At 67.0% G+C, this 230,686-nt stretch carries 213 protein-coding genes and 1 pseudogene (2 of these 214 only partly in view); 102 read left to right on the forward strand and 112 right to left on the reverse strand.

Annotated elements, in window-relative coordinates:
• The 6 genes from NS6_RS09975 to NS6_RS10000 form a co-directional block, all read left to right on the forward strand.
• On the forward strand, positions 1-740 hold the final stretch of the coding sequence (locus NS6_RS09975) for a thiamine pyrophosphate-binding protein (RefSeq protein ID WP_068039882.1). It extends 967 nt beyond the left edge of the window; the window shows 740 of its 1,707 coding nt (coding positions 968-1,707); its start codon lies beyond the left edge, outside the window; its stop codon occupies positions 738-740.
• On the forward strand, positions 740-2,176 hold the full coding sequence (locus NS6_RS09980) for an aldehyde dehydrogenase family protein (protein ID WP_068039884.1): 1,437 nt from the start codon (positions 740-742) through the stop codon (positions 2,174-2,176). Before NS6_RS09975 ends, NS6_RS09980 begins: the two co-directional genes overlap by 1 nt.
• Before the next feature lie 69 nt (positions 2,177-2,245).
• Entirely contained in the window at positions 2,246-3,073 is an 828-nt protein-coding gene (locus NS6_RS09985) for a TauD/TfdA dioxygenase family protein (RefSeq protein ID WP_068039887.1), read from the forward strand.
• Positions 3,074-3,187: 114 nt separating this feature from the next.
• Positions 3,188-3,772 (forward strand): carboxymuconolactone decarboxylase family protein, encoded by a 585-nt coding sequence (locus tag NS6_RS09990; protein ID WP_068040550.1) that lies wholly within the window; start codon positions 3,188-3,190, stop codon positions 3,770-3,772.
• Between the two features lie 64 nt (positions 3,773-3,836).
• A complete protein-coding gene (locus NS6_RS09995; RefSeq protein WP_084470907.1) occupies positions 3,837-4,241 on the forward strand; it encodes a DUF427 domain-containing protein in 405 nt (134 codons plus the stop codon).
• Positions 4,238-5,134, forward strand: a complete 897-nt coding sequence (locus NS6_RS10000; protein WP_245669234.1) for an acyl-CoA thioesterase — start codon at positions 4,238-4,240, stop codon at positions 5,132-5,134. Before NS6_RS09995 ends, NS6_RS10000 begins: the two co-directional genes overlap by 4 nt.
• 1 nt (position 5,135) lies before the next feature.
• Here NS6_RS10000 and NS6_RS10005 read toward each other — a convergent pair whose 3' ends face one another.
• From NS6_RS10005 to aztB, 6 genes are all read right to left on the reverse strand, one after another.
• Complete coding sequence (locus tag NS6_RS10005; RefSeq protein WP_068039889.1) at positions 5,136-5,942, reverse strand: FadR/GntR family transcriptional regulator; 807 nt, start codon at positions 5,940-5,942, stop codon at positions 5,136-5,138.
• A 101-nt stretch (positions 5,943-6,043) separates the two neighbouring features.
• Positions 6,044-6,571, reverse strand: a complete 528-nt coding sequence (locus NS6_RS10010) for a DUF1990 domain-containing protein (RefSeq protein WP_068039892.1) — start codon at positions 6,569-6,571, stop codon at positions 6,044-6,046.
• 32 nt (positions 6,572-6,603) lie between these two features.
• Positions 6,604-7,893 carry a TerD family protein gene (locus NS6_RS10015; protein ID WP_068039894.1) on the reverse strand — a complete coding sequence of 430 codons (1,290 nt, stop codon included), beginning with the start codon at positions 7,891-7,893 and terminating at the stop codon, positions 6,604-6,606.
• Positions 7,894-8,222: 329 nt separating this feature from the next.
• Entirely contained in the window at positions 8,223-9,377 is a 1,155-nt protein-coding gene (aztD, locus tag NS6_RS10020) for a zinc metallochaperone AztD (RefSeq protein WP_068039898.1), read from the reverse strand.
• Between the two features lie 61 nt (positions 9,378-9,438).
• On the reverse strand, positions 9,439-10,356 hold the full coding sequence (aztC, locus tag NS6_RS10025) for a zinc ABC transporter substrate-binding protein AztC (protein WP_068039900.1): 918 nt from the start codon (positions 10,354-10,356) through the stop codon (positions 9,439-9,441).
• Positions 10,353-12,749 (reverse strand): zinc ABC transporter permease AztB, encoded by a 2,397-nt coding sequence (aztB, locus tag NS6_RS35405; RefSeq protein WP_210746816.1) that lies wholly within the window; start codon positions 12,747-12,749, stop codon positions 10,353-10,355. Before aztB ends, aztC begins: the two co-directional genes overlap by 4 nt.
• A gap of 59 nt (positions 12,750-12,808) precedes the next feature.
• On the opposite strand from aztB, the gene aztA reads away from it, so the two are divergent.
• From aztA to NS6_RS10055, 5 genes are all read left to right on the forward strand, one after another.
• The gene (gene aztA / locus NS6_RS10035; RefSeq protein ID WP_068039902.1) at positions 12,809-13,480 is read left to right on the forward strand and encodes a zinc ABC transporter ATP-binding protein AztA; all 672 of its coding nucleotides are present in this window, start codon (positions 12,809-12,811) and stop codon (positions 13,478-13,480) included.
• 240 nt (positions 13,481-13,720) lie between these two features.
• Positions 13,721-14,017, forward strand: coding sequence for a DUF6285 domain-containing protein (locus tag NS6_RS10040; protein ID WP_068039903.1), 297 nt, complete (start codon positions 13,721-13,723; stop codon positions 14,015-14,017).
• A gap of 58 nt (positions 14,018-14,075) precedes the next feature.
• Positions 14,076-15,077 (forward strand): phosphotransferase family protein, encoded by a 1,002-nt coding sequence (locus NS6_RS10045; RefSeq protein ID WP_068040555.1) that lies wholly within the window; start codon positions 14,076-14,078, stop codon positions 15,075-15,077.
• Between the two features lie 8 nt (positions 15,078-15,085).
• The gene (locus tag NS6_RS10050; RefSeq protein ID WP_068039904.1) at positions 15,086-16,369 is read left to right on the forward strand and encodes an acyl-CoA dehydrogenase family protein; all 1,284 of its coding nucleotides are present in this window, start codon (positions 15,086-15,088) and stop codon (positions 16,367-16,369) included.
• A gap of 236 nt (positions 16,370-16,605) precedes the next feature.
• On the forward strand, positions 16,606-17,382 hold the full coding sequence (locus NS6_RS10055; protein ID WP_068039905.1) for a crotonase/enoyl-CoA hydratase family protein: 777 nt from the start codon (positions 16,606-16,608) through the stop codon (positions 17,380-17,382).
• 66 nt (positions 17,383-17,448) lie between these two features.
• On the opposite strand, the gene NS6_RS10060 is transcribed toward NS6_RS10055, so the two are convergent.
• From NS6_RS10060 to sigJ, 4 genes are all read right to left on the reverse strand, one after another.
• Positions 17,449-18,384 (reverse strand): LLM class flavin-dependent oxidoreductase, encoded by a 936-nt coding sequence (locus tag NS6_RS10060; protein ID WP_068039906.1) that lies wholly within the window; start codon positions 18,382-18,384, stop codon positions 17,449-17,451.
• Positions 18,385-18,451: 67 nt separating this feature from the next.
• On the reverse strand, positions 18,452-19,009 hold the full coding sequence (locus tag NS6_RS10065; protein ID WP_068039907.1) for a YceI family protein: 558 nt from the start codon (positions 19,007-19,009) through the stop codon (positions 18,452-18,454).
• 124 nt (positions 19,010-19,133) lie between these two features.
• Positions 19,134-19,601 carry a YybH family protein gene (locus NS6_RS10070; protein WP_068039908.1) on the reverse strand — a complete coding sequence of 156 codons (468 nt, stop codon included), beginning with the start codon at positions 19,599-19,601 and terminating at the stop codon, positions 19,134-19,136.
• Positions 19,602-19,652: 51 nt separating this feature from the next.
• Positions 19,653-20,594 carry an RNA polymerase sigma factor SigJ gene (gene sigJ, locus NS6_RS10075; RefSeq protein WP_068039909.1) on the reverse strand — a complete coding sequence of 314 codons (942 nt, stop codon included), beginning with the start codon at positions 20,592-20,594 and terminating at the stop codon, positions 19,653-19,655.
• A 307-nt stretch (positions 20,595-20,901) separates the two neighbouring features.
• Between sigJ and NS6_RS10080 the strand changes: the two genes are divergently transcribed.
• The 4 genes from NS6_RS10080 (at position 20,902) to NS6_RS10095 (ending at position 24,155) form a co-directional block, all read left to right on the forward strand.
• Positions 20,902-21,396: a nuclear transport factor 2 family protein gene (locus NS6_RS10080; protein WP_068039910.1), complete on the forward strand. Its 495-nt coding sequence runs from the start codon at positions 20,902-20,904 to the stop codon at positions 21,394-21,396.
• A 267-nt stretch (positions 21,397-21,663) separates the two neighbouring features.
• Positions 21,664-22,176 carry a hypothetical protein gene (locus tag NS6_RS34620; RefSeq protein ID WP_157112683.1) on the forward strand — a complete coding sequence of 171 codons (513 nt, stop codon included), beginning with the start codon at positions 21,664-21,666 and terminating at the stop codon, positions 22,174-22,176.
• Between the two features lie 220 nt (positions 22,177-22,396).
• The gene (locus NS6_RS10090; RefSeq protein ID WP_068039914.1) at positions 22,397-22,951 is read left to right on the forward strand and encodes a copper chaperone PCu(A)C; all 555 of its coding nucleotides are present in this window, start codon (positions 22,397-22,399) and stop codon (positions 22,949-22,951) included.
• A gap of 22 nt (positions 22,952-22,973) precedes the next feature.
• Complete coding sequence (locus NS6_RS10095) at positions 22,974-24,155, forward strand: Dyp-type peroxidase (RefSeq protein WP_174552578.1); 1,182 nt, start codon at positions 22,974-22,976, stop codon at positions 24,153-24,155.
• Positions 24,156-24,338: 183 nt separating this feature from the next.
• Here the strand turns inward: NS6_RS10095 and NS6_RS10100 are convergent, their stop codons facing one another.
• Positions 24,339-24,734, reverse strand: a complete 396-nt coding sequence (locus tag NS6_RS10100) for a MerR family transcriptional regulator (RefSeq protein ID WP_068039918.1) — start codon at positions 24,732-24,734, stop codon at positions 24,339-24,341.
• A 306-nt stretch (positions 24,735-25,040) separates the two neighbouring features.
• Here NS6_RS10100 and NS6_RS10105 point away from each other — a divergent pair, with 306 nt between their 5' ends.
• From NS6_RS10105 to NS6_RS10140, 8 genes are all read left to right on the forward strand, one after another.
• On the forward strand, positions 25,041-25,616 hold the full coding sequence (locus NS6_RS10105; protein WP_068039920.1) for a TerD family protein: 576 nt from the start codon (positions 25,041-25,043) through the stop codon (positions 25,614-25,616).
• Between the two features lie 31 nt (positions 25,617-25,647).
• Positions 25,648-26,328 carry a TerD family protein gene (locus NS6_RS10110; protein ID WP_068039923.1) on the forward strand — a complete coding sequence of 227 codons (681 nt, stop codon included), beginning with the start codon at positions 25,648-25,650 and terminating at the stop codon, positions 26,326-26,328.
• Between the two features lie 135 nt (positions 26,329-26,463).
• On the forward strand, positions 26,464-27,828 hold the full coding sequence (locus tag NS6_RS10115) for a hemolysin family protein (RefSeq protein ID WP_068039925.1): 1,365 nt from the start codon (positions 26,464-26,466) through the stop codon (positions 27,826-27,828).
• On the forward strand, positions 27,821-28,867 hold the full coding sequence (locus NS6_RS10120) for a hemolysin family protein (RefSeq protein WP_068039926.1): 1,047 nt from the start codon (positions 27,821-27,823) through the stop codon (positions 28,865-28,867). The genes NS6_RS10115 and NS6_RS10120 overlap by 8 nt, the downstream gene beginning before the upstream one ends.
• A 781-nt stretch (positions 28,868-29,648) precedes the next feature.
• On the forward strand, positions 29,649-30,710 hold the full coding sequence (locus tag NS6_RS10125; RefSeq protein ID WP_371859331.1) for a FecCD family ABC transporter permease: 1,062 nt from the start codon (positions 29,649-29,651) through the stop codon (positions 30,708-30,710).
• A complete protein-coding gene (locus tag NS6_RS10130; RefSeq protein ID WP_068039930.1) occupies positions 30,710-31,528 on the forward strand; it encodes an ABC transporter ATP-binding protein in 819 nt (272 codons plus the stop codon). The genes NS6_RS10125 and NS6_RS10130 overlap by 1 nt, the downstream gene beginning before the upstream one ends.
• On the forward strand, positions 31,525-32,535 hold the full coding sequence (locus tag NS6_RS10135) for an ABC transporter substrate-binding protein (protein ID WP_210746814.1): 1,011 nt from the start codon (positions 31,525-31,527) through the stop codon (positions 32,533-32,535). Before NS6_RS10130 ends, NS6_RS10135 begins: the two co-directional genes overlap by 4 nt.
• Positions 32,513-33,790: an MFS transporter gene (locus tag NS6_RS10140; RefSeq protein ID WP_210746813.1), complete on the forward strand. Its 1,278-nt coding sequence runs from the start codon at positions 32,513-32,515 to the stop codon at positions 33,788-33,790. Before NS6_RS10135 ends, NS6_RS10140 begins: the two co-directional genes overlap by 23 nt.
• Before the next feature lie 99 nt (positions 33,791-33,889).
• On the opposite strand, the gene NS6_RS10145 is transcribed toward NS6_RS10140, so the two are convergent.
• Together NS6_RS10145 and NS6_RS10150 are read right to left on the reverse strand one after the other, a co-directional pair.
• Entirely contained in the window at positions 33,890-35,122 is a 1,233-nt protein-coding gene (locus tag NS6_RS10145; protein ID WP_068039932.1) for a cation:proton antiporter, read from the reverse strand.
• A gap of 85 nt (positions 35,123-35,207) precedes the next feature.
• Positions 35,208-35,657, reverse strand: coding sequence for a DUF7144 family membrane protein (locus tag NS6_RS10150; protein ID WP_371859325.1), 450 nt, complete (start codon positions 35,655-35,657; stop codon positions 35,208-35,210).
• Positions 35,658-35,922: 265 nt separating this feature from the next.
• Here NS6_RS10150 and NS6_RS35410 point away from each other — a divergent pair, with 265 nt between their 5' ends.
• Positions 35,923-36,342 carry a YciI family protein gene (locus NS6_RS35410; RefSeq protein WP_068039933.1) on the forward strand — a complete coding sequence of 140 codons (420 nt, stop codon included), beginning with the start codon at positions 35,923-35,925 and terminating at the stop codon, positions 36,340-36,342.
• The gene (locus NS6_RS10160; protein ID WP_218024259.1) at positions 36,315-37,634 is read left to right on the forward strand and encodes an RNA polymerase sigma factor; all 1,320 of its coding nucleotides are present in this window, start codon (positions 36,315-36,317) and stop codon (positions 37,632-37,634) included. The genes NS6_RS35410 and NS6_RS10160 overlap by 28 nt, the downstream gene beginning before the upstream one ends.
• A 118-nt stretch (positions 37,635-37,752) precedes the next feature.
• Here the strand turns inward: NS6_RS10160 and NS6_RS10165 are convergent, their stop codons facing one another.
• Positions 37,753-39,921, reverse strand: a complete 2,169-nt coding sequence (locus NS6_RS10165) for an elongation factor G-like protein EF-G2 (RefSeq protein WP_068039934.1) — start codon at positions 39,919-39,921, stop codon at positions 37,753-37,755.
• A gap of 408 nt (positions 39,922-40,329) precedes the next feature.
• On the opposite strand from NS6_RS10165, the gene NS6_RS35175 reads away from it, so the two are divergent.
• Both NS6_RS35175 and NS6_RS10175 read left to right on the forward strand, forming a co-directional pair.
• A complete protein-coding gene (locus NS6_RS35175; protein WP_168443415.1) occupies positions 40,330-40,689 on the forward strand; it encodes an MmpS family transport accessory protein in 360 nt (119 codons plus the stop codon).
• 95 nt (positions 40,690-40,784) lie between these two features.
• Positions 40,785-41,429: a DNA alkylation repair protein gene (locus NS6_RS10175; RefSeq protein WP_068040565.1), complete on the forward strand. Its 645-nt coding sequence runs from the start codon at positions 40,785-40,787 to the stop codon at positions 41,427-41,429.
• Positions 41,430-41,463: 34 nt separating this feature from the next.
• On the opposite strand, the gene NS6_RS10180 is transcribed toward NS6_RS10175, so the two are convergent.
• A complete protein-coding gene (locus NS6_RS10180) occupies positions 41,464-42,633 on the reverse strand; it encodes a nuclease-related domain-containing protein (RefSeq protein ID WP_068039939.1) in 1,170 nt (389 codons plus the stop codon).
• 250 nt (positions 42,634-42,883) lie between these two features.
• Positions 42,884-43,603, reverse strand: coding sequence for a TetR/AcrR family transcriptional regulator (locus NS6_RS10185; RefSeq protein ID WP_068039942.1), 720 nt, complete (start codon positions 43,601-43,603; stop codon positions 42,884-42,886).
• Positions 43,604-43,723: 120 nt separating this feature from the next.
• On the opposite strand from NS6_RS10185, the gene NS6_RS10190 reads away from it, so the two are divergent.
• A complete protein-coding gene (locus NS6_RS10190; RefSeq protein WP_068040567.1) occupies positions 43,724-44,416 on the forward strand; it encodes an O-methyltransferase in 693 nt (230 codons plus the stop codon).
• Positions 44,417-45,014: 598 nt separating this feature from the next.
• Positions 45,015-47,432 (forward strand): acyl-CoA dehydrogenase family protein, encoded by a 2,418-nt coding sequence (locus NS6_RS35755; protein WP_084470911.1) that lies wholly within the window; start codon positions 45,015-45,017, stop codon positions 47,430-47,432.
• Positions 47,433-47,477: 45 nt separating this feature from the next.
• Here NS6_RS35755 and NS6_RS10200 read toward each other — a convergent pair whose 3' ends face one another.
• The 4 genes from NS6_RS10200 to NS6_RS10215 all read right to left on the reverse strand — a co-directional run bounded on the left by NS6_RS10200 (position 47,478) and on the right by NS6_RS10215 (position 51,667).
• Positions 47,478-47,915 carry a hypothetical protein gene (locus tag NS6_RS10200; protein WP_084470912.1) on the reverse strand — a complete coding sequence of 146 codons (438 nt, stop codon included), beginning with the start codon at positions 47,913-47,915 and terminating at the stop codon, positions 47,478-47,480.
• Between the two features lie 114 nt (positions 47,916-48,029).
• A complete protein-coding gene (gene zapE / locus NS6_RS10205) occupies positions 48,030-49,139 on the reverse strand; it encodes a cell division protein ZapE (RefSeq protein ID WP_068039944.1) in 1,110 nt (369 codons plus the stop codon).
• Positions 49,140-49,253: 114 nt separating this feature from the next.
• Positions 49,254-50,720 (reverse strand): flavin-containing monooxygenase, encoded by a 1,467-nt coding sequence (locus NS6_RS10210; protein WP_068039946.1) that lies wholly within the window; start codon positions 50,718-50,720, stop codon positions 49,254-49,256.
• Positions 50,721-50,920: 200 nt separating this feature from the next.
• The gene (locus NS6_RS10215) at positions 50,921-51,667 is read right to left on the reverse strand and encodes an ankyrin repeat domain-containing protein (RefSeq protein WP_068039948.1); all 747 of its coding nucleotides are present in this window, start codon (positions 51,665-51,667) and stop codon (positions 50,921-50,923) included.
• A 172-nt stretch (positions 51,668-51,839) separates the two neighbouring features.
• On the opposite strand from NS6_RS10215, the gene NS6_RS10220 reads away from it, so the two are divergent.
• Positions 51,840-52,649, forward strand: coding sequence for a nucleotidyltransferase domain-containing protein (locus NS6_RS10220; protein ID WP_218024257.1), 810 nt, complete (start codon positions 51,840-51,842; stop codon positions 52,647-52,649).
• A 250-nt stretch (positions 52,650-52,899) separates the two neighbouring features.
• Here NS6_RS10220 and NS6_RS10225 read toward each other — a convergent pair whose 3' ends face one another.
• The 7 genes from NS6_RS10225 to NS6_RS10255 all read right to left on the reverse strand — a co-directional run bounded on the left by NS6_RS10225 (position 52,900) and on the right by NS6_RS10255 (position 60,829).
• Entirely contained in the window at positions 52,900-53,901 is a 1,002-nt protein-coding gene (locus tag NS6_RS10225) for a zinc-binding dehydrogenase (protein ID WP_068039952.1), read from the reverse strand.
• Between the two features lie 321 nt (positions 53,902-54,222).
• Positions 54,223-54,810, reverse strand: a complete 588-nt coding sequence (locus tag NS6_RS10230) for a cytochrome b (protein WP_068039954.1) — start codon at positions 54,808-54,810, stop codon at positions 54,223-54,225.
• Positions 54,807-55,856 carry a catalase family peroxidase gene (locus tag NS6_RS10235; RefSeq protein WP_068040572.1) on the reverse strand — a complete coding sequence of 350 codons (1,050 nt, stop codon included), beginning with the start codon at positions 55,854-55,856 and terminating at the stop codon, positions 54,807-54,809. The genes NS6_RS10230 and NS6_RS10235 overlap by 4 nt, the downstream gene beginning before the upstream one ends.
• Before the next feature lie 196 nt (positions 55,857-56,052).
• Positions 56,053-56,418, reverse strand: coding sequence for a DUF202 domain-containing protein (locus NS6_RS10240; protein ID WP_068039955.1), 366 nt, complete (start codon positions 56,416-56,418; stop codon positions 56,053-56,055).
• The gene (locus NS6_RS10245; protein WP_068039957.1) at positions 56,415-56,840 is read right to left on the reverse strand and encodes a YidH family protein; all 426 of its coding nucleotides are present in this window, start codon (positions 56,838-56,840) and stop codon (positions 56,415-56,417) included. Before NS6_RS10245 ends, NS6_RS10240 begins: the two co-directional genes overlap by 4 nt.
• 112 nt (positions 56,841-56,952) lie before the next feature.
• Positions 56,953-59,295 carry an arylsulfatase gene (locus tag NS6_RS10250; RefSeq protein WP_068039959.1) on the reverse strand — a complete coding sequence of 781 codons (2,343 nt, stop codon included), beginning with the start codon at positions 59,293-59,295 and terminating at the stop codon, positions 56,953-56,955.
• A 49-nt stretch (positions 59,296-59,344) separates the two neighbouring features.
• Entirely contained in the window at positions 59,345-60,829 is a 1,485-nt protein-coding gene (locus NS6_RS10255) for an MFS transporter (RefSeq protein WP_245669236.1), read from the reverse strand.
• Between the two features lie 294 nt (positions 60,830-61,123).
• Here NS6_RS10255 and NS6_RS10260 point away from each other — a divergent pair, with 294 nt between their 5' ends.
• Together NS6_RS10260 and NS6_RS10265 are read left to right on the forward strand one after the other, a co-directional pair.
• Entirely contained in the window at positions 61,124-61,753 is a 630-nt protein-coding gene (locus tag NS6_RS10260; RefSeq protein WP_068039963.1) for a TetR/AcrR family transcriptional regulator, read from the forward strand.
• Positions 61,750-62,667 (forward strand): TauD/TfdA dioxygenase family protein, encoded by a 918-nt coding sequence (locus NS6_RS10265; RefSeq protein WP_068039965.1) that lies wholly within the window; start codon positions 61,750-61,752, stop codon positions 62,665-62,667. The genes NS6_RS10260 and NS6_RS10265 overlap by 4 nt, the downstream gene beginning before the upstream one ends.
• Positions 62,668-62,743: 76 nt before the next feature.
• Here NS6_RS10265 and NS6_RS10270 read toward each other — a convergent pair whose 3' ends face one another.
• The 6 genes and pseudogenes from NS6_RS10270 to NS6_RS10295 form a co-directional block, all read right to left on the reverse strand.
• Positions 62,744-63,769: a sensor histidine kinase gene (locus NS6_RS10270; protein ID WP_068039970.1), complete on the reverse strand. Its 1,026-nt coding sequence runs from the start codon at positions 63,767-63,769 to the stop codon at positions 62,744-62,746.
• Entirely contained in the window at positions 63,762-64,475 is a 714-nt protein-coding gene (locus tag NS6_RS10275) for a response regulator transcription factor (protein WP_068039972.1), read from the reverse strand. The genes NS6_RS10270 and NS6_RS10275 overlap by 8 nt, the downstream gene beginning before the upstream one ends.
• Before the next feature lie 9 nt (positions 64,476-64,484).
• Positions 64,485-64,640, reverse strand: a pseudogene (locus tag NS6_RS10280) (hypothetical protein); the annotation flags it as partial.
• A gap of 645 nt (positions 64,641-65,285) precedes the next feature.
• Positions 65,286-65,783: a nucleoside deaminase gene (locus NS6_RS10285; RefSeq protein ID WP_068039976.1), complete on the reverse strand. Its 498-nt coding sequence runs from the start codon at positions 65,781-65,783 to the stop codon at positions 65,286-65,288.
• Between the two features lie 199 nt (positions 65,784-65,982).
• Positions 65,983-67,737 (reverse strand): cutinase family protein, encoded by a 1,755-nt coding sequence (locus NS6_RS10290; RefSeq protein ID WP_068039978.1) that lies wholly within the window; start codon positions 67,735-67,737, stop codon positions 65,983-65,985.
• A 102-nt stretch (positions 67,738-67,839) separates the two neighbouring features.
• Positions 67,840-69,438, reverse strand: a complete 1,599-nt coding sequence (locus NS6_RS10295; RefSeq protein ID WP_245669237.1) for a putative glycoside hydrolase — start codon at positions 69,436-69,438, stop codon at positions 67,840-67,842.
• Positions 69,439-69,551: 113 nt separating this feature from the next.
• Here NS6_RS10295 and NS6_RS10300 point away from each other — a divergent pair, with 113 nt between their 5' ends.
• Positions 69,552-70,565 (forward strand): polysaccharide deacetylase family protein, encoded by a 1,014-nt coding sequence (locus NS6_RS10300; RefSeq protein ID WP_068040578.1) that lies wholly within the window; start codon positions 69,552-69,554, stop codon positions 70,563-70,565.
• 14 nt (positions 70,566-70,579) lie between these two features.
• Here the strand turns inward: NS6_RS10300 and NS6_RS10305 are convergent, their stop codons facing one another.
• On the reverse strand, positions 70,580-70,777 hold the full coding sequence (locus NS6_RS10305; RefSeq protein WP_245669238.1) for a DUF8691 family protein: 198 nt from the start codon (positions 70,775-70,777) through the stop codon (positions 70,580-70,582).
• A gap of 122 nt (positions 70,778-70,899) precedes the next feature.
• Positions 70,900-73,530 carry a winged helix-turn-helix domain-containing protein gene (locus NS6_RS10310; RefSeq protein WP_157112685.1) on the reverse strand — a complete coding sequence of 877 codons (2,631 nt, stop codon included), beginning with the start codon at positions 73,528-73,530 and terminating at the stop codon, positions 70,900-70,902.
• 221 nt (positions 73,531-73,751) lie between these two features.
• Between NS6_RS10310 and NS6_RS10315 the strand changes: the two genes are divergently transcribed.
• The 4 genes from NS6_RS10315 to NS6_RS10330 all read left to right on the forward strand — a co-directional run bounded on the left by NS6_RS10315 (position 73,752) and on the right by NS6_RS10330 (position 77,598).
• Entirely contained in the window at positions 73,752-74,126 is a 375-nt protein-coding gene (locus NS6_RS10315; protein WP_068039983.1) for a PLDc N-terminal domain-containing protein, read from the forward strand.
• Entirely contained in the window at positions 74,123-75,247 is a 1,125-nt protein-coding gene (locus NS6_RS10320; protein ID WP_068039985.1) for an AI-2E family transporter, read from the forward strand. Before NS6_RS10315 ends, NS6_RS10320 begins: the two co-directional genes overlap by 4 nt.
• Before the next feature lie 89 nt (positions 75,248-75,336).
• On the forward strand, positions 75,337-75,759 hold the full coding sequence (locus NS6_RS10325; protein ID WP_068039987.1) for a DUF7144 family membrane protein: 423 nt from the start codon (positions 75,337-75,339) through the stop codon (positions 75,757-75,759).
• Positions 75,760-75,909: 150 nt separating this feature from the next.
• Positions 75,910-77,598, forward strand: coding sequence for a SulP family inorganic anion transporter (locus NS6_RS10330; protein WP_068040580.1), 1,689 nt, complete (start codon positions 75,910-75,912; stop codon positions 77,596-77,598).
• 61 nt (positions 77,599-77,659) lie between these two features.
• Here NS6_RS10330 and NS6_RS10335 read toward each other — a convergent pair whose 3' ends face one another.
• Positions 77,660-77,893: a lipopolysaccharide assembly protein LapA domain-containing protein gene (locus NS6_RS10335; RefSeq protein ID WP_068039989.1), complete on the reverse strand. Its 234-nt coding sequence runs from the start codon at positions 77,891-77,893 to the stop codon at positions 77,660-77,662.
• 286 nt (positions 77,894-78,179) lie between these two features.
• On the opposite strand from NS6_RS10335, the gene NS6_RS10340 reads away from it, so the two are divergent.
• Positions 78,180-79,997: an alkyl/aryl-sulfatase gene (locus NS6_RS10340; protein WP_210746867.1), complete on the forward strand. Its 1,818-nt coding sequence runs from the start codon at positions 78,180-78,182 to the stop codon at positions 79,995-79,997.
• Positions 79,998-80,001: 4 nt separating this feature from the next.
• Here the strand turns inward: NS6_RS10340 and NS6_RS10345 are convergent, their stop codons facing one another.
• The 8 genes from NS6_RS10345 to NS6_RS10375 all read right to left on the reverse strand — a co-directional run bounded on the left by NS6_RS10345 (position 80,002) and on the right by NS6_RS10375 (position 90,325).
• Positions 80,002-80,721 (reverse strand): response regulator, encoded by a 720-nt coding sequence (locus tag NS6_RS10345; RefSeq protein WP_068039992.1) that lies wholly within the window; start codon positions 80,719-80,721, stop codon positions 80,002-80,004.
• Positions 80,718-83,255 (reverse strand): ATP-binding protein, encoded by a 2,538-nt coding sequence (locus NS6_RS10350; protein WP_068039993.1) that lies wholly within the window; start codon positions 83,253-83,255, stop codon positions 80,718-80,720. The genes NS6_RS10345 and NS6_RS10350 overlap by 4 nt, the downstream gene beginning before the upstream one ends.
• 26 nt (positions 83,256-83,281) lie before the next feature.
• On the reverse strand, positions 83,282-84,229 hold the full coding sequence (locus tag NS6_RS10355; RefSeq protein WP_068039995.1) for a potassium-transporting ATPase subunit C: 948 nt from the start codon (positions 84,227-84,229) through the stop codon (positions 83,282-83,284).
• A 1-nt stretch (position 84,230) separates the two neighbouring features.
• Positions 84,231-86,378, reverse strand: coding sequence for a potassium-transporting ATPase subunit KdpB (gene kdpB, locus NS6_RS10360; protein WP_068039997.1), 2,148 nt, complete (start codon positions 86,376-86,378; stop codon positions 84,231-84,233).
• Positions 86,378-88,048, reverse strand: a complete 1,671-nt coding sequence (gene kdpA / locus NS6_RS10365; RefSeq protein WP_068039998.1) for a potassium-transporting ATPase subunit KdpA — start codon at positions 88,046-88,048, stop codon at positions 86,378-86,380. The genes kdpB and kdpA overlap by 1 nt, the downstream gene beginning before the upstream one ends.
• A complete protein-coding gene (locus NS6_RS10370) occupies positions 88,049-88,138 on the reverse strand; it encodes an ATPase (RefSeq protein WP_068040000.1) in 90 nt (29 codons plus the stop codon).
• Positions 88,135-88,305 (reverse strand): hypothetical protein, encoded by a 171-nt coding sequence (locus NS6_RS35425; protein ID WP_210746810.1) that lies wholly within the window; start codon positions 88,303-88,305, stop codon positions 88,135-88,137. Before NS6_RS35425 ends, NS6_RS10370 begins: the two co-directional genes overlap by 4 nt.
• Before the next feature lie 694 nt (positions 88,306-88,999).
• A complete protein-coding gene (locus tag NS6_RS10375) occupies positions 89,000-90,325 on the reverse strand; it encodes a bifunctional o-acetylhomoserine/o-acetylserine sulfhydrylase (RefSeq protein ID WP_068040001.1) in 1,326 nt (441 codons plus the stop codon).
• A 238-nt stretch (positions 90,326-90,563) separates the two neighbouring features.
• On the opposite strand from NS6_RS10375, the gene NS6_RS10380 reads away from it, so the two are divergent.
• From NS6_RS10380 to NS6_RS10390, 3 genes are all read left to right on the forward strand, one after another.
• Positions 90,564-91,787 (forward strand): cytochrome P450, encoded by a 1,224-nt coding sequence (locus NS6_RS10380; RefSeq protein WP_068040002.1) that lies wholly within the window; start codon positions 90,564-90,566, stop codon positions 91,785-91,787.
• A complete protein-coding gene (locus tag NS6_RS10385) occupies positions 91,784-92,422 on the forward strand; it encodes a TetR/AcrR family transcriptional regulator (protein WP_068040005.1) in 639 nt (212 codons plus the stop codon). Before NS6_RS10380 ends, NS6_RS10385 begins: the two co-directional genes overlap by 4 nt.
• A 155-nt stretch (positions 92,423-92,577) precedes the next feature.
• The gene (locus NS6_RS10390) at positions 92,578-93,324 is read left to right on the forward strand and encodes a maleylpyruvate isomerase family mycothiol-dependent enzyme (protein ID WP_068040007.1); all 747 of its coding nucleotides are present in this window, start codon (positions 92,578-92,580) and stop codon (positions 93,322-93,324) included.
• Positions 93,325-93,434: 110 nt separating this feature from the next.
• Here the strand turns inward: NS6_RS10390 and NS6_RS10395 are convergent, their stop codons facing one another.
• The 7 genes from NS6_RS10395 to NS6_RS10425 form a co-directional block, all read right to left on the reverse strand.
• Positions 93,435-94,397, reverse strand: a complete 963-nt coding sequence (locus NS6_RS10395; RefSeq protein WP_068040009.1) for a glycine betaine ABC transporter substrate-binding protein — start codon at positions 94,395-94,397, stop codon at positions 93,435-93,437.
• A 50-nt stretch (positions 94,398-94,447) separates the two neighbouring features.
• Entirely contained in the window at positions 94,448-95,224 is a 777-nt protein-coding gene (locus tag NS6_RS10400; RefSeq protein WP_068040011.1) for an ABC transporter permease, read from the reverse strand.
• On the reverse strand, positions 95,221-96,405 hold the full coding sequence (locus tag NS6_RS10405) for an ABC transporter ATP-binding protein (protein WP_068040015.1): 1,185 nt from the start codon (positions 96,403-96,405) through the stop codon (positions 95,221-95,223). Before NS6_RS10405 ends, NS6_RS10400 begins: the two co-directional genes overlap by 4 nt.
• On the reverse strand, positions 96,398-97,048 hold the full coding sequence (locus NS6_RS10410; protein ID WP_068040582.1) for an ABC transporter permease: 651 nt from the start codon (positions 97,046-97,048) through the stop codon (positions 96,398-96,400). Before NS6_RS10410 ends, NS6_RS10405 begins: the two co-directional genes overlap by 8 nt.
• Before the next feature lie 398 nt (positions 97,049-97,446).
• Positions 97,447-98,889, reverse strand: coding sequence for an aminotransferase class I/II-fold pyridoxal phosphate-dependent enzyme (locus tag NS6_RS10415; RefSeq protein WP_068040584.1), 1,443 nt, complete (start codon positions 98,887-98,889; stop codon positions 97,447-97,449).
• 67 nt (positions 98,890-98,956) lie between these two features.
• Positions 98,957-99,400 carry a hypothetical protein gene (locus NS6_RS36445; RefSeq protein WP_371859327.1) on the reverse strand — a complete coding sequence of 148 codons (444 nt, stop codon included), beginning with the start codon at positions 99,398-99,400 and terminating at the stop codon, positions 98,957-98,959.
• 272 nt (positions 99,401-99,672) lie between these two features.
• Entirely contained in the window at positions 99,673-100,095 is a 423-nt protein-coding gene (locus NS6_RS10425; RefSeq protein WP_068040587.1) for a ChaB family protein, read from the reverse strand.
• A 191-nt stretch (positions 100,096-100,286) separates the two neighbouring features.
• On the opposite strand from NS6_RS10425, the gene NS6_RS10430 reads away from it, so the two are divergent.
• Positions 100,287-100,754: a PPOX class F420-dependent oxidoreductase gene (locus NS6_RS10430; protein WP_068040017.1), complete on the forward strand. Its 468-nt coding sequence runs from the start codon at positions 100,287-100,289 to the stop codon at positions 100,752-100,754.
• Between the two features lie 106 nt (positions 100,755-100,860).
• Here NS6_RS10430 and NS6_RS10435 read toward each other — a convergent pair whose 3' ends face one another.
• The 3 genes from NS6_RS10435 to NS6_RS10445 all read right to left on the reverse strand — a co-directional run bounded on the left by NS6_RS10435 (position 100,861) and on the right by NS6_RS10445 (position 104,800).
• A complete protein-coding gene (locus tag NS6_RS10435; protein WP_068040589.1) occupies positions 100,861-101,826 on the reverse strand; it encodes a glycerate kinase in 966 nt (321 codons plus the stop codon).
• A 542-nt stretch (positions 101,827-102,368) separates the two neighbouring features.
• Positions 102,369-103,433 carry a tartrate dehydrogenase gene (locus NS6_RS10440; RefSeq protein WP_068040019.1) on the reverse strand — a complete coding sequence of 355 codons (1,065 nt, stop codon included), beginning with the start codon at positions 103,431-103,433 and terminating at the stop codon, positions 102,369-102,371.
• Positions 103,430-104,800 (reverse strand): NAD-dependent succinate-semialdehyde dehydrogenase, encoded by a 1,371-nt coding sequence (locus NS6_RS10445; RefSeq protein WP_245669268.1) that lies wholly within the window; start codon positions 104,798-104,800, stop codon positions 103,430-103,432. The genes NS6_RS10440 and NS6_RS10445 overlap by 4 nt, the downstream gene beginning before the upstream one ends.
• A gap of 372 nt (positions 104,801-105,172) precedes the next feature.
• On the opposite strand from NS6_RS10445, the gene trpB reads away from it, so the two are divergent.
• Positions 105,173-106,414, forward strand: a complete 1,242-nt coding sequence (gene trpB / locus NS6_RS10450) for a tryptophan synthase subunit beta (RefSeq protein WP_068040021.1) — start codon at positions 105,173-105,175, stop codon at positions 106,412-106,414.
• A gap of 371 nt (positions 106,415-106,785) precedes the next feature.
• The gene (locus tag NS6_RS10455) at positions 106,786-108,249 is read left to right on the forward strand and encodes an MDR family MFS transporter (protein ID WP_068040022.1); all 1,464 of its coding nucleotides are present in this window, start codon (positions 106,786-106,788) and stop codon (positions 108,247-108,249) included.
• Positions 108,250-108,286: 37 nt separating this feature from the next.
• Here the strand turns inward: NS6_RS10455 and NS6_RS10460 are convergent, their stop codons facing one another.
• The 5 genes from NS6_RS10460 to NS6_RS10480 form a co-directional block, all read right to left on the reverse strand.
• Positions 108,287-109,282 carry a 2-hydroxyacid dehydrogenase gene (locus NS6_RS10460; RefSeq protein ID WP_174552580.1) on the reverse strand — a complete coding sequence of 332 codons (996 nt, stop codon included), beginning with the start codon at positions 109,280-109,282 and terminating at the stop codon, positions 108,287-108,289.
• On the reverse strand, positions 109,279-110,208 hold the full coding sequence (locus NS6_RS10465; RefSeq protein WP_068040031.1) for a hydroxymethylglutaryl-CoA lyase-like TIM-barrel protein: 930 nt from the start codon (positions 110,206-110,208) through the stop codon (positions 109,279-109,281). Before NS6_RS10465 ends, NS6_RS10460 begins: the two co-directional genes overlap by 4 nt.
• Positions 110,209-110,502: 294 nt before the next feature.
• Positions 110,503-110,694: a hypothetical protein gene (locus NS6_RS10470; protein ID WP_068040033.1), complete on the reverse strand. Its 192-nt coding sequence runs from the start codon at positions 110,692-110,694 to the stop codon at positions 110,503-110,505.
• Between the two features lie 144 nt (positions 110,695-110,838).
• Complete coding sequence (locus NS6_RS10475) at positions 110,839-111,813, reverse strand: TIGR03557 family F420-dependent LLM class oxidoreductase (protein WP_068040036.1); 975 nt, start codon at positions 111,811-111,813, stop codon at positions 110,839-110,841.
• A 297-nt stretch (positions 111,814-112,110) separates the two neighbouring features.
• Positions 112,111-112,983 carry an alpha/beta fold hydrolase gene (locus NS6_RS10480; protein ID WP_068040038.1) on the reverse strand — a complete coding sequence of 291 codons (873 nt, stop codon included), beginning with the start codon at positions 112,981-112,983 and terminating at the stop codon, positions 112,111-112,113.
• Between the two features lie 133 nt (positions 112,984-113,116).
• Between NS6_RS10480 and NS6_RS10485 the strand changes: the two genes are divergently transcribed.
• On the forward strand, positions 113,117-113,893 hold the full coding sequence (locus NS6_RS10485; protein ID WP_068040040.1) for an AraC family transcriptional regulator: 777 nt from the start codon (positions 113,117-113,119) through the stop codon (positions 113,891-113,893).
• 4 nt (positions 113,894-113,897) lie between these two features.
• Here NS6_RS10485 and NS6_RS10490 read toward each other — a convergent pair whose 3' ends face one another.
• A complete protein-coding gene (locus NS6_RS10490; RefSeq protein ID WP_068040042.1) occupies positions 113,898-115,061 on the reverse strand; it encodes a YhgE/Pip domain-containing protein in 1,164 nt (387 codons plus the stop codon).
• Positions 115,062-115,237: 176 nt separating this feature from the next.
• Here NS6_RS10490 and NS6_RS10495 point away from each other — a divergent pair, with 176 nt between their 5' ends.
• The 4 genes from NS6_RS10495 to NS6_RS10510 all read left to right on the forward strand — a co-directional run bounded on the left by NS6_RS10495 (position 115,238) and on the right by NS6_RS10510 (position 118,076).
• Positions 115,238-116,323, forward strand: a complete 1,086-nt coding sequence (locus NS6_RS10495) for an NAD(P)H-dependent amine dehydrogenase family protein (protein WP_068040044.1) — start codon at positions 115,238-115,240, stop codon at positions 116,321-116,323.
• The gene (locus tag NS6_RS10500; RefSeq protein ID WP_068040046.1) at positions 116,313-116,825 is read left to right on the forward strand and encodes a carboxymuconolactone decarboxylase family protein; all 513 of its coding nucleotides are present in this window, start codon (positions 116,313-116,315) and stop codon (positions 116,823-116,825) included. The genes NS6_RS10495 and NS6_RS10500 overlap by 11 nt, the downstream gene beginning before the upstream one ends.
• A 248-nt stretch (positions 116,826-117,073) precedes the next feature.
• Complete coding sequence (locus NS6_RS35760) at positions 117,074-117,370, forward strand: hypothetical protein (RefSeq protein ID WP_084470917.1); 297 nt, start codon at positions 117,074-117,076, stop codon at positions 117,368-117,370.
• Positions 117,363-118,076 (forward strand): phosphodiesterase, encoded by a 714-nt coding sequence (locus NS6_RS10510; RefSeq protein ID WP_068040074.1) that lies wholly within the window; start codon positions 117,363-117,365, stop codon positions 118,074-118,076. The genes NS6_RS35760 and NS6_RS10510 overlap by 8 nt, the downstream gene beginning before the upstream one ends.
• A gap of 18 nt (positions 118,077-118,094) precedes the next feature.
• Here the strand turns inward: NS6_RS10510 and NS6_RS10515 are convergent, their stop codons facing one another.
• Both NS6_RS10515 and lexA read right to left on the reverse strand, forming a co-directional pair.
• Positions 118,095-118,844 (reverse strand): NUDIX hydrolase, encoded by a 750-nt coding sequence (locus NS6_RS10515; protein ID WP_281211407.1) that lies wholly within the window; start codon positions 118,842-118,844, stop codon positions 118,095-118,097.
• Complete coding sequence (gene lexA / locus NS6_RS10520; protein ID WP_084470964.1) at positions 118,841-119,488, reverse strand: transcriptional repressor LexA; 648 nt, start codon at positions 119,486-119,488, stop codon at positions 118,841-118,843. Before lexA ends, NS6_RS10515 begins: the two co-directional genes overlap by 4 nt.
• 172 nt (positions 119,489-119,660) lie before the next feature.
• Between lexA and NS6_RS10525 the strand changes: the two genes are divergently transcribed.
• Together NS6_RS10525 and NS6_RS10530 are read left to right on the forward strand one after the other, a co-directional pair.
• The gene (locus tag NS6_RS10525) at positions 119,661-120,119 is read left to right on the forward strand and encodes a GNAT family N-acetyltransferase (RefSeq protein ID WP_068040076.1); all 459 of its coding nucleotides are present in this window, start codon (positions 119,661-119,663) and stop codon (positions 120,117-120,119) included.
• A gap of 15 nt (positions 120,120-120,134) precedes the next feature.
• Complete coding sequence (locus tag NS6_RS10530; protein WP_068040077.1) at positions 120,135-120,977, forward strand: hypothetical protein; 843 nt, start codon at positions 120,135-120,137, stop codon at positions 120,975-120,977.
• A gap of 9 nt (positions 120,978-120,986) precedes the next feature.
• Here NS6_RS10530 and NS6_RS10535 read toward each other — a convergent pair whose 3' ends face one another.
• The 4 genes from NS6_RS10535 to NS6_RS10550 are packed head-to-tail and all read right to left on the reverse strand — an operon-like array spanning position 120,987 to position 125,746.
• Positions 120,987-121,958: an SCO2521 family protein gene (locus NS6_RS10535; protein WP_068040079.1), complete on the reverse strand. Its 972-nt coding sequence runs from the start codon at positions 121,956-121,958 to the stop codon at positions 120,987-120,989.
• Between the two features lies 1 nt (position 121,959).
• Positions 121,960-122,967: an SCO2522 family protein gene (locus NS6_RS10540; RefSeq protein WP_068040081.1), complete on the reverse strand. Its 1,008-nt coding sequence runs from the start codon at positions 122,965-122,967 to the stop codon at positions 121,960-121,962.
• Positions 122,968-123,885, reverse strand: a complete 918-nt coding sequence (locus NS6_RS10545) for an SCO2523 family variant P-loop protein (protein ID WP_068040084.1) — start codon at positions 123,883-123,885, stop codon at positions 122,968-122,970.
• A 10-nt stretch (positions 123,886-123,895) separates the two neighbouring features.
• Positions 123,896-125,746 (reverse strand): SCO2524 family protein, encoded by a 1,851-nt coding sequence (locus NS6_RS10550; RefSeq protein ID WP_068040086.1) that lies wholly within the window; start codon positions 125,744-125,746, stop codon positions 123,896-123,898.
• A 253-nt stretch (positions 125,747-125,999) separates the two neighbouring features.
• Here NS6_RS10550 and NS6_RS10555 point away from each other — a divergent pair, with 253 nt between their 5' ends.
• Positions 126,000-127,580, forward strand: a complete 1,581-nt coding sequence (locus tag NS6_RS10555) for a Na+/H+ antiporter (protein WP_068040087.1) — start codon at positions 126,000-126,002, stop codon at positions 127,578-127,580.
• A gap of 217 nt (positions 127,581-127,797) precedes the next feature.
• On the opposite strand, the gene NS6_RS10560 is transcribed toward NS6_RS10555, so the two are convergent.
• Positions 127,798-128,310 carry a MarR family winged helix-turn-helix transcriptional regulator gene (locus tag NS6_RS10560; RefSeq protein ID WP_068040089.1) on the reverse strand — a complete coding sequence of 171 codons (513 nt, stop codon included), beginning with the start codon at positions 128,308-128,310 and terminating at the stop codon, positions 127,798-127,800.
• Positions 128,311-128,394: 84 nt separating this feature from the next.
• Here NS6_RS10560 and NS6_RS10565 point away from each other — a divergent pair, with 84 nt between their 5' ends.
• The 3 genes from NS6_RS10565 to NS6_RS10575 all read left to right on the forward strand — a co-directional run bounded on the left by NS6_RS10565 (position 128,395) and on the right by NS6_RS10575 (position 131,544).
• The gene (locus NS6_RS10565; RefSeq protein WP_157112686.1) at positions 128,395-130,440 is read left to right on the forward strand and encodes an MMPL family transporter; all 2,046 of its coding nucleotides are present in this window, start codon (positions 128,395-128,397) and stop codon (positions 130,438-130,440) included.
• A gap of 121 nt (positions 130,441-130,561) precedes the next feature.
• Complete coding sequence (locus tag NS6_RS10570) at positions 130,562-131,062, forward strand: hypothetical protein (RefSeq protein ID WP_068040090.1); 501 nt, start codon at positions 130,562-130,564, stop codon at positions 131,060-131,062.
• A gap of 110 nt (positions 131,063-131,172) precedes the next feature.
• Positions 131,173-131,544 (forward strand): VOC family protein, encoded by a 372-nt coding sequence (locus tag NS6_RS10575; protein ID WP_068040091.1) that lies wholly within the window; start codon positions 131,173-131,175, stop codon positions 131,542-131,544.
• Positions 131,545-131,682: 138 nt separating this feature from the next.
• On the opposite strand, the gene NS6_RS10580 is transcribed toward NS6_RS10575, so the two are convergent.
• Entirely contained in the window at positions 131,683-132,873 is a 1,191-nt protein-coding gene (locus NS6_RS10580; protein ID WP_068040595.1) for a DoxX family protein, read from the reverse strand.
• A 467-nt stretch (positions 132,874-133,340) separates the two neighbouring features.
• Here NS6_RS10580 and NS6_RS10585 point away from each other — a divergent pair, with 467 nt between their 5' ends.
• A complete protein-coding gene (locus tag NS6_RS10585; protein WP_068040093.1) occupies positions 133,341-134,309 on the forward strand; it encodes an Acg family FMN-binding oxidoreductase in 969 nt (322 codons plus the stop codon).
• A 155-nt stretch (positions 134,310-134,464) separates the two neighbouring features.
• Positions 134,465-136,126, forward strand: coding sequence for a bifunctional 3'-5' exonuclease/DNA polymerase (locus NS6_RS10590; RefSeq protein WP_068040094.1), 1,662 nt, complete (start codon positions 134,465-134,467; stop codon positions 136,124-136,126).
• 29 nt (positions 136,127-136,155) lie between these two features.
• On the opposite strand, the gene NS6_RS10595 is transcribed toward NS6_RS10590, so the two are convergent.
• Positions 136,156-136,683 (reverse strand): MarR family winged helix-turn-helix transcriptional regulator, encoded by a 528-nt coding sequence (locus NS6_RS10595; RefSeq protein WP_068040095.1) that lies wholly within the window; start codon positions 136,681-136,683, stop codon positions 136,156-136,158.
• 133 nt (positions 136,684-136,816) lie between these two features.
• Between NS6_RS10595 and NS6_RS10600 the strand changes: the two genes are divergently transcribed.
• Both NS6_RS10600 and NS6_RS10605 read left to right on the forward strand, forming a co-directional pair.
• On the forward strand, positions 136,817-137,161 hold the full coding sequence (locus NS6_RS10600) for a DUF1801 domain-containing protein (RefSeq protein ID WP_068040096.1): 345 nt from the start codon (positions 136,817-136,819) through the stop codon (positions 137,159-137,161).
• 274 nt (positions 137,162-137,435) lie between these two features.
• On the forward strand, positions 137,436-138,521 hold the full coding sequence (locus tag NS6_RS10605) for a TetR family transcriptional regulator (RefSeq protein WP_068040098.1): 1,086 nt from the start codon (positions 137,436-137,438) through the stop codon (positions 138,519-138,521).
• A gap of 42 nt (positions 138,522-138,563) precedes the next feature.
• On the opposite strand, the gene NS6_RS10610 is transcribed toward NS6_RS10605, so the two are convergent.
• Entirely contained in the window at positions 138,564-139,118 is a 555-nt protein-coding gene (locus NS6_RS10610) for a MarR family winged helix-turn-helix transcriptional regulator (RefSeq protein ID WP_068040099.1), read from the reverse strand.
• 229 nt (positions 139,119-139,347) lie between these two features.
• On the opposite strand from NS6_RS10610, the gene NS6_RS10615 reads away from it, so the two are divergent.
• Positions 139,348-140,703, forward strand: a complete 1,356-nt coding sequence (locus NS6_RS10615) for an MFS transporter (protein WP_068040101.1) — start codon at positions 139,348-139,350, stop codon at positions 140,701-140,703.
• Positions 140,704-140,889: 186 nt separating this feature from the next.
• On the opposite strand, the gene NS6_RS10620 is transcribed toward NS6_RS10615, so the two are convergent.
• The 3 genes from NS6_RS10620 to NS6_RS10630 are packed head-to-tail and all read right to left on the reverse strand — an operon-like array spanning position 140,890 to position 143,768.
• Positions 140,890-141,807, reverse strand: a complete 918-nt coding sequence (locus NS6_RS10620; RefSeq protein WP_068040103.1) for an alpha/beta hydrolase fold domain-containing protein — start codon at positions 141,805-141,807, stop codon at positions 140,890-140,892.
• Positions 141,804-142,658, reverse strand: a complete 855-nt coding sequence (locus tag NS6_RS10625) for an SDR family NAD(P)-dependent oxidoreductase (protein WP_084470919.1) — start codon at positions 142,656-142,658, stop codon at positions 141,804-141,806. The genes NS6_RS10620 and NS6_RS10625 overlap by 4 nt, the downstream gene beginning before the upstream one ends.
• 39 nt (positions 142,659-142,697) lie before the next feature.
• Positions 142,698-143,768, reverse strand: a complete 1,071-nt coding sequence (locus NS6_RS10630) for a zinc-binding dehydrogenase (protein ID WP_068040105.1) — start codon at positions 143,766-143,768, stop codon at positions 142,698-142,700.
• A gap of 432 nt (positions 143,769-144,200) precedes the next feature.
• On the opposite strand from NS6_RS10630, the gene NS6_RS10635 reads away from it, so the two are divergent.
• Genes NS6_RS10635 through NS6_RS10660 form a run of 6 tightly spaced genes read left to right on the forward strand, consistent with a single transcriptional unit; the run spans position 144,201 to position 151,868 of the window.
• The gene (locus tag NS6_RS10635; RefSeq protein ID WP_068040106.1) at positions 144,201-145,247 is read left to right on the forward strand and encodes a 3-ketosteroid-9-alpha-monooxygenase, oxygenase component; all 1,047 of its coding nucleotides are present in this window, start codon (positions 144,201-144,203) and stop codon (positions 145,245-145,247) included.
• Complete coding sequence (locus NS6_RS10640; protein ID WP_068040109.1) at positions 145,244-146,401, forward strand: acyl-CoA dehydrogenase family protein; 1,158 nt, start codon at positions 145,244-145,246, stop codon at positions 146,399-146,401. The genes NS6_RS10635 and NS6_RS10640 overlap by 4 nt, the downstream gene beginning before the upstream one ends.
• Before the next feature lie 9 nt (positions 146,402-146,410).
• Positions 146,411-147,511 carry an acyl-CoA dehydrogenase family protein gene (locus NS6_RS10645; RefSeq protein ID WP_068040110.1) on the forward strand — a complete coding sequence of 367 codons (1,101 nt, stop codon included), beginning with the start codon at positions 146,411-146,413 and terminating at the stop codon, positions 147,509-147,511.
• Complete coding sequence (locus NS6_RS10650; protein ID WP_068040113.1) at positions 147,508-148,320, forward strand: enoyl-CoA hydratase; 813 nt, start codon at positions 147,508-147,510, stop codon at positions 148,318-148,320. Before NS6_RS10645 ends, NS6_RS10650 begins: the two co-directional genes overlap by 4 nt.
• The gene (locus NS6_RS10655; RefSeq protein WP_068040114.1) at positions 148,317-149,897 is read left to right on the forward strand and encodes a class I adenylate-forming enzyme family protein; all 1,581 of its coding nucleotides are present in this window, start codon (positions 148,317-148,319) and stop codon (positions 149,895-149,897) included. Before NS6_RS10650 ends, NS6_RS10655 begins: the two co-directional genes overlap by 4 nt.
• Positions 149,898-149,951: 54 nt before the next feature.
• Entirely contained in the window at positions 149,952-151,868 is a 1,917-nt protein-coding gene (locus NS6_RS10660) for a flavin-containing monooxygenase (protein ID WP_068040115.1), read from the forward strand.
• Positions 151,869-151,914: 46 nt separating this feature from the next.
• Here the strand turns inward: NS6_RS10660 and NS6_RS10665 are convergent, their stop codons facing one another.
• Positions 151,915-152,694: an N-acyl homoserine lactonase family protein gene (locus NS6_RS10665; RefSeq protein ID WP_084470921.1), complete on the reverse strand. Its 780-nt coding sequence runs from the start codon at positions 152,692-152,694 to the stop codon at positions 151,915-151,917.
• A 393-nt stretch (positions 152,695-153,087) separates the two neighbouring features.
• Between NS6_RS10665 and NS6_RS10670 the strand changes: the two genes are divergently transcribed.
• From NS6_RS10670 to NS6_RS10685, 4 genes are read left to right on the forward strand one after another with little or no spacing between them, the layout of a single operon-like run.
• Positions 153,088-154,506 (forward strand): MmgE/PrpD family protein, encoded by a 1,419-nt coding sequence (locus NS6_RS10670; RefSeq protein ID WP_068040116.1) that lies wholly within the window; start codon positions 153,088-153,090, stop codon positions 154,504-154,506.
• A gap of 55 nt (positions 154,507-154,561) precedes the next feature.
• On the forward strand, positions 154,562-155,344 hold the full coding sequence (locus tag NS6_RS10675) for an SDR family NAD(P)-dependent oxidoreductase (RefSeq protein ID WP_068040121.1): 783 nt from the start codon (positions 154,562-154,564) through the stop codon (positions 155,342-155,344).
• A gap of 8 nt (positions 155,345-155,352) precedes the next feature.
• Complete coding sequence (locus NS6_RS10680) at positions 155,353-155,850, forward strand: nuclear transport factor 2 family protein (protein ID WP_245669241.1); 498 nt, start codon at positions 155,353-155,355, stop codon at positions 155,848-155,850.
• 34 nt (positions 155,851-155,884) lie between these two features.
• On the forward strand, positions 155,885-157,048 hold the full coding sequence (locus NS6_RS10685; RefSeq protein WP_068040125.1) for a steroid 3-ketoacyl-CoA thiolase: 1,164 nt from the start codon (positions 155,885-155,887) through the stop codon (positions 157,046-157,048).
• A gap of 63 nt (positions 157,049-157,111) precedes the next feature.
• On the opposite strand, the gene casG is transcribed toward NS6_RS10685, so the two are convergent.
• Together casG and NS6_RS10695 are read right to left on the reverse strand one after the other, a co-directional pair.
• Positions 157,112-158,776 (reverse strand): steroid-24-oyl-CoA synthetase, encoded by a 1,665-nt coding sequence (gene casG / locus NS6_RS10690; RefSeq protein WP_068040127.1) that lies wholly within the window; start codon positions 158,774-158,776, stop codon positions 157,112-157,114.
• Positions 158,777-158,820: 44 nt separating this feature from the next.
• Entirely contained in the window at positions 158,821-160,422 is a 1,602-nt protein-coding gene (locus tag NS6_RS10695) for an ABC transporter substrate-binding protein (protein WP_084470922.1), read from the reverse strand.
• 366 nt (positions 160,423-160,788) lie between these two features.
• Here NS6_RS10695 and NS6_RS10700 point away from each other — a divergent pair, with 366 nt between their 5' ends.
• The 17 genes from NS6_RS10700 (at position 160,789) to NS6_RS10780 (ending at position 179,045) form a co-directional block, all read left to right on the forward strand.
• The gene (locus NS6_RS10700; protein WP_068040129.1) at positions 160,789-161,970 is read left to right on the forward strand and encodes an acyl-CoA dehydrogenase family protein; all 1,182 of its coding nucleotides are present in this window, start codon (positions 160,789-160,791) and stop codon (positions 161,968-161,970) included.
• Positions 161,967-163,112 (forward strand): acyl-CoA dehydrogenase family protein, encoded by a 1,146-nt coding sequence (locus NS6_RS10705; protein WP_157112687.1) that lies wholly within the window; start codon positions 161,967-161,969, stop codon positions 163,110-163,112. Before NS6_RS10700 ends, NS6_RS10705 begins: the two co-directional genes overlap by 4 nt.
• Positions 163,109-164,827, forward strand: a complete 1,719-nt coding sequence (locus NS6_RS10710; protein ID WP_245669243.1) for an AMP-binding protein — start codon at positions 163,109-163,111, stop codon at positions 164,825-164,827. Before NS6_RS10705 ends, NS6_RS10710 begins: the two co-directional genes overlap by 4 nt.
• Positions 164,827-165,366 (forward strand): FAS1-like dehydratase domain-containing protein, encoded by a 540-nt coding sequence (locus NS6_RS10715; RefSeq protein WP_068040131.1) that lies wholly within the window; start codon positions 164,827-164,829, stop codon positions 165,364-165,366. Before NS6_RS10710 ends, NS6_RS10715 begins: the two co-directional genes overlap by 1 nt.
• The gene (locus NS6_RS10720) at positions 165,359-165,763 is read left to right on the forward strand and encodes a Zn-ribbon domain-containing OB-fold protein (RefSeq protein ID WP_068040133.1); all 405 of its coding nucleotides are present in this window, start codon (positions 165,359-165,361) and stop codon (positions 165,761-165,763) included. Before NS6_RS10715 ends, NS6_RS10720 begins: the two co-directional genes overlap by 8 nt.
• A gap of 34 nt (positions 165,764-165,797) precedes the next feature.
• Complete coding sequence (locus tag NS6_RS10725; RefSeq protein ID WP_068040135.1) at positions 165,798-166,214, forward strand: MaoC family dehydratase; 417 nt, start codon at positions 165,798-165,800, stop codon at positions 166,212-166,214.
• Positions 166,207-167,385, forward strand: coding sequence for a lipid-transfer protein (locus NS6_RS10730; RefSeq protein ID WP_068040137.1), 1,179 nt, complete (start codon positions 166,207-166,209; stop codon positions 167,383-167,385). Before NS6_RS10725 ends, NS6_RS10730 begins: the two co-directional genes overlap by 8 nt.
• Positions 167,386-167,434: 49 nt before the next feature.
• Positions 167,435-168,184, forward strand: coding sequence for an SDR family NAD(P)-dependent oxidoreductase (locus NS6_RS10735; protein WP_068040139.1), 750 nt, complete (start codon positions 167,435-167,437; stop codon positions 168,182-168,184).
• A gap of 100 nt (positions 168,185-168,284) precedes the next feature.
• Entirely contained in the window at positions 168,285-169,238 is a 954-nt protein-coding gene (locus NS6_RS10740) for an ABC transporter permease (RefSeq protein ID WP_068040141.1), read from the forward strand.
• Entirely contained in the window at positions 169,231-170,319 is a 1,089-nt protein-coding gene (locus NS6_RS35765) for an ABC transporter permease (protein WP_068040143.1), read from the forward strand. The genes NS6_RS10740 and NS6_RS35765 overlap by 8 nt, the downstream gene beginning before the upstream one ends.
• Positions 170,316-171,389, forward strand: a complete 1,074-nt coding sequence (locus NS6_RS10750) for an ABC transporter ATP-binding protein (protein ID WP_245669244.1) — start codon at positions 170,316-170,318, stop codon at positions 171,387-171,389. Before NS6_RS35765 ends, NS6_RS10750 begins: the two co-directional genes overlap by 4 nt.
• Positions 171,379-172,368: an ABC transporter ATP-binding protein gene (locus NS6_RS10755; RefSeq protein WP_068040144.1), complete on the forward strand. Its 990-nt coding sequence runs from the start codon at positions 171,379-171,381 to the stop codon at positions 172,366-172,368. Before NS6_RS10750 ends, NS6_RS10755 begins: the two co-directional genes overlap by 11 nt.
• Before the next feature lie 63 nt (positions 172,369-172,431).
• Complete coding sequence (locus NS6_RS10760) at positions 172,432-173,295, forward strand: IclR family transcriptional regulator (protein ID WP_084470925.1); 864 nt, start codon at positions 172,432-172,434, stop codon at positions 173,293-173,295.
• Positions 173,296-173,549: 254 nt separating this feature from the next.
• The gene (locus NS6_RS10765; protein WP_068040148.1) at positions 173,550-175,739 is read left to right on the forward strand and encodes an acyl-CoA dehydrogenase family protein; all 2,190 of its coding nucleotides are present in this window, start codon (positions 173,550-173,552) and stop codon (positions 175,737-175,739) included.
• A gap of 171 nt (positions 175,740-175,910) precedes the next feature.
• The gene (locus NS6_RS10770) at positions 175,911-176,237 is read left to right on the forward strand and encodes a histone-like nucleoid-structuring protein Lsr2 (RefSeq protein ID WP_068040149.1); all 327 of its coding nucleotides are present in this window, start codon (positions 175,911-175,913) and stop codon (positions 176,235-176,237) included.
• Between the two features lie 145 nt (positions 176,238-176,382).
• The gene (locus tag NS6_RS10775) at positions 176,383-176,715 is read left to right on the forward strand and encodes a hypothetical protein (protein ID WP_068040150.1); all 333 of its coding nucleotides are present in this window, start codon (positions 176,383-176,385) and stop codon (positions 176,713-176,715) included.
• Entirely contained in the window at positions 176,712-179,045 is a 2,334-nt protein-coding gene (locus tag NS6_RS10780; RefSeq protein WP_068040152.1) for a glycoside hydrolase family 3 C-terminal domain-containing protein, read from the forward strand. The genes NS6_RS10775 and NS6_RS10780 overlap by 4 nt, the downstream gene beginning before the upstream one ends.
• Positions 179,046-179,196: 151 nt before the next feature.
• On the opposite strand, the gene NS6_RS10785 is transcribed toward NS6_RS10780, so the two are convergent.
• Complete coding sequence (locus tag NS6_RS10785; protein WP_245669246.1) at positions 179,197-180,081, reverse strand: TetR-type transcription factor C-terminal domain-containing protein; 885 nt, start codon at positions 180,079-180,081, stop codon at positions 179,197-179,199.
• Positions 180,082-180,254: 173 nt separating this feature from the next.
• Here NS6_RS10785 and NS6_RS10790 point away from each other — a divergent pair, with 173 nt between their 5' ends.
• Together NS6_RS10790 and NS6_RS10795 are read left to right on the forward strand one after the other, a co-directional pair.
• Positions 180,255-181,463 (forward strand): acyl-CoA dehydrogenase family protein, encoded by a 1,209-nt coding sequence (locus tag NS6_RS10790; protein WP_068040157.1) that lies wholly within the window; start codon positions 180,255-180,257, stop codon positions 181,461-181,463.
• On the forward strand, positions 181,460-182,482 hold the full coding sequence (locus tag NS6_RS10795; RefSeq protein WP_068040159.1) for a phosphotransferase family protein: 1,023 nt from the start codon (positions 181,460-181,462) through the stop codon (positions 182,480-182,482). The genes NS6_RS10790 and NS6_RS10795 overlap by 4 nt, the downstream gene beginning before the upstream one ends.
• A 113-nt stretch (positions 182,483-182,595) precedes the next feature.
• Here the strand turns inward: NS6_RS10795 and NS6_RS10800 are convergent, their stop codons facing one another.
• The 6 genes from NS6_RS10800 to NS6_RS10825 are packed head-to-tail and all read right to left on the reverse strand — an operon-like array spanning position 182,596 to position 187,736.
• Positions 182,596-183,381: an ABC transporter ATP-binding protein gene (locus NS6_RS10800; protein WP_068040161.1), complete on the reverse strand. Its 786-nt coding sequence runs from the start codon at positions 183,379-183,381 to the stop codon at positions 182,596-182,598.
• A 52-nt stretch (positions 183,382-183,433) separates the two neighbouring features.
• Positions 183,434-184,204 (reverse strand): ABC transporter permease, encoded by a 771-nt coding sequence (locus NS6_RS10805; RefSeq protein WP_068040163.1) that lies wholly within the window; start codon positions 184,202-184,204, stop codon positions 183,434-183,436.
• Complete coding sequence (locus tag NS6_RS10810) at positions 184,201-185,052, reverse strand: ABC transporter permease (protein WP_084470927.1); 852 nt, start codon at positions 185,050-185,052, stop codon at positions 184,201-184,203. Before NS6_RS10810 ends, NS6_RS10805 begins: the two co-directional genes overlap by 4 nt.
• Positions 185,053-185,062: 10 nt before the next feature.
• Entirely contained in the window at positions 185,063-186,067 is a 1,005-nt protein-coding gene (locus NS6_RS10815; protein WP_084470928.1) for an ABC transporter substrate-binding protein, read from the reverse strand.
• Positions 186,068-186,108: 41 nt separating this feature from the next.
• Positions 186,109-186,873 (reverse strand): SDR family NAD(P)-dependent oxidoreductase, encoded by a 765-nt coding sequence (locus NS6_RS10820; RefSeq protein ID WP_068040167.1) that lies wholly within the window; start codon positions 186,871-186,873, stop codon positions 186,109-186,111.
• Positions 186,870-187,736: a sugar phosphate isomerase/epimerase family protein gene (locus NS6_RS10825; protein ID WP_068040170.1), complete on the reverse strand. Its 867-nt coding sequence runs from the start codon at positions 187,734-187,736 to the stop codon at positions 186,870-186,872. The genes NS6_RS10820 and NS6_RS10825 overlap by 4 nt, the downstream gene beginning before the upstream one ends.
• Before the next feature lie 149 nt (positions 187,737-187,885).
• Here NS6_RS10825 and NS6_RS10830 point away from each other — a divergent pair, with 149 nt between their 5' ends.
• The 6 genes from NS6_RS10830 (at position 187,886) to NS6_RS10855 (ending at position 194,605) form a co-directional block, all read left to right on the forward strand.
• Positions 187,886-188,800, forward strand: coding sequence for a LysR family transcriptional regulator (locus NS6_RS10830; protein WP_068040171.1), 915 nt, complete (start codon positions 187,886-187,888; stop codon positions 188,798-188,800).
• A 356-nt stretch (positions 188,801-189,156) separates the two neighbouring features.
• Positions 189,157-190,110: an ABC transporter permease gene (locus tag NS6_RS10835; RefSeq protein ID WP_068040173.1), complete on the forward strand. Its 954-nt coding sequence runs from the start codon at positions 189,157-189,159 to the stop codon at positions 190,108-190,110.
• A complete protein-coding gene (locus NS6_RS10840; RefSeq protein ID WP_068040175.1) occupies positions 190,107-191,000 on the forward strand; it encodes an ABC transporter permease in 894 nt (297 codons plus the stop codon). The genes NS6_RS10835 and NS6_RS10840 overlap by 4 nt, the downstream gene beginning before the upstream one ends.
• A 125-nt stretch (positions 191,001-191,125) precedes the next feature.
• On the forward strand, positions 191,126-192,577 hold the full coding sequence (locus NS6_RS10845) for an ABC transporter substrate-binding protein (protein WP_245669247.1): 1,452 nt from the start codon (positions 191,126-191,128) through the stop codon (positions 192,575-192,577).
• A 29-nt stretch (positions 192,578-192,606) separates the two neighbouring features.
• Complete coding sequence (locus tag NS6_RS10850) at positions 192,607-193,629, forward strand: ABC transporter ATP-binding protein (protein ID WP_068040179.1); 1,023 nt, start codon at positions 192,607-192,609, stop codon at positions 193,627-193,629.
• A complete protein-coding gene (locus tag NS6_RS10855) occupies positions 193,619-194,605 on the forward strand; it encodes an ABC transporter ATP-binding protein (RefSeq protein ID WP_068040181.1) in 987 nt (328 codons plus the stop codon). Before NS6_RS10850 ends, NS6_RS10855 begins: the two co-directional genes overlap by 11 nt.
• An 87-nt stretch (positions 194,606-194,692) precedes the next feature.
• Here NS6_RS10855 and NS6_RS10860 read toward each other — a convergent pair whose 3' ends face one another.
• From NS6_RS10860 to NS6_RS10890, 7 genes are all read right to left on the reverse strand, one after another.
• On the reverse strand, positions 194,693-196,867 hold the full coding sequence (locus NS6_RS10860; protein WP_210746805.1) for a leucine-rich repeat domain-containing protein: 2,175 nt from the start codon (positions 196,865-196,867) through the stop codon (positions 194,693-194,695).
• A gap of 311 nt (positions 196,868-197,178) precedes the next feature.
• A complete protein-coding gene (locus tag NS6_RS10865; RefSeq protein WP_068040185.1) occupies positions 197,179-198,093 on the reverse strand; it encodes an NAD(P)-dependent oxidoreductase in 915 nt (304 codons plus the stop codon).
• Positions 198,090-198,467: a carboxymuconolactone decarboxylase family protein gene (locus tag NS6_RS10870; RefSeq protein WP_068040187.1), complete on the reverse strand. Its 378-nt coding sequence runs from the start codon at positions 198,465-198,467 to the stop codon at positions 198,090-198,092. Before NS6_RS10870 ends, NS6_RS10865 begins: the two co-directional genes overlap by 4 nt.
• A gap of 46 nt (positions 198,468-198,513) precedes the next feature.
• A complete protein-coding gene (locus NS6_RS10875; protein WP_068040189.1) occupies positions 198,514-199,320 on the reverse strand; it encodes a TauD/TfdA dioxygenase family protein in 807 nt (268 codons plus the stop codon).
• Positions 199,321-199,411: 91 nt separating this feature from the next.
• Positions 199,412-200,836 (reverse strand): aldehyde dehydrogenase family protein, encoded by a 1,425-nt coding sequence (locus NS6_RS10880; RefSeq protein ID WP_068040609.1) that lies wholly within the window; start codon positions 200,834-200,836, stop codon positions 199,412-199,414.
• Positions 200,837-200,858: 22 nt separating this feature from the next.
• Entirely contained in the window at positions 200,859-201,458 is a 600-nt protein-coding gene (locus tag NS6_RS10885; RefSeq protein WP_157112688.1) for a hypothetical protein, read from the reverse strand.
• A gap of 128 nt (positions 201,459-201,586) precedes the next feature.
• Positions 201,587-202,213, reverse strand: coding sequence for a TetR/AcrR family transcriptional regulator (locus NS6_RS10890; protein WP_068040192.1), 627 nt, complete (start codon positions 202,211-202,213; stop codon positions 201,587-201,589).
• A 117-nt stretch (positions 202,214-202,330) separates the two neighbouring features.
• On the opposite strand from NS6_RS10890, the gene NS6_RS10895 reads away from it, so the two are divergent.
• Positions 202,331-203,278 (forward strand): SDR family NAD(P)-dependent oxidoreductase, encoded by a 948-nt coding sequence (locus tag NS6_RS10895; RefSeq protein WP_068040612.1) that lies wholly within the window; start codon positions 202,331-202,333, stop codon positions 203,276-203,278.
• A 5-nt stretch (positions 203,279-203,283) separates the two neighbouring features.
• On the opposite strand, the gene NS6_RS10900 is transcribed toward NS6_RS10895, so the two are convergent.
• Positions 203,284-203,937 carry a TetR/AcrR family transcriptional regulator gene (locus tag NS6_RS10900; protein ID WP_068040194.1) on the reverse strand — a complete coding sequence of 218 codons (654 nt, stop codon included), beginning with the start codon at positions 203,935-203,937 and terminating at the stop codon, positions 203,284-203,286.
• 112 nt (positions 203,938-204,049) lie between these two features.
• Between NS6_RS10900 and NS6_RS10905 the strand changes: the two genes are divergently transcribed.
• From NS6_RS10905 to NS6_RS10915, 3 genes are all read left to right on the forward strand, one after another.
• A complete protein-coding gene (locus NS6_RS10905; protein ID WP_068040196.1) occupies positions 204,050-205,399 on the forward strand; it encodes a long-chain-fatty-acid--protein ligase in 1,350 nt (449 codons plus the stop codon).
• On the forward strand, positions 205,396-206,829 hold the full coding sequence (locus NS6_RS10910) for an acyl-CoA reductase (protein ID WP_068040197.1): 1,434 nt from the start codon (positions 205,396-205,398) through the stop codon (positions 206,827-206,829). The genes NS6_RS10905 and NS6_RS10910 overlap by 4 nt, the downstream gene beginning before the upstream one ends.
• Before the next feature lie 159 nt (positions 206,830-206,988).
• Complete coding sequence (locus tag NS6_RS10915; RefSeq protein WP_068040200.1) at positions 206,989-208,536, forward strand: AMP-binding protein; 1,548 nt, start codon at positions 206,989-206,991, stop codon at positions 208,534-208,536.
• A 221-nt stretch (positions 208,537-208,757) separates the two neighbouring features.
• Here NS6_RS10915 and NS6_RS10920 read toward each other — a convergent pair whose 3' ends face one another.
• Genes NS6_RS10920 through NS6_RS10975 form a run of 12 tightly spaced genes read right to left on the reverse strand, consistent with a single transcriptional unit; the run spans position 208,758 to position 219,910 of the window.
• A complete protein-coding gene (locus NS6_RS10920; protein WP_068040201.1) occupies positions 208,758-209,795 on the reverse strand; it encodes a phosphotransferase in 1,038 nt (345 codons plus the stop codon).
• The gene (locus NS6_RS10925) at positions 209,792-210,865 is read right to left on the reverse strand and encodes a phosphotransferase family protein (protein ID WP_068040203.1); all 1,074 of its coding nucleotides are present in this window, start codon (positions 210,863-210,865) and stop codon (positions 209,792-209,794) included. The genes NS6_RS10920 and NS6_RS10925 overlap by 4 nt, the downstream gene beginning before the upstream one ends.
• Before the next feature lie 17 nt (positions 210,866-210,882).
• Positions 210,883-211,575, reverse strand: a complete 693-nt coding sequence (locus NS6_RS10930; protein ID WP_084470930.1) for a TetR/AcrR family transcriptional regulator — start codon at positions 211,573-211,575, stop codon at positions 210,883-210,885.
• 13 nt (positions 211,576-211,588) lie between these two features.
• On the reverse strand, positions 211,589-212,023 hold the full coding sequence (locus tag NS6_RS10935) for a nitroreductase family deazaflavin-dependent oxidoreductase (protein ID WP_068040206.1): 435 nt from the start codon (positions 212,021-212,023) through the stop codon (positions 211,589-211,591).
• A 33-nt stretch (positions 212,024-212,056) separates the two neighbouring features.
• Positions 212,057-213,304 (reverse strand): cytochrome P450, encoded by a 1,248-nt coding sequence (locus tag NS6_RS10940; protein WP_068040208.1) that lies wholly within the window; start codon positions 213,302-213,304, stop codon positions 212,057-212,059.
• Between the two features lie 5 nt (positions 213,305-213,309).
• On the reverse strand, positions 213,310-214,089 hold the full coding sequence (locus NS6_RS10945) for an SDR family NAD(P)-dependent oxidoreductase (protein WP_218024261.1): 780 nt from the start codon (positions 214,087-214,089) through the stop codon (positions 213,310-213,312).
• 5 nt (positions 214,090-214,094) lie between these two features.
• On the reverse strand, positions 214,095-214,319 hold the full coding sequence (locus tag NS6_RS10950; protein ID WP_068040212.1) for a ferredoxin: 225 nt from the start codon (positions 214,317-214,319) through the stop codon (positions 214,095-214,097).
• A gap of 1 nt (position 214,320) precedes the next feature.
• On the reverse strand, positions 214,321-215,529 hold the full coding sequence (locus NS6_RS10955) for an amidohydrolase family protein (protein WP_068040616.1): 1,209 nt from the start codon (positions 215,527-215,529) through the stop codon (positions 214,321-214,323).
• 27 nt (positions 215,530-215,556) lie between these two features.
• Positions 215,557-217,026: an aldehyde dehydrogenase family protein gene (locus tag NS6_RS10960; protein ID WP_068040214.1), complete on the reverse strand. Its 1,470-nt coding sequence runs from the start codon at positions 217,024-217,026 to the stop codon at positions 215,557-215,559.
• A gap of 42 nt (positions 217,027-217,068) precedes the next feature.
• Positions 217,069-218,271, reverse strand: a complete 1,203-nt coding sequence (locus tag NS6_RS10965) for a thiolase family protein (RefSeq protein WP_068040216.1) — start codon at positions 218,269-218,271, stop codon at positions 217,069-217,071.
• On the reverse strand, positions 218,268-218,702 hold the full coding sequence (locus tag NS6_RS10970) for a Zn-ribbon domain-containing OB-fold protein (RefSeq protein ID WP_068040218.1): 435 nt from the start codon (positions 218,700-218,702) through the stop codon (positions 218,268-218,270). The genes NS6_RS10965 and NS6_RS10970 overlap by 4 nt, the downstream gene beginning before the upstream one ends.
• Complete coding sequence (locus NS6_RS10975) at positions 218,699-219,910, reverse strand: CaiB/BaiF CoA transferase family protein (protein WP_068040220.1); 1,212 nt, start codon at positions 219,908-219,910, stop codon at positions 218,699-218,701. The genes NS6_RS10970 and NS6_RS10975 overlap by 4 nt, the downstream gene beginning before the upstream one ends.
• 128 nt (positions 219,911-220,038) lie before the next feature.
• Between NS6_RS10975 and NS6_RS10980 the strand changes: the two genes are divergently transcribed.
• Complete coding sequence (locus NS6_RS10980) at positions 220,039-220,509, forward strand: nuclear transport factor 2 family protein (protein WP_371859330.1); 471 nt, start codon at positions 220,039-220,041, stop codon at positions 220,507-220,509.
• 50 nt (positions 220,510-220,559) lie between these two features.
• Here the strand turns inward: NS6_RS10980 and NS6_RS10985 are convergent, their stop codons facing one another.
• Entirely contained in the window at positions 220,560-221,549 is a 990-nt protein-coding gene (locus NS6_RS10985; RefSeq protein WP_068040222.1) for an LLM class flavin-dependent oxidoreductase, read from the reverse strand.
• 86 nt (positions 221,550-221,635) lie between these two features.
• Positions 221,636-222,571, reverse strand: a complete 936-nt coding sequence (locus tag NS6_RS10990) for a LysR family transcriptional regulator (RefSeq protein WP_068040223.1) — start codon at positions 222,569-222,571, stop codon at positions 221,636-221,638.
• Positions 222,572-222,632: 61 nt separating this feature from the next.
• Between NS6_RS10990 and NS6_RS10995 the strand changes: the two genes are divergently transcribed.
• Positions 222,633-223,043, forward strand: coding sequence for a DUF5997 family protein (locus NS6_RS10995; RefSeq protein ID WP_068040226.1), 411 nt, complete (start codon positions 222,633-222,635; stop codon positions 223,041-223,043).
• Between the two features lie 77 nt (positions 223,044-223,120).
• Here NS6_RS10995 and NS6_RS11000 read toward each other — a convergent pair whose 3' ends face one another.
• The 3 genes from NS6_RS11000 to NS6_RS11010 are packed head-to-tail and all read right to left on the reverse strand — an operon-like array spanning position 223,121 to position 225,624.
• On the reverse strand, positions 223,121-223,969 hold the full coding sequence (locus NS6_RS11000) for a mycofactocin-coupled SDR family oxidoreductase (protein WP_068040228.1): 849 nt from the start codon (positions 223,967-223,969) through the stop codon (positions 223,121-223,123).
• A gap of 21 nt (positions 223,970-223,990) precedes the next feature.
• Positions 223,991-224,824 (reverse strand): mycofactocin-coupled SDR family oxidoreductase, encoded by an 834-nt coding sequence (locus NS6_RS11005; protein WP_068040231.1) that lies wholly within the window; start codon positions 224,822-224,824, stop codon positions 223,991-223,993.
• Positions 224,824-225,624 (reverse strand): mycofactocin-coupled SDR family oxidoreductase, encoded by an 801-nt coding sequence (locus tag NS6_RS11010; protein ID WP_068040233.1) that lies wholly within the window; start codon positions 225,622-225,624, stop codon positions 224,824-224,826. Before NS6_RS11010 ends, NS6_RS11005 begins: the two co-directional genes overlap by 1 nt.
• Before the next feature lie 154 nt (positions 225,625-225,778).
• Between NS6_RS11010 and NS6_RS11015 the strand changes: the two genes are divergently transcribed.
• Positions 225,779-226,591 (forward strand): SDR family NAD(P)-dependent oxidoreductase, encoded by an 813-nt coding sequence (locus tag NS6_RS11015; protein WP_068040234.1) that lies wholly within the window; start codon positions 225,779-225,781, stop codon positions 226,589-226,591.
• 115 nt (positions 226,592-226,706) lie between these two features.
• Here NS6_RS11015 and NS6_RS11020 read toward each other — a convergent pair whose 3' ends face one another.
• The 4 genes from NS6_RS11020 to NS6_RS11035 all read right to left on the reverse strand — a co-directional run.
• Positions 226,707-227,753, reverse strand: coding sequence for a phosphotransferase family protein (locus tag NS6_RS11020; RefSeq protein ID WP_068040619.1), 1,047 nt, complete (start codon positions 227,751-227,753; stop codon positions 226,707-226,709).
• 236 nt (positions 227,754-227,989) lie between these two features.
• Positions 227,990-229,216, reverse strand: coding sequence for an NADH:flavin oxidoreductase (locus NS6_RS11025; protein ID WP_068040236.1), 1,227 nt, complete (start codon positions 229,214-229,216; stop codon positions 227,990-227,992).
• A gap of 139 nt (positions 229,217-229,355) precedes the next feature.
• Complete coding sequence (locus tag NS6_RS11030) at positions 229,356-230,555, reverse strand: acyl-CoA dehydrogenase family protein (protein WP_068040238.1); 1,200 nt, start codon at positions 230,553-230,555, stop codon at positions 229,356-229,358.
• Positions 230,556-230,590: 35 nt separating this feature from the next.
• Positions 230,591-230,686, reverse strand: the final stretch of a protein-coding gene (locus tag NS6_RS11035; RefSeq protein WP_068040240.1) for an NADPH:quinone oxidoreductase family protein. The gene runs 879 nt beyond the window's last position; 96 of the gene's 975 nt are visible here — the last part of the coding sequence; the start codon falls outside the window, past its right edge — the gene reads right to left on this strand; its stop codon occupies positions 230,591-230,593.

Here is a 230,686-nt window from a genome sequence, read left to right on the forward strand (position 1 = left end):
TGCGTGCCGTCGTGCCCCAGCTCTCCGCAGCCCTGAAGAACACTCCGCGCGCCGCCACCCCGGAACTGGCCCGCTGGATCGAACAGGACGCCACCCGGCTGGCCGAACTCGCCGAATCCGCGCCCTCCGGAATGTCGCCGGTGCATCCGGCCCGCCTGGTCGTGGAGGCCACCAAGGATTTCCCCGCCGACGGGATCCTGGTCCGCGACGGCGGGGCCACCACGATCTTCGGCTGGACCTACACACAGTGCAAACCACACGATGTGGTCTGGAACCAGAACTTCGGGCACCTCGGCACCGGTCTGCCTTACGCGGTCGGGGCCTCGGTGGCCGACGGCGGTGAACGGCCGGTCCTGCTGATCACCGGCGACTCCTCGTTCCAGTTCCAGATCGCCGAACTGGAAACAGCTGCCCGGCTGAAGCTTCCGCTCGTCACCGTAGTCGCGGTCGACTACGCGTGGGGTCTCGAAGTGGGCGTCTACAAGCGCACTTTCGGTCAGGGCTCCCGGGAAACCGCGGTGCACTGGAGTAAAGAGACCCGGCTCGACAAGGTCGCCGAGGGGTTCGGCTGCTACGGCGAATATGTCGACACCGACGCCGAGATCGCGCCCGCCATCAAACGTGCCTTCGCCAGTGGAAAACCCGGCGTCATCCACGTGGCGGTGGATCCGAAGGCCAATTCCGAAGAAATGCCGAGCTACGACGAGTTCCGCACCTGGTACGCGGAAGGAATGCAGTGATGCGCGAATACCTGAAGTTCTATATCGACGGGGAATGGGTCGAGCCGGCCGGAAACCAGACCTTCGACGTGGTCAATCCCGCCACCGAAGAAGTTGCCGGGAAGGTTGCGGCCGGATCGGCAGCCGATGTGGACGCAGCCGTAGCCGCGGCGCGCGTGGCCTTTCCGGTCTGGGCCGCGAGTACGGTCGCCGAACGGCTGGACCTGTTCCGGGCAATCGGCGCGGAATACCGGAAGCGCACCGCCGATCTGGCCGCGTCACTCACCGAGGAGATGGGCGCTCCTGCCGGACTGGCGAACGGATTCCAGGTGGACCTGGCGGCGGGCCATCTGCAGCAGGCGATCGAGATCCTGGAGAACTACCGGTTCGAAGAACAGCGCGGGGCCACGTTGATCGTGAAGGAACCGATCGGGGTCTGCGGGTTGATCACGCCGTGGAACTGGCCGATGAACCAGATCGCGGTGAAGGTTTTTCCGGCGCTGGGGACCGGCTGCACGATGGTGCTGAAGCCGTCCGAACGTGCACCGTTCACCGGGCAGATATTCACCGAGATCCTCGCTGCCGCCGGTGTACCGGCCGGTGTGTTCAACCTCGTACAGGGCGACGGCCCGGGGGTCGGCGTACCGCTGTCGTCGCATCCCGAGGTCGATATGATCTCGTTCACCGGATCCACCCGCGCCGGCGTCGAAATTTCTCGTAACGCGGCGCCGACCGTGAAACGAGTGACCCAGGAATTGGGCGGCAAAGGCCCGAATATCGTCCTCGACGACGCTGATTTTGCCACCAATGTCGGCGCGGGCGTCGCAAACATGATGGGCAATTCCGGGCAAACCTGCAGTTCCCCCGCGCGAATGCTGGTTCCCGGTGCTCGGATGGCGGAGGCGATCGAGGCCGCCCGCGCCGCCGCCGAAACGATCACCGTCGGTGATCCCACCGGCGACGTCGCTGTCGGTCCCGTGGTCGCCGCCGCGCAGTTCGAGAAGATCCAATCCCTGATCCAGAAGGGAATCGACGAGGGCGCCACTCTCGTAGCCGGTGGTATCGGGCGACCGGACGGCCTGGACAAGGGCTACTACGTCAAACCCACCGTCTTCGCCGATGTCACCAACGATATGACCATCGCGCGGGAGGAGATCTTCGGTCCGGTACTGGTGATCATCGGCTATGACGACATCGACGATGCCGTCACCATCGCCAACGACACCGAGTACGGTCTCGCCGGTTTCGTTGCGGGTCGCGACCTGGACCGAGCCCGCGCTGTCGCCCGGCGCCTGCGAGCCGGGTCGATCGCCATCAACGGCGGGTTCGATTTCGCGGCGCCGTTCGGTGGTTACAAGAAGAGCGGTAACGGTCGCGAATGGGGTGAATCCGGTTTCGAGGAATACCTCGAAGTCAAGGGCATTCTCGGCTATGCCCCCGAATCAGCCGAGGTGTAGCGGCGTGACCGTTGCGCACCACGCGGCGGCCGAATATTCCGAGATGATCGCGGAAGTGAGGAGCCCATCATGCCGGCAGTGGCCACCCGGGAACTGAGTGAAAAAGTGGGCGTCGAGGTCCTCGACGTCGACGCCGAACGGCTCACCGCGGACCCCGATCTCCCACATATCTGTCACGACCTGCTCGAACGGTACGGGGTGGTGCTGTTCCGCGAATTGCATGCGACCGAAGCGGCCCAGGTCGAATTCGGTGCGAAACTCGGTGAGCTGGCGGTATTCCCGCAGTTCCCTAACAAACACGTCATGGAGATCAGCTTCGATCCGGCGAACCCGCTGGCCCCGTATTTCCCGAGCAACGATTACTGGCATATCGACGGCTGCCTGGACCGGATGATCGCCAAAACCTCGGTCATGAGCGCCCGGGTGATCGCTGCCCGCGGTGGCGAAACAGCGTTCGCCAGTACCTATGTCGCCTACGACGAACTGAGCGAGCGAGAGAAGAAGGAACTCGCCGATATCCGGGTCGTCCATAAAATGGCGCGGGTGCAGCGATTGAGTCATCCCAACCCCACACCCGAGCAGATCGCGGAATGGGAGCGCCGGCCCGCCCGCGTGCATCCGCTGGTGTGGCAGCACGAATCCGGCCGCCGCTCCCTGGTTTTCGGTGCCACCGCCGCATATATCGACGGCAGTGACCCGGCGAACGGCCGGCAGCTGCTCGACGACCTCGAACACCGCGCGACCACGCCCGACCGCGTCTACACCCACACCTGGTCGGTGGGGGACATGGTGCTGTGGGACAACACCGGCCTGGTGCACCGGGCCTGCGAATTCGATCGGTCCGAACCCCGCCGCATGGCACGGTCGACGGTGCTCGGTTCGGAACCGATCGCGTAATGCCGATCGCCGCCACCCGCGCACCCGGCGCCGGTGGGCGCGCCGGGTGCAGCGCCGGGCAGGCTGTCGAGACCGACGCGGACCGGTGAACCCCTCGTGGACAAGGAGATGGAGATGGAGCGGATAGCCCCGCTGAAGCCCGCGCAATGGTCGGCGGAACTGCGCGCATTCTTCGCCGACTTCCGCACCCGGGTGCATCACGGCGGGCCCGCGCCGGCGAATACGCGCTCGGGCACGAACCTGCTCGGCACGCTGGCCCGGCATCCCGCGTTCACCATGGCCTTCCTGCCGTTCAACGGACATCTGCTGTACGGCACCGCACTGTCGGATCGGCAACGCGAGCTGCTGATCCTGCGGGTCGCCCACCTCTGGAACAGCGACTACGAATGGGCCCAGCACGCGGTGCTCGGCGGCAATGCGGGATTGACCGATGCGGAGATCGGCCGGATTGCCGAGGGGCCCGGCGCTGCGGGCTGGTCCCCGGTGGACGCGGCACTGCTGCGGGCGGCCGACGACCTACGCGAATCGGGTGCGGTCGGGGACAGCGCCTGGCAGGCACTCGCGGCAGAATTCGACGAACAGCAGCTGATGGATATCGTTTTCACGGTGGGTGCCTACGCGATGCTGGCCATGGCGATGCGGTCGTTCGGGGTCCGGCCCGAGCCTGATCTCGAACCTTACTTGCCTGTGCGACAGTGAAGCGAGAGTCGCAGGCCACCTGCCGAGTCGCCTCCGGTGGCCCGGCCGATCGAGATTCGGAGCAATGATGAGCGAACAAGCCCAGCCCAGCGGGTATCAGCACCGCCCCGATTACCGGGTCGACCTGCTGGCTCGAACCAATACGATGACCGCCACGCTCGACGGGCAGCAACTGGCCGTGAGCGACGAATGCCTGCTGGTGGACGAACAGGATCACGGCCTGGTGGTGTACTTCCCGCCGCAGGCGGTGAACTCGGGCCTGCTCGAAACAATCGAACTGCATACGGTGTGCCCGTTCAAAGGTGAGGCGTCGTACTGGACCCTGCCGGACAGCGGCCGTCCCTGGATCGCGTGGTGTTACCCGCACCCGCACCCGCAGGTGGCGCGACTGGCCGGCTACATCGCGTTCGACCAGTCCGTCGTCCAGCTGACGATCGGTCCTGGTCGGTATACAGGAGTGCGTTCGTGAATGCCGTGACACCGCCGGGTGGTACTCCCGAATCGTCGATGGTACGGATGCTGGAGATCTTCGACGTCCGCCCCGACCCTGTGGTTCCGGCCCGCTATCGCGGCGACAGCGATGGCGGATCCCGGCGGGTGGTCGACGGTAGTCAGATCCTCGGCCAGAGCATCGTCGCGGCTACCAAGGCGCTGCCGGGCCGCACCGTGCGTAACGCGCACGCGTTGTTCGTTTCCGCTGCCGACCCCGATGTTCCGCTGGACTTCACCGTCACACCGATCAAGGCCGGTCGTAGTTTCGCGAGTGCCACGGTGACTGTCCGGCAGGAATCGAAGGTCCGGACTAGTTGCACAGTGTTGCTGGATACGCCGCAACCGGACCTCGTGCGTCGCGACGAACCGGCCGGACCGCCGGCGCCCGGACCGGACGAGGCCCTACCGGCCGACAGTCTGCCGCTGCCCGGCCGCGAGGTCCGTATCGCCGGGTGCACCGATATCAACGACCCGGACGAAATCGGCCCGCCGATGGTGGACGCCTGGCTGCGCTATGACGAGGTGCCGGCACGCGACGATCTGCACCGTGCCGTACTCGCGCATTTCACCGGGCATCTGGGGATCTCCACGGCGCTGCGCCCGCATCCCGGCCTCGGTACCGCACAAGCCCACCACACCCTGTCGACAGCGCCGATGGGAATCGCGGTGACCTTCCACGACCCGGTGAAATGGGACGGCTGGTTGCGCTACCACCACGAGGCCACTTTCGTGGGAGCCGGTTCCGCGCATATCCGTGGCCAGATCAGTACCGGCAGCGGCCGGCTGATCGCCTCGTTCACCCAGGACGCGATGATCCGCGCGTTCGAATCCGGACCCGTCACCGATATCGCGAGCGCGGCGCGCCTGTAGTTCAGCGGCGGAGGCTCTGAGCGCCGCGGATCGCCTGCTGGGCCAGGGTAGAGGACGCGTTCACGATGCCGTCGTCGAACCGGTCCAGCAACAGCGACTGCGTCGCCGCGAGATGCGCGCACGCCATATGTTCGGCCGCCGAGGCCTGACCGGCGGCGATATCGTCGACGATCTTCTGATGGGTGCGCACCGCGGCCTGCGCCTGTTCCCGCGACGGATACTCGCCGCGGCCGGTGAGCGCCTCCGCCCACGCCTCCTCCTGCGCCGACCACAGTGCGACCAGGCTGCTCACCACATAGCGGACGGTCGCGTTCGGCGTGAACGAGACCACCAGGTCGTGGAATTCGCGCGCGGTCTGTGTGAACGCGACCCCGTCGTCCACCAGAGCTTTCGATTTCTCGATGTTCTCGGTGAGTGCCGGTACCACCACGTCGAGGCGGTCGTCGCGGCGAGCGCATTCGGCGGCGCACATCGGTTCCAGCATCTGCAGCCCGGACGCCAGATCACGCAAGGTCACCCGGCCGCCCTGCAAGGCGAGGCCGAGGTGATACGCCGCCGACGTTTCGTCGGGCCGGTGCACCTCGGCGCCGCCGACATTGCCGCGGCGCACGGTGACCAGGCCCTCGGTTTCGAGAATGCGGATCGCTTCGCGGATCGAGGGATAGGAGACACCGAATTCCTGTACCAGCTGATCCTGGGTGGGCAGGCGGTAATCGTCGGTGCCGTTGAGGATGCGCGTGCGCAATTCGTCCGCCACCGTCTGTGCCACCCGGTGCTGGGTGACCCGTCCACGCCGCGGGGTCGTCACGACAGCCGCCTACGGCCGGAAAAGTGCACCATGGCTGCGAGTTTATAGCGAAACGGTTAGTTCATCAATGATTGCAATATTTGCGAAGACAAGCGCGGGCATCACGGTTCGGACGGTAACCGGCGCAATGTCACGAGGTATGCCTCGGCGGCCAGGCGTTGCGCGGCCCGAGCCACCGGCCCGCCGAGGCGGGTGTACCAGGCCGCGGGCCGCGAGAATGCTGTGACCACCCCGTACACCGCCGCCGTCGCGGGGTCGTATTCGACCGCGAACAGCTCCTCACCCGACTCGGGATGGCCCGGCAGCGTGCCGTAGGCGAACCCGCGGCGATCCTCCTCGTCCAGGACGTAGACCACCCGGCACGGCGCGAGCACGCCGAACCGCCCGATCCCGAGCCGCACCGTGACGCGCGCCCCCGGTTCGGCTCGCAGCGTCTGCGCATCGGCCAGCAGGCCCAGACCGCGCTGCATCCGGTAGGCCAGGACAGCGTCTCCGAACCGCCGGAAATCGTCGCGTCCGCGGCCGAGCCGGCGGCGGACCTCCAGGTGGTGGTAGCCGGCGGGCATCGAGCCGCGGGTGGCGCCCACTTCGGAATAGGTGAAGGCCGGGCTTTCGGCGGAACTCGTCACGCCGACGATTGTCTCTCGCCGCCGCGGGACGGTCAGGTGCGGTCGGCCTTGAATTGGTTCACCGGCCCCTTGTCCATCCGCACCTCCACCCGCCCGTCGGGCTGCAATGTCACCGCGGGCCGATGTTCGGAGAAGCGGCGGCTGTAGCGTTCGAGGCGTTCGATGAGCACGCCTTCGGGGCGGTTGTAGACGATGCCCGGAACGCAGGTGAAAATCCAGCTGGACTTCTTCGCCTGGTCGGCCGGGATGCTCACGGAATCCGCGCCGCTCTCGATGGACAGCGTGACCCGGTATTTGTGGAATGAGCCGGTCCCGTTGTTGATCGCCGAATACGCCACCGGCACCACCGCGACGATCTCGGGTGCCAACCGCACCTCGATGATCTCCTCGGTCCGGCCGCCGCCCCGCTGGACATCTCCGCGGCCGCGGTCACCCAGATGGCGCACCAGATCGCTGTAGTGGGGGCTCGCCGGAATTCCCGCGGCCGGAAAAGTGGCGACATGCACTACTTTGCCGTCGGACAGCACGACCAGCGCGTAGGCCTCGTAGTCGGCACCGCTGGCCCATGCCACCCGCAACCGGACGAGCGGCGCCTTCTCCAGCAAGACCGGCCCCGCACCCTTGGTGAGTGTGACGGCACCTTTGCTGAAATTCACTCCGGGCGGCGGGGATGGCGAGTGCCCGTCTCCTGTGGGACCTACGGCGCCGGGCATAGTGGCGAAACCGGGCGGCGGGCCGGCCGGCGCTGCGGGATGGTCTGCGGGCGGTTGCGCCGGACAGCCCGCCGCCGGCGGCCGCGTCGATGTGCTCGGTGCCGGTGAGGTCTGTGGCGTTGGGGTGGGGTCGTCGTCGACGGTGATCCCGAAATCGGTGGCCAGACCGGCCAATCCGGTGGCGTACCCCTGGCCGATATTGCGGAGTTTCCAGCCGCCCGCCCGCCGGTACACCTCGGCGAGCAGTACCGTCGTCTCGGAGGTCAGGCCGGTGATAGGCAGTTCGTATTCACCGGCGCCGGCTTCGGTGATCCGCACGGTGAGCCCAATCGCGCCGAAGGTCCCGGTATCCGCCGACGCCGCGACCACCATCCGGTGGGTGTCGCCGGACACTGCCGCCAGGTCGATGGCGATCTCACCGGCTGCCAACCGCACCGCCGAATCGGGGGATACCGGCTGGTTGTAGAACACGAAATCGGCGTCGCGACCGACCTTCCCGTGCTCTCGCAGGCACAGCACGGTGAGGTCGGTTCCGGCCGGGGCCGCCGATATCCGCAACTGTCCACCTCGTAGCGCGGTATTCGCGCCCTTGCCGATCATCTCGGACATCCACACCCCTGTCGTTCATCGCGTCGTCTCTCAGCCTAGGGCCGGTGAGGGGCGCGTGGCGGTGTCGGCGGCCACCGCCACATGCCGGACAGCTCCGCACAAGACGCTGTGGGGGCGGCCGGGGTGAAGCCGCACCCGCCCCCGGCGCAGCTCACGGTGCCTGCGTGGCGCGCCCGGGACGGTGTTCTCGACGTTTGTGCGGATGGCCCTCGGCGAGGGCCCGTGCGCCCGGCGAGGGCGCGGTGCGGACCGGCGAGGGCGCGGTGCGGACCGGCGGGATCCGGGTCCGCACCGCGGGGGTGGTCCTGATCAGCGGCCGTGCCGAAGGGTCAGGAACTCACACCGGTGAGCTCGTTCGGCACATCCGGCAGGGTCGCCGATTGCGCTGGAGCGCCAGAGGCGAGATCGATCCGGTGGATCTGCTTGGTGGCCGGATCCGATACGTAGGCGTTGCCTTCGCGGACGAACAGCGCGGGACGCGGCTGCTGCCAATCGATCGGCTCCTGCCACGCGTCCATGACTTCGATCTTCCGGGTCACCTTGCCGGCGACCGGGTCGATCACATGGATGGCGCCATCGGTCCCCAGGACCAGCGCTTCGCCCTGCGGTCCGCGAGCCAGCGAACGGAAGGTGTAGCTGGTACCCAGATCCACGAGCCGCAGCGTGCCCTTCTCGGTATCGATCAGCGAGACGCGGTCCGGGCGTTCGAGTTCGGCGAACTCGTCGGTTTTGTAGTCGCCCAGCACGATCGGGGAGACCTCGCTGCCCGCTTGATTACCGATCCGGCCGTAGGAGTCCGGGCTGTCGACCTTGGTGAGTTTGCCGTCCCGGTAGACCAGGACACCGTTCTCGCAGCCGACGACCAGGGTGTCACCGGCAGCAGTGGCCTCGCCGTGCACCCCGGGACATTTTTCGTTGCGGGCGGTCTCCTTGCGGGCGGTGTCCAGGATCATCATCCCGGTCCGCTCCTCCTCGTTACCGAGGGTGACGGCCAGTTCACCGCTTTCCAATTCCACGGCCACACCGTGATGCGGTTCGGCGGCCTGGTATTCGGTGGTCTCCGGGGCGCCGTCGGCGAGATCGGCCGGAGCGAACGAGATCACTTGTCCGGTGCCGTCCGAGAAAAGCACCGTGCGACCGGCATGTCGGACGACATGCCCCGGTTTCGGACCGGGGAATTCGATATCGGTGAATTGTGCTCCGGCAGCATCGAGCACTTCGAAACCGTTCGTGGTGGAGACGATCACATGCCGATCGTCCCCGGCGGGATTGACCCGGTTGAATCCGCTGAGTTCCACCCCGCCGCCCCGCTCCAAGGTGGTGCCGTCCAGCAGATGGATCCCGCCGTCGTAGGTGACGGCCAGCGGTTCGGCAATCGCGGTCTGGTCGCCGGAGTCGGCGCCGCCGCAGCCGCTCAACGCAACCACTGCGGTGAACAGGCCGGACAGTGCGACCGCTCTTCTGGTGCCGGATCGGTTGTGCATTGTGTTCCCTCATCTTCTTCTTGCTGCCCCGCGGCGGCGATCCACCGCGGGTGTTCTCGGGTCAGGCGGGTGTCAGGCCCGTCACCATTGCGGTGGTGTTGGCGCGCATCATTTCCAGGTAGGTGGCGGCACCTGCGCCGGGCTCGGTCAGGGATTCGGAATACAAACCGACGATCCGCACCCGGACGCCGGACTGTTCGGCCAGCGCTTGCGCCAGCCGGTCGGGCCGGGACGAATCCACGAATATCGCGGGCACCCCGGTGGTGCGGATGGCGCCGGCCAGGTCGGCGAGGTCGGCGGCGCTCGGTGAGGCCAGGGTGGTGCCGCCGGGGATTACGGCGCCCACCACTTCGAGATCGAAACGCTGGGCCAGATAACCGAATACGTGATGGTTGGTGACCAGTTTGCGGTGCTCGGGTGCCACGGTCGCGAAACGCTCGGTCATCCATCGCTGCAGGGCGTCGAGTTCGGTGAGATAGCGGTCGGCGTTCGCGCGTACGGCGGCGGTATCGATATCGGGTACCGAGGCGATCACCTCGTCGCGGATCACCTCGACCGCCCGAGACACCCGCTGCGGGTCGGTCCAGAAATGCGGGTCGAGTGTGCCCGCGGAGTCGCCGGTCCGGTAGGGGAGCGGGTCGATCCGGTCACCCACCGGCAGTGCCGGTACCCCGGCCTCGGCGGCCGCCGTCACATGCCGGGCCAGACCTTCTTCCAGGCCCAAACCGTTCTCGACGACGAGATCGGCCTTGTCGAGCACCGCGGCGTCCTGCGCCGAGAGTGCAAAGGAATGGGGATCGGATCCGGGCGGCATCAGCACCGCGACCGGCGCCGTATCGCCGACCACGGCGCGGGTGATATCGCCGAGGATATCGGTGGTCACCACGACCCCGCCGCCCCCGGAATCGGTGATACCGCAGCCGCTCAACGCGAGCACGCCGGCGACGAAGACGGCGCAGATACGGGTGATCGTGGTCATCGGCCGGTCTCCACCATCAGGTCGGGGTCGATATCGAAGGAGAAGGTGCGTGCCACGCGCAGATCGTCGGCGTAGTCGATTTCGTGGACCTCGCGGCGGGCCGGATCGTTGAGGTAGGCGCGCTCGGAATCCACCAGCAGTACCGGTGCCACAGCCGGATCCACGGGTGCGGAAAGTACGCGGTGGTAGGCGGTTTCGGCGCCGGTGGCCGGATCGTAGGCGTGCAGTACACCGTCGGGAGTGAGGGCGAGAATCGCGGTCCCCGCACCCGCCGTGGTCGCGGCGGTCACCGGTCCGGTCTCGACCGGCCGCCAGGCCCGCCGGGCGATATCGAGTACCAGAACCCGCGAATCCCGGACCGTCACCAGGACATCGCTGCCCGGACGGTGGTGGAAATCGGCGACGCTCCCGGTCGTCCCGGCGGGATACGGCAGCTTTTCGGCCGTGAAACGGTCGTCGCGCTCGGTCACCAGCAAGGCTCCGTCACCGCAGGAGAAGACCGCGCCGCGCCGGGTCACCGTGGTTCCGCCGGGATCGGGGCACGGCGGTGTCAACGTCTCGACGGGCTCGTTCTCCCGGGTGCGGACCTCGACCTGCGCCGACCCCGGGGCCGCGACGAGCAGGTGTCCACCGTAGGGAACCGCAACTCCCTTCACCACCGGGCCGGTACGCAGCTCCCCCTCATCGAGAGCTGCGCGGTCGGCCGGCACGGTGGATCCGGTATCGAGTACCGCGGCGGACACCACGGGATCGCTGTGCGCCGACCGGACAGATCCGTCGACGACCCCGATCCGGCGCGGCTGCGTCCGGTAGTAGTGCACATGATCACCGTGGTCGACGACCCAGCTACCGCTGTCCACCACGGTGGTCGCGTCGCCGGCGGCGAGATAGGCGTAACGCCCGTCACCCGCGACTCCGGTGACGCCCGCGACCGGCTCCAGATCCGCGATCTCCTCGGTCACCACATCGAGTAGCCGGACCGCACCCGAGCTCCGGTCGGCGATCACCAGACGCGGCTGCGCGCTCGCACTCTCTTCGGCACCCTCCACATACCCGTGCGGGACCGGTTCGGCCGGTTCCTCGCTACCGCAGGCGGCGACCGGAACCACCAGCAGTCCGGACAATGCCACTCGTGCAAGGGTTTGCCTGCTCAGAGGTCGCGGGGTCCGGCGGGCCCGTCGCGTCTTCCCCGGCGGGGAGGTGTCGAGCGCGGAGTTACCAACGTGCGGGACGACCGGACCGCAGGAACCGGTCCGGGGGCCCGGTGAACCGAGGCCGTCCATCGCGGCGGCCGCATCGGTTGCTCGGGGTGTACGACCCGCTACGGGGGCCGCGCCGGCAGCATCTTCATCGCGTCCATCTGATCGGGAGCAGTGCACACCTCCGGCCGCGGCGCTTCCGCGCCCGGCGGCGCTTCTTCCGGCCGGTTCCGGCGCTTCCGTACCGATGCCGGCTCCGGCCGGTTCGGATACACCCATACCTGTGCTGCCCGGCGCGGAGCTTCCGGCATCTTTTCTCGCCGGTGCCAGGCCGCCTCCACTGCCTCCTCCGGGGCCGCCGGTTCCGGTGCGCGCCCGCACCGCGCTGCGAACGCGCGCTGCCAAGGCGGAGAGGAAGAAGACCGTGACCGCGGTCAACGCGATGGTCGCCCCGGCCGCGGTGCCCGCATGCCAGGAGACCAAAAGCCCTACCACGGTGGACAGCGCGCCGATTCCGGCCGCCAGCACCATGATCCGTGGGATGCGGTGCGTGAAATAGGTCGCCGCGGCCGGGGGAGCGACGAGTAGGCCCAGGACCAGCAGGGTGCCCACGATATGGAACGACGCCGCGATCGCCAGCGTGAGCAATGCGAGCAGGGCGACCTGCGCGGCGCGCGGTCGCAGCCCGAGCGTATGGGCGGTACGCGGGTCGAAGCTGAGGGCGACGAAGGCGCGATGCCCCGTCACGGTGATCACCAGTGCGAGCACCAGTGCCGCGAGCAGGAAGAGTAGATCGCCGGGCCGCGTGGCGAGGACATCGCCGAACAGGAATCCGGTCAGGTCGACCGCGAACGATTGCGACCGTGATATCAGGATCACCGCGGTGGCCAGCATCGCCACGAACAGCAGCCCGATCCCGGTATCGGTGGACAACCGGCGGTTGCGGCTGAGCACCGATACTCCCGCTGCCATGGCCGACGCGCTCACCAGCGCACCGAGTAGCAGGTTTCCGCCCAGCAGCGCGGCCACCGCTACCCCGGGCAGCATGCCGTGCGCCAAGGCCTCTCCGAGAAAAGCCATGCCCCGCACCACAACCCACGTACCGGCGAGGGCGCACAGGCACGAGACCAGCAGTCCGCCCCAGAGAGCCCGTTGTACGAATGAAACCTCGAACGGGGCGATCAGCCAATCCATGATCGAACACTGTAAACTGATAACGATTGTCATTACAAGTTTGTTGCGGGAGTCACTGTATGCGCACGGCGGATATCGAAATCACGGGCCTGTCGGCGGGATACCGGGACAACCCGGTGTTGCGCGACGTCACGGCGGCCCTGCCGGGCGGCCGGGTGACCGCGCTGATGGGCCCCAACGGCTCCGGGAAATCCACCCTGCTCGCGGTGCTCGCGGGCATTCTGGCACCGTCGGCCGGATCGATCGCCCGCCCCGGCGCCCGGCGCCCGGCGCTGGTTGTCCAGCAGCAGTCGGTCCCGCCCACCCTGCCCATCACGGTCGCCGAAACCGTCGCCATGGGTCGCTGGGCGCAGCGCGGTTTCTGGCGCCGCCTCACCCGCGCCGACCGGGCAGTGGTCGCGGAGTGCTTGGCGCGCATGGATATCGCCGACCTCGCCGGCCGTCGCCTCGACACCCTGTCCGGTGGTCAGCGCCAGCGTGTCCTGCTGGCTCGCGCACTGGCGCAGCAATCGGACCTGCTGCTCCTCGACGAACCGAGCACAGGTTTGGACTCTTCGGCCCAGGAGGCCATCGGTTCCGCAGTCCGGGAGGCCGCGGCATCCGGGGTCACGGTCGTGCACGCCACTCACGATCTCGCCGATGTCCGGCACGCCGACCACTGCGTTCTGCTGCGCGGTGGGCGCGTGGTGGGAACGGGTGAACCCGGGGTCGTTCTCGCCCCGGTGGCGTGAAACGCCACGGTCCGCGCAGCCGGGAGCGATGGGCGACAGCGTGGGTCTTGCTCGACCGCTACCCGGGGCGACGGTGGCCCGTCAAGTCCTGGTGCGACGGTGAGAAGATCCTCTACTGTTTGTCTCACGCAGCGCCCATAAGCGATGACAGGGAGGTCGGATCGTGGACTCCAGCGAGCGTGCAGCGGAACCGGGCCGCCCTGTCCGCGAGCGCCGGAATCCATCGAGGGGAGAGCCGTAGTGCAGAACAGACCCACGGCAGCCGAGCTGCTGGAATCACTCGCCGAACTGCTGGAGGAGACCCTGCTGCCTGCGCTACCCGCCGATCTGCAACATCGCGCGCGGGTCGGGGCGAATCTGGCCCGCATCCTGGGGCGCGAGGCCGAACTCGGCGCCGCGGCAGCCGCTCGGGAGAAGGAACTGCTCGAGGCTGTTCCGGCCGGTGACGAGGCAGCGCTCTGGCATGCCCTGACCGCGGTGGTGCGGGCCGATCTCGCAATCGCCAAACCGGGCTACGCCGACTGGGAGGGCGAATGAGCGGGGAAGTGGCGACGCGTGATCACGGGTGGCCCTGCGCGGTAGCCGTGGCGGCGGTATGAGCGCCGACCCCGCCCGTGGCCTCGCCGATTTCCTCACCGGAGAACTCGGTGACCAGGTCACCCTCTCCGATTTCCACTTTCTGTCCGCCGGTGCGCGGCGCCGCAATATCGCCTTCACAGCAACCGTCGGTGACACCCCGCGCCGCATGGTCGCGACAGTGGTGCCGCCGGCAGTCGAACTGATGCCCGTCGAAGCGGAAGCCGGTGTCCGGGAACTGTCGCGCGCACACGGGGTTCCCGTCCCCGAGGTCGTCGCGACCTGCGCAGACACCTCCTACATCGGTGAACCGTTCCTGATCTCCGAACATATCGACGGCGAAACCGTGCCCCGCCGGGTGCTGCGGACCGTCGCCGCCGCGGGCAACGCGGAGTCCACGGCACGGCAGTGGGGCGCGGCCATGGCCCGGCTGCACGGTATCGATCCGGCGCAGGCCCCGGAATCGGTTCCGGCCGCCGGTGCCGACCCCGCCGCCGAACATCTCGCCGAGGTGGCTGCCGTAGTAGGCGAACTCCTGGCCGACCGGCCCGTCTTCTCGCTCGCTCTGCGCTGGCTGGAAAAGCGGCTGCCCGGCCCGCCGCCGCGGCCCGCGCTCGTGCACACCGATATGCGCAACGGAAACCTGATCATCGGCGCGGACGGATTGCGGGCCGTCCTCGACTGGGAGGGTGCGCAACGGTTCAGCGACCCCATGCGCGATGTCGCCTGGCCCGCGCTGCGTATGTGGCGGTTCCGCGAAGACGCAAAGGAATTCGGTGGGTTCGCCGACCGCGACACCTTCGTGCACGGCTACGAGGAGGCGGGCGGAACCTTCGATCCGGACCGCTATCGCTGGTGGAAGGTGATGGGCACCCTGTACTGGGGTGCCGGTCTGGCCCAGCAGGCGGCCGCCCACCTGGACGGCACCGTCCGCGATATCGTCATGGCCGCCAGCGGGCGGCGTGTCTCCGAGATCGAATGGGATCTGCTCATGCAGATCCGTCCCGCCGCGAAAGCATAGGAGCCACCGTGGATTTCGAACTGCCCGCCGACCTACGCGCCTATCTGGCCGAACTCGACGAGTTCATCGAACGCGATATCGAACCGCTCGAACAGACCGGCGACAATATCCGCTTCTTCGACCATCGCCGCGAGGACGCCCGCACCGATTGGGACCGGGGCGGCCTGCCGAGTGCCGAATGGGAGGAACTGCTCGCCGAATCCCGCCGCCGTGCCGACGCCGCCGGTCACTACCGCTACGCCTTCCCGAAGGAGTTCGGCGGCCGCGACGGCACCAATCTGGGGATGGCAGTGATCCGCGAGCACCTCGCCCGTCGCGGGCTGGGCCTGCACTGCGATCTGCAGAACGAGCACGCCGTCGTCGCCAACAATGTCGGCCTGCTGCTGATGCTGGAATACGGTTCACCGGCGCAGAAACAGCTGTGGGTGGACGGTCTCGCGGCCGGTACCCGGTTCTTCGCCTTCGGTATCACCGAACCCGAACACGGTTCCGACGCAACCCATATGGAGACCACCGCCGTCCGCGACGGCGACGACTGGGTGATCAACGGGACAAAGACCTGGAACACCGGGGTCCATATCGCCGATGCCAACCTCATCTTCGCCCGCACCTCCGGCAACGCCGGCGACGGCCGGGGCATCACCGCATTCCTGGTGCCGACCGACGCGCCGGGGTTCACGGTCGAGGAATACCTGTGGACCTTCAATATGCCCACCGATCACGCGCGGGTTTCGCTCACCGATGTCCGGGTGCCGGATTCGGCGATCTTCGGGCAGGAGGGCCGGGGCTTGGGCGTGGTCCAGCATTTCTTCAACGAGAACCGCATCCGGCAGGCCGCCTCGAGTCTCGGTGCCGCGCAGTACTGCGTGGACCGGGCCGTCGCCTACGCCAACGAGCGCAAACCGTTCGGCAAACCGCTGTCGTCGAACCAGGCCATCCAGTTCCAGCTGGTCGAACTGCACACGCAGTGCGAGATGCTGCGCGCCCTGGTGCACAAAACCGCCTGGTCGATGGATAAGTACGGCACGTTCGCGGTATCCGAGCAGGTATCGATGTGCAACTACTGGGCCAACCGCCTCTGCTGTGAGGCCGCTGACCGTGCCATGCAGGTGCACGGGGGGCTCGGCTACTCCCGCTACACCCCGTTCGAACACATCTACCGCCACCACCGCCGCTACCGGATCACCGAGGGCGCCGAGGAAATCCAGATGCGCCGGGTGGCGGGCTACCTGTTCGGCTTCATGGACCGCGCCGCGGTGAAGGGCGTCGGTGCCACCAGCGGGCCGGGGTAGGCGTCGGCGGCTTCCCGCCGCATGCCCTCGGCGCGGCTGTCTTGTGGACGGACCACGGATACGGCGGATCGTCGCCGGCCCGCCGAGCGGAGTATCTCGACACGATCGCCCAGGGGCCGGCCGTGTTCCGGCGGCCCCGGTTGCCGTGCATCCCGCGGCAACGGAAGGCTGGTTGTGCCCGTCCACCGTCGGTATGTTCCGCGTAGCGTAGGGATCCAAACAGGCAAGGAGCTTCCATGACACTTCCGGCAGTACGTATCGAACGAAGCGGCCCGGTTTTCACGGTGATTCTGTCGCGGCCCGAAGCGCGCAACGCGGTGGACGGACCCACCGGCGCGGCGCTGTACGAGGCGTTCACCGAGTTCGACAACGACGAGTCGGCGGCAGTGGCTGTGCTGTGGGGAGAGGGCGGCACCTTCTGTGCCGGTGCGGATCTGAAATCGGTGGGTACCGACCGGGGTAACCGGCTCGCGGCCGCCGGCCCCGGCCCGATGGGGCCGAGCCGGATGCGGCTCGGTAAACCCGTGATCGCCGCGGTCGCCGGGCATGCCGTCGCCGGTGGTTTGGAACTGGCGATCTGGTGCGATATGCGAGTCGCGGCCGAGGACGCGGTATTCGGGGTCTTCTGCCGTCGCTGGGGAGTGCCGCTGATCGATGGCGGCACCGTGCGCCTGCCCCGGCTGATCGGCACCGGCCGGGCCATGGACCTGGTACTCACCGGCCGACCGGTGGACGCAGCGGAAGCCCTGTCGATGGGATTGGTGAACCGGGTCGTGCCCGCCGGTGAGGAACGTGCGGCCGCCGAGGAACTGGCCGCCGAGATCGCCCGCTTCCCTCAGACCTGTGCCCGCCAGGACCGGCTCTCCCTGCTCGAACAGGAAGGAATGGCCGAGTCGGAAGCCCTGGCCAACGAATGGGAACACGGCCGGATATCTGTTACCGATGCCGTGGCGGGAGCCCGGCGCTTCGCCGAGGGCGCAGGCCGCGGCGGGTCCTTCGCCGACTTGGGCTGACAGACCGGGCAGAGTCCACTGCACCGCGTTCCTGGATTGTCCTGGGTGGACGTTGTGCGGGGACCCTCAGCCCGGCAGGTGTGGCCTGACCTCGGCCGCGAACAACTCCATGGTCGCGGCCGCCTGTTTCGCCCCGGTCATGAAGATCACCGAATCGATTCCCTGCCCTGCGTGTTCGGCCAGCCGGTCCACCACCATGGCCGGCGTGCCGACGTACCCTTCGTCGAGGGCGAACGCTTCGGCCCCGTAATGCTGTCGCGCCCGGGCCTGGACTTCGGGTAGTTTGCGCTCGTTCTCGGCGATCGCCAGTATCGCCTGGTGGGAGCGGCGGATCGATGCGGGGTCGCGGTCGATGCGGGCGCACTCGGCGTCCAGCAGTTCGGCCGACCGGCGCCGGCCGCGCAGGCCGTAGGTGGGAACATTCCAAACGTCGGCGTAGCGCGCGACCAGTGGCAGCGTGTACTTCGGACCGGTGCCGCCGATATGGATCGGCGGCCGCGGGCGCTGAATCGGTCCGGGCACGTTGGCGATATCGCTGACCTGGTAGTGCTTGCCTTCGAACGAGGTTCGCTCGCGGGCGAACATCGAGGTGATGATTTCGAGTGCCTCACCCAGCCGCTCGGCTCGTTCTCCCGCCGAGCCCCAGGGCAACCCGGTCTGCTGGTGTTCGCCGGGAATCGAACCGCTGCCGAGCCCGAATTCGAGCCGCCCGCCGGAGATCACGTCCAAAGAGGTCGCCATCCGGCCGAGAACCACTGGGTGCCGGAAGTTGTTGCACAACACCAGGGCGCCCACCCGCAATGTTGTGGTACCGGCGAGCAGCGCGGTCGCCGCGGTCCATGCTTCCAGAGCGGGATGCTCGGGCAGTCCGGGTGACCAGAGATGGTCGAAGAGCCAGAAATTGGTGAATCCGGTGCGTTCGGCCGTTTTCGCGAGGTCCAGTAGGGGCTGGTACTCCGAAACCATCTGCGGTACATAGATTCCGAATTCCGGCACGCTCACAGTGCAATATTCTGCCAGTCCGGAGGCCGGAGAACCTGTCGAACACAGACCGAAGACTCGAGAAACCTCAGTCTTCGAGGACGGCCTCGATGTGGAGACCGATCGTTACCTTTCGGCCGACCACGCTGCCTCTGCCGTCCAGCGGGACGTGAATGCCGAAGTCGCGCCGATCGATCACCGCGGTCGCCGAGAATTCGGCGCGTCGGCGGCCGTCGTGGCTCGGCCCGAAGCCTTTGATCACCACCTTCAGTGGGACCGGCCGAGTGGTGCCGTGCGCGGTGAGTTCGCCGTCGATGATCCAGCCGGTATCGGTGTGCCGGAACCCGGTGGAGCGGTAGCTCATCGCCGGATACTTTTCGACTTCGAGGTACTGGTCCGAGCGGAGGTGAGTGTCGCGCTTCGCGTTGGCGGTGTCGACAGATGCGGTACGGATCGACGCGGTGACCTGCGAGTAGATCGGATTCTCGGCGGCGGCGAGGGTGGCGTCGAAGTCCGTGAACCGACCGCGTGTCATCCCGACGGTGAGGAAACGGACGGAGAAATCGATCTCGGAGCGCTCCGGGTCGACCTTCCAGCGGCCGGCGCGATAGCCCGGTTTCGATACGGTTGTAGGGGTGGTGCTCATGAGTGGCCTTTTCGGATAGGTTGTCGCAGCTACTCGAGCCGCGGGTTGTGGGGCCTTCGCCTCCGGTAACAGCGAGGACACACCCCGCCGGAAGGTGAGGCGGCGAAGTGGATGCCGGGGCACCTCAGGGTTCCAGGTCTACTGCACCTCGGCCGCTCGCCATATCGAGTGGCACCGAGACCTGGTCGTGCGCGATCAACCAGGTGCCGTCGATCTTCTGCATGCCATAGGTGACCCGGACCCATATGCCGTTCGTCGCCGCCCCGCTCTTCAGCGTGCCGCTGAGCCGGGCGAAGGCATACCCGAACGCTACGTCGCCTCCGACGGTTACGCGCAGGTCGCGAACCTCGTAGGTCACCTGCTCGAAGGTGTGGAACACCCGCGCCCAGTTCTCGAGTTTCGCGGCGGTCCCGGCGTGCTGGAGTGGTGGTTCGATATCGAAGGACACGACGTCTGTCGTGTACGCGTCCTGTACGGCCGCGAGATCCCCGGCCTGGAGCCCTTCGATCAGCTTGCCGATCTGGCGGCGGATCGCGGCCTCGTCCGCCGCGACGCGGTCACTGTGGGAGGGGGAGTCGTTCGATGTCGTCATCATCGGTTCCTTCGGGGTCGCTGTTGCACGTGTCGGTGGCGGGTCGGCGCATCATCTCGGTGGGTGCCGGTCCTCCGTCCACGAGCGGAGTTTGTCGGGGTTGCGCATGGCCCAGATGCGGGTGATCCGGTCACCGGTGAGGTCGAAGGCGAGCACAGTGGCGGCAACCCCGTTGTGCTGCACGACCAAGCCGGGCCGGCCGTTGACCGTGCGTTCGACGATGTCCAGGTTCCCGGGCGCACACGACGCGAGCATGACGTAATACCGCGCGATCCGGTCGGCGCCTTCGAGGGGGCCGAGCGCAGCGTTGACGATTCCGCCGCTGTCGGCGATCGCGACGGCGTCGGGGTCGAGGAGACCGATCAGGGCTTCGATGTCCTTGGCAGCCCATGCTCGTTTGAAGTTGCCGACGATATCGGCCGGTCGGCCGGTCCGGGGCTCGGGAGTTCGTGCTGCGCGGATTCGCCGGCGCGCCGAGGAAGCGAGCTGCCGGCACGCCGCCGGCGTGCGGCCGACGATTTCGGCGATATCGGCAAACGAGTAGCCGAAGACATCGTGCAGGGTGAACGCGACGCGCTCGGCCGGGGTCATCGTGTCGAGCACGACCAGAAAAGCCATACTGACGGATTCGTCGAGGGTGATGCGGTCCGCCGGGTTATCGCTGCGGCCGGTGATCCACTCCGCGGATTCCGGTACCGGTTCCGGTAGCCACTCGCCCACGTAGTGTTCGCGCCGAGCCCGTGCGGAGCCGAGCAGGTCGAAGCAGATGCGGCTGGCGACCGTCTGCAGCCAGGCGCCGGGGGAGCGGATAACCCCCCGCTGTTGCTCGGACATGGCATACCAGCGGGCGAAAGCCTCCTGCACCACGTCTTCGGCATCGGCCAGTGAGCCGAGCAGCCGGTAGGCGAGACCGATCAGCTGTGTCCGCTCGCCGAGCAGCACGTCCAGATTCGGGTCCGGCCGTTCGTCCGGTGGCCGAAATGGGATGGGCATGGGGCGGCCTCCTCAGTTCGTTACGGCTCTCACTTGTTCGACGTAATGGAGCGCGTGAATGTGAGGCCGGCCTGCTGCCGCACCTCCCGGTGAACGGCTTCGCCGACAGTACTGACGAAGCCGGGAAGGCACCGGGAGGTGCGGCAGGTCGCCGGCCATTGAATTCATCCCCGCACAATCCGATGGGCTGGTTCGTCGTAATCATCGAGGGCAAGTCCTGGATTTCGTCACCAGAATCCTTCGGACGATACAAGTTCAACCCTCGTGAAATCGAAGTAGATGGCTTCGGCAAGAAACGGAGAGAACTATGAGAGACCTGCAGGCGATCGCCGACCGCGTCGAAATCGAGGCGCTGCGCGCCGAATTCAGCGATGCCGCGATGATGGGCGACAACGACCGGATCGCCTCGCTGTACACCGAGGACGGCGTGTACCGGATACCCGCGGTGAACATCGAGCACTCCGGCCGGGAAGCAATACGTGCCGGAATCGAAAATCATGCCGAACTGTGGGAATATTTTGTGCAGAACACACATTCGGGGGCTGTGCACCTCGAGGGTGACAGGGCGTCGGGTCGAGCGTATATCTGCGAACTCGGCCGCTTGAACGACGGGCGGTCGATCTTCAACTACGCCCTGTTCCATGACTGTTACCGACGCACCCCGCAGGGGTGGAAGTTCACCGAACGGGTTTATGAGGTCCGGTATTTCGACACCACCCCGCTTGCCGGCTCGCCGGCGGTTGTGTGGGAGACCGCAGGGTCTGCGGGCGACACGGGCCGAACGGGTCCCGGGCCGTCGTAATCCTGCTGCCGCCGCGGTGTTTCGTGCCTTCGACGATCACCGCGGCTCGGTCATCGCTCCACGCACCTACATACGTCGCGCCACGGTAGTGGAAGAATTCCGCACACTTATTTTGTTTTCCGTGGGAGCACTGTGGCCGCGCACCGAGACCCGGTGTACGGCACTCTTTGCGATGCTCGGTGCGCACGTCGAATGGTGCCGTGCGTCGATCCGTGGCCCGCGCCCCCGCTAAAACTACTGGCTGTAGTAGAGGCTAAGCTTCTGTGTATGGCGTCGGATGTGAATCGCGTACTGCGTGGTGCATCCGTCGGGGCGCTATCGGCGATTGTCACGGCCGCAGCGCACAGCGCAGGGGGTGGGGCGCATCCCTCCGAGGCAGGTTCCCTGCTGCTCATGGTTGTCTGCGCCGTCATCGGTTGGGGAGCCGCATCGAAGCGCGAAATATCGCGACACCGGCTGATGGGGGCGCTCGTGGCCGCGCAGGCACTCGGTCATCTCGTGCTGTCGGCGATGGACGGACACCCGCACAGTGGCCCGGCCGACAGCCGCATGCTGTGGGCGCATCTGATGGCGGCGGTCGCGGGAGCGTATCTGATCGGTGCCGCCGAGCGCGGCGCCCGGCGGGCGGCCTCCACACTCCGGCGCGTAGTGCCCGGCCCCGCGACCGTGCCCTTCGACCGGATACGGTGCGTGCCGGTGACGGGCGATCGGGCCACCCGCACACCGCGCCTTGTCGACCTTTCCAGCACCGGTACCCGCGGCCCGCCGTCGGCCGCCTGATCCGCCACACCACCCGGCAGCAGGCCAGAGCTGCCGAGTAGTAGGGCGCAACGACTTCACGAAAACGACAGGACGAGGCGCACACGAGGTCTCGTCCCGGCCGGAGCTGCGTATCCCGGTCTCGGGTTGTCCCGTCACTCGATGCCGAGGACTGCGTTCCGCGTACCGCGAGCCGGGGCCAGTGCACGCTCGCCGACTTCCGATCCGAAAGTGATCACAAATGAAAATTTCGATCCGACACGGTGCCTTCGTGACAGCGCTGTCTTTCGCCGCCGCTTTCGCGGGTGCATGTTCGGCCGACAACACGGAATCTGCTCACCGCCAGGCCGATTCCGTGGTCGTCCACGAACAGTGGGTGAAGGCCGCTGATACCGGGATGACCTCGGCTTTCGCCGAATTCCGCAATTCCGCCGATACCGATGTCCGGGTGGTGGCCGCGTCCTCACCGGCGGCCGGATGGTCCGAACTCCACGAGATCGCCCCGGGGGATACCGGTGCGCCGGTGATGCGGCCGAAAGCCGGAGGCTTCGTTATTCCCGCCGGCGGCACCTACACACTCTCCGCCGGCGGTGACCACCTCATGCTCATGGATTTGCTCGCCCCGCTCACACCCGGTGCGGAAACGGAGATAACTCTCGAATTAGAGGACCGGTCCACCAAGACCTTCACCGCGCAGGTCCGTGATTTCGCCGGCGCCCAGGAGGACTACCAACCGGGCGGCGGCGATTCCGCCGGTGTCCCGGCCGCCCCTGCTGCCCCCGCACACAGTGGGTGAGCAGGACCCGCGGCGGCGAACGATGACCCGGCGGCGGCTGCTCGGTTCGAGCGCCGCCGCCGTCGGCGCCGTGGGAGCCGGTGCGGGAATCTACGGTGTCGCTGACAGTGCCGAGCGCACGGAGGCCGTCACCGGCACCGAGACCGTCGCCTGGGACGGCCCGCGCCAAGCCGGGATCGCGACCGCCCCGCCGCAAGCGCATGCGATATTCGTGGGACTCGACCTGTTGCCGAAGGTCGGTGCCGCCGAGTTGACCGGCATCATGAAGGTCTGGACGGCCGATATCGCCCGGCTCACGCAGGGACGGCCCGCGCTGGCGGATACCGAACCGGAGCTGGCGGCCGCGCCGGCGCGGCTCACCGTGACCGTCGGATACGGCCCGGGTGTTTTCGTGGCGCTCGACCGGCCGGAGGTAGCGCCGCCGCTGCCCGCATTCGCGATCGATCGCCTCGATCCGGCCTACACCGGTGCGGATCTGGCGCTGCAGGTGTGCGCCGACGATCCGGTCACCGTCGCGCACGCGGTGCGCGTCCTGGTGAAGAACGTCAGGTCGCTGGTCACCGTCCGGTGGATGCAGCGTGGGTTCCGCCGGGCCCGGGGCGCCGAGACCCCGGGTACCACGATGCGCAATCTGATGGGGCAGGTGGACGGTACAACCAACCCGGAAGCGGGTACCGCGGATTTCGATTCGCTGGTGTGGGACGACGGTACCGACCGGCCGTGGATGCGGGAGGGGACAACGATGGTGTTGCGGCGGATCCGGATCGAACTCGATACCTGGGACGAGCTGGACCGGCCCGGTCGCGAGCTCAGCGTCGGCCGCACGCTGAGCACCGGTGCGCCCCTGACCGGCGCGTACGAATCCGACGAACCCGATTTTTCGGCGACCGACCGCAACGGCATACCGGTCATACCGCCGAGTGCGCATATCGCCCGTGCCCGCCATACTCATGCGGGAGAGCGGATCTTCCGGCGCGTCTACAACTACGACGATCCACCGGCGCCGGGGCAGGTATCGAACTCGGGCCTGCTGTTCGTCTCGTTCCAGCGCGATATCACCACCCAGTTCCTGCCCATTCAACGACGCCTCGACGAATTCGACGCGCTCAACGAGTGGACCACCCCGGTCGGGTCCGCGGTGTTCGTGATCCCACCGGGAGTCGGTTCGGGCAGCTATATCGGTGAAGGTCTGTTCGGTCGCTGACCGCACTGGAATACCGGGTGCCCCGTTGCCCACCGGCGATGCCGTCCACGACCTCGGCGTGGCGGGCCTCCGGGGCGCCCGGTCGATATCCGGCCTCCGGATTCCGGCGTTCGTCCACCGGCACCGGCCGCTGTCGGGAAGCTCGCCGGACCGGAACGCGAGTACGGTGGCGGCGCTGCGTCCCTACAGGATCGGTATATCGGGTGGTAGTTGCAGCGCCACGGTGATCAGGGAGTGGACGCGAGCGCTGATCAGGGTCAGCAGGCCGTGCACTTCGGAGGGGGCGGTCTCGGCGACCGTGTGCAGAAGTTTGAGGTCGTCGTCGAGGCGGGTCAGGGCGTCGCCGATATCGCCGGTTCCGGAGGTGAGAGCCTTGGTGATCTCCTCGAGTGACAACCCTTGGGCTTCGAGTTGCCGGATCAGGTGGACGCGGGCGATATCGGCGTAGTCGTAGAGCCGATAGCCACCGGCGGTGCGTTCGGCCGGGGTCAGCAGTCCCAGGCTCGTGTAGTAATCGACCGTTCGCGGGCTGACCTCGGCACGTGTGGCGAACTCGCCGATTCTCAGTAGGGACGACATCGGTCACCTCCCTTCCCGCCAACCATACAGTGCTGCGTGCTAGTGTGGGTTCTATGTCCACGTGTGGGACTCCACGACATCACCGGTACGCGATGGCCGACCGGGCGTGTCAGCTGCACACGTCGACGTTTTCCGCAGTGCGCGGTCTTCGGGCCGCGGGTGCCGGCGCCGCATGACGATGTACTCGACACGGCGGCCCGGCCGGCCGGCAGCGGCGGATTACTGTCGCGGCGCACGGTGGTCGCGGGCGAATTCCGGCACATTTGCAGGGCATTCCTCGAACATACGAGATCAGGAGTAGCAGAAATGAGTGTCAGTCTCGCCAAAGGCGGCAATGTCTCGCTGTCCAAGCAAGCGCCGAATCTGACCGCGGTCTCGGTCGGTCTGGGCTGGGATGTCCGCTCCACTACCGGCGCGGAATTCGACCTCGACGCCAGCGCCATCGCCACCGGCCCCGAACACAAGGTCGTCTCGGACCAGCATTTCGTGTTCTACAACAACCTGCGTTCGCCGGAGGGCAGCATCGAGCACACCGGCGACAACCTCACCGGTGAAGGCGAGGGCGACGACGAGGTGATCAACGTCGACCTGGCGAACACGCCCGCAACGATCACCAATATCTTCTTCCCTGTTTCGATCCACGACGCCGATGCACGCCAGCAGTCGTTCGGGCAGGTTCGTAACGCGTTCATCCGGGTCGTCGACCGCGGTACGGGTGCGGAGCTGGCGCGCTACGACCTGACCGAGGACGCCTCGACCGAGACCGCGATGGTGTTCGGTGAGCTCTACCGCCACGGTGCGGAGTGGAAGTTCCGCGCGATCGGGCAGGGCTATGCGTCGGGGCTGGCGGGGATTGCCCGCGACTACGGCGTGAACATCTGACGTACCAACCGATAGGAGAAACGCACACCTGATGGGTATCGACTACAACAAAAGACCCGCGCCGGGCGCCGGATCGGCGCCCGGCGCCGACCCGGCGGTCAGTTTGCACAAGCTGACCCTGACCAAGACCGAACGCAGCGTCAACCTCACCAAGGCCGGTGAACGTCAAGGCGTGATGCGGGTCAACCTGAACTGGAGCAACCCGCAACCGGTCAAAACCGGGTTCTTCGCGAAACTTCTCGGCGGCGGCGGTATCGACCTGGATCTGGGCTGTCTCTACGAGCTCGCCGACGGCACCACGGGCGTAATCCAGGCGTTGGGAAACAGCTACGGCGAGCTGCACAAGCAGCCGTTCATCGCCCTGGACCGCGACGACCGCACCGGCACGGTTGCCGGTGGCGAGAACCTGCATATCAACCTCGCCGACCCGGCAGCCTTCCGCCGGATCCTGGTATTCGCGATGATCTACCAGGGTGCGGCGAACTGGGCTGCGGTCGACGGTGTGGTCACGATGTTCCCGACTGCCGGCCCACAGCTCGAGATCCCCCTGGACTCCGCCGTCGACGGCGCCCGGATCTGCGCGGTCGCCATGCTGACCAACACCGGCAGCGGGCTGACAGTTGCACGTGAAGTCGAATACATTTCCGGCAGCCAGGCCGACCTCGACCGCGCCTACCAGTGGGGGATGCGCTGGGCAGCAGGCCGCAAATAGCGCCTCCCGGTACCCACCGTTCCCCACCTTGTTCCTCGGACAAAGAGAGCTGATGAGACGCGCCAAGCGCAAATACCGACAACCCGGTTCGCCCCGTGACGAGCACCGTGGGCGATCTCACCGGCAGGTGAGGTCGTGGTGACCGTGCTCAACATCGTGCTCGGTATCGCCGTGGTGCTGCTGATCACCGCGCTGACCGGGTACTTCGTGGCCCAGGAATTCGCGTATATGGCCGTGGATCGCTCCCGGCTCAAAGCCCGCGCCGGCGACGGTGACAAGGCCGCCGGGCGCGCCCTGCGCGTGACGCGCCGGACATCGTTCATGCTCTCCGGCGCCCAGTTGGGAATCACGGTGACCGGGTTGCTGGTCGGCTATGTCGCCGAACCACTCATCGGCCGTGGCCTCGGCGAACTACTCGGTGGTGTCGGGATCCCCACCGCGGTCGGCGTCGGCGTCGGTGCCGTGCTGGCCATCGCGTTCTCGACGCTGGTGCAGATGCTGTTCGGTGAGCTGGTTCCCAAGAACCTGGCGATCGCCCGGCCCGAACCGGTGGCCCGCTGGCTGGCCGCGTCGACCACGGCGTACCTGAAGGTGTTCGGGTGGCTGATCCGGTTGTTCGACCAGTCGTCGAACCTGCTGCTGAAGGCGCTGCGCATCGAACCGGTGCACGATGTCGAGCATTCGGCCACCCCACGCGATCTCGAACATATCGTCGCCGCCTCCCGCGACGCCGGTGAGCTCCCACCCGAGCTGTCCACGCTGCTCGACCGCATTCTGGACTTCCCGACGAGCACCGCCGAGCACGCCATGATCCCGCGCGCCCGGGTCGACACCGTGCATATCGACGACAGTGTCGCCGATGTGCTGGCCCGGATGCGTACCGGGCATACCCGCTATCCGGTCGTCGGCACCTCCACCGACGATCTGCGTGGGGTGATCCACCTGCACGATCTGCTCGGCGGCGCCGCCGACGGTACGGCGGGGGCACGGTTGCGGCCCGCGGTCCTGGTGCCCGAAACCTTGCCGCTGCCGGAGGTCGTGAACCGGCTGAGCGCGCAGCGCGAGGAAATGGCGCTCGTCGTCGACGAATACGGTGGCTTCGCCGGCATCGTCACCGTCGAAGATATTGCCGAAGAACTCGTCGGTGAGATCGCCGACGAACACGATCCGAGCACCGCCGGCGATATCGTCGCCGAGGGCAACGCCTGGCGGATCGCCGGCGATGTGCATCTCGACGAAGTCGAACGCCTGCTCGAACTGAGCCTGCCCGCCGGTGATTACGAAACCATCGCCGGTCTGGTCATCGCCGTCTTCAACGGATTGCCCGACGTCGGTGCCCGGATCGATATTCCGCTGCCCCGTGACGGCGCCGATTTTCTGGACGACCGGCCGGCACCGCGCCGGAGTGTGACCGCACAGGTGCGTGCCGTCGAGAATCACGTGCCGTCCTCGGTGTTGCTCACCGTGCGCACCGAATCGGAGGAGGCCGGCGATGAGTAACCCCTGGGTCGTCGTGGCCGTCACCGTCGGATTGATCGCTGCGAGCGCTTTTTTCGTCGCCGTCGAGTTCGCGCTCATCGCCGCTCGCCGCCACCGCCTCGAAGACGCCGCACCCAACAGCCGGGCGGCCCGCGCCGCGCTGCGAAGCTCCTCGGAGCTGTCGGTACTCCTGGCCGGATCCCAGCTCGGCATCACGGTCTGCACCCTTGCTCTGGGTGCGACCACCAAACCGGCCGTGCACCACTGGCTCACACCCCTGTTCGAGGACTTCGGCGCACCCTTGTGGGCCGCCGATATCGTCGGATTCGTACTCGCGCTGATCATCGTGACGTTCTTGCACCTCGTCGTCGGGGAGATGGCGCCCAAGTCCTGGGCCATCGCCCATCCGGAGAAATCGGCCACGATGCTGGCCATCCCGATGCGCGCCTTCATGTGGCTCACCCGCCCCTTGCTGACCGCGCTCAACCACGCCGCCAACTGGTGCCTGCGCAAAGTCGGGGTCAGCCCTGTCGACGAGGTCGAAACCGGGCAGGACCCGGCGGCACTGCGGCACCTGGTCGAACACTCGGCCACCGCCGGCACTCTCGACGAGCGCTACCACGGCAACCTCACCAGTGCTCTCGAACTCGAGCAGCTCACCATCGCCGATATCGTGCACCCCGGCACCGCCCCCAGTACGGTGCCGCCCGATGCCGCGCCCGAGACGATCCAGGCGACCTCGCGCGAGACCGGGCACCTGCGGTTGCTGGTCCGCGACGGCACCCGGATCGAGGGAGTCCTGCACGTACGCGACAGTCTGCAGGCCGGCGCCACCACCGCTCGGCAGCTGATGCGTCCGGTGCTGAACCTGACCGCCGCAGTTCCCGTGTACGAGGCGCTGCGCACCATGCGCGAAACCCGCAGCCACCTCGCCACTGTCACCGCCCCCGATACCGGCGAACTCCTCGGGCTCATCACCATCACCGATGTCCTCCAGCGACTGCTACCCGTGGCCTCCACGGACAAGGCATCACACGCAGGCGGCGTCACCCGCCCGTAGGAAGCGGCACGCTTGCCGGCAGGAGGACGCGGGATACCCGGCCCCGATTTCGGCACGGCCACAGGGTGACCCGGCAGCCTGGGGTACGTGCCGCCGCCCTGGCCATCGCAGTCGGCGCCGGTCCGGGTCGGCACGACAGGTTCGCCGAGGGAACACAGGTTGTCGAAACATCCTGGGTCACACGGACCGGGCGGCGGATTCCGGCGACAAGCGACGCATGTCGTCGAGTCCTTCTCCCGGGGTCACCGGTCGGCGATGCCGGGGAGCGGGATCTTCAGGTGTATCGATGACATCGGTGTGATGCTCGGGCAGATACCCGATGCCGAAGACCTGGTAGAAGGTGCCGAGCACAACGCCGCGAGCCCGGAAATACTCGTGGCCGGGCGAGTCGGATCCGGTAGCCGGTGGTGCGGGTGGTGCTCATCGCAGCGCTCCCGATCGACGGTCGAGCAGTTCGAGCCCTCCACCGCGACCGGGCCGGGGCCGGGATAGCGGAAGGGGAGGGTGGGCGATCATGCGGTTGTCCCGATGTGCTCCCAGTCGTCCCGGCTCCGCTCGTTCGTGGAGTCCTCGTCGTGAGGATTCCGATCGTGCTGTTCACCCGGGTGAGCAGCACCTTCACCTCGGGAGGCCCGGTCGGTGAGGGCTTCGGGTGTTCATTTCGGGGTAGCGAGTGTTGCTGTCGCCGGGACTAACTGGTAATGATTATCAATACAAATAGTGAATGAGGGTACGTGAGTTGACGCCGGATAGCCTTGCCGATTCCCCAGCGGGGGAACGCATCCCCGCCCCGGTACCACCGTGGGAATCACGCCGGGTTACCGCTGCTCTCGTCGCCCTGCTCGCGCTCGTCCTCGCCGGATCGGCCCTGGTAGCGATCGGTCTGGGGTCCGCCTCGGTGCCACCTGCGGATACCGCGCGATTCCTGTGGGCATCGCTCACCGGTGGCACGGTGAGCGCCGAGGACGCGACCCGCTACCAGATCATCTGGCAGATCCGCACTCCGCGGGTACTTCTCGCGGCCGTCGTGGGTGCCGGGCTGAGCGTCGTAGGGGCGGTTGTCCAAACACTGGTCCGCAATTCGCTGGCCGACCCGTACATCCTCGGCGTCTCCTCCGGAGCGTCGGTGGGTGCCGTCGCAGTTACGCTGCTCGGTGCGCTGTCCGGCCTCGGGATCTACGCCGTATCGGCCGGCGCCTTCCTCGGTGCGCTGGTCGCGACAGCGCTGGTCTACGCCGTGGCCTACCGGAGGATGGGCGTGACACCGTTGCGGTTGGTGCTGACCGGAGTCGCCCTCGCGTTCGGCTTCCAGGCCGTGATGAGTGTGCTGATCTATTTCGCACCGAACACCGAGGCCACCAGTACGATCCTGTTCTGGTCGATGGGCTCGTTCGGCGGGGCGACCTGGGGATCACTACCGGTGGTCGCCGCGATCTCGGTGGCCGGCGGTGTGCTGCTGTTCCGCTACGGCCGGACCCTGGACGTCATGTCTCTCGGCGACGAGGCCGCTGCCGGCCTGGGCGTCGATACGGCCGGTATGCGCCGGTCGATGTTCGCGATCACCGCGGTGATGACCGGTGCGATGGTCGCCGTGAGCGGCACCATCGGGTTCGTCGGGCTGATCATCCCGCATATCACCCGCATTCTCGTCGGGGCGGCGCATACCCGGCTGCTGCTGATCGCCCCGTTCATCGGCGCGATCCTGGCGGTATGGGTGGATCTGCTGGCACGGACAGTCGTCGCTCCGCGCGAACTTCCGCTCGGGGCGGTCACCGCGTTGATCGGCGTGCCCGTGTTCATTTTCCTGATGCGCCGTAAGAGCTACGTTTTCGGAGGCGCATAGTGCAGCTGCGAATTGCGGACCTGGCCGTGGTGGTCGACGGCCGGGAAATCGTCAGCGGGGTGACCCTCGAGGCAGGGCCCGGTGAGGTGATCGGGCTCATCGGGCCCAACGGTTCGGGTAAGTCGACGGTATTGCGTTGTCTCTACCGGGCATCGGCACCGAGCGGGGGCGTCATCCGCTTGGGCGAGCGCGAACTGTCGCTGCTGTCGCGGCGGGAGTCCGCGCAGCATATCGCCGCGCTCACGCAGGAAGGTGGCGCGGATTTCGATTTCACGGTCGCCGAGGTCGTCGCGCTGGGGCGGGCCCCGTTCAAACACGGCAACCAGCCACTCACCGTCTCCGAACAGCACCTGGTCCGGCGCGCCATGCGGCAGTTGGATATCGAACATCTCGCACACCGGGGAATTCTCGGACTCTCCGGCGGTGAACGGCAGCGCGTTCTCGTGGCGCGTGCGCTCGTCCAGGAGCCCCGCATCCTGATCCTCGACGAGCCGACGAACCATCTCGATCTGCGCCATCAAATCGAACTGCTCGCCATGCTGCGCAAGGCCGCGCCGACCGTCGTGGTCGTCCTCCACGACCTGAACCTCGCGGCCGCCGCCTGTGATCGGATCGGAGTGCTCGCCCGCGGACGTTTGATCACGGTGGGGACGCCGGAGGAGGTGCTCACCCCCGGGCTGATCGCCGAGGTGTTCGGTGTCGCCGTTTCGGTGGTCGAGCACCCGCTCACCGGAGCACCCCAGATCCTGTATGCGCTGCCGGACGGTAGTGCACACGCCGACCCCCTCCCCGAGACTGTCGCGAAAGAGCGGACATGATGACACCGAAGACTGTGCCGGCAACACCGAGAAGCGTAGTGCTGGCCGTAGCCGGGGCATTTCTGCTGTCGGCATGCGGTGCCCAGATCGACGAAACCACGGGCCCCGATTCCCGTTCGACGGTTCAGCGCTGTGGTGAGGCCGTGGAGTACACCGTGCCGCAGCGCGCGGTGGTCTACGAGGGCGGAAGTGCCGATAAGTTGTTCGCCCTCGGCCTGGCCGGTCATGTGCACGGCTATGTCATGCCGCCGGCGAATCCGCCGGTGAGTCAATCGCCCTGGGCGGCCGACTACGAGCGGGTCGAATTCCTGAGCGACGACCTGCTCAATCGTGAGCTCGTCGCCGACGCCCAGGCCGATCTCGTTGTCGCGGGCTGGAACTCGGGGTTCTCCGACACTCGGGGCATCACCCCCGAGATTCTGGACACCCTCGGTATCCAGAGCTTCATGCATGCAGAGTCGTGCTTCAACTACCCCGGTTTTCCGGAGCGGCACACCCCGTTCGAAGGCCTGTACATCGACCTGGAGCGGCTGGGGAAGATCTTCGGTGTGGAAGGACGAGCCGCCGATGTGATCGCCGGCTACCGCAAACGCGTCACCGAAGTGCAGCAGAAGGCGCCGTCCGGTGAGCCGGTGCGGGTCTTCCTCTACGATTCCGGGACCGACCAGCCGTTCACGGCGGCGGGCCAGGTGCCGCCGACCGATATCATCCGGTTCGCGGGCGGGGTCAACGTTTTCGCCGATGTCGATGCACGCTGGGCCGGCGTGAGCTGGGAGGCGGTGGTGGAATCCGCACCCGAGGTCATTGTCATCCTCGAATACCGTGATGCGCCCGCACAGGAGAAAATCGACCTTCTGAAGAACCACCCGGCCACAGCGTCCCTCCCGGCGGTGGTGAGCGACAACTTCTTCGTCCTCGACTACAACGAAGCAATTTCCGGCCCACGCAATATCGACGGTCTGGAGAAGTTCGCGGAGTATCTGCGTGACTACGCAGCCACCGGGTGACGACCCGCGATCCGATATCGCCGGACCGCCGCCGGGTCCTTCTCCGGATACCGGCGAGCAGCTCGTCCCCGAACGCCGAATGGTCCGCGACCTCTGGTTGGTCCTGCTGGCCTCGATCATCGGACTGTTCCCCTTCACGGTCTACTCGACTTTTCTGGTCCCCATTGCCGCCGCTGCCCGAGCACCGGAAGAAGGGATCGGCTTCCTGCGTGGCCTGGGTGGTCTGGCGGCGCTCCTCGCGGGTATCACGCTGGCGCCACTGATCACCCGATGGGCGAGAAACCGTGTCGCCGCGGCAGGGCTTGTGCTTCTGGCCATTGCCAGCGCGGTCGCCACGACCGGCACCGTCGCGGCGCTCACTGTCTTCTGCCTGGGAATCGGTTTGGCCACGGCCGTGCTGACACCGGCCCTGCTGACCACGGCGACCTCGCGATTCACCGGCACCGGCAATATCGGCCGGGCGGCGACCATGGTCACCGCCACGCAGTCGCTGGCGGCGGTGTTCGCCGGGCCGATCATCGGCGCCCTCGGCGTGTGGTACGGCTGGCAGGGGGCATTGTGGATCACCGCGGCGGTGAGCGCGGCAGTCGCCTACGGTTTTCTCCGCGGTCGAGGCCGGAAACAGGATAGGTCGCAGGCATCCACCGGTGCTCCTCCCGGATATGCCGCCTCATTCCGCGCGTTACGGGCGCGACCGGTTCTGCTCGCGCTCATCGTCATCGCCGCGCTGCGCACCGCATCGTTCATGGGGTACCTGGCGTTCCTGGCAGCGTTCTATCACGACGAGTTCGAGCTTTCTGCCGCGACTTTCACACTCGTATGGACACTGAGTGGGAGTTCGTTCTTCCTCGGGAACTATCTGACCGGCCGGTGGGTACGCGACCCCGCCACCGGGGCCGGGCGGCACCCGCGCACTGTCCTCACCGCCGGATTGTTCGGCGCGCTCGTCGCCGTGCTCGGTGTTTTCCACATCCACGCGCTACTGCCGGCGCTGGCCGCCACCGCCCTGATGGGATTCAGCCATGCAGTGGTGGCCGCTCAGGTGACCACGCTGATCGCCGTCCGCAGCGGCGACCTGTCCACGGTCGCGTTCAGCCTGAACGCGGCCGGAATGAGCCTCGGGGTATTCGGTGGGGCGCTGCTCGGTGGGTTCGGGCTCGCAACGGCGGGTCACACCGGGCTCGCTGTCGCATTGAGCCTGCCCACGCTTCTCGCTCTGCTCCTCGCCGGTTCGGTGCGGGATCCGGTGCGGTAACGCGGCCGCAGCCGAACCGAAAACGTGCCGGTCGGGCTGCTGCTGGATGCACTCACCGCCGAATTCGGCGAGTTCTGGGTGCCGCGGGCCGACGATGCGCTAGCGGCGACGGCCTTGTTCCGGAACCGGACTCGTCGCCCGGCCGCGTACCCAGGTGGCGAGCAGCGGGAACAGCAGCACCGTGGTCGCACCCGCGGCGACCAGCGTGGAGGCCATGGTCGCGGTCATGAGGTCGCCCCGCAGCGCGACCTGGGTGACCGCGACGATGATCGGCAGGCCTGTCGCCGCGTACAACGCCAGCTGGACCCGCTCACGCGGATATTCGAGATTGGCGCCGTGCGGGACGAATCGTTCGCTCAGCCATACCGTCGAACCGCGGGCCACCCCGATCGCGACCACGAACAGCACCCACATCAGAGGTTCGGCGACCACGGCCGCGGGGTCGATACCCATACCCGAGGTAACGAAGAAGATGGGGATGAGCACCCCGTATCCGATGGTTTCCAGAGAATCCTGGATCTCCGGATGCGCTTCGGCAATGAGGCGGCGCAGAATGAGGCCTGCCGCGAACGCGCCGAGCACCACATCGAGGTCGAAAACCTCCGCCACGGTCATGAGGATCAGCAGCAGTAGGAACACCAGGCGCACCGGGAGCTGGGTGGTCCCGGTGGCGAGCGCGGCGATCACCCGGTCGACGCCGGGATGGCGGTCCAGGATGCGTTGCGGCACCCACGCCACCACCGCGGCGGCGGCGGCGAACAGGGCCAGGACCACCACGGAGGCCAGCAGGTTGTGCCCGGTGAGCAGAATGGACATGGCCAGCACCGGCCCCAGTTCGCCCACCGCCCCGTGGGCCAGTACAGCGCGGCCCAGCGGTTGCTCCAGCACACCGTCCTGTTTCACGATCGGCAGCAGGGTGCCGAGCGCGGTGGAGCTGAGTGCGATGGCCACCGCGATGAGCGCGGTGAATCCGGCGTCGGTCGCCGCCAGCCACACCAGCAGCAGCGCCAGTGCCAGACCTGCCAGCCAGGTCAGCCAGGCGGTGCGGCCGGGTTTGCCGCCGAGGAGTTTCGGGTCCAGCTCGTAGCCGGCGAGCAAGAAGAGCATCCCCAGCCCGAGTTCGCCGAGTAGGTCGACACCGCCATCGGTGCCCGCGAACGCCAGGGCATGCGGCCCCAGAATGACGCCGAACCCCAGTAACAGGACCACATCGGGGATCACCCCGCGCAGCAGCCGGGAAAACAACGGTGCCGCCACCGCGGCGGCCGCGATCCAGAACAGCGAGACGATCGCCGACGGTTCCGGCTCCACGGACGCCGCCCATACCGTCATTCGATCATGCTCGCATCGCGGCACCCGCACCCCCGGCGCCGACACGGCAAAGCGCTCTCATTGTTCCGTGCCGGTCGCCGGTGGTTCAGATACGCCGGGTATCCCAGGTGGCGATCGCCCAGATGATGACGATATCCAGCGCGATGATCAGAATCGACCACAGCGGGTAGTAGGGCAGCCACAGGAAGTTCACCACGATCGACAGCGCGGCCAGGCCGATGGCTGTGACCCGCGCCCACGTGGCACCGGTCATCAGCGCGAGCGAGGTGAGGATCAGCAGGATGCCGAAGACGATATGCACCCAGCCCCAACTGGAGAGATCGAGCTCGTAGACGTACTGGGGGCCGGCGACGAAAACCTCGTCCTCGGCGACCGCTGAGATGCCCTGGAAAAGGGTGATGAATCCCGCGGTGAGCAGCAGCGCGGCGGCGGCGATGGTGGCACCGCCGGCCATGGCCTGTTTCACCGGTTGTCCTTCTTCGTGCGCCGCGTGTGCCCCGGTTCGGGGGGTCGGCGCTGCGGGTTGGGTGGTCATAGTGCTCCCTTCGGGACGGGAGGGGCCAACACCGGACCCTGAGAACTGATCGCCGATGACGCCCTCATACGCCACACTTCGATTCCCTTGTTCTGAGGGTGGATTATGCCACTGGCCAGGTAGTTCGAACAGAACCGAGCGATTTCGGTGCCGAGTCGCGATACTTCGGACAATAATTCCGGCGGGTTGTCGATCCGCCGGCTCCTCGTTCGACCTATGGGTGAGAGGGTTCGAACAGGGCCCTACGACACAAGGGAGACCGACCATGAAATACATGCTGATCATGCGCGCTACCGACGAAGCCTTCGCCCAGATGGGGGATATCGATTTCGACCAGATGCTGGAAACGGTCGGCCGGTTCAACGACGAGCTCATCCGGGCCGGAGTGCTGCTCGCCGCGGAAGGCCTCGACGATGCCGCCGGCGGCGTGGTCGTCGACTATTCCTCCACGGACCCGGTGGTTACCGACGGGCCCTACGGTGAGACGAAAGAGCTTTTCAACGGCTTCTACATTCTCAATGTCGCTTCCAAGGAAGAGGCCGTGGAATGGGCCAAGCGGATGCCGATGACAGGGGCAGGGTTCAAAACCGAGGTCCGCCGGGTCAGCAGTATCGACGAATTCCCGCAGGACAATATCTGGATCCAGAAGGAGCGGGCCTGGCGCGAATCCACCGGTCAGCTCTGACCGTGCCGACGGTGGCCGGCCACGAGGGCCGGGAGGCGGTCGCGGCGGTGTGGCGGATCGAATCCGCGCGGATCGTCGGCGCCCTGGCCCGGTACACCGGTGAATTCGCCCTCGCCGAAGATCTCGCCCAGGAGGCGCTCGCCGAAGCCCTGGTGACCTGGCCCCGGGAAGGTGTGCCACGAAATCCGGCCGGCTGGCTACTCACGGTCGGCAAGCGGCGCGCCATCGACGGCTTCCGCCGGCGCGCCGCGCTCGACGACCGCTATACCGCTCTCGCCCGCGAGCTGGGGGAGGGCGGTATAGCCGCGGGCAGCGACGAGGCGTCGCGGCCGGCGCAGGAGCTGTGGGATCCGGACCGGATCGACGACGATGTGCTGGCCCTGATGTTCATCTCCTGCCATCCGGTGCTGTCGCCGGAGGCGCGGGTGGCATTGACCCTGCGGGTTGTCGGCGGTCTCACCAGTGATGAGATAGCGCGCGCCTTCCTGGTGCCGACGGCCACCGTGCAGGCACGAATCACCCGGGCGAAGAAAACCCTTGCCGCGGCCCGGGTGCCGTTCGAGGTGCCACCCGCCGCCGAACGGCCCGCCCGGCTGGTGTCGGTGCTGCGGGTGGTGTACGTGATCTTCACCGAGGGCTCCTCGGCGAGCTCTGGCACCGACCTGATCCGCGTAGACCTCGCCGCCGAAGCGCAACGCCTGGCCCGTGTACTGACCCGGTTGGTGCCGGACGAACCGGAAGCCCAGAGCCTGCTCGCGCTCCTGGAACTCACCGCCGCGCGTTTCCCCGCCCGCACCGGCCCCGACGGTGCACCGGTATTGCTGGAGCACCAGGATCGGCGACGCTGGGACCGCAGCGCCATCGGCCGGGGCCGGGCCGCCCTGGCCCGAGCCGGGAAAGCCGGGCGTGGGCTGGGGATCTACGGTTTGCAGGCCGCGATCGCGGAATGCCATGCTGTGGCGCCATCGGTCCCGGAAACCGATTGGGAGCGGATCGTTGTGCTCTACGAGGCGCTGGACCGGCTGGCGCCCTCCCCGGTGGTCGAGGTGAACCGGGCGGTGGCGGTATCCATGGCCCACGGCCCGGCCGCCGCCCTGGAGATCGTCGACGAACTCGTGGCCGCCGGCGCGCTGCCCAACTCGCATCTGCTGCCCAGCGTGCGCGGTGAACTGCTCATCCGTCTCGGCCGCCCTGCGGAAGCGCGCACGGAACTGGCACAAGCGGTGGCCTGTTGCGGCAACGAACGCGAGCGCGCAGTACTCGAAGGCAAAATTCACCGCCTCGATTCCTAGCCCGTGGGTCCGGCGACCACCGAACCGAACCCACGCACCGCCGCTACGTGGCGCGATCGCGGCCTCCTGGCCCCACCACGCCATGGATACCGCCTCGCTCTCCGACACCGTTTTTCCGTCAGCCGGTCGCCACCGTAGCGCCGGCGCGGGCTTTCTCCGCGAGTTGTGTGGGTAAGCGGTCGTGCCGCAGGTACTTCCGGGTGAAGTGCGCGATGCCGTGGGTGAGTGAACGCAGGTCCACCGCGTAGCGGGCGAGTTCGGACTCCGGCACTTCCGCGCGGATCAGCGTCCGCCCCGACTCGGCCGGTTCGGTGCCGAGGATGCGGGCGCGGCGGACGGACAGATCGCTCAGCGCCGAACCGAGGTGTTCGTCGGGAACACGGACATCCACCTGGGCGATGGGCTCGAGCAGGTCGATCCGGCCCTGGACGGCCGCGTCGCGCAGCGCCAGCGCCCCGGCGGTCTGGAACGCCGCATCAGAGGAGTCGACCGAATGCGCCTTACCGTCGACCAGGGTGACGCGCACGTCGACCAGCGGATACCCGGCCGTCACACCTCGCGCGGCCTGGGCCCGCACCCCCTTCTCCACCGAACCGATGAACTGCCGCGGTACGGCTCCGCCGATCACTTTGTCCACGAACTCGATCCCCGCCCCTTCCGGCGCCGGCTCCACTTCGATCTCGCAGACCGCGTATTGCCCGTGCCCGCCGGACTGTTTGACATGGCGCCCGCGTCCGGTGGTCTTGCCCGCGAACGTCTCCCGCAGCGCGACCCGGTACTCCTCGATATCCACCGAGACCCCGAACCGGCTGCGTAACCGTTCCAGCGCAACGTCACGCTGCGCTTCCCCGAGCGACCACAACACCAGCTGCCCGGTGCGTTCGTTGTTCTCCACCCGCAGCGCCGGATCCTCCGCGACCAGCCGGGCCAGGCTCTGCGAAAGTTTGTCCTCGTCTGCTTTGCTGTGCGCGCGAACGGCGGTGGGCAGTAGCGGATCCGGCATCCGCCACGGTTCGATCAGCAGCGGTGCACCGGTGCCCGAGAGGGTATCGCCGGTTTCGGCGTGCCCGAGTTTGGTCACGTAGGCGATATCCCCGGCGATCGCCTCGTCGAGCGGGCGTTGTTCTCGCCCGAAGGGCGCGGTCACGCCCCCGATGCGATCCTCGGCGTCGTGGCCGGTGACCGGGCCGTGCCCGCAGATATGCACCGTATCGTCGGCGTGCAATGTTCCGGAGAACACCCGGACCAGGGATATCCGGCCCACGTACGGGTCGGACGAGGTGCGGATGACCTCGGCCGCCAGCTCCGCGGCGGGGTCGCAGCGCAACGCGACCGGTGTCGACCCGTTCGTCAGGTGAACGGCCGATACGGGATGTTCGCTCGGGGTGGGGAAGCCGGCGGTGACGAGGTCGAGCAGTTCGACAGTGCCCAGCCCCTGCCTGCCCTCGCCCGTGGCCGGAGCCGCGAACAAGACCGGATGGAAACTGCCGCGTGTCACCGCCCGTTCGAGATCGGCGACCAGGGCGCCGAGTTCCACGGCTTCCCCGGCGAGGTAGCGGTCCATGAGGGTTTCGTCCTCGCTTTCGGCGATGATGCCCTCGATGAGCCGCTCCCGGGCGCGCTCGACGCTCGCCGGATCGTCCGGCGAGTCCGGGACCCACCGTCGTTCGCCGGTCGAATAATCGGCCACCCGCTGTTCCAGCAGTTCCACCAGTCCGACGGCCGGCCGGTGCCCGTCCGCGGCGGCCGTTCCGTACACCGGGAGATGCAAGGGGAGGACGTTCTCGGCCGACCCCCCGCCGAGCAGCGCCTGGCAGGTTCGTGTCATCTCGTCGAAATCCGCGCGCGCGGTATCCAGGTGGGTCAGCACGATGGCCCGCGGCATCCCGACACGCGCACATTCCTCCCACAACGCCCGCGAAACCCCGCCGACCCCCTCGACCCCGTCTGCTGCCGAGACCACGAAAAGGGCGGCGTCGGCCGCGCGCAGACCCGCGCGGAGCTCGCCCACGAAATCCGCGTATCCCGGCGTATCGATGAGGTTCACCTTCACCCCGCCCCAGCGCACCGGTACCACCGACAGCTGCACCGACCGGTGCCGGTGCTGTTCGATCTCGTCGTAATCCGACAGCGAGGTGCCGTCTTCGACCCGTCCCACCCGGTTCACCGCCCCGGACGCCAGCGCCAATGCGTCCACCAGGGTCGTTTTTCCGGCGCCACTACCCCCGACCAGCACCACATTCCGGATATCCACCGGCCGTGGCGCGCCGTTCGCTCTGTCCACCATGACTCACCGTCCTCGGGAATCGGCACGCGGTCGTCTATGAGCTCCCCTCTATGAGCTTCCCACCCGGACGCACGCAGGTCCACGGCCTGCCGGAATAGATGGGTCGTGATCGCCCGGAGCGCGGGTGGGTGAGCCGGTGGCCGGCCCGGTCGGTGCACCGTCGCGGCTATGAACTGGATAAATAGCGGTGTAACATCACGGAATGAAAATGTGATCTACCTCCTGATGGCGCAGGGACGCGTTCCGAGCAGAGGAGGCACATTGTCCTATCCTTCCGGCGATCAGCCGCAGCATGCCGGCGGATCGCAGGGGTACCGGCCGGGGCAGGACCCACCCGCCGGCCGGCCTTCGCCGGAATACCGGCCACCTCGGGCGAAGGTGAGATGGCCATGGATCGTCGGGGGGTTTGTGTTGATACTCGTCCTCCTCGCTGCTGCCGGGTTCATGATCTCGGCGGAAGACAGCGACGACGACGCCGGAGATGAGATCACCGTGACCTACGAGGTGCGCGGTACCGGCTCCGAGGCCGCGGTCACTTACCTGGGCCGAGACCAGGGTATGGCGCAGGAAACGGGGGTTTCGCTGCCCTGGAGCAAAGACGTACTCATCAGTGGCTGGGACCGGATAGTGTCCATGACCGCCGCCAACGGTCCCGCCGGCGGCGACATCACCTGCCGCATCCTGGTCGACGGCCGGGTGATGACCGAACAGACCTCCAGCGGTCCCTACGCCTCGGCGAGTTGTTCAGGTGATGCCGGGGAGCAATAGGGTGCCCACGGCCGTCGTACGCTGAGTCCCGGACGTGCAGGAAGGATATCGAGGTGGCCCAGGCGACGACGAACCCGGCAACCGTGGCCGATGTGATGGCCCGATTGGCCGTGCTCGAGGATCCGAGGATCCGCGCGGTGAACGAGAAACACGGCGATGACCACGGGGTCAAGCTCACCGAGCTGCGCGCGCTCGCGAAACAGCTGAAAACCCGGCACGAACTCGCCCGGGAACTCTGGGCCACCGCCGACGGCTCAGCGCGACTGCTCTCGCTCCTGATCTGCCGCCCGAAGGCGTTCGGCCGCGCCGAATCGGACACCATGTTGCGTCAGGCCCGCACCCCCAAAGTCCAGGACTGGCTGGTCAACTACGTGGTGAAGAAGAACCCGCACGCCGAGGAACTACGGGTGGCCTGGTTCGCCGACCCGGACCCGGTGGTGGCGAGCGCCGGCTGGGCACTGACCACCGAGCGGGTGGCGAAGAAACCCGAGGGCCTCGACCTACGCGGGCTGCTGGACACCATCGAGGCGGAGATGAAAACAGCGCCGGACCGGCTGCAATGGGCGATGAACCACTGTCTGGCCCAGATCGGGATCGACCACGCCGAGCACCGCGCCCGCGCCATCGAGATCGGTGAGCGTCTGGAGGTCCTGAAGGACTACCCGACACCGCCGAACTGCACCTCGCCGTTCGCGCCGATCTGGATTACCGAAATGGTGCGCCGGCAAGAAGGCAAGTGAGCGATCTGTGGCTACTCGTCGAGTCGTACGACGGTCAGCAGTCCGGCTGGAATGGGAAACAGGCGGTCGGGGGTGAGGGTGGTGTCGTTTTCGGCGCGGGCGGCGCCGGTGGCGGCGCACCGGTCTGCTCGGTGACCGCGCTGTTCTGGTGTTGACCGGTGGTGTCGCGTGGTTCGGTTCGGCCGTTACCGAGCTGGGCCACCAGCCAGATCCCGGCGGCCAGGACACCGATTGCCGCGAATGCCGCGGCGGTCTGTACAGGGCGGCGACGCCGGTCGTCGACGGCTGTGGGAGCCGGGGGTAGTGGTGCAGCCGGAATCGGCAGTGGTGCAGCCGGAATCGGCGGAGCCGGGGTGGGTTCGGCCGGTTCCGGAACCGGGGTCTCACGCGGGAGTGGTAGCGGGGGTTCCGCAGGGGCCGGACGCGGACTATCCGGCCGGGGTGCCGGCGGCGGCAGCGCGGGCCGGGAAGCCGGTGGCCGGGTGGGAATTGCGGGTAGTGGCGCCACCTCGATCGGCGGCGTGGTGGCCGGTGCTGCCGGTTCCGCAGGGGGCGCGGCCGGGCTGGGCGTTGCGGCCGGGGGCGATGGCGCTTCCATCGGAAACCCTTCCGCGGCCAGGCCGGCGACGCTGGTGCTGTCACCGTGTTCCAGCGCTTCGATCAAGGCGTATGCCTGTTCCGCAGTCCACACGACAGCGGCGCGGTGGTGGGCGCGATGGAACCAGGCGCGCAGCGGGTTCTGCGTATTGCACAGTAGGACATCGCAACCCTGCGGCGCCGACTTCTTGTCGAGTCGCAGATTCGACCCGCGCGGCGGGACCACGACCACCAGACCGGTGACGAACGCGGGCCCACCGGCGCGTGCGGCCGCGTTCTTCACCTTGAAAACGCCGTCCCTGACCTGGTCGTAGGGTGTGGTGTCGTTCTGCCGTACACCGACCGGGTCGCCCTCGAACCCCGATACCTTCCACCGGCTGTTGCTGGTGCAGTGCAGGACACCGCTGGTGACCCCTGGATTCAATCCCTTGATCTCGCATACGACGGTGGTGTACGGGGTGATGATCACCAGATCGACTTCCTGCCCGGAAACGAAACAGTTCGCAATCGCCACACCGGGAACCCGGTAATCGTCCTGCCATTTCCGCAGCCAGGAGACCACCCGCTTCTCCGCCCCGGATCTGAGCTTGTCGGCGATGACGAGCATCGAGCCCACCCCTCCCTTCGCTGGTGATGTCGCCACCATAGCCGTCGTGGCCGTCTCACTTCGAGAACGATTGGGAGAGAAGCTATTCCTGGACGACCCCGTGGCGCGTTCGAGCCAGTGTCCAGTAACGCCATCGGGGGAGGTGGTTGAGCCCATGAATGCCGATATGCGGCGGGCGGTTTCGTCAGGCGACGGCATGCCACATGCAGCGGGCTCCGGGCCGTGCGGGTTCAGTTGCCGCCGACCGGAATCAGCCGGTCTCCCGTTCAGCCGAAGCGATCAGGCGTTCGATCGTATGGGTCACCTCGGTAATCATGTGTTCGAAGAGGCTGTCGGCGTCGAAACCGATAGTGGCCGCCGCGCGATGGAGGGGGAGTTCGAGGTCGCTGTGGTGGTCGAGCCAGGCCGTTGGGGCGGAGTATTGCGTGTCCACCGGGGCGCCGGTGTCGGCCCGGTGATCGACGAGCAATACGAAACCGTAGATCCGGATCATCACATCCGCGTGTACGAGCAGGGCATCGTCGAGTTCGACCCCGATATCGGTCAGGAACTGCAGGAATGCCTCGGGGGCGGTGAGCCGCTGGGCGGGTACGCGCGTATCTCCGACCTGTTCGTCCAGCGAAACCAGCAGCGCGCGGGGATGGCGGCGCGCGATGCTGCGATGCAGCCGGCAGAACTCCCGCAGGCTCACCCGCCAGGTTGCGGGGTCGAGCTCGGGGTCGGGCCATTGCGACAGCCACAGCTGGACGGCCCGGTCCACGACTTCTGCCCGGTCCTGGACGTGCCGGTACAGCGCCCGCACGGTGACACCGAGGTGACCGGCGAGATCCTGCATCGTCACCGCTCGGAATCCGCGCCGGCCCGCCAGCTCGAGCATGGTGGCGGCAATGGAATCGGCGGTGAGCGTGGCACGTCCGGCGCGGGTACGCGGGCTGCGGCGCCGACGGCCCGGCGGGAGCGGTTCGGACACCGGCTGGACACTACCTGTGACTGTTGACGTTCACAACCTATTGACATCAAGGTGGGTCGCTCGGACACTGAGGTGCCGCCGCCTGTGGTGGTGCCGAACCGCGCGACCGAAAGGCCCACGATGAACTCCAGCCCCCTGCAGAACCCTGATCTCGACCGGTTCGTCGCCGAGCTGCACCAGCGAAGCTCGGATCAGGTCACTGGGATCACCACGTATTTCGCCGATCGCGCCGATCGCGGCAACGCCGCCGACCTCAGCGACCTCGATACCGCAGCCAACGAGTTCCTCGCCGATAAGCTCATAGCCCTCGAACACGACAAAGCGCTGCTGTGTCACCGGCTGTGCCTGGCGCTGCGGGCACGCCGGGTCGTGGAGGTCGGGACGTCCTACGGGGTTTCCACGCTCTACCTTGCCCAGGCTGTAAGGCTGGTCACCGAATCCGACGGTGGCACCGGCGTGGTGATCGGCACCGAGCAAGAACCCGGCAAAATCGCGGCCGCCGAGAAAAACTTCCGCAGAGCCGGAGTGGAAGCCTATGTCGACCTGCGTGCAGGAGATCTCCGAGAAACCCTCGTAAACCTGCAAGCGCCCATCGATCTGGCATTGATCGATATCTGGCCGGTCATGGCGCGACCGGCGCTGGAGCTGATCACACCGAAGCTCCGGCCCGGTGGGTTGATCCTGATCGACAACACCGAGAACCATTCCGAAAGCTACCGCGAAGCCTTCGAATTCATCGAGGACCCCCGGCACGGCCTGCTGACCCAGACTCTGCCGTTCCGTGGGGGTCTGGAATTGGTGATCAAACGCTGACTCTGCTGGTTCGCGGGGCGGCCCGGTCGCGTGAGCCCACCGGATCGGCGGTACAACGCGCCGCATTGATCGCCGGGCCGCCACGCCGGCCGATTTGCTGCGTGAGGCCGCCCCCGCGACACCGGTTCCCACCAGTCCAGGAGGAGATCGCCTACCGCGCCGGGGGGTCGATCGCTGCCGCCGGCCGGCCACGAACAGAATCGGCGCGCCTTGTCATCGGACGCTTCCGTCGAATAGCCGGCGGCCGAGCGATACCGGTTGTTACTGGTGGCAGCCGGTGTGAGGTCGGTCGGCATGGCAGAGCCGCAATGTGCAGCGCTAGCGAAGACGCCGCTGACGGCACGTCTCCGGATTGCTCGGCTGGAGGGGGCTCGGGAGCGGCGGCCGGCCCGGCGGCGCCGGTGCTGCGGCACTGCGCTCACCAGGGCGGTTGATAGTGGGTATTGCGGAGCGGCGGGCGGTGCGGTATTCGAATTAGAAGTGCAATCTACAATAAAGAGAGTGATATTTCCGAACCAGGAAGCAATGTTACCCATGGCGTTGATCCGTCGGCGTGTGCTCCGGCTTCCCGAGACCCCTAGCGAAGTGAGCCGACCACATGCTTTTCGATACCACCGATGACCAGGAGTTCTTCCGCTCCACCACGGCGAAGTTCCTGACGGCTCGCGCACGGCGGGACGAGATTCGCGAGTTGCGTCACGACGAGCACGGATTCGCGGTCGGCTACTGGCGCAGTGGGACCGATCTGGGCTGGACGTCCCTGCTGGTGAGCGAGGAGGCCGGTGGTGGATCGATCAGTGGGCGCCCCGTCGAGGATCTGACGCTGATCGCCTATGAATTCGGGCGGCATGCGGCGCCCGGGCCGCTGGTGCCGGCGAATATCGTGGCAGCCGCGTTGTCCGATAGTGAAACGCACGCGGAGGTTCTCGGCGAACTCCTGTCGGGGCAATCCCTTGCGACCTGGTGTCATGCCGAGCCGGCGCCGCGGTGCGGGGTCGAGCTCGATATCCGTGTGGACGGTGCCGAACTGGTGCTCAACGGTCGCAAGCAGCCCGTCGAGTCCGCTGGGATAGCTCGATATCTGCTGGTCACCGGTTTGTGCGAGGGGAGGGCCACGCAGGTCCTGATCCCAGCGGAGAGTGGCGGAGTCACCGTCACCCCGCTGCGCTCGCCCGACCTCACCCGCCGGTTCTCGGCCGTTGCCTTCGACAATGTCCGGGTTCCGCGGAGCGCGCTGGTGGGGCAGCCCGGGATGGCGGCACAGCAGGTGGCGTGGCAGTCGGAGGTCGCGATTGCCGCGCAGTGCGCGGAAACCGTCGGCGCGATGCAGACCGGTTTCGAGATGGCGCTGGACTGGATGGGGGACAGGTATTCGTTCGGGCGCCCGCTGGCGTCGTATCAGGCGCTCAAACACCGGATAGCCGATCTGAAATCGTGGCTCGAGGCGGCGCACGCGATCGCCGACAGTGCCGCCGCTGCGGTCGGCGAACGCCGGGCGGATTCGGGTGAGCTGGTGGCTGTCGCGCAGGCGTTCATCGGCCATTACGGGCCGGAGCTGTTGCAGGACTGCGTGCAGCTGCACGGCGGAATCGGGTTGACCTTCGAGCACGACCTGCATTTGTTCCTGCGCCGCGCCACCGTGAACCGCACGCTGTACGGCACGCCGGCCGAACACCGCCGCAGTCTTGCCGACCGGCTGATCGAACAGGATGGACTACGGGCGCCGCGCCGACAGGCAGCGGCGGAGAACGCCTACACGGGGCCGTCGTTCGAGCCGGATGAGCAGAGCGTGAGCGAGGACGTCGAGACCTTCCGGCTGCGCGCCCGGGAATGGATACGAGCCAACCTGGGCCCGTTCCGGCCCGAAGCCGTCGCCGGGCTGCGGAAAGTGACGCGGGAGCAGGAGTTGGCGGCCGTGGGCAATGACCGGCGTTTGCAGCGCACACTCTACGACGCCGGGTTCGCCGGTATAGCCATCCCGGCCGAATACGGCGGCCGTGGGCTCACCGCCGCGCATCAGCGGGCATTCACCGAGGAAATGGCCGGGTTCGAATATCCGTCGCGGTGTCAGGTGCCCACGCTGTCGCCGTGTGCGGCGGTGCTGCTGGACTTCGGGACCGACGAGCAGAAGCGCAGGCATATTCCGGCGATGCTGCGGGGTGAGGAGATCTGGATGCAGTTCCTCTCCGAACCGTCCGGCGGCTCCGATGTGGCGGGCGCAGTGACGACCGCGGTGCGTGACGGTGACGACTGGGTGATCAACGGCGCCAAGATCTGGACCACCGGGGCCTGGTATTCGGATTGGGCGCTGTGCCTGGCCCGCACCGACTGGGATGCGCCGAAACACCGCGGGCTCACGGTGTTCATCCTGCCCATTCACCAGCCGGGAATCGAGGTCCACCAGATCGAGATGCTCAACGGTGCCCGGGAGTTCTGCCAGGAATTCCTCACCGATGTGCGGGTACCGGATTCCGACCGGATCGGGGAGGTGAACGGCGGCTGGACGGTCGGGACCGGCTGGATGTCGCACGAACGATTGCTCGCGGAATCGCCCTACGTCACGGTGCCCGCGAAACCCGCTATCTCCGACCGGTCGCCGGTGGAGATTGCCTGCCGGGCCGGGACCGTCGGCGAACCGGGCGTGCGCGACCTCATCGGCGAAGATCGGATGCTCGATATCGTCGGTACCGCGCTGCAGCGGCGGCTCGCCACCGGGATGGCCTCCGGTCGTATCCCCGACCAGTCGGCGGCCATCGGGCGCCTGTTCCGTGGGATCGCCGAATCACGGAGGGCGACCATAGAATTCGAGGTGGCGGGTGACGCGGTGTGGGACGAGGAGTTCGGCGACGCCGGCGATGTGTTCCTGATGCGGCAGGTGAGTTGTATCGGCGGCGGCACCACCGAAATGGCGCGCAATGTGATCAGCGAACGAGTGCTGGGCATGCCCAGGGAAGCGCGATCCGACCATAATGTGCCGTTCCGGGAGGTGCTGCGGGGCGGTCGCCGTAGCTCGTGATGGGCCGGGTGCCGGGCGGCAGGTGCCCGCCCGGCCCACGACCGGTCAGACCGTGACGCTGACCTCGCCCGGATTCGTACTCATCGTGATGACCACCGGGCCCGGGCCGGTATCGGCCAGCGCCCGCTGGAAACCGTGGTCGGTCGGGAACCAGCCGCCGGGGGCGGGGACCGACGAGACGGCGACTTCCTCGGACCCGGTGGCACCGGTTGCGGTATTGCGCCAGGACACCGTCGCCGACAGGGTGCACGACGGGTCCGGGCGGTCCGCTCGGAACAGCACCGACACCCCGACGCCTGCGATATCGGTGGGCAGCGGAGTGACGGCTACCTGGCTGCGAACCGTGCCGGCGCATCCGGGTGCGACGTCGACGCGGGCGTCCTGGAAATCGGCGGCCGTCTGGGCACCCGCGGGTGCCGCGACCGGGAGCAGGGCGGTTGCGGCAATAGCGCCTACAGCAAACGGTCGCAAGAACTTTCGCAAGAGAACATTCCTCTCAAAAAACGGGGTTCCGGGCCGGTTACCCCGGGAGTCGCCACGGGTAAACCCTTTGCTGGGTAGGTCCGGGAACGGACGCGCCCGCCGCGGATGCCGACCTTACAGCCGTCCGGGGGTGCGGGGGGTGGATCCGCGTGATCCCGGTGAGCGACCTGCGGCCGCGGCGGTATCCGCGGCGCCCGGCAGCAGGGCCAGGCGGCTGGCCGTGCGGTGGATATCCGGCGGTAGGTGGTCGCCGGACAGGCATTCGCGCAGCGGGGCAGCGGCGATCAGGTTCAGCGGTATCTGCCGGTCGCACAGGACGTCGATCAGGTTGGCGAAACGTTGCACGGCGTCACGGTCGGCTGTCGCCAGGACGGGCAGACCCGACAGTGTCCAGTGGCGGTACCGGTCGGCCAGGTGCAGGTAGTCGATGGTGGAGTAGGGCCGGTCGCACAGGTCCGTGAAGTCGAACCAGATCTCCGTACCGTGTACCGCCATCGCGTTCACGCTGCGTGTCCCGAATGCGACGCTCCGGCGTTCGGACGGCACCGGGATACGTAGTCCGGCAGCCGCGAGCTGGGCGTTGTCGCCGGGCCACAGGTAGCGGCCGCGACCGAATCCGGTGGCGGGCGCCGGCGCGCTCTGCCGGTAATCGTGCGGGCCCGCCACTTCGATGATGTCCAGGGCGGTTTCGAGCGCGGCCGTGACCGGTTCGATCAAATGATGGAACAGCGGGTTCGGTAGCAGGCCCGATGGCGGATAGTTCGAGGTCGCGACCAATGTGATGCGCCGTGCGAACAGGGCGTTCACGACCTTGGCGAGAATGGTGGCGTCACCGGGATCGTGCACATGGAATTCGTCGAAACAGACCAGCCGGGCCTCGCCGAGCAGGTCTCGGACTGCACGTTCTCCGGCTCGGGGCCCGTGGCGGTGGGCGGCGTAGCGGAAATGGAACTCGCGGAAGAATTCGTGAAAGTGGATGCGCCGTTTGTGCTGCACGGGCACGGTGTCGTAGAAAGTATCGACCAGCCAGCTCTTTCCGCGGCCCACCGGCCCCCAGAGGTAGACGCCACGCGGCGGCGATCCGAAAAGGCGTCGGCGCCCGGCCAATTCGCCGCCGAGGCGGCCGAGCAGGGCGGCGGCGGTGCGCTGGGACTCGTCGAGGACGAATCCCGCATTGCGTGCGGCATTGTCGAATACCGATCCGAATTCACTGTGTGTTCCCACCACCGGTACCTCCTCGTGACCCTCGGGCCAGCCTGGCAGGCCGGCCCCGCCGTGCCCAGAGACGAGACACACATGTGAAAAGGATCGCCTGGTGAGGCGCTGCGACCCAATGGGTTACGCGGCGGAGGTGAGGCGATAGTCTCGGGGCTCGAGTCTGCGTACCCGGCGCCGGTAGCCCGTGACCGTACCCGGCCAGTTGTTGGTGATTTTCCCGGCCGCATTGCGATACCAACTGGAGCAGAAGTTCCACGGTGTGCGTTCGAGGCGTTTCTGCAACGCATCGTTGAACGCGCGCTCGGTCTCGGCGCGGACCTCGAGCATATGGCCCGGTTTATCGGCGAGTAATTGCACAGCCTGACGGATATAGCGGGACTGCGTTTCGATCATGGAGATGATCGACCCCACCCCGAGGTTAGTATTGGGCCCGTACACCATGAAGAAATTCGGGAAATCGGGCACCGTTACCCCGTAATACGCGTGCGCCCCGTCCGACCACACCTCGGCCAGTTCCCGGCCGGCACGGCCGCTGATCCGCATCGGCCACAGGAATTCGGTCCCCTTGAAACCGGTGCCGTAGATGATCACATCGGCCGCGTGCAGCGTGCCGTCGGCGGTACGCACACCCTCCGGGGTGATTTCGGTGATTGCGGCGGTGTTCACCTCGACGTTCGGCTGGGTGAGCGCCGGGTAGTAATCGCTGGAGAACAGAGTGCGTTTACAGGCGATCGGATAGTCGGGGGTGAGTTTTGCCCGCAATCCCGGATCGTCGACATTCTTGCGTAGATTCCGCTGTGCCATCCGCGCCACGAGACGGCTGATGATCGGTAGCTCGACCAACCCCAACGAGGAGATCTCGGCCGTCAGCCACCAGCCGAGACGTTCCAGCAGCAGAACGCCGGGAATGCGGGCGAACAGTGTGTGCTGCACCGGCGAATAGTCGGTATCGAATTTCGGCAGCACCCAGGCGGCGGTGCGCTGGAAAAGGGTGAGCTGTTCGGCCTGCGGCTGGATCTGCGGTACATACTGGATCGCGCTCGCGCCGGTGCCGATGCACGCGATGCGTTTACCGGCGAGATCGACCCTGTGATCCCACAGCGCCGAATGGAAAGCCTGCCCGGTGAAACTGTCCACGCCGGGAATATCCGGCAGCTGCGGGCGGGAAAGCTGCCCGACAGCGGAGATCAGCACATCGGCGGTCCGGGTGGCGCCGTCGGCCGTGTGGACGGTCCAGCGGCCGGTCTTTTCGTCGAACGTGGCCTCGGTGACCTCGACGCCGAACTCGATGCGATCGAGCAGGTCGTGCCGGCGCGCGACCCCGCGCAGGTAGTCGTGGATGGCGGCCTGCCCGGAGTAGCGCTGCGGCCAATCCGGCTTCGGCTCGAACGAGTAGGAGTACAGCGGTGACGGCACATCGCAGGCCGCTCCGGGATAGGTGTTGTCCCGCCAGACTCCACCCAGGTCCTGGGCTTTCTCCACGATGGCGATATCGTCGAACCCGTGGCGCCGCAATTCGACGGCCACCCCGATACCGCCGAATCCGGCCCCGATCACCAGCGCCGATACCTGGTGTGACCCGCTCATACCTGCTCCTGTCCCGCCGGCACGAGGTGGCTCGTGCGTCGTGACGCTCCACCGCCGCCTCCGGGCCCACTCGCTCACGCCCGTGCCCGTGCACTGTGGTCCCTCTCACTGTAGGGCCGCGGCAGGCCTGCGGATCGATACTTCGGGCCAAGTGGTCGGGGACGCCTGGCAGCGTCGGGAGGGAGGAGTCACGCCGACGCTCAGGCAAGGCCCGGCGCGGAACCGTTCGTGTCTGCGAGCAGTGCGGCGATCGCGTCGTGCCCGTTCTGCATCGACGCCTCCCAGCCACCCCCGTCGGCGTTCTCGTAGCGCAGAGTGATCCGTTGGGTGCCGTCTCCGGCGGGTCTGCGCTCTACCGTGTATTCGCGCTCGTCTCCGCTTGCCTGCTCGGCGAGTACGGCGACCGGATCGGCGCCCGCCAGGCCGGCAGCGATCGTCGCAGCGGTGTCCCCATCGCGGTCGGCGAGGCCGGGTTCGGCGCCGTGGGCCAGCAGCGACCGCACTATTCCGTAGCATCCGCGGCGGGCCGCGCGGGTCAGCGGTGTGCCCTCGATATTCGGGTCGGCCCCCGCCGCGAGCAACAAGTCCACCGTTTCGAGGTGCCCGTTGCCCGCCGCCCACAACAACGGCGGTGTCCCCGGGCCGTGCTGCTGCGGATGAGGTGGTTCGGGCAGGTCGGGGTCGGCTCCGGCGGCCAGTAGCGCGGAAACGACGCCGATATGGTTCCAGCAGGCAGCGGCGCACAGGGGCAGGCCTTCTTCAGGGGGCTCGCTGGGCCGGTTCGGGTCGGCCCCGTACGCCAGCAGCAGGCGGACCAGATCGGCACAACCGCTGACCGCGGCCTGGTAGAGCGGTGTGGTTCCGTCCTCGTTCGTCTCCTCCGGCGACGCGCCGTCCTTCAGCAGCGATTCGACGGCAGCGGGATCCCGCTGCCGTACAGCATCCATCAGGTTCCTCACCTGTCCATTGAAGTCACGGTGTCAACGGGATATGGCTCGAGTGCGTGGTGGCCTGTGCCGGTGAGTTCGCTCGGGCGCGCTGTCCGGCTCCACCAGCGGGCCGGGGCTAGCCTGAGGGGATGACGATCGGGTTCGGTGGTGCCGGTTCGGCGGGTGGCCGGTGCCCGCCGGGCGAGCGGTGATGGATTCCGATATCGAGCGCGTGCCCGCCGAGGTGGGGCGCTACCTGTCCGAACTGGTTCAGCGTGCGCGAACCATCTACCGGGACCGGCTGGTGAGTGTCGGGGCGGTGGGATCGCTGGCCTTGGGTGACTACCGGCACGGACGCAGCGATATCGATATCACCGTTGTTGTCGATCCGGCGCCCACGCGGCTGGCGCACGAGCTGGCCGATGCGCTGGCACACCCCGGATTGCGCTGCCCTGCTGCCGGACTGGAACTGGTCGTGTACGACGCCGGGTTCGCCGCCTCGGGTGCGCCGGGGGCGGGGTATCTGCTCAATATGAATACCGGCCCCGTGCTGCCTGCCGTCGTGGACTTCGAATCCGTTGGGGCGCCGGGCTTCTGGTACGTGATCGATCGGGCGATCGGGCACCAGAGTGGGTGGACACTGTCCGGTCACCCGATACGGGAGGCGCTCGGTCCGCCCGCGCGTAAGGACCTGCTCGCCGCCGTTTCGGCGTCGGTGCGCGAGCATGCCTCGGGCGCCGGGCATCTCGCGGACAACAGGATCCTGAACGGTTGCCGTTCGGTGTACTACTGCCGGACGGGTGCCTGGGTTTCCAAACGGGCGGCCGGGCGGTCGGTCGCCGCTGCTGAGAAGAGGTTTCGTCCGCTTATCGGGGCAGCGATACGGAGTTTCGAACGGCCTCGTGAATCGGCGCGCGAACTTTCCGCCGGCGAGGTGGACGAATTCATGGCGTGGGCACGCCGGACCGTCGACCGGATATCCGGCAGCCCGGTTTCCTGACTCCCGTGCGTGCGGCCGGATCCCGTGACGGCTGCCGGATATCCGGCACTGATTCCCGGCCGGTGTCCTCGGCGAACGGCGCGCCGGGGCCGAGATCCGGTTCCGATTCCGGCCCGAGGCCCTCGAACAGGCCTCGGCGGAACCGACCGAGATGGAGGTCGAACTCGAGGACCCGGAACTGCCGGGCCGCACCCTCAGCTGGGAGCCGCTACACCGAGGCCGTCGAAGCGACCTCGGTGTCGGCGGCCGGTCAGCCGATACGCAGCAGGGTGCGGCCGAGGGCGGTGCGCGCTTCGATGGCGGCGTGCGCCCCGGCGGCCTCGGCCAGCGGGTAGGTCTGACCGATCACCACCTCGATCGCGCCGGTCGCGACCGCGTCGAGGATGCGCGCGGCGGATGCGGCACGGTGATCGTCACCGGTGTTGGTCAGATCGTGCAAACCCACCACCTCGACACCGCGTTGCCGCGCGTGCTCCGCGGCCGACCCGGCGAATTCGCCGGCAGCCGCCCCGTATCCGATGAACCGCCCGCCGTCGGCGGCGACCGCGAGTGCGGCGTCGCCCAGGTTTCCGCCCGCACCATCGAGTACCACACGGGGGGCCTGGCCGTCCGTGGCGGCAAGAACGCGGTCGGTCCAGTTCGGTTCCGAGTAATCGATGCCGGTATGCGCGCCGAGACGTTCGGTGAGCGCGAGTTTCGTCGCGCCGCGGGCCGCCGCGATCACCTGCGCGCCGGCCTGCCGGGCCAGCTGGATCAGCAGGGTGCCCAGCCCGCCCGCCGCCGCGGTGATCAGCACGGAATCACCCGGCCGCACCGTGGCACGATCGAAGACAGCGAGCGCGGTGTGGCCGTCGTGGACCAGTGCGGTGGCCTGGTCGAGGCTCACCCCGTCCGGAATCTCGGTGAGTGTTTCGGCCACCGCGAGCGCCTGTTCGGCGTATCCGCCGATAGGCAGGCCGCCCCCGATCCCGCTGGCTGCCGTACGGGTCGCGACCCGGCGGCCGAGCCAGCCGGTATCGACACCGGGACCGACCGCGCGCACGGTCCCGCCGATCGCGCCGCCCGGAATGTAGGGCGGCTGGACCGGGAAGAAATCGGTGCCCCAGCCCGACCGCAGCCGGGTATCGAGGAACATCACATCGGCCGCGGCGACCTGCACCAGGACCTGGCCGGGCCCCGGTTCCGGTACGGGGGCTTCCCGTAGTTCGAGCACGTCCGGGGCGCCGAATTCGTTGACCAGCACTGCTTGCACGGTGAGCCTCCTCGTTTCGCTGTTCCCGGACCAGCCTGGAACATGAACCATTATTGAGGTCAAGTCCGGGCGTGTTCCCGGCCGCCATCGAAACCGGCCTTTCCGGTTTGTACCGTTGAACATCTGTTCGGGCGGGCCGATCACCATCGGACAGGTCGCCCGGACCCCCGCCGCCGCGTACGGCGGTCCCGAGCCCGTGCTCACCCGTGATGTCCGGCATATCGTCGCCGACCCCACCCGGACCCGGCAGATGCCGGGGTTCACCGCCCAGGTCACCCCTCGACACCGGCCTGACCGAATTCGCGACCGCCCCGCTTCGCCCTACCCCCGCTCTCGGCGTATCGACGTGAACGTCATCCGGCTCAGCAACTGGTCACGCAGGAGCAATGTATGAGCCAGTACTGCGCACATATGCGCGGTGAACACCGCCAGAAGACCGAAGGCGAGGAGTGTATGCAGATCCCTCAGGAGGTGGTACAGATGAGCGCTGTGCGGGGTGATGGCAGGGAGGTGCACGCCACCGAGTAACCGAATCGGTGCCCCGGAGGCCGACACCAGAGCCCATCCGACGACGGGCTGCGCGACGAAAAGCACGTACATCAGCACCTCGGAGACGGCTGCGACCATTCGTTCCGGGCGACTGATCGACGGGAGCATCGGCGGTGCCGGCCGCCGCAACCGGTTACCGATTCGAACGACAGCCAGTATCAGCACGGCTATACCGGTTGTCTCGTGCAGAATCAGCACACGGTGGTAGTTGCCGAGCGAGCCCACCAGCATCGCACCCAGAAACAGCATCGTGACGATCAGAACCGCCATCGCCCAATGCAAAATTCGGGTGACAACATCGAATCGCAAAGGCCGATCCGGCGCTACGGACTCCGCCGGATCATTCCCGGGCGCATTCATGCGCGGCCCCCCGCCTCCACCGCGCCCCGCCCGCCGGCTTCGCCGGTTCGCCGGCGAAACGACTCCGCATACGCTGCGGAACGTGCTGACAGCAGCGGGTCGTCCGATGGCGCGATTCCGTCGGGTAACACCAGTGGATCGAAGTTGAGGTCGCGGACATTGTCTGCCGTCTCGGTGGTGATATCGGTGAGCACTACGGTGCCCACCGTCACGGTCTTCCGGCCGTCAGGCCATGGAATAGTGGCATCATCGGTGCGGTCCACGCCCGGTACTCCCACGACGATCACCATCGCCCAACGCCTCGGCCGCTGCGCGATATCGGCGATCAATCGATCGAAAAGGTAGTGGGGTCCGCGGTCGACGGCCGGTGCCTTGGTCGTCGTTTCAGGAACCAGTTTCCATCTGACCGGAACCTTCACTCCGTGCGCATTCGTCATTTCGAAGGCATTGAGCCCGTTGAAGGTCGTGGTCGTGAATGTCGGAGCAACAGGCGCGGCTTTCGCAATTGCCATAGCCGCCACGGTTCCAGGGTGGGTCGCTAGATAGTCCGACATTATTCGGGGGTCCGGCTTGCCGGTCGCTGCGTCGGGTGCGAAAGCCAGCATCCTGTCGTAGAAATCCTGAGGTGTCGGATCGAGAAATACGGGCAGGTTGATCATCGCCAAGCGCCATTGATTGTCGCCGGGAAGCTGAATACACAGGCCCAGCCCGCGGACAGAATCCGCGGCGTCGGCGGCATATGGATTTCCGCCGGACAACGAAAATCTGCCACTCAGCCGGTATTTCCCGCCCCGGAACACCGACGCCGTACTCAACTCCGCACCCGTGCCGTTGCTTTCGAAATACCCGCGGACCGCCACACCCTTTGCGTGGTTTCGCCGGAATCCCCGAAAGGTGCCGTTGACCTCCTCGAACCGATCCGCAATTGCGCGGGCAGTGAGCCTGTACGGACCGATAATGTTCTCGGTGAAGAGAAAACCGCCCACACTCAGCGCCCCTGCGCCGCCGACTACCAACGCGCGGAGCAATGTACGCCTATCCATCATCACCTTCTCGATTACGGGCACGTTTTATCAACAACCGATATTGCCGTTCGCGAGAATGGTTTCCAACCGCCACGGCCTTCGGTGTACAACGCTATCCGTCGAACGCTGGATCAGCGGGCCGAAAGCAGTGACGAAAGTATGACGCCAGGTCTTCTTCGCTCGGGTGACACCCGGGCCCGGTGGTGGAGGCCCGTCGCTAACTCGAAGGCTGTGTCAACAGTAGTGATGCCGCGGCGCAGGCGAGCAGGACGACCCCGATGCTCACAGCGAGTGCAGGAACGACGTGTATCGGTGCGCGGCCGTCGACGAACTCGCGCACTCGCAGCCGGTGGTTGCGTCGAGCCGTGGCCAGAATCGCCAGAGCGGGAAACGCGGCGGCCGCGGCTGCACCGACGACCAGGACGCCGGGGCCCGGAACTGTGCGGATGAACAGGAGGCACACGGCAACTGCGAGAGCGGCCGTGCGGACCCAGGCGAGCGTGGTCCGCTCCGGTTGCAACCCGGTATCGTCGTGGACATCGACCGTGGTGTCCTCACCCGGTGTCGATCGGCGCCTTTTCATATAAAAGTCTGCGCCGCAACGGTCGCTGCGCAGACGACAGCGAATACCGCCATGAGGAGCACGACGCCGGGTAACGGCAGCGGCCGGCCGGTGCGCATCGCGATTTCGATCCGAAACCAGCGGGCCAGCGCGACGGCGGTCAGTAAGACGGCGAAGACGAGCAACGCCACGATCGTCACTCGGTGGGTAGATTCCGCATCGGTCCGGCCGGCCAGTGCTTGCAGTGCAAGCGCCGCAGCGACGGCACCGAGTGCGGTCCGGATCCAAGCGAGGAAGGTGCGCTCGTTGGCGAGACTGAAGCGGGGGTCGGGATCGGTGCCGGCCCGGAGTGCGCTCGGCCGCCACCGCCGGCCGGTTGCGGGCCGGGTGACCTGTGGGCCGGGCGTGACGTGGGCGGGTTCGTGCCTGGATATCGGAGACATCTGGGGTTTCCTCGACGTTGTGCATAGTTCACGGCGTCCGTGGGTTTCCGGCGGCCGGGTGAGCGGTCGCAGCGGACCACCCACCCGGCTCCGGTAGCACGCACGGTGTGGTTCAGTGCGTCGTCAACTCCACCTTCCGGCGTTCGGACTCGGGGACACCGCCGCCCCGCGACAGGTTGATCCGGACCTCGTGCAGCGTGCCGGTGAAGGAGAACTTTCCGCTGCGCGCGATCTCCTCCGTCACCGGGCTTCCTCTGTCCACGCCGATATCGAGTTGCTCGTTCATGGAGAAGATCGCCCGTGCGGTGCGTTCGATACGTTCCTCCGCGGCCTTCACGCCATCGATGAACAGCGTCACCGTGGCACCCTTCCCGATTCCGCCGCCGTCGTAATCGAAGTGCAGTGTTACCTCGCTCCGCCCTGCCGGAAGGCGTTGCGGGGCACGCACAAAGGTGTGTTCGCGGCCGCAGAAGTTGTAGCAGAACACCGGTTTCGCGTCGAGTACATACAGTGCGAAGCCGCCGAATCGTCCCCCGATCCCGGCCAGCATGCCTTCGCACGGCGAACCGTCGCTGTCGATCCGTGCGGTGAGCCGCAACGATCGGTTGAAGAACGACGGTGCCGCCTTCTCCACCAGGCCTTGCATATGCGGATACAGGGTGATGCTCGTGCGGCCCTCGAACGGGTGCGGGGGGCGGTTCCCCCGGGTGTGCCGTCCGGCGGTGCGGTCGTCGAGCGGGAGCACGTGATACTTGGCGGCCTCGACCAGAAAGAGCTGCTTCAACCGCGCCAGGACCTCCGGGTGCTCGGCGGCGAGATCACGGGCCTGGGACCAGTCGGTCCGCGTGTCGTACAGTTCCCACCGGTCCTCGTCGAGATCGGGGAGTTCCACGCCCGCGGTCGCCATGAGCCAGGGCGCGCGGTGCGCGGTGACCGCCGTCCACCCCTCGTGATAGATGCCGCGGTTGCCGAAGATCTCGAAGTACTGGGTGGTGTGCCTGTCTTCGGCTGTGGCATCGCTGAAGGTGTAGTTCATCGCCACACCTTCCATCGGCATCTGGGCGATACCGTCCACGGTATGCGGCGCCGGTACTCCGGCTGCCTCGAGAATGGTGGGCGTGAGATCGACGCAGTGGTGCCACTGATGCCGTAGCTCGCCGCGCTCGGCAATACCGGCGGGCCACCGCACGATCAACCCGTTGCGGGTGCCGCCGTAGTGTGACGCGACCTGTTTGGCCCACTGGTAGGGCGTGTCCAGTGCCAGTGCCCACGCTGCCGGATAGTGCGGATAGCTCGTCGGAGTGCCCAGTTCGTCGAAACGGTCGAGGATGTCATCGGTCGTGCTCTCGTACCCGTTGAGACCCGCAAGGTAGTTGAACGACCCTTCCAAACCACCTTCGGCCGACGCACCGTTGTCACCGAGCATGTACAGCACGAGAGTGTTGTCGAGGGCGCCCAGTTCCTCGATCCGGTCGACGAGCCTGCCGACCTGGTCGTCGGTGTGTTCGAGAAAGGCGGCGTACAGTTCCATCAGTCGCGCGGATGCCTTCCGCTGCTTCTCGTCCAGCGAATCCCAGTGGGGAAGCCCCGGCGCCCACGGTGCCAGCACCGTATCGTCCGGTACGACCCCCAGGCGCTTCTGCCGCTCCAAGGTGATCTCACGTTGCCGATCCCAGCCGTGATCGAATTCGCCCCGGTATTTATCGAGGTACACGTCGGGCACCTGGAGCGGGGCGTGACAGGCACCGAACGGTAGATAGCAGAACCAGGGTTTGTCGGCGTCCACCGCGTTCACGCCCTCGATCCACGCGGCGGCGCGGTCCACCAGATCCTCGGAAAGGTGGTATCCGTCTTCGGCGCTGCGAGGTGGCTCGACGACGGTGAAATCCTCGTAGAGGACAGGATTGAACTGGTCGGATTCGGCGCCGAGGAATCCGTAGAACTTGTCGAAGCCTTCCCGGCACGGCCATCGGTCGAACGGTCCCACCGGCGTGATCTCCCAGGCGGGCGTCTGGTGCATTTTGCCGAACGCGCCCGTCGCATATCCGTTGCCCTGCAGAATCCGGGCCACCGTCGCCGCTGACGCGGGCCGTGTGCCGTTGTAGCCCGGTGCGGCACTGGCCATTTCGGATATCACCCCCATGCCTACGGAATGGTGATTCCGGCCGGTGAGCATTGCGGCGCGGGTCGGGGAACACAATGCGGTCGTGTGAAATCTCGTGTACCCGAGCCCTTCTTCCGCAAGCCGCTCCGCCGTCGGCGTCCGGCAAGGACCGCCGAATGCGGATGATGCACCGAATCCGACATCGTCGATCATGATGACCAGGATGTTCGGCGCCCCCTGCGGGGGACGGACCGGAGCGCTGCGCTGGAAGGGGCGGCTCTGACTGCGATAGTCGAGGGCAGCCGCCGGTTGCGGGGTATGGGTGACGATCGGCAGCGAATGGCGGTCCATCTATGAATTCCCTTTCGTTCTGATGCCGGGGATGGGCTGGTGCGGGTGGTCAGACGCGTTCGGCGTGGTGAGCCACCGCGGTTTCTTCCGGGGTCCGCAGTCCGCCGGCGGCCGGCGAGCGGCCGTGCTTCATGGACACGGCGATCACTATGCCGACGGCGCCGACGAGCGCGGCGGATCCGAAGCCGTAGCCGAAGGCCGAATCCGCGTACATCACGGACCGGCCTCCGGAACCGGCATCGCCGAGGTGACCGGCCATGACGGCACCCGTGACAGTGACCGAAACCGCGGACGTCAACTGCATTCCGACACCGGCGATCGTGGAACCCACACCGCTTTGCTCGGACGGGAGGGCCTCCTGCACCAGGTTCGCGTTGGACGAGTGCAGGAAGCCGACTGCGACGCCGGCAAGCGCACTGATCAGCACGACCTGCGCCAATGAGGTCGGCATCCCGGCGCCGAGGAACATGACGAGCACGAACAGCGCACCGGACGCGAGCAGTACCTGGCGCGGGCCGAACCTCCGGGCACAGTAGCCACCGACCGGGCCGGCGAGCATCGCGCACAGCCCGAGCGCACAGGTCCACAGCGCATACGTTGTGGCGGACAGGCCCGCCCCGTACGAGATGCCGGGGATCCCTGCCGGAGTTTGCAGCAGGGTGGGCATCATCAGGGCGTGTGCGTTCATCATGTACCCGACGCAGGCGACCGCCAGGACAGTAGGCCCGAATCTGCGACCGAACAGGATGGTGAAGTCGATGAGGGGGTGGGTCGCGGTGCGCTGGCGCGCAACGAACAACACCAGCATGAGCACACCCACGGTAAGCAGCGCCAGGGTCGTCGTGGACGACCAGCCCCACGCCGATCCCTTGCTCACGCCGATCAGCAGGACAGCGACGCCGGGGCCGAGCAGTGCGGTGCCGAGGTAGTCGACCGGACGGTCGGCCCGCACCGGGCTTTCCGGTACCACCGCGGCGTACAGCGGGATCAATGCGGCCACGTAGATCGCCAGGAACCAGAACACCGAACGGAACCCGAAGCCGTCGATCAGCCACCCTGCGATGAACGGTCCGGCGACAGCCGACATCCCGATCCCTGTCGCGACCACACCCAGCGCGATCGGCACGAAATCGCGCGGCATGATGTCGCGCACGAGACTGTAGGACAGCGCCACGATGCCCACCAGTGCACCCTGGGCCGCACGGCCGACGAGCAGGAGGACGAAAGTCGGTGCCACAGCACTGATGAGGCAGCCCAGTACGAACACGACGGTCAGCGCCATGATGACGCGCTTCTTGCCGACCTTGTCAGCGAGCTTTCCGATCAGCGGCATGAGGGTCGCGCCCGCGAGGGTGACGATGGAGATCACCCACGCCACGTCGAGGGTCTCGAATTCCTCGGCGATATGCGGAACCGCCGGGTACACCATCAAGATTTCGAAGGTGGCTATTTCCGAGAAGAGGATGATGACGCCGAGGATGGCGAACAATCGTCGTTTCGATGCACCGGCAGTCGGTGGAGGTGTTTCGTGCACCAGGGTTGTCCTTTGTTTCGGATGGGCAGAGGACCGAGGAAGGCCGGTGGCTCGCGGCGGGAGGTCGGCGCGCGCAGGGAGAGGTTCGGATGCCGGAGTCGGTTCCGAGAATGTCGAAGTATGACGGTAATCACGGATTTGCGTGCTCCGCCTCTCGGGTCCCGCTGAGCGGGACCCCTCTCTCGGGGGTGCTCGCACAGCCCGAATTGATTCGAAAGTAATTGCCCAGCAGGACTTCCAGAGATTTAAGACAGTGTCTTGACGGGAGCGGTTTCGTTCGCATATCGTGGCCCCATGTCGTCGGCAGTCGATTCACGTCAAGCTCTCCTCGAGGCAGCCGAACAGCTCTATGCCGCACGCGGGCTCGAAGGGGTGTCGATGCGAGATATCGCGGCCGCCGCGGGACATCGCAACAACTCTGCGGTGCAATACCACTTCGGAAGCCGGGAAGGGCTTCTGAGGGCGATATTCCGGTTTCGGATGCGCACCATCAATGAGGTTCGGCGTGCCTATCTCGACAACGTCGTAGGGGCCGGTCGGGAAGGCGACGTCCGCGCCCTTGTCGAGGCCGAGATCCGGCCCCTCACCGAGTTTCTCGCGGAGACCCCGGACGGAAGTTACTACGCACGCTTTCTTGCGCGTGTCTCACCGTCCGTGGATTTCACCTTGCCCGAACTCAGTGAGGTCCAGGGCGCCGGCCGCGAAATCGTCCAACGGCTCATCGGCGCGCTGGGGCACCTGCCACGACGAGTGGCCCTCACCCGAATCGACCTGATGTTCAACATGATCATCTCGGCGCTCGCCCTTGTCGAACAGCGCCGAGCCGAAGGACGTCCCCAACTCTCGAGCCTCGACGACACCGTCGACCACCTGATCGATATGGCTGTGGGCGCGCTGCTCGCAGACCGGACAGGAGCGTCATGACCAGCACGATATCGTCCCGCACCGTGGTAATCGGTGATCACACAATCGAATTCGGCCCGCGGCTGCTCCGTCGCACGGTCGGCGGCAACGAGTCGGAGCCGTATACAACTCTGCACCTCGACCCGATGACTCCTCATATCGGCGCTACCGTCAGCGGGGTCGATCTTCGCGATCCGCAGGCGGAACAGATCGACGAACTACGCCGCGCGCTGCTGGAATGGAAGGTGCTGTTCTTCCGCGACCAGGACATCACGGCGGCACAGCATCGAGACTTCGCCGAGCACTGGGGCACATTGGAAGTGCACCCGTTCCTCGCCCAAGGTGACGTCCCGGAAGTGGTGCATTTCGAAAGAAGTCAGGACGACCCCGGAACCGAGAATATCTGGCACGTCGATGTCACCTGGCAGCAGCGCCCGCCGCTGGGGTCGGTCCTGCGGGCACTCGAGGTTCCACCGGCTGGCGGCGACACATTGTGGGCCGATATGGGCAATGCCTACGATTGCCTCTCCGATGAAATCAAAAGCCGGATCGACACGCTGACCGCCGTGCACGATTTCGTCCCCTCGTTCGGCCGCGGAATGACCCCCGACCGGCTCGAGCAGATGAAGGAGACCTATCCACCGGTCCATCATCCGATCGTCCGGGTCCATCCGGAGACGGGACGCAAGACATTGTTCGTGAACAGTCTGTTCACCACACACATTCCGGATCTCGACCCGGTGGAAGGGCAACAGCTGCTGCGTCACCTGTTCGATCAGGCGAAGGTACCCGATTTTCAGTGCCGGTTTCGCTGGGCGCCCAATTCCATTGCATTCTGGGACAACAGGGCCACCCAGCATTATGCGGCCAGCGACTACTTCCCCCATCGGCGGGTAATGGAGCGAGTCGCCATCGCCGGCGATGTGCCGCGCTGACAGATGAATTCCGCGACGAAACCGATCTCCCCGCCGAAGAATATGCAGTGGATACCCGGCAGCGCTTCGTACGTCGCTATCCGGTGTCGGCGGGTAAACGGATCTCGAAGCGGCAGCCGGCCTCACGATTGGCCGCAGTGATCGCGCCCCTGTGCGCCCGCACCAGGCCCGCCGCGATCGCCAGGCCCATACCGCTTCCGGTCGGCACACCCTCGTCCGCCACGGGTGAGCGGGCCGCGGTGCCCCGGTAGGCGACCTCGAAGATCCGTGGCAGATCGGTTTCCGCGATACCCGGACCCGAATCGTCGACCCGGGTCCAGATATGCCCGTTATCGCGCCCGGCGGCGATCACGACCTTCCCGCCGGGCGGTGTATGTGCGATGGCGTTGGACACCAGGTTGGCCAGCACCCGGCCCAAAGCGTGGTCGTCGGCCGCGACAGGTAGCGGCGCCGGGGGTTGTTCGGCGGTGAAACCGATGCCCGCCCGGTCGGCCGTCGCGCGGTGGGCGGCGTAGATCTCGTCGATGAGTTCGCGCAGGTCGAGGGGGCCGAGGTCGAGATGCAGGGCGCCTGCGGAGATCTTCGACATTTCGAACAGGTCGTCGACCATCCGGGACAGCCGCCGGGTTTCCCGGTCGATCTGCCCGGCGTAGCGGGCGATATCGGCGGGATCGGCGACGACGCCGTCGATGAGCGCCTCGGTCATCGCCCGGATACCGGCCAGCGGGGTGCGCAGATCGTGGCTCACCCACGCCACCAGCTCGCGGCGCGACTTTTCCGCGGCGCGTTCCTGTTCGCGAACCTGCTTTTCCCACACCGTTTTACGGGCCTGCTCCCGACCCAGCAGGACAGCCGCGGGAACCGTGACAGCCGCGACGAGCAGCAGCACCAGGGAGGTGCGCCGGAACTCGGCGTTGAACATCAAACCGCTCACCCCGGTGATCCCGGCCAGGGTCGCCAAGGTCGGGATGAGTACCAGCACCGCCATACTCGCGGTGAGCGAGCGGTCACGCAGCGCGCGCAGTGCCAGCGCACCGACGAACACCACCGGCAGGGAACACGCCAGCGTGAAACCGATGATCTGGAGCAGGTTCTCAGGCATCCGAGGGCTCCCCGGTGATCTCCGAGCGGCCCCAGGCATAACCGCGACCCCAGACGGTGTCGATCCGGTGCCGCGAACCCAGCTTGGCGCGTAACCGCTTGATATGCACGGTGACCGTCGACAGATCCCCGAAATCCCAGCCCCACACCTGTTCCAGCAGGCTCTCCCGGCTGTAGACCCGGCCCGGATTGCGCAGCAGGAACACCAGCAGGTCGAACTCGCGTGGGGTGAGGGTGAGTGCGGTGTCGTCGACGAACACCAGTTGGGCGGAGGGATTCACCGTGAGGGGCCCATCACGCAGGATCTGGCGATCGGGGGTCGGCACCGGCCGGGAGCTGCGGCGTAGGACCGAGGCGACGCGCAGGGCGAGTTCGCGCGGGCTGAACGGTTTGGTGACATAGTCGTCGGCGCCGGCTTCCAGGCCGAGTACCCGATCGTCCTCGTCGCCGAGCGCGGTGAGCAGGATGACCGGCATATCCGGACGCTGCCCGGCGCGCACCGCACGGCACAGTTCGATCCCGTTGGGCTCCGGCATCATCACATCCAGGACCGCGAGTTCCACGTCGTCGGGTGTGCCGGTGCGGGCGAGCACGGCATGCGCGGCGCGGCCGTCACCGGTTTCCACGACGGTGCGGCCGTCGCGTTCCAGATACCGGCGCACCACCTCCCGGACCACCGGGTCGTCATCGGCCACGAGTATGCACATCGGATCGCCTCACCAATTCGTGAACAGTAGATGGACCAGCAGCAGTGTCCCCGCGGTCTGCACCGCCGGCCAGGGACGAGCCCGAGCGTACGGAAGGTACGCGGTGGCGACGAGCAGCCATATATCGAACGGTAACCAGATCCGCTCGGTTTCGGCCTTGCTGAGGCCGCCCGCGCCGAACAGCTCCCCGCGTATCCGGCGGCGGGCCGCGGGGGTTTCGATCGGATCCGGCACATCGGCCACCCTAGGCCCGGCCGCAGCCGGTCACACCGGATCGATCTGGTGGACCGATATGGCGTCATCGTTTTGTCACAGGTTTCGAGCCGATTCCGGCCCAGCGTGGCAGCCATGGCGACAGAGGAGAGCGCACCGGCCGGCGTTACCGTCGTGATCCCGTGCCGCAACGAAGCCGAAGCGTTGCCCGCCCTGCTCGCTCCGGCCGCCGACGGCGGCCGGTGGGCGCTGGGGCTGCCCGGCCCGCGCGCCGCCCAACTGCTCGCCGGCATACCTATGTCCACCGACCACACCGGGGAAGCCACGCGGAACGCATTACGGGACAGTGGTTACCGGATCGGCACGCTTGCGACACTGACCGACGTGGACCATTACACCGATGCGATGGCCGTCGCCGCCGACTGCACCGGCCGGTTCGCCACGTGCAGGTTTCGGTTGCCGGTGGCGGGGTCGTGCAGGGGAGCACGGTCCGCTGTAGGCGCCCGCATGTGGGTGTGCCGATTCGTGTCGGACAAGAACACGATCCGCAAGGAAGCACACGAGATGATCGCGCGATGCGGTGCTGCTCCGTACGAGTCAGGACGAGGTCGAGCGTTGCTGGGCGAAGCATGCGCGATACAACTCTTCGACCTCCGCGACCAGTTCCTCGACAGGCCCGTCGGTGACTGCGCCCGGGACGATGTCGCCGATCGGCAGCGCGGCGACCGGCGCCGCAGGGACACCCCATTCGCGCAGCCAGGCCCTGAACTGACTGCTGGAAGTGATGTAGACGATGCGCCCCAACCCGACCCAGCCGTGACTTGCGGAGCACATCGGACAGTGCTCGCCAGAGGTGTAGACGGTGGCGGCGGCGCGCTCTTCCGGGGCCAGATGCCCGGCGGCCCATCGGGAGATCGCGAATTCCGGATGCTGGGTGGCGTCGCCGTCCTTCACTCGGTTGCGGTCTTCGAACAGCACCGTGCCATCGGCGGCGACCAGGACGGAACCGAAGGGTTGGTCGCCGGCGGCCAGCGCCTCGCGAGCCAGGTCGATGCAGCGGCGGAGATGGGTCAGATCCTGTTCGGTAATGGTCATGCGAACATCCTTGTCGATCGGGGACGAGGCGCAGGTGGTGGGCGGCCGCATGTCCGCCGGATACCGGGTGTCCGGCCGGTGAACAGTAGACGGGGAACCGGACGTTGCTGCCTTTTCGATGGTGCGAGCCGCACAGGAGGCCGGACCTGTGTGCCGGTCCGGCCTCCTGTTCAGTCCTGGCGCGAAGCCGCGTGGCTTCTCAACGCGTGGTGTGCGCGACCGAATCGCCGGCCGACCGGGCGGGTGTTTCTGTGGTGGTCTCGGTGGTACGGGGTGCCGTCGTGGTGGGTGTGGCCGTCGGCGGAGCGGCGTCCTCCGTTGCGGGCGTGGAGCTCGGGGCCACGGTTGCCGAGCTCGGGGGCACAGTTGTCGAACTCGGGGGTTCCGTTGTCGACGAGGGCGGCACTGTCGTCTGCTCGCCCGCCGGCGGTGTGGTGGTGGTTGTCTCTTCCGGCGTGGTCGTGGCCGGGGCGGTGCCCGTCGTGGTCGGTGCCGCTGTAGTGGTGCCGGTCGGCTCGGCGGCGTGGTCGGTGGTCGTCTCCGCGGCCGCCTGGTAGGCGTCGTCCAGGTCTTCGGGTGTCGGGGTGGACTCCGTATCCACGGGTTCGCCTGCCTGGGCTTGTTTCGCCAGGTGGGTGAGCCAGGCCGCGGCGTATTCGGCGGAGGTCAGTGGTTTGCCGTTGGCCGGGTCGGCGTCGCGCCAGTAATCGAAGTGGTGGCCGGTGGCGTTCGGGCCCAGCGTCAGGTTGTAGGGGTCGGACAGGATCACGGGGATGGTGTTCTGATTCGTCACGATCAGGCCGATGATCTCGTTGAGCACCTTCTGCGGCAGGTAGGCCAGTGGCGCCATCTGGCCGGTCGAGATGGAATCGGCGGGCCGGTCGCCGGGCGGGGGAGTGGCGCCGGGCTCGTAGCCCGGTTCGGAGACCCGCAGCAGAACCTCGAGGAAGGTTTCGTCACTGGCCATCCAGTTCGGTTGCGACCCGACATCGGCGAGTGCGAGCAGCGCGACCCGGCTCAGGACAACCGCGACATCCTGTCCGGTAGCCGGGGTGAGCCCGTCGCGTTCGAGCGCGTCGACGTTCATCTGCCGCGCCACGTTGACCACCAGTTGCAGCAGCGCGATGTTCTCCGGTGCCGCGCAGGTGAGGTCGCCGTCGGAGCAGAACGAGGCGATCTTCCCGTTCAGTGAACCGAAATCGCCGCCCGTATCCGGGAGCGCGCCCTGTCCCGGAACCGGGTTCTTCCCGTTCTGATAGGCCTGGTCGAATCCGTCCGGGTTGCCGTGCGGGTTCTCGGCACCCGGGAACGGACCGTCGCCCGGTGCGCGGCCGGAATCGGCGAGGATGACCACGCCGGTGACCTTGTCCGGGTCGACGATCGCGTAACCGCCGTCCTGCTGTTCCTGGTGCCCGATCTCCATGGCGACCCGGCGCACCACATCGGCGCCTTCGCTGTAGCCGACGATGGCGAACCGGGTGTCCGGGCAGGCCTGCGAGATCTCGCGCATCACCTGCTGGGTGTTGGCGACCCCGGCGGTAACCGCATCTTCGTAGGTGGCCATATCCGCCGGGTAGGCGATATAGACCGCGGCGTAGGAGCCGGGGTCCACAGCGTCGGCGGGGGCGTTGACCACCGGGTCCACCCATTCGCTGCTGTGATCGCCCGACAACGCCGCGGGCAACGGGTTGCCGTGCGCGTCGACCAGCAGTTTTGTGGTGCCCTCGCGTGGGGTGTCACCGCGGCCCGCGACCGAGACGGTGACCATATCGTGGCATTCGGTGACCGACGCCTTCAGCTGCGTATCCGCCTGCTGCGAGGGTGCGGTCATCGAATAGGTGGCGCCCACCGCGGCCACCACGCCCAGTACCGCGGGTGCGGCGATCGCCGCGGCGATCCGGTGCTGGGTGAACCAGCCGCGGGATCGCAGAATCCAGCTACTTCGGAAAGCCATGTCCCATGCTCCATTCCAGAACTGATAAATGGACGGACTGGCCCCCCGACGGGCCGTTACGTCAAGGGAGACGTCGCGGCGGGGGTGCGCGGCGTTACGCGATTATTTCGGGTCGAGTGCGCCGGCGTGGTATTCCACGCTGGGACTCCACAGGAAGAAACTGTCGATCCCGGTGGTGTAGGTCGCCTCGATCTGTGCCCTGACCTGGGCATCCCCGTAGTCGACGCCGAGGCTGAAATCCTGCAGCCAGGGGATCACCTTCGCGCCCGTGCCTTTGGTCACGGTCCGGAAATCGCGGAGGGAGGCGGCGACGATATCGAACGGCTGCCCGTCCGGATTCGCCACACCGTATTCGCCCGGTCCCCAGTGCGAGGGGTAGATCATCGGTGCGACGTAATCCACCTGCGGTGCGATGAGCCGGATATCCTGCGCGATCTGGTCGGGCCGGCTGGCGGCGATCCCGTAGACCGCGGCACTCTGGTGGGCGCCGGCGGTGTGCACCGGAGCGCGGCTCTGCGCTAGGAACCCGGCGACGGCTTCGGTCGCGGGACCCTCCAGGCCGGGAAAGCGCATACTCGACAGCCTGCCGTCGGGGCGGCGGACATAGTCGTACATGATCCCGTCGAAGCCCAGTTCGGCGGCCTCCACCGCGAGCGCGATGTTGTATCCGCGGACCTCGGGGTGCGCGAAATTGGTGAATGCGATCGAACCGTAGTGGCTGGAATACGGCTGCCCGGCCGGGTTCTGCACCACCCAGTCCGGGCGGCCGTGGTGCCAGGCCCATTCGGCGAGGGTGGGATCGCGGAACGCGACGATCCGGCCGACCACCTGCACGCCCATATCGTGGAGTTGCCGCAGCGCCGCCCGCGCTTCGTAGATAGGGGTGGCGGCGCCGGTCGAGCGGGCCAGCGGCACCTTCGATGCGTAACCGACGACACCGTCCTCGTCCTTGATATCGAGTTGCACGGTATCGATACGTTTCTGGCGGGCCAGATCCAGGACGGCTTCCCGCATCGGGCCGTACGACCAGGCGTGCGCGGTGACATGCACGGCCCGCATCCGCGGCAGGTCGATACCGGTGGTGAGCGCCCGTGTGGTGGTGTTTCCCGCCGCATCCACCGCCACCACCTCCGACCCGGTGGGGTTGTGCGGCAGTTCGCTCACGAAACTGCCGTCGGGGCCGGGGGTCACCGAATGCGCACCGATCGAGACCCGTTCCGCGTCGGGGGCCCGCCCGCGCACGGTGACCGGGTCGCGGTAGGAGGCGACGGTATCCGGTTGGGTCACTTCCAATTCCGGGGCGGTGGTGTCCACGGTGAAGGTGGTTTCGGTGCCCGGGCCGTCGCGTAGCCGGCCGGTCATCCCGCCGGGTGGTATTTCGGCGGTGAAGGTGTGCTCGCCGTCGGACAGTCCTTCGGGCTTGTAGACGACCGTATCGCCGTCGACCCGGCCGGTGACGGGGGCACCGTCCACCATGAGCTCTACTGCGTGCGGATCGTGTCCGGCGGCATCGACGCGAAGAGTGAGATCTTGCAGCGCTACCGCGCCGACGGGTCCGGGTGGGAGGCCGGCCAACGGAAGATCCGGGGCCGGTGAACGGCCGGCCCCGATCCCGGCGAATACCAGCACAACGATCACAACAACACCGAATACGAGGACCGCCAACCGTTTTCGGTCGACCGCCCGGTCCCGCACGAGCACAGCACACCAACTTCCACGAACAGCTTCCCGCCCACTATGGCGAGCCCGCCGCCGCGCCGGCCTGTTTCGCGGAGATGAACCGTAAATCGTTGCCGGCACGTAATATCCGGGCGATGGTGCGGTACCCGGGGAGATATGTTCGGGTGGTCGCGGCGGCGCTGATCTGCGCGGCGGCCACGGCCTGCGGGGCGACAGGTGAACCCGCCTCGGCGGACACACCGCCGCGTACCTCCGCGGCACCCCCGCCGCCGGCGCCCCCGGACCCGGCAACCGTGGGCGCCGACGAGCTGGGGGAGGTCCCGATTCTCATGTATCACCAGGTGACCGCAGATCCGGCCGGTGAATACGATCAGAGTCCGGGCGAATTCCGAGCGGAACTGGACCGGCTGTATCGCGAGGGGTACCGCCCGATCACCGCCGCCCAGTACATCACCGGTGATATCGATATTGCGGCCGGAACACATCCGGTGGTGCTCACCTTCGACGATTCCACCGGCAGCCAGCTCCGGTTCACCACGGACGGGGCCCCTACCCCGGACTGTGCGGTCGGGGTGCTGGAGCGTTTCGCCGCCGAGCACACCGATTTCCCCGCCCGCGCGACCTTCTACGTCAACAACGACCCGTTCGAATCCGATCCCCGCGCCCTGCCCTGGCTGGCCGAGCACGGCTACGAGATCGGGGCGCATACCGCGAGCCATCCCGATCTCGCCGGCCTGGACGCCGCCGGTGTGCAACGCGAGCTGGCGCAGAATGTCCGGGCGATCACCGCCGCGGCGCCGGGAACCCCGGTGACCACGATGGCGCTGCCGCTGGGCAGCGCCCCGGCCGATCCAGCTCTCGCGCTCGCCGGAAACTCGGACGGGACGCCCTACAGATTCGCTGCCGCGATGCTGGTCGGCGCGAACCCCGCGCCCTCACCGTTCGGTCCGGTGGAACCTGCCGCGGTACCGCGCATCCGGTCCGGGCCGGGCGCGGTACCGTTCGACTCCGCCTACTGGCTCGACCTGCTCGCGGCCGAACCGGCCCGCCGCTACACCTCCGACGGCGACCCCGCACGTATCTCTTTTCCGCGTAGCTCGGGGAACCGGCTCGACCCGCGCTGGGCCGATCAGGCACAGACCTATTGATGTCTGCACCGGACTCAATCGGGTAGCCGGCGCATCTCGATCACGGTGAGGCCCAGGTTGTCGATACGGGCCAGGACTCCGCGGATACCCGTCGGATCGGTGACCGGACCCGACAGCACCGTAGTGCCGTGGGTGTGATCGCCGGTGAGTTCGGGAAACGCGGCAAGCGCACGTTCGGAGAGTTCGCCGTCGATGGTGAACTGGTATCGCATCGCCGTCTCCTGCCTCATCCGGGCCGGGCGCGACGGCAGGTGTCGCCGCGTCGGAATCAAGTGTGGCCCACGGCGTCACCGCCGCACATCGTCCGGAGCGGGTGAACCGGCTCCGCCGCCGATCAGAGCAGTCCGCTGCGTCGCGCCTCCTGCAGCGCTTCCATCCGGGAGCGGGTACCGAGTTTGGCGTAGATGCCGCGTAGATGTGTTTTCACCGTATTGATGGAGACACTGAGATCGTCGGCGATGTGCTGGGTTGTGCGACCCGACGGCAGCTGTTGCAGAATCCGCAGCTCGGTCGCCGTGAGCGGTGGATGCTGCACCCGGCGCCGAGGCCGGTGACCGGCCCGGATGGTATCGGCGAAGGCGCTGCACTGCCCGAAACAACCGGCGTAGTAGTCGAGTAGGTCGACGGTGCCGGGAACGTCGAAGAACGGCCGGGCCACCCGATGGGCGGCGCCGATCCGCAGGGCGTTGTCCACGGCCTCCCGGGTTTTGGAATCGTTGCCCAGCTCGCGGTGGGCGCGGGCGTGCAGGAGCCAGCCGGTGAGCCGGGCGACGGGATGGGCGCCGGAGGTCGCCGCGAGTACCGGCTCCACCTGACCCAGGACCGTCTGATGGTTCCCTCCTACGGAGGTCAGGGCCGCCGTGGACAGGACGGTGTCGGGGATGAATCCGAGCACTGCCCGCGCCCGTTCGGTCAGCTGCCGCGCGGCCGAGGTATCGCCCGAGCCCAGCAGTGCCCACACCGCGGCACTCACCAGACTGCCACCGAGTACCGGCGCGGGGTCGGCATCGAGCAGCCGGCCGATACTGCGGCGTAGCCGGTCGGTGGCGGCCGGGTCGTCACCGCACTGGCAGTCGAGCAGGTTGCCGACCACATGCGGCAACCGGCCCGCCACCGGACCCGGGGTTCCGTCGCGGCGGATGTGCTCGGCGCACAGCACCCGGATCTGCTCGGGGTGCGGGTCCGAGCCCTGCAGGTAGGCGCCGTAGGCCTCGAGCGCGGTGGCGTGCACGGTTTCCGGCAGATCCAGGAGGTCGTGATCACGGGCGATGGCGCAGGCCCGTTCGGCGCGCTGCCGCATCGTCGTGATCGACCCGGCCAGACCGGCGGTGACGGCGAGCCGGGTCACCGCGATCAATCGCAGCCGGGGGTGGCAGCGGGACCGCGTGCGGCTCAGGGCGATCCGCAATCGTTCCTCACCCCGGGCGATTTCACCGCGCAGCGCGAGCGCCGTACCGGTGGTGACGGCGAGATAGCCGTCCAGGTCGGGGCGGTCGGCGGGCGGCATCCGCTGTGGGAAGACGATCGGATCGGAATCGGTGCCGGACGCTACCGCGAGCTCGGCGTCCACCGCCGCGGTCAGGGCCTCCAGCCGGTAGGGGCCGGCGAGCGAATGCGGGTCGTCGTCGGCGAGCAGGCGTGCGCTGTCGCGGTAGGCCTGCGCCGTACCGCTGCCGCCGCGCAGCAGCGCGTCGGTGGCCTGCAGCAGACGCAGGAACGGGTCGGTGAGCACATCCGGCGCCGCAGTGGCGAGTGCGTCGAACAAGCTCTCGCCGTGATCGGCGAAAACCAGTGCCAATGCGTGCTCGGCCAGGAACGACCCCAGCTCACGGTGATCGGGTACCGCGAGCAGATGCGCCAGCGCGGCCTGCAATTCACCGATCGTGGTGAGCCTGCGAGCGGCCCGCAGATGCAGGTCGGCACACAGATCCGGGCCCAGGCGATTGGCCTCGGCCAGGAAATAGGCCCGCAACATCGGATGGTAGGAGTACCAGACCTTTCCGCTTCGCGACAGTGAGGTCATCGGGAAATTGATCCGGTCCAGTTCGTAGAGCAGATGCGCGGCACCACCGCCGACGAGATCGTCGGCGAGTTGTTCGGTGAACTCCTCCGGAACGCTGGTGCAGGTGAGGAACTGCCGAAGCGCGGGGGAGAGGGTATCGATCAGCTCGCCCACCAGCAGATCGGCGAACGCATGCGGTGGCCGCGCCAGCGCGGTGAGTGCATCGGAATTCTCGCTCGAGCTGGCGGTGAGATAGATCGCCGCGATCCGCACCAGCGCGGCCCACCCCTCGGTGAGATCCATCAGGGTATGCAAGCTCTGGTCGTCGAGTGCGCATTCGTGTCCCGCGCACAGCCGGGACGCGTCGGCGGAGGAGAGCGCCAGATCGTGCGCGCTCCACCGGGTGAGCCGGGAATGCAGTTGCAGCAGATGCCAGCGGATCGGCGGATCGAAGCGGGCGCACAAGACGGTGGTCACCGCCGGCGGTGCGTGCTGCAGGAAGTACTCCAGGCCCGCCAAGGCGAGTGGATCGGTGATCAGGTGGGCGTCGTCGATCACCACGACGGTCGGGTCCGCGCTGTCACCGAGCGCGGTGAGGATGGCTTCGGCTTCACCCACCCCCGCGGCGGGCTGTCCGGATCCGGCGGCGGGTACGCACAGCCGGGTGCGCAGTTCCGGCCACAGGGCGGTCTGGTCGCGAACGGTGAGCCAGGCGATCCTGGCCTCCGGATGCGAACGCGGCAGATGCGTTGTCACCCAGTCCGCCACGGCGACCGTTTTCCCGACCCCCACCGCGCCGCAGACCAGCAGCACACCCCCGTTGCGGCGATCGACCACGGTGTCCAGCCCAGTATGCAATCGTGGCCGCGACACCGGGTCGAAGGGGAACACCGGGATATGGGACCGTGGCCGGGCTCGCGATAGCGGGCGGCCCGTCGGATCCAGTGTTGGCGAAGTGGTCACGGTGCCTCCCGAAGAAAATTCCCGAAACAGCACTAGCACGCACTCGGCCGCAGCCTACCTGAGCGGAGGGCACCCTCAGCGGCCCCTGAACCAACCTGTTACCAGGGCGTATCCGGGAATATTCATCCGTATCGGGTGAGTCGTGCACCGGTTGGGCCGCCATACCGTGGGGCGGATCCCCGCTGCGGGGACCACCGGATCCGACGTAAGCGAGGTGGACCGTGTCGTTTTGGGAAGCACTCTGGCTGGTCGTGGTGAGCTTCGCGTTCATCGCGTACCTGCTGCTGCTGTTCTACATCATCGGTGACCTCTTCCGAGACCGGGAGACCTCCGGCTGGGTCAAGGCGATCTGGGTGGTTCTGCTGATCGTGCTGCCGCTGCTGACGTCGCTGGTCTATCTGATCGTCCGCGGTAAGGGAATGACGCAGCGGTCGATCACCGAGGCCCACCAGGTGCAGGCCGCGGAGAAGGAATATATCCAGCGCACCGCCGGCACCAACCCGGCCGCACAGATCGCCGAGGCGAAACGGCTGCTCACCGAGGGCACGATCACCGAAGGAGAGTTCGAGCAGCTCAAGGCCAAGGCCATGTCGTGACCGATGCCCTCCCGCCGGCACCGCAACCCGCGGTGCCGGCCCCCGGGCAGTGGGCGATTCCACGCGGTTTGATCGTTCTGCTGGTCGCGGCGGCCACGGTGGTCGCCGTCACCGGCGCCCGTGCGTTCTCCGGTGTCCTGGGCCCGGTTTTCCTGGCGTTGATGCTGGCGATCGCCGTGCAGCCCATCCAGCAGCGGATGCAGCGCCGCGGCCGGCCCGCCTGGCTGGGTATGCTTGCGGCGCTGGTGGTGGTGTATCTGATCCTGCTGGGACTGGTCGCGGCCTTGGCCCTGTCGGCGGCTCAGCTGGCCACCGCGCTACCGGATTACTCCGATCGGTTCGCCGATCTTCTCGCACAGGTACAGGACCTGCTGGCGCGCTTCGATATCGATCAGGAACGGATCGATCACGCGTTGAGCGGCTTCGACCTGGGCAACCTGGTCGTGCTGCTCGAGAATCTGCTGCGCGGGCTGGCGGGTGCGTTCTCGAACCTGGTCTTCGTGGTCACGTTGCTGCTGTTCATGGTGTTCGACGGAATGTCCATCGGACGCCGGATGGAAGCGCTGCACGGCATGCGCCCCGATATCGCCCGCGCGCTGGGCTCGTTCACCTCGGGCACCCGCAAATATCTGATCGTGTCCACGGTATTCGGCCTGATCGTCGCGGTCCTCGACGGCGTGGCGCTGTGGGTGCTGGCGGTGCCGTTCCCCCTGCTGTGGGCGCTGCTGTCGTTCATCACCAACTACATCCCGAATATCGGATTCGTCATCGGGCTGGTGCCGCCCGCGCTGCTGGCCCTGCTGGACGGCGGATGGACCCGGATGGTCTGGGTGATCGTCGTCTACTGCGTGTTCAACGTCGTGGTGCAATCGGTGATCCAACCCAAATTCGTCGGTGACGCGGTCGGGCTCAGCGTCACCGTCACATTCCTGTCGCTGGTGTTCTGGTCGTGGGTCCTCGGCGCGCTGGGCGCGCTGCTGGCCATTCCGCTCACCCTGCTGGCGAAAGCAGTACTGCTCGATATCGACCCCGCGACCAGGTGGATGGATGTGCTCATCGGCGAACGCGCCCCGGCTCGGAGCAAGCGGCCCGAGGCCGAACCGCCGGCCGCGCCGGGGTGAACGGTTGCGGGTTCACCCGGGCAGGGTGAGGCGGGGTCGTTTCCGAGCGGCGACAGTCGTCGTAACCACAGTGCTCGGAAGGAGCCGAGATGACCACCGCACCGCAACACACCACCGAGACCCGCGACGGCCCGATGCGGCAGGGCTTCGCGGCGGGTGTCTCGATCGGCGCGTCGATCCTGCTGCTGACAGTCGGCGCGCTCTCGATACTCGAGGGGATATCCGCGGTCGCCCGGGACGAATTGTTCGTTGTCGGTGTCGACTACGTCTACGAGTTCGATATCACCACCTGGGGCTGGATCCATATCGTGCTGGGCGCCATTCTGATCGTGGCGGCGCTCGGGCTCCTGACAGGGACGACTTGGGGCCGGGTGCTGGCGATCATCGTCGCGGCGCTGTCGATAGTGGCGAACTTCCTCTGGCTGCCCTACTACCCCTGGTGGTCGACGCTGGTCATAGCCCTCAACATCGTGGTGATCTGGGCGATCGCCGCCTGGCACCCCCGGACCTGAGACGCCCGCAGCGTGGGACCGGCCCGGCCGCCCAGGGCGTCCGGGCCGGTCCCACCTCTTCGGCGAAGGGCACGGTGAGTGGTGAGCGACGAACACACTCGTCCGTCCGGAGGCAGCGGTGCTCGCCGGCCGCGGGCGGTCGCCGCGCAGCTGTTCCCCTCCCTGCACGGGTACCGGCGTAGCTGGTTGCGGCCGGATATCGTCGCCGGCCTGACCGTCTGGGCGGTGCTTGTGCCGGAAGCGCTGGCCTACGCCACGATCGCGGGTGTGCCGCCGGTGGTGGGCCTGTACGCGGCGGTCCCGGCGCTGATCCTGTATGCGCTGGCCGGTAGTTCGCGGCATCTGGTGGTGGGGCCGATGTCGGCGACTGCGGCGTTGTCGGCCGCGCTGATCACCCCGCTGGCCGGTGCCGACGAGGGTCGCTACCTGGTGCTCACCACGGCGCTCGCCATCGCGACGGGTGTGGTCGGGCTGCTCGCCGGCCTGCTGCGGCTCGGGTTCATCGCCTCGTTCATCTCCGAACCGGTGCTGAAAGGTTTCATCGTCGGGCTGGCGCTGGTCATCATTATCGGCCAGGTACCCAAGCTGCTCGGCATCGAGAAGCATGAGGGGGATTTCTTCGAACAGTTGTGGGGCGTGCTGACCGGTCTCGGCGATACCCACTGGCGGACACTGTTGATCGGCGGACTGAGCCTGCTGCTGGTGCTTGCCGTGAAACGGTGGCTCCCACTGGTCCCGGGCGCGTTGCTCGCCGTCCTGGCCGGAATTCTGGCGGTGGCGCTGTTCGATCTGGACGACAGGGGGGTGGCCATCGTCGGGGAAATCGACCCCGGTCTGCCCGTTCCCGGCCTGCCCGCAGGTGTGGGTTTCAGCGACTACCTCGATCTGCTGGGACCGGCGGTCGGCGTCCTACTGATCGGGTTCGCCGAAGGACTGGGCGCGGCCAAAACCTATGCCGCGAAAGCCGGCTACGAAATCGACCCCAACCGGGAACTGTTCGGTTTGGGCGCCGCCAATCTGGGATCGGGTTTCACCGCCGGGATGGTGGTCAACGGCAGTTTGTCCAAAACCGCGGTCAATGGGTCGGCCGGAGCGAAGACCCAGGTCAGCGGGCTGGTGGTAGCGGTCCTGACAGTCGTGACCCTGTTATTGCTCACGGGACTGTTCGAACAGCTGCCCGAGGCCACACTGGCGGCGGTGGTGATCGCGGCCGTGATCGAACTGGTCGATATCGCCGCCCTGCGGCGGCTCTACCGGGTGTGGACCGACTGGCTGGGCCATATCTACGGCCGGGTCGCCCGCGCCGATTTCCTGGCCGCGCTCGCCGCGCTGTTCGGTGTGCTGCTGTTCGACACCTTGCCGGGCCTGCTCATCGGGGTCGGGGTCTCGATCCTGCTGCTCGTCTATCGCGGCTCTCGGCCGCATATCGCGGTCCTCGGCCCACGCGACGGTCTGTGGCTGGACGTGCACCGGCACCCGGGTCTCGCGCAATCACCCGACCAGCTGGTAGTCCGCGTCGAGGCGGGGCTGTACTTCGTCAACGCCGACAATATCCGGACTCGGATCGAGCAGTTGTGCACCGAGCACACCCGGCTGGTGGTCCTCGACGCCGAAACCTCACCCGCTATCGACGTCACCGCCGCGGCGATGCTGGTGGATCTCCGGGACAGCCTTGCGCACCGCGGTATCGACTTCCGGATCGCCCGTTCGATCGGGCAGTTCGGGGAGGAATTGGCGGCCGCGCAAACCGGAACTCATCGGGTCCCGGTCTATGCGAGTGTCGCCGCCGCGACGACTGAACCACCGCGTTCCCCAGGAGCTGCGGACTCGGTGCGGTGACCCGGGACCCCGAATCGGTCGGCTGCGCCCCGAGGGAGACGATCTGCGACCGGCCTTCGTTTCAGCGGCGGCCCCGGCGCTTGATCAGCAGACCCGCGACCGCGCCGACCAGGAACATGATCAGCAGGATCAACCACATCGGCGAGCGGACGGTGACCAGCAGGAAATTGATATCCACTCGGTTGCGGTTCTGCGCGATGAACACCGCGGCCAGCACGATCAGGACGACTGCCAGCCATTGGTTCACCGTTATACGCGACAGCAATGTACGTTTCGGCGCGTCCTGGGGTGTCATCCGGTCCTCCGAACGGTGGGCTGACGGTACAGCACGAGTGTGCGACGGCCGGCCCGCCGCGACCTCACCCGCGTCGGATGAGTTCCCTGTCCCGGTACCCCGGTCGGGCGAGACGCGCGGCACTTCACCCGCGTCAGGTGATACCTCCGCCGCGCAACGCTGGCTAGCGTGGGCGATGCCGGATGCCCGCCTTTCTCCCGGAAGACCCGCCGGACGAGCGGGCGCTCGAACCTCCGCGCCGTGACCGCTGCCAGCCGAGACATCGCAGAGTGAGGTAACCATGACCATGCAGGTGGATTTCGACGACACCACCGATTTCGAGAATGCGGCACGGGGGTTCATCGCCGAACTCGACCCGCCGGTGGTGAAAGCCGCAGACGGGAGTGTGGTCTGGGATACCGGCGCCTACGGGTTCCTCGCCGGCGACTGTCCGTCCACCGCGAACCCGAGCCTGTGGCGGCAGGCGCAACTCTGCAACAAGCAGGGGCTGTTCGAGGTCACCGAGGGGATCTACCAGGTGCGCAACCTGGACCTGTCGAATATGACCTTCGTCGAAGGCCGTGCGGGCATCATCGTGATCGACCCCTTGATCTCTGCGGAGACCGCGGCCGCGGGGCTGGCGCTGTATCGAGCGCACCGCGGTGACCGGCCGGTGACTGGGATGATCTACACCCATTCGCACGTCGATCATTTCGGTGGGGCGCGGGGAGTGGTGCCCGAGGGGCACCCGCCGATCCCGATCCTGGCTCCCGAAGGATTCCTCGAACACGCCGTGAGTGAGAACGTCTACGCGGGCAATGCGATGAACCGGCGCGCGATCTTCATGTACGGCGCGGTCCTCGACAAAGCACCCGACGGACAGATCGGCACCGGGCTCGGAATGACCACATCTACCGGGACCGTCACCCTGCTCCCGCCGACCGTGGACATCACCCACACCGGACAGGAGGAGGAGATCGACGGTGTCCGGATCGTCTTCCAGCTCACACCGGGGACCGAGGCACCGGCCGAGATGAACTTCCTGTTCCCGGACCGCCGCGCCCTGTGTATGGCGGAGAACGCGACCCACAACATGCACAACGTGCTCACGCTACGAGGTGCCGTGGTCCGCGATTCCCGGGTCTGGGCCAGATATCTGGACGAGGCCATCGCTCGATTCGGTGACAAGGCCGATATCGCCTTCGCTTCCCACCACTGGCCGACCTGGGGCAGGGAGAACTGGACGGCCTGGCTGGCCGGGCAACGAGATATGTATGCCTATATGCACGACCAGACGTTGCGCCTGACGAACCAGGGGTTCACCGGCCCGGAGATCGCCGAACAGTTCGAATTCCCGCCCGGACTCGACAATCTGTGGGCGAATCGCGGTTATTACGGCTCCACGAGCCACAACGTCAAGGCGATCTATCAGCGATACATGGGCTGGTTCGACGGGAATCCCGCGCATCTGTGGGAACACCCACCGGCCGGGCTGGCTCAGCGGTATGTCGCCGATTACGGCGGTATCGACGCGATCGTCGCCAAGGGCCGGCAGTATGCGGCAGACGGTGATCTCCGCTTCGCCGCCACCCTGTTGCAGCACGCCGTATTCGCCGAACCGGAGCACGACGGCGCGAAACAGGAGCTGGCGAATGTCTACCGTCGCCTCGGTCACGGTGCCGAGAACGGGCCGTGGCGCAACTTCTTTCTGGTCGGCGCGGAAGAACTGCGGACAGGTCCGAGCCCGATGGCGACCAGTACGGCCGGCCCGGAGATGCTGACCGCGCTGACGCTGAACATGATCGTCGACTCACTCGCTGTCCGGATCGACGGCCCGCGCGCGGCGGCAGCCGATTTCATCATGGACTGGGAGCTGACCGACGAGCACCGCGTGCACCGCCTGACCCTGTCCAACGGTGCCCTGACCCACCGCACACCCACAGCCGAGACCCCGGCCCTGGGCCCGGCGGATCTCACCTTGACGTTGACCAAGGCTCAACTGCTGACGGCCGTGAGCGGCGGCGGGTTCGAAGGGGTGACCATGAAAGGCGACGAGCGCCTGCTCCAGACCTTCATCGGCCTGCTGGACACACCCGATCCGCGCTTCCCGATCGTCACCCCGTGACCGGTCACTCCCGGAAACGGTGGCCCATCCCGGGCTCGGTGACCAGATGTTTGGGATGGGACGGATCGTCCTCCAGTTTCCGGCGCAACTGGGCGAGATAGACACGCAGGTAGTGGGTTTCGGACTGATAGGCCGGACCCCACACCTCGCGGAGCAGTTCCTGCCGGCCCACGAGTTTCCCGCGATTGCGCACCAGCATTTCCAGCACGCCCCATTCGGTGGGAGTCAGATGGACCTCGGTGCCCGCCTTGGTCACCTTCTTCGCCGAAAGATCCACGGTGAACGAATCGGTGACAACCACCGGTTCGTCGGGTTCGGCCGCATCCGCGGCCCGGCGCAGTGCCGCGCGTAACCGGGCGAGGAATTCGTCCATCCCGAACGGTTTGGTCACGTAGTCGTCGGCGCCGGCGTCGAGCGCGTCCACCTTGTCTGCCGAATCGGTGCGGGCGGACAGCACGATGATCGGCACCTTCGTCCAGCCGCGCAGACCCGCGAGCACCTCGATCCCGTCGATATCGGGAAGTCCGAGATCGAGTACCACCACATCGGGTCTGCGTTCGGTGGCTGCCCGCAGCGCGCCCGCACCCGTGGCCGCGGTGACCACGTCGTAGCCGCGCACCGAGAGATTGATGCGCATCGCCCGCAGGATCTGCGGTTCGTCGTCGACCACGAGGACGGTGGGCTGTTGCTGCGCACCGTGCTCCGGCTGCGGTCCGGTTCTCATTGCGAAACCTCCGTGGGCGACGTATCGGTGCGGCCTTGCGCGACCGCGAGATCGACGGTGACGGTGAGCCCCCCGCCGGGGGTAGGGGCCGCGCTCACGGAGCCACCCATGGCATCGGCGAACCCGCGCACCACCGAGAGCCCCAGACCCAGACCGCTGGTGTTGTCCCGATCGCCCAGCTGCTGGAACGGGTCGAAAACCCGCTCGGGATCGGCGCCGGGCAGCCCCGGCCCGTGGTCGACGACCCGGGTCAGGATCCGGCCGTCCACCGCCGCGGCATCGATCGTCACCTCCGATTCGGCGCCGTAGCGCAAGGCGTTGTCCACGAGATTGGCCAGAACGCGTTCCAGCAGGTCGGGGTCGGCCTGCACCACTGTCGCCCCGACACTGACCCGTACCCGGTCGAGCGCGCCGCGGCGCGCGCCGCGCGGACTCACTCCGACGCTGACCAGCGACCGGTGTACCACCTCGTCCAGATACACCGGCCGCAACCGTGGCCGGACCACACCCGCGGCGAGCCGCGAGGAATCGAGCAGGTTACCGACCAGCGCCGTGAGCTGATCGGCGGATTCTTCCACCGTGGCGAGCAATTCGGCCCGGTCCGCGGGGGAGAACTCGACATCGTCGGACCGCAGGCTCGAGACCGCCGCTTTGACCGCCGCCAGTGGGGTGCGCAGATCGTGGCTGACTGCCGAGAGCAGATCGCGGCGCAACCGGTCGGCCTCGGCGAGCGCCGCGGCCTTGTTCGCTTCCTCCGTGAGCTGGCGCCGCTGAACCAGGCCGACGGCCTGACCCGTTACCGCCTCCAGGACTCGCCGGTCGCGGGCGCGCAAGGTCGGGCCGGCCAGCAGCAGGCTGTAGTCCCCGTCGCCGACCTCGACCGCGGTATCGGCCCCGTCGGCGCGCTCGGGGGGATCCGTGCCGACCGCGGCGAGCGTGCCGCGGTCGCGGTGGCGCAGGCTCACTGCCCGCTGTCCGTAGGTCTGGCGCAACCGTTCCAGCAGGGCCGCCGGGTCGGCGCCGCGCAGCACCGCCCCCGCGAACAGGGTGAGCAGTTCGGCTTCCCGGGACGCCTGCCCGGCCTGTTCGGCCCGGCGCGCGGCGGTATCCACGAGCGCTGCCACCGCGACCGCGACCACCAGCAGCAGTACCGCCGGTAGGAAACTGTTCGGCTCCTGGATCGTGACGCTGTAGCGGGGATCGGTGAACAGGATGTTGAGCAGTAAACCGGCGATCAATGCCGACGCGACAGCCGGCAGCACACCGCCGAACAACGCCACCGCCAGCACTGCCACGAAATACAACGCGCTTTCGCTCACCAGATCCAGGTAGCGGTCGAGCCAGACGGCCAGGATCGCGGAGATCGCCGAGGGGACGACGAATGCGGCGATCCAGGCCGCGGTGCGGCGCGCCTTGGGGCGTGGTCGCCGGCGCCGGCGACCCGCGGCCTCGTGGGTGACCATATGTACGTCGATCTTGCCGGAGTGCTGTACCACTTCCGCACCGATACCCTCGTCGAACATCCGCGCCCAGCGCGATCGGCGAGAGGTGCCGAGCACCAGTTGGGTGGCGTTGACCGTGCGGGCGAAATCCAGCAGGGCGGTGGGTACCTCGTCGCCGACCACCGTATGCAGTTCCGCGCCGAGGTGCGCGGCCAGTTTCCGGACCGCCGTCATCTGCGGCGCCGCCACTCCGGTCAGACCGTCACCGCGGACCACATGGACGACGAGCAGTTCGGCACTGGATTTCGCGGCGATCCGGCCCGCCCGCCGCACGAGCGTTTCCGATTCCCGGCCCCCGGTGACGGCGACGACCACCCGTTCCCGGGCCTCCCAGGTGGCGGTGATCCGGTGATCGGCCCGATATTTGGCCAGTGCCGCATCCACTTGGTCGGCCAGCCACAGCAGGGCGAGTTCGCGCAGCGCGGTCAGGTTACCGCGCCGGAAGTAGTGCGCCAGCGCGGCATCGGCCTTCTCCGGCGCGTACACATTGCCGAGCGTGATCCGCCGTTGCAGCGCTTCCGGGGTGATATCGACCAGTTCGATCTGGTCGGCGGCGCGCACCACCGCGTCGGGCACGGTCTCGTGCTGGGTAGCGCCGGTGATCTGCTCGACCACATCGTTGAGACCCTCGAGGTGCTGGATGTTCACGGTGGACACCACGGTGATCCCGGCGGCCAGCAGTTCCTGAACGTCCTCGTACCGTTTACGGTTGCGGCTGCCGGGGGTGTTGGTATGCGCCAGTTCGTCCACCAGCACCAGGTCGGGCCGGCGGGCCAGGACGGCGTCCACATCCAGTTCGGACTGCACCGTGCCGCGATAGGGGATCGCGATCCGGGGCACCTGTTCGATACCTTCCAGCAGTTCCGCGGTCTGCGCGCGGCCGTGCGTCTCGACCACGGCGGCCACCACATCCTGGCCGCGTGCCAGGCGCCGGTGCGCCTCACCCAGCATCGCGTACGTTTTACCGACCCCGGGGGCCGCGCCGAGATAGATGCGCAGCTCACCCGGGGTGCGGTGTGGTGTAGCGGTCACCTCGGCATCATTTCACCGTGCACGGATCACTGTCCGCTCGCGGTGCCGGACACGGGGTAGCGGCTGTCCAGGTCGAGGTTGAGTGCGAGGACGTGGACCCGCGGTTCTCCGGCGAACCCGAGTTCGCGACCCTGCGTGTGCGCCGCGACGATATCGCGGACCGCGGCCGGTTCGATACCGCGCGCGGCCGCCACCCGGTTCACCTGGATCTCGGCGTAGGCAGGTGAGATATGCGGATCCAGGCCGCTAGCGCTGCTGGTCACCGCATCCGCGGGGACGGCCGGTTCGGCGGGTGCGTTCCCGGCGATCGGCACGATCCGACCGGTCGAGAAGTCCTCGCCGTACGGTGCGCATTCGACCGGAACGCCCTGGTACTCGGCGAGAAACACCGGCGTGGATCGGGTGGACCGGGCCCGGCAGGGTTCGTTGACGCTGACCACCCGCTGCGGGATCACCGCACCGTTCGCGGTGTGGGTGCCCATTACCGAGAGCACCGCCCCGGCCCCGTCGGGTGTGCAGAACGGCCGGGTGCCGTCGACGCCCTCCAGAAGACCGATCTCATGGCTGCGCGTGCACACCTGAGTGAGCAGGCTCGGGGTGAATCCGGCCGATTCCGGGTCGGATCCCGTGGCGAGCAGGGCCGGGTCGGCGGGGGTGTCGACGATATTCTCCGGGCCCAGGTTGCTACCACCCGAGGCCAGGGTGTCGTAACCGTCGCCGGCCGCCGACGGACGGCTCTGGAAGTACCAGGTGATCGGGTCGCCGTTCGCGTCGGTGAACGATTGGCCGAGCAGGGAACTGCCGACGGCGCGACCGCCGGCCTCGACGATCGAACCGTGCGATTTATCGTGAAGCCCTGGTAATTGGCCCGCCACCCAGACGATCCCGGGGTAGGCGAAACCAGTGATCAAGGTCAGTATCAGCAAGGCCCGCAGCGCGGCGGAATGCTGGCGGATCAGATCGGAGACAGGCATATCAGGACATCCCGGGCAGGTATTGGACGATGAGGTCGATCAGTTTGATCCCGAGGAAGGGCGCGACGATTCCGCCCAGCCCGTAGATCGACAGATTGCGGCTGAGCAGTTTCGCTGCGTTCCCGGGCGTGTACTGCACACCGCGCAGGGCCAGCGGGATCAGGGCCACGATCACCAGCGCGTTGAAGATCACCGCCGAGAGGATCGCCGACTGCGGGCTGGCCAGCCGCATGATGTTCAGCAGATCCAGCCCCGGGAACAATCCGACGAACAAGGCCGGGATGATCGCGAAGTACTTGGCGATATCGTTGGCGATCGAGAACGTGGTCAGCGCGCCCCGGGTGATGAGGAGCTGTTTGCCGATCTCGACGATTTCGATCAGTTTGGTCGGATCGGAATCGAGATCGACCATGTTCCCGGCCTCTTTGGCGGCCGAGGTACCGGTATTCATCGCGACCCCGACATCGGCCTGCGCCAGCGCGGGCGCGTCGTTGGTGCCGTCGCCGGTCATCGCGACGAGCCGCCCGCCTTCCTGTTCCCGCCGGATCAAACCCAGTTTGTCCTCCGGTGTGGCCTCGGCCAGGAAATCGTCCACGCCGGCTTCGTCGGCGATCGCTTTGGCGGTGCGCGGATTGTCACCGGTGATCATGACCGTGCGGATGCCCATCCGCCGCATTTCCGCGAACCGGTCGCGCATCCCCTGTTTCACCACATCCTCGAGGCGGATCACACCGAGAACCCGGGCCTGACCATCGCGGATCTCGCCGACGACGAGCGGCGTTCCGCCCGCTTCCGCGATTGCGCCGACGACGGTATCGAGTTCGGCCGGCACCGAACCGCCGTTGCCGCGAATCCATTGGGCCACCGAATTCGCCGCGCCTTTGCGCAACTGGACACCGTCGATATCCACCCCGGACATCCGGGTGGCGGCGGTGAACGGCACCCATTGGGCGTGCGCGAGTTCCCCCGGAGTGCGTTCACGCAGCCCGTAGGCGTCCTTCGCGTACACCACGATGGACCGGCCCTCGGGGGTTTCGTCGGCGAGACTGGACAGCTGTGCCGCGTCGGTCAGCTCCTGTTCGCCGACCTCGGCCAACGGTACGAACCGGGTGGCCTGCCGGTTGCCGAGGGTGATCGTGCCGGTCTTGTCCAGCAGCAGCGTGTTCACATCACCCGCGGCCTCGACGGCCCGCCCCGACATCGCCAGGACATTGCGCTGTACGAGCCGGTCCATCCCCGCGATACCGATAGCCGACAGCAACGCGCCGATGGTCGTCGGGATCAAACACACCAGCAGGGAGACCAGCACGATCCCGCTGACCCCGTAGCTGCCCAGGGCGAGACTGTCCGGCACGCCGGGATTGTTGTCCTTGGAGAAGATCGCCAGCGGTTGCAGCGTGACCACCGCGACCACGAAGATCAGCGTGAGTGCCGCCAGCAGGATATTGAGCGCGATCTCGTTCGGTGTCTTCTGCCGGGCCGCACCCTCTACCAGCGCGATCATCTTGTCGATGAAGCTCTGGCCCGGTTCCTGAGTGATACGTACGATGATCCGGTCCGACAGCACCGTGGTGCCGCCGGTGACCGCGGACCGATCGCCGCCGGATTCCCGGATCACCGGGGCGGATTCGCCCGTGATCGCGGATTCGTCCACCGAGGCGATACCTTCCACCACATCGCCGTCCCCGGGGATCACCTGACCGGCCTCGACCACGACATGGTCGCCCCGGCGCAGTTGCGGGGCCGGAACGGGTTCCTCGGTGAGGGGGGCGCCGGGCGACCGGTCGACCAGCCGGCGGGCGACGGTATCGGACTTGGCGCGACGCAGGGTATCGGCTTGGGCCTTACCGCGTCCTTCGGCCACGGCCTCGGCGAGGTTGGCGAACACCACGGTGAGCCACAGCCAGACGACGACCGCCCAGGCGAAGAAACTCGGATCGACGACGGCGAGCACCGTCGCCCAGACCGCGCCGATCTCGACGATGAACATCACCGGATTACGCCACAGGGTGCGCGGATCCAGTTTGCGCATCGCCTGCGGCCACGAGCTCAGCAGCAGCTGCGGATCGAGCAGGCCACCGCGGACCCGGCTCTTCGCGGGCTGCGGTGCCGCGGGTACGGGATCGGATTCGATGGTAGGAGCGGACATCAATGCAGTCCTTCGGCGAGCGGCCCGAGCGCCAGCGCGGGCAGGAAGGTGAGAGCGACCAGGATGACGGTGACCCCGACGACCAGGCCGATGAATTGCGGCCGGTGGGTCGGCAGCGTTCCCACCGAAGCGGGGGTGGTGCGCTGTTTCGCAAGTGAACCGGCCAGCGCCAGCACCAGGATCATCGGCAGGAACCGGCCGAGGAGCATGGCCAGGCCGAGCGCTGTGTTGAACCATTCGGTATTGCCGGACAAGCCGGCGAAGGCGGATCCGTTGTTGTTACCGGCCGAGGTGAATGCGTACAGCACTTCGGACAAGCCGTGTGGCCCCGAATCCTGGATCGCGGCACGCTGTCCCGGCATTGCCATGGCCAGCGCGGTCCCGCTCAGCACGATTACCGGCGTCACCAGGAAATATGCGGCGGCGAGTTTGATCTCACGGGGCGTGATCTTCTTCCCGAGGTATTCCGGGGTGCGCCCGACCATCAATCCGGCGACGAACACCGTGATCAGCGCCAGCACCAGCATGCCGTAGAGGCCCGAGCCGACGCCGCCCGGCGCCACCTCCCCGAGCTGCATGTTGAACATGAGCATCATGCCGCCGAGGCTGGTGTAGGAATCGTGCATCGAATCCACCGCGCCGGTGGAGGTGAGGGTGGTGGCGGCGGCGAAGGTCGCCGAATTCGCCACGCCGAAACGCTGCTCGACGCCTTCCATGGATGCCCCGACCGCGGCCGGCACGGTGCCGTGGTGCTGGAGCTGGAAAACGGTGACCAGGCTGACGCTGACCAGCGCGAGCACGGTCATGACGGCGGCGATCGCATAGCCCTGTCTGCGGCTGCCGACCATGCGGCCGAAGGTGCGCGGCAGCGAGAAGGCGATCACCGTCAGTAGGAAGATCTCTACCCAGTTGGTCCACGCCGTGGGGTTCTCGAACGGATGCGCGGAGTTCGCGTTGAACGGTCCGCCGCCGTTGGTCCCGAGATCCTTGATGGCTTCCTGGCCGGCGATGAGACCGCCGGGCAGGTTCTGCCGATCGCCACCGAGTGTGGTGACCACCTGATCGTTGAGATGGAAGTTCTGGATCACCCCACCGGCGATCAGCACAATGGCCGCCACCGTCGCGATGGGCAGCAGGATGCGCAGTGTACCGCGCACCAGATCGACCCAGAAGTTCCCGAGGGTGCCGCCACGCGACCGCGCCAGGCCGCGGACGACGGCCATGGCGACGGCCATCCCGACCGCGGCGGAGACGAAATTCTGCACGGTGAGTCCCGCGGCCTGGGCCAGCGGGCCCAGTGTGGACTCGCCCGCGTAGTTCTGCCAGTTCGTGTTGGTCACGAAACTGGCGGCAGTGTTCCAGGCCAGGGCGGCGGTCATCGGGGTGGCCGTCTCGTCCGGGAACAAGGGCAGTTTGTGCTGCACGGCCAGAAGGAGGAACAGGAAGACCAAGCTCACCGCGGAGAAGGCGAGGACGCTGCGGGCGTAACCACCCCAGGTCTGCTCGCGGTCGGGGTCGGCACCGACCAGCCGGTAGATCCTGCGTTCGAAGCGGGAATGGGTGGTGCGTGTGTAGACGCGGTACATGTAGTCGCCCAACGGCACATGTACCGCCGCCAGCGCCGCCACCAGCGTGCCGAGGAACAGCACACCCGCAATGGTTGTACTCACTCAGAACCTCTCGGGAAACAGCAGAGCGGCCACCATCAGTCCGATGACGACGACGGCCAGGGCCAGGCCCACGGCATTGACGATGTTCACAGTCGCTCCACCATTCGCTGTACGAACCCGAGCACACCGAATACCGCGACCGTGACCAGGAGATAGGCCAGGATCGACACGTCTGCCTCCATTCCGAAAACCGGGGCAGCGCGACGCAACCCGAAACGGCTGCGGCTGCCCGACCGGGTCGAAACTACGATCCGCATCTCCCCGCGCCCCACCCGTTGACGAGTCCTTTACGCCTCTTGCGCGCGCCTTGATGCCTTTCTTGCGCGCCCTCCGTTGTGCTGCGGTGCACGCCACAAAGAACGGCTCGCTCCGGATACCGATGTTCGGCCTGCCCAGGGTGCGGGCGGGTGCCACGGCTCCGAACACGGCTGCCCGGCCGGCTCCGGGCACGGATGTGCGGACGCGTGGCGCTCCGGGATGGGACTGCGGGTGAAGTCGATGTGGATTCGTGTCCGGCGAAACGGCGCACGAATCGGGTCGGGAGCGCACTCTTACCGTGAGGTCTCGCGCAAGGAAAGTCCGCCCGGCCGGGACGTTCCCGGCCCCGCATACGGAGGACCGTTCATGCACCCGTTCGCCTATACGCCCGCCGAACTGGCCGATGCCATAATCCTGGCCGTGCGCTGCGTACTACATGTGTATTCGTCGGGTACGCCGTGCGTCCCTATGTGAGTGGCTCACCGGGTACCGCGCGGGCCGCCCGCGGCGACTCGCAGCCGGGGTGAACGCGCCGGTCCGGGCCGGATCACGCCGACGGCCTCAGGAGACCGGATCGCGACTCCGGGCCGGCGATTGCCGCGGGGACGTCCGGCCGGTGGTGGCAGCAAAGAGCCGGACCCCGCTGGTGTGCGGGGTCCGGCTCTTCGGTATTCGGTAGTTGTGTGGCCGGGACTAACCCGCCGCGGCCACGAAACCCGCGCGCAGATCGGCGAGGATATCCTCGATTCCCTCGATACCCACCGCCAGCCGGACCAGACCCGGCGTGACTCCGGAGCTGATCTGTTCCTCGGGCGTCAGCTGGGAATGTGTGGTCGAGGCCGGGTGGATCACCAGCGAGCGGACATCACCGATATTGGCGACATGGCTGTGCAGGGTGAGTGCGTCGACGAACTTCTTGCCCGCATCCACCCCGCCGGCCAGCTCGAACGAGATCACCGCGCCGGTGCCCTTCGGTGCGAGCTGCTTACCGCGCTCGTACCAGGGCGACGACGGCAGACCGGCGTACGACACCGAGGTGACCTCCGGCCGTTCGGTGAGGAATTCGGCGACGGCCTGAGCGTTCTGTATGTGCCGTTCCATCCGCAGGCTCAATGTTTCCAGGCCCTGGCTGATCAGGAAGGCATTGAACGGGGCAACTGCGGGACCGAGGTCGCGCAACAGCTGCACGCGGGCCTTGAGCGCGAATGCCGGTGCGCCCAGATCGGCGAATACGGCGCCGTGGTAGCTCGGATCCGGCTCGGTGAATCCGGGGAAGCGGGGTCCGTCGTCGGTGCGCACGGTCCAGTCGAAGGTCCCGCCGTCGACGATCACGCCGGCGATCGCGGCGCCGTGGCCGCCCAGGTATTTCGTCGCCGAGTGGACGACGATATCGGCGCCGTGCGCCAGCGGCTGGATGAGGTAGGGGGTGGCGACGGTGTTGTCGACGATGAGCGGGACACCGGCGGTGTGTGCCACCTCGGCGATACCCGGGATATCGAAGATATGGTTCTGCGGGTTGGACACCGTCTCCCCGTAGAAGGCCTTCGTATTCGGGCGGACCGCGGCGCGCCACTGGCCGAGATCGTCGGGATCATCGACGAACGACACCTCGATACCCAGTTTGGGCAGCGTGTAGTGGAAGAGGTTGTAGGTGCCGCCGTAGAGCCGCGGACTGGAGACGATGTGGTCACCGGCACCGGCCAGGTTGAGGATAGCCAGGGTTTCGGCGGCCTGCCCCGACGACAGCACGAGTGCGGCGACGCCGCCCTCGAGCGCCGCGATCCGCTGCTCGACCGCATCCTGGGTCGGGTTCATGATCCGGGTGTAGATATTGCCGGGTTCGGCCAAGCCGAAGAGAGCGGCCGCATGCTCGGTATCGCGGAAGGTGTAGGACGTGGTCTGGTAGATCGGCAGGGCGCGTGCATTGGTGGTGCCGTCCGGGACCTGTCCCACGTGGATCTGCTTGGTCTCGAAGCTCCAGCCGTCGGCGGGATTCGGCGGCGGGGTGGAATCGGTCATCACGATTTCCTTCTGTCCTGGGTCGGGAACGATCAAGCGTACTTTCCGGCTGCGCCGGTGCGGCCAGCCGAGGCTATGGGGGCGTCGCGTACCGGGCCAGAGTTCGGTTCGGGGCGATTCCAACTATGCCCGTGTCGTGTCCGGTCGGTGGAGGGCTTCCGGGGGGCCGTGGTGTTCCGAGTGGTCACAATCGCGTGAATCGTCAGACAAAACATGGAATGTGTCTTACTGTCGTGACATGACCGGCTATGCGTATCAGAACGAGGCGTTTTTCGAGCTGCGCTCGGGTGAGACTTGGCGGTCGCCGTGGGCGATGTACGCCGCGTTGCGGGAGCATGATCCGGTGCACCGGGTCGTGCCGCCGAAACAACCGGCGGACGACTACTGGGTGCTGACCCGGCACGAGCACGTGCACGCGGCGGCGCGCGATGTCGCCACGTTTTCTTCCGGTCAGGGCCTGACCGTGGAGTACGGCGAACTGGAGAAGATCAACCTCACCGACAATCCGCCGATGGTGATGCAGGACCCACCCGAACACACCGAATTCCGCAAACTGGTGGCCGCGGGCTTCACACCGCGGCAGGTGGCGGAGGTGGAACCGGTGGTCCGCCGGTTCGTCCGGCAGCGGCTGGACCGGCTGGCCGAACAGGGCGGCGGCGATATCGTCACCGATCTGTTCAAACCCCTGCCCACCATGGTGGTGGCCTATTACCTGGGCGTTCCCGAGGAGGACCGGCCGCTTTTCGACGGGTGGACCGATGCTGTCGTCGCGGCGAGTACCCAGCGCACCGTGGATGCGCAGGCGGCGTCGATGCAGATGCTGGGCTATTTCGCCGAACTGATCAAGCGGCGGCGCACCGACCCGGGCGACGATACCGTCTCGCTGCTGGTGCAGGCCGGGATCGCGGCCGACGAGGCCGACGTGAACGGGCTGGTACAGATCCTGGCCTACACCTGGACGATGGTTTCCGGCGGAAACGACACCACCACCGGGCTCCTGGGCGGTGCCGTGCAACTGCTACAGCTGCACCCCGAGCAGCGGGCCGCGCTGGCCGCCGACCCCGAACAGATCCGGCCCGCGATCGAGGAATTCGCCCGGCTCACCTCCCCGGTGCAGGGGCTGGCCCGCACCACGACGCGGGATGTAGAGATCGCCGGCCGGACGATCCCGGCGGGCCGTAAGGTACTGCTGGTGTACGGCTCGGCGAACCGCGACGAACGGGCCTTCGGCGCCGATGCCGCGGAACTACAGATCGACCGCAACCCGCAGCGCATCATGACCTTCGGCCACGGCCCGCACCATTGCCTCGGTGCGGCGGCCGCCCGGATGCAGGCGCGGGTGGCGCTGGAGGAACTACTCGACCGCTTCCCGGAGTACCACGTGGATATCGACGCCGTCACCTACGCCCCCGGCCCATACGTCCGGCGTCCCAACAGCGTTCCGTTCCGGTGTGCGGCATGAGCGAGCCGGGTTCGGGGCGGCGGAGCGTCACCCTGACGGGGCGGCGCACGAGTGGCGACTGGCTCGCCGGTGGGCGCACCGAACTGGCGGCGGAGCGAGTTCTGGATGCCGTCCGGGCCTTGGTGATCGACAAGGGCGCCGGAGCCGTCGGTATGGCCGAGATCGCCGAAGCCGCAGGTTGTTCGCGCGCCACGCTCTACCGGTATTTCGACAGCCGGCAGTCGCTGTATGTGGCCTTCGCCGGACGGGAGGCGACCCGGCTGATCGAACGGGTCTGGCGGGACCAGCGATTGGACGGTCCCGACCGGGCCGAACGTCTCCTGGACGGCATCACCGCCACCCTGGCCGAAACCCGGAAAACTGCCCATCTGGCGGTCTGGTTCGAACCGGCGAATGCGGGAATCGTGGCGCGATTGTCGGATTCGTCAACGGTGATCGACGCCCTCGTCACCGCCTTCGTCGCCCGGTTCCGGCCCGATCTGCCGCCCGCCGCGGCGCAGCGGCTGGGCCGGTGGGCGGTGCGGATCATGGTGTCGCTGCTGACCCTGCCGCCCGCGGACGCGGCCGAGGAGCGTGCGCTGCTGAGCGATTTCCTGCTGCCGTTCCTGCTGGATCCGCGGTTGCCGATCGCCTGAAACCGGCCCCATACCTGCTCGGTTCATGGTTCGTTGCACGAAGTGTGCAGGCCGCCCGGGACAGATCTGCTGGGCCCTCGGCGAGCGCGGAGCCAGGTTATCCGACCCGGCACGAGCGGACCTTCGGTGTCGGAGGCCTGCGGTAGCTTGGCGCCATGAGCGCGCCGTCCGGTCTCGACTTTCCACTGCTGCTGGCCGATTTCCAGGGCGAGTTCCTCGCCTCGATTCCCGACGCCGATCCGGCGGCCATCGTCCCGGCGTGTGGCGACTGGACGGTCCGCGAACTCGTGGAACATCTCGCGTTCGTGCATCATTGGGCTGCCGCGAATGCGCGCGCCCGGAAGGCGACCCGCCTGGGGGACGGTCCGTTCGACCTCGCCGGCCACTACGCCGCCTGCGCCGCGGAACTACGCGAAGCTTTCGCGGAACTGGATCCGGCGGCGACCGCCCGGATCCTGGCGTATCCGGATCCGATGGGGGAGGGGCCGGTGTCGTTCTGGCATCGCCGGCAGGTCCACGAAACCCTCGTCCACGGGCACGATCTGCGCGCCGCGATCGTGGGTAAGGCCGCACTCGGCCTGATCCGGGCTGTGCCGGAGGTCTGGGCGGATGCCGTCGACGAGGTGGTTTCGGTCTTCTACCCCCGCCAGGTCGGTACCGGCCGGAGGCAACCGCTACCGGCTCCGTTCGCCGTGGTGGCCACGGATGTCGACCCTGCTCGTGGGTGGGTGCTCGGCGGCGCCGGCCACGATATCGACGAGGTACCGCTGCGGGTCTCGGGCGCCGCCGAGGGACTGGCGCTGCTGCTGTGGGGCCGGATCACTGTGGACGAGGCCGGACTGACCGTCGACGGTAGTCGCGCCGATCTGGACGTGCTGCTCAGGGAACCGGTCGTTCCCTGACCGGCCTCGGAAGCCGGTCGGTGCTGGGCTGTCGTACCGCCGCGCCGAACCGGTCCGTCTTTCTACCGAGCCGAGACCGGCCCGTCACCCCGCTGAAGCGACCCGGGCGGTCACGCCGCCGTGACGAAACCGTTCGCGACCATCCAGTCCCGCGCGACCTCCGCAGGTTCGCGCCCCTCCACATCGACCAGCCGGTTCAGTTCCGTGATCGACTCGTTGGTCAGCAACCGCGATATGGGTGTCATGATCGCGGTGACCTCCGGGTGCGCGTCGGCGAATTCCGCTCGCATCACCAGCGCCGCATTGTACTTCGGGAAGAAGGCACGGTCATCGGCCAGCAGGACCAGGTCCAGCGCGGGGATCCGGCCGTCGGTGGCCGCAACCGAACCGAACGCGCACTGGCGGGCATCGGCGGTCGCCTGGAAGACGACGGCGTCCTGCACGATCCGTTTGGTCACCCGGCTCTCGTCGATACCGTAGGCGCGGGCCATACCCGGATAGCCGTCCTGGCGCACATTGAATTCGGTGCCGACGCAGGTGGCGGCCGCGGCGGGATCGGTGGCGACGAGTTCGGCGTAATCCGACAGCGACCACACGCCGGTTCTTTCGGCGGTGCGCCGGGCGGTGGCCAGCGCGTAGGTGTTGTTCATCGGCGCCATCGCCTCCCAGGTCATTGCGTGGGCTGCCCGGTCGGCGTCGCGGACCGCCTCGAACTGGCCCTGTTCGTCCGGGACCGGTGTCTCGTTGCCCAGATAGTTGACCCAGCCCGTTCCGGTGTAGTCGTAGGCGATATCGATCTGACCGCTGAGCTGGGCGTCGCGCAAACTGTTGGAACCCTGGATGTTCGTCAGATCGCGTACGTCGGCGCCGGCCGCGACCAACGCGAATTCGATGATGTAGCCGAGTGTCTGCTGTTCGGTGAAATCCTTGGACCCCACCGTGACGGGGACACCCTCGAGCGCGGGCACCGGCCGGATACTGCCGGGCCCCACCCGCAGCGGTACGGCACTACCGGATTGCAGGCCGCAACCCGCGAGCAGTACGACCCCGGTGAGCAACAGAACACACAGCATGCGGCGCCGCCCGGTCCTGCGCACCGCATCCAGGCGAGCCGAGCGCGCGCTCATCGCAGCCCCCTCGGCCCGAGCATGCGCTCGGCGACGGCGCCCAGCCAATCCACCAGCAGCGCCAGCGCGACCGCCAGCACCGCGCCGACGACCAGGGTGACGTTATCGCGCAGTTTGTATCCGGTGTCGATGAGAATCCCGAGCCCGCCGGCGCTCACCAGGAACGAGAGGGTCGCGGTGCCCACGGCCAGTACCAGCGAGGTGCGCAGACCGGCCAGGATATAGGGGACGGCCAGCGGGAATTCGATCCGCCGCAGCACCGTCGGCGCCGACATCCCCTGTCCGCGCCCGGCATCGATGAGCAGCGGATCCACCTGCTGGTAACCGAGGATGGTGTTGCGCAGCACCGGCAGCAGCGAATAGAACGCGATCGGCGCGACACCGATCCAGAACCCCGTGGTCCTGGTGGCCAGGTAGAACAGCACGATCAACCCGATGGCGGGCGCGGCCGCGCCGATGTTGGCGATACCGACGAACAACGGCGCGAGCCTTCGGTAACCGGGTCGGGTGAGCAGGGTGCCCAGCGGTACCGCGACGGCGATCACGATCAGCACCACCGTGGCGCTGATGAGTACGTGCTGCCACGTAACGGTGGCGATATTGCTTGCGTTGAGGCTGGCCTGCTGGGTGACGGTCAGGTCACGCCGCAACGCCCACACCAGCACGCCGACCGTGAGCAGCACGACGAGGACGGGTTGGACGAGCAGCCGCGCGCCGTCCGCCCGCCGCAGCGCCGGGGGATTTCCGGTATCGGGTGCGAGGTGGGCTGTCATGCCGGTGCTTCCGTCGCCGGTGCACCACCGTGCTCGGCGCGTAGCGCCGACAGATGGGCGACGAGCGTATCGATGGTGATCAGACCGGCGTATTCGCCGCGCGGCCCGGTGACCACACCGGTGGCGTTGCGGTCGGTGAGCAATGCCTCCAGACCGTCTTGCAACGTCGATGCCATGGACAGGGTTTCACCGAGCGGGGTCCCGGCGTCGCGGACCGCCGGGGCGTGCGCGAGCTGTTCGGACGAGACCCAGCGCAGCGGGCGGCGGCGGGCATCGAGGACCAGGGCCCAGTCCTTGTTCGCCACCACCGCGCGGGCGGTACCGATCGAATCGTTCTCGGTGACAGTGGGGCAGTCGCCGAGCTCGACATCCCGGATACGGGTCAGTGTCAGCTGTTTCAGGGAGGCATCGGCGCCGACGAAACCGGCCACCGTATCGTCGGCCGGATCGGCCAGGATCGCGGCGGGAGTGTCGTACTGCAGGATGCGGGACCGGTCGCCGAGCACTGCGATCCGGTCGCCGAGCTTGACCGCCTCGTTGAAATCGTGGGTGACGAACACGATCGTCTTGCCCAGTTCCGCCTGCAAACGCAGCAGCTCGTCCTGTAGCAGCCCGCGGGTGATCGGGTCGACGGCGCCGAACGGCTCATCCATCAGCAACACCGGCGGATCGGCGGCCAGCGCCCGCGCCACCCCGACCCGCTGCTGCTGGCCTCCCGACAGTTGCCGCGGATAACGGCGCCGGTACGTGCCCGGATCCAGACCCACCAGCTCCAGCATTTCGTCGGTGCGCGCGGCGATCCGCTTGCGGTCCCAGCCGATGAGACCCGGGACGGTAGCGATATTGCGGGCGACCGTCATATGGGGGAAAAGGCCCGCCTGCTGGATCGAATACCCGATCCCGCGGCGTAACCGGTCCGGATCCATCGTCGCGGCGTCGCGGCCGTCGATCGTCACCGTGCCGGAGGTGGGTTCGATCAGTCGGTTGATCATCCGCATGGTGGTGGTCTTCCCGCAGCCCGAAGGCCCTACCAGAACCACGATCTCGCCCGCCGGAATGGTCATCGACACCGCGTCGACGGCCGGATGCGGCTGGCCCGGATAATGTTTGGTGACAGCGTCGAGCACGATCTCGACACCGGAAACCGCCGATTTGCCGGTGGCGGTAGCAGTATCAGTCACGGATCCCCCTCGGAACGGTGAAACGGCCGACGAGCAGGAAGATCCCGTCGAGCAGTAGGGCGAGTACGACGATGAGCACCGTGCCCGTCAGCGCCTGCGGCACCGCGTTCGGGCTGCCGAGCCGGGCCAGACCCGAAAAGATCAGATTGCCCAGGCCCGGCCCCTTGGCGTAGGCGGCGAGGGCGAGAATGCCCATGATGAGTTGAGTGCTGATCCGTATCCCGGTGAGAATCGACGGCCAGGCCAGCGGAAGTTCCACCGCGGTCAGGACTCGCAACCGGTTCATCCCGACCCCGCGCGCCGCATCGACGACGGCCGGGTCCACCGCGGACAGGCCCACCAGGGTGTTGCGCAGAATCGGCAGCAGTGCGTAGAGCACCAGGGCGATCACCGTCGGCACGACCCCCAATCCGAATACCGGGATGAGCAGTCCGAGCAGCGCGAACGACGGCACGGTGAGAATGGTGCCGGCCACGGCGGTGGCGGCCGCGGAACCGACCGGGCTGCGGTAGACGAGCACACCGATCAGCACCGCGATCGCGGTCGCGATCAACAGTGATTGCAGTACGGCCGAGACGTGCAGATACGAATCCACGAAAAGCTGGTGGCGACGCTCCACCACGAAGGTCCACAACGTGTCCAGGATCAGACCTCCACCTGTCCGGTGCGACCAGGCTGTCGCGGCCTCGCCACGACCGGACCGGGTACCGGCGCGGCACGTCGCCGGCGAGAGCATACGGGTGGTGCCCGGCTATTGCGCGCCGCGCACATCGGGCCCGCAGTGAGGAATGCCCATTCCCGACAAGATCGAAACCCAATCGGCGCCGGCTGCAGCGGTACCCCCACCTCGGCCGGTGCCGGGACGGGACTTATTTGCCGTCGTTGCCGGGGGATTCGGGCTCGTCCGGGCGTCGGCCCGTCAACCGCCGGTAGCCGACGACTACGGCGACGAGTATCGCGATACCGGCGATCACGAGTAGTTCCATGGTGGGCGCGTACCCCGCACCACGCGGCCGAATCAGGCGAAAGCCCGGCGCCGGGTCAGCCGGCCACGACCCGGATCTGCTGCAATTCGGGGTCCGAGGCATCGGGCAGATTCATCCCGTGATCGTGACCGGTGCGCAAATAGTCCAGAACACCCACCCCGAGCCGTTCGCCGGGGATCACCGCGGGTATTCCCGGCGGATACGGGGTGAGTTGTTCGGCCGCGATCCGGCCCGCAGCCTTGCCGATCGGCACCATTTCGGTGGGGCCGAAGAACGCGTCGCGGGGCAACATCGTGGTCTCCAACAGCAATTCGTCCGGCCCGGGGACCCTGATCTTCTGCGGTGAATCGCTGGGGCGGGCCTGCGCCTGCCACTCGCGCATTGCCGCAACCAAGGTCTCGACCGTCCCCGCATCGTCGGCGAAGGACAGGGTGGCCAGCAACCGCCGATGATCGCTGAGCCCCAGATCGATCCGGCGATTGTTGCGCAGCCAGGCGTCGGCTTCGTACCCGCTGACTCCGGTCTCGGAGATATCCAGCAGAACCTGCAAGCGGTCGAGGTCGTGTGACGCTTCGACTCCGAGGAGGTCCTCCTCCATGACTTCGATCCCCGGAATCCGGTCGAGTTCGGTGCGGGCCTGCCGGGCCGTGCGCAATGCGTTGTCGAAGATCTCGCGGCCCTGCTGCACCATCTGCCGGCGCCAGCCGTCGAGCGCGGTGTAGATCAGCACATTGGGGCTGGTGGTCATCAGCAGATCCGCGCAATGCCGTAGCCGCACCGGGTCGACGAGATCACCCTGCAGATGGAAAACCGAGCCCTGCTCGAACCCGGCGCCCATTTTGTGCACGCTCACCACACAGACATCCGCGCCCGCATCCATCGCCCAGGTCGGCAGATCGGGGTGGAACGGCAAGTGCGCGCCCCATGCTTCGTCCACGATCAGCGGTTTCCCGCGTTCGTGGCATACCCGGGCGATCCCTTCGATATCGGCGCAGGTGCCGTACGGGCTGGGGCTCACGATCAGGGCACCCGCGGCGTCGGGGTTTTCGTCCCACGCCCGGCGAACCTGCGCGGGCGACGGGGGATGGGTGAAATGGCGTCCGATATCCCAGCGCGGCGTGATCCAGCGGGGCTGAACCCCGGAGAAGATCAGACCGGCCACGATGGATTTATGGCAGTCGCGCGCAACGAGCAGGCCCCCGTTGCCACCACCGGCGACAGCCATCATCGCGGCTTTGACCGACAGCGAACTGCCGCAGGTGGAAAAGTACGTGCGCTCCGCATTGACCGCGTCGGCCATGAGCTCTTCCGCGTGCGCGAGATATCCACCGTGCGACAACCGGTCGTCGAGGCCCGGCGCCGCGAGCACATCCGAAGCGAACGCATCCCGACCGATGACGGCAAGTACTCGCTCGTCGACACCGCGGCCCTGCCGGTGCCCCGGGGGAGTGAACCCGTAGCGGCCCAGCCGCTGGTAGTCGGCGAGCGCTTCCAGCATCGGCGCCCGGGACTGGTCCGGATGTTCCCGGGTTCTGCTCTCGGCGCGCACGTCCCGGACACCGTCCTCAGTGCCCACGCTGCTCCCGCAGAGTCGCCCCTTCTCCTGACTTCACCCGGCGATGTTCGGCGATCACCATCGCAATGCCGGCCACCAGGCACACCGCGCCGCAGATACCCGCGATAACGGCCCAGCCCGCGAATCCGTAGCCGGCTGCGGTGAGGGTCAGCGCCACCAGCACGATGCCGATTGCGGTGAGGATGATGCCCGGCCAGTTCCGGGCAACCTCGATGGATTCCCCGGCATGCGAGCGCGTGGTCCGCGAATCGTCCGGGAAACGATGTTCGTACGGGATGTTGTGTGGACCGCTGCTGGGCGGCGGTGGCGGATTGACACGGCGTTGGGGGGCGCCGCCGGTCTGCGGTTGCGGTGTGCTGCCGCGTTGCAGGCCACCGCTGGGATGCGGTGGCGTATCACTACGTCGCTGCGGTTCGTCGGGTCCGGAGACCATGATCATGTCCTTCCTGTCGGCCTTCCGACCAGGGACTTCGGCCCGAATACCCGCTCATCGGGTGTTGAATCATCGCCCTCTCCGCTACTGGGCCACCGGGCACCGGCCACCGACTGGAGGCGGGTGGCCGGTGGCCGTGAGCGCATCGGGGCAGGATCAGCTCAGGCGCTGGGCGAGCAGTGCTTTGGCCTGCTCGGCGCCCTTCTGGCTCTCGTGCTGGGCGCGTCCGAAGAATTCGGCTTGCTGGATGCTGATGACGGCCTCCTGTTCGCTCACTTCCTGCGCCGAGCCGTTTCGCGGCGGTTGGCTTTCTCGATGGCGGTGATGAGTTCGTCCTTGGTCATCTTCCACCGTCCGGTGATGTCGAGCCGCCCCGCGACGTCGAGCAGATGCTGTTTCGACGCGTTGGCGTCCACACCTCGGGCACTGGTGCCCTTCGGGTCCGGGCCGCCGTGGGCCGCGCGCTCATCGGAGGGGCCCCGCTTCTTCTTCGGTTCCCAGTGGTCGCCGACCTTCTCGAAGCTGTGCTTCAGCGCCTCGTAGGCGACCCGATGCGCACGTTGTTCGCTGCCGTAGGTCTGCAGTGCCGAGTCGTGGGCCTTCGCGAAGGTGCGCTGCGCCTTCCCGTCCGAGCGCTGCAGTGTGCTCGGCAGTTCCGATTTCCGGACGGTCCCGCGAGCAGTCGTCTTCGGCATCGCGTACTCCTTCCTGTTCCAGGTTTTCAGGCGTTCCGGCGCGGACTTGGTGAACTCGTCCGGCTCGGGTGCCGGGCGGCTACCCGTTCGCGCAATGCTGAATCCGACGGCGCGAGCGAGCCGGCTCAGGGCCACCGGCCCTGGCTATGCTGCGGAGAAAGCGCACCCAGCGAACGCAGAGAAAGGTCTTCATGCCCCGCATCGCCAGCACCACCACTGTCGACCGCGCCGCCCTGCTGGAGTTCCTGCGGACCCGGCACCGCGGAGTCCTGGTCACCACCCGGTCCGACGGGGCGCCGCAGCTGTCCCCGGTCACGTGCGGCCTCGATCCGCACGGGCGAATCGTCGTCTCCACCTATCCTGGGCGCGCAAAGACCCGCAATGCCCGGCGCGATCCGCGGGTATCGATCTGCGTGCTGTCCGATGAGTTCGATGAAGCGTATGTGCAGGTCGACGGGCAGGCAGAGGTGATCGATATGCCGGCGGCGCTCGACGGCCTGGTCGACTACTACCGGGGGATCGCCGGTGAGCACCCGGATTGGGACGACTATCGCTCGGCCATGGCCCGGCAGGACAAATCGCTGATTCGGATCACCATCGAACGCTGGGGTCCTATCGCTACCGGAGGCTTCCCGCCCGAACACGATCCGGCCGACTGAGTCGCCACCGGCGCGGGTCGGCGGCATCGGTTCTCCAGCCGCCGATGAAGCCGGTCGGCATCGGTGAACCGCGGGTGGAATCGGCCGGCATGCGCGGGCCGCGAGTTCAGGAGTCCACGGCCCCGATACGCCGGCCCGCCGCCTGCATGGCGGTGGTGTCGGAGGCGACGATCACCTCGGCGAACCGTGACCGGTAGTCGCCGAGGTCCTCGCCCACCGATCCCACGACCGCGTACACCGGGATATCGCCGGCTCGCACCAGAATCGCCGAGATGATCTTCCCGGCGCGGGTCTGCCCGTCGAGACGTCCCTCTCCGACGACGATCGCGTCGGCGCCTGCGGCCAGCGCGTCGAATCCGCCGGCATCCAAGACGTACTCGGCACCCGACCGCAACTCCGCGCCGTACTGGGCCCACATCCCACCGGAGAGACCGCCGGCCGCGCCCGTGGCGTCGATCTCGGACGGGTCGCGCGGTAACCGGTGCGCGGTCTCGGCGAGGCGGCGGGTCAGCAGTTCCACAGTCGCCGGATCGGCGCCTTTCTGCGGGCCGAAGACACGGGCCGCGTCGACGTAACGGGTGGTGACATCGGTGAGCACGGTGATCGACGCGCCGCGCAGGCCACCGCCGTCCTCGATGGCCGCGATGGCGCCGGTACCGCCGTCGGTGGTGGCCGAACCGCCCGCCGCCACCACGATCCGCCGGGCGCCCCGGCGCGCGGCCGCCGCGATGAGCATGCCGGTGCCGTAGGTGTCGGCGGTGACCGGATCACGCGGCCCCTCGTGCGGGGTGGTCACCCCACTGGCCGCGGCGACTTCGACCAGTGCGATCCCGTTGTCCGACAGGCCGATCGTGGCATTACACGGCACCCCCCAGGGGTTGCGTGCCTCGACGGTCACCCGGTGCAGACCGAGCGGCTCGACGAGTACATCCAGCGTCCCCTCGCCGCCGTCGGCGACCGGTAACCGCAGCGCGCGACCCCCGGACTCCTCGACCCCGCGGCCGATCGCCGCGGCGACCTCCGTCGCCGAGTAGGTGCCTTTGAAACTGTCCGGGGCGATGATCACGTTCACGACAGTGCCGTTCTCTTGTACCGCGACCGGACCGGGCTCATGGTCGGGTGCGACCGAACGATCTCCGTCTCGGACAGGGACGTTCCGGAGCCCCGGCCGGACAGTCGCCGGCCACCGCATTCCGGCGAATCGCCGGCGGCTCGGTTCTCGGGGACGTTCATGGCCCAACCCTATCGGCGCGGGCTGCCCGGACGTACCCGGAGAGTTCCGCAGGTGCCCTGTGCGCCGCCCGGCGGCCGAGTGCCATGCCGGACAGGGGGCGGCCTCCCTCACCGCGATCGAGTGGACGTGTCACGGCGACGGTCGCGATCGGTCGCGCGCCGACCTGCACCGTTGCCGACGAGCATCATGTACGCCCCGTCCGGCGCTGCCGGGTGCGGTAGACCGTTCCCTCGGCAGCGGTCCCCGGGCCGTCGGCGGCGCAGCGATTTACGGTCGTCCGGACTGTTCCGCCGACCCCGGGGCCACCGGTACGGGGGCCACCCAGGGCATATTCCTCGGCACATCATTTTCGGGTGGGCCGGGCCCGGCCCACCGCCGTGTCAGCCGGCCGGAAGCAGGGCCGACGCGCGGTCGGCGATGGCGGTGCCGACCTCGGTGGTGGTGGCGGTGCCGCCCAGATCGGGTGTGCGCGGGCCGTCGTTTCCGAGGACATCGGTGACGGCCCGGTCCACGGCCGCGGCCGCCGTGTGCTCGCCCAGGTGGTCGAGCAGCATGGCGGCCGCGAGGATCTGCGCGACCGGGTTGGCGATACCCTGCCCGGCGATATCCGGGGCGCTCCCGTGTACCGCCTCGAACATGGAGGGAGCGTCACGGGCGGGGTTGATATTGCCGGAGGGCGCCAGGCCCAGTCCGCCGGTGACAGCGGCGGCCAGATCCGAGAGGATGTCACCGAACAGATTCGAGCCGACGATCACGTCGAGCCGGTCGGGGTGCAGCACGATTTCGGCCGCGAGCGCGTCCACATGCATCTGCCGGGTCTGCACCGCCGGGTATTCGGCGGCGATCCGGTCGAAGATCTCGTCCCAGTACGGCATCGAATGGATGAGCCCGTTCGATTTGGTCGCCGAGCACAACCGGCCTGTGCGTTCGCCCGCCCGCTCGAAGGCGTAGCGGATGATCCGTTCGCAGCCGACGCGGGTGAACACCGACTCCTGCAGGACGAATTCCTCGGGGCGGCCGGGGTTGTGCTTACCGCCGATCTCGGAGTACTCGCCTTCGGAGTTCTCCCGCACGATCAGCAGGTCCAGATCCGCGGCGGTGCGGTCACGGAGGGCCGATTCGGTGCCGGGCAGCAACCGGACGGGCCGCAGGTTGACGTACTGGCCGAAAGCGCGCCGCAACGGGATCAGCAATCCCCACAGCGAGATATGGTCCGGGACCCCGGGAAACCCGACTGCGCCCAGCAGGATCGCATCGAAGCCGGCGAGAGTGCGCGGGCCGTCTTCGGGCATCATCGCGCCCGTCCGCAGATAGTTCTCGCAGGACCAGTCGAATTCGGTCCATTCGATACCGGGCAGTACCCGGTCGATGACCTTGACCGCCTCGGTGGTGACGTCGACGCCGATGCCGTCGCCGGGAATGGTCGCGATCCGATAGGAACTCACAGGGGCACTCCGATGTATTTGATTTCGAGGAATTCGTCGATACCGACCAGGCCGCCTTCACGACCGAGGCCCGATTCTTTCACCCCACCGAACGGGGCCGCCGGATTGGACACCACGCCCTGATTCAGGCCGACCATGCCGGTGTCGAGGGCCTCACTGACCCGCAGCCCGCGCCGCAGACTTTCGGTGTAGACGTAACCGACCAGGCCGTACGGGGTGTCGTTGGCCCGGTCGAGCACCTCGTCTTCGGTATCGAAGGTGCTCAGGCAGGCGACCGGACCGAATACTTCGGTATGGCAGATCAGTGCCTCGTCGGGGACGTCGGTGAGTACCGTTGCCGGATAGAAGTTGCCGGGGCCGTCCAGGGGCTCACCGCCCAGCAGGATCTGCGCACCGCGGGCGCGGGCGTCGGCCACCAGCTCCGTCACCTTCGCCACGGCGTCGGCGTCTATCAGCGGCCCGACGACGACCCCGGGCTCGGTGCCGGGCCCCAGCGGCAACTGAGCCATCCGAGCCGTGAGCCGTTCGGCGAAATCGGCGGCCACGTGACGGTGGACGAAGAAACGGTTCGCCGCCGTGCACGCCTGCCCGATGTTCCGCATTTTCGCGGCCAGCGCGCCGTCGACGGCCGCGTCCAGGTCCGCGTCGTCGAACACGAGAAAGGGGGCGTTGCCGCCCAGTTCCATGGAGGTGCGCATCACAGTGCGTGCGCACTGCTCCAGCAGTGTTTTTCCCACCGCCGTCGACCCGGTGAAGGACAGTTTGCGGGATCGGGGGTCGAGGATCAGTGGCGTCATCAGCGGGCCCGGGTTCGCAGTCGTCACGACGTTCACCACCCCCGCAGGCGCCCCGGCCCGGTGCAGGATCTCGGCGAGTGCCAGCGTGCACAGTGGAGTCTGCTCGGCGGGTTTCACGACGCAGGTGCAGCCGGCCGCGAGCGCCGGGCCGATCTTGCGGGCACCCATGGCCATCGGGAAATTCCAGGGCGTGATGAGCAAACTCGGACCCACGGGCTGTTTGGTGACCAGGAACCGGGAGCCCCCGCCCGGCGCGGGCATATATCCGCCGTCGAGCCGGACGGCCTCCTCGGCGAACCACCGGAAGAATTCGGCGGCGTACGTGATTTCGCCGCGGGCCTCCGCGAGGGGTTTGCCCATTTCGAGAGTAGCGATCAGGGCCAGGCGATCGGCCTCGTCGAGGAGCAGGCGGTGGGCGCGCATCAGGATATCGCTGCGCTCGCGAGCGGGGGTCCGTGCCCACTGCGGTTGAGCTGCCGCCGCGGCATCGAGCGCAGTCATCCCCTCCTCGGGGGTGGCGTCGGCGACCGTACGCAGCTCTCGCCCGGTGGCCGGATCGATCACCGGCATGGCGGCGGTGGCCGGGCGCCATCGGCCTCCGATGAAGAGTCCGTCGGGTACGGACTGCACGGCGGCGCGTTCGGCGGCGGTGAGTGTCTCTTCGGTGAGCACGGCGTCGGCTCCTCCCTGTCGGCGCCCGGACATGCCTGGGCTGAATTGTCGACAATCCTACAATAGCGTTGGTCGCGCTGGGTCGGTACGGCACACAAAAAGAGGCCGCGCAGCATGAATGCGAACTGCTTTCCTTCCCTGCGACGGGAATCGGTACTGCCAACACCTTTTCTACTGTTGACTGATCCGTTGCCGGGAGGAGATCCGGTGTTTGCGCCGATGACGCAGGATCTCGCTCGGTAGTCAGGATTCAGAGAATGCGGGTGCTGGATGGTCGTCGGTCACGGGTTGGATCAGAGTCCCGATTACCAGGAGGATCTGCCCGATGAACGGGGCCGGTTCGGGCGATTCGGCGGCAGGTATGTTCCTGAAGGGCTCATGGCCGCCCTGATCGAACTGGACAGCGCGTACGAACAGGCCCGTGCCGACGCCGGATTCGTGGGTGAACTGGCCGAGCTGATGCGGACCCGGGTCGGGCGGCCGACCCTGCTGCACCAGGTGCCGCGTTTCGCGGCGCGGCTCGGGGTGCCCGGGGTGACGGTCTATCTCAAGCGCGAAGATGCGGCGCACACCGGGTCGCACAAGATCAACAATGCGCTCGGGCAGGGATTGCTGGCGAAGCGGATGGGTAAACGCCGTATCGTCGCCGAAACCGGCGCGGGGCAGCACGGGGTCGCGGTTGCGACGGTGTGCGCGATGCTCGAGCTGACTTGCACCATCTATATGGGTGCCGACGATATGGAACGGCAGCGGCACAATGTAGTGCGCATGCGGCTACTGGGCGCTGAGGTCCGGGCGGCAGAAACCGGGAACCGGCGACTCAAGGAAGCGATCAGTGAATCCGTTCGCGACTGGGTCGCGCATGTGGACAGCACCCACTACCTCTTCGGAACGGCCGCCGGACCCGCTCCCTACCCGCGGATCGTCCGTGATTTCCAGACCATCATCGGTGTGGAGGCGCGGGCGCAGACCCTGGCCGCTGCGGGCCGGCTGCCCGATTTCGTCCTCGCGTGTGTGGGCGGGGGAAGTAACGCCATCGGGACGTTCCATCCTTTCGTCGCAGACCCACAGGTCCGGCTGATCGGCGTGGAGGCGGCGGGGCACGGCGTCGGTACCGGCGCGCATGCGGCGTCGCTCAGCGCCGGTTCGCCGGGGGAGATGGACGGCAGTTTCAGCTATCTGCTGCAGGACGACGACGGGCAGATAGCGGTCACCCACAGCGTGGCCGCGGGTCTGGACTATCCCGGGGTCGGGCCGGAACTCAGCTACCTGAAGGAGAGCGGCCGCGTGCACGTTGCGGCCGCGACCGACGCGCTCGCCCTGCGGGGCCTGCGCGAGCTCGGGCACAGCGAAGGGATCATTGCCGCCCTCGAATCCGCGCACGCCGTCGGTCACCTCCTGGATCTGGCCGAGCGCCGGGAGCTGCCGGCCGATGCGGTGGTTTTGCTGTGTGTGTCCGGCCGGGGTGACAAGGACCTGGAAATCGCGGCGCAGCGATTGGGTCTCGGCTGATCCACAGCAGCCCACTGGGAAGGTCCGACGCTGTCACTGCCCGAACGCTGCGTGACGAAGAACGACTCGCGATGGTGCGTGGTAGCGCTCGTCTGCCGGCGTGACGTCGCTCACAGCGAAAAGGGGCCCGGGTGCGAGGTCCGGCTGTGGAATCGGAGGTTTTCGGCGGTATACGGCACTTTTTCGGTGGTGTTTCGGGAATAGATGTTGCCCGCAAATCGATTGATCTCGTGCGTAGCCGTAGGAAAGACTGGCGCGTCACCGATGAGCCGGACATGTCGTATCCGTCTGCTTTCATATGTGGCCCGGGGCCGGTCGACGATGACCGCCCGGTCCGCGCACCCGTTCGTTCGCAATCCCGGAGGTAGCCGATGCCCGCACTGAAGTCTGTTCGCCGGACAGGCGGGGGCACACCGGTGGTGATTCGGCTACTTGTGATCGCGACCTTCGTCGTGATCCTCAACGAGACCATCATGATCAACGCGATTCCGCGGCTGATGAACGACCTCGAGGTCACCGAACGCGCGGCACAGTGGGTCTCCACCTCCTTCATGCTCACCATGGCCGCCGTCATCCCGGTGACCGGCTGGTTCTTGCAGCGGGTCACCACGCGGCGGGCCTACGCCATGGCCATGGGGATCTTCCTCGCCGGTACGGCGTTGTCCGCGGTCGCGCCGTCGTTCGCGGTGCTGCTGGTCGGGCGGATCGTGCAGGCGGGCGGTACGGCCGTGATGATGCCGCTGCTGATGACCACGCTGATGACGGTGGTGCACGAACGTGATCGCGGCCGGGTCATGGGCAACGTGACCCTGGCGATTTCGGTGGCGCCGGCCATGGGGCCCGTCATCTCGGGCCTGGTACTGCAGGTCGCGTCGTGGCGGTGGCTGTTCGTGCTGGTGCTGCCGATCGCGGGGGTGGTCACCTGGTTCGGTCTGCGCAGTCTGGAGAACGTCGGTGAACCGGAAACCGGCTCGATCGATTGGTTCAGCGTGGTCTTCGCGGCACTCGGTTTCGGCAGCCTGGTCTACGGGCTGAGCCAGTTCGAGGTGGGAAGCATCACGACCCCGGCGCTGATCACCGTGGCCGGGATCGTGCTGATCGGTTTGTTCGTGGCCCGTCAGTTGTGGTTGCAGCGTAACGGGACGCCGCTGCTGGATCTGCGGGTGCTGCGGGCGGGGACTTATGCCAAGGGGCTGGTTCTCATGGCGGTGGCGTTCCTGGCGATGCTCGGTTCGATGATGCTGCTGCCACTGTATTTGCAGAATCTGCGCGAGCTGTCGCCGCTGTTCACCGGTCTGCTGGTGATGCCGGGCGGGCTGGCCATGGGGCTGTTGGGGCCGGTGATCGGCCGGATGTTCGACCGTTTCGGTGGCCGTATCCTGGTGGTTCCGGGATCGATCGCGATCACCGCCGCGCTGGCGGGCTTCACCCAGATCTCGATCAGCACGCCGTACTGGCAGTTGCTCGGGCTGCACATCCTGCTCATGATCGGGCTGGCCGCGGTTTTCACTCCGGTGTTCACCCTCGCGCTGGGCGCGCTGCCGGAGGACCTCTACTCACACGGCAGCTCGATGCTGGGCACCCTCCAGCAGGTCGCCGCCGCGCTGGGTACCGCGCTGGTGGTAACCGTGATGGCGACCCGGGCGGGCATGCTGGAAGACGGCGGCGCCGATCAGGTGCCGGCACAGCTGGGCGGGATGCAGTGGGCGTTCGCGGTCTCGGCGGCCCTGTCACTGGTCGTGATCGTCATGGCGATCCTGTTGCCGAACCGGTCCAGCGCACCGGATGAGGAAAGCTCCGATGAGAAGGCCGAGGGGGAATTGGTCGAGGTCTGATCGCCGCCGGGCCGGCCGGCGGCGGCCCGGCCGGTTCTCAGCCGGCGAGTGCCTCCGGATTGACCGGATAGGGTGGCATCTCGCCGCGCACCATCATGATCGCGTTCTCGGCGCAGCGGCGGGCCATTTCGGCCCGCACCGGCACGGTGGCACTGCCGACGTGCGGAAGCAGCACGGTATTCGGCAGTTCGGCCAGCCCCGGTGCCAAACGCGGCTCGTCCTCGTACACGTCGAGTCCGGCGCCGGCGATGGTCCCGCCCTGTAGGGCCGCCACGAGCGCCCGTTCGTCGACGATCGGCCCACGGGCAGTGTTGATCAGGATCGCCGACGGTTTCATCGCGTTCAGAACGTCCGCGTCGACGAGGTGCCGGGTCTGGTCGTTCAGCGGTACGTGCACCGAAAGATAGTCGCTGGTCGCGATGAGTTCCGGCCAGGAGATATGCCCTACCTTGCCGGCGAATTCCCCCAGTTCTTCGTCGCTCACCTCGCGGTCGCCCGGCGGCCGCGGGCAGAACACGACCGTCATCCCGAAGGCGAGCGCACGCCGGGCGGTGGCGCGGGCGATCCGGCCGAAACCGGCCAGGCCCAGCGTTTTCCCGCTGACATCGTGGCCCAGAAGCAATTCCGGTTCCCAGCCGTGGAATTTCCCGGCACGGACGAACGCATCGGCCTCGACGCATCGCCGCGCGACCGCCAGCATCAGCAGGATCGCGATATCAGCGGTGGCGTCGGTGAGTACACCGGGGGTGTTGCCGACGATGATGGAGTTCGCTGTGGCGGCAGTGATATCGATATTGTTGTAGCCCACCGCGAAATTGCTGATCCCGGCGATCTTTGCGCGGTCCAGCAGGGAGGCGTCGAACTCATCGCGTAACTGCGCCACCACCACCTTGTAGTTACCCGAAGCGCACGCCTCCGCCAATTCGGCGTGGCTCATCCCGTTTCCGGCAACCGTCACCGTTCCGGCCGCTTCGAGCAGGCTCATACCGGGATCGGGCAGCGGGGTGGTGACGAGGAAATCGGTGGCCGTCACGAGATCACCCATTCGAAGGCGCGGGCTTGCGAGCGTGCGCCCTGTGCAGTTTTGGAACGGTTGGGTTCGCCGAGTTCGGCGAGCATCCGCTCACTGATGTCCACCATCCGTGCCAGCGTGTCCGGCGTGAGCCAGTCGGGGCGGGTGGCGAACAGGATATCCTCGCTCGCGGTGTTACCGCTGGCGCCGGGCGCGAAGGGGCAGCCCCCGAGGCCACCCAGGCAGCCGTCGACCATGCCGGCGCCCGCATCGATGGCCGCCAGCGTATTGGCCACGCCCAGACCCCAGGTGTCGTGGCCGTGGAACACGATCCGGCGGTCCGGCGTGGTGGAGCCGACCGCCTGGACGAGCCGGGAGACCTGCGCCGGTACGGCCTGGCCGAGGGTGTCGCAGATGACGATATCGGCGGCGCCGCCGGTGCGGGGGTCGGCGGCGATACCGAGCACGCGCTCCGGATCGACCACGCCTTCGATCGGGCAGGTGAACGAGGTCGCGATACAGAGCCCGATGGTGCCGCCGCAGTCCCGGGCGAGCTCTACGGCCCGTGGCATGGCAGCCACACTGTCCTCGGTACTGCGCCCGATATTGGCTCGGTTGTGCGAATCCGAGGCGGAAAAACAGTATTGGAAGTTGCGCGCTCCCGCAGCGGCGGCCTTCTCGATATGCCTGGGCGTGGCGACCCACACCCAGCATTTCGCGAGCTCCTGCGGAGTCAGCTCGGCGATGACCTCGAGCGTATTGGCCAGCGGCGGTACGAGGTCGGGGCGCGCCATGGAACCGATCTCGAGTTCCGGGATACCCAGGGCGAGCAGTTCGCGGGCGATATCCACCTTGCGCTCGGCCGGCAGCAGCTTCCCGGTGAGCTGCACACCGTCGCGCAGCGTGACATCGCGCAATCGCGCGGCCGGTGTGTAGGTGAAGCTCATACCGTAACCCCCGTTTCGGCCGTGCCGGTGCCGGCGTCGATTTCGTCGTCGGTGAGGCGGAGCACCGAGGCGGGTACCTGGCGCGTGTTCACCCAGGCCGGGTCCGATTGTACGGATCGGCAGCGAGGCGCCGGCGATCACCGGGGTGATGCCGGGGAAACCCACAGTGGTGGGTTCGGCAGCGCCGGTATCCACCGGGAACTGCTGGATCCTGTTCCGGGCCGCTCGGTCGCGAGGGGTTCACACAGGAACCGGCCCCGCACTCCTTTCGGATACGGGGCCGGCAGCCTGGCGTTATGCCTTGTTGTTCCCTGGGCGCTCGGTCCGGTCGACGCGCTCGTTGACCAGATCGTCGTCGTCCGCAGGCGGCTCGGGATCGTTCCACTCCTCGGCGCGGCTGGACCGGTTGCCGCGCAACGTGCCCTCCAGCTCGTGGGCAAGCTCGTCGTCACGGATCGGGCCGTGCTTACTGTTTCCTCGTTCCATCGAATCCTCCTACCTCGCGCGGCGGCGTTCAGGTGTGTCGCAGCAGGGCACCGCCGCCGTCGCGTACCCGGGGCGGCCGGATCGAATCGCGGTGTCCGGAATCGATCCGTGGCCGCCGCGGAAAACACGGGTCGAACAGGTAATTCAGCCTGGCTGCGCGGTCAGCTTGCGCAGCGGTTCGTCGAGTTCGGCGCGGAAGAATTCGAGGAAACCGTCGGGGTCGGGGCCCGCATTCTGCATGACGAGACGGTCGAATCCGGCATCCACGAACGGCTGCGCGACCTCGAGATAGCGCTGTGGATCCGGGCCACAAGCGAACTTGTCCAGGATGTCCTGCTCCCGCACAGTGGCGGAGGCCGCGGCGAAGTTCACGGGGTTGGGTAGTTCGCTCATCACCTTCCAGCCCGTCATCGCCCAGCGTGAGGTCTCGTGGGCGGCGCGGGCCGCGGTCTGTGCGTCGGGCGCCCAGGCCATCGGGACCTCGGCATAGCGCGGCCCGTCCCCGCCTGCCTCCCGGTAGCCGGAGACAAGTTCCGGTTTCGGTTCGGTGGCGAACAAGCCGTCACCCAGTTCGGCGGCGATTCCGGCGGCCCGGGTGCCCCCGGCGGCGACCGCGATCGCCGGCGGCTCGTCGGGCAGATCGAATACGCGGGCATCGGAAAGCTTCAGGTGCCGGCCGTCGTAGGACTGGTAGCCGCCCCGCCACAGCAACCGGATGATCTCCAGTGCCTCCCGCAGCAGTGCGTGCCGGCCGGTGACATCGACCGGGAACCCCTCTCCGACGACATGCTCGTTGAGACGTTCCCCGGCACCCACCCCGAGGGTGAACCGGCCATCGGAGAGCAGGGCCACGGTGGCGGCGGCCTGCGCGATGATCGCCGGGTGGTATCGCACGGTCGGACAGGTGACACCGGTGGCCAGCCCGATCCGCTCGGTTTCCGCGGCGATGGCGCCCAGGACCGACCAGGCGAACGGCGAATGCCCCTGAATGTCCAGCCAGGGGTGATAGTGGTCGCTCATCTCGACGAAATCGAAACCGGCTGCTTCGGCGCGTACGGCCTGGCGGACCAGTTCGCCGGGCCCGAAGGCTTCGGCGGCCAGCTTGTACCCGATCTGCATGGTTCCTCCGAAAGCTGTAGTGGCGGGTGCGCGCAGACAACAGTTGCGCGTAGATACCGGACACGAGCGCGTTACCCGAGCGTCGGTGGGCGAAACGGGAGCCGCACCCGAGCCGGGATCCGCGATGTCCGGGCGCCGGCGGTCGACCCGGCCCGGATCCGCCAGTCGATCGCGGCATTTGGTCGAGGTACGCGTGGCTACGGCAGCACGCTCGATTCGCCACGTCGCCGACCGACCTTGCTGCTTAGCGTGACGGCCGGTTCGCCACCGTAGGGGTGTCGGTACGAATAGTGCCGGTCACACCGGCGCGGGTCGGTCCAGCCAGCGCAACAGGCTCGCGGTGACCTCGGCCGGCCGCTCCTCCATGAGGAAATGATCGGCATCCACCAGTACCAGCTCGGCGTCGGGTATCCGTTCGGCGAGCTCCTCGGCGGTGCGCAGGGAGATCGCCCGGTCGCGCGTGCCCCAGATGACACTGGTGGGGCAGGCGATCTCACGCAGCCGGGCACCGAGTTCGGGTCGTATCCGGACCTCGTAACCCGCCCAGAAATGCGCGTACCAGCGGCGGCCGGCCGGAGTGCGCAGCATGTCGAGGTAGCGTGCCAGCGTTTCCCGGTCGAAGCTGCCGTTGCGCAGGTAGCGCGCCAATCCGATCCGGTGCACGAGGTGTACCGGCGGTGTGGCCAGCAGGCGGCGGATCGGGTGGTGCCGGGCGCCGACAGTGAACGCGCCGAACAGCAGCCGATACGGCGGGGTGAATGTGCGGTGCGCCCGCGAATTCAGGATGGCCAGCCGCCGGACCCGATCGGGGTGGCGCTGGACGAAACCGAGGCCGAGGAAACCACCGTAATCGTGGCAGGCCAGATCGGTCCGTTCGAGTCCCAGGGCGTCGAACATCCGCGCGATCCGGTCGACTTCGCTGTCGTAATCGCAGGACAGAGCGGTATCGCGGGCGGAGTCGCCCCAGCCGAGCCAGTCGGGGGCCAGTACTCGCCGCCGCGCCGACAGCGGGCCGATCTGGTGCCGCCAGGCCCGATGTGATTCCGGCCAGCCGTGCAGCAGCACCAGAGGGTCGCCGGTGCCCGCCTCGGCGTAGCACAACCGGGTGCCGTCGACCGTCGTCTCCTTCAGCTCCGGTGCCGCTCCCCGGTCGATCCGATCTGTGGTCATCGCCGTCTGCCTTTCTCGTTTCCGGGCCGGCTGTACCGGGAGAATTTCCGGCGGCCCGGCCGGGCCCGATCGCGCTGCTCACCGGCACCGGAAAGATGCCGCTCCTCGATCCCGCGCCGGTATCGTCGCGCATATGACACAGGCGGCACTTCCGGAAACGTGCGCTGCGCCGACGACTACGGCCAGGCTGTGGGTGCGGCTCGGCCACGCTGTCTACCTGGGGCCTGGGCTGGGACTGGATGCGCATTCGACTGCCATACCGTCGCTCGGGGTCGGGATCGATGCGCCGTTCCGGGTCCGGGCCGGCGGGTTACCCGATATCACCGCCCGCAGTTTCCTTTTCCGGGCCCGGGTCACGCATCACGTGGTGGAGTCCCAGGGCCGCATGTTGTTCTGTTTCTTCGATCCGACCAGCACCGCGCTGTCTCGCTGTCTCGGCGGAATGACCCGCCTGGCCGGGGACTATCCCTACGCGCACCGTCGTGAAGCCGATCTCGTGGCACTGTGCCACGAACCGGAGCCGGATATCGAGCGGCTACTCGACCTGGCCAGTATCCCGGTGCCCACCATTCGGGACGCCCGGATCGCCCGCGCCGCGAGCCGGATCCGCACCGATCCCGCCCGCTCGCACCGGGCCGATGAAACAGCCCGCGCCGCAGGGCTTTCCACCTCGTACTTCCTGCGTACCTTCGCCGGGCAAACCGGGACCAGCTTCCGCCGTTACGTCCAGTGGGCACGGATGGTGCATATCGCCCGGTCCCATGCTGCCGGTCACGACCTGACCCGGGCGGCGGCGGATGCCGGGTTCGCGTCACCGTCGCATTTCAGCGATACCTTCCGGGCGATGTTCGGGCTCACCCCCACGGCATTCACCCGGATCGGCGGGGATCTGCGCATCATCGAGCAGTAGGGCGTTATTCGCGAATGACCTCCACCGGGTCGCTGAGTGCTCGAGCCAGCGCCGCCTGTTGCGCGGCGCCCGCGGGCGCGATCGCGGCGGCGGCCTCGGTCGTATGGGTGCCGAGCAGCGACACCATGTGCTGGAGCCGGCCGATTCCGCTTTCCAGCAGCTCGGTGGCGCCGAGAAGCTGTGCGACGCCCTCGTCGGCGCGCCCGGGAATATCCTCGGCGAGCGCTTTGCCCCGGTCGAGCTGATCGGAGATCGAGGTGAGGCGGCCGCCCAGGTCGTGCAGGGTGGTGCCCAGCCCCGCATCAGGATCCGTTACGGTGCCGAGTTGCCCGGCGGGAGCATCCAATTGCGTGGTCACCTGCCCGGATACGTCACGGACAGCCTGGAGTTTCGCGGTGATATCGGCGATCGGCGCGGTGTCCGCGCCGGGCAGGCCGCGTAAGACTGGCAGTATCCGGTCGAGTCCGGTCGTCGTCGCGGCCGCCGCCTGCCGTGCGTCGCCCAGCGTGATCTCCGTGGTATCCAGTGCCGTGCCGAGCTGCTCGGCCTGCTCGGCCACGCCGTCGAGTGTGGATGTCAGGGAGTCGATCGCCGAAGATAGCTGGGCCACACCGAGTTCGGTGATTTCGACGAGAGCCGGCAGCTGTTCCGACCCGACGCTGAACTGTTCGGTGCCCGCCACCGCCGCGTCCAACCCGGTGCCGAGCAGTTGGGCGGTGAACTGTGCCGACGAGATATGAGTCCGGGCGCGGGCGGTGGCCTCCAGTGCGGTCGTGATCCCGGCGGCGCCGATCTGCCGGGTGACGGTCGTGATCGCGCCCTCCACGGTGGCGTTCTCGGCGTTGTCGTGCATTTCGACGGTGATCCGGGCGCGGCGCGGTGAGTTACCGGCCAGGGTCGTCATGGCGTCGGTCAGGTCCGCGGGCAGGGTGATGACCGCAGCGTAACCGCCGGTATGCGCGGGTTCGGCGGACAAGATGTGCCAGTCGTAGCCGCCGGCCTGCTGTACCGATTCGAGAACTCGGTCGCCGGTCGGCCCGGTGTCGGTGTTCACGAGGGCGATACCGGTCGGCGCAGTGGAGACGCGAGTGCATGCGGTGACACCGGCCGCGGCACCGATGAGGACTACGAGACTCACAGATGCCGCCCGGACATGGGTTCCGATCACAGACCGGACAGTACGGCTGCTTTTTGGGAGGACGGTCTGGCGCCGGTGAGGGTTCGGTAAGGATTTCGGCGGAATCGGCCACCGCCTCGACCGGGCCTGGACAGCGGGCGGTTCCCGATCGCGCGGAAACCGACGATTCCGGCCGCACTGAACCAAGCGCTTGCTAGGATTCGGCGATGATCTCCACGGTCGTTTGGGGGACGGGCAATGTGGGCCGCGCGGCGATACGCGCGGTCGACGCCCATCCGGAACTGATGCTGACGGCCGTGCTTGTGCACGACCCCGCGAAAAAAGGACGGGACGCCGGCGAACTGGCGGGCCTGGACCGCACGCTCGGTGTGCCCGCCACCGTCGATATAGACGCTGTCCTCGCAGACAGGCCCGGTGCCGTGGTCTACGCCGCGTCCGGCGATATCCGGCCCGATGACGCGCTCGCCGATATCGTCCGCGCCGTAGGCGCCGGGGCCGTGGTGGTGACACCGGCCCTGTACGCCCTCTACGACCAGCGCGGCGCGCCCCCGGAAATCCGCGAACCGGTACTGGCCGCCGTCGAATCCGGTGGGGGATCGTTGTTCGTCTCCGGGATCGACCCCGGCTGGGGTAACGATGTCCTGCCCGTACTGATCAGCGGTCTCGGCAGTGTGGTCGAGGTGGTGCGCTGCCAGGAGATCTTCGACTATTCCACCTACGACCAGCCCGATTCCGTCCGCTATCTGGTGGGTATGGGTCAACCCATGGACCAGCTGCCGCCGATGGTGGCGCCCGGTGTGCCGACCATGGTGTGGGGCGGACAGGTGCGGCTCATGGCCCGCGCGCTCGGGGTCGAACTGGACGAGGTCCGGGAGGACGTGCAGCGGTTACCGCTGGAGGCCACGATCGAGACCGCGACAATGGGCAGTTTCGTGGCCGGCACTCAAGGGGCGATGCGTTTCGAAGTGCAGGGCATCGTGGCGGGGGTGCCGCGGATCATCGTGGAGCACATCACCCGTATCCACCCGTCCTGCGCACCCGAATGGCCCGCTCCGCCCAACGGGTCGGGCGCGCACCGGGTGATCATCGAAGGGCGACCGCGTATCGAGGTCACCGTCGAAGCCACCGACGAGGGCGGCAACTACGCGGCCGGTGGTAACGCCACCGCCGTCGGGCGCCTCGTCGGCGCCATCGACTGGCTGGCCGACGCCGCGCCCGGTCTCTACGACGCATTCGACGTACCGCTGCGGCCGGCCGCCGGCCGGCTGGGAAGGAACAGCCATGCGAGTTGACATCCCCGAAGGCAAGGACCCCATCGGCTATGTATGGGGCGAGATGGTGCCCGGTATCGGCACCGCCGCCTCGAAGTTTTCGCTGGCGGTCTACGAGCACACGACGCTGGGACTGCGCGAATTCGAGGCCGCACGGCTACGGATCGCGCAGATCAACGGCTGTATCTTCTGCCTGGACTGGCGTACCGAACGCGACGGGCAGAAGGTCGAGGAGGGATTCGCCGATGCGGTGACCGACTGGCGCGTATCGGCCGAACTCGACGATCGGACCCGGCTGGCCGCCGAATACGCCGAACGCTACGCCCTCGACCACCACAATCTGGACGAGGACTTCTGGTCCCGGATAACCGAGCACTACAGCCAGGCCGAAATCGTGGAGCTCAGCATGTGCCTGGGATCCTGGCTCGCGTTCGGGCGGCTCAATCATGTGCTCGGACTCGACGCAGCCTGTGTGCTACCAGGGCATTCCGGTGGTCCGGCCGGCGCCCGCCCCGGCGCCTGACCCGGAATCACCCGCGCTGGGTACGGCTGGACGACAAGTGCACCGGACAACCGGGTGAGCGGCCTCACCGGCAGGGAGCTGCCGCAGTTACGCGACGCTTTCCGACGCGGAACCGGCAGGCCGGCCCTCCGCTGGTAACCGGCGCCGGTGGCCCCGCCCGGTACCGCGAATCCGGCTCCGGCGTCGGCGGGCACGATCCGGTCCACGAACAGGTGTGTCACCGCGCCCGGACCGGGTAGCCGCCGGCCATGGCTACTATCGCTCCCTTACCGAAAGAACGTATCGGCGCACCTCCTTGCGGGGTGGTGACCGGATCTGATCCGGGTATCGGGCGGGCCGTCGCGGTGACACTGCCCGGCGGCGGCGGGCCCGGTCACATCGACGAGGTGGCCGCGTTGCTCGCGAACCCGGCCGCCGGAGGTGCCACCGGCGCCGCCCACCTCGCCGACGGCGGGATGGCGCACACGGATCCGCACACCGGTCGGCTGGTCGGCGACGAGATCCGGCGCCGTCCCGGTGCGGTTCAGGAGGTGGCCGATGCGTGATCCGATCACGCCCGTTGTACGGACCGCGTTCGATACCGGCGCGCGGCTGCGGCATGCCCGTTTCTTCCACCCCCGCGGTATCCGCCTTGCCGGGCGGTTCCGGGCCGAACCGGAATTCCAGGAGCTGTTCGGCAGCGGTGATCGCGCGGTGATCGCCCGCCTGTCCAAGGGCACCGGCACTCCCGGCACCGTGCCGGATATTCTCGGCATCGGTTTCCGTGTCCTCGCGCGTGACGAACACCCCTGGGATTTCGCGCTCGCCACCACCGGCCGCGGCATGGCCGGCCGGTTCGTGGTGACCCCCGCCCGTGGGTGGTCGCACGCCCGGTACGGATCCCTGCTGCCGTACCGTTTTCCCGATGCGAGCCTGCGCTGGATCTTCGCCGATCCGGTCGGGCCGCACCCCGGCAGCGCGGCGCTCGGGGAACTCGAACAGCACCTGCGCGATCACCCGTTCGATTTCGAGATCACCGCGGCGGGTTTCCGCTCACGCCCGCGGGTGGTCGGTGAGCTGGCCTTACGACGGGCGGATCCGGAGGAACACCGGACGGATTTCTTCGATCCGATGCTCAACCATCCCGAGGACGTGCAACCAGTGCCCCGGGTGGTGCAGCGGATCCGCGAGGCCGCCTATACCGGTAGCCGGCGCGGCCGCGGCGTCGAGGACCGCGAAACCGGGCGGGCTGCCGGTACGATCTCCGGCTGATCCGGGTACTACGGCTCGTCAGTGATGGGTCCAGTCCGGCTGCAGGAAATGCGCGACCCGGGCCGCCTCGGACCGCCGTCCGAGCAGGACGACCTCCCGGAACTGCCAGAGCATCGCGCCCGTCGGCGCGTGGATGGTCATATCGGGGGCCAATCGCATCTGCAACAGGCCGGTCTCCGGAGTCGCCGGGGTTTCTGTATCACCGCGGCGAACCCAGTGCGGTGTTCCTGCGGCGGCCAGGCTGTGCAGATCCACGAAATGTACGGAGTGCACTTCGTCGGCGCTGGGTTCCAGGTCCGCGATATTGCTCAGTGTTGTCACGATCGGAGTGATGGCGAAGCCGGAGGCGGCCGGGAAATCGTCGAGAACCCCGAGCATATCGGCGGGATCGGCGACGAGACCGAGTTCTTCGTGCAGTTCGCGGGCGGCGGCCCGTTCGAGGGTTTCACCCCGCTCCACCCGGCCACCCGGCAGACCCCACTGCCCGGCATTGCGGCCCCGGTAGGCCCGTTTGATGACGATCACCGCCGGCCCGGCACCGTTGTCCACCACGCATAATGCCACCGCCGCGCGGCGGGTCGCCAGATCGCCCGGTACGGCGATACGTTCGAAGGTGTTCAGCCGGGCGCGGGCGAGCGTGCGGAATTCGTCGATACTGTCGGGGACCCGAGGTCCCGGGTCGGCGGCCATGAATTCGATCATGCCCCATCGGTGCGGGGCGCCGGCCGCCGCCTCCGGCGCCCACACATCCGCCTCCGGCACCGTCACATCCGCCGCATCACCGACACCACCTTGCCCAGCACTGCGGCGCGGTCACCGTCGAGGACCGGATAGGCGGAATTGCGGGGTTCGAGATAAATATGCCCGCCGCGGCGGCGATACACCTTCACCGTGGCCTCCCCGTCCAGCATCGCCGCGACGATCTCACCGGACTGCGCCTCGGGTTGCTGCCGTACCACCACCATATCGCCGTCGCAGATGGCGGCGTCCACCATGGAATCCCCGCGCACCCGCAGCCCGAATACCGTGCCCCGCCCGACCAGTTCCCGCGGTAGCGACAATACGTCGTCGATATGTTCCTCGGCGGTGATCGGGGAACCCGCGGCGATATCGCCGACCACGGGCACCGCCACGGCATCCTCCCGATCGGCGAGGCCGCTCTGCCCGGTGTTCAGGAACAACCGCACATCCATGGGCCGCGCCATTCCGGCACCGCGCCGCAGAAATCCCTTCTCCTCCAGGCTTTTCAGATGCCTGGAGACCGATGAGCCCGACCGCAGGCCGACCGCGGCGCCGAGCTGACGGGTACTCGGCGGATAACCGTGCCGGATCACCCACTCCTGGATGGCCGCGAGTATGCGGCGCTGACGGTCGGGCAGGACGGAGGTGTCGAGGTGGTCGTATTCGGTCACCGGTGCATCGTATGGCCCGGTACCGACGACGATTGCGGCGTGCGTCACCGGGTATGCCGGAAACGGGACCGGCGGGTCACGGAATCATTTCACCGGGCCTCTACACTGACGCGGTCGAGAGTTGCGTTCTAGGCGGGAATCGGACGGCTTTTGCCCTGGCATGAGGGAGCACATGGATATCGCGGAGGCGCCGCAGCCGGAGTACCGGCAGGCCCGGTTTGCCGACCTCGAGGCCATCGCGGCCATCGAAACCGAGGTGTTCGCGGAGCCGTACCTGTACCTGATGTTACGTCAGCTCTTCGAGCTGCACGGGGAGGAATGGCTGGTCGCCGAAGTGGGGGGCACAGTCATCGGCTACGCGTTGATGCTCGAAAAAAAGAACAAGGCACTCCTTTTCACTTTCGCTGTGGCCAAGCGGCATCAGGGGGCGGGTTACGGGCGTGGCCTGCTGGACCACACTCTGCAGGTAGGCCGGGAACGGGGTATCGCCAAGCTCTACCTCACCGTCCGGCCGGACAATCATCCGGCGAGGAGCCTGTTCAAACAGGCCGGTTTCACTCCCCGCGACCACGACGAGACCTACTTCGGCGCAGGCGAACCCCGCGATGTCTACGACTACCTTTTCCCCTGAGCGCTAGACTGTGTCATGAACGAGATTCCGGCGTTCGTGAAAACGGCGTCGATCCGGATCCGAAGGTACGCAACGGCTTATACCGAACTCCTCGATCAGCAGCGGCATCCCGGCCGGATGACACTGGACGAGCTTGGCACCCGGGTCGAGGCGGTACTCGACGAATACGATCCGCCGACCGCACGGCGTAAACATTCCGGCACCCTGGTTTTCCCGCATCTCTATGCCGCCGCCCGGAATCCGGCCGAGGACGAGGAGGAGTGGCGGGTCCCCAGTGCCGTGGTCGCCGCGCTGATCGCCGCGGAGGTGGAATTCCGTGGCCCCCTGAAGCTCAGCAGCCGCCAGAACACGCTGCTGGCCGAGGAATACGAGCGGATCGGTGCTCAGCTGGCGCAGGCCCGGCTGGATACTCATGCGGCGCTGGCCTACCGGCGGGCCGTAGCGCTGTACCGGATCAACGAGGACAACGAATCCGAGGACCGCTGCGGCCTCCTGCTTGCTCGAGCCGAGACCCGTTCGCTTCCACCGGGATTGCGGCGCTGGGCGGGATTCGGATCGGATGTGCTGTGCGGGCATGGCTACCGGCCCTCCTGGCTGCTGGGCTGGGTGGTCGCGCAGATCACGGTATTCACCGGGATTGCGCTGGCCCTGCCATTGGAGAGCGGTGGAGAAGAGGGATTGGCGACCGGTGAGACGGTCTACCTGGGCGTGGTGAGTTTTCTGAGCCCGCCGGGGTTGGACGATGCCGGTGCACTGCCCGGCGCCGGGCAGGCGTTGTTCGTGCTGGAGGGGTGGGCGGGCGTCGTATCGATGTCGGTGTTCTTCGCACTCCTCGTGCGCAAATGGTTCCGGATGTAGAACCCGCGGCTACCAGCCGGTGTCGACCTCGTTGTGCCGCAATGTGTAGAGCGTCGCGACGGCGATATTGTCGCGGAGCCGCCCGACCAGGGTGGTCCACTGCTTGTTGAATCCGGGGTCGTTCTGGAACTCCTTCCACAACGCGCGCAGCGCGGGTGGGGTATGGGCACCCGGCATCCACAACCCGGTGAGATGTTCGAGTGCGGGAGCGAGAATATCCATCCGCTCACTGCTGTGCAGGGCGAAGCGGTCGGCTTCGTCCAGTAGATCCGCCATCACCGTCAGCAGCCAGTCGTGGGCCGCAAGATCTTCACAGAACCGTTGCGCCGCAGCGATATCGGCTTCGTCGCGCAGGATCAGGCGGACCGACCGGACCGTATCGTCGTCCAGATGCAATGAGGCGGCAGGCCCGGCACTTCCGCCGATCCGCGCGGCCCAGCGCAGCCGGGTCTTACCGGCCTGGACCGGCGGATTCTGATCGAGCTGAGGGTGGGCGCGTACCCGGTTCAGCAGGCGTTCCCCGACCGAGGCCAGATCGAGCTGCTCCGTACGCGGTGCCTGGGTGAGATAACCTTCCGCCAACTCGTTTCCGGCGGCTTCTCGTTCCGGGATGCGGGTGATGACCTCCGTGACACCCTTGCGGCTGATGTAGTGCGACCATGTCTGCCGCCGGCGTTCGCCGGCCCGCAGAATCCGGGTGTGCGCCGACGATTGCAGCACCCGCCCGCCGGTCAGCGAAACACTGGTGGCGACCGTCCCCACGATCCGCGCGGTCTGTTCGCCCAGGGCCAGGTCGCAATCGACACCTACCGCCGTGGTCGGAGACACCCCGAGGGTGCCCGGCCGCTCCCGCCAGCGCACCTCGCGACCCGGCATCAGCGCCAGCAGATCACCCGCCTCGGCGCGGGCCAGTGCGGCGGCCGAGGGGAGCAGACAGGTGTGCACCTCGCCGAGAACGACCAGGGGAGTGGCCGATACCATCTCACGACCCGTCGAGTAGTAGGTGCGACAGCCGCTCGCTGATCTTGCGCGATACGGCCACCGGGATCTCATCGGCGGCGCCGGCGGCGACGACCTGCTCGACCACATCGTCGTCGAGGTCCAGGTGATCGAGTACCAGCCGTACTGCGTGCTCGATCCCGATATAGCGTTTCGGCAACATCGACAGCGTCTTGTAGGCCGCAAACGGCGCCGCACCGGGCCGGAGTTGTACGACCGGCGGAACTTCGTGCCAGCGGCGCGGCCAGGGCTCGCCGCGCCACTGTTGCGGAACCACCACGGGCGCACCGTGATACCGCAGCATGCCGAGGCGCAGCAGGTGCCATACCGCAGCCAGGAACGGACACGACCATTTGGTCTCCGTGCGACCGGCCACCACCTGTTTGCTCCAGAGTTGCACATCGAGGAAGATCGAATGCTCGCGTCGGCCGAATTCCTCCGGGGGCTGATAGGAGCGGTCGCGCATGGCCATCGCCTTTTCGTGCTCGGACGAGCGGCGGCCATTGCACAACCAGCCCGATTCCACGGTGGGTGGCCGTCTTCCGGTCTCGGGCGGTGCGGGCTCGGCCACGATCCGCGCGGCCACCATTTCCGCGATCGGGATCGCTTCGCCCGACGGTACGCCGTCGGCGAACGGCGACGTCTGCCAGCAACCGGATTCGCGGGCGAGGTAATCGATGGTCAAACCGGCCGCGTCGGCCGCGTTCAGAAGTTTGCGCAGGATTTCGGCGGGGTCGGTATCGGGCTGGAAGTAGTCGTCGATCAGATAGCAGGTGCTGACCCGGGCGCCGGGACCGTATTCGACCCGCGCCGATTCGGCGAAGGCCGCGACCAGCGGGACGATACGGCGGAACTCGGCCTGCACGCGTTCCGGATCGCCGGTGATGTCGTTGAGATAGAAATGTCCGACCTCGATCGACAGATGTGACAGGGGCACCGGCGCGATCCGCGGCTGTTCGGTGGCCTCGCTGTATGCCTGCGCATCACGCATCTATTGAAGCCTCTCCCACATGGCGGTATCGACGAGCAGATGGGCGAGTTCGGTGTAGGCCGACGCGGTCCCCGGGTTGGCGATATGGGCATTCACATCGCTGTCCAGGATCAGCTGCTCGCGCCACTGCAGAACCGGTTCCATCGGGGTTTCCCCCAGAACGGCGGTGGTGCCGAGCCGGTTCGCGGTTGCGAGCCGGCGCAGCGCCACATCCTGTTCCTGCAACCAGGCCGCCTGCGCGGCCCGCTGCGCGACCGGATGCGAATCGCCGTGGGGTACGGCGGTGCGCACATAGCGGGTGGATCCGAGCAGTTCCGCCGGATCGTGCCCGCAGACCGACCCGGTTTCCAGCAGGCCGTGCGGACCGTGCACCAGCCCGGCCGCGGCGAGGATGTGCTGGCGGGTCCAGCGGTGGAAGATCAGCCAGCGGGTGGTGCGGTTGCGCAGCTGCGGCAGCGCGGTGGCCTGGAGGGCGAGCTCCAGGGCGACCGACCGGCCCGCGCTCAGATCGACGAACACCACCCGGAATTCCTGCTCCAGCGCGACCAGCAGTTCCGCGCACCTGGTCACCACGGCATCGCTGGTGGTGAGGAATTCGGCGCCGCCTTCGTCGCCGGGGAACAGCACCAATCGCCCGGCGCGAGGCCCGATGCGCTTGAGTTCGGGGCGGTCGGTGGCGGTGCCGACATCGACTCGGGCGGCGGCACCGGTCTCGCCGAGCAGGTAGGAGTGCACACCGCCGTCGGCGACCCCGCGTTCGACCGCGCTGATCTCGTACAGCGCACCAGCGGTGGGGGAACCGAAATCGAAGTCGACGTAGGCGACGTTGCGACCGGTGAGGCACAGCCGGTACGCGAGGTTGCAACTGGTCACCGACCGTCCGGTGCCACCTTTGTCGGATGTGGAGAAAATCAGCACCTACGCCGCCTCACCGGGTCGCGTCCTGGCGCGCGTAGGCCAGTTCGTCGAGCTGGACCAGTGCCTGGGTCGCCAGGCTGTACGCCGTGCCGGGGCGTTCGCGCAGCACACTGCGGGCCCGGTCCAAAGTCTGCCGGATCCGGTTGACCGCGGCCTGTTTCGGCGTCAGATCGTTGCCCTCGACCTCGAGCTCTTCCTGATTGAGCAGATGGTCGGCCTCACTCATCAGGTCGATGGCTCGGTCGACCATGCTGGGTGGTGCCAGCGGTGGTTCGCGGAAGGTGTCGTAGGCGATCACGAGACACTCCATGATCCGTTCGGTGACGAACCAGGAGGGGCCCGCGGCAGGCGCCACCGAGGGGCCGAGCAGGGCGACCGGGTCGTCCCATAGTCCGGCTGCCGGGCCTTCGCGCAGCACCCGCCGGTCGAGGTGGTCCATGGCCGCTTCGGCGAGTGCCATCAACTGATCGCGGGTACCGACATCGGTACGCAACCGGGCGGCCTGCAGGCAGCGTTTCAGCATCATCGTCACGAAATCGGGCACATACCAGCGCAGAGGGGCGCCGCCGCTGACGTCCTCACTACCGGAAAGACCGAGCCGAACACCGGGATAGTGCAGGATCGCGGCCGGGTCTCCGGCGGTGAGACGGCTGGTGATGCGGCCGCGGCGGGCGAGCTGGTCGAAGACGGCGACCGTACGCGCGAGATCCTCGGTGCTGTCGCGGTAGACGAGGTCCTGGATGAGCATCGCGGTGACGGTGAGGCTGAAATAGTCCGATTCCTCGCCGTCGGAGGTACGCCACGGGATGTCCTCGAGCGGCCAGCGGCCGCCGCCGAACTGGGCCACCGTCGACCAGTAGGTGCGTGCGAGTTCGAACCGCAACTGTAGGGCGTCGGCGAGTTTGCGCTGTTCGTCGGTGAGCAGGTCGAGCTCCCGGATGCGCTGAGAGGAGAGGTCGCTGATACCGTCCAGCGCCACCGCAGTGAAGTACAGGTACGGGCGGGGTTCGGCATACCCCTGAATCCGGCCGACCGTGCTCGGGACGAAATCGATGGGTTCGGCGGTGCGGACGATTCCCCAGCCCCAGCCGCATTCGAAGAGCCGTTCGTCGTCGGCGACATCCACCTCGCTGGCCTGGCTGAGGCGGACCTCGTTCGCGGCCTGCACCCGTAACCGTTCCAGCCGGGCCGACAGTTGTGCGATCACCTCGTCGTCGGGTGCGTGATTCTGGTTGATCATGTGCAGAATGGACTGCCCGGAAGCGGATTTCGGCTCCGGGGTATGGATGACGAAGCTGCGGACCAGGCCCGCCATCGCGGCCGTCAAGCGAGCGCCGACCGCATCGATCACCTCCGGAATCCGCTCGCTGAGGCGGCGTGCCTCGCGCCGCACCTCACCGCTGACGAAACGCTGGTAGCCGCGCAGGAATCGCAGCGCCGCGATACAGAGGCTCAGCGACATCGAATAGGAGTCGACCACCTCGAGTTCGAATTCTTCCGCGGTGAGCGGTCGGTCCTCGGTGGGGTGCAGGTAGCTGCCGGCAGCGAAGACCGGGTCGCCCTCCGGGCTGGTGTAGCGCTGCAGGTAGTCCTCCAGGAGGCCGACCAGGACGCCACCGATCCGGGTCTCCTCGCCGAACGGTTCGAGGGCCAGGAGTGTATCGGTGGCCACATAGTTCGGCTGATCCACGGCGAATGCCTGGAGTTCGGTGGCCGGATACAGCAGGCACAACAGTTGTTCGGCGTCGCTGATGGAATTGGCGCCGTCGCGGCCGCCCCAGCTCCATTGTTCGTCCCGGTAGCAGCAGGCGAGTACCGCCTGCCACAGATCCAACAGCTGCTGCCGCGGCCTGATTCTCATGCTCTGCCCTCGCCCCCGCGTCCGATCGGCCGCTTCGGTCCTGGTGAATATCTAAAGTGTGCCTCGGAATTGTTCGCAAGGCCAAGGAAACTGCGAGTTTCGTGGTTGCCGCGAAATAGCGTGTGAGGCAGACATTTCCGGACCAGACCTCGATTTCGCCCCGGTTGCCGGACTTCCGCGCCGGAACTCGGTTTCGCCGCGCTCCGGCATTGCGCACCAGCGCGGCGGCCCGCGCATCGCAGACTGGACGGTCATGGACCAGTTGGTGCTGACGTTCACGCTGCTGTTCGCCGCTGTCCTCGCCGAGGCGGTGGGCCGCCGGATCGGCGTGGCCTCCGCGGTGCTGATGACGCTGTTCGGCTGCGTGCTGGCACTGCTGCCGTTCGTGCCCCAGATCCGGGTGCCGCCGGAACTGATCCTGCCGCTGGTGCTGCCGCCGCTGCTCTACGCTGCCGCCCGCCGCACCTCCTGGCGGCAGTTCGCGGAGAACTGGGAACCGATCGTGCTGCGTGCGGTGGGGTTGGTGATCGCCACCGTGGCGGCGGTCGCCGCTGTGTTCCACGCCTGGTACCCCGGTCTGCCGCTGGCCGCGGCCGTCGTGCTGGGTGCCATGGTCGCGCCACCGGATCCCGTGGCCGCGACCGCATTGGCCGGGCGGCTCGGGTTACCGCGGCGGCTGGTGGTCGTACTCGGCGGCGAAGGGCTGTTCAACGATGTCACCGCGATCGTGATCTATTCGGTCGCGATCGAGGCGGTGGTCACCGGTCATTTCTCGGCAGCGCACGCCGGCCTCGAATTCGTCGTCTCTGCCGTGGTGGCGGTCGCCGTCGGGCTGCTGCTCGGCATGCTGGGCAGCAAACTCACGGGATATCTCGCCGAGGCCAGCCGGCAGGTGGCGTTGAGTCTGCTGCTGCCCTTCGCGGCCTACGGGCTCGCTGAATCGTGGGGTGGCTCCGGTGTGCTGGCGGTCCTCGTGTGCGCCCTGTACCTGACCGACGCGGCGACCGAGTTCGGCGATACCGCCTACCGCATGGTGGGTGAATCGTTCTGGGATATCACCGAGCTGTTGATCAGCGGTTTCGCCTTCGGTCTCATCGGCCTCGAACTGAGCGCGGTACTGGCCGCCACCGGTGACGACTGGCCGCAGCTGGTCGCCGTCGCCGCCGCGGTGGTGGCTGTGGTCGTGGTCCTGCGGCTCATCTGGCTGACGGTGACCTGGTGGCTACGGGGCGCCTCATGGCACGACGAGGAGGCCGACGAGCCCTACACCTGGCGGGAAACCGTGGTCACCTGGTGGGCCGGTATGCGCGGTGTGGCGACCGTTGCGCTGGCGCTGGCCATTCCCTTGCTCACCGACGCGGGCGCCGATTTCCCCGGCCGCACCCAGATCCTGTTCATCGCGTTCGCGGTGGTGCTGTTCACCTTGCTCGTACAGGGTCCCACGCTGCCGCTGATCGTTCGGCTCACCGGTGTGCACGCCGATACCCGCGCCGAGCGCCGGCTGGAACGGCAGCTGTGGAAACGCGTCGTCGATGCGGAATTGGCCCGTCTCGAGGAGCTCGCCGCCTCCGAGGACATCCCGGTCGAACTCTACGAACGGTTACGAGAAGGCGTCCGGAAACGGATGGCCCGCGCCGATCCCGAAGCGGCCGACGAAGAGGCGCGGGCACTGGGCGAACGTGAGCAGCGAATGGCCGCCACCGTCAAACGGCTCAGGACCGAACTCGCCGAAGCAGGCCGGCGCGAAGCTCTGGCCGCGCGTCGCGAACCGGGAATGCCGCCCGACCTGGTGGACCGGGTCACCCGGCGACTGGATCTGGGACCCGGCCGTTGAGCGGCAAACCGCCGCCGGACCGCGCGCGGCGGTGCCCATTGCCGGGACGACCGGCCAGGGCGTCGGCGAGTTCGTCCTTGCTGCTCTTCGGGCGGCCTCGTATCCCGCGCCGCCGTGCCTCGTTGTACAGCTTGGTCTGCTGCTGTGCGACCGTTGCCCACCGCGTCGCTGCGGCGAGATATCACGGATGGACGAGCGGCTCGCGGAAGCTGTGGCCTCAGCCGCCGGCCGGCCGCTGATCGTTCAGCGCGGTGTGGTGGTCACGCATTGCGGCGACCACCTCCTGGAGTACGCGATGTGCGGCGCGTAGATCGTCGGTCGGCAGGGCGGTCATGGCGGCGCGAGTGCGCCCGCCGAGAGGGCCGAAGAATTCGCCGGCCACCGCCATCCCGTGGTCGGCGTAGTGCAGGAGTACTCGCCGGCGGTCGCGGGGATCCGTTTCCCGTTCGATGTGACCGGAAGCGATCATTCGCTCCACCAGATACGTGATGGCAGCGGGGGACAGTCCCATGAGTTCGCGGAGTTGTCCCGCGGTGAGAGGGTGCCCTTCGGCGTCGGCGGTGGCGATATGCATGAGCGCACGGAAATCGGTACTGCGCAGCGCATGTGAACGGGCGAAGAGGTGGGCGATCTGCTCGGAGATCGCGGTGAGCGCGCGGATATCGGTGGCGATATCGGTCTCGGCGGAGATGCGCGCCGCGGTATCGGCCGTTTCGCCTGCTGGTGTCACGCTCGGGGGTCCTCCCTGTTCGATCGGCGCACCGAGTGTAGTCGAGTTTTGCTTATTATTTCAGTTTCTGAAATAGTCGGCCGGGTGAATGCCTGGGAGCGCTATGCCGCACTGGCCACCGGCCGTCGATCGTGGTGGCTACTCGTCGCCGTCGTCCTCGCGGCCTGCGCGGCGATTCTCGGGGCCGGCAGCAACGACGACGCCGGCCGGGCGCCGACCTCGCTGCCGGAATCGTCGGAATCCGCGCGGGTGAAAGCGGCGGTAGCCGATTTCCCCGGTGGTGCGGACGCCCCGGTCATCATCGTCATCAGCCGGGCCGGCGGCGGCCCGCTCTCCCAAGCGGATCTCGCGGCGGCCGAGACGGCGGTCGGCCAGATCACGGGTACCGCAGCGGGCGGGTCCGGGCTCGTCCTCTCGCCCGACGGTGCGGCCGCGCTGGGGCGGGCGAGCGTATCGGCCGAACTGAGCGGTGAAACCCTCACCGAGGAGATCGACCGGCTCCGCGAGGTAGCGGCGCGGCAGACGCCGCCCGGCCTGGCCATGCAGATAACCGGTGGTCCCGCGTTCGGCGCCGATATCGCCGATTCGTTCGCCGGCGCGGACATCACCTTGCTGGCGATCACTGCACTGGTGGTCACGCTGCTGCTGATCATCACCTACCGGTCCCCGGTGCTGTGGCTGGTTCCGCTGCTGGTGATCGGTCTCGCCGACCGGACTGCCATCGGGGTCGGTACCGCACTGGCCCGGCTCACCGGGTTGAGTTTCGACGGCTCCACCTCGGGCATCACCAGTGTTCTCGTCTTCGGTGCCGGGACGAATTACGCGTTGCTGCTGATCTCCCGTTATCGCGACGAACTGCACCGCCACCGCGACCACCGGCAGGCGCTGTACGAAGCGGTGCGCCGCGCCGGTCCGGCAATCCTGGCCAGCAATATCACCGTGGTCCTCGCGCTGTGCACCCTGCTGCTGGCGACGCTGCCGAACACTCGGTCGCTGGGTTTGATGGCCGCGGCCGGACTCCTGGTCGCCGTCGTATTCGTCCTGGTGGCGCTGCCGCCCGCGCTCGCACTGTGTGGCCGGAACGTGTTCTGGCCGTTCGTTCCTCGGTTGCGCACGGACGATATCACCGAGCGGGGCGTCTGGCATCGGATCGCAACCTGGGTGGTGGCTCGGCCGGTGGCCGTATCGTCGGCCGCGATCGTGGTCCTGCTCGGCTGCTGCGCCGGCCTTTTCGGTGTCTCCATCGGGTTGTCGCAGACCGAGCAATTCCGGGTCGAGGCGGAATCGGTCGACGGTTTCGACACCTTGGCCGCGCATTTCCCGTCCGGATCTTCGGATCCCACTATCGTGCTGGCCCGCCAGGGCACGGCCGACGAGGTGCGCCGGGCCCTGTCGACGGTTCCGTCCCTCTCGGCGGTGAACCCCGCCGGGACTCATGCGGGTACGGACCGGTGGATGGTCACCCTCGACGCTGCCCCGGAATCGGCGCAGGCATTCGACACGATCGAGAAGATGCGCTCGGCGCTGGCCGGCGAGCCTGCGACCGAAGCGCTGGTCGGCGGCAGTGACGCGCAGGCCCTCGATACCCGCGATGCCGCCCGCGGCGATCAGTTCCTGGTCATCCCACTGATCCTGGTGGTGGTTTTCGCGGTGCTGCTGGTCTTGTTGCGCGCGGTACCCGCCGCCGTGCTGCTGATCGCTGTCACTGTGCTGAGTGCTCTCGCAGCCCTCGGGCTGGGCAGCCTGGTCGGCACCCATCTGTTCGGTTTCCCGGCATTGGATACCACGACGCCGTTGTTCGCCTTCCTCTTCCTGGTGGCGCTGGGCGTCGACTACACCATATTCCTGGTGACCCGGGCCCGCGAGGAAACTCCGGGCCACGGCACCGTCGGCGGTATGGTGCGCGCGGTTTCGGCGACCGGGGCGGTGATCACCAGTGCCGGCATCGTGCTCGCGGCGGTGTTCTGTGTTCTCGGGGTACTGCCGCTGATCACACTCACCCAGCTCGGCATCATCGTCGGTATCGGCATCGTGCTGGATACGTTCCTGGTGCGCACGGTGGTCATCCCGGCGTTGTTCACCGTTGCCGGCCCGAAGGTGTGGTGGCCGAACACGCTCGCGCACAAGTGAAACAGACCCGATTGACACCAGCGAAATAGGCAAGGCTAACCTGGGTGGCGTTGCGGGTGGCCCGGTGCCGGCCCAACGGTCTATTCGCTGCTGTACTGGGCGACCGGTGAAAGAAGGACATATGCTGACCGTCCACGAAAACGGTGTACCGCTGAACATCTCGTATGCCGACCTCATGAAGTACCACGGCCCCGGGTTCCCCGGCGGAGTCGCCCACGCCTACTGCGCCATGCAGCAGGCCCTCGCAGTGCTCGGCGAGGTCGAACGCCGTGAGGTCGCCGTCCGCACCGCTTTCCCCGGGCCGGGTGGCCGGGACGCCATCGAGATGACGCTGCGGGCCGTCACGGGAGACCGCTTCACCGTCGACTCCGAACTCGCCGCGACTTCCCGGGGAACCACTCTCGCCCGGTATGTCTGGGAATTCGGCTACCGCGGCAGGACTGTGCGGGTGCAATTGCGCGATGCGGGATTCGTCACCGACGAGTTCATCGCACTCGGCGCGAAAACCGGCCGGACCTCCGAAGACGAAGCGCGGCTGACGGTGCTCAAGCAGGAGATGGCCGAACGGCTGCTGAATGCGGCCGTGGGTGAGGTCTACGAGGAGGTTGCGGCCACACTCTGAACGGCGACGACCGGGCCGGCGCGCGGTGCGCCGGGGGAGCGGCGACGTTTTCCCCGGAGCCCACCCGGGTAAGCCGTGACAGTCGTCCGGTTGTGGAAGGAGGGCCGCCGATGGCTGCCGAAGGTGTCGAGGGTTTGCGTACAGTCGTTCTGGACTGCCCGGACCCGGGGAAATTGGCCGAGTTCTACCTCGCCCTGCTCGGCGGGGAGATAGTCCGGCCGGAAAGCGACGACACCTGGGTGGCGATGGCCGACCCACAGGGCCGCCGCCTCGCCTTCCAACTCTGCCCGCAGTACCGGCCGCCGCAGTTCCCCGACCCGACGGGATCTCAGCAGGTCCATCTCGATATCCGGGTCAGCGATGTGGAGGTCGCCGAACCCGCAGTGCTCGCTCTCGGCGCCACCCTCATCCAGACCGCGGATACATTCCGGGTGTACACAGACCCGGTGGGGCATACGTTCTGCTTGGTCTGGCTCGAGTAACCGCGTGTCCGGAGCGGCAGCCGTGGCACGGTCTGTGCCGACAGAACGTTTGTGACACGGCCCGCGCCCGACAGTTCCGTTCCGGCAAAGCAGAATGCCCGGGCATGCCGACCATGCTCGGGCATTCTGCTCGTCGACTCAGCGGTGTTTCGCGGCGTCCGCCCGCCCCTTCCGGTAGGCCTTCTCCAGTTGCGCCCGCTGTTTCTTCAGCTGGGCGCGCTGCTCCTTCGCGGCGGCGCCCAGTTCGCCACGCCGGTTCTTCGAATAGTCGGCGAGACCGGCCGCCCGCTTCTTGGCGGCCTCGGTCAACTCCGGTCCCTTGGTATGGGCGGTGCCGGCGAGTTCGCTGCCGCGATGTTTCGCGGCCTCCGCGACTTCCTCACCCCGGTGCCTCGCGGTATCGGCCAGTTCCGCCGCTCGCTGCTTCGCCGTTTCGGCCCATACCGGGCCCCGGGCCTGCGCGGTATCGGCGAGTTCGCTGCCCCGCTGTTTCGCGATACCGCCGATCTCGGTGGCGCGACTCTTGGCTGCTTCGGTCCACCCGGGTCCGCGGGTCTGCACGGTATCGGCCAGTTCGCTGCCGCGATGTTTCGCGGTCTCCGCCAGCTCGCTGCCCCGGTGCTTGGCGATATCCGCCCATTCGGACCCGCGATGTTTGGCCGCCTCGGCCCAATCCGGGCCGCGCTCGCGGGTTATCTCGGCCAGCTCGGCCCCCTTACCGGCGACGGTGCCCGCCAGCTCCTGCCCGCGGGTCGCCGCGGTTCCCGCGAACTCCTGGCCGCGCTCCGCTGCCTGCTGTAATTGGTGGCGTACCGCTTCACCGGACCCGTGACGCCCCGACGCCCCGACCGGCAGCGCTGTGCCTACCGTGGCCGCGGCTTTACGGGCCGCCCGCCGGCCCCGCCAGCCCAGTGACGGTTTGCCCGCGGTATCCGCCGCGGCGATCATCAGCCCACCCAGCAGGCCCATATCTTTCAGGAAAGCGGTCCGCTTCGCGGCCTTGCGGGCGGGGTCGGTTTCGGCCCAGAAATTCTGTTCGGTGACCGTCGCGGGGACCACGGTCACCGCGAGGGCCAGCGCCGCGGGCCGGGGCGCCTTCCCCAGTGCCAGCAGCGTGCCGCCCGCGATCTGGACGGCCGCCGTCACCTTGACCAGCGTATCCGGGTCGGCGGGAAGCGACGATGCGATATTCGACGGCAGTGATTCCTGCCCCTTCACCACCAGGTTCGACGCTTCCTGTACCCGTGATTGCGGATGCATCAGGGTTTCGACGCCGTTCGCGACGAACGTACTCGCCAGCAGCGGCCGGGCAAGCCGACGTATCAGCATGGTATGCATCCCTTTCCTCGGTGTATCGCATCTGTCACAGCCGGAAACCAGGGGAGGTTGCCCAGCGTACTGGCGATCTACCCGGCATTCGGTGCGGGAAACAGGGTGGCCACGTGCGTGTCGCGGGGTGCGGTCCCCTGGAGATCCGGCGCCGAGGTGGTGTGGTCGACGTCACATACGCGGCCCGCTACCGGACGTGGTGTCCGGATGATTCCGGAATCGCCTGGTGCGCTGTGAGTTTCCGAGAGTGCGATTCGGCCGGGCCGGAGGGGGCCCCGGATACCTGTCCGACACCTGGATGCCGGCTCCGGCGCAACTGTCTACCCTCGGGACCAGCGCAATCGCCGTTGCGGTCGCGGCACACCGGTCGGCGCGCCGCAGGGGACACGCTGTCGCCGGGTATAGCCGGCCGCCGGGGAGCGACCACATCCGGAAACCATTTCTGTGATCGGAAGGACGCACCACAAATGTTCGCCGCGACCCCGGATCGTGAGGCCATCGATATCGCCCTCGGTCTCGCCGTCCGAGCTCCGTCCGTCCACAACACCCAGCCGTGGCGGTGGCGGCTGACTCCCGCCGGGATCCAGCTCTTCGCCGATCCCACTCGCCACTTGACCGCCACCGATCCCTACCGGCGGGCCCTGGTTATCAGCTGCGGCGCAGCGCTGCACCATCTGCGGACAGCCCTGGCCGCGCTCAGCTGGGCGACCAGTGTGGAGTACTGCCCGGATCCCGCCGATGCCGATCTCCTCGCCACGGTGCATACCGCCCGGCAACGTCCTTCCAGCGCCCAGATCGAGCAGGCCGCCGCTATCCTCCTGCGGCGCACCGACCGCCGCCGCTACCTGCCCCGCCCGATTCCCACCGGGCATATCCGCGCACTCGCCGGCCAGGTATCCGCCTATGGCGCCGCGGTCCGGCAGGTCCCGGATCCGCTTCTTCCACGTCTGGCCGAACCCATGCGCCACGCCGCCGAACTACACGGCGCCGACCCCGGCTATCAGGCGGAGATCGCCCGCTGGAGCGGTGCGGGCCGCGCTGCCGACGGCGTTCCTTCCCGTAATGCCCCCGCACCCCGCCCGACCGGCGAAATCCCGGTGCGCAGTTTCGCCGAGCCTGCGCTCCCGGACCCCGCCGACGCGCCCGACGGGGCCCAATGGCTGGTCCTGGGCACCCCGTATGACGATCGCCGCGCCCAGTTGCGTGCCGGCGAAGCAATCAGCGCACTGCTGCTGACCGCGACCGGATTCGGCCTGGCGACGAGTCTGCAGACCGAACCCCTCGGCATGCCCGACTTCCGTCGGGCGATCCGCACCGGCCTCCTGTACGACTGCGCCTACCCGCAGGCTATGGTCCGCGTCGGATGGGCTGCCGGCAGTTCCGCACCCCTGGCCGAAACCCCTCGCCGCCCGGTGGCGGACGTCATGGCCGCCTGACCGGCCATCCGCTTTCGTCGGCCGCTGGTGCCACGGCGACGCCGCCGACGCTGTCGGCATATCTGTGCCGATACCTGGATATGCGCATTCAACCATTGATTCGTATGCGGTGAACTACTGCCGAAATTGTCGGACGCTGGTGCCAAACTCGTGCGGTGAGGTGGGCAGTGGCGGACACGGGTGATGGTGGTGCAATTCTGTGTCCGCTCGGTCCGGATGGCCGGCCTGCGGGAGCGGTGGTTCACGAGCCTTCACTCGCCGAAGCGGTGCGTACGCGCCCCGAGGTCGAGAGGTGGGTGTGGCGTTCCACTGCCGGTATCTACCGATCGCTGCTGGCGGCGGATGTGCGGGTCGAGCGTTGTTACGACGTGGAGGCCGCGGAAGCATTGCTGATCGGGTACGAGGAGGGGCAGGCCGGCCAGGCCCGGTCCTTGGCGGCCGCGTGGGCTCGCTTGCGCGGCTTGCCCGTGCCGCCCGATGCCCCGGCGCGGGCTGCCGAGCTCCAGCCGTTGCTGTTCGAATCGGGCCCGGTGCCGCTGCCCGCCGGAACGGACGAATTCACCGCCCTGCTCGAGGTTTACGTGGGCCAGCTCGCCCGGACGGCGGCCACCGGGCATCCGGAGCGGATGCGGTTGCTGCTGGCCGCGGAATCGGCGGGCATGCTGGTCGCGGCGGAGATGTCGCGGTCCGGCATCCCGTGGCGCGCCGATATCCACCGCGAACTGCTGGCCACACTCCTGGGGGAACGTTATCCGGGAGGGTCGCAACCCCGCCGGATGGCGGAACTGGCCGACGAAGTATCGCGGGCATTCGGGGCCAGGGTCCGCCCGGATCTGCCCAACGACATCATCAGGGCCTTCGCCCGCGCCGGAATCGAGTTGACCTCCACCCGCAAATGGGAGCTGCAACGAGTGGAACATCCGGCGGTGGAACCGCTACTGGCCTATAAGGCCCTGTACCGGCTCTACACAGCCCACGGTTGGTCCTGGCTGGAACAGTGGGTCCACGGGGGACGCTTCCGTCCCGAATACCTCCCCGGCGGCACGGTTTCCGGTCGCTGGACCACCAACGGCGGTGGTGCCTTGCAGATTCCGAAGGTGATCCGCCGGGCGATCCGCGCCGACCCGGGCTGGTGCCTGGTGGTCGCCGACGCCGACCAGCTGGAGCCGCGGATACTCGCCGCCGTCTCGCGCGATCCGGGGCTGATGCAGGCGGCCGGCCGGGTCGACGACCTGTACGCGGATCTCGCGAACCGTGGCTTCGGCGGTGACCGTGATCAAGCCAAACTTGCGCTACTGGGTGCCGTCTACGGCCAGACCTCCGGCGACGCCCTGACCCATCTGGCCGGTCTGCGGCGTCGTTATCCCGCGGCCGTGGCCTATGTCGACGATGCGGCGCGGGCCGGTGAAGAGGGCCGGCTGGTGCGTACCTGGCTGGGGCGGACGTGCCCGCCGGTTTCGGTCGAGACCCGGGATCGGCAGGACCTGCCGGTCGGCAGCGAGCGCGGCACCAGCTCGGCCGCGCGTGCTCGGGGCCGTTTCACCCGGAACTTCGTGGTGCAGGGTAGCGCCGCCGAGTGGGCCCTGCTGGTTCTGGCGGGCCTACGTCATGCGATGAGCCGCGCCGGGCTCCGCGCCGAGCTCGTCTTCTTCCAGCACGACGAGGTGATCGTGCACTGCCCCCATGAGGAGGCGGCGGGGGTCGCCGAAATGATTGCCACCGCGGCCGATGCCGCGGGTCGGCTGACTTTCGGGTCTACACCGGTGCGGTTCCCCTTTTCGACGGCGGTGGTGGAGTGCTACGGGGAGGCCGGATAGGGCTCGGCCGGCGCGTTGCGGCGGACCCGTTATCCGGTGTTTCGCCCGTTCGGCGCTTCCAGCGTGTGCAGCAGGGTTCGCAGGAGGTCTTCGAGAGCCGTTTGCTCGCTTGCGGGGAGCCCGGAGAGTAGCCGCGTGACGTTGGCGGTGTGTGCGGTCATCGCCTCGTCCACCGTGGTGAAACCCTGTTCGGTCAGCCGGACGTGAAAACTGCGCCGATCGTTGGGGTCGAGGGTGCGTTCGACGAGGCCGGAGGCAACCAGCCGGTCGATCCGGTTGGTCATCCCTGCCCTGGTGAGCAGCAGGGCAGCCGAGAGCTGTGAGGGGGTGAGGGTGTAGGGCTCGCCCGCCCGGCGCAGGGTCGCGAGAACATCGAATTCGCCGCGCTGGAGTCCGAATCCGGTGAATACTCGTTCCTGCGCCGGGCGCAGGAGCAGAGCGGCCCGGCCGAGGCGTCCGGCGATACCGATCGCCGTGAGATCGAGGTCCGGGCGTTCGCGCGTCCAAGCCGCCACGACGGCGTCGACGGAGTCGGGGTCTGAGGTGTTCTCACTCATGCCTCCACTCTATTCACTGATTGATAGTTTGACATCTAACTACCGGTGGGCGATCATATTTGCCTGCTGTGTCATCGCGCCGGCCATCCCACCGTCGGCGTGGACAATCACATCGAATCCCGAGGAGCACCCCGTGAACGACGAAGTAACCCGATACATCGACAAGTTGCCGGCGTGGCAGATCGACGTGTGCCGGCAGCTGCGTGCCATGGTCCACAAGACGATCCCCGGCGCCGAAGAGCAGATTCAATACGGCAAACCGCATTTCTCGAAGAACGGGCAGCATGCGGCATTGATCCACGCGGCCAAGACCAAGGTGTCGTTCATGGTGTTCAACGCCTCGGAAATCGAGCCGATCAAGGGAGTGCTCAGGTCGATGGGCAACGGGGAGCGCAAAACTGCCGATATCGTCGAGGGTCAGGATATCGACTACGATCTGCTCGCCGAGTTCGTGGCGAAGGCGAGTAGCAGCCTCTGAGTGGCCTGCCGCCGGATGAGACACTCCGCCGAAGGCTCGACGCCGTTCGGGTGACATGGTCCCGGAACGGCGTTCGAGCTCGACGCAACCAGCCGGAACCCTCGTGGGTGCCGTCGGCGGCAGGTGGTGGGGAGCGCGATTAGTCTGAGTGGTGCCTCGCCGGAGAGAGCGGTTCCCGCCCCGTGCGTGCCACGCCGGGGCCGCGCGGGTGCTGCGGCGTTCGTAACCCGGTGGGCCGACCGGAACAGCCGACCTCACCGAGGAGCGCATAGCAATGAGCAGGCAGTCGGGGCTGTGCAGCCCGGGCGACAGTGATGACTGGACGACCCCGCGCGTCGTCGAGTTTCTGGGGGTCAGCCGGCAGGCGGTGAACAAGAGGCTGCACGGACGCACAATCCTCGGGTATCGGGACGGGCGCCGGACACGTTTCCCGGCATGGCAGTTCGATCGCGCCGCTGCCGAAGTGCGCCCTGAAGTGACCGAACTGCTGAAAGTTCTCGGCGAGGGTTTCGAACCCGCCGAGGTGTCGCGGTGGACCGGCACGGTCATACCGGAGTTGAACGCTACTCCGGCGCAGCTTCTCCTGTCCGAGACGACGAAATCGGACGCCCTCCGGCTGGCAGCCGAACGACGTCGAGCGGGAACTCTGGTCGCCGATGCCGGGGAACCTGTGGGTGGGCATCAGGAAGCAAGTTCGCGGGGGCGGTTCTTCGAACGGGTTCGCACGGAGCTCGCATCACAGGAGCCGGACTCGCAATTGGCGATCCTGCTCGCGGCGGCCGAACTGTTCGCCCAGCACGGCCCGGCCAAGGTGTCCCTGCGGTCGGTGGCCGCGGCTGCCGGTGTCCCTTACAGTCTCATTTACCGTTACTTCGGAACCAAGGACAATCTCCTGGCTGCCGCCATGGAATTGCTTGTCACCTACGGTGGACAGTCTCTCTACGAGGAGACGGATGCCTACTCGGCCATCGCGAATACGCTCGGTGCCGATTCGGGGCAATGGAGCAAGGCGGTGACCTGGGCGATCCTGGACGAGGTCCCGCCCTCCCGGCTCTTCCGGCCGGGCCTTCGTTCGGGTGGTTACCGCACACAGATCGAGAAATTGTGGGAGAGCCCCGAGCCGCCCCGGGTGCGGGAGAACTTCGATCCGCGAGTCCTGTCGTCGCTGATTCAGTTGGTGATCGGCACCTGGGAAACGTTCGAGCCCTATCTCAGCATTCTGCTGGGGGAGGATGCTCCTGAGTCTGCGTCCCAGCACGAAGAAGTGATCGAACTCCTCCAACTGCTCGCATGGGCCGCGCGACCCGGACGGGCAGACGCTCCGGCGCCGGCACAACATCTGACGGCGCCGGACGTCTGACCAGCGGTACACCCGGTGTGCGCTGATCTGCGGACTGGGCGCTCAGCTTCCCGCGGCGGCCCGGGTGTTTTCGAAGAGCGTCGTGTATTCCTCGAGAAGGTCGGCAAGTAGCAGCCGGCGTTCGGGGGCCATGGGAACGAGAGTCTCGCGCATGATATTCCGGCGTTCCACCATTACGTGAGTGATGGCTTCCTTACCCGCTGGAGTGCATCGCAGCAGGACGAAGCGCCGGTTGGTGGGATCTGTGTAGCGCTCGATGAGTTGCAGGTCGACCAGCGGGTTGACTGCGCGGGTGACGGTCGACGGGTCGAGTCCGAGCTGCGCGGCGAGCCGGTTCATGTGGATCTCACCTTCCTGTGCGACTGCTTCGAAGGCATCGATCTGGGCAGGGCCGAGCTCTCGGCCGTTGACCGTGTAGAGCTTGGACTGGATTCGCTCTCGTCGATTCGAGCGCAGGAAGCGCCGGGTCGCGTCGATCAGCCGGTCCCCGAGCATCTCGAATGCGGCGTCCGACTGTGCGGCGGTCCAAGTTCGGGTCGCGGCTCCGTCCTGGTTCTGACCGGGCTGGTCGTTACTGGGTTGAACGGGCACGCTCATATCTCCTTCGGATGGTTGTTTGCCTGTGTACGCAGGCTTGAACCCTCACATAATAGCCTCTCTGCAACTCTTGGTAATTACAAGGCTTGTGGTAAGCAATTGTTGATTGTTAGTCTCCTCACACCGCGTTCGAACCAAGCGGTGGATTGTGTGGCGGTTCCTCTCCGCCGATCACTCCTTGATCTTCCGTCGGTGCCCTTACGGGGGCACCGCATCATGCAGGAGCGCCATGACCACATCTGATATCGCAGAGCCATCCCGCGAAACCGTGCGCAGAGCATCTCTGGCGGGTTTCCTCGGGACAGCGGTGGAGGCTTACGATTTCATCGTCTTCACCTACATCATCGTCTACCTGGCGCCGCTGTTCTTCCCCGACGACGACCCGGTCACCGGGGTCCTGAACTCACTACTGGTCCTGGGGACCGGCTTCCTCGCCCGGCCGATCGGCGGGATCGTCTTCGGCCGTATCGGCGACCGGCGCGGTCGGCGATTCACTCTTATTCTGACGATCACCGGAATGGGCGCGGTGACCGCATTGATGGGCGCATTGCCGACCCATGCGACCGTCGGAACCCTGGCGCCGGTCCTGCTCGTCCTCACCCGGCTCCTCCAGGGATTCTTCGCGGGCGGTGAGCAGATAGGTTCGGCCACGTTCGTCACCGAACATGCCTCGGTCGCCAACCACGGCTTCCTGAGCGCGATGACCCCGATGGGGTTCGGCATGGGCACAGCGTTGGCGCCGGGTGCCGTCGCCCTCACTACGATGCTGACCTCGGAAGAGACAATGGCCGACTGGGGTTGGCGTATCCCACTGCTGCTGTCGATACCGCTCATGGCCTACACCCTGTATCTGCGGACCCGGTTGGAGGAGTCGCCCGGCTTCCGCAGGCTCGCCGACAGTCACGAAGTCCCGACCGCTCCGGTACGTGCGCTGTTCCGGGGCCACACTCGGAACCTGCTCAAGGTGACTGCGCTCAGTGTTTCGGTACTGGCGATCGGCTATATCATGCCGGCCTACATGCCACTGTTCATGCAGCAGCAGGTCGGTATGGCGGCCGGGGTCACCGCGGGAATCGCCACCTTCGCCTCCGCCTGTTCCATCGCGATCGGATTCGGTGCGGGTCTGTTGATCGACAAGTCCGACCGCAGGGTCACCATGGTGATCTTCCTCGGCGCACTGGCGCTCATCATGTTCCCGATCATGTACCTGATCAAGGCAACCGACGGCAATATCGTTGTCACCGCACTAGGTCAGATGCTGCTCATCGGGTTCGCCGGCGCGGCCGCGGTGCCGGTGTACGCCACGCTCACCGCGACCTTCCCCGCCGCGGTGCGATACACCGGCGCGGCAATAGGTTTCGGAGTCGGTTCGGCGCTGGGCGGTGGGCTCGGACCGTACCTTGCGGGCAAGTTCACCGAGATGACAGGTAACGCCTATGCGGCCGCCGGCGTGGTCGCGGCGGCAGCGGCCCTGGGCATCTCGGTCATCCTGACAATGCCGGGCCGCAGAATTGCCGGCGACGAACTCCACAAGGGCGACAGCGGTGACCGCGAAACCGGCCGCGCGGCCACCGAGGTCGTATAGCGGAGCCGGTGGATCGCATTAGAATCGCCGTACCGGCCCCTGGTGGGCCGGTACGGCGTTGTCTCCCGAATTACCCGGCAGGCGAGTGGTGTGCAATAGTGCGCAGAGTCGCCGGCCGGGCGTGCGCTCGGGCGGGCCTGCCGCCGCGTGTGCTACTCGACCGTCCCTGGCGCAGGGCGGCCGGGATCACGCACCGTGGCGTCGGGCGCTATCGGCGATGCCGCGGGCGAACCGTCCGAACGATTGCACCGCCCTACCCGAATCGGGATGTCGCGGTTCGATCAACGGCCATGTATGGCCCCGGCCCGCAACGGTTTCCAGCCGGCATGAGACGCCCGCTGTCGCGAGTTGCCGGGCGAAGGCGAGCGAATCGTCGAGCAGGGTTTCGGCCGTTCCGACTTGGACGAGGGTCGGCGGAAAGACGCGGGGATCCGCCCGGAGGGGGGAGGCCAGCGGATCGTCGCCGTCGTAACCTTGGAGATACGCCGTGCGAGCGCTGAGTGCGGTCGTGCGATCGAAGAGATGGTCGGTCGCCGATGTGTACGACGGGGAATCGCAGCGCAGGTCGAGCCAGGGGGAAAGCAGCGCCATCCCGTCGGGTCCGGTGATGCCGATCCGCGCCGCGGCTACCGCGACGGCGGCGGCCAAACCCCCGCCGGCGGAATCGCCGGCGACGAGGATCGGCAGGCCGGGCCGCCGGGCGCGGAAAGCGAGATAGACCGCCATCGCGTCCCGCACGGCCGCCGGGAAAGGCGATTCGGGAGCGAGCCGGTAGTCCACCAGCACCACCTCCGCCCCGGCCGACCGCGCGAGTTCGGCGCCGTAGTTCGTGTACGCCGAGGCACTTCCCATCCGGTAGCCCCCGCCGTGCAGATAGAGGACGGCCACCTCGTCACCGCCGGCCAGGACGTGGCACGGGACCGATCCGAGTTCGATTTCTGTCCGGGGCACCGATCCGTCGTGCTCCCCGGCGGCAAACTGTTTCCGTTTCGCGCGGAGGTCGGCCGTTGCGGTCATGCCCGTCCGGTCGGGCGGGAGCATGTCCAACAGGGTCGGGGAGGGGGCCGGCCTGCGGTCCCGGTCCGGGGCGGTAGCGTCGGTCATTCGTTGTCGGTCCCGCTCTCGAGACTTCCCATGCGATAGGGGTAGCTGGACGTGGCGCCCGCATCGATGATCAGGGTCTGTCCGGTGATCGCGGCGGCGAGATCGCTGACCAGGAAGGTGATTCCGGCAGCGATATCGGCCGGCGTGGTCAGCCGCGGGAGCGGCGCGGCCGCCCGGCTGTTCTCGAGTTGAGCTTCGTCGAGGACATCGGCCATTCGCGGGGTGAGCACGAAGCCCGGCGCCACCGCGTTGACACGCACCCCGCTCGGACCGAGTTCGACTGCGGCAGTGCGTACGAGGGAGACGAGCCCGGCCTTGAACACTCCGTAGGCCCCGTGGCCCGGGGCGCTGCTCAGTCCCGAGACCGACGCTACGAAAGTCAGTGTTCCGCAGCCCTGCTGTGCCAGCCGGCGTCCGAAGTGACGGACGGCCAGCCAGGCGTGCCGCAGCACGATGTCGTGTTCCCACAGCCAGTCTTTTTCGGAAATGTCGAGCAACGCTTCGTAGCGGGCGATGCCGATGACGTCGATCACGCCGTCGACCTCGCCGATATCGCGTGCCAGGGCGGCCATCTCTGCATCGCTGGTCGCGTCGACGACCGTGGCTGTGGCGCCGTCGCCGATTTCGGCGGCCACGGCATCGGCTCGTTCCCGGTCGGAATCGACTACCACGACCCGAGCGCCCAGCTGCGCGAGGGAGTGCGACGTATGCCTGCCCATTCCGCGGCCGCCGCCGAGTACGACGTAGCGCCGCCCGTCGAGACGGAAACGCGCCGGAAGGTCGGTTATCTCCTCGGCGGCCTCGACGAGGTCCGCTACGGAGGGGGTGCTGCCGGGCTTGTTGGTGGTCATTGCTCTCCGGTCGTCATTGTGCGGGTGTATCCGAATGAATCAGGGCAGGAAGGTCAGGACCCCGCGGTCCAGTTGGGCGGCGCGGGCATCGTCGACGAGCTGGTGGAAGTCGTCGAATCGATACGTGCGGGTGACGAGTTCGTCCAGCAGGAGACGCCCGGACCGGTACAGCTCCAGGTAGCGGGGAATATCGGCGCTCGGGCGGGAGCTGCCGTATCGGCAGCCGAGCAGGGAACGGTCGAGGTAGAGCAGGCCCGCCGGCACGGACAGCTCGGTATCCGCCGGCGGCACGCCCAGGAGGATGAGCTGGCCGCCCCAGCTCAGCATCTCGAATCCGCGGCGTACGGTGGCCGGGGCGCCGACGCAGTCGAATACGTGATCGGCGCCGTCGCGGGTCAGGTCCTTGACGGCCTCGACGGAATCGCCGGAATCGGGGTTGACGAAATGCGTGGCGCCGAATCGCAGGGCCTGCGCGCGTTTCGCCTCGTTGGTGTCCACCGCGACGATCGTGGCCGCTCCGGCAAGTCGCGCGGCCTGTACGACGTTCAAACCGACTCCGCCGACGCCGATCACGGCCACTCGGTCGCAGGGAGCGACCCGGGCCCGGTGGAATACCGCTCCGGCGCCGGTGAGGACCGCGCATCCGACGAGGCATGCCGAGGTGAAGGGAATATCGTCCGGGATGACCGTGGTCTGACCGGCACGGACTACGATCCGTTCGCTGAAGGTCGACAGCGCCGCGAAGTTGTGCACCTTCTCCCCCCGCCGGCGGAACGGCGCATCCGGTGTGCCGTACGAGCGGCGGCACATGGTGGGCCGGCCCGACCCGCATTCTGCGCAGCGACCGCAGTTGGCGAGCGTGGAGGTCACCACATGCTCGCCAACGCGCGGTGTGGACACTCCCGGGCCCACTTCCTCCACTACACCGGCGCCCTCGTGTCCGAGTACGACGGGGACGGGGAAGGGGATGGTGCCGCTCATAACGCTGAGATCGCTCTGACACAGGCCGCTGGCGTGGATCCGGACAACGACTTCGCCCTCGGCCGGAGCTCTGACCTCCAGATCATCGACGATCCGGTTGTGGTTGCCGTCGAACAGGATCGCTTTCACGTGATTCCTCGCTGTACATGCTCGGAGGCGTATCGGGGCGCCGGTGCACCGGCTGGGCCGAGTAGCGCGCTGGATGCTCGCCGGCGCAGGCGCGCCGGTGCCGTCGGGTTGACGTAGATGGTTCTACGGAGGGGTCTTCAACGGTAGCCAGCGGCTACATCTGTCGTCAATATCGTTGTGCCGATTTTCTGCGCCGATATTGCTCCCGTGGTGCGCTGAACGGTGGGAGACTCTGCTGTATAGGGCATATGCGCGTGCGTGTTGCGTTGGCTTGTGAATCTGTAGGTGCGGTTCGGGATGTGGCAGTTTCGCCGGACGCGCCGGAACGTCAACCCGGGACCGACCATTGACGGCCATGTAGCCAGTGGCTACAGTGCGGATATCACTGGGGCGCGTGGAGTTTCGCTCGCGTTCGACGAATGAGGAGAAGCAATGCCGTCGATGTCGTTGTCGATGAAACCCACGGGCTGGTTCCAGATCGGGTGGTCCGATGAGATCGGTATCGGTGCGGTGAGCCCGCTCCGCTTCTTCGGCCGTGACCTCGTGGCGTACCGCACCGACGCCGGCCGGCTCGTAGTGCTCAACGCGTTCTGTGAACATCTGGGCGCCAATCTCGCGTACGGGGGGTCCGTCCACGGCGACGAAATCCAGTGCCCGTTCCACGGCTGGCGCTGGAATCCTCTGGGCCGCAACACCTGCATTCCGTATCAAGACAAGCCGAACCGGGCGCGGCGTATCGGAACCTGGACCACCGTCGAGCGCGACGGGGCGATGTTCCTCTGGCACGACGCCGACGGCCGGGAACCCGACCACGAAGTGCCGAGTGTCTTCGAACTGTTCCCCGGATCCGGCCCGGCCGAGGATTACCACCCGGCACGATCAGAGGGCACCTTCAGCGAGTCGGATCTGGCGATTCACCCGCAGTACGTCATCGAGAACGGGGTGGATTTCGCCCACTTCAAGTACGTGCACCGCGCCGACGAACTACCCGAGGTGACCCGGCGAGAATTCGGGGAGCACGACTTCCGCACCCGCCTGGCGCTGAAGTTCAAGCGGAAGAAGGCCGACGGCGCCGTCGAGGAGGTACAGGGCAGCGTCGATGCCGCCATTCTCGGAGTGGGATTGGGGTACTCGTATGCCGCGGGCGCGGGCCGGGTATGCAGTCTGACCTCCGTTACCCCGATCGACGACGAGAAATCGATGCTGTGGTTCTCGGGATGGGTCAGCAAGGAAGATGAGGACGAGGCGACGGTGCGGGGACGGCAGCGTAGCGCGATTGCGCAGGTCCGCGCCGACCTCGCGATCTGGCGGCACCAGCGGTACACCGAGCCACCGGGCCTGGCCACCGCCGAAGCGGCGGGCTTCCGCGATCTCCGGCAGTGGGCGCGCCGGTTCTATCCCGAGGGGCATCGAGGTCACGCGGCGGAGGACCAGCGTGCCGCGACCGATGCCCAGGCGGGCGACGGGGCGGCGCGATGAGCCGCCCGCTCGCGCCCGATCTGGTGGCATGGCGCGCCGAGATCCGCGAATTCCTCGCCGCGGAGCTGCCGTCGGAGCAGGCATTCAATACCGAGTTCGACGATGCGCCGCAACAGTGGGAGATCGCGCTCGAGTTCAGCCGGAAGGTGGCCGCGAAGGGCTGGATCGGACTCACCTGGCCCGTCGAGTACGGCGGTGCCGGCCGCTCTCCCCTCGAGAATCAGGTGCTGCTCGAGGAGTTGAACGCGGCCGATGCGCCGATGGTCAATTCGGTGGGTATCTTCCTGGCCGCCGGAACCATTCTCGCCGCCGGCAGCGACGAACAGAAGAAGACCCTGCTCCCGGCGATATCGTCGATGCAAACGCTGTGGGCCGAGGGGCTGACCGAACCCGAAGCCGGCTCCGATCTCGGTTCACTGCGGACCCGTGCCGTGCGTGACGGTGACGACTGGATCATCACGGGCCAGAAGGCGTTCACCTCGTGGGGGCCGATGTCCGATGTGCTCTACGTCGCGGCCAGAACTTCTGTGGAAGCCCGATCGAGCGGCGCCATCAGCATCTTCGTGGTCGACCTGGACGCGCCGGGCGTCACCCTGCACCCCATGCGCAACTTCGGGGGCGGAGTCCAGTCGACGACCTACCTCGACCGCGTGCGGGTTCCCGGCGATGCGCTCATCGGTGCGGAGGGGATGGGCTGGCGGTACATCATGGGGGCGTTCTACGCGTCGGGCACCGTGGAGCCGATCTACGCCGCGCAGCAGGCACGCCTCGACGCGCTGATCCAGCATCTTCGCGGAATTCCCGGCACGTACGACGATCCCGTCGTGGCCTCCGGTATCGCCGAGCTCGCCCGGATGGTCCACGCTCAGCGCCTGCTGGCCTACGAGGTCGTCGGCGATAACGTCAACGGCCGGTCGACACCGTACGGCGGTGCGGTACAGCAGGTGGTGGCCAAGGAATTCGAGCCACTGTTCGCCCGGGTGTTCGACCGTGTCCTCGGTCCGGGCAGCCAGCTCACCGCAGCGTCCCGCTGGGCCCCACTGGGTGGGGCGCCCGAGGCCTGGTATCGCCAGTCGTTCGCGAATCACGCGGGCGGAACCAGCCAGCTGAAACGGATGGTGCTCGCCACCCGTGGACTCGGCCTGCCGCGTTAGGAGCTACGGATGGAATTGACCTGGGGTGAGGATTACGATGCCCTCGCCGACGTGGCGCGCTCGGTATTCGAGCGCATATCGCCACTGACCGACCGCGACCGCACCACCGATTTTTCCGGTCTGGTCCGGCAATTCGCGGAACTGGACTGGCTCACGCTCGGGAATCCGGGCGGTGGCGCCGGATCCGCGAGTCTGGCGAGCACGGCGGCCGTCTTCGTGGAAGCGGGCCGTGCCCTGGTGTGCAGCCCGCTGCTGCCGCTCATCACAACGCGCGACGCCGCGGTACTGTGCGGCTCACCGAGGGCCGGCGAACTCGCCGCCGGTATCGAGTCGGGTACCACCACGGTGCTGCCCGCGCTTCACGACCCGGCCTGGGGCCAGGCGAAGCCGGCCGTGCGCGGGGGAGTCCTGAGCGGCACGGCACTCGCGGTGCCCTACGCCGACGCGGCCGACCTTCTCATGGTGGAAGCCACGGAGGATGTGGGCGGCGGGAACCGCAGCGATGTCCTGGTCGCCGTGCCGCGCGGGCCGCAGGTCGCGGTGGAGCCGATGCCGAACCTCGGTGAGCATTCGATGTTCGCGGTGACGTTTTCCGGAACTCCGGTGAGCGAGGTCGAGGTTCTGGCGCGCGCCGGGACCGCGCATACCGCAGTCGTCACCGCGCGCCGGAGGGCAGCGGTCCTGACGGCCGCGCAGATTCACGGAGCCGGTCTGGCTCTGCTGGACAGGACCGTTCGCTACGCACAGCAACGCCGGCAGTTCGGCGGGCCGATCGGCCGGTTCCAGGCCGTGCAGTATCTGTGCACCGATATCGCGGTGGCCGTCCACCTGACCTCCGCGTTCGTCCGCGACGCGGCCCGCCGCCTCGACGAGGGCGCGGACGCGGCAGCGGAGGTGGCGCTGATGGGCAAACAGGCCCGGATGACAGCGGAGGAAATGGTGCACGCCGCCCACGAGGTCCATGCCGGTATCGGGTTCATGGTCGAGTCCGATGTGCACATGTTCACCAAGACGTCCGCGAAGTGGATGTTCGATCTGGGCGACGAACACCGGAACGACCAGGCCATTCTCGCCGAATTGTGGCGGGAATCGATCGGAGGACGACTATGACGACGGTGCAGTACCGCGTGGACGCGGCGGTAGCGACGATCACGCTGGACCGTCCGGATAAGCACAATGCCCAGGATCAGGCGCTGCTCGTGGAACTCGACGCCCGCTGGCGCGAGGCCGCCGCGGACGACGCCGTGAAGGTGATCCTGGTGCGCGCCAACGGGGCGAATTTCTCGGCCGGACACGATCTGAAGTCGGAAGTCGCCGACTACGCCAGGGCAGACCTGGGCGCGGTCCAATCCGGGTACCGCTGGGAGGCCGAGCATTATCTCGGCTTCAGCCAGCGGTGGCGCAATATCCCGAAACCGTCGATCGCAGCCGTACAAGGCGCGTGTATCGCCGGTGCGCTCAACGTCATCTGGCCCTGCGATCTCATCGTCGCCGCGGATAACAGCTGGTTCAGCGACCCGGTGGTGCGTTACGGCATCGGCGGCGTCGAATACCACGCCCACACTTGGGAAATGGGCGCCCGGAAAGCGAAGGAGATGCTGTTCACCGCCACCTCGCTGTCCGCGGAGGAAGCGCTGCAGCTCGGTATGGTGAACCGCGTGGTCCCGCTCGACGAGCTCGAGGCCCGGAGCCGCGAACTCGCGCAGCAGATCGCGGCCATGGACAGCTGGGGCCTCGCGCAAGCCAAGCGCGCGGTCAACCAGACGCTCGACATCATGGGCCAGCACAGTGCGCTGCAGGCCGCGTTCGAAATCCATTGGTCGGGGCACGCGAACGCGCTGGTTCGCACCGGGTATCCGTTACTGATGGAGGGGCCGTTGAGCTCCCCCGAAGCCGGACAGCGCGGGGGACGAGCGTGACAGGTTTCGCGGCACTTCCGAACACCCTGTGGGGCCTGCTCGCCCATCGGGCGGCGCTGACTCCCGACCACATCATGCTCATCGACGAGCACGGCCACAGCGTGACCTTCTCCGCGATGGTGCGGCAGGCGCAGCGGGTGGCCGCCGGGCTCCACGATCTCGGCGTGCGGGCGGGGGATACCGTCAGCTGGCAGTTGCCCACCCGCATCGACACGGTGCTGCTGAGTCTCGCGCTCGCGCGGCTCGGCGTCACGCAGAATCCCATCATTCCCGTCTACCGCAGCCGCGAGGTCGCGGCGATGGTGCGGCAGTGCCGTGCAGCGTGGCTCATCACGGTGGGAGAGTTCCGTGGTTTCGCCCATGGGGCGATGGCCCGCGATATCGCGGCGTCCTACGATATTCGGGCCCTGGTGCTCGCCGGTGAACTACCCGTGGGCGATCCGGCGGAGCTGGGGCCGCCTCCCGGATCCGGTGCCGAGATCCGGTGGATCTACACGACTTCCGGCACCACCTCGGCGCCCAAAGGCGTATGCCACTCCGATGGATCGCTGATAGCCGGCGGCCTCGGTGTGGCCGATGCCCTCGCCGTGAGCGGCGAGGATGTCGCCACGATCTTCTTCCCGTTCGCCCATATCGGTGGACCGGATATGTTGATCGCCGGACTGGCCGTGGGCATGCCGATCGTCGTGTCGGAGGTCTTCGAGCCGGCCGCGGCAATGGCACTGCTGCGAAAGTACGGGGTCACGGTATCGGGCGGCGGACCGTCGTTCTACACCATGTATCTGGAGCAGCAGATCCGGAGCGGCCCCGAGCCGGTGGCCCCGGCGCTGAGGTGCCTCGCCGGGGGTGGTGCACCGATGCCGCCGCGGGTTTATCACGAGGTGGTCGCGAGCATGGGGATACCGGTCCTCCACGGCTACGGGATGACCGAGTGCCCGATGATCACGCAGGGACGCCCCGGCGACAGTGTGGAACAGCTGACCTCGACGGTGGGCCGCCCGGTGCTGGGGTGCGAGGTCGCCGTGCGTGCCGACGACGGGCAGCGGCTCGGACCGGAAGCCGAGGGGCAGGTGTGGGTCCGGGGCCCGATGCTGGTGCACCACTATCTCGTCGACGGCGATATCGTCGTCCCCCACGACGAGGACGGCTGGTTCTACACCGGCGATGTGGGGTACCTGCGGCCGGACGGGCACGTGGTCTTGGTCGGCCGCGAGAAGGACCTCATCATCCGCAAGGGTGAGTCGATCAGCCCGATGGAGATCGAGGACGTACTCGGACAGCACCCCGCCGTCCAGGGGGTGGCCGTCATCGGGTTACCCGACGACAACCGGGGCGAGCGGATCTGCGCGGTGCTGGAACTCGTCCCCGGACGCGAGGCGCCTAGCGTCGCCGAGCTGCGCGAACACTGTCGTGCAGCGGGGCTGGCACCGTTCAAATCACCTGAGCAGGTCGAGATCGTCGACAGTATGCCCACGACCCCGACCATGAAGATTCGTAAGCACCAGCTGCGCAACCGGTTCGACACGCAACCCCGCGCCGGTGCCCCGGCACCGCAGAAAACCGGCGCGGGCAACTGAACCGCGTGCCCGTTCCCGGTGTGCTATCCATCCAGAAGTATCGGAGCCTTGCTGATGCCCGACCACCTACCAGACCGCAGTTTCCTCGAGCGTGCCGTCGCGTTCGCCGATGCCAATGCCCTGCGCATGGCGTTGTTCCAGACGACGCGTGACCCGGAGATAGCCGCCATCCCGGTGCGCCGGGTGATGACGGGCGGTTCCGAGGCCGTGGTGATCGACCCGGCCGACAGAGAGAAGATCCAGAAGAAGGCGGTCGATTTCCTCATCGATCACGCCGGTGAGCCCACACCGCAGGAGGTTTCTCCGGCGGAGCTCGACGAACTGGTCCAGATGGCCGAGGCGCGTACGATCTCCCCGTTCGACCTCGAGATGCGCCGGTTGCTGCCGAGCTTCGGCGATTTTCCGCACCGCGCCCGCTGGACCGGGCAGAAGCGGTCGCCCGAGGGGTTTTCGGTGGCGATCGTCGGCGGCGGATTCGCGGGAGTGGCGATGGCCGTCCAGCTCGAACAGCTCGGTATCGCCTATCAGCTCTTCGAACGCCGCGGCGAGCTCGGAGGGGTATGGAGCGCGAACCGCTATCCGGATGTGCGGGTCGATACGCTCAGCGCCATCTACCAATTCGGCTTCGAGAAGAGTTATCCCTGGTCGGAGCACTTCGCGCGGCAGGAGGAGGTGCGGGAATACCTCGATCACGTGGCACACAAGTACGGCGTCCGCGACAACGTCGGGTTCGGCCATCACGTCCGGAGCGCGCGCTGGGACGACGATGCCGGCCGGTGGTCTCTGACGATCGAGGTCGACGGTGTGCGGACTGTCGAGCACACGGCGCAGGTCGTGGTCACCGCGAGTGGTTTGTTCGCGCAGCCCAAATCGCTGGATGTGCCCGGCGTCGAGCGTTTCGCGGGCGATCTCGTACACACGACGCAGTGGAGTGACGCGGTGCGTTACGAGGGGCGGAAGGTGGCCATCATCGGCAACGGCTCCACCGGCGTGCAGCTCCTGTCCGAGGTCGCCGCCCGCGCCGGCACCGTTCATGTCTGCCAGCGGACACCGCAGTGGATCATGCCGCGCACCGGGTACGGACGGCCCATCGAGGAAGAGCTGCGCTGGCTCATCGAGAACATGCCCTGCTATTGGAATTGGGACAAGTTCGTGGCCGGGATGAGCTCTACCGACCTGCGCGAACAGTTGATCGTGGACAGCGACTGGATCCGGAACGGGGGCAGTGTCAACGAGCGCAACGACGCGCTACGCGCCGTCCTCGAGGGATATATCGCCCAGCAAGTGGGCGGCCGCCAGGATCTGATCGAGCGCCTGGTGCCCGACTACGCGCCCATGGTCCGCCGGCCCGTGGTGGACAACAACTGGTATGCCGCGTTGACCCGGGACAACGTCGAGCTGGTTACGCAGGCAATCGCGTCCATCGACGAACGCGGCGTATTCCTGGCCGACGGGCGCCATCTGGAGGTGGACCTGATCGTCACCGCTGTCGGGTTCGACACCCAGAACTATCTGTGGCCGACCCGGTATATCGGTCGAGCCGGGGTGAGTCTCGAAGAAGCCTGGCGCAATGAGGGTGCCAAGGCTTATCTCGGGATGACGGTTCCCGGTTTCCCGAACCTGTTCATGCTCAACGGCCCGAACTCGCAGCCGGCCGCCAGCGGTACCGGGTTGCCGTGCTGGTTCGAGATCTGGTCGCGCTATATCGGCGAGGCGATCGTCACCATGATCGAGGGGGGCCATCGCGCCATGGCGGTGCGACCGGAGGTATGCGCCGAGTACAACCGTCTCGTCGACGACGAAGCCGGCCGGCTGCTGTATCTGGCAGACAACGGCGCCCGGAAGAAGAACTACTACGTCAACGACCGGGGCCGGCTCCAGGTGATCGCGCCGTTCACCGGTGAGCGTGTCTTCGCGATGTCGGCACACCCCGACCTCGCGGATTTCGAGCTGACCCCGTCAAGCCGCTGACGGCTGTCCATCTGCCGCGGTCGAAGGGGCCTGCGCGCGGTCGTAGTCACTCGTAGCAGCCGGGGCCGTACCGGAGCCAATCGCCGGGGTCGTGTCCGATCCACACCTCGGCACCGGAACGGTCCCGGAGAGCGCGCAGCCGCTCGATCGATCGCACCGCGGCGGTGCTGTCCTGATCGAGCGGGAACGGCGAAGCCGATTCGAACGCCGCGCGGGTATGGGCGATATCGCCGGTGAGGATGATGGTCCGGCCGGGTAATCGCACCTGCACAGCCAGGGATCCGGGCGAATGTCCGGGCAGCAAGAGCAGCGAGATGGCGGCGTCGCCGAAAAGGTCGTGGTCGCCGGATAATTCGCGCAGACGTAAATGCTGGGCAGCCTCCAGTTCATCGCGCCGGTACAACCCGCACAGGTGCGCATCGGGATTCAACGCGTAGCGCAGCTCGCCCGCGCCCAGGTAGAACTGCGCGTCCGGGAACAGTTGTATGCCACCGGTGTGGTCGAAGTGCAGGTGGGACAGCACCACGTGGCCGATATCGGACGGTTCGAATCCGATTTTCCGCAGCTGTCGGTCGAGCCGTTGTTCCCGGGAGTACTCGATACGGGATTTCGTGGCGCCCGCGCCGTATACCGACGCGGGATCGCCGGCCGCGTCCGGAGACAGTCCGGTGTCGAAGAGTACGAGTCCCTCGGGGTGTTCGATGAGGAAGGTGGGGAACGGGGTCATCCAGTCGCCGGATGCGCCGGCCTCGATGAGGCCCTTGTCGATAGTGGCGGTCGGCGCATCGCAGACCCACATACGGTCGGCGGTGGGGGGAGTCGTCATATGTGACCTTACCGGTTGCACGGCGTGTCCGTGATCGAATGTCGGATTGCGAAAGTGGTTGCGGCAGAGAGTATTCATGTTCCGCGGAGATGTGGTGCGGGCCTCGTTCGTTGTGGTGTGCGTGCGTGCTGCCCTCCGGTGGGATCCCTCGGTTGCCCTTGTCTGTGCATCGATATCCGGGTACCGTCCATCTAATTCCTAACGCTTGTAGGTTACAAGACTTGTAGGAGCCGCACGTTGCTTTCCCTCGATGTCTTCCGGAGACAGCGGCACAGCTGTGGACGGCCGCCGGGCCTGACCCACTGCCGTAACTCCGGTGCACACCGATCGGCGAGCGCATCCCGACAGAGCCGGCGCCCGGTGCACCGGATATCAACGACCGAAGGGGCTGGTATGACCACTGAGCGCATCGAAGAAGAAGTCGAGGAAGCCGCCTTCGTTCTCGCCCGGCATGCTGTGGCACTCACGTACGCCGACCTCCCGGCCGGGGTGGCCGAAATGACGAGCAAGACGATTCTCGACACCACCGGTGTGATCCTCCCGGCCGCCACCACGTCGCCGGAAGCCAAGGCACTCGCCGATCTCGTGCTCGACCTCGGTGGCAAGGAGGAAGCCACGCTCCTCGGATTCGGCCGCAAGGCCCCGGCCTGGCTCGCCGGTTACGTCAACGGGGCCATGGCCAACTGCCAGGACTTCAGTGATCTGCACCCGGACGCCGCGCATATCTCCTCACCTGTGCTACCGGCCGCCATTGCACTCGCCGAGCGGCAGGGCGACATCACCGGAAAAGATTTCATCACCGCCGTCGCGCTGGGCGTCGACCTGCAGTGCCGGCTCACCATCGCCGCCGGGAAGCCGGGCGGGCGGATGGCTCCCTGGCACCCGGCGCCGCTGTTCGGGGTTTTCGGCGCCGCGCTGGCATGCAGCAAACTGCTGCGCCTCGATGAGAACCGGACCGTGGACGCGCTGGGTATCGCGTTCACACAAGCGGCAGGCACCCACGAGATCGTTTTCGGCAAGAACTCCACCATCCGTGGTTTCGGGCATGCCGTCCCCGGCGAGGTCGGCGTACGCGCGGCCCTGATGGCGCAGGCCGGCATCAGTGGGGTCCGCCGGAGTTTCGAAGGGACGCACGGACTCTGGAATGTCTACTACCAGGGCGACTACGATCGCGACCTGCTGCTCGGCGATCTGGGAATCCGGTACAACGTACTGGACGACGGGTTCAAACCGTGGCCTTCGTGCGCTTTCACGCACGTGTTCATCGATATGGTCCGGGCGCTGCGGCGCGAGCACGTGTTCGGGCCGGCGGACGTCGAATCGGTCACCGTCACGGTGGGCGATTTCGCCCGCGGCCAGACCGAGCCGCTCGCGGAGTGGCGCCGCCCGGCCAACCCGATGCTGGCGAAACTGAGCGTGCCGTTCACGGTGGCCACGGCATTGCAGCACGGTGATGTCACCATCGCCGACTACTTCGACGAGAAGCTGACCGATCCCGATGTGCTCGCCATGGCCGACCGGATCGAGTCCCGCTACGACGAGCAGTACGACTTCGTCGCGGGCTCCGGATTCCCCGGCGGCGAGATCGTGATACGTCTCCGGGACGGCCGGACGCTGACGCGGGAACAGCCGAGAGCATACGGTCATCCGCTCGTACCGATGACCTGGGACGGGCTGATCGCGAAGTTCAAGGATTGCGCCGGCTACGCGGCGCGCCCGATTCCGGTCGAGGCCCTCGATCGGGCAGTGGCGGGATTCCGCGATCTGGAATCCGTCGACAACGTCGGAGATCTGTTCGCCCTCCTCGGGTGACCGCCATCCACACGCGTAGTACCTGGGAAACACCGATACCTGAGGGATATGAGCAATGCAATTGAAAGACAAGGTTGCCGTCATCACCGGATCGGCCGCGGGCATCGGCCGCCGGGCGGCCGTCCGTTTCGCGGCCGAGGGCGCTCGGGTCGTGGTGAGCGACCTGGACGATGCGGCCGGAGCCGAGACGGTTCAGCAGATCCGCAGCAGCGGGCACGAGGCGGCCTACTGCCACAGCGACGTCACGCAGGTTTGCGATCTCGAACGGCTGATGACGTTCGCGGCCGACACCTACGGCGGCGTGGACATCTTCTGGCACAATGCCGGGACCTCCAGCGCCTCGGTCACTTCCAGCCCGTCCGGGTACCATCCCGGCATCACCGAGGCCGACTGGGATCAGCAGATGAACGTCCACCTCAAGGCGGGCTTCTTCGGTGCGCGGCTGGCGGTGGACAAGATGCTCGAGCGCGGCGGCGGCGCGATCCTGTTCACCAGTTCGGCCGCCGCGCTGAAGCCGCCGGTCGGTACGGCTCCCACCTACCCGATCGCCAAACACGGTTTGATCCTGTTGACGAAAATGATGGCCGTCGACCTTGCCAAACACAACATCCGGGTCAACGCGATCTGCCCGGCTTCGATCAGGACCGCCATGATCGAGGGGCTGCTGGCCGACGAATCGACCAAGGGAATCGTGGACGGCCTGGTGAAGCAGATGCCCATGGGCCGGATCCTCGAGATGGACGAGGTCGCCGATTGTGCCACCTTCCTGGTCTCGGAGCAGGCGTCCGCGATCACCGGCACCGTGCTGCCCATCGACGGGGGGCGTACCTCGCTATGAGTTCGACGATGACGGCCGGCGAGCAGGCGCTGGCGATCGAGGCGATCAAACGGGTATTCGCGGCCCGGCTACGCGCACTGGACGAGAAGCGCTGGGATATCTATCCGACCCTGCACACCGACGATGTCGTCAGCGAGACCTGGGGCGGGCTGCCGGCGGACAAGCAGCCCCGGACCGGCGGGATATCGAACCGGGTCGTGGGCCGCGAAGCGCTGACCGCGGCGATCCGCGGCATGCTCGGCACGTCCACACACGTGACGACCGTGCACCACGGGCACACTCCCGAGATCGTGCTGACCTCCGACACCACGGCCACCGGAATCTGGGCCATGGAGGACGAACTGTGGTGGACCGGCGGCGACACCGAGGAACACCTCCACGGCTACGGCCACTACCACGAGGAATACCGCAAGGTGGGTGACGAGTGGCTCATCGGCTATCGCAAACTCACCCGGCTACGGGAAACGCATACCCCGGGCTTCTTCGACTACCTGGCCGCACTCTGACTTCCCGCATTCGTCATATCCCCGAGGAGCTGTCATGACCGATGTCGTTATCGTCGAGGCCGCGCGCACACCGATCGGCCGCCGGCGCGGTGCGCTCTCCGGTGTGCACCCGGCCACCCTGCTCGGTGTCGCCCAGCGTGCGGTGCTCGACCGCGCGGGGATCGACGCCGCGGAAATCGGGCAACTCGTGGGCGGTGCGGTGACGCAGGCCGGCGAGCAGTCGAACAACGTCACCCGTACCGCATGGCTGCACGCGGGTTTCCCCTACGCCACCGCCGCCACCACGATCGACTGCGCGTGCGGCTCGTCGCAGCAGGCCGTGCATCTGGTGGCGGGGCTGATCGCCAGTGGACAGATCGACGCCGGAATCGGCTGCGGTGTGGAGGTGATGAGCCGGGTCTTCCTCGGACAGGCCGGGACCCCCGGCACGGGCAGACCACACCCTGACGACTGGTCGATCGATATGGGTGACCAGTTCACCTCCGCCGAACGTATTGCCGACGCGCGCGGTATCGAACGCCGGGATACCGATGCCTTCGGACTCGAATCGCAGAACCGTGCCGCGAACGCGTGGGCCGAGGGCCGATTCGACCGGGAGATCGTGCCGGTCGAAGCCCCCGTCGTCGACAAGGAAGGTAACCCCTCTGGCGCGACCGCCACGGTCACCCGTGACGGCGGTCTACGCGAAACCACAGCAGAAGGGCTCGCGTCGTTGCGGCCGGTGCTGGAGGAGGGTATCCACACCGCCGGCTCGTCGTCGCAGATCAGCGACGGAGCTGCCGGGGTGTTGCTGATGCGGGAGGCGAAGGCGCATGCACTGGGCCTGCGTCCGCGGGCCCGGATCGTGGCATCGACCCTGGTGGGTTCCGACCCCCACTACCACCTCGACGGTCCGATCGACTCCACGCGGGATGTGCTCGGCAAGGCCGGGATGACGCTGCGGGATATCGATATCGTCGAGATCAACGAGGCGTTCGCGTCCGTTGTGCTGTCGTGGGCCGGGGTGCTCGGGGCGGATATGGACAAGGTCAACGTCAACGGAGGTGCGATCGCCCTCGGACATCCGGTCGGCTCCACCGGAGCACGCCTGATCACCAGCGCGCTGCACGAGCTGGAACGCTCCGATCGGTCCACCGCGCTCATCACGATGTGCGCCGGTGGCGCACTGTCACCCGCGACCATTATCGAGCGCATGTGATCCCCACCGGTGGAACGGCGATCCCCCGGCCCGAACAGGTCCGGGGGATCGCCGTTTCGGTGGTCACACTTCGAGATGCCTGCGGACGATCTTGCCGGTAGCAGTGCGAGGTAACGGGACCGTGGTGATACGCCACGTGGTGGGCACTTTGAAGTAGGACAGCCGGGCCGCGGCGTACTCGCGCAATTCCACGTCGGTAACGGTGGTGTCCGGGCCGACGACGACGACTGCCGCGACCTCCTGGCCCAGATCGGGATGCCGGACCCCGACCACCGCGCATTCCTGGACAGCAGGGTGTTCGTCGAGCACCTGCTCGATTTCCGTCGGGTATACGTTCTCGCCGCCCCGCAGGATCAGGTCGGAACGGCGACCGGTGAGGTACACCCGGCCGTCCTCGACGATGCCGAAATCGCCGGTACGCAGCCAGCGATCAGGGGTGATAGCGGCCGCGGTCGCCACCGGATCGTTCCAATAGCCGAGCATGACGAACGGACTGCGGGTACACACTTCGCCCGCCGAACCGTCGGGAACGGCGTTGCCCTCGGTATCCCGAATCTCCACGGCGACAGTAATGATCGGCCGGCCCAGAGTTCCCGGATGATCGGCGAGTTCGGTATTGCTCGCGGTCGATATCGCGGTGCTGCACTCGGTGAGGCCGTAACTGTCGACCAACGCTGTGCGGGCGAAGGGAACCTTCGCCCGCAGCCGTTCCTTGAATGCGGTCGACGACGGCGCCGACGCCAGCGCAAACGTGGTGAGCGACGTCAGGTCGTACCGCTCGAAATCGTCGTATTCGAGCAGTCGCGAGGCCATCGTCGGTACGGCACCCCAATTGGTGACGCGTTCACGTTCGATGAGGGTGAGGATCTGGTGGGCGTCGAATGCGCCCTGGTTCATGATGACCGCGCTGCCGGTCGCGAGGCGGGGGATCACGAGATTGTGCAGGCTCGCGATATGGAACAGCGGAGACGTGAGCAGATAGCGCCGATCGCTCGGGCTGTCTGCGTCGGCGGGATTGCCGGTGAACGCAGCCATCCTGGCGTCGCTGAACCGGAGGTAATCGACGACGGCGAGCAGATTGCGTTGTGAATGCAAGGCGCCCTTGGGGCGCCCGCTGGTCCCGGAGGTGTAGAGGATGACGGACGGATCGTCTTCGCCGATATCCACCCGCGGGATCGGACTGTGCGGGAACTGCGCGATCAGGCGCGGCAGATCCTCTTCCATGGTCAGAACCACCACGCCGGTGGTGTCGATACCAGCGAGCGCGGCGGCGCGTTTGGTATCGGCCACCACCACTTTCGGCGTGCAGTGCCGCAGGCCGTACTCGATTTCGGGCGCCACCCACCAGCCGTTCAGCCCCACCGAGACAGCGCCGAGCGCCTGTGTGGCCCAGAACGTCGTCACCCATTCGGGTGTGTTGGCGGCCAGGACGGCAACCCGGTCCCCTTTCCCGACGCCGTACAGTTCCCGCAGTGCGGCGGCGAGTGAGTAGGCGGCCGCGGCATGTTCGGCAAAGGTCACCCGCCGGTCTGCGGTGACGAGGTATTCGCGATCGCCCCAGGCGACGGAGTCGGCGAGTAGTTCACCGACGGCCGTTCTCCGGATCTTCATCACCGGCATTCGCGCACCCAGCACCTCTTCCTCGACGATCTCGAACCGTCCGCCCGGCCCGGTGAGACGGGACACCACCTGGTCGAGATGCCGTTGCGTATCTGCGGTAGCAGCCACGTTCGGTCCTTCCGTATCTCGGTGCGCTCCGGTATCTCGCCGGATCAATTCCGGATGAACGCGTCGTCGAAAAGCATGATCTGGTCGATCGACGGGTCGGCTCCGAAGACGTTGTCCGACCACGCCACGTAGGTCCGACCGGCGCCCCAGGTGAGGAACGACTGCTCTTCGTTGATGAACCGCTGGATCGCATCGAGTGCGCGTTGTCCGGTCTCGGTGTCGGGCGCCGACAGCACGTCGTCGAGCAGGCCGTCCATCACGGGGTTCTTCAGGCCGATGAGGTTGTTCGATGTGCTGTGCAGTGCGTTGAAAAGGCCGATCGCCGGTTCGATATCGGAAACGTTGTAGCCACCGAGCGCGATATCGAAATTACGATCGGCATAGAGGCGCCGGACCATATCGGGGACGCTGCTGGTGTACTCGATCGTGGCATCGAAGCCGACGGCGTTGAGCTGCGCCTGCACCGCCAGCGCGACCTCCTGTGCATCGGGATCGTTGATACCGACGTAGGTCACCTTGCCGTCGAAGCCGTCTGCCATGGCTTCGTCGAGCAGTTGCTTCGCCTTCGCGGGATCGGGGGTGATTCCGGTGGTGCTGCCGGACCATTGCGACCACGGCTGGAACAGGTCGGTGCCCATGATCTCCTGCCCGCCGCGGGCGCGCTGGTTGACGATATCGGTATCGATGGCATAGGCCATGGCCTGCCGCACGCGCCGATCGGCCCCCGGGCGACCCGGTGCGCTGTTGATCTGCCCGATGGTCGTCCCACTGAAGGTGGAGATGAATCCCGGGAACTCCGCGGTGGCCGCGTTGACCGTTTCGGCGTTGCGCAGATAGATCATGTGCACACCTCCGGTTCTGAGTGCCTCGATTTTCGGTTGTTCGCCGGCGATGGCGACGAACTTCAGGCCGTCGAGATGCGGTCTGCCACCCCAGTAGTCGGGACGGGCTGCCAGTTCGAGTTCCTGCTGCGGCCGTAGGTTCACCAGGCTGAACGGTCCGGCGCCGATGGGGGTGAACGTATCGCCTTGCTGCGCCGACGGGGCCACGATCATGCCGTGCCCGTAGGCGAGGATGCCCGGGAAGTTACTCCACGGCTGCTCGAGCCGGAACTCGACGGTGGACGCGTCCTTCGCGGTGGTGCTGCGCACCATCTTGGTGTAGAGCGAGGCGTACAGGCCGCGCCGGGTGTTGTAGCGGTCGATACTGGCCACCACGGCGTGTGCGTCGAAAGGTGTTCCGTCGCTGAACCGGACGCCCTCCCGCAGCCGCATGGTCCAGGTCAGCCGGTCCGGGCTTTCTTCCAATGATTGCGCCAGCTGCGGTTCGAATGTCTGCGACCCGTAGTCGTAGCGCATCAGCACGTCGTAGACGGCTGCCATTTCGGTCCCACCGGTGGGAGCGGTCGCCGCGATCACCGTCGGGTCGAGGCTGGAGACGGGGGAGTACGACGCGAAGCTGAGCGTTCCGCCTTGGGTCGGTGTGCCGGGGTCGCCCTGGTCGCCTATCGGGCCATGGGCTGCCGACGAGGCCGATGAGCCGTTGTCGTTGCCCGATGTCGCGGGATTCGCGCAGCCGGCCAGCGCCATTGTGCCGACTGCCGCGGTAGCCACGATCCGGGCGAGCCAGGATTTCTGGAGTTTCATCGACCAACCTCCATACGGTGGGATCGGCGTCCGCGTGCCGGGTGTAGGAGCCAGGGTGGTTCGCCTGCGTGATCGCCCCTCCGGAGGGGGAGTGCCGGCACGTGGGCCTCGGTCCCGAGCGCTGTTCGGCTACGGACGCTTGTTTTTCGGTCCGCTGTGAACCGGGAGGGCTCTGGGGTGTGAACTGCTCTGTCCCGAACAGCACTTGCGAATGCGGCGGATGCGAGCCCACATGCAGCATAAGTCAATAGTTGTTTAATGCAAGTCTTGTGTGAAGCAACTATTGGTTGTTAGCCTCCTCACAACCGCGTGCGACCGGATTGTGGTTGCGCGGCACCGCGTGTCGACACGGAAAAGAGGCGCCGGGTGTATCTCCGTCCTTCGGAACACATCGAACGGTTACGTGCAGAACTTCGTCATTACTTCGGTGCACTGCTCACCGACGAGATCCGCCGAGAGCTACGGGCGGAGGGCACCGCGGGCGGGCCGGTCCGCTCTCGCGTGCTCCGGCAGATCGGCAGCGACGGGTGGCTGGGAATCGGCTGGCCGGCCGAGTACGGCGGGCAGGAACAGGGGCCGGACGCGCAGTATGTGCTCTTCGACGAGGCATATCGTGCGGGTGCGCCGCTGTCGATGGTGACACTGACGACTGTGGCCCCGACCTTGATGGCGAAGGGCTCGCAGGCGCAGAAGGACCACTTCCTGCCCCGGATCCTCCGCGGCGAACTGGTTTTCGCGATCGGGTACACCGAACCGGGCGCCGGCACAGACCTCGCCTCGTTGCGCACCAGGGCCGTACGAGACGGTGACGAGTACGTCGTCAACGGGAACAAGGTGTTCACCTCGGGCGCCGACGGTGCGGACTGGATCTGGCTCGCGGCCCGCACGAATACGGAAGTGCCCAAGCACAAAGGCATCTCGCTGATACTCGTACCGACCTCCGCGGACGGGTTCTCCGTAACCCCGATCCGCACGGTCGGCGGCGGCGCCACCACGGCGACCTACTACGACAATGTCCGGGTTCCGGTGACCAATGTCGTGGGGGAGCAGGACCGTGGCTGGGACCTGATCACCACACAGCTGAACCATGAACGGGTCGGCCTGGCCGCATTCAGCGGCATCTGCGCGGGGATGCTGGACGACACGCTCGAATGGGCGCGGGACCACAAGACCTCCGACGGGCGCACCATGATCGAAGTGCCCTGGATCCGGACGGCTCTCGCACAGGCGCAGGCACGAGTCCGGGCCATGGAACTGACGAACTGGCAGCTCGTCGATTCGACGAACGGAGCATCCGCCACCCCCGGAGATGCGTCCGCGGCGAAAGTCTTCGCCACCGAAACCGCCGTCGACGTCTATCGAGCGCTACTCGAAGTCCGCGGTGCCACTGCCATGCGCGTCACGGAGCAACCGTGGCGGATCGAATCGGGCCGCCTGGCGCAGATGAACCTTTCCGCGCAGATCAACACATTCGGCGGCGGGGTCGCCGAGATCCAGCGCGAGATCGTGGCGTGGACGCGGCTGGATATGGCAAGGAGGCCACGGTGAACGAACCCAGCATGGATTTCGCGTTCGACGAGCAACAGCAGATCCTGCGTGACCTTGCGTCCGCGGTATTCGCTGAACACGGTGCCGACGAGCGGATCGCGCAGACCGAACGCGACGGCACGGCCTACGACCACGAACTGTGGGCGCAGCTGATCGACACCGGGCTGCTCGACGCGATACTGCCCGTGACCGCCGACGGTGGCGGTCTCGGAATGGTCGGACTGGCCATCATCCTGGAGCAGCAGGGACGGTACCTGTGCCGGGTTCCGCTGGCGCCGACGGCAGTGGCGGCGATGGCCTTGGCGCATTTCGGTGACGAGGGCACCGAAATCCTGCCGTCGATACGGGACGGCAGGGCCCGCGTCGCGGTCGCGGGAGTCGATCCCTTGACGAGAGTGACCGTCGGGCAACGCGGTGACCAGTGGGTTCTCAACGGGGCCCTGCCGCAGGTGTACCTGGCGGGATCGTGCACACACCTGCTCGTGATCGCCGATGATTCCGGGCGCGACCGGGCGCTGCTGCTGCCCGTCGAACGCTGCGGTATCGATATCGATCCGTTCGAAGGAATCAGCCGCAATATCCAGGCCGCGATCACTTTCACCGACTGCGTCGCCGAGGCATCCGAATGTCTCGGCGGTCCCGCGAACGCCGGCGAACCCGCGCGGTGGGTCCGGGACCGGCTGCTGACGGGGCTGGCCGCGATCGAGTCGGGTCTGTGCCGGGAAGCTGTACGGCGCACCGCGCGGTACAGCTCCGAACGGCAACAGTTCGGCCGCCCGCTGTCGACCAACCAGGGGGTCGCGATGCGGGCCGCCGATGCGCATATCGACACCGAAGCCATCCGCCTGACGATGCTGGATGCGGCCTGGCAGCTCGACCAGGGCGAAAACGCGACGGAGGCGGTGCTGATCGCCGCCTGGTGGGCACGTGAGGGCGGCGTCCGCGTGGTGCACGCGACGCAGCACCTGCACGGCGGGATGGGCGCCGATACCGACAGCCACATCCACCGGTTCTTCCTCTGGGCCCGGGAACTGGATATCGTGGCAGGCCCCGCACCGGCGCTACTGCACGAGCTCGGCGACATATTGAGCGTGGCAGGGACACCGCGGGGCCGCCACTCGGCAGTGGAGGCCCACCGTTGACCGGCCGGACGACACTGCCGGACGAGGCAGCGCTGACGACAGCCGCCCTGTTGCGCAGGCGCGCAGCCGACGATCACGACGCCCTGTTGTTCGAGGATTCACGATGGTCGTGGCGCGAGTTCGTCGCCGAATCGGCCCGGCGTGCGCATCTGCTGCAGGATCTGCGAGAGCCGGAACGACCCTTTCATATCGGTGTGATGCTGGAAAACGTCCCCGAATACCTGTTCCTCATTTCCGGGGCGGCTCTTGCCGGTGCGACTGTGGTCGGCATAAATCTGACGCGCAGGGGCGAAGAGCTGGCCGACGATATCCGCTTCACCGATTGCCAGGTGATAATCACCGACAGCGCTCTCGCCGGACAACTCGACGGGCTCGACCTCGATACGGCCCGGATTCTCGTCGTCGATTCACCCGGATACAGAAGTCTGCTCGACGCTCACCGAGAGGTGGATATTCCGGACTGTCCGGCGGCGCGTGATCCACGGACGCGATTGTTACTGCTGTTCACATCCGGCTCGACCGGCAGGCCGAAGGCGGTCATCTGCTCGACCGGGCGGCTCGCCCGTATCGCATCGCGGAAACATATGAATCTCGGGCGCGATGACGTCTCGTACAACGCCATGCCGATCTTCCATGGAAACGCGCTGATGGCGTGCTGGGCGAATCCGCTGTACACGGGCGGGACGTTCGCTATGGCCCGGAAATTCTCGGCGTCCCGGTTCGTCGACGATCTGCTGAAGTTCGAGGCGACGTACTTCAATTACGTCGGGCGTGCACTGTCCTATCTCCTGGCCCGGCCGCCGCGTCCGGAAGAGAAGCGCACCCGGCTGCGTCACGCCTTCGGCACCGAGGCATCGAAAGCCGACCGGGCGGAGTTCGAACGCCGGTTCGGCATTGTGCCGACGGAGAGCTACGGAGCCAGCGAAGGCGGTCTCGGCATCGTGCGGACGGCCGATACACCCGAGGACGCGCTCGGGCGCCCGCAGGACGGTATGGCCGCGGCGATACTGAACACCGACAGTCTGCAGGAATGTCCGCACGCCCGGTTCGACGAGTTCGGTCGTCTGCTCAATGCGGACGAAGCCATCGGCGAAATGGTTAATCTGAACGGCGCCGGCGCATTCGAGGGCTACTACAAGAACCCGGCCGCCGAAGCGGAGCGGGTGCGGGACGATATCTTTCTGTCGGGCGACCTCGGTTACCGGGACGAGAACGGTTACTTCTATTTCGCGGGCCGGACCGGCGACAAGATCCGGGTGGACAGCGAGAATTTCTCCGCGGCTCCGGTGGAGCGCCTGCTGTCCCGCTACTCCCGTATCGCGCTCGCGGCCGTGTATCCGATACCGGACGAGCGGACGGGCGATCAGGTGATGGCCACATTTCAGATGGCGGATCCGCACCTGTTCGATCCCGGCGATTTCGCGGAATTCCTGCGGAACCAGCCCGATCTGGGCACGAAATGGGCGCCGAAGTACATCCGTATCGTCTCCGATGTACCCATCACGGCCACCCGCAAGATCAACAAAGTCACCTTGCGGAACGAGCTGTGGTACGTCGGCGATCCGGTCTTCTACCGGCCCTCCGCCGAACTGCGGTACCGGCCCTTGACTGCGGCGGACCGGGCCCGGATCGCGCGCGAATTCGAGGCGAACGGACGAACCAATCTGCTGTCGATGGTACAGAAATCCGGCGATCTGAAAGCGAGGAACTCCTGATGGGTAAGGATGAAATAGGCCGGGAAATTCAGCGGATGATCGACTCGGGCGGCAGCCGGATCTCCGTGGCGCGAGACCCGGTGAACCGGCCGATGATTCATCATTTATGTGATGCGCTGGGCGACCGGAACCCGGTCTATCTGGACCCGGATTTCGCCGCGGCGGCCGGGTACACCGATGTGGTCGCGCCGCCGGGTGCCCTGCAAGTGTGGAATATGCTCCCGCCCGGCGAGAACGACGAGACGCCCACCGCCAGTCCCGTGGAACGGGCCTACGACCTCCTGCGCCACGGTGGCTACCCGAACGTTGTCGCAGTCAACTGCGAACAGGACTACACCCGCTACCTGGTTCCGGGCGATGTGCTGACCTGCGAGGAAAGAGTCGAGCATATTTCGGAGCCGAAGAATACGAAACTGGGCCGGGGTTACTTCATCACCACCTCGACCACCTACACCGATCAGGAATCACGGCCCATCGGTTCGATGCGATTCCGAACACTGTGGTACGCGAACGTATCCGAAGGGGTCGGCGATGAGTGAGGCATTGCGCCCGCGGCCACCCGTCAACCGCGACAACGCTTTTTTCTTCGACGAGCTGAATGCGGGCCGGATTTCGGTGCAGTGCTGCGATTCGTGCGCAGAATTGCGCCATCCGCCGGTGCCGATGTGCCCAGCGTGCCACTCGCTGGCCTGGTCGGCCCGCACGATGTCCGGCGCGGGCGAACTGATCAGTTTCGTCGTGATGCACCACCCTGTCCGGCCCCCTTTCCAAGACGGATACATCGTCGCATTGGTCGAACTCGCGGAGGGCCCGCGGCTGGTGATGAACCTCGAGGAGATCGAGGAAGACCATATCGAGATCGGAATGAAGATCCACGTGGCCGTCCGGGCTGTCGACGCCGAATTGGTGCTCCCGGTCGCCGTACCCGCGCAGTGACCACCGATCACCAGTCTCGACGAGGAGTAATGCCATGAAGAAGTGCCAGGTGGGCGACCGGCTGCCCGAGTTGAAAATAGCCGTGACCACCATGCTGGTGGTTTCCGGTGCCCTCGCGACCCGGGATTTCCAGCCCGTGCACCACGACCGGGACGCCGCCCGCGCCGCGGGTACCAAGGATATTTTCATGAATATTCTGACCACCAACGGCCTGGTCAGCCGATATATCACCGAATGGGCGGGCCCCTACGCCCAATTGTCGAAAATGAAGATCGGACTCGGAGCTCCGAATTTTCCGGGCGATTGCCTGATCTTCACGGGATCGGTGGCCGATATCGCCGAAGACGGAACAGTTCGCGCCGAGGTGGAAGGCCGGAATTCGCTCGGGGTGCATGTATCGGCGACCGTGCATCTCACCTGGGTGACCGAGGGGGTGCCGGCGAATGCGTGAAATCGTCGACAAGACCGCCATCGCCGGTATCGGTGCCACCGAATTCTCGAAGGCCTCCGGACGCTCGGAGTTGCAGCTCGCACTCGAGGCCTGTAAGGCAGCGCTCGACGATGCCGGTATCGCACCTTCCGAGGTCGACGGCATGGTGACCTATTCGATGGAAACCAATCCCGCGATCGAGGTGGCCAGGGGACTGGGGTGTAAGGAACTGTCCTATTTCGGCCTCGTCGATTACGGCGGCGGGGCCGCGGCGGCCACGGTTCTGCATGCCGCGATGGCGGTCGCGAGCGGAGCCGCCGATACGGTGGTGTGCTATCGCGCCTTCAACGAACGGTCGGGCAACCGCTTCGGCAAGGGGATGAGCGTCGCGGGAATGGCGCCCGACGCACGCGCGGTGAACTACGGGTGGTATCTGCCCTACGGGCTGCTGACCCCGGCGTCGTGGGTAGCGATGCTCGCGCGCCGATACATGCATGTATCGGGCGCCACGAGTGCGGATTTCGGCCGTATCGCGGTCGCTGCGCGCCGCCACGCGGCGACCAATCCCAAGGCATGGTTCCACGGAGCGCCCATCACGCTCGCCGATCATCAGTCTTCCCGGTGGATCGCCAAACCTTTGCATCTGCTGGACTGCTGCCAGGAATCGGACGGCGGGCAAGCCCTCGTCGTCACGAGTCTGGAGCGGGCACGCGACCTGCGGTCGACACCGGCGGTGATCCGGTCGGCCGCGCAGGGCTCCGCCTACGACCAGCACTCGATGACGAGTTTCTATCGAGAAGACAAGGATCGGGCGCTGCCCGAGATGGGGGTTGTCAGCCGGCAACTCTGGTCCGATACGGGCCTGCGCCCATCGGACATCCAGACGGCGGTGTTCTACGACCATTTCACTCCGTTCGTGCTGTGCCAGCTCGAAGAGTTCGGTTTCTGTGACCGCGGTGACGCCAAGGACTTCATTCGCGACGGTGCCGTCGAACTCGGCGGCCGCCTGCCGATCAATACGCACGGCGGGCAGTTGGGCGAGGCGTATATCCACGGGATGAACGGCATCGCCGAAGGGGTACGCCAGATCCGCGGGGACTCGGTGAACCAGGTCGACAATGTCGCAAATGTGCTGGTGACCGCCGGTACCGGCGTCCCGACCAGCGCTCTGATCCTGGGCGCCGACGGCTGACCGCACGGGCGCCGGTCACAGGTATACCGAGCAAAGAACAGGATCGCTGGTGAGAAAGAGACTCGAAGGTAAGGTCGCGCTGGTAACCGGCGCGGGCCAGGGCATAGGGCGCGGTACCTGCGTGGCACTCGCCAAGGAGGGGGCCATGGTGGCCGTGGCCGGGCGCACCGAAAGTAAATGCGTTGCGGTCGCCGAGGAGATCCGGGCATCCGGCGGCACCGCGATCGCGCTCCGGTGCGATGTCACCCTACGCAGCGATATCGAGGACGCCGTATCCCGCACCGTCCGGTCGTTCGGTGGCCTGACGACAGTGGTGAACAACGCTCAGTCGTTGCGCGACGGACCACTGGAGTTCGCCACCGAGGACGATATAAGCCTCTCCTGGGAGAGCGGTGCGCTGGGCACATTCCGGATGATGCAAGCCGCATTCCCGCATCTGCGGGAAAACACAGACTCCTGCATCGTGAACTTCGGTTCGGCCACCGCGATCCGCGGGAGCACGGGATTCGGTGCGTACGCCATGGCCAAGGAAGCGATCCGTGGACTCAGCCGGGTCGCCGCAACGGAATGGGGCCGATACGGAATAAGGGTGAACGTTGTTGTCCCGCATGCGTTGTCCCCGGCAGCGGCCGAGTTCCATGCCGCCGACCCGGAACGTGCGGCCCGAGTGCTGAAAGCCGTTCCGCTCGGCCGGGTGGGCGATCCGGAACTCGATATCGGACGCGCAGTGGTCGGCCTGGTGAGCTCGGACTTCGGCTACATGTCAGGACAGACCCTGATGCTGACGGGCGGCGCGTGATGGCGGTGTCCCGCACGCCGGGCCACCGCCGGGTGCAACCGAAGCCAGGGGACGGGGTCTATCGGTGCCGAACGCAGGGAAGGAAGGAGGTGGTGCGGCCATGGCCAGAACAGTGGTCGACAAGGTGATCGAACTGTTCGTCGTATTGTTCGTGGTCAGTCTCGGCACATTCACGCTGGTATCGCTGATCCCGGGTGATCCGGCGGTTTCGATACTCGGGGAGGGGCATGCGGCCGAGGACTACGCGAGAGTCCGCGCGGAGATGGGTTTGGACGATCCCTTCCTCACGCGGTACTGGGAATGGCTCGCGGGTGCGGTAGGCGGTGACCTCGGTACGTCGCTGGTTCCGCCGCAGAACTCCGTCACCGAAAGTGTCGCCGCGGCCTTTCCGGTGAGTGTGCAGCTGGCGGTGATGGGCTTGGTGATCGCGCTGGCAGTGGCGGTTCCACTGGCGGTATGGTCGGCACGGCATCAGGGGGGATGGATCGACCGCACGATCAGCGCCTGCACGTTCGGCGTACTGTCCATCCCCAGTTTCCTCTCCGGTCTGCTACTGATCATGCTGATGGTCAACCACCTCGGCTGGTTCCCGCGCTCGCAGTGGGTTCGCCTCTCGGACGGGCCGGTACAGAACCTGTACCACGCGATCCTGCCGGCCGTCGCCATCAGCCTCTTGGAGATGGCGATGTTCCTGCGGATCCTGCGCAGCGATCTGATCCAGACATTGAAAGAGAACTTCATCCTCGTGGCCAAGGCCAAGGGGATGTCGAATGCACGGCTCCTGTTCAGCGACGCTCTGCGACCGTCGTCGTTTTCACTGATCACCATGCTCGGGGTCGTTCTCGGTTCGATGATCGGCAGCATGGTGATCGTCGAAACGCTGTTCTCGCTTCCCGGCCTGGGGTCGTTGGTGGTGCGGGCGGCGCAGCAGGGCGATATGCCGATGGTCCAGGGGGTGGTACTGGTCATCGCGGTCGTGTACGTGGTGGCCAACAGCGTTATCGATATCTCCTACGGATATCTCGACCCGAGGAGCCGGCGAGCCCATGTCTGAGACAACGATCGCCGCCGTGGAGACGCCGGCCGCCGAGGGTGCCCACCGCGACCCGGCGGGGCCGCTCGCGGCATCGCACCGCCGGCATCTGTACCGGGTGGGAACGATCCTCGCCGCGGCCGGTGCGGTCGCCATCGGTTTCGGCTCGGCGCCCCTACTGGTGATACCGGTCCGGGTGGTACTCGTCGTGGCCGGTGTCGTCGCCCTGTATGCGGGCGTCCGGCGGCTGGGGCTGGCCCGCTTCGGGCCGGACTTCGATCTCACTTTCCTGATATCCGGTATGTGGTTGACGGCACTGATCGTCGCGGCGGTGCTGGCGCCGCTCCTGCCGCTGGCCGAACACGAGGACACCAGTAAGACGTTGACCGCGGAAAGTTACCGGGCGCCCGCCTTGTTCTCGCCGCACCCCTTGGGTACCAACAATTTCGGTCTCGATATGTTCGCCAGGTCGATCTACGGCGCCCGGTCCTCGCTCATCGTCGCGGTCGCGGCGGTCGTGATCGGCATCGTCGTCGGCGGCGCACTCGGCATCATCGCCGGGTACTTCGGCGGATGGGCCGACCGGCTCATCGGCATCCTGACGAATTCGTTGCTCGCGGTGCCGGCACTGATCCTGCTGATCGCGCTGGCCTCGGTGCTCGAGCCGAACCTCCGCAATATTTCGTTCGCGCTGGCTGTGCTGGCCGTTCCCGGTATGGTCCGCGTCGCCCGCGCCAATACGCTGACGTTCTCGCAACGGGAGTTCGTGCTGGCGGCTCGGGCCATGGGGGCCACCCGCGGGCGGGTCATGCTGCGCGAACTCGCCCCGAATGTCGCGCTGCCGCTGGCCGCGCTCGGAATGGTCATGATCTCGGTGATGATCGTCGCGGAAGCCTCCCTGAGTTTCCTCGGACTCGGTATTCAGCCGCCGACGCCCACCTGGGGAAACATGATCTCCGAAGGCCAGGGCAATGTCTTCCGGCAGCATCCCTACATCGTCATCGTCCCCGGACTGTTCCTGTTCCTGACCGTCGCCTCGTTCAACGTCGTCGGCGAGAAGGCGCAGAAGCGGACCGGCGGCACCCGGGAGGTGACATTGTGACCACCGAACCGCTCCTCACCGTGGACCGTGTATCCACGACATTCCGCACCGATCGGGGATCGCTGCGCGCCGTGGACGATGTCTCGCTGCGCTTGTTCCCCGGTGAAACGCTGGGCCTGGTGGGAGAATCCGGGTCGGGAAAGTCCGTACTGGGACAGACGATCATGGGTCTGATCGCGGCGGGCGGATCCACGACGGTCTCCGGCAGTGTCCGATTCCTGGGCCGGGATATGCAGGCACTCGGCCGTAGGGAACAACAGCGACTGTGGGGCAAGGACATCGCGATGGTGTTCCAGGACCCGATGTCGGCGCTCAACCCGTTCAAACGGGTCGGTACCCAGCTGACCGAGCCGCTGCGCGCACATCTGAAACTGGGGAAGGCCGAGGCCCGGCAACGGGCGACCGATATGTTGCGCAAGGTTCGCATCCCCGAGCCGTCCCGGCGGATGGATCAGTATCCGCACGAGCTGTCCGGCGGTATGCGTCAGCGGGTGGTGATCGCCATGGCCTTGGCCTGCGATCCGAAGGTGACGATTGCGGACGAACCCACCACCGCCCTCGATGTCACCGTGCAGGCGCGGATCCTCGATCTTCTCGACTCTTTGCGCCGGGACAGCGGAATGGCCGGCATCCTCATCAGCCACGACCTGGGTGTCGTGGGAGGGCGGACCGACCGGGTGGCGGTGATGTACGCGGGCCGGATAATCGAGACGGCGCCGACACGGGAGCTGTTCCGCAGCCCGCGGCACCCCTACACCGAAGCGCTGCTGGCCGCCGTCCCGCGGATCCAGGACACGCCGCATACCCGGCTCGAATCGATCGACGGCGGTCTGCCGGATATGACGAAACCGATCAGTGGATGCGCGTTCGCCCCGCGCTGCCGCTATGCGAAGCAGAAATGTTTCGACAACGTCCCCCTGTCGACGGAGAGTGCGCACCAGGCGGATGACACCCGAGCGCACCACGTCGCCTGCCACTTCCCGCTCGGCAGCGGAACCGGCGTCCCGGCCGACCCCGGAGCGACGACGGACGATTCGAAACCGAAGGTGGGAATACCTGATGGCGGATAGTGGAGTAGCGCTCATACGCACGGATACCGGGCCGGTCCTGTCGGTCGAGGATCTCGTCGTCGAATTCCCGGTGGGACGGCATCGGACCGTGCACGCCGTATCCGGAGTCGGTTTCGATCTGTTCGCCGGTGAAACTCTCGGTATCGTCGGCGAATCGGGATGCGGCAAATCCACCGCCGGCCGCGCGGTCATGCAACTGCCGCGACCCACGTCGGGACGTGTCACACTGAACGGCACAGATCTTGCCGAGCTGAGCCCGTCCGCACTGCGGAAGATGCGCGCGCAGATGACGATGATCATGCAGGATCCCATTTCGTCGTTGAACCCACGCCGCCGGGTGAAGCATCTGGTAACCGAGGGCGCGCGGATCTGGCGCGTCCACGATGAGAAGCGGCTGGACGAACGTGCGCGCGCGATGCTGACGGCGGTGGGACTCGACCCTGATGCCGTCTGGAACCGGCTGCCCGCGGAACTCTCGGGCGGTCAGTGCCAGCGAGTCTGTATCGCCCGTGCGATGATGCTCGAACCCCAGCTGTTGATTTGTGACGAACCGGTTTCGAGTCTCGACGTATCCGTTCAGGCGCAGATCCTGAACCTGCTCGAGGAGACGAAGAACAAGTTCGCGCTGAGCATGATCTTCATCGCCCACAATATGGCCGTGGTGAAGAACATCAGCGATCGGGTCATGGTGATGTATCTCGGCAAGGTCTGCGAGAGCGTTCCGAGCGCGGATATGGAAAGCACTGTGCGCCATCCGTACTCGCAGCTGCTTCTCGCCTCGATCCCGGACCCCGAAAGAAAGCGGGGCGATACCGGACAGCCCCCCGATATCGAGGGCGATCTGCCCTCACCGCTTGCTCCGCCCTCGGGATGCCGCTTCCGGACCCGATGTCCCCTGGCCGACGAACGGTGCGTCCAGGAGGAACCGCCGATACGCGAGATTGCCGAAAATCATTACGTCGCTTGCCATCGCGTGTGACAACGGCCGAGATGGACAAGCACGACCCTGCTCAGCGCAGAGGTCAGGTTGGTAGGAGGTTCGATGTTGGTGGTCGGTTCCGGTTCGGAAGTTCCGGGGCGGGTCCCGCGGCGTGAGGTGCCACCGTCGATGGTGGAGCGGATGACGCTCATTCTCGACGCGTTCGACGGCCCGATGGCGCGCGCGAGCCTCGAAGAAATCGCCTCCCGCACGCGGCTTCCTCGCTCGACCGTGCACCGGATACTCGATCAACTGGAACGGCTGGACTGGATCGAGCACGCTTCGACCGGGTACCGGCTCGGCCGGCGGGCGCTCGGACTGGGCGGCGGCGGTCATGCCCAACTCCGGGCCGTCGCCGCACCGTTGCTGCACGACCTGCATCTGCGGACGGAGATGGTGGTGCACCTGTCTGTGCTCGACGGTGGTGAGATCGTCTATCTGGACAAGATCGGTGGCCGGCTGGCCGCTTCCCTCCCGTCCCGGGTCGGCGGCCGCGGTCCGGCCTATTCCACCGCCGGCGGCAAAGCGATGCTCGCCTGGAAGGACCCAGAACGCGTCGACGCGCTCTACCGGTATTGGCCGAATGCGGATACCGACCGCGCGATTTCCGGCTCGACACCCCTGCACCGGGAACTCAATCGCATCCGTCAGCGCAATGGCCTGGCGTTCGGGCAGTGTGCGTCGGTGCGCGGCATTTCGTGCGTCGGTGCGGCAGTCCGCGGGGCCGACGGCCCGATTGCTGCTATCTCGCTGTGCGGTGACGCCCCCGTCGCCCAGCTCGAGCGGGTAGCCCCGTTGGTCGCCCATGCCACGTGGGTGGTATCGCGGATCATGGACACGGAATCCGGTATGTCGCAGACAGGCCACCGGTTAGGGGTCCCGTCCGTCCGGCCCGCGCGTGGATCGCTCGCGGACGCGAACCGATAACGACGCCCGGCGGTCCGCGTGGAGCCGATTCCGTTCGGCCGGCGGACCGGGAAGTTCCCACGGTGGTGGGCAGTCGGCAACCCGAACCCGGGTGGCCGGTCGAAGAGGAGGATGGACTGTGCCGAGAATCGGCGAGGCAAGGGATGGCGCGGGACCCAGTTCGCACGTGCTGCGGGCGCGGCGGCCCGGATGCTCACGGCCGCTCACGATCATCGACCGCGTGTGACGCGGGATTCCGAGACAGCGAGATCGATATGGGAATCGAACTGACCGAAGACGAATGCAGCCTGCGCGATTCGGTACGTGGCTGGGCGGCGCGCCATGCGACACCGAAGGCGATCCGGGACGCGGTCGATGCCGAAACCGAAGTACTGCCGGACTATTGGCAGTCGCTCGCCGAACTCGGAATGCTCGGGCTGCACCTACCCGAAGGATTCGGCGGATCCGCCGCGAGTCTGGTCGAACTCGCGATCGTCACCGAGGAACTGGGCCGTGCGCTGGTGCCCGGCCCGTTCCTGCCGAGCGCTGTGGTCTCGGCGGTGCTGAACGAGGCCGGTCGCCATACCGAACTCGCCCGGTTGGCCGACGGCAGCCTCCGCGGTGCGTTCGCACTGGAGCCCGGATCGCTGCGACTGACGCGCACGCGAAACTCGGTGACCGTATCGGGTGTCTCCGGCACAGTTCTCGGTGGGCAGCACGGTGATCTGTTCCTGCTGGCCGCCGACGACGGCGGTGTGCGTGTCTTCGTGGTGGTGCGGCGGGAGCACCTGGTGGTGACCGAACTGTCCAGTTACGATCCGATCCGCCGGAACGCACAGGTGGAAATCGCCGCCCCGGTCTCCGTGGGTAGTGACCCGGCCGACCTCGACCCACGGCGCGTCCTCGATATCGCGGCCACCCTGTGTGCCGCCGAGGCGGCGGGACTGGCGAACTGGGCTACCGGGACTGCGGCCGAATACGCCCGCACCCGTCGGCAGTTCGGCCGGGTCATCGGCCAGTTCCAGGGGGTCAAACACAAAGTTGCCCGGATGTCGGCGCTGACCGAGCAGGCCGCGGTGACGGCGTGGGATGCCGCGCGCGCGATGGGGCCGTCGGCGCAGCGAGCCGAAGCTTCGCTGGCCGCGGCGGTCGCCGGTGCGGTCGCGCCCGAGGCCGCGTTCACCGTCACCCGGGACTGTATCCAGGTACTCGGAGGTATCGGTTTCACCTGGGAACACGATGCGCATCTGTACCTGCGCCGTGCCCAATCCCTGCGTATCCTGCTGGGTTCCACCGCGCTGTGGCGACGCCGGGTCGCCACGCTCGGCCGGCAGGGGGTGCGCCGGACACTCGGCCTCGAGCTACCGCCTCGAGCTCAGCGGATTCGTGCCGGAATCCGCGCCGAACTTACCGGCGCGGCGGCCCGTACCGGTACCGAACGCACCACCTATCTAGCCGAAAACGGCTATACGGCACCGCATCTTCCGGCGCCTTGGGGCAAGGGGGCCGATGCGGTGACCCAGTTGGTGATCGCCGAGGAACTGCGGGCGGCGGACGTGCAACCGCACAAGATGGTCATCGGCAACTGGGTGGTGCCGACCCTGATCGAACACGGCAGCGCCGAGCAGATGCAGCGTTTCCTGCCGCCGACGCTGCGCGGCGATATCATCTGGTGCCAGCTGTTCTCCGAGCCCGGAGCCGGATCCGATCTCGCGGGGCTCGCGACAAAGGCGACCGAGGTCGCCGGTGGCTGGCGGTTGCAGGGACAGAAGGTGTGGACCTCCAAGGCGCTGGTCGCGGACTGGGGTGTCTGCCTGGCCCGCACCGATAGTTCGGTCCCCAAACACAAAGGTCTTTCGTACTTCTTGATCGATATTCGCAACAGTGCGGGTCTCGATATCCGTCCGCTCCGGGAGATCACCGGCGAAACACTGTTCAACGAAGTGTTCATCGACGACCTGTTCGTACCCGGCGACTGCCTCGTCGGTGCGCCCGGCGACGGCTGGAAACTGGCGCGCACCACCCTGGCCAACGAACGGGTCGCGATGGCAGGCGATTCGATGCTGGGCTCCGGCGGGGAGGCCCTGCTGGAGTTGGCCGCCGCGCTGCCGCACGAACTCGACGACGAGCAGGCGACCGTCCTGGGAAAGGTCCTGTGCGATGCGCAATCCGGCGCATTGCTGAGCCTGCGCAGCACCCTGCGATCGATCGGCGGGGCACAACCCGGGGCGGAATCCTCCATCGCCAAACTGCTCGGCGTCGAACACACGCAGCAGGTGTGGGAGATCGTCATGGACTGGTCGGGTCCGCGCGCGCTGGTCGACGAACAGGACCGGTCGGCCCCGGCGCACAACTTCCTCAACGCGCAGGCGCTGTCGATCGCCGGCGGGACCACCAATGTCCAGCTCAATATCATCGGCGAGCGAGTCCTGGGGCTGCCGCGCGACCCGGCACCCGGAATGTAGCGGCGGCGTAGACGGGCCCGTACCGGTAGGTGCGGGTGAGGGCTCGGCACTCGGGTTCCGCCGGATCGGTGGTTTGCCCGGCGTTGCTCATGAGGTCGGATATCGGTGACTGCTACTGTGCCGCGGGACGTTTGGGTGACCCGGATGGGTCGGTGAGTGGAGGTATGGAGCGTGGCGCGCAAGGTTGTTGTCACTGTGATCGATGATCTGGACGGCGAATCCGCGGCGGCGGAGACCGTGTCGTTCGGTATCGACGGGGTGCTGTACGAGATCGATTTGACCGACGAGAACGCACGGGAATTCCGCGCGAGCATGGCGAAATGGGTGCCGTTCGCCCGCCGGACGGGCGGCCGGGGCCGAACCAAAGGATTCGTGGCCGCGCGATCGAAGGATGCGAAGACGGTACGCGAGTGGGCACGGAACAACGGTCACGATGTCCCCGACCGCGGCCGGATACCGTCGGCTGTGCAGGAGGCCTATCAGCGCGCCGTGAGTTGACCGGGGCATGCCGCGCCGTTACCCGTGAGAGTTGTGCAGCCTGCCGGTAGTGGCCGGTCGACGTGGATTCATCCGGGCTCCGGCGGCGTGAACGCCGTGCGGAGCACCCGAAGATAGGCCACGTGGGCGGCCATATCGACCTCTGATGCAGCGGCAGGCCGACCATGCGGGCGACGGCGAGGACGGCGAAGCGCTGCGGATCGAGGTAAGGGGGGCGGCTGTCGCGCTACAGCTCGGTGACTGTATCGGCGACGAGAAGGCGGATATCGTGGTAGCGGTCGCGGAAGAAGGCGTGCGCCCGGTGCTCCGGGCGGGCGGCCTCGCCGGCGAAGCGGGTGTAGAGCTCGACCAGGCCGGGGTCCTCGGCGTTGTGCTGCAGCAACCGGACGAAACTGCCGGGGATATGGGCGGTGTGGCTGCCGGGCACAAGGAACGCGAGCTGACTGTTTTCGATATCCGACCGGAGGAGTCTCGATGACGAGCCGTACCGATCTGTCCGATCTTCCCCTCGCCGAGCAGGCCGCACTCGGTAGCGGCGCCGACTTCTGGACCACCGAGGCGATCGGCCCCGTTCCCGCGCTGACGCTGACCGACGGCCCGCACGGGGTACGCCGCCAGACCGGTACGACGGATCACCTCGGCCTGGCGGGCAGTGAGCCCGCCACCTGCTTCCCGCCCGCTGTCGGGTTGGCGAACAGCTGGGATCCGGGACTGGCGCGCCGGGTCGGCGAAGCTCTGGGCCGTGAGGCCCGCGCCCTCGGGGTGGATGTGCTGCTCGGGCCCGGCGTGAACATCAAGCGAGATCCGCGCGGCGGCCGCAACTTCGAGTACTACTCGGAGGACCCGCTGCTCACCGGCCGGCTCGGTGCCGCCTGGGTGGAGGGCGTGCAGAGCACAGGTGTCGGCGCCTCACTCAAGCACTTCGCGGCCAACAACGCCGAACACGATCGGATGCGCGCCAGCTCCGATATCGACCCCCGCCCGCTGCGCGAGATCTACCTGCGCGCCTTCTCCCATATCGTGCGCACTGCGCGGCCGTGGACGGTCATGTGTTCCTACAACCGCATCAATGGCGTGTCGGCCGCGCAGAACCGCTGGTTGCTCACCGATCTGCTGCGCGGGGAGTGGGGCTTCGACGGTGTCGTCGTCAGCGACTGGGGCGCGGTGGTGGACCGGCCCGCCTCGGTGGCGGCCGGACTGGACCTCGCCATGCCCGGCGGCCCGGGTGCCGGGGACGATCGGGTGGTCGCCGCGGTCGAGTCGGGCACCCTGGACGAGGCGGAGGTGACCGCGGCTGCCACCAACGTGGCCCGGCTAGCCGAACGCGTCCACGCATCCCGCACTCGAGCAGGGGCCGGGCCCAGCGGGGCCGGCGCGGCGGCCACGACACCCGAGCAGGAGAGCGCCGGGGCCCGCTCGGCCGGCTCCGGCGTCTCCGGCGAGCTCGCCGAAACCCACCACCGACTGGCTCGCGAGGTCGCGGGCCGCTGCGTGGTCCTGCTGCAGAACGATCGCGACCTGTTGCCGCTGACCCCGGGCCGCAGGATCGCGGTGATCGGCGCCTTCGCCACCGAACCCCGCTACCAGGGCGGGGGCAGCTCGCACGTCACCGCGACCCGTGTCGACGCTCCGCTCGATATGATCCGCGCTCTCGCTGGGGACACCGTGAGTTACCACCCCGGCTTCACAGTCGCGCCGGGCGAGGCCGACGCCTCGGCCCTCCGGGAGGAAGCCGTTTCGGCGGCCCGTGACGCCGAGGTGGCGGTCGTGTTCCTCGGCGTGGCCGCCGACCAGGAGTCCGAGGGCTTCGACCGCGATCACCTGGAGCTGCCCGCCGAACAGGTGGATCTCCTCACCGCGGTGGCGCGCGAACAGCCGGATACGGTGGTCGTGCTCGCGCACGGCGGCGTGCTGCGGCTGGACCCGGTCGCCCGGCTGGCTCCTTCGGTACTGGACGGGACGTTGCTCGGGCAGGCCGGTGGTGGTGCGCTCGCCGATGTGCTGTTCGGTGTGGTGAACCCGTCGGGCCGGCTGGCCGAGACGGTGCCGGTGCGCCTGCAGGACACACCCGCGTACTTGAACTTCCCCGGCGAGAACTCACATGTGCGCTACGGCGAGGGCCTGTACATCGGCTACCGCTGGTACGACGCTCGCAACCTGGACGTCTGCTACCCGTTCGGGCACGGCCTGTCCTACACCACCTTCGGCTACTCCGAGCTTTCCGCGGAGCCGGCGGGCGACGGGTTCACCGTGCGGCTCACCGTGACCAACACCGGTACCCGGCCCGGCCGCGAGGTCGTGCAGATCTACACCGGGGTTCCGGACTCGATGGTGCAGCGTCCGGTCCGCGTGCTCGCCGGCACCGCGATCACCGGTGAGCTGGCCCCCGGTGTGAGCGAACGGGTCTCGATCGACGTGCCGCGGGACGACTTGGCCTACTGGGAAACCCGTATCGAACAGTGGGTGCTCGAACCGGGCACCTACCGGATCTGGGCCGGCGCCTCCAGCCGGGATCTGCGCGCCGAGACCGATATCCATCTGGTGGGTGAAGCACTGCGGGTGCCGATCACCATCGATTCGACGCTGGGCGAGGCGATGGCCGACCCGCGTGCTGCGGCCGCGTTGAGCGCGGTGTTCGGCGAGATGGCGGCCACCATGGGCGGTGGCGACGCGCTCGGCGTGGACATGATGCGCATGATCGCCTCCATCCCGCTGAACCGGCTCGCCCTTTTCGGGATGGCGCCCGAGCAGCTCGATGCTCTGCTCACCGCTGCGAATACGGACGGCCCGGACTCGCGGTCGAAGTAGATCGACTCCCTCACCTCGACGTCCGCCGCTTCTTGTTCTGGACGCGCCGCCGGGACGTCGGTCTTGGCCGGCGACGGGCCGAGGATGTCGGCACGAGACCCCGGCTGCGAGCTACGGAAACTGTGCTCGCGAAGTCTGGTGCGTCGCAGTGTCACCCGGTAGGTGTGCCGGCCGGGCAAGAGGTGGCCGGCCGATCCTCTCGAATCCCGAGTAGCCCGAGAGCGAAGCCGGCGTACTCCACGGCGATCTGTTCGGGAGTTGCCGGTCCTTCGAGCCGGAACCATTGCGGTAGTGAGGTGCACATGGTCGCGATGGCCCGGCCCGCGACCCGGGCTTGGGCGGTGGTCAGATTCGCCTCGTTCAGGGCGGTGTCGATGTCCTCGTCGAGAAGATACTGGAGTTCGTTGCGGGAGCTGGTGATCCGCTGCCGATTGTCCTGGGTCAAGCTGCGCATTTCACTGGCCCCGATGAACGCGAGTTCGCGGCGGTGGGTGTGGAACAGGGCGAGTGCTTCGACGACATGGGATACGCGGGCTCGTCCGGTGTCCGCGTCGCGGCGTGCCGCGCGTGCCCGCCAGTGCAATTCGTCCATGGTCAGGTCGAGTGCCCGTACCAGCAGCTGTTGTTTGTCGTGGTAGTGGTGGTATACGCCGGGCACACTCATGCCGGCGCGCCGGGCGATCGAGCGCATGGTGGCGCCGTGGTATCCGGTTTCGACGAACGAGGCGATGGCTGCGGCGAGCACCGGGTCGATTTCCAGTGGCGGGAACTTGCGCCAGGCGCCGGGCGATTCGCTGCCCGGTTCGGCGACGACCTCGGGCCGGACACCCGGGCGCGGATGATCGTTGCCGAGTGATTCCTGTTCGCCCACCAGCCAGGACACAGTGGTGCCGAGAACAGTCGCCAGCGCGCGCAGCCGTGGGATGGCTGTGCCGGTCTTGCCGTTCTCCACGGCGCTGAGGGTGGCGGGGCTGACATCCAGCCGTTGCGCGGCGGCCCGCAGCGAGAGGCCGGCCGCGATCCTGGCCTGCCGCACTCTCGTTCCCACGCGGTGCCGATCACTCTCCGAGTCATACATGGTGTTCAGCTTATCTGAACACTCATCCTCTCGCTGTAACCGGCGATTGACAGCGATGATCGCGACATGTCACCCTTCGTATCTGTTGGTGGCCGAGCGATCGTTCGGCGCATGAGCCGGAGGAGTCAACTGTGGCGATCGATCTGTCCGTTCCCGACGACGTACAAGCGCTTGTCGATCGGACTCGCGGCTTCATCCGTGGGCACGTCGTCCCGCTCGAGGACGCGCACGACGGTGATATCGCCGCGGCCGGTGGTGACGAGTTCCGGGTGGAATTGCAGCGGGCGGCCCGGGATGCCGGAGTGTTCGCGCCGCACGCGCCGGTCGAGTACGGCGGCCACGGCCTGGGGATGTCGGACCGGGCGCCGGTCTTCGAAGAGGCGGGGTACTCCCTGTTCGGGCCTACGGCGCTGAATATCGCCGCTCCCGACGAGGGCAATGTGCACATGCTCGCACATATCGCGAACCCGGAGCAGAAACAGCAATATCTCGCTCCTCTCGCGCACGGCGATATCCGTTCGGCGTTCGCGATGACCGAGCCGGCCCCCGGCGCCGGGTCGGACCCTTCCGCGCTGGCGACCCGTGCGGTCCGGGCCGAGGGCGGCTGGCGGATCAACGGCAGCAAATGGTTCATCACCGGCGCGGACGGTGCGGGTTTCTTCATCATCATGGCGCGCACCTCGGGCGAGCCGGGGGAGCGGGGCGGGGCGACGATGTTCCTGGCCCCGGCCGATACTGCGGGTATCCGGGTGGGGCGACATATCGACACTCTGGACCGGTCGATGGTCGGCGGGCATTGTGAGGTGTTCTTCGAGGATCTGCTGGTCCCGGAGTCGGCAGTGCTGGGTGAGGTCGATCGCGGTTTCGAATACGCGCAGGTGCGACTCGGGCCGGCCCGGATGACGCATGTGATGCGGTGGCTCGGTGCCGCCCGCCGGGGACACGATGTGGCGGTGGCCCAGGTGGCTCAACGCGAAGGGTTCGGTTCGAAACTCGGCGATCTCGGCATGATCCAGAAGATGGTCGCCGACAACGAGATCGATATCGCCGCCACCCGCGCCCTGCTGACCCGCGCCTGCTGGGAACTCGATCGCGGCGAACCCGCCGGTAACGCCACCTCGATCGCGAAGACCTTTGCGGCCGAGGCCATCTTCCGGATCGTCGACCGCAGCATGCAGATGTGTGGTGGTCTGGGGGTTTCCGGTGATCTGCCGCTGGCGCGGCTCTCGCGGGAGGTGCGTCCGTTCCGGATCTACGACGGGCCTTCGGAGGTTCATCGGTGGGCGATCGCCAAACGTACGGTCGGTGCCGCGAAACGTGCGCTGCGGGACAGCAAATGAACCTACCCGGCATGGATGTCGCCGCGCTCGAACGCTACCTGCGCGAGCAGGGGATCGAGGTGCGCGGTGAACTGCGAGTGGACCTGATCAGCGGCGGCCGGTCGAACCTGACCTTCACCGCCGCCGACGATATGTCGCGGTGGGTGGTGCGCCGCCCACCGGTGTCCGGGCTCACCCCGTCGGCACACGATATGGCGCGCGAATACACGGTGACCGACGCGTTGCAACATTCCGCGGTACCGGTGGCGGCAACGATCGCGTTCGACGCCGAAGGCGCCGTGCTCGGTGCGCCGATGACGATCGTCGAATTCGTCGACGGTGCCGTGATCCGCGACCAGGACGACCTCGCCGCGCTCAGCGACGAGCAGGTGAATGCCGGTGTCACGGAACTGGTGCGGGTGCTCGCCGAGTTGCACGCAGTGGACCCCGCGGCGGTGGGCCTGGAAAATTTCGGCCGCCCCGCCGGATTCCTCACCCGCCAGGTGAATCTCTGGGCCGCCCAGTGGGAACGGGTGAAAACCCGTGACCTCGCCGATGTCGCAGCCCTGCACGCGGCGCTGGTGGACGCGGTGCCGCCGGAATCGGCGGCCTCGATCGTGCACGGCGACTACCGCATCGACAACACCATCCTCGACTCGGCCGACCCCGGCCGGGTGCGGGCCGTGGTCGACTGGGAACTGTCCACCCTCGGTGACCCGCTCACCGATGCCGCGCTGATGTGCGTGTACCGGACGCCGATCTTCGACCTGGTCCTCGGCTCCCGCGCCGCGTGGACCAGCCACCGGATGCCTGCACCCGACGCGCTCGCCGAGGCATATGCCACCGCGTCGGGTCGCGACCTCGGCAACTGGGGCTTCTACCTCGCCCTGGCCAATTTCAAACTCGGCGTGATCGGTGAAGGGATCACCCACCGGGCCCTGCACGGTTCCGACGCCGGCTCGGCCGCCGGGCAGGCGGCCGAGGCGACCCCGGAGTTCATGGCGGCCGGACTGCGCGCACTGCACGTGGGCCGGAAGTAACCTGTGTGCGCTGGTGTGGCTGGTCTGTGGTCGTTTCGGGCTCGAGACGATCTGCGAGGGCAGCGGCACCGCCAACGTCACCATCATCGAGCGCGGGTAGCGCGATACGCCGGCTATGCGGTCTCCACCGTGTCCACCGGCTCGGTGGACTTGACCAGTCGGTAGACCCGTCCGCGGGTGGTGGCGAACGCGTTCAGCGACTTCGTATCGAGCTGGTTGCGGGGCGTCGGAAGATCCACGGACAGATCTGCCCGGACGACAGTCGGCGCCGACGAGAGGACAACCACCCGGTCACCCAGATAGACGGCCTCGTCGATATCGTGGGTGACCACCACGACCGTCATCCCGAATTCGGCGCGGATGGCGAGCACCAGATCTTCGAGGTCTTCCCGGGTCTGCGCGTCGACACTCGCGAACGGCTCGTCCATGAGCATGATCTCCGGTTGGAAAGCCACGGCTCGGGCAATGGCGGCGCGCTGCTGCATACCGCCGGACAACTCGTAGGGATGTTTGTCGGCGGCGTTCGCGAGACCGACAGCTTGTAGTGAATCCGCAACGAGGGTAGCGATCTCGCCGGTGGAACGTGACTGACCGTGTAGCGGGAACGCGACGTTCTCGCTGACTGTCATCCACGGATAGAGCGACCGTGAATAGTCCTGGAACACCACCGCCATTCCGGGCGGTGGCCCGTTCACCGGCCGTCCGTGCATGGTGACGGTGCCGGTGGTCGGCTTCAGTAGACCACTGATGCATTTGAGCAGAGTTGTCTTACCGCAGCCGGAGGGACCCACCACGCTGATGAGTTCATTGGCGCGGACATCGAAGGTGACCTCGCGCAGCGCGGTGTGCCGAGCGCTGCCCGATCCGTATTCTTTACCCAGTCCCGATATTTCGAGCATGATCCGTCGGATCCTTTCGCTGTACTGATGTTCTGTGTGGCGTCTCGGCGGCTCAGGCCGCCGCGGACTTGCTCTCCACCTGCCACCCGATGACGCGGCGCTCGATGAACTCGAACAATGCGTTGAGGACGTAGCCCACGATGCCGAGCAGAATGATTCCCGACCACATATCGGCGAGCGCGAACGATCGCTGCGATTGCAGTACGAAGAAGCCGATTCCGTTGGTGCTGCCGATCAACTCGCTGATGACCATGGTGATGACGGCGAGGCCCAGTGCGGTCCGCATTCCCGCGAAGATCCGGGGTAGCGCACTGGGCAGCATCACCCGCAACACCGTTCGGCGCCGGCTGATCCGGAAGACACGAGCAGTCTCGATCATGGTCCGATCCACGCTGGCGAAACCCTGGGTGGTGTTGAGCATGATCGGCCAGACGCAGACGAAGACGATCAGGAAGATCTTCATTCCGTCGCCGATACCGAAGAGCACCACCGCGAACGGCAGGATGGTAGGTGCGGGCACCGCGCGGAAGAAGGCCGCTACGGGCTCGAGCAGCTTATCGATCCACCACACGCTCCCTGCGATCACGCCGACTGCGACACCGATCAGGCAGGAGAGCCCGAAGCCGGCGAACAACCGCCACAGGCTGGGCAGTACATCGGTGACGAACCTACTGGAGAACCAATTGTTCTTGAACTCGACGAGTACGACGTCCAGTGGTGTCAGATAGAACGACGAACTGGTCACCGATATCGCCCACCAGCCCAGTACCAGCAGTACGGGGACGGCGAACTCCAGAATCGTTCCGAGTTTCCTTTTCGTCATGCTGCGCCACCAGACCTGGGTCGTTGCGATTCGTGCCAGGAGAGGGTGCGTTTCTCCAGGTACATGATCGTGCGGTTGATGCCGTACCCGACAATGCCGGTCACCATGATGAACGCATACATCTCGGCGAGCGCACCGTTCTGCTGCGCGAGCGTGATCTGCCGGCCGAGACCGGGCATGCCGATCACGATCTCGGCGGTGATTGCCAGGATCATGGCGATGGACACCGAGATCCGGATACCGGTGAGGATGTACGGTGCTGCGCTCGGCACGGTGACGCGGAAGAAGCTTCGGTACCAGCTGATCCGGAAGACCCGGGCGGTATCGCGAACGACGGGGTCGATATCGCGGATCCCGTAGATCGTGTGCACGAGCAGGGGCCAGAAGCAGGCGAACGCCACGAGGAACAATGCCGATGCCCGCCCGGTGCCGTAGGCGAGTACCACGAGCGGGACGAGGGCGACGGACGGGATCGGCCGCAGGAACTCCACGACCACCCGGATACTCCGATAGACCAGCTCGTACATTCCGGCCACCACCCCGATGACGGTGGCCAGCACGATCGCGATCAGCAATCCGATGCCGGCACTGATCAGCGTATCCCCGAGCGCGGCCCACAAGCGTGTGGTGCCGGCGAGTTCCACCAGCGTCGCGCCTATTTCCGGGACGGAAGGAAAGTACTTCGAGGGCAGGATGTCGAGCCAGATCATTGCCTGGAACGCGGCGATGGCCACCGTTCCCGAGATCACGAACCAGACGGCGTCCGGCATCCGGCGGAGCCGGTCGGACCACGGCTCGGTGGCGGGTGCCGAGGCCGGCACCGAATACGATTTTTCTGTGATTGTCATCGGTTCGACCTCACCGTTCTATCTTTGCGGGGTCGGGCCGGGAATCGGTCATCCCGTACCGCTGCATCAGATCGACCATCGAATCGACCGCAGCCCAGTTGATCTCCGTCCCCCAGTACGGGAGCGTGATGCGCCCGGCCACTTCCGGGGTGAGCTTGGTGTAGGTGGGCACGATTTCCCGGGCCGCGTCGGGGTTGTGCTGAGCGAATCGCATCGACTTGTCGATCGCCCGCTGGAAAGCGGCGACCACCTCGGGATTGGCATCGGCGAAGGCGGGCGTCGTCGCATAGATGGAGTTCTGAAGTCCGGGCACCACATCGGTGTACGGGCTCAGGATCGTTCGGGCCCCGGCATCGGCGAGGGCGCTCGAGAAGGGCTCCGCGGCCTTGGCTGCATCGATCCGCCCCTGTTCGAGTGCAATCGCCTGTTCCGCCCCGGCGATCTCGATCACCTCTACGGTGCTGCTGTCGCCGCCGTGGGCGTCGATGCTGGCCTTGAGCATCAGATCGACGATGCTGTTGAGGCTCGCCACGCCGATGACCTTGCCGTTGAGATCCGCGGCCGTCCGGATCGGGCTGTCCGCCGGAACACTGACCGTATCGAACCCCCGCGAGTCCGTGTTCTCCAGGCCGAGGGCCGGATCGGTCGCCTGCTGTCCCGAGGCGAGTGCGCGCAGCGCGATGCCCTGATTGGTGGCGAGCAGCAGCGTTACGGGATTGACCCAGCCGATCTGCATATCACCCTTCAGCACGGCGGGCAGCAGAGCCGCCCCACCGGACGAAATAACGGGCCGTACATCGAGGCCCTCTTCACGGAAGAATCCCTCGCGATTGCCCAGATAGATGGGCGCGACGCCGGCCTCCGGGATGAGCGCGACATTGAGAACGGTCAGCCCGTCGGCGTTCGTCTCGACCTCGGTATCGACGCCGGAGCAGCCGGCGACGGTGAGCGCAAGAACAAGCGCGGTGGCCACTGCGCAGGCCCGCCGGGCCGATAGGGATCGAAGCAGTGACATCGGTTTTCCCTCCTTCAGGGGGATCGAGTGGCGGCGCCCGGTCACGGTGCCGCCGCCAGTTGTGCGCCCCCACAGACATGGAGCACTTCGCCGGTGACGAAACGCGCCTTGGCGGAGGCCAGGAACTCGACCGCGTCGACGACGTCGTCCGCGGTGGCGAGCCGTCCCAGCGGTGAGAGCGAGGTATGGCGTTCGACGAAGCGATCGAACTCGGTATCGGTGCGCTCACCCCGGGTGAACGGCGTGACGACCATGCTGGGGGCGACGGCATTGCAGGTGATACCGAGGCGGCCCAGCTCGAGCGCGAGGGATCGGGTCAGCCCGACCACACCGGCCTTCGAGGCGACATAAGCCGAGGGGCCGCCGCTCTGCCACGTCCGGGAGCCGATATTGACGACATGACCGACCCCGGTCCGTGTCCAGATCGGTAGCGCAGCCCGGCACAGTGCCATGGGGCCGCGCAGATTGACCGCCATCGACCGGTCCCACAACTCGTCCTCGATATCGGAGAGCGCGGCGCGATGATTCACGGCAGCATTGTTGACCAGCCGGTCGAGCCGGCCGAACTCGTCGTCGATCGCGCCGACGGCGGCGGCGACAGCCGTGGGGTCTGCTATGTCCACCACCCGGCCGATGACCGGGCGTCCGGTGTCCGCCGTGATCGCGGCGACGGTGCTGTCGAGGCCCTCGGAATCGATATCGAGGAGCACGATGGTGTCGCCGTTCTCGGCGAACCTGCGGCCGATCGCGGCACCGAGGGCGCCTGCGCCGCCGGTGACCACCGCGACCGGGTGGTTGTGTTTCATACCTGTCCGTTCGTTGAGCAGGCCGATCCGCCGAGGGTGAACTCGGCGTGCCGGCGGAGAAATTCGGCATTGAAACCGAGGGCCTCGGTGTCGGGCCGCGCGCTACTGAAGTCTTCGACCGATACCCAGTCCGTATAGCCGGAGTCGCTCAGTAGCTGGAGCACCCGCGGAATATCGGCGATGCCGTCGTCCATCGGAGTCCAGGTGGGTGTCCACACTCCGCCGGATTCGGACGCGACGAACGCGGCATTCTTGAGGTGGACGTGGGCGAGGTGGGCACCGAGGATCTGCAAGGCCATGGCGTGGTCTTCGTAACCCTCGAGGACGAGATTGCCCACGTCGTAGATGACCCCGACGAGGTCCGGGTCCAGCCGGCCGACCATCCGGTGGGCCAGCGAGGCACTCGGGCACACCGAACGCTGATGCATCTCGAGCAATGCCTGCACCTGGAAGCGTTCCGCCAGCTCGGCGACCTGCTCGAAGTAGCTTACCCCCGCCGCGAACAGCGAGTGGAACCCCTCCGGGCCCATCCACGGGGCCCGCAACCGGATGCGCGGGGCGCCCGCATCGCGCGCCAGGCGCATCGCGCGCTCCACCCCGGTGAGATCGCCGAAGTCCACGTACACGCCGAGACCGATCACTTCGAGGCCGGCCGCGACCGTGCGGGCGCAGATATCGCCGACGGCTGCGGGGTCCGGTGGCACCGTGCAGCGATTGTTGGTGAGGAAATGCGGCGCATTGCCGTCGCCCACTTCCGGCGACACCCGCCATTCGATACCTGCATATCCCTGGTCTGCCGCTGCCTCGATCGCCTCCGCGGGGGTCAGGGCAGGGAGGCAGATCGAGTACACCCCTAGCTTCATCGTTGTCCTCGTATTCGGGTGATGCCGGTCGGCACGGTCACCATGATTAGAGAGGGCGGTCACACTGTTTGTCCAAGTCCTGCCAGGCTTACCGGCCATGCCTGAAAGGTATAGTTCGATGATTTGTCTGCGCCTCAGAGAGAAAAGCGATGGAATTCCGGCACCTGAAATACTTCCTGGCGGTGGCGGACGAGGGATCGTTCAGTCATGCTTCCGACCAGCTCCGCATCTCGCAGCCGTCGTTGAGCAGGCAGGTCCAGAGCCTCGAACGAGAACTGGGCCACCGGCTGTTCGAGCGCACCGCCCGCGGCGCCCGGTTGACCGTGGCGGGCCACGCGCTACTCCAGCACGCCCGCCAGCTGCTCGCGCTCGAGAGTTCGACGCGGGACGTGCTGGCGGGAGGCGCCGCGGTCCGGGAGATCGTGACGATCGGCATCTGTCCGGGCACTCCCGGACCGTGGTTGCTCGGGCTCATCGAGCATCTGGCCGAACATGCGCCGCGCTGTGCGCCGAACCTCGTCGAGGCCAACAGCAGCGAACAGCTCCGCATGCTGCGTGAGGGCCGGCTGGACCTGTGCACGGTTCATCAGGCGCCACCCAGTGACTACGCGTCGTGGAGAATCCGGGAGGAGCCGTTCGGTGTCGCGGTCCGGCCCGATCATCCGCTCGCCGGTTCGGCCGTGTTCGACCTCGTCGATCTCGACGGCCTGCGGGTCCTCGTACATTCGAAGGACCAGGTCCCGACCCAGCAGGACGGGCTGATGGGGGCGGCCGTGGTGGCGAACATCCACCCACACTGGCAGTTCGCCCAGTTCGTCGAGCATGCGGCGGCATCCGCGCGGGCAACCGGCGCGGACGCCGCCCTCATCAGTCGATATACGGCGACGCGACAGCTACCCGAGTGGCCCTGGTCGCCCCTGCTCAACCTCGGTCTGGCCATGACCACCTGGCTCGTGCGTCAGCGCACGACCCGGGAAGTGGTGGCCGCGACCGCCGACGCTGCCGTGTCCTTCGCGCGCTCCGGCCCGGATACCGACCACGACCCGGGACGCGCGATTCACTGAACAATTCGGCACGCTGCTTGCGTGCGTCGACAGCGACCGAACTGGATGGGAGCTGATGGTCCGGTGTGCGGCCGCCGTGCGGCGCCAGGATTCGGGCCATCGATTCCACTACTCGGAAACACCGGCAACCCGGTCCGGAGGGGGCTGTTACCGGCGACTTCGAAGTTCTTTTGCCGTTTCCTCACACCCCAGCTCTGGGTAGAATAGGATTCTACCCAGAACGCGAACGAGAATCTCTGTGAGAAGAATTAAATTCTCGCCAGGTCGCGTCAGCCCGCATCAGACCGAGAAACCCGAGCCAGGCACCCCATGGGTGCCCGGCCGGACGGTCGCGCGCTACGGAAAGGCGAAGGTGGATGATGTACTCCATCGTGAGGCGGTTGGGCCGAGGCCTACTGGTGGTCCTTCTGGTCACCCTGGCGGTCGTAGTGCTTCTGAGTTTCGCTCCGGGATCCGTGGCGCACGCCATCCTCGGCGACGCGGCCACGCCGGAAGCTGTCGCGGCGCTCAACAACAAGCTCGGCCTCGACGAGCCCGTGTGGATGCAATACCTCCACTGGGTCGCAAACGCCGCCCAGGGTGATCTGGGCACCTCGCCACTCACGGGGCAGTCGGTGACGACGGCGATCACGGAGCGCTTACCGGTGACGTTCCAATTGGCTGCCATGTCACTCGTCATCGCGCTGGTCAGCGCGATCTTCCTCGCCGTGCTGTCGGCGATGCGGCCGGGCGGTCCGGTCGACCGTGGGACTGCCGCGCTCTCTTCTGTTTTTCTTTCGGTACCTGCGTTCGTCGCCGGCCCGGTACTCATCTACTTCTTCGCCGTCGAACTCGGCTGGGCTCCGGTGGCCGGATGGAACCGTCTCGGCGACGGGATCGGGCTGAATCTGCAGTCCGCGCTGTTGCCCGCCATCGCTATGGCGTTGATGGAGATCGCCGCTTTCCACCGGCTGCTACGGACAGACCTGATCACCACTCTGCGTGAGGATTTCATCGGCGCGGCCCGTGCCAAAGGGATGAACGAGTGGTATGTCATGGTGCGGCATGCACTTCGTCCGTCGTCGTTCTCGCTGATCACTCTGGCAGGTATCAATCTCGGGCGCCTGATCGGTGGCACGGTGATCGTCGAAACGCTGTTCTCGCTGCCCGGCCTAGGCCAATTGCTCGCGTCCTCGATCGTTTCCCGGGATCTCATCATGGTGCAGGGAATCGTGGCATTCATGGCGATCGTCTACGTCGTCATCAACATCCTGGTCGACTCGAGCTACGAGCTGATCGACCCACGGATCAGGAAGGTGGCCACGGTATGACCCGAGCCGAAGTGCATGCAGCGCCCGAGCAGCGGATCGCAGCGCCGGAGAAGCCGGAAGTTCCCCGGCTGCGCAAACCTCGCTCGATACTGGTGTACCTGTCCTATGCCTGGCTGGGCGTGATGATCGCGGCGGCGATTTTCGCGGACCTGCTTCCCCTGGCGTCATATTCGATCCCGGTCGGCCCACCACGGCAACCTCCGCAACTCGGGTCCCTGGATCTTCTGGCGGGCACCGACAACTTGGGGCGGTCGATGCTGTCCCGATGCGTCTACGGCGCCCAGGTGTCGTTGCTGATCGGTACAGTCGCGGCCCTCATCGGGTCCGCACTCGGATCGAGTATCGGGATGCTGGGCGGCTATTTCCAGAAGCGGACGGACTCGGGGATCCGGTTGCTCAGCGATACGATGCTGGCATTCCCGCCACTGATCCTGCTGATGGCGCTCACCGCGGTCTTCACTCCGGGACTGCGCACCCTGATGGCCGGCCTGTCACTGGTGATCATCCCCTCTTTCATCAGGCTCGCGCGGGCGAATACGCTGGCGTGGACGGCACGCGAGTTCGTCCTCGCCGCCCGCAACATGGGTGCCGGTCACGGCCGGATCCTGAGCAAGGAAATCCTGCCCAATGTGCTGCCACCCTTGCTGGCATATCTCCCGATCATCATGGCGGCGCTCATCGTCGCGGAAGGGTCGCTGAGCTTCCTCGGGCTCGGTATTCCGCCCCCCACACCGAGCTGGGGCGGAATGATCTCCGACGGCAAGGACAGCCTGGCAGGTGCACCGCACCTGGTTTTCGTGCCCGCCGCGGTCATCTTCTGCACCGTTTTCGCGCTGAACCAGGCCGGCGATCACCTGCGTGGCCGATTCGATCGCACGATGCGCGAATGACTGAGAGGTCGAAGATGCTCCGAACATCCCTATTCCGTTCGATTGCCGTGTGCTGCACCGCTCTCGTCCTGGCTGCTTGCGCCGGAACCGGAGCGGGTACCGGCACCGGCCCCGGTGGCGATCCCGTGCCCGGCGGTACCGCACAGATCATCCAGATCAGTGAGCCGCGCACCCTCGACCCGGTCGCTATGGGAAATCAGTGGGTGATCAACGCGATGCTGGGCAATGCCTTGTTCGGGACGTTGATGGTCAACGATCCGGATAGCGCAAAAATCGAATACACCATGGCCACAGGCTTCGCCACGCACGACGGAGGTATCACGTTCGACCTGACGTTGCGGCCGGATCTGCGGTTCACCGACGGCACTGCGCTGGACGCGGCGGCCGTGAAATTCAACTGGGACCGCTTCAGCGACCCGGAAAACGGTTCCACCTATCGCGAGGATGCGGCGGTGATCGCGTCGACCGATATCGTGAATCCGACCACGCTGCGAGTGCGGATGCATTACCCGGCACCGCATTTCGCCTACACACTCGTAGAGAGTTCGATGAACTGGATCGCCTCACCGCGGGCGTTGCAGGCGGGGCGCGCGGCATTCGACGGCAACCCGGTGGGTGCGGGTCCGTTCATCCTCGAGCGGTGGGCCCGGCAGGATGTGATCGAACTGGTCGGCAACCCGGATTACTGGGATGCGCCGAAACCGTATCTCGACCGGATCGAACTGCGCACTTCCGGCGATTCCGTTCAGGGTTACAACACACTGATCAGCGGTGGTTCGGACGTGATCATCAGCTCCAACTGGGGAAGTATCGAAAAGCTGGAAAATCAAGGTTTTCCCACCGCGGTGGCGCCGCTGCACGGCGGACAGCACCTGTCGATGAATATGCGGCGAGCGCCGTTCGACGATATCCGGGCCCGCCGGGCCGTGGCGGCCGCGGTCGATGTGAACGCGCTCAACCTGACCATCTACCACGGCAGCGGGGAGCTCCCGACCACCCTGTTCCGAGAATCCTCACCGTACTATGCGCCGGACCTGCCCATGCAGAGCCATGATCAGGAGACTGCCCAACGGTTGTTCGACGAGCTGGCAGCCGAGGGCAAACCCGTGAAGTTCACATACACCACCACCGCGCAGACGGAGAACCGGCTGTTGGCGGAAAGTGTGCAGGCTCAGCTCAGCGCGTTCGACAACGTCGACGTCGAGGTGGAGGTGATCGACATCATCGATCTGGTGAAGCTGCGCTATACGCACGACTTCGAGGTGATGACCGGCGGTGCGTTCTTCGACGATCCCGAACCGCGGCTGTGGACGGCCTTCCACGGCGACTCGAGCCGGAACACCGCCGGTATCGACGATGCGGTCCTGAACGAGGCACTCGACGCCGGCCGGACGGCGACGGATGTGCCGCAGCGTACCGGGATCTACCGGACGGTTCAGGAGCGGTTGATCGAGCTCGTGCCCGCCGTTTTCTACATACGAACGGTCGCGGGTGCCGCCACCGCGAAGAACGTCGGCGGTCTCACCATGTACGGCGCCGGGTCGGTGCGGCCCGAGGAGTTGTGGATCGTCGAGTAGCGGGCACGACCCGAGGAGAGCTGAGAACGATGAGTGCTCAACCGAATCTGCAGGTGCGAAATCTGCATACCTATATCCGGACCGAACGCGGTGTCGTGCGAGCCGTGGACGATGTCTCCTTCGATGTGGATCGTGCTCAGGCACTGGGCGTGGTGGGCGAATCGGGGTCCGGGAAGTCGGTGATGGCCCGGGCGATCATGGGCCTGTTGCCGCCTCGCGCCGGGTGCTCCGGTGAAGTGATATTCCGGGGCAGCAATATTCTCGCGCTTTCCGCGAAGGAGAAGCTCGACATCTGGGGAAAGCAGATCGCCATGGTCTTCCAGGACCCCGGACGGTCGCTCAACCCCGTGGTGCGTATCGACCGCCAGCTCACCGAGGGGATGCGCAAACATCTGGGAACCAGCCGTTCCGAAGCGAGAACTCGCGCCCTCGAGCTGCTCCGGGAGGTCGGGGTCCCGGATCCGGAGCGCCGGCTACGCAATTACCCGCACGAGATGTCCGGTGGTATGCGGCAACGAGTGATGATCGCCATCGCCTTGGCGTGCGAGCCCGACCTGCTGATCGCCGATGAACCGACAACCGCCCTGGACGTGACGATCCAGCGCCAGATTCTCGACCTGCTGCGTCGCGTGCAACGGGACCGGGGCATGTCGCTGATGCTGATCAGTCATGATCTCTCGGTGGTCGCCGGTCGTACCGACCGGGTCTCGGTCATGTACGCCGGGCGGCTCGCCGAGTCCGGGGCAACTCGGAAGGTCTTCGCCGCGCCCCGGCATCGATACACCCGGGCCCTGATGGCGGCCACCCCGACGATCGAACACCAGCGGTACGCGCCCTTGCGGCTGATCGGGGGCACCCTGCCGGATCCGGCAGCACCACCCCCGGGCTGCCGGTTCGCGCCCCGGTGCACTCACGTGGGCGAGGGATGCCGTGAGGCTCCCGGACCCGCGTTGACCGAGATCTCCGCAGGCCATTCGGTGGCGTGTGCGCATCCTGCTCCCGAATCCGTGACAGACCGTTCCGATTCTGGTGGTGATATCCATGGCGGGTAGCGGAACCGCGCACCTGCGCGACGAGCCGACACTGCTCAGTGTGCGAGATCTGGTGGTCGAGTACGACACCGACGGCGGGACCGTGCAGGCGGTGTCCTCGGTCAGCTTCGATGTCCGGCCCGGCGAAACCCTCGGAATCGTCGGGGAATCGGGGTGCGGAAAGTCCACGACCGGCCGGGCTGTCCTCCGTCTGGACAGACTGACCTCCGGCCGGATCACCTTCGCCGGCGAGCGGATCGACGAGGCCGACGGTCGCCGTATGCGTGCGTTGCGGCGCGAGATGCAGATGATCTTCCAGGATCCGGTGGCTTCGCTGAACCCGCGCAGGCCGGTGCGAGATATCGTCGTCGAAGGCTTGGCCGTGGCCGGAAAACCCGCGGACGAACGCGCGGCGACATCCGAAGAAGTGCTGGCGAAGGTAGGGATGGGCGAGGAGCGGTTCGCCGCGGCGCTGCCCCGGCAACTGTCCGGTGGTCAGGCTCAGCGGGTCGCGATAGCGCGGGCGCTGGCACTCGATCCCCGGCTGCTGATCTGCGACGAACCGGTGTCCGCGCTGGATGTCTCGGTGCAGGCGCAGATTCTCAATCTCATTTCCGAGCTCAAGGCCGAATACGACCTGACCGTGGTGTTCATCAGCCATGACCTCGGTGTCGTGCGCACGATCAGCGATAACGTCATGGTCATGTACCTCGGCAAGGTCTGCGAGTTCGGTGATGCGGTCGAGGTGTACGACCGCCCGGCGCACCCCTACACGAGGGCGTTACTCGATTCGGTTCCGCTCGCCGACCCCGACGAGGGTTTCGCCGGCCCGGCACTGGCCGGCGATATGCCCTCACCACTCGCGCCGCCACGAGGCTGCCGGTTCCGGACACGCTGCCCACTCGCTCAGGACCGATGTGGCGAGGAAGAACCCGAGGTCCGCGAGGTCCGGCCGGGACAGTACGCCGCCTGCCATTTCCCGCTGACCGAAACCTGAGCCCGAACCTTCGGCAGCACCTTTGGTGTTCCGGCGAGGACGACCGACCGGTGGCCCTCGGAGGCGTCGCGGGCGGCAATCAAGGGGTCATGTTCCGATCCGATGGATCGTTCCGCCTGAGGTGGTAGGGGCCGCGACGGTGTCGCCATCGATCATCCGGCGGGCGTATTCGCGCGCTTGGGCCAGGGATGCGTCGTGTTTGGTGAATCGGTTGGAGCGGAAATCTCTGTCGTTTCGCTTGTGGTGGAATCTGGTGACGTCGCGGAAGAAGTCGTGAGTCTCCAGCTCGTCGTCGTCGGCACCTGGATCGCTGGGGATCCAGAGCTGTTCAGGACTCAGGTGGGTGACAAATGCAACGAGGACAGGCCATAGGGCGGGCGCTGATGTCGCGTCGTCGATCAGGTGTGCAGGTAGCCCTGCGGTGTGCCGGGCTTCATGGTATTCGTCGATGAGGCCGAGGCGGATCGAGTCCAGGCCGGGAAACGCTGCAGGGTCGAGTAGTTCGGCAGGGGTCCGGGTGTTGTAGTCGTATTCGCGTACGCGGGCGTTCCAGCAGTCTTGCTCCAGGTCGAGCTCTAGTAGTCGTTGGGCCGCGCGGGATGTAGCCAGTGCGATAAGGCCACCATCGTCGATGATGTTGTCGTGCAGGTTGAGCTCCCACAGCTGCGGGAGCAGCGGCCAGAAGGCAAGCTTTCGTGCCCCTCCCGACCCGACGCTGTTGTATGCCAGCGAGATACTGCGGAGCTGAGGGGCGGCCGGCGTCGATACCAGTTCGGCGATGTCACTGGTGTCGAGGCCGCACTCGGTGAGATCGAGCGTGTGCAGTGTGTGCCACAGGGGCGCGTCCTTGAATGCCGCAGACCAGAGGCCCATCGGGTTGTGGGAGAGGTTGAGAACAGCCAGTTGCTGTAGCCGGTCGGATCTCATCACGTTGAACAGCCCGTCCGGGCCGAGCCCGGTAGCTGAAAGATCAAGATGTTTCAGCCTCGTCGCGTTCGGGGATTCAGCCCAGGCTGTCGCGCCGTCATCGCCGATCGGCTGGACATCCGGAGAATCGTAGTACGGCGAGTACGCGCGCTCTCCGCTGAGGTCCAGGTGCTCGAGCGCCGGCATCGCGACGTCCACCGCCAGCTGCTGCGCACCCTGCTCACCCAGTCGATTACAGCTCAGATCGAGGTGGCTCAAGCGTGGGAAAGCACCTACACCGACGAAAGCCGCCGCGGTGAGATCGGTCGCGAAGACGTCGGCGAGCGTCAACTTCTCGATACGGTCAGGATCCACGCCCGCCACAAGATGCGCAACGGCCGCGTCCCCGAACGGTGATGCCACCACGTCGAGTTCGGTCAGCTGCCGCAGTACGCCACTGGCGACGATAGCGTCGACACCGCGGGCACCGAGCCCTTCACGACCGGCCTCCCCGCTGGCACCAGTGATTTCGAGGCTGCGCAGGCTCGTGAGATTCGCCCGCGTGAAGAACACATGGCAGGCGTCGTCATCCTCCTCGATGACGTTACCGAGATACGGCCCGGACCGAGGAAAGGTTCCGTTGCGGCCGCAGCGGAATCGGATGGTCAGTCGCTCGAGCCTGTCCAGTTCGGTGCACTCGGCGAGCTCGTGTGCCTCCTGCACGCTCCCGATGCACACATCGACCGAACACAGGTCCGGCACCAACCCACAACCCATCACATGAATCAGATCACCTACTCGCAGGCCTGCGTGGCGCAACCGCCACGCAGGCCCTGGTGTGGGTCGGAATATCGAGTAACCGCCGACATCGAGGTCCAGGGATTCGAGCCGTGTGACAGCTGAAGAACCAGCCAGTGCCGCAAGAGCCTCTCCGTCGCTCTCGTTCCACAGGCCGCCGATACGGATAGCCCGCACGTTGTCCCAGTGGTCCAGAGATTCGACCAATGAAGCCAGCTGTCCGCGCGCGTACCGACCAAGATCCAGGTGCGTGATGCCACGAATTTCCGGATGCGAACGCGGATCCGGAAACGCGAGATCAACACCGCCTATCGGTTGACCCGATGTCGGTGCCAGCGACTTGACCAGCGGCCATGCCGGTGTGGAGAAGCCGGCGTCCAGCGCGGCGATCCAGGACCATGGCGCTTCACGCATCTCGGCAGGCCATGCGGCCAAGCGCTGATCACAGTGCGAGACGAGGTCCTCATGATTGGCGGCACGACCGATCGCAGCGCAAAGAGCACGGAACGCGATCTTGCTGGATGTGCCGCCGAGAATCTGCTCGATCTCGGCGGACACGTCTCCAGCATCGGAAAGGTTTGGCATGATGTTCCCCTCGCGATGAACCGATCCAGATCTTGTGTGAACGATGCTCAGAGCACCATCGCCCCGTGGCTGTGTCCGTCCACATCCAACAAATCCGACTCAATCTAGCCAACTCCGGTGATGAATCGCCCCACCAGCGGGAAGCCCGTCCCTGCCACACAAGCAGACAGTTGTGGGAACTGGACTTGCACGACAGCCTCATCGGGGACGACGGTCTGATCGAGCCGGCCACATCCCGCAACACTCGCGTGGTTGCGCGATTGCCCTCGGCAGGCTCGTGCGTGTCAGCGCCTGCGGCGGTCGTCTCGCCCGTCGACGATCACGCCCGCGGCCGATTCGAGTGGCTTCACAATGGTCGTGAAATCGGCGTCCGGTCCTTGGGAGTCCGTGGTCTCTTCCCAGCGCCGGGCCACCGCTTCGGCGAGTTCGGTCGGAGTGCCGAGTTTCGCAGCCTCCCGCAGGTAGAGCTGGACGTCCTTGGTCATCAGTCCCGTGGCGAAGCCGAAGTCGAAGGTGCGGGGCAGCACCGCACGGGGGAACTTGTCGCGGCTGGCGTGGGTTGCGCCCGAACCGGCGTTGAGTACGTCGATCATCACCGTGGGGTCCAGGCCGGCCTTCACACCCATCACCATCACTTCGGCGGTCGCGGCCAGTGTGGTGGCGGCCATCAGGTTGTTGATCAGCTTCATCGTCTGGCCGGCGCCGGGCTCGGTGGCCACGAGGAATGGCCGGCCCAGCGCTTCGAGAAGAGGTGTGACGGAGGCGAACTCGTGCTCGGGCCCGGAAGCCATGAGGGCGAGGGTGCCGTTGCGGGCCCCCGCGGTGCCGCCGCTGACGGGACAGTCGAGCACGGCGATACCGCGTTCGGCGAGCAGCGCGCACAGCTGCCGGGCGGTGTGCGCGCCGATGGTGGAGAGTTCGACGACCCGGCGTACCCGGGACCCGTGGATGATGCCCTCGCCTCCGGTGGCGACCTCCAGCGAGGCCCGCGGCGTCGGCAGGCTGGTCAGCACCGTCTCGGCGCGGTCGGCGACGTCGGTGGGGGAGGCCGCCGCCGTGGCGCCGAGCGCGACCGCCCGGCTCATCGGCTCGGGTCGGGCGTCGAACACCACGAGCCGGTGCCCGGTTTCCCGGAGCCGCGCGGCCATCTGGAATCCCATGTTGCCCAGGCCGATCAGGCCGATGTGCGTGTTGTTCATCGGTCGCTGTCCATCTCGGCGAATGCTTCCCGGGCGATCCGGAAGCTGTCGACACCCGCCGGGACACCGGCGTACACGGCGACCTGTAGCAGCACCTCACGGATCTCGTCGCGTGTGACACCGTTGTTGAGCGCTGCCTTGACATGGGTGCGTAATTCGTGCGGCCGGTTGAGTGCCGAGATCATGGCGAGGTTGAGCATCGACCGGATCTTCGGTGAGAGGCCGTCGCGCCCCCACACCGCTCCCCAGCAGTACTCGGTGACGAGGTCCTGCAACGGCTTGGTGAAATCGTCGCCGGCGTTGCTACCGACGTAGTCCGCGCCGAGCACCTGGGCACGAATCCGGCGACCCCTGTCGTAGGTGTCCTCGTTCATGGGTGTTCTTCCTGCCTGTCGGGGGCCGGACGGTCGCGGGCGGGGTTCAACTCCATGCTTCTTCGCCGGCGATGGTCGTGCGGTGCATCGTTCGCTCGGACGCCGGATCGTAGGGTAGGGCCCGATGCAGCATGCCGGTGTTGTCCCAGATCACCAGGTCGCCGACCGACCATTCGTGGGTATAGCGAAAACGTGGCTGGGTGGACCACTCCAGCAGTTCGTCGAGTAGTTCGCGGCTCCGGTCGGGGTCCATGCCGACGATATGGTCGGTGGTGGCGCCGATGACCAAGGACCGCCGGCCGTCGCGTCGCTGCCACACCAGCGCGCTCTCATGGGTGGGGATCCGCCGCCATCGGGCGAGCTGCTGTTCGGTGGGATCGGGGTTCACCGCGCGCTGCGCCGCCTCGAGACTGTGGACCACACGCAGGTCCGCACAGCGTGTGCGGTCACGCTCCGGCAGATTCTCGTAAGCCGCGTAGGTGCTGGCGAATTCGGTGCCGCCGCCGACCATCGCCACATGCCGTGCGGTGAGCATGGTGGCCTTCGCGGGTATCCGGTTCGTGGTGTCGTCGATATGCCAGCAGAAGGTTCCCCTGAGATATTCGGCGGTGGGGTTCTTGCCGGGGTCCAGCGAAACGGTGAAGATCTCTTTCCCGCCGGGAGCCAGTACGGTACCCAGTTTGCGGCTCAGCTCGAGCTGGGCCGAGTCGTCGAGGTGGGCACCGCGAATCAGCAGTACGCCGCGCCACTTGATCGCCTCCCGGATCCGGGCGACGGTGGCGTCGGACAGCAGATCGCCGACATCGATCAGTTCGGCTCCGAGTTCGGGGCTCAATGCCACTGTTTCTGTCATCGGAACACGTCTCCTAATACTGTTGCGTTGTCCTTGTCGCGGTGGCGGGTGCGGCAGGCCGATGCGCCGAGTAGGTGGGAGCCGCGGGCTCTCACAGTTTCACCACAACGGTTTTGGTTGCCGTGACCGCATCGAGGGCCGCGACGCCCTTCTCCCTGCCGTACCCGGATCTCCGGAATCCACCGAACGGCAATTCGACACCACCGCCGGCGCCGTAGGTGTTGACGTAGACCTGCCCGGCGACGACCTCGGCCGCCAGCCGGTGCGCGCGGGACAGGTCCCGCGTCCACAGTGCTGCCAGCAGTGCGTAGTCGGTGCCGTTGGCCAGGGCGAGTGCTTCGTCCTCGCCGGCGAAAGTATTGACGGTGAGTACCGGCCCGAAGATCTCTTCCTGCGCGACGGCGGCCGCCGGATCGACACCGTCGATGAGCGTCGGTGCGAAGTAGGCGCCGTCGGCCAGATCGCTACCGCTGGGCGCGGCGCCGCCACACAGGATTTCTCCCCGGGTAAGCCCGGCCACCATGGTGGCGACCCGTGCCTGCTGCTTTCGGGAGATCAGTGGTCCCAGCGCGGGATCGTCGGAACCGGGCCCGATGGTGACCCGGGCGAACTGCTGGAGCACCTTCTCCACCAGGGCGTCGTGGACCGATTCCGCTACCAGCAGCCGCGAACCCGCCGAACAGGTCTGTCCGGCATTCTGCAGAATCGCCTTCGCGACGAATTCCGCCGCGCTGTCCAGATCGGCGTCGGCGAAGACGATCTGCGGAGATTTTCCGCCCAGTTCCAGGACGGTCGGTACCACGCGCTGGGCGGCGGCACGGGCTACCTCCGAGCCTATCCGGGTAGATCCCACGAAGCCGAGGAAATCGATTCCGGGGTGGGCGGTCAGCGCGGCACCGGCCTCGGCCCCGATACCGGTGACGACGTTGAAAACTCCGGCCGGCAGACCGCACTCGACGGCGATCCGGGCGAGTGCTACTGCGGTGCGGGGTGTTTCGTCTGCGGGTTTGGCGACGACGGCGTTACCCGCCGCGATCGCGGGCGCCACCGCACGGGCGATGAGCTGGATCGGATAGTTCCACGCCACGATATGTCCGGTGACTCCCAGCGGTTCGCGTCGGGTGTAGACGTGGAGATCGCTGTTCAACGGGATGGTCTGCCCGTAGTAGGTGTCGATGGCGTGCGCGTAGAAGCGGAAGTATCGCGCCGCGACGGTGACATCCGCGCGCGCCTGGCTCGCCGGTTTACCGGTGTCCTCGCATTCGTACCGTGCGATTTCGCCATGATGGGTATCGATCGCGTCGGCGATCCGGCCGAGGACCGCCGACCTGTGTTCGGTTGTGGTGGTGCGCCAGTGGCGGAGCGCGCGCCGAGCCGCGCCGACCGCCCGGTCCACCTCGTCCGGTCCGCCGCGTGCCACCGGCCCCAAGGACCGGGATGTCGCGGGGTCGATGTTGTCGTATACCTCGGCGGAGGGCACGGCGGTGCCGTCGATGAACGATTCCGTAGCAGGCATGGGGTTCACCTCGCGATACCCGTCACCCGACCGGCCATCCGGTGCGAGCCTGCGGCGCGGACCGGGAGGTGGCACGGGTGCAGAAACTCTCGGTGGGCGCGACGGCATCGACCTCGCCGCGGACCACGCGCAGAGCCTGTTGTTTGAAGACGCGGGCGGCGTGGCTGAGCCGGTGTGTGGTGGATTCGGCTCGGTCGCCGGTCATCCCGGCGTACTGCTGCCCCCAGGTCGAGACCTCGATCGTTCCCCGGTCGAGGCACTCCTGAACGCGGCCGCGCAGCCTGTCTTCGGCGGCCATCAACGCCCCCGAAATCGCCAATGCCTGCGGCTGTAGCACTCGCCGTCGACCGAGTACGGTGTCCAGATCGATTGCGTCGGCCCCCAATATCCGAGCCGGCCGCGGATTGTCGAGTTCGCCGGCGACCACCGTGACCTCCCAGCCGGCCATCGAAAGATCGAATATCGCGCCGCCCGCTGCGCTCACCGCATCGTCCATGCTGATCCCGAGTACCGCCAGCTGCGGCCGTAGGCCCCAGTGTGCCCGGCCGTGGATGTAGGTGAGGGCGGCAACCGGTGTCACGTTGTTCTGGGCCGTCGGGAGCGTCGGGGCGGACGGAGTCATGGGTTCTCCCTCGTTGTGGGACGACGGATCGCCGCGCACCGGAGGACGGCGCGCTTAAAATATCCTGATCCGTATACTTTTACTATAAGGCCCGGACGGCGGGAGGGTGACCGTTTTCGGGTGACACTTCAGCGGGGCGTGGCCCCGCGGAGGAAAAGCCGGACGGCGTGCCGGAGATGGCGTTGCTCTTGTTGCGCCGAGCGGAAGAGGCCGAAATCGGCCATCCTGCCGGGAACCAGCTCCACCATCGCGAGGAACTGTTCGGCGGCCAGCTCGATATCCTCGACGTCGATCGTGCCCTCGGCGGTGCCGCGGCGCAGTATCCGCACGACCGCCCGTTGCCGCCCGGACCACATCATCGAATCCGTGCTGATCGCGAATTCCGGAAACCTGGCCGACTCGTTCATCGCGATCCGCATCAGCCGGACATTCTCCGGGTCGAGTGCGCGGTCGAGCGCCACCCGGCCGATCTCGAGGAGTGCCGTCTCGGGGTCCTTGTCGTCGACGGCGGGGTCGTCCTCGGGCGACACATACTTCGACAGCGCCCACGGAATGACATCGGCGAACACGGAACGTTTGTCCGGATAGCGCGCGTACAGTGAACGTTTCGTGATCCCGGCCTTCCGGGCGATGGCTTCCATCGTCGCCCCGTCGTAGCCGGACTCGAGAAATATGGCGACCGCGGCCTCGCGGACTGCCCGGTTCAGCTTCTTGGCCTCGGCCTGTGTGGGGCGGCCGCGTCTCGTCTCCACCATCAGGGCAGCCTACCGTTCCGCAGCGATATAATATCCTTCTTAGTATACTTTTCGGAGAGGCCGTTCCGCTTCGCCGGCACGGTGTGTAATCCCTGCCTCACCTGGATCGGAGTGTCGATGACGATTCCACCCACGATCGAACGCGCCGGGCCTGGTTCGCGCCCCACTGCCGAGGGGGTCGTTTCCGGAGCGGATCTGACCGGCCGCACCTGTGTGATCACCGGGGCCTCCTCCGGGCTCGGCCTGGAATCCGCACGGGTCCTCGCCCGCGCCGGGGCCCATATCGTCCTGACTGCCCGGCGTCCCGGTGCTGCCGATGAGGCCGCCGCCGAGATCCGCCGCGAGGTCCCCGCGGCACGGTTGTCCACCGTCGGCCTGGATCTGGCTTCGCTGGACGGGGTCCGGGCAGCCGCCGCACGCATCACCGAACTCGCCCCGGTCATCCATGTGCTCATGAACAACGCCGGAGTGATGTTCACCCCGTTCGCCCGCACCGCCGACGGTTTCGAGTTGCAGTTCGGCACGAACCATCTCGGCCACTTCGAACTCACCCGTTTACTCCTCGACCGGCTGCGTGCGGCCGAGGGCGCCAGAATTGTCAACCTCGCCTCGGAGGGGTACCGGATCGCCGACGTCGATCTGACCGATCCGCACTGGGAGAAACGGGACTACGACAAGTTCCGGGCCTATGGTGCGTCCAAGACCGCCAACATCCTGCACGCCGTCGAACTCGACCGGCTGCTGCGCGCGGACGGAATCCGGGTCTGCGCGGTGCATCCCGGCAGGGTCGCCACCCGGCTGGCCCGGCATTTGACCCGGGCCGATGTGGCGGCGATTCCGGTCGAGCGGGCGGGGCCGCCCCGCCGGCCCGATCCCGAACCGGGCGTTCTCACGCCGCAGGAAGGTGCGGCGACCCAGGTGTGGGCGGCGGTACATCCGGAGCCGCTGGGCCTCGACGGCGTGTACTTCGCGAACTGTGCGGCCGAGCCCGAAATCGCGGGTTATGCGGTGGACCCCGAGCGGGCCGCGGAGTTGTGGGAGTTGTCCGAACAATTGTGCCGGTAGCGGGTTCAGCGTGGATGGAGGCCGTCGAGTAACAGGCGCACCATGAAAAGGATGCGCTCGTCCAGTTGTTCGGGACTCGGCACGCGGCCCGCCTCGATGCTGCGTACCTGGGTGCCGACGACCATGCTCATGAATGCGCGCGCCGCGAGACCGGAATCTGTGGTGGTGATCTGTCCTGCGTCGGCCGCGCGGTCGAGTACCTCGGCGACGAAAGCGACGACCGGGCCGGTGTTTACTGTGTTGCTGAGGGCGAATAGTTCGGGGAAACGCAGGTTTTCGAGAGCGAGAATCCGGTGCAGCCGGCGGCCGTTGGCGGTCATGGCCTGACCGATTCGGAGTCGCGCGACCGCCTCCAGTGTCTCGGCCAGGTCACCGTTGTCCAAGCGCTCCAAGGTCTCTCGCGGTACGGCCTGTGCTTCTATTGCGCGCCGGACAGCAGCGAGGAACAGCGCGGCCTTCTCGGGGTAACGCGCGTAGACGGTGCGTTTGGCCATATGGACTCGGGTGGCGATCATCTCGACCGTGGTCTGTTCGTAGCCCTGTTCGAGAAAGAGGTCCAGTGCGGCATCCAGTAGCTCGAGCTGTCGCGCACGGGCTTGTTCGTGTGTCGGGCGTCCGGCTCCCCGGGGCCGGTCGCGCCCTTCGCTCGTCGTCTCCACGGACGTCAGTTCACCGTATTCGTTCCCTGGGTGTCGACCGGGGTGCTACATTAATGACACCTGACGGGTGCTATTAATCGCGGGGGATACGTGATTCGCGAAGGGGTGGCCCATGACTACGGCCATAGAACGATTGACAGACCTTGCCGATGATCCGAACCGGTTCGATCACTCCGCCGCCGAGTTGCGGGACGTGCAGATCGCGGCACTGGACGAGCGCTTCCGGGAACGGCGGGAGCGCATCGGATTACTGAAACACCGCGCGGACGAAGCGGATGTCACCGAGGTCGCCCGGCTCGAGGATGCGGTCGCGCTGTTGTTTCCGCATTCGGTCTACAAGAGCTATCCGGAGAACTTCTTGACCGAGCACCGCTGGGACCGGCTCGGCAAATGGCTGGGCACCCTCGCCTCCCATCCCATCGCCACGATGGAGACGAGCGATATCGCCGGAATCGATCTGTGGATCGAGCGGTTGGGCGATGCGGGTCACTATGTGTCCTGTTCGAGCGGGACAACCGGCAAGCCCGCGATGCTGCTCGCATCCGGGGCCGATATGGACTGGTCGCGTCGAGATACTGTCAACCTGTTCGCCTGGGGCTCCGGTGTACAGCCGGCCCGGGACAGGCGGATGATGGGGCTCGGTATGACCGCGATGGTGCCCAAGAACGTCATCATCGGTGTAGCACAACAAGAGGCATACGGTGATCCGGGCAAGGAGCGTTTCCGTTTGCCGATCTCGCCTCTCACGGTCGAGGCGATGACCGGCCAGGTGCGGTTACGCCGGAAGATCACCGACGGTACCGCGCTGCCGGAAGAGCTGGCCGCCTACGAGCAGATATCGGCGCAACGCCAGGAAGAACTCGACCGGGCGCTGGTCGCCGGCGCCGACGCGATGATCGAACACCGCTCCGAAAAGCTCTACGTGTCCGGTATGTGGAACATCCTGTATCAGGTTGCCGCGCTGGTGCGGAAGCGCGGGTTCGGGGCCGCCGATTTCCATCCCGACAACTGCATCTATGTGGGCGGCGGCCTCAAGCGGGCCCAACTGCCTTCCGACTACCGGGAATTCGTGTACGAAACGTTCAATATTCCGTCCGGCCGGGAATTCCAGAACTACTCCATGCAGGAACTGAATTCGGGAATGCCGAAATGCCGCGACGGCAATCGCTATCACGTCCCGCCCTGGGTGGTGCCCTTCGTGCTCGACGACGCGGGCGAAACTCTGCTGTCCGACGGCACGGGTGAAGTGGAAGGGCGTGCCGCCTTCTTCGATCTATCGCTCGACGGACGCTGGGGTGGGATCATCACCGGCGACCGGATCGTCGTCGATTTCCGGCCGTGCGCCTGCGGAAACAAGGGCGCCTCGATCGCCGATTCCATCGTCCGCTACGCCGATATCGCCGGCGACGACAAGATCGGCTGCGCCGGAACGGCCGACGCCTACGTACGGGGACTCGCATGACCACCATCGAATCGCAGCACGCCGGCGGCACGGCGCTGTCCGCACCGTTCTTCTTCCGCGGCGAGGTCGTCGAGGGAGCCGGCGCCGTGCACCGATCACGGGACCTCGGAGTTTCCTTCACGACACCCGAGATCGACCTCGACCGGGCCGTACCGCTACGCAGCGAGGTCCCGCCGCTACTCGATGTAGCGCTGGACGATATCGTCGACTTCCTGGTCGAGGCCGGACAGCGGATCCGCGACCCGCGCAGCCCGTTCGTCCGCGACTGTATCGATCGGATGTCGGCCACCCATACGTTGCCTCGTGCGCAACTCGAAGCGCAGGTGGTAGGTGCGGCAGGCTATTTGGACAAGCGGGTGCTGCATGCGGTGGTCGAGCAGAACTTTCCCGATCCGAAAGCGCTCGACGGGTGGGTCCCCAAACGGGATTTCCTCGGCCGGAAGAGCTTTGTCCGGGCCTTCGCGCCCCGGCTGATCCACGTGCTTCCCGGCAATTCGCCCGGGGTGGCGGTGAAATCCATCGCCCAGGGGGCGCTGGTGAAGGGGGTCAATCTGTTCAAGATGTCGTCCAGCGATCCGTTCACCACGGTGGCCATCCTGCGCACCATGGCCGATATCGATCCGGAGCATCCGGTGGTGCGGTCGATGTCGGCCGTCTACTGGCGTGGCGGGGACGCGGCCGTCGAACGAGTACTCTTCCGCCCGCAGTACTTCGACAAGATCGTCGCGTGGGGTGGCGGCGATGCCATCGATAACGTTGTCAAGTATCTCGGCCCGGGATTACAGCTGGTGTCCTTCGATCCGAAAACCTCGATTTCTATGGTCGGCCGGCAAGCCTTCGATACCGAGGAAACGCTCGACTGCGCTGCCGGGCTCGCCGCCGAGGACGTCATGGTGCTGAACCAGGACGCCTGCGTCGCGAGCCGGTTCGTTTTCCTGGAGGCGGACGAGGAGAACGCGGACCGGTTCTGTGACCGGCTGTACCGGCGGATCGCCGAGCGCGCGGCCGCCGCCGGTGGCAACCGGCCGCTGGACAGCGAGCTGAAGGAGCAGATCCGGACGCTCGCGCTACTCGACGATGAATTCCGGGTATGGGGCGCAACGGACGGTACGGGCGTGGTGATCCGCTCCGAAGCCCCGGTCGATTTCCATCCGGTCGGCAAGACCGTGAACGTGGTTCCGGTGCCCTCGCTCGACGAGGCGATCCGCCATGTCGGTGTGGCAACGCAGACCGTCGGATTCTTTCCCTTCGACCGGATGCCGGATTTCCGTGATCGGCTCGCGGCCGGCGGCGTGCAGCGCATCGTTCACCTCGGGGAAGCCGGTCCGAGTACGGTCGGCAATCCGCACGACGCGATGTATCCGTTGCATCGCTTCGTCCACTGGATGGTTCACGAAGACGGGGCAGCTGCGATACCGATCGGCGAATAGCGCGGAATCGGCCCCGCGAAGGAGAATGTGATTCTACTATTAAGTAGAGTCACATTTCCCACCGGCGGCCGGGATGCCCCCGGCTTCCGGCGACCCTGTTTACCGGCAACACCGCCGTATGACACCGGCGTACGCGTGCCGGGTGGTTGGAGTTTCACTATGCGCACAATTCCCCCCGAGCTGGCCGCACGGTACGAGGAGCAAGGGTGGTGGACCCGCGACAGCCTGGGTGATCTGCTGGCCCGCGGTCTCGCCTCCGCTCCGGACACCACTTTTCGCGTCCATTCCGATATCCGGCCCTACTCGGGCACGTTCCGTGAGGTCGAGCTGGTAGCGCGCCGGTTGGCGAAAGGTCTGCAGGACCGCGGTATCGAGCCCGGGGATGTCGTCGCGCTCCAACTACCCAACTGGATGGAGGCCGCGGCAGCCTTCTGGGCGGCGTCGCTGCTGGGCACGGTCGTGGTGCCGATCGTGCACACCTACGGCTCACGGGAAGTCGGCCATATCGTGGACACGGTGCGGCCCAAGGCATTCTTCGGCGCCGAATGTTTCGGAAACCTGGTGTACGACCCCGCGGTCTACGCCGATGTGCCGATCGTGGGTGTTGTCGGTGGCAGCGACCCGCACCGGAATTTCGACGCGTTGCTCGCAGACGAGCCCGTTCCCACTGTGGCGCAAGTGGATCCGGCCGGCCCCGCCGTGGTCGCCTTCACCTCGGGTACGACACAGGTGCCGAAGGGGGTCGTGCACAGTCATCGCACGCTCGGCTGCGAGACCCGGCTGATGGCGCAGCGCTTTCCCGACGATCTGGGACCGTTGATCAATGCCGCACCCATCGGCCATTTCATCGGAATGCTATCGGCGCTGCTCGTCCCGGTCGTGGAAGGTGTCTCCATAGACATCACCGATGTCTGGAATCCCGGACGCATCCTGAACCTGATGACCACCCACGGCGTCAGTCTGGGCGGCGGCGTGCCGTACTACGTCACCAGTCTCATCGACCACCCGGACTGCACCCGCGACCACCTGGCGCGGCTGAGGTATCTCGGTATGGGTGGTGCTCCCGTTGCCGCGCCGGTGGCCGAGCGGCTGACCGATCTGGGCCTGACGGTATACCGGTCCTACGGCAGCACCGAACATCCGTCCATGACGGCCTCCCATTGGCGCGCGCCCCGATCCAAACGGCTCTACACCGACGGTGCTCCGCAACCCGGCGTCGAGATCCGGTTGACCGAGGACGGCGAGATCCTCAGCCGCGGACCGGATCTGTGCCTCGGATACCTCGACGAGGCCCTGACGTCGAAAATGTTCGACGACGACGGCTGGTACCGCACCGGCGATATCGGAACTCTCGATGCCGAGGGCTATCTCACCATCACCGACCGCACCACGGACCTGATCATCCGCGGCGGCGAGAACATCAGCGCACTCGAAGTCGAAGAAGTATTGCTGACGGTCCCCGGCGTAACCGAAGCGGTGGCGGTCGCCGCGCCCGACGCGCGACTGGGCGAACACGTCGCGGCAGTACTGCGGCTGCAACCCGGCACGACCGCGCCGTCGCTCGAGGATCTGTGCGTCTACTTCGCCGACGCCGGCCTGGCGAAACAGAAGTGGCCGCAGGAGGTCCATGCGGTCGACGATTTCCCGCGTAGCCCCAGCGGCAAGGTCCAGAAGTACAAGATCCGGGAAAGCCTCGCCGAGCGCTGAGCCGGTGCCGGCTTTCGTCGTGTCTTCCGGATCATCCGGCGGACGTGCTCGCGAGCTGCTGCCGGGCCGGTCCTGGTGACACCGCGGCGGACGGCGCAGATCCCGGTTCGCTCCGGGCCGTCACGTCCTGCACTCGGCGCCGGCAACACCGACTGCCGGCCGAAAGACGAAGTTCCGGGGAGCCGAGCACCTCTCGGCTCCCCGGAACTCGTTATGGGTTTTCACACTTCGAGGAGCTCGAGGCTTTTGTGCCGGGCTACCGCCGTGGCGAGCCGGCCGGTGAGGTGCTCGACAATCGGCCGCTCGACCGCTCTGGTCATCGACCACAGGTAGAACCCGTACGGCAGATGTGCCCGGTACATCCACCAGGCCCGGTCCCGATCCGGCGGTTCGACCCCGTGGGCGGCCAGCCGGTGGAGGTAGTGATCGAGCAGGTCGCGCTCGGTGCGGGCGAGCTCGTCCGGGTGCAGCACGGTTGCCAGATGGTAGGCGACGTCCTGGGCCCAGTGGCCGCTCTGCACAACCTGCCAGTCGATGAGACCCGGGCTGCCGTCGGGCATCTCGTAGATATTTCCGGCGTGCAGATCACCGTGGACCAGGCACCGCGCGGACGCGGTGCCGAGGGTATCCATCGCGGCCATGGCCGCCAGCAGCCGGTCCGCGCGGCGTACGTCCGCCCGGATACCGGCCGCCCGGCCGTCGTCGAGTAGCGGTTGCAGCTTGTCGACGGTCATATGCCCGGCCAGCGAGGCCAGGCGGGGCGGAAACAGCCCGTTCGCGTCAGGACGCCTGCCCTCCCAGGTCGCCGCATGCAGGGCGGCGAGCTGATCGAGGGTCCCCGCGGCCTGATCGGCACCGAAGCCGACCAGGGGATCGAGGAACCGGGCGCCCACCGTCACCAGGTCGTGCATGAGGACCAGCGCGTGTCCGGTCTTCTCGTCCACCGCGGCGTGCACGCACGGGGGAGTGCGCACGGGAAGATCGTGTGCGAAATCCCGGTAGAAATCCGCTTCCGCCCGTGACCCCCGCCGCCACTGCGGGTTGAAATATCCCTTGGCGCACAGGGCCGGGGGCGCGCCGGCCGGATGCGCGTAGGTCACGCGGAAACGTAGTTTGGTGGCCACTGTTTCGATCCGCTCGACCACCTCGGTCGCGGCCGGGACCGCGCCGGGGTGGCCGGATTCCAGCACCGTGGCGAGCCATTCGGGTGACAGGACGACCGCTTCGTCGAACGGTGCGGGGTCGGCCGGTGTCCTCACAAACCCTCCTGCGGTTCCGCAATCCCCACCAGCTCGCAGGCGCGCCGCAGGAAGGAGTACCGGCGGGTGCCGGTGTCGACCAGTGGCAGCCGCAGGACCCGCCGGGTACGGAGACTGAGCAGACCCGCTTTCACGCAGGCGAAGACCTCGTGCCAGAGCAGATCGCCGGCATGTAGCCCGGTCAGGTCCTGCCACAGGTCGATGGTCTCGTCCCTGGTTCCGAGGCCGTCGAGCCGGGGGACGCCCAGGCCGGTGCTGTGGGCTTCGTCGAACACCAGCCACCACGCGAGGTCGGCGACCGGCCCCGCCATCGATGCCTGTTCCCAGTCCATTACCGCGGAAACCCGGAAATCCGTGCCGAAGACGATATTGCCGATACGGGCATCACCCCACGACAGCCCGGGAACCGAGTCCGCCGGCCGATTGTCGGTGAGCCACTGCAGCAGCGCACGGACGGTGCCGGGAACGTTGTCCTCCATCGTCCAGTGTGCGTGTGCGCTCCAATAGGCGAGTTGCTGCTGATCGCCCGAGACGCCGTATTCCGGCCGGTCGACGAAACCGACCGTATCGACGGGTACCCGATGGATTGCGGCCAGCTGGCCCATCGCGTCTTCCCACAACGTCCGCCGCTGGGCGGGGGTGGCCTCCGCAAGGAAGCCGGACATGTTGTACACCGGCATACTCACCGGCACCGAGCCGGTGACCCGTCGCATCAGGTAGAACGGCCGGCCGAGCACCGACGGATCTTCCTCCAGCCACAACGGTTCCGGCACCCGTACTTCACTGTGCTGCCGCAGCGCGGCGAGGATCCGGTGCTGAATCCGGAACCTCGGATCGAGAAACATCTGATGTTCGGCCGCCGGTGCGACCCGCAGAACCACCTGCTCGATGCCGCGCGCGGAATGCACCCGGACGAAGACGGTCTCGTTGGATACTCCGGCGCCCTGCGGGTAAGCCGGATCGTCGATCTCGACGGCGGTGATCTCGTCCCGTGCCGCCAGCCACGAATGCAGGATCGTGGCGGTGGAATCGAGATCACGACCTTTGGGAAATACAGGCGCGTGCTTCATTGCTGGTGCCCCGTTACTTATTCAGGTGGACGACCCCCGAAGGCGGTCGAACAGAATGACCACAATTTTTCGGTGACAGCTTCGATGTTCTCGCGCGGCGCATACGCGAAATGGTGGTACACCGACATCACCAGATTCACCGCCAGCCAGGCGTCGGCGGCGGGGTCGTTCGGGTGCAGCAGTCCCGCGTCGGCCGCGGCCCGCAACTCCCGCTCGACCAATTCGGCGAACGGCTGGTTCACCTGCGCCATCTCCTCCGGAAATATCTGGTAGAGCCGCCAGTGCTCGGCGGTGATGAACTGCCGGGCGGATCCGCCCTCATCGGTGCGCAGCGATCGCAACGCCGCGAGAATATAGAAACGTAAGCGCGCCACCGGATCCGGCAATTCGGCTGCGGCTGCCGCCATCTCGGCCATCCGGTCGGCGATCACATCCTCGAGGACAGCGAGTAGGAGATGGTCCTTACTGGGGAAATGCCGGTAGAAGGTCTGCAGGGCGATCCCCGCCTCCTTCGACAATTCCTGGGTCGTGAAGGCGGCCCCCTTGACCTCGATCAACCGCTGCGCGGCCGCGACGATCGCCTGCGCCTGCTCGATGGTGCGAGCCCGTGACCGCCGGACCGACTGTGATTGATCCGCGGCCCGGTCGGCCCAGCCGGGCGGTGCGGTGATCGGGGCGTCGGGTCGGGTGGGCCTCTTGGGTGTGGACACGCCTGAAGTCCTATCACGACGGGCTGAGCACGACGAGCGGGATAACGCGGCTGGTGCGGGTCTGATAGACGTCGTAGTTCGGCCAGTATTCCGTGGCGAGTGCCCAGAGGCGCGGTCGTTCGGCCGGGGTGGCGGTGCGCGCCGTCACCCGGACCCGCTCCGCCTTGATCTGAATCTCCGCCCCGGGATTCGCATCCAGGTTCAGGTACCACGCCGGATGCTTCATCGCCCCGCCGGCCGAGGCCACGACCAGGTAATCCGCACCGTCACGGCCGTAGATCAGCGCCGATGTACGCGGTCGGCCGGTTTTCCGGCCGGTGGTCGTGAGCAGCAGGATATGGGCGCCGTTCCACACGTATCCGACCTCGCCGCCGGTCTCCTCATATCGGGCGACGTGGGTGGCCCCGACCAGACCGAGGTCCGGCGGCCGGTAAACGGGTTCGCTCATCGAAGTTTCTCCTCTTCCCAAGGGCCGATCGGTTCAGCCGAAAACCACGGGTATCTCGGTCGGCCCACGCTCGTACATTCCGATGAAACGGGTAGGTTCGGCGTCCGGGTCGGCCCGCAGATTCGGCAGCCGGTCGAGCAGGGCGCCGATTCCGGTCGTCATCTCGGCCTTCGCGACATGCATGCCCAGGCAGGCGTGGGCTCCGCCGCCGAAGGCGAAAGAGGGCCGCACCCGCCGAGTGATGTCGTATTCGTCGGGGTTGTCCCACCGTGCGGGGTCTCGGTTCGCCGCTCCGATGCACAGATGCAGGACCGACCCCGCGGGTAGCGATACACCCTGCAATTCGGTGTCGCGGGTGACGTACCGGGAGAACATCGGATCGGTCGGTGTCCAGCGCAGTGCTTCGTCGATGGCGGGCCGCAGCAGTGACCGGTCCGCCGCGACCGCCGCGAGTACGTCCGGCCGCTGTAGCAGCGCCGTCAGCGTGATCCCCATCTGTTTCCAGGTGGTGCCGGATCCGGCGGCCAGCAGCAGAACCACGAAGGAGTGGATCTCGGCGTCGGTGAGCCGCTGTGTGGTGCCGTCCTCGCCTGTCAGTTCGGCCTCGACGAGCACGCTGATGAGGTCGTCGCGCGGTGCTTTCCGGCGCTGCGCGACGATCGGCCGGATCAGCTCCACCACCGCGTCCGGCCGGCCGAGCGCCGCCCGGAACTCCAGCGCCTGTTCGACCGGTACGCCGAAGCTGCCGGTAATCGTCAGTACCGGGATGGCCGCGCAGAAATCGACATTCAGTTCGGCCCGGCCGTCGCGGGCGAAGCCGTCGATGAGCTGCTGCGCGGTCTGCTCGATCCAGTTACGTATCCACCATTGGGCCTTCGCGGGAACGAAAGAGGGCTGGACCAGTGCCCGGTAGCGCCGGTGCTGCGCCCCGTTCATCGAGATCATGCTGTTGAGGGCATCGAGTTTGCCCTTGTTCGGATCGACCGGTTCCGGTGCGGAGGCGAACAGGTCGGGGTTGCGGTAGGCGGTATCGCAGGCGGCGAAACCGAACGCCGAGAAATGCGGGCGGTCGGGCTGCGGCAGACCACTGAACAGCGCCGGGCCCGGGTATCCGGTCAGCTCGTGCACAGTGCCCGGATGCACCTCGGATTCGGCGCGCAGCCGATGCCAAACGGGATAAGGATCCTCTCGATATCCGCCACCCGTCTGCGCCAGGTAGGCGCCGCGTAGATCGAACAATTCGCGAACTCGGTCGCGATCCAGGGTCGGTGCAGGTTTCATTCGGTTCACCTCGCCACGTATCCGCCGTCGATCGGAAACAGGACTCCGGTGATATTCGCGGCGCGATCGGATACCAGGAATACAGCTGCCTCCGCACAATCCTCCGCCGTGATCGGGCGCCCGAGAGGATGGTTCGCGGCGGTACGTTCGGCCATTCTCGCGGTCATGTCCGCGCTGTCGTCGAGCCCACCTGCCGCCATGAAACCGGTAAAAGGCATCCCGGCCGGGCACAGGGCATTGGCACGGATCCCGAAGGGGGCACCCTCGATCGCCACCGCCTTGGTGAGCTGGTGCACCGCACCTTTGGTCGCGGCGTAAACCGCACCGCCCCAGGCGACCAGGCCCGCGACCGATCCGGTATTGAGGATGACGCCGCCACCGCCCTGGCGTTTGAACTGGAGAACGGCATAGGTGCAGCCGAGGAATACTCCGCCGATATTCACCGACACCAGGCGTTGAAAATCCTGGAAGGTGTGGTCCTCGAGCGCGGCTCCCAGGCGCGGTGTCGGGATGCCGACATTGTTGAAGACGATATCGACGTGACCGAACCGGTCGGCAGCGGTGGCGATCATCGCGGCGACATCCTGCTCACGCGTGATATCGGTGTCGGCCGCGACCGCCACCCCGCCCGCGGCCTCGATCCGGTGCACTGTTTCCTGTGCCCGGTCGAACTGGATATCGGCGCAGACGACCGAGGCACCTTCCTCGGCGAATCGCTGGGCCGAGGTGGCGCCGACGCCGGATCCGGCGCCGGTCACCACCGCGGTTTTTCCTTCGAGCAGCACGTGGCTCACCCTTCTCGATCGTCAGTGGCGATATCGGTGATCGCCAAGCTCAGTGCCCCGGTCGGGCAGCTGTCCACGGCCGTACGGACCTGCTCCACTGGATCTGCCGGCGGATCGCACAGAACCGCCAGCCCCTCGTCGTCCTGGGTGAAACTGCCCGGCGCGTAGGCGGCGCAGACCCCGCAGCCGAGGCAGCGTGTCCGGTCGACCTGGACACTCCAGCCCGGCATCTCAACCCGCTGCCCGGACCGGCGGCCGGGCCGGCGTGAACCGGTAGAGGCGCTCGGCGTTGCCGCGCAGGATCTTGTACTGCGTCGGCTCCGGCAGATGAGCGATCTGCTTTTTCACGACCTCGAGGCAGTTCGGCCAGGTGGAATCGGAATGCGGATAGTCGGTTTCGCACATGATGTTGTCCTCGCCGATTTCGGCGATGCTCGCGATACCGTGCGTATCCTCGATGAAACAGCCGAAGATATGGTCGCGGAAGGTCTGGCGGATATCGAGGGTGTCGAGGTCGACGCCGTGGCTACCGGCGTGGTCGCCCCAGTTCATGCCTCGTTTCACCCAGTGCCGCTGTTTGTCCAGGACCTGCTCGGCGCGCTCCAGGAAGTACGGCATCCACCCGATCTCGCCTTCGGACAAGGCGATCTTGAGATTGGGGAAGCGCTGGAACATCCCGCTGAACAACCAGGACAGCATCGCGCCGGAGGTCCGGGTCGCACCCCAGGACAGGTTGGCCAGGAACGGGGCGTCCTTCGAGATCTGCGGAACTGTCGAGGACGAACCGACATGCATGGAGAGGACCAGGTCCAAGTCGTTGGCCGCGGCCATCACCGGGTCCCAATAGCCGCTGGGATCGTGGATCGTGGGCAGGCCCAGCGGTGCGGGGTTCTCCGAGAACGCGAAGGTGGTGGCGCCTTTCGCGGCGCACCGTTCCAGCTCCTTCACAGCGAGCTGCGGATCCCACAGCGGGATGAGGACGAGCGGGATATAGCGGCCCGGAGCCGCGCCGCACCAGTCCTCGATCACCCAGTCGTTGTAGGCCTTCAGGCAGACCAGCCCGAATTCGCGGTCGCCGGCCTCCATGAACAGCTGGCCGCAAAAGCGGGTGATCGTCGGGAAGCAGAGGGAAGCGAGGATTCCCGCCCGGTTCATATCTTCGATGCGCGCGGCCGGGTCGTAGCAGCCGGGCCGCATCTCGCTGTACGACAGCGGTTTCGGACTGAACTCCTCCTTCTCCTTACCCGCGACCGCGCTCAGTCCGGAACTCGGGAACCGTTTACCGTCGTAAACCCAGCAGTCCACGCCGTTGTCGTCGAACTCCATATGCGGAGCACGGTCCCGGTCGGCGCGCGGTACGCGGTCCACCCACAAGTTCGGCGGTTCGAGGATGTGGTCGTCGACCGAGATCAACCAGTCGAGTGCGAGATCGGTGGACATCATTACTCCTTCGGGTCGGGCGGGCGTTCAGCGGAGTTCGCCGATGACGAGGTGTTTGACTTCCTGGAAGGCCCGGATACCGTCCGGGCCGCGTTCGCGGCCGAGGCCGCTCTGCTTGTAACCGCCGCTGGGGGCGTAGGCGCTGAACAGTGCGGTGTTGACATTGACCGCGCCGGTGCGCAAGCGGCGCGCGACGTGCGTGGCGGCTGCGGGATCGCCCCCGTACACCTGACCGGACAAGCCGTACGGGGAGTCGTTGGCGATCCGCACGGCATCGTCGATATCCCGGTAGCCCAGCACCGACAGGATCGGGCCGAAGATCTCCTCCTGCGCGGCAGGGTTACCGTTGTCGGGAACGTCCAGCACGGTCGGCTCGAAGTAGTATCCGCGCGGGAAGCCGGTGGGCCGCCCGCCGCCCCGCACCACGGTCGCGCCCTTGTCGACGGCGCGGTCGACGATTCGCTCGCACCGCTGCCGTTGCGCGGAACTGATCAACGGGCCGATGGTGGTCGACGGATCGGCCGGGCCGCCGACGACGAGACCGGCATAGGCCCGCGAGACCAGCTCGAGCACCTCGTCCTTGCGTTCCCGCGGTACGAGCATGCGGGTCGCGGCGACGCAGGCCTGCCCGGCAGTACCCGCGATCACGGCAGCGGCCCCGGTCGCGACCTTGCCGAGGGCATCATCGAGGTAGATCTGGGCCGATTTGCCGCCGAGTTCGAGCGCGACCCGCTTGAGTGTGGGTGCCGCCTGCGCCATGATGCTGCGCCCGACCGCGGTCGATCCGGTGAACGACACCATATCCACAGCGGGATGAGTGGTGAGTAATTCTGCACCGGCGGAACCGGATTCGACCACCACGCTGAGCACCCCGCGGGGCAGCCCGGCCGCCTCGGCGGCAGCACCGAAGATCAGCGACGAGATCGGGGTGAGCGGACTCGGTCGCAGGATCACGGAATTGCCCGCCATGAGCGCGGGAACGAGCTTCTGCAGCGCCATGATGAACGCCGCGTTGTACGGAGTGATCGCCGCGACGACACCTACCGGTTCGTGTCTGCGGAGGCTGAGCCCCACCCGTCCGCGGATCAGTTCGCCGACGGGGACCGGGTTGGATTCCTCATGCGCTATGGACAGGTAGAGGTCGATCATGCCGCGCGCCATGGCCAGCCCCGAATGGAATTGGGAGCGTTCGGCGAACATTCGAGGCTGCCCGGCCTCGGCGACCATGGTGGCCACCAACGGCTCCCGCATCGTCTCGAGGTACGACAGCAGTGCACCCAGCACCCCGGCCCGTTCCCTGGCGGGCATATCGGCCCAGATGCCGCTGTCGAAGGCGCGCCGGGCCTCGCGTATTGCGCGGTCGATCTCGGGCAGGGGAGTGGCCGGGATCTCGGCGACACGGGACTCGTCGGCAGGGTTCTCGACGGTGAAGGCTTCGCCACCGGTCACCCGGTCGCCGGCGATGTACGAGTGGTGTTCCGTGAGAATGTTTTCCATGAGGTTCCAGTTCCTGTTGCCGCGGCGTCGGTCTCGGGCGATTCAGCCGGGTTCGGTGGTGTAGGCGACGACGCCGCCGTAGTGGGGCGAAGAGTGACAGGCCAAGGCGGTGGTCACGTCGGCACGGGTGCGGGCGCCGGCGCGACCGGCCAATTGCAGATAGCACTCGAGCATCTGCGGTATGCCGTGCATCCGCCCGTTACCCAGCGCTCCGCCACCCGACAGCGCCGGTAGGCGACCGGGTATATCACTGTCGATACCGCCGTCGCGGACGAAATTGTGCGCCTCGCCGCGCGGGCAGAACCCCAGTGCTTCGAGCCAGAAATATACGAAGGGCGAGAACCCGTCGTAGAGCTGCGGCAGATCTACCTGGGCAGGGTCTGAGCCCGTCGCGTCCCGGAGGCGCCGGGCCACGGCCTCTCCGCCTGCCATGATGTCGTCGAGCGGCCAGTGCAGCGCCAAGCGGTGCCGAGGAGGTGGGCTCTGCGCGTAACCGGACACGTATACGGGGCGGTGGGGAAGGTCGCGGGCCCGTTCGGCGGAAGTGAGGACGAAAGCGGCGGCCCCGTCCACCGGCAGATCGCAATCGAAGCGGCGGACCGGGTCGCTGACCATCGGTGCTGCCAGATATTCGTCGGTGGTCAGCTGTTTCCCGTACCAATGCGACCACGGGATCCGCGCACCGTTCTTCCGCGCCTCGACCACGACCGCGGCCAGCGTGCCCGGATCGGCCCGGTACCGGTTCAGGTACTCCCGATACGGAAAGGCGATCATCGGCAGCGGGCCCCCGAAACCCTGCGGTGCGGTCCACTGCTGTGCGCCCTCGGCCGCTGTCATCGGATTGTCGTGATAGCCACCGGCCGGGTTGTGCAGGGCACGATGCACGACGACATAGTCGGCGGCACCGGCGATGATCGCGTTCACCGCCAGCGCTATCGCACCGGGAATCTGGCCGATACCGCTGAACCCGGCGGTATACCGGGGCGTACCGCCCAGACGCGCCGCCAGCCAATCCGCCGAGACCGTACTCACCCCGTCGGTGACGCGGTGACCGCCGGCGGTCGGGAACAGCGCCGAGGTGACGAACCCGTCGATCTGCTCGGGCCGCAACCCGGCGTCCGCGATTGCCGCCCGCGCCACCTCGACGGTCAGGGCGCCCAGCGGACGCTCGCTGTGCCGGCGAATGCTGCTGTGGGCGTATCCGGCGACAGCGACTCGGCCGCGGCCGTGGAACCGGCCGGTCACGACGATCCACCCAGGGCCAGAGTGAAGGCCGGGACCGCTGTTCCCGGGACGATGTCCTCGAACGCCACCTGAACCGGAACCCCGTCGCGCAGCGCGGTATCGGGGCCGTCAAGGAGACGGCCGATCATTCGCAGTCCGGTCTGTTCGGCCAGCTCGACATCGACCAGCAGGTAGGGCACTTCCTCGGTGAAACCGGCCAACGAGGCCCGGTGGACCACCGTCCAGGACCGTACGACTCCCCGGCCGCTGACAGGTTCGAAGCGGAATGCGGGATCTGATGTGCCGCAATGGGAACAGATCGAATCGGGCGGTATCTCGAAGCGGTCGCACCGGGCGCAGCGCGCGATCGCGAGCTCGTGCCGTGCCGTCGCGGCCCAGTACGGAGCCGAGCGGGCGTCGGGGACCGGGAGCGGCCGGGGCGGTGTGGTCACGGGACCACCCCGGCGTCCTGGAGTTCGGCGATATCGTTCCACGAGTACCCGAGTTCCAGCAGCAGGTCCTCGGTGTGCTCACCGTGTTCCGGTGCCCGCCGCATCGCCGGTGGCCGTTCGTCGAATTGCACCGGCCCGGTCGGGAGCCGGTACGCCGGACCGGCTTCGGTCTCGACGACCCCGAGATAGTCGTTGGCCAGCACCTGGGGGTCCTCGAGGAGCTCACCGACCGATTGCACCGGCGCCCACGGCGCGTCCAGCCGGGACAGCAACTGCTTCCACTCGTCGAAGGTGTGGCGCGCGAATTCCGTATCGAGTTCGGCCACGCATTCCGCGCGGTGTGCCGCCCGCGACGCCATATCGGCGAAGCGCGGATCATCCCGGAGATCGGCCCGCTGCACGAGATCGCAGAACGGCGCCCAATACCGGTCGGCCTGGAGGAAGACGAGCTGGATATGGCGGCCGTCCTTGGTGCGAAAGGCGCCGACCAGGGGATTGGCCGAAGCTCCGCGTCCGGTCACCGCAACAGGGGTGTTGCCCGCCAGTGCCGCGAGTAGATCGGACGACAGCATCCACATCGCCGTCGCGAGCAGCGAGACATCGACCACCGACCCCTGGCCGGTGCGGTCTCGCCGCAACAGTGCGGCAGCCATCGCAAACCCCAGTGCCATCGCACCGTTGCGGTCACCCATCGCGCCGCGCTGACTGATCGGATACTCGCGGTCGCGTGGTGTTAGAACATATGCGGGACCGCCCTGGGCCCAGAACGCCGAAGAGTCGTAGCCGGGCTTATCGGCTTCGGGGCCGCGCACGCCATAGCCGTGCCCGCGGGCATAGACCAGACGCGGGAACCGTTGCGTGAGTTGTTCGGCATCGAGTCCCAGGCGGCGCAGTGCGGCCGGCCGGAAATTCGTGAGGAAGACATCGGCCGTCGCGAGCAGTTCGCCGAGCAGTTCCCGGCCCCGGTCGGTCCGCAGATCCAGCGAGACCGAGCGTTTTCCTCGATTGGCCAGGGCCACGGACAGATTCACCCCGCCGCTATCGGAGCCGATTCCTTGCGTGGCGAGGTTGCGGTAGGGGTCACCGTCGGGGCGTTCGACCCGGATGACATCCGCTCCCCAGTCCGCGAGCAGTGCACCGGCCACCGGGACGAAGACCCACTGCGCGAGCTCCACCACGCGGATCCCGCTGAATGCGTCGTTGTCCATCGCTGCCTCCGCATGTAGAACCACAATCTACTCGAGTGTAGAACTAGACTCTCATTTGCGGAGTGGAATGCTGCTCAATTGAAGAAATGATGTTCTCGTTCGATCGAAACCGGCATACTTTCGGTGTAATGCCCACTCGTGAGAGTTTCCTGCGTGGCCCAGAGGATCGGATCGCCCGAATGAGCGACGAAACCCAGATCGCCGCACTGCTCTACAGGTACGCCCGCGCTGTCGATACCAAGGACTGGGAGCTGTACCGCTCGGTGTTCACTGCCGACGCCTATATCGACTATTCGTCGGCCGGTGCCGCTGCCGGTAGCCGTGACGAGGTCGTCGACTGGTTCGCCGCGAATCTCGGTGCGTTGCCGTGGAGCATGCACTACATCACCAACATCGAGGTGCTCGCCCGCGGCCCTCGGACCGCAACCGTTCGCGCCATGTTCTACAACCCGATGCAACTCCCGGGAGTGGCCGGAGTAAGTGCCTGTGGCGGTTATTACCATCACGAACTGGTGCGAACCACCGACGGTTGGCGCAGCCGGGCGCTGCGCGAGGAGAACGTCTGGTTCACCGGCCGCCCTACCGATTCGCCCGGCTGACGACGTTCATGTTGTCAGTGGCCTGTTGTGCCACACGCGCCGGCGATATATCAGAACCAGTTGTCGGCGAGCAGTTCCAAGGAGCGCTGCCGCACTGCGGGGTCGTAGGCGTAGGTGACGGTGATGAGTTCGTCGGCGCCGGTGCGCTCGGCGAATTCGGTCATTTCCCGCACGACAGTCTGCGGGGCGCCGACCGCCTTGATACGCAGCATGGCGTGATCACCAGCGCCCTGGGAGGCAAGCCGGTCGGGGTCGACGGGCGGCTGGAGCTTGCGGCGCCGGCCGCTGCGGATATCGAGGAACATCTGCTCCAGCGTGGTGAACTCTCGCTCGGCCTCCGCGTCGGTCGGTGCCACCATCACGTTGATGCCCGCCATCAGGTACGGCTCGGCGATCTGTGCGGTGGGCGCGGTACCGGAGAAGGTGTCCCGGTAGACCTCGACGGCTTCGTCCAGTTGATCGGGCGCAAAGTGTGAGGCGAGTGCGAAGGGTAAGCCGAGCTGACCGGCGATGGAGGCTCCGTTTACGGTCGAACCCAGGACCCAGATCGGGACCTCGGTTCCCGCCGAGACAGCCGATACGATCGGAGCGCTCCGGGCCGTTCCGTCCGCACCGAACCAGCCCTGCAGATCGAAAATGTTCTCCGCAAAAGCCTGTGGTTCGCTGGAGGACCGGCTCAGGGCACGAGCGGTCATCATATCCGTGCCCGGGGCGCGGCCCAGGCCGAGATCGATCCGGTCGCCGTACATATTCGCGAGGGTCCCGAACTGTTCGGCAACCATCAGCGGCGCATGGTTGGGGAACATCACACCGCCGGATCCCACACGGATCCGTTCGGTCACCGAGGCTGCCGCCCCGATCAGCAACGATGTGGCGCTGGCGGCAAGGTTGGCGGTGTTGTGATGCTCGGCGAACCAGAGCCGGCGGTAGCCGAGCCGGTCCGCTGTCCGGGCGGCGTCCATCGAAGCGGCGATGCCGTCGCGGGCCGTCGAGCCTTGGGGTATGGAGACCAGGTCGAGAATGCTCAGTGGCACGGACAACGTCGCAGTTTCCTCACGTCGACAACGATGAATACTGCCGTGTCAACCATCAGAACCTGGGGTTGTATTCCGATCCGGACGAGGCACTAGCGTTTGCGCCCCCGTGCCGGCTTCTTCCTCGAGGGTGCGGGTTTGCGCGCGGGACGCGGCCCCTTCGCCGCGGGGCGCGGCTTGCGCTGTTCCGGTTCGGTGCGATTTCCGGCGGGGGAGCGGGAGCTGTGTTCCGAGCGGCCGCGCACCACGCCGACGAACTCCTCGATCGCATCGGTGGTTTGGGTCGAGGGCCAGGCCAGGGCGATTTCGGTGTCGCCGGTGTCGGTCACCGTGCGGTAGATGAGGTCGCGCCGGTGGTGCAGGCGGGCGATCGAATGGGGCACGATGGCCACGCCCACTCCGGCGGCGACGAGTTCGAGGGCGGCTTTGACCGCGTCGATATCGGCGGTGTCCTGCACGTGTTCGTCCGCGAGCTCGGCCACGGCGACCTCCTCGAACAGTGAAATCTCATGGTCCTTGGGGGCCACGACGACGGGCAGCTCGCGGTAGAGCGGAATCGCGTTCATACCGGTGCGATCGATCGGCAAGCGGACGAAACACATATCGACGCGGCCCTCGCGCAGGGCCGGCTCCTGGTCGGCCTGGGCGACAGCGACCAGCTCGAGCGGGGTATCCGGGAACCGCCGGCCCCAGACCCGCTCCCATTTGGTGACGGTGACGCCGGGCACGAACCCGACCCGCAGCGCGGCGGGGGCAGGGGCCACGGTGTTGCCCGCCTCGTTCTCGGCGTCCGCGATGATATCGCGTGCTTCCCGTAGCAACTCGCGTCCCGCGTCGGTCAGCTGCGTCGGCTGTGCCCCCGGTACGAACAATTTCGTATCGAGTTCGGACTCCAGGTCGATGACGGTGTGGCTGAGCTTCTGGCGGGAGATGTGCAATGCCTTCGCGGCGCGTGCGAAGTGCAGCTCCTCCGCGACTGCGGCAAACCAGCGCAGACGCTGCACATCGATCGAGGAGAACCGGCTCATACCGGCAAGCGTATGGCACCGCGGGGTCCGGACCGGCTCGGTGGCCCGATACGCTGTCGCAGTGAGCCAGGACAATAACCCGCAGATGATGAAGCCGCTGACCGCGGCGAACAAGCTCGGCATCTATCTTCCGGCGGCTCCCGAAGAGTTCCGGACCGGCTCGATCTCCCGGGCCGAGCTGGACGAGCTGCGAACGAACCCGCCGCAGTGGCTCACCGAGCTGCTCCGCACCGGGCCGTTCCCACGTGACATCGTGGCCCGCAAGCTCGGCATCTCCAACAGCGGCCTGGCCCGAGCGGGAGTATCCGACTCGCTCACCGCCGACGAGATCGCCGCTTTCCTCGCGGATCCGCCGGAGTGGCTGATCCGCGAACGTGAAAGTTACGCCGCCGTGCGTGCCGAGGAGGAACGAGTCCAGGCCAAGGAAGCCGAACGCCGCGCGGCGACCAACCGGTCGGCGAAGGGCTATTAGCGCGCTGCGCGCGCGGACGACGAACCCGGGGCCGGGCCACCGGCTGCCCATACGATGAGCAGCCGGACAGCAACAGGTTATGCGGAGGTGCGCGATGCGGCGCCGGCGTCGACGGGCAACACGATGCCGGTGATGTGGGCGCCGGCCTCATCCGCGAGAAACAGCACGGCACGCGTCACTTCGGCCGGGTCGATCACCGCGATCGGTACCGCGTGGTTCTGCTGGAGCACGGGGGCCACGTCGTCCCACGTGGGATCGTCGAGATCCGGGCGCACCACACGGTAGAGGTTGTCGTTTCGCACCATGGGAGTGTCGATATTTCCGGGGGCCACCACGTTCACGGTCACCCCTTGCGGGGCGAGTTCGCTCGCAGCAGACTTCGACATGCCGATCACGCCCCACTTGGATGCGCAGTAGGCTGCCTGACCGGGTACAGCACTACGGCCGAGCATCGACGAGATGGTGACGATGCGCCCGTACCTCCGCCGGGCCATTCCGGGTGCGACTGCGGCAATAGTGTTGAACACGCCCGTCAGGTTGGCGCCGACGACGTCGTCCCACACCGCCTGATCGTGGTCGGTGATCGGCGACATGGCGGATACCCCGGCGTTGGCCACGGCAATATCGACGTGCCCGAATTCGCCTTCCGCCTGCGCAACCAGGGCCTCGAGAGCGGACCGGTCCGCGGTGTTCACCTTCCGCGAGATGACTCTGCGACCCAGGGCTTCGATCCGGCGGGCTGTCTCTGCCAGCTCTTCCTCGGTACCGAGCGGGTAGCCGATGCCCGCCGCATCCGAGCAGCTATCGCAGATCACCAGGTCTGCTCCGCGTTCGGCGAAAGCGATGGCGTGTGCGCGGCCCTGCCCGCGCGCGGCGCCCGTCACCAGCGCTACCCTGCCGTCGAATCCTGTGTTCCCAGTAGTCATTTCCACTCCTTCGGTAGCGCCCTATTTGACGCAGTGTCCGGCGTCCACCGGGAGGGTGACGCCGGTGATGTAGCGGGCCTCGTCGGAGGCGAGGAACAGGCACGCGTTGGCGATATCCGCCGGCTCCAGCATCGGCACGGGAAGTAAGTGCATCGACGCCGTACCGGCCTCGAACTGCTCCTGCGTGGGATGATCGGTCCCGGGGCAGAACGAGCGCATCGTGCCTTCGTTCTGGATCATCGTGGTGCGGGTGTTCGCCGGGTGGACGGTGTTCACCCGGATCCCGGATTCCGCCAGCTCCTGGGCGAGCGCCCGCATGAGACCCACGACGCCGGTCTTGGCCGCAACGTAATGACCGACTCCGACGAGTCCGCGCAACCCCGCGATCGAGCTGATGAGAACGATCGACCCGCCGCGGCCCGACCCGAGCATGTGCGGGATCGCCGCCTTGCAGGTCTTCCACACGCCGGTGAGGTTGACGTCCAGCATCGTCTGCCACGTATCTTCGTTCAGCTCCACGGCCGGGCCGGCGGAGCTGATCCCCGCGGTGGCACACAGTATGTCGAGCCGGCCGAACTCGGCGGTCCCCTCCGTTACTGCCGAGTTCAGCGCATCCTGATCGCGCACATCCGCCTCGAACGTGATGATCCGCCGGCCCAGTGCCTGAACCTGTCGCACTGTTTCGGCGAGGTCGGCCGACGACGACCCAGGAGTGGTGGAGTGCGCGACCGGTGCACAGCGGTCCACCACGATCACGTTCGCCCCTTCCTCGGCGAAGCGCACGGCCTGCGCGCGTCCGATCCCGCGCGCACCGCCCGTGATCAGTGCGGTCTTCCCCGTCAAACGTGCACTCATCACGCCACCTTCTGGGTCTGTCCAGCGTCCACGATCAGCTGTTGACCGGTGATACACCGGGATTCGTCGGAGGCGAGGAACAGGACGGCATTCGCAATATCCTCCGGTTCCGCCCACGGCATCGGTAGCAGATTCCGCTGAGCGAGAACCGGCGCGACGTCGTTCTCGGTGGGGTTGTCCAGGTCCGGCCGCAGCCGCGCGAATGTCGCGGGATTGTTGGTGATTTCTGTGTTGACGGCCCCCGGCAAGACAGTGTTGACGCGGATCGACTGGGGCCCCAGCTCATTCGCCAACGTGCGGGCCAGGCCCACGACTCCGTGTTTCGCCGCACTGTAGTGCGAGGCCCCCGCAGCCGATTTTATGCCGGCCGTCGAGCTGACCAGGATGATCGAGCCGCCGCCGCGCCGGCGCAGCGCTGCCGCCGCAGCCTTGACGGTGTGCCACGCCCCGGTGAGATTGATCCCGATCGACCGGTTCCACACGTCCTCGTCGATGGTCCAGGACGGACCGGGGTTCTCGTATGCCCCTGCGTTCGCCACCACGATATCGAGGCCGCCGAGCTGCCCGGCGCCCGCCTCGACACCGCCGGCCAGCGCCGCCTGATCCCGCACATCTGCGTGTACGGCAACCACGCTCCGCTGTTGTGCACGGACCCGTGCCGCCGTATCGGCCAGCCGGTCCGCGTCGATGTCGACAGCGATGATGTCCGCGCCTTCCGCGGCGAGCCGGGTGACAACGCTCGATCCCAGGCCCGCTCCGGCGCCGGTCACCAACGCAACCTTTCCTGCCAAACGTGTCACAGTCACTCCTCTGGTCGTATCGCCACGGTAGGCAGGACCGCGGCTTCGCCGGCACGGTTGTCTCACCTGCCGGGAAGTATGGAACCGGACCCACCGTCGTGCCCTAGCGTCCGCTGCGGTAACCGAAAACAGACATCCGGGTGGAGGAAGAACGATGAGCAACGGATTTGCCTCCGGCGGGGTCGCTGTTGTCACGGGTGCAGGTAGCGGTATCGGTGAGGCGATCGGCCGGCGGGCCGCCGCCCGCGGGATGGGTGTGGTGTTGGCGGATATCGCTGCCGAGCGCATCGACGCGATCGCCCGGGAACTCGCGCACGCCGGACACGAGGTGGTCGCGGTGCCGACCGACGTGACCGACCCCGGCTCGGTGGATGCCCTGGCCGATGCCGCCTACGACCGTTTCGGCCACGTGTCCCTGCTGGCCAACAACGCGGGCCTCGAATCGCTCGGCAACCTGTGGGAGATCCCGCCGGGAGAGTGGCACCGGCTCATCTCGGTCAATATCAACGGGATATTCCACGGTATCCGCTCGTTCGTTCCGCGGATGGGTGCAGATCCGCGCCCATCGCATGTGGTCAACACGACCTCCGTGGGAGGTATCGGCACGACACCGGGGATGGGGGCATATACCGTCTCCAAGCACGGAGCGCAGGAGATGACGGAGTGCCTCTATCTCGAGTGCGCCGAGGCATTTCCGCACGTCACAGTATCCGCGTTCGTGCCGGCCCACGTGACGACCCGAATCTTCGAGGACCTGGAGCCGGGAGAGAACACCGGTGCGGCAGTCGAATACTGGAGGGGTCAACTCCGTGCGAAGGGGATGGCCCCCGCGGATGCTGCCCGCATCTTCTTCGACGGGGTCGATCGCAAGGATTTCTGGATCATCACCCACCCGGAGTCATTCGACAGGCTCGCAGGCAGACGCTCCCGGCTCCTCGCCGGTGCACTACCTCCGGACGCGCCTTGACCCTAGGGTGACCGTGCGGATCACGCTCGCCGGGATCCGCACGGTTGCGACCACGGGCGGGCCCGGTGTGAGATCACTGCCCGGCGCCGTCGGCTTACCTCAGCGCAGTTTCCTGTCAGCGCAACTGCTGCGCGCAGGCCCACGCCTGGGCCGCGAGTCGTTCCGCTTGTGCCGCAAACGATTCGGGACTCCGGTCGGTCCGCCCCATCGATCCCCGGGACATTCGGGTGTAGACGTTCTCGACGATGCAGGCCGTTTTCCACCAGCTGAAGGCGACATAGAAATCGACGTCCGCTTCGGCCACGTCCAGTGTCCCCCGCATCGCGTCGCGGTAGCCGCGCACCAGCTCGGCGCGGGAGGGCAAACCCGTCGTGAGTGTCGGCGGGTTCTCCAGCGCTGTCACCTCGTCGCCCGGTTGCGCCCAATACACCAGGAACTGCCCGAGGTCGGCCAGTGGATCACCCACTGTCGTCAACTCCCAGTCCAGCACTCCGGTGACTGTGCAGTCCGGGCCGATGAGACAGTTGTCCAGCCGAAAGTCTCCGTGTACGACCGAGGCTCGGTGCTGCACGGGAACTTTTCGCAACAGGATGTCGCGGGTGTGCTCGATGTCCGGGAGGACCCGCACTCGATCACACACCCAGTTCTGCGACCAGCGCGCCAGCTGCCGTTCGATGAAACCGCGTTGTTCGGTGCGTGCGCCCCATCCGATCGGAGCGAGGTCGGCCCGGTGCAGTGTCGCCATCACCTCGATCAGCGAGTATGCGATACGCGATCTATGTGCCGGATCGGTGAACTGCCCGAAATCTGCGGGACCGCGAAGAATCGCACCCTCGAGATGTTCCATCACGAAGAACGGCGCGCCGTTGACCCGTTCGTCATCGCATACGCCCAGAACGGCGGGCGCCGGGACGCCGGTGCCGGCGACCTTCTTCAGCACGTCCGCCTCGCGGACAACGTTGTGGGCGTTCCCCTCTCGCACGCCCAGCGGTGGCCTGCGCAGTACCCAGCGGCCCGACGCGGAGTCCGTGACCTCGTAGGTCAAGTTGGATCGACCGCCTGCGATCTGCGTAAAACGCACGGGGGCAACTACGCCTCGAACATGCGCGTGAAACCACTCCGTCACCGCGTCATACGCGATGCCTACTGTCTCAGCATCCATGAGTACTCCTCCGGGAGATTTGCCACCGGTCTCTGAATCGAACATTTGCTACGCCGCCTTGAATTCGCATCGGGTGACGCTCACGCAGTTCCACCACTGCCGATGGGCGAGCTCGGCCGTGGACGCCGCGGCCACGCTGTAGCCGGGTGCCGCCACGATCGGCCGGGGCGAGCGTCATACCCGTCCTTTCCGGTCTCGGTACTTCTGCGGCCGGGCGATGCCGGCTCGCTGCGCGGTCAGCTACGTCCGGGAAACGGCAGCAGCCCGACCGTCTCGGGTCGCAGCACACAGCGTGTGTTGAAGAAGTTGGTGGGCATGCACCTGTTGCAATGAATGCACAGCGAGTGGGTTGTCGCGTCCGCACGGATCTTGTTCACAAGGTCCGGTTCCCGCAGCAGCGCCCGCCCCATCGCCACGAAATCGAACCCCCTGTCCATGGCCGTGTTCATGGCGTCCAGGTCGGTGATGCCGCCCAGCAGCGTCAGCTTGGTGTTCTTCACGACCGCTTTGATCTGCTCCGCCTGCGCCAGCAGGAACAGCGGCTCGTAGGGGTAGTACTTGATCCGGTACTTGCCGAACAGTCGAATGCCGAGCTTGCGTACCGGCGGCATCAGAGCGGCCATCTCCCGCACCGGCGCGTCGCCGCGGAACAGGTACATCGGGTTCTGCGCGGAGCTGCCCACCGTCAATTCCACCGCATCCACGAGGCCCTCCTCGTCGATCCACTGGGCCAGCTGTATTGCCTCGTCGGTCCAGAATCCGCCGGGGACGCCGTCGTCCATGCTCATCTTCGTGGTCACCGCGATACGGTCACCGACCCGCTCGCGGACTGCTCGCAGCACGCCCAGCGCCACCCGTGCGCGGTTCTCCAGCGCCCCTCCGTAACCGTCCTTGCGGTGATTGAGGGCCGGGCTCAGAAACGAACTGGCGAAATAGTTGTGCGCCAGATGTACCTCGACCGAATCGAAGCCGGATTCCTCGGCGATCACCGCCGCCTCACCGTGCGCTGCCGCTATCCGCTCGATATCGGCGGTGGTCGCCGCCTTCGTGACGCGGAAGGTCATCGGGTTGAACCGCCGGCCCGGCCCCAGCGCGGGGCGCCCCGTGCTGGTCGAGTTCGCCACGACTCCGGCGTGGCCTATCTGCGCCTGTGCCGCCGCCCCGTGGCGGTGCACGGCGTCGGTGAGTCTGCGTAATCCCGGCACCGCCTCGGGACGCATCCACAGCTGACCGCCCTGCGTGCGCCCTTCCGGTGCCACCGCGCAATAGGCGACCGTGGTCATTGCCACTCCGCCGGCGGCGAGCTCTTCGTGGAAGGCGATCAGCTCGTCGGTGACGAGATCGTTCGGCGTGCGTCCTTCGAAGGTCGCCGCCTTGATGATCCTGTTACGCAGCGTCAGCGGACCGAGCTTGCCGGGGGTGAAGACCGCGGGGAGCTCGGGTGTCTCGATTTCAGGCGACATTTCACTCGTCTCGATTCATATTCATCGGCATTGCCGTGCAGGGCACGGGCCTGCTCACTGTGGTCTGCACAGCTCGGTGGGCGCAGGCGCTTTCCCATGCAGTGAGTCACCGTGACGGTGCAGCCGAAGAGCCGGCCTGCTATCGGTATTTGCTCAGCTCGTGCCGAGCTACGCTGCGGATGTGGACCTCGTCCGGTCCGTCGGCTATTCCCAGGATTCGCGCGCTGGCCCACATCCGGGCGAGGGGGAAGTCTTCGGTGACTCCGCCGCCGCCATGACACTGAATCGCCCGGTTCAACACCGATCGTGCCACGCGCGGACCGATCACCTTCACCGCGGCGATCTCGATCTGCGCGCCCTTGGCGCCCAGCCGATCGATCAGCCACGCGGTCTTGAGAACCAGAAGCCGCGCCTGTTCGATCTCCATACGGGACTCGGCAATCCACGTGCGCACCACGCCCTGATCGGCGATCGGCCCACCGAAGGCGTGGCGGGACATCACCCTTCGTGACATCAACTCCAGTCCACGCTCGGCCATACCGATGCAGCGCATCGCGTGATGGATGCGGCCCGGACCGAGGCGGGCCTGCGCGATCGCGAATCCCTCGCCCGCACCGGACAGCATATTGGTGACCGGCACACGGACGTCGGTGAACGTGATCTCGCAGTGCCCCTGCTGGTCGTAGTAGCCGAAGATCGGCAGCGAGCGGACGATCTCGACGCCGGGCGTCTCGACCGGGACGAGGATCATCGACTGCCGGCGGTGCACCGGTGCGTCCGGATCCGTCTTGCCCATCACCACGAGGATCTTGCAGCGTGGATCACCGGCGCCGGTGGTCCACCACTTGCGTCCGTTGATCACATATTCGTCTCCGTCCCGGACGATCGAGGTGGAGATGTTGCGGGCATCCGACGACGCCACGTCCGGTTCGGTCATCGAGAATCCCGAGCGGATCCGGCCGTCGAGCAACGGTTCGAGCCACCGCTGCTTCTGGTCGGGCGTGCCGAACATATGGAGGATCTCCATATTGCCGGTGGAGGGCGCCGAACAGTTCAGTGCCTCCGGCGCGATGTAGGGCGAGCGGCCCGTCACCTCGGCGATATGCGCATAGTCGAGGTGGGTCAGGCCCGAGAGGGCGGGCAGGAATAGGTTCCACATACCCTGACGGCGGGCCTCGGCCACGAGATCCTCGACCACCGGCGGCAACTCGTGGCTGCGTGGGCCGGCCGCCTCGCGCTGCTCGGCGTACACCGCCTCGGCGGGGTAGACGTATTCGTCCATGAATGCTTCGAGGCGATCGATGATGTCCCGGGCTTCCGGGCTCGGTGAAAGATCCATGTGCTGCTCCTCGTGATCTGGTGGGACTTCGCGGCTCACCGGCTCGTCAGGACGACCTTGCCGCGGGCACGCCGGCCCACCACGACATCCAGCGCCGTGGCCGCTTCGCTCAGCGGGTAGGTCGCGCCGAC

It is taken from the genome of Nocardia speluncae NBRC 108251, from assembly GCF_001613245.1.
GTDB classification, from domain to species: domain Bacteria; phylum Actinomycetota; class Actinomycetes; order Mycobacteriales; family Mycobacteriaceae; genus Nocardia; species Nocardia speluncae.

Bases quoted from the DNA above. Each gene is read 5' to 3' on its own strand.
- NS6_RS09980 (WP_068039884.1), top strand. From the start codon at position 740: ATGCGCGAATACCTGAAGTTCTATATCGACGGGGAATGGGTCGAGCCG.
- NS6_RS09985 (WP_068039887.1), top strand. From the start codon at position 2,246: ATGCCGGCAGTGGCCACCCGGGAACTGAGTGAAAAAGTGGGCGTCGAG.
- NS6_RS09990 (WP_068040550.1), top strand. From the start codon at position 3,188: ATGGAGCGGATAGCCCCGCTGAAGCCCGCGCAATGGTCGGCGGAACTG.
- NS6_RS09995 (WP_084470907.1), top strand. From the start codon at position 3,837: ATGATGAGCGAACAAGCCCAGCCCAGCGGGTATCAGCACCGCCCCGAT.
- NS6_RS10015 (WP_068039894.1), bottom strand. From the start codon at position 7,893: ATGTCCGAGATGATCGGCAAGGGCGCGAATACCGCGCTACGAGGTGGA.
- aztD (WP_068039898.1), bottom strand. From the start codon at position 9,377: ATGCACAACCGATCCGGCACCAGAAGAGCGGTCGCACTGTCCGGCCTG.
- aztC (WP_068039900.1), bottom strand. From the start codon at position 10,356: ATGACCACGATCACCCGTATCTGCGCCGTCTTCGTCGCCGGCGTGCTC.
- aztB (WP_210746816.1), bottom strand. From the start codon at position 12,749: ATGGATTGGCTGATCGCCCCGTTCGAGGTTTCATTCGTACAACGGGCT.
- aztA (WP_068039902.1), top strand. From the start codon at position 12,809: ATGCGCACGGCGGATATCGAAATCACGGGCCTGTCGGCGGGATACCGG.
- NS6_RS10045 (WP_068040555.1), top strand. From the start codon at position 14,076: ATGAGCGCCGACCCCGCCCGTGGCCTCGCCGATTTCCTCACCGGAGAA.
- NS6_RS10055 (WP_068039905.1), top strand. From the start codon at position 16,606: ATGACACTTCCGGCAGTACGTATCGAACGAAGCGGCCCGGTTTTCACG.
- NS6_RS10065 (WP_068039907.1), bottom strand. From the start codon at position 19,009: ATGAGCACCACCCCTACAACCGTATCGAAACCGGGCTATCGCGCCGGC.
- NS6_RS10070 (WP_068039908.1), bottom strand. From the start codon at position 19,601: ATGACGACATCGAACGACTCCCCCTCCCACAGTGACCGCGTCGCGGCG.
- sigJ (WP_068039909.1), bottom strand. From the start codon at position 20,594: ATGCCCATCCCATTTCGGCCACCGGACGAACGGCCGGACCCGAATCTG.
- NS6_RS10080 (WP_068039910.1), top strand. From the start codon at position 20,902: ATGAGAGACCTGCAGGCGATCGCCGACCGCGTCGAAATCGAGGCGCTG.
- NS6_RS34620 (WP_157112683.1), top strand. From the start codon at position 21,664: ATGGCGTCGGATGTGAATCGCGTACTGCGTGGTGCATCCGTCGGGGCG.
- NS6_RS10090 (WP_068039914.1), top strand. From the start codon at position 22,397: ATGAAAATTTCGATCCGACACGGTGCCTTCGTGACAGCGCTGTCTTTC.
- NS6_RS10095 (WP_174552578.1), top strand. From the start codon at position 22,974: ATGACCCGGCGGCGGCTGCTCGGTTCGAGCGCCGCCGCCGTCGGCGCC.
- NS6_RS10100 (WP_068039918.1), bottom strand. From the start codon at position 24,734: ATGTCGTCCCTACTGAGAATCGGCGAGTTCGCCACACGTGCCGAGGTC.
- NS6_RS10105 (WP_068039920.1), top strand. From the start codon at position 25,041: ATGAGTGTCAGTCTCGCCAAAGGCGGCAATGTCTCGCTGTCCAAGCAA.
- NS6_RS10110 (WP_068039923.1), top strand. From the start codon at position 25,648: ATGGGTATCGACTACAACAAAAGACCCGCGCCGGGCGCCGGATCGGCG.
- NS6_RS10120 (WP_068039926.1), top strand. From the start codon at position 27,821: ATGAGTAACCCCTGGGTCGTCGTGGCCGTCACCGTCGGATTGATCGCT.
- NS6_RS10135 (WP_210746814.1), top strand. From the start codon at position 31,525: ATGATGACACCGAAGACTGTGCCGGCAACACCGAGAAGCGTAGTGCTG.
- NS6_RS10145 (WP_068039932.1), bottom strand. From the start codon at position 35,122: ATGACGGTATGGGCGGCGTCCGTGGAGCCGGAACCGTCGGCGATCGTC.
- NS6_RS10150 (WP_371859325.1), bottom strand. From the start codon at position 35,657: ATGACCACCCAACCCGCAGCGCCGACCCCCCGAACCGGGGCACACGCG.
- NS6_RS35410 (WP_068039933.1), top strand. From the start codon at position 35,923: ATGAAATACATGCTGATCATGCGCGCTACCGACGAAGCCTTCGCCCAG.
- NS6_RS10165 (WP_068039934.1), bottom strand. From the start codon at position 39,921: ATGGTGGACAGAGCGAACGGCGCGCCACGGCCGGTGGATATCCGGAAT.
- NS6_RS10175 (WP_068040565.1), top strand. From the start codon at position 40,785: ATGGCCCGATTGGCCGTGCTCGAGGATCCGAGGATCCGCGCGGTGAAC.
- NS6_RS10180 (WP_068039939.1), bottom strand. From the start codon at position 42,633: ATGCTCGTCATCGCCGACAAGCTCAGATCCGGGGCGGAGAAGCGGGTG.
- NS6_RS10190 (WP_068040567.1), top strand. From the start codon at position 43,724: ATGAACTCCAGCCCCCTGCAGAACCCTGATCTCGACCGGTTCGTCGCC.
- NS6_RS35755 (WP_084470911.1), top strand. From the start codon at position 45,015: ATGCTTTTCGATACCACCGATGACCAGGAGTTCTTCCGCTCCACCACG.
- NS6_RS10210 (WP_068039946.1), bottom strand. From the start codon at position 50,720: ATGAGCGGGTCACACCAGGTATCGGCGCTGGTGATCGGGGCCGGATTC.
- NS6_RS10215 (WP_068039948.1), bottom strand. From the start codon at position 51,667: ATGGATGCTGTACGGCAGCGGGATCCCGCTGCCGTCGAATCGCTGCTG.
- NS6_RS10230 (WP_068039954.1), bottom strand. From the start codon at position 54,810: ATGAATGCGCCCGGGAATGATCCGGCGGAGTCCGTAGCGCCGGATCGG.
- NS6_RS10235 (WP_068040572.1), bottom strand. From the start codon at position 55,856: ATGATGGATAGGCGTACATTGCTCCGCGCGTTGGTAGTCGGCGGCGCA.
- NS6_RS10240 (WP_068039955.1), bottom strand. From the start codon at position 56,418: ATGAAAAGGCGCCGATCGACACCGGGTGAGGACACCACGGTCGATGTC.
- NS6_RS10245 (WP_068039957.1), bottom strand. From the start codon at position 56,840: ATGTCTCCGATATCCAGGCACGAACCCGCCCACGTCACGCCCGGCCCA.
- NS6_RS10250 (WP_068039959.1), bottom strand. From the start codon at position 59,295: ATGGACCGCCATTCGCTGCCGATCGTCACCCATACCCCGCAACCGGCG.
- NS6_RS10260 (WP_068039963.1), top strand. From the start codon at position 61,124: ATGTCGTCGGCAGTCGATTCACGTCAAGCTCTCCTCGAGGCAGCCGAA.
- NS6_RS10265 (WP_068039965.1), top strand. From the start codon at position 61,750: ATGACCAGCACGATATCGTCCCGCACCGTGGTAATCGGTGATCACACA.
- NS6_RS10270 (WP_068039970.1), bottom strand. From the start codon at position 63,769: ATGCCTGAGAACCTGCTCCAGATCATCGGTTTCACGCTGGCGTGTTCC.
- NS6_RS10275 (WP_068039972.1), bottom strand. From the start codon at position 64,475: ATGTGCATACTCGTGGCCGATGACGACCCGGTGGTCCGGGAGGTGGTG.
- NS6_RS10285 (WP_068039976.1), bottom strand. From the start codon at position 65,783: ATGACCATTACCGAACAGGATCTGACCCATCTCCGCCGCTGCATCGAC.
- NS6_RS10290 (WP_068039978.1), bottom strand. From the start codon at position 67,737: ATGGCTTTCCGAAGTAGCTGGATTCTGCGATCCCGCGGCTGGTTCACC.
- NS6_RS10300 (WP_068040578.1), top strand. From the start codon at position 69,552: ATGGTGCGGTACCCGGGGAGATATGTTCGGGTGGTCGCGGCGGCGCTG.
- NS6_RS10305 (WP_245669238.1), bottom strand. From the start codon at position 70,777: ATGCGATACCAGTTCACCATCGACGGCGAACTCTCCGAACGTGCGCTT.
- NS6_RS10325 (WP_068039987.1), top strand. From the start codon at position 75,337: ATGACCACCGCACCGCAACACACCACCGAGACCCGCGACGGCCCGATG.
- NS6_RS10335 (WP_068039989.1), bottom strand. From the start codon at position 77,893: ATGACACCCCAGGACGCGCCGAAACGTACATTGCTGTCGCGTATAACG.
- NS6_RS10340 (WP_210746867.1), top strand. From the start codon at position 78,180: ATGCAGGTGGATTTCGACGACACCACCGATTTCGAGAATGCGGCACGG.
- NS6_RS10345 (WP_068039992.1), bottom strand. From the start codon at position 80,721: ATGAGAACCGGACCGCAGCCGGAGCACGGTGCGCAGCAACAGCCCACC.
- NS6_RS10355 (WP_068039995.1), bottom strand. From the start codon at position 84,229: ATGCCTGTCTCCGATCTGATCCGCCAGCATTCCGCCGCGCTGCGGGCC.
- kdpB (WP_068039997.1), bottom strand. From the start codon at position 86,378: ATGTCCGCTCCTACCATCGAATCCGATCCCGTACCCGCGGCACCGCAG.
- NS6_RS35425 (WP_210746810.1), bottom strand. From the start codon at position 88,305: ATGCGGATCGTAGTTTCGACCCGGTCGGGCAGCCGCAGCCGTTTCGGG.
- NS6_RS10375 (WP_068040001.1), bottom strand. From the start codon at position 90,325: ATGACCGATTCCACCCCGCCGCCGAATCCCGCCGACGGCTGGAGCTTC.
- NS6_RS10380 (WP_068040002.1), top strand. From the start codon at position 90,564: ATGACCGGCTATGCGTATCAGAACGAGGCGTTTTTCGAGCTGCGCTCG.
- NS6_RS10385 (WP_068040005.1), top strand. From the start codon at position 91,784: ATGAGCGAGCCGGGTTCGGGGCGGCGGAGCGTCACCCTGACGGGGCGG.
- NS6_RS10390 (WP_068040007.1), top strand. From the start codon at position 92,578: ATGAGCGCGCCGTCCGGTCTCGACTTTCCACTGCTGCTGGCCGATTTC.
- NS6_RS10395 (WP_068040009.1), bottom strand. From the start codon at position 94,397: ATGCTGTGTGTTCTGTTGCTCACCGGGGTCGTACTGCTCGCGGGTTGC.
- NS6_RS10400 (WP_068040011.1), bottom strand. From the start codon at position 95,224: ATGACAGCCCACCTCGCACCCGATACCGGAAATCCCCCGGCGCTGCGG.
- NS6_RS10415 (WP_068040584.1), bottom strand. From the start codon at position 98,889: ATGCTGGAAGCGCTCGCCGACTACCAGCGGCTGGGCCGCTACGGGTTC.
- NS6_RS36445 (WP_371859327.1), bottom strand. From the start codon at position 99,400: ATGGTCTCCGGACCCGACGAACCGCAGCGACGTAGTGATACGCCACCG.
- NS6_RS10425 (WP_068040587.1), bottom strand. From the start codon at position 100,095: ATGCCGAAGACGACTGCTCGCGGGACCGTCCGGAAATCGGAACTGCCG.
- NS6_RS10430 (WP_068040017.1), top strand. From the start codon at position 100,287: ATGCCCCGCATCGCCAGCACCACCACTGTCGACCGCGCCGCCCTGCTG.
- NS6_RS10445 (WP_245669268.1), bottom strand. From the start codon at position 104,800: ATGCCGGTGATCGATCCGGCCACCGGGCGAGAGCTGCGTACGGTCGCC.
- trpB (WP_068040021.1), top strand. From the start codon at position 105,173: ATGGTCGTCGGTCACGGGTTGGATCAGAGTCCCGATTACCAGGAGGAT.
- NS6_RS10455 (WP_068040022.1), top strand. From the start codon at position 106,786: ATGCCCGCACTGAAGTCTGTTCGCCGGACAGGCGGGGGCACACCGGTG.
- NS6_RS10465 (WP_068040031.1), bottom strand. From the start codon at position 110,208: ATGAGCTTCACCTACACACCGGCCGCGCGATTGCGCGATGTCACGCTG.
- NS6_RS10470 (WP_068040033.1), bottom strand. From the start codon at position 110,694: ATGGAACGAGGAAACAGTAAGCACGGCCCGATCCGTGACGACGAGCTT.
- NS6_RS10475 (WP_068040036.1), bottom strand. From the start codon at position 111,813: ATGCAGATCGGGTACAAGCTGGCCGCCGAAGCCTTCGGGCCCGGCGAA.
- NS6_RS10480 (WP_068040038.1), bottom strand. From the start codon at position 112,983: ATGACCACAGATCGGATCGACCGGGGAGCGGCACCGGAGCTGAAGGAG.
- NS6_RS10485 (WP_068040040.1), top strand. From the start codon at position 113,117: ATGACACAGGCGGCACTTCCGGAAACGTGCGCTGCGCCGACGACTACG.
- NS6_RS10495 (WP_068040044.1), top strand. From the start codon at position 115,238: ATGATCTCCACGGTCGTTTGGGGGACGGGCAATGTGGGCCGCGCGGCG.
- NS6_RS10500 (WP_068040046.1), top strand. From the start codon at position 116,313: ATGCGAGTTGACATCCCCGAAGGCAAGGACCCCATCGGCTATGTATGG.
- NS6_RS35760 (WP_084470917.1), top strand. From the start codon at position 117,074: ATGGCTACTATCGCTCCCTTACCGAAAGAACGTATCGGCGCACCTCCT.
- NS6_RS10510 (WP_068040074.1), top strand. From the start codon at position 117,363: ATGCGTGATCCGATCACGCCCGTTGTACGGACCGCGTTCGATACCGGC.
- NS6_RS10525 (WP_068040076.1), top strand. From the start codon at position 119,661: ATGGATATCGCGGAGGCGCCGCAGCCGGAGTACCGGCAGGCCCGGTTT.
- NS6_RS10530 (WP_068040077.1), top strand. From the start codon at position 120,135: ATGAACGAGATTCCGGCGTTCGTGAAAACGGCGTCGATCCGGATCCGA.
- NS6_RS10535 (WP_068040079.1), bottom strand. From the start codon at position 121,958: ATGGTATCGGCCACTCCCCTGGTCGTTCTCGGCGAGGTGCACACCTGT.
- NS6_RS10540 (WP_068040081.1), bottom strand. From the start codon at position 122,967: ATGCGTGATGCGCAGGCATACAGCGAGGCCACCGAACAGCCGCGGATC.
- NS6_RS10550 (WP_068040086.1), bottom strand. From the start codon at position 125,746: ATGAGAATCAGGCCGCGGCAGCAGCTGTTGGATCTGTGGCAGGCGGTA.
- NS6_RS10555 (WP_068040087.1), top strand. From the start codon at position 126,000: ATGGACCAGTTGGTGCTGACGTTCACGCTGCTGTTCGCCGCTGTCCTC.
- NS6_RS10570 (WP_068040090.1), top strand. From the start codon at position 130,562: ATGCTGACCGTCCACGAAAACGGTGTACCGCTGAACATCTCGTATGCC.
- NS6_RS10575 (WP_068040091.1), top strand. From the start codon at position 131,173: ATGGCTGCCGAAGGTGTCGAGGGTTTGCGTACAGTCGTTCTGGACTGC.
- NS6_RS10580 (WP_068040595.1), bottom strand. From the start codon at position 132,873: ATGCTGATACGTCGGCTTGCCCGGCCGCTGCTGGCGAGTACGTTCGTC.
- NS6_RS10585 (WP_068040093.1), top strand. From the start codon at position 133,341: ATGTTCGCCGCGACCCCGGATCGTGAGGCCATCGATATCGCCCTCGGT.
- NS6_RS10595 (WP_068040095.1), bottom strand. From the start codon at position 136,683: ATGAGTGAGAACACCTCAGACCCCGACTCCGTCGACGCCGTCGTGGCG.
- NS6_RS10605 (WP_068040098.1), top strand. From the start codon at position 137,436: ATGAGCAGGCAGTCGGGGCTGTGCAGCCCGGGCGACAGTGATGACTGG.
- NS6_RS10610 (WP_068040099.1), bottom strand. From the start codon at position 139,118: ATGAGCGTGCCCGTTCAACCCAGTAACGACCAGCCCGGTCAGAACCAG.
- NS6_RS10615 (WP_068040101.1), top strand. From the start codon at position 139,348: ATGACCACATCTGATATCGCAGAGCCATCCCGCGAAACCGTGCGCAGA.
- NS6_RS10620 (WP_068040103.1), bottom strand. From the start codon at position 141,807: ATGACCGACGCTACCGCCCCGGACCGGGACCGCAGGCCGGCCCCCTCC.
- NS6_RS10625 (WP_084470919.1), bottom strand. From the start codon at position 142,658: ATGACCACCAACAAGCCCGGCAGCACCCCCTCCGTAGCGGACCTCGTC.
- NS6_RS10635 (WP_068040106.1), top strand. From the start codon at position 144,201: ATGCCGTCGATGTCGTTGTCGATGAAACCCACGGGCTGGTTCCAGATC.
- NS6_RS10640 (WP_068040109.1), top strand. From the start codon at position 145,244: ATGAGCCGCCCGCTCGCGCCCGATCTGGTGGCATGGCGCGCCGAGATC.
- NS6_RS10645 (WP_068040110.1), top strand. From the start codon at position 146,411: ATGGAATTGACCTGGGGTGAGGATTACGATGCCCTCGCCGACGTGGCG.
- NS6_RS10650 (WP_068040113.1), top strand. From the start codon at position 147,508: ATGACGACGGTGCAGTACCGCGTGGACGCGGCGGTAGCGACGATCACG.
- NS6_RS10660 (WP_068040115.1), top strand. From the start codon at position 149,952: ATGCCCGACCACCTACCAGACCGCAGTTTCCTCGAGCGTGCCGTCGCG.
- NS6_RS10665 (WP_084470921.1), bottom strand. From the start codon at position 152,694: ATGACGACTCCCCCCACCGCCGACCGTATGTGGGTCTGCGATGCGCCG.
- NS6_RS10670 (WP_068040116.1), top strand. From the start codon at position 153,088: ATGACCACTGAGCGCATCGAAGAAGAAGTCGAGGAAGCCGCCTTCGTT.
- NS6_RS10675 (WP_068040121.1), top strand. From the start codon at position 154,562: ATGCAATTGAAAGACAAGGTTGCCGTCATCACCGGATCGGCCGCGGGC.
- NS6_RS10680 (WP_245669241.1), top strand. From the start codon at position 155,353: ATGACGGCCGGCGAGCAGGCGCTGGCGATCGAGGCGATCAAACGGGTA.
- NS6_RS10685 (WP_068040125.1), top strand. From the start codon at position 155,885: ATGACCGATGTCGTTATCGTCGAGGCCGCGCGCACACCGATCGGCCGC.
- NS6_RS10695 (WP_084470922.1), bottom strand. From the start codon at position 160,422: ATGAAACTCCAGAAATCCTGGCTCGCCCGGATCGTGGCTACCGCGGCA.
- NS6_RS10715 (WP_068040131.1), top strand. From the start codon at position 164,827: ATGGGTAAGGATGAAATAGGCCGGGAAATTCAGCGGATGATCGACTCG.
- NS6_RS10720 (WP_068040133.1), top strand. From the start codon at position 165,359: ATGAGTGAGGCATTGCGCCCGCGGCCACCCGTCAACCGCGACAACGCT.
- NS6_RS10725 (WP_068040135.1), top strand. From the start codon at position 165,798: ATGAAGAAGTGCCAGGTGGGCGACCGGCTGCCCGAGTTGAAAATAGCC.
- NS6_RS10730 (WP_068040137.1), top strand. From the start codon at position 166,207: ATGCGTGAAATCGTCGACAAGACCGCCATCGCCGGTATCGGTGCCACC.
- NS6_RS10740 (WP_068040141.1), top strand. From the start codon at position 168,285: ATGGCCAGAACAGTGGTCGACAAGGTGATCGAACTGTTCGTCGTATTG.
- NS6_RS35765 (WP_068040143.1), top strand. From the start codon at position 169,231: ATGTCTGAGACAACGATCGCCGCCGTGGAGACGCCGGCCGCCGAGGGT.
- NS6_RS10755 (WP_068040144.1), top strand. From the start codon at position 171,379: ATGGCGGATAGTGGAGTAGCGCTCATACGCACGGATACCGGGCCGGTC.
- NS6_RS10760 (WP_084470925.1), top strand. From the start codon at position 172,432: ATGTTGGTGGTCGGTTCCGGTTCGGAAGTTCCGGGGCGGGTCCCGCGG.
- NS6_RS10765 (WP_068040148.1), top strand. From the start codon at position 173,550: ATGGGAATCGAACTGACCGAAGACGAATGCAGCCTGCGCGATTCGGTA.
- NS6_RS10775 (WP_068040150.1), top strand. From the start codon at position 176,383: ATGCAGCGGCAGGCCGACCATGCGGGCGACGGCGAGGACGGCGAAGCG.
- NS6_RS10780 (WP_068040152.1), top strand. From the start codon at position 176,712: ATGACGAGCCGTACCGATCTGTCCGATCTTCCCCTCGCCGAGCAGGCC.
- NS6_RS10795 (WP_068040159.1), top strand. From the start codon at position 181,460: ATGAACCTACCCGGCATGGATGTCGCCGCGCTCGAACGCTACCTGCGC.
- NS6_RS10800 (WP_068040161.1), bottom strand. From the start codon at position 183,381: ATGCTCGAAATATCGGGACTGGGTAAAGAATACGGATCGGGCAGCGCT.
- NS6_RS10805 (WP_068040163.1), bottom strand. From the start codon at position 184,204: ATGACGAAAAGGAAACTCGGAACGATTCTGGAGTTCGCCGTCCCCGTA.
- NS6_RS10810 (WP_084470927.1), bottom strand. From the start codon at position 185,052: ATGACAATCACAGAAAAATCGTATTCGGTGCCGGCCTCGGCACCCGCC.
- NS6_RS10815 (WP_084470928.1), bottom strand. From the start codon at position 186,067: ATGTCACTGCTTCGATCCCTATCGGCCCGGCGGGCCTGCGCAGTGGCC.
- NS6_RS10820 (WP_068040167.1), bottom strand. From the start codon at position 186,873: ATGAAACACAACCACCCGGTCGCGGTGGTCACCGGCGGCGCAGGCGCC.
- NS6_RS10825 (WP_068040170.1), bottom strand. From the start codon at position 187,736: ATGAAGCTAGGGGTGTACTCGATCTGCCTCCCTGCCCTGACCCCCGCG.
- NS6_RS10830 (WP_068040171.1), top strand. From the start codon at position 187,886: ATGGAATTCCGGCACCTGAAATACTTCCTGGCGGTGGCGGACGAGGGA.
- NS6_RS10835 (WP_068040173.1), top strand. From the start codon at position 189,157: ATGATGTACTCCATCGTGAGGCGGTTGGGCCGAGGCCTACTGGTGGTC.
- NS6_RS10840 (WP_068040175.1), top strand. From the start codon at position 190,107: ATGACCCGAGCCGAAGTGCATGCAGCGCCCGAGCAGCGGATCGCAGCG.
- NS6_RS10850 (WP_068040179.1), top strand. From the start codon at position 192,607: ATGAGTGCTCAACCGAATCTGCAGGTGCGAAATCTGCATACCTATATC.
- NS6_RS10855 (WP_068040181.1), top strand. From the start codon at position 193,619: ATGGCGGGTAGCGGAACCGCGCACCTGCGCGACGAGCCGACACTGCTC.
- NS6_RS10865 (WP_068040185.1), bottom strand. From the start codon at position 198,093: ATGAACAACACGCACATCGGCCTGATCGGCCTGGGCAACATGGGATTC.
- NS6_RS10870 (WP_068040187.1), bottom strand. From the start codon at position 198,467: ATGAACGAGGACACCTACGACAGGGGTCGCCGGATTCGTGCCCAGGTG.
- NS6_RS10875 (WP_068040189.1), bottom strand. From the start codon at position 199,320: ATGACAGAAACAGTGGCATTGAGCCCCGAACTCGGAGCCGAACTGATC.
- NS6_RS10880 (WP_068040609.1), bottom strand. From the start codon at position 200,836: ATGCCTGCTACGGAATCGTTCATCGACGGCACCGCCGTGCCCTCCGCC.
- NS6_RS10885 (WP_157112688.1), bottom strand. From the start codon at position 201,458: ATGACTCCGTCCGCCCCGACGCTCCCGACGGCCCAGAACAACGTGACA.
- NS6_RS10890 (WP_068040192.1), bottom strand. From the start codon at position 202,213: ATGGTGGAGACGAGACGCGGCCGCCCCACACAGGCCGAGGCCAAGAAG.
- NS6_RS10895 (WP_068040612.1), top strand. From the start codon at position 202,331: ATGACGATTCCACCCACGATCGAACGCGCCGGGCCTGGTTCGCGCCCC.
- NS6_RS10905 (WP_068040196.1), top strand. From the start codon at position 204,050: ATGACTACGGCCATAGAACGATTGACAGACCTTGCCGATGATCCGAAC.
- NS6_RS10910 (WP_068040197.1), top strand. From the start codon at position 205,396: ATGACCACCATCGAATCGCAGCACGCCGGCGGCACGGCGCTGTCCGCA.
- NS6_RS10915 (WP_068040200.1), top strand. From the start codon at position 206,989: ATGCGCACAATTCCCCCCGAGCTGGCCGCACGGTACGAGGAGCAAGGG.
- NS6_RS10925 (WP_068040203.1), bottom strand. From the start codon at position 210,865: ATGAAGCACGCGCCTGTATTTCCCAAAGGTCGTGATCTCGATTCCACC.
- NS6_RS10935 (WP_068040206.1), bottom strand. From the start codon at position 212,023: ATGAGCGAACCCGTTTACCGGCCGCCGGACCTCGGTCTGGTCGGGGCC.
- NS6_RS10940 (WP_068040208.1), bottom strand. From the start codon at position 213,304: ATGAAACCTGCACCGACCCTGGATCGCGACCGAGTTCGCGAATTGTTC.
- NS6_RS10950 (WP_068040212.1), bottom strand. From the start codon at position 214,319: ATGCCGGGCTGGAGTGTCCAGGTCGACCGGACACGCTGCCTCGGCTGC.
- NS6_RS10955 (WP_068040616.1), bottom strand. From the start codon at position 215,529: ATGTCCACCGATCTCGCACTCGACTGGTTGATCTCGGTCGACGACCAC.
- NS6_RS10960 (WP_068040214.1), bottom strand. From the start codon at position 217,026: ATGGAAAACATTCTCACGGAACACCACTCGTACATCGCCGGCGACCGG.
- NS6_RS10975 (WP_068040220.1), bottom strand. From the start codon at position 219,910: ATGGACAACGACGCATTCAGCGGGATCCGCGTGGTGGAGCTCGCGCAG.
- NS6_RS10980 (WP_371859330.1), top strand. From the start codon at position 220,039: ATGCCCACTCGTGAGAGTTTCCTGCGTGGCCCAGAGGATCGGATCGCC.
- NS6_RS10990 (WP_068040223.1), bottom strand. From the start codon at position 222,571: ATGAGCCGGTTCTCCTCGATCGATGTGCAGCGTCTGCGCTGGTTTGCC.
- NS6_RS11000 (WP_068040228.1), bottom strand. From the start codon at position 223,969: ATGACTACTGGGAACACAGGATTCGACGGCAGGGTAGCGCTGGTGACG.
- NS6_RS11005 (WP_068040231.1), bottom strand. From the start codon at position 224,824: ATGAGTGCACGTTTGACGGGGAAGACCGCACTGATCACGGGCGGTGCG.
- NS6_RS11015 (WP_068040234.1), top strand. From the start codon at position 225,779: ATGAGCAACGGATTTGCCTCCGGCGGGGTCGCTGTTGTCACGGGTGCA.
- NS6_RS11020 (WP_068040619.1), bottom strand. From the start codon at position 227,753: ATGGATGCTGAGACAGTAGGCATCGCGTATGACGCGGTGACGGAGTGG.
- NS6_RS11025 (WP_068040236.1), bottom strand. From the start codon at position 229,216: ATGTCGCCTGAAATCGAGACACCCGAGCTCCCCGCGGTCTTCACCCCC.
- NS6_RS11030 (WP_068040238.1), bottom strand. From the start codon at position 230,555: ATGGATCTTTCACCGAGCCCGGAAGCCCGGGACATCATCGATCGCCTC.